We start from the raw sequence: 206,871 nt of genomic DNA on the forward strand, positions 1-206,871 counted from the left end.
GCTTCCCGAGCTTGATCCGCGCCACCGCGTCGGTCACCTTGCGGGTGACGAACTCGACGCCGCGCAGCGGGCTCTCGTGGTTGAACAGGATCCCGTTCGACGCGTGCAGCCCGAAGCTCTCGCGGTAGTTGATCGTCATCCAGTGCGCGTACAGCTTGGCCACGCCGTAGGGCGAGCGCGGGTAGAACGGCGTCGACTCGCTCTGCTCGGCCTCCTGGATCAGGCCGAACATCTCCGAGGTCGAGGCCTGGTAGTAGCGCGCCTGGGGCGCCGCCGAGCGCAGGCATTCCAGCATGTGCACCGCGCCGAGGCCGGTCACCTGCCCGGTCAGCAGCGGCTGCTGCCAGGACGAGGTCACGAACGACTGGGCCGCGAGGTTGTAGATCTCGTCCGGCTTGGCGGCCTGGACGATGCGCAGCAGGGCCGAGAGGTCGAGCAGGTTGCCGTCGACCAGCTCGACATCGTCGAGGATGCCGAGCCACTTCAACCGGTGATCGAAAACGCCGGCGTGGCTCGAGCGCCGCACGATCCCGGTGACCGCGTAGCCCTTCTGCAGGAGCAGCTGCGCCAGATACGCGCCGTCCTGGCCCGTCACTCCCGTGATCAGCGCTCGCTTGGCCGTCATGAACCCGTCCCGTCCCGAAGATGCCCGGCTGCTACGACCGCAACGGGCCGCGCGTCAAGGCGAGGTGTCGACATCAGTATTGTGTCAAGCAAGCGGAGCCTGACCGGCACTTCGCCAGACTAGCGTCGCAGCTCGACAGCCGTGCGCGATGATCGTGCGGCCCCGGCGCGGCGCGGCTAAGGTCGCACGAGCCAGTCCGTTACGCCGCCGAGCGTCCGGAATTCCTCGACGGCGTGGACGCGCGCCGCCGGGAGCGCGGCCCGGGCCATGGTGGCGAGGGCGTGGCCCGGCCCGAGCTCGAGGACGCGATCCGCGCCGTACTCGCGGCACGCCTCCAGGCAGGCGGCCCAGTCGATCGTGCGCGAGATCTGGAGCGCCAGCTTCTCGCGACCGTCCGCGTCCCGGAACACCGTGCTGCCGTCCAGCCCGCTGACCAGCCGGGGCGCGCGCGGCCCGGGGCGGCGCGGCTGCACCGCGTCGAGCGCGCCCCGGAAGACCGCCGTCGCGGCGTCCAGCAGCGGGGTGTGCGACGGCGTGTGGACCGGCAGGACCACCGCGCGCTGCGCGCCCTTGCCGGTCGCCTCCCGGCACAGCGCCTCCAGCGCCGCGCGCGCGCCGCCGACCACGCCGCTGTCGGGAGCGTTGCGGATGGCGAGGTGACACGCGTGGCGCCCCGCGAGATCCGCGAGGGCGGCGAGGCCAAGGCCGCGGATCCCCGCCAGCCCGAACCCCGCGCCGGACGCCGCGTCCATGGCCTCCGCCCGCCGGGCCGCCAGGGCCAGCACGTCCGCGAAGTCGAGGCGCCCGGCGACGCCCCAGGCCGCGAGATCGCCGATGCTGTAGCCGGCCACGATCGACCGGTCCGGAACTGCCTCCGCCAGCGCCCGCCACCCCGCCAGCGCGGCGACGCAGCACAGGATCTGGCCGGTTCGGTTCGCGTGCAGGGAGTCGCCGCCCGCGCGGGCCAGGTCGCGCGGGTCCGCGCCGCCGAGGAGCGGTCCGGCGGCGGCGAACACGTCCTGGGCTGCCGGATGATCGGCCGTGAGGTCGAACATCCCCGGGTGCTGACCACCCTGGCCGGAGAGGAGGATCGCGAGGGTCACGCCGCACCCGGGACGCGCAGGCCCGCGACCGGACGCAGGGCCAGCCGGTCCAGGTCCTTGGCGAGCACCGACCCGTTCTCAGGGGCGTCGCGCAGCTCACGCCAGTGCAGGCCGGCGCCGTCCGGCAGCAGGATCTCCCCGTCGATGCCCATCGGCGCCGTCTCCGCCACGGCGGCGATGCCGTCGAGCAGTCCGACCGGCACCGGTGGCGGGCAGGCCCAGAGCAGGTCGAGGTCGGAGCTGGCGCTCAGGTAGGTCAGGCCGGTGACCGACTGCCAGAGCAGGCTGCCGAAGGGGCGCGGCGCGAGGCCGTGCCGCCGGCCGAGCGCCGTCAGGGCGTCGAGGCTCAGGCCCCAGGCCGCCGGCGCGCAAGTGGCGGCCTCGGCGAGAGTCACCACCGGAGCGGGCGCCAGCGCCGATGCCGGAAGGGCGAGCCCGATCCGCCGCTTGCCGTCCGCCGGCGGCAGCGGCAGTCCGAGCGGCACCGCGTCGCCGGTCTCCCCGGGGACGCGGCGGCGGACGATCAGCGGCCGTCCCGCAGCGGCCCAGCCCTCCAGATGCGGGAGGGCGCCGAGATCGGGCCGGTCCGCGTGCCACGCCGACCAGGCCGCCGGATCGACCCGGACGAGGTCGTGGCGTCGGAACGGCTCAGCCAAGGCGGGCCTGGTCGGCCACGGCCGCGGCGACGGTGCGCGCGACCGGACGACCGCCGCGCTCGGCGCCCAGCCGGTCGCGGGTATCCTCTGCCGGCATCGTGTCGATCACCGCGCGGATCTGGGCCTCGAGAGGCCGGTCCGGATCCAGAACCACGTGGACGGCGCCTGTCGCCACCATATTGTCGAGGCCGGGCGCGAAGACGGGCGTCGACTTCGCCATGTCCTCCAGCCTGTCGAGGGGCAGCTTGGTCACCCGCGCGACGGACGGCAGGTCCATCACGCTCGGATTCGCCCCGGGCAGGGCCGCGAGGACGCGCGTCGCGAGCGCCGTGGCGATGAAGGCGCCGGCGGCGGAGTGGCCGTAGATCAGCCCGATCGTCGGATGGCCTGCCCGGTCCGCCAGGAGCAGCGCCTTGGCGAGATGCGCGAGGCACTCGTTGAGGCCAAGCAGTTCGTCGCGGCGGCTCATGCGCTGGCTGTCGGAATCCACCGCCACGAGGATCGGCGCGCGGTCGCCGGCCCGGACGGCGTCGAGCACCGCGCGCGACAGGGCCAGCGCCCCGTCGACGCCCAGCGGCGTGTCGCCGTCGACGCCGACCACGTGCATCCGGCCGTCCGCAAACGGGCCGGTGCCGGTCACGAGGCCGTCGCGCACCGCGACCGCGTGCCCCTGCGGGAACAGGGAGGCGAGGATCTCAGCGAGCGTCATGGTCGGCCTCCGGGCTCCGGGCCACGGTCTCGTCGAAGGCGGGCGTGTCCATAGCCGGCACTGCGTCGGGATCGTTCACGCCGAGGCGTGCCCAGACCTCTGTGGCGTCGCGGCAATCGCCGAACCGCTCGATCCGGGCCTCGAGGCGCGCCTGCTCGGCCTCCAGGGTCGATAGGTCGAAGGCCGGCGCTCGGCCGACGAGGTCGCGGGCGGCCGCGCGGAAGGCCCCGACCGTGTCGGCGCAGAAGGCGTCGGCGCCTCCGATCAGGCGGCGGTGCTTGCCACCCATGGTCCGCCAGACCAGCGCGCGGTCGCGGGAATCGAACTCCTCTGCGCCCTTGTTGGTCTCGATCACCTCGGGGCCGGAGACCGAGATGCGCCCGCTCTCCGACACGGCCAGCCGCGAGCAGGTGCCGGCGATGAGGCCGCCGCCGCCGTAGCAGCCGGCCCGGCCGCCGATCAGTCCGACGACCGGGATGCCGGCCGCGCGCGCGTCGACGATCGCCCGCATCGTCTCGGCGATGGCCGTCTCGCCGGCATTGGCTTCCTGCAGGCGGACGCCGCCGGTGTCGAACAGGATGAGGACCGCCCTCGGCCTCAGCTCCAGGGCCGCGCGGAGCAGGCCGACCAGCTTGCCGCCGTGAACCTCGCCGAAGGCACCGCCCATGAAGCGGCCCTCCTGGGCGGCGACCAGGACCGGGTCGCCGTCGAGGCGCGCGCTCCCGACGACGATGCCGTCGTCGAAGGCGCGGGGCAGGTCGAAGAGCGGCAGGTGCGGGCTCATGCACCGCTCGGTCGGCGGCAGGAACTCGCGGAAGCTGCCCGGATCGGTCAGCGCGAGCACGCGCTGGCGGGCGCTGGCCTCGTACCAGCTCAGGGCGTCCGGATCGTTGCGCGCGGCGGCGCGGTCGCCAGCCATGGTCAGGCCTCCATCAGCCGCGCACCCTGGAGCAGGCGCAGCGACACGGTGTCGGGGCGGGCGCCGCCGTCGTTGATGCTGATGCGGACTCCGCCCGGCTGTGCCCGGGCGACGAAATCGGCAACCACCGCCTCCCAGACGTCGCCGTAGCCGGCGATCGGGGTCTCGATGGCCACCTCGCAGGCATCCGGCGGCAGGACGCGCTCGAGCAGGATCTCCAGGTTGCCGGAGGCGACGACGCCGGTGATCGCGCTCGGCACCGAGCCGGCGAGCGGCTTCGCGGTGGCGTGGCGGAAGGTCAGGGATTCCATCGCCGGCTCCTCGAAAGCGGATTCGTCATCGCGCCGCGCTCACCAGTTCCGGAACCGGGCCGGAGGCTCGTAGAGCCCGCCGGACCAGTGCACGAGGTCCTTGATCGACTTCGCGGCGAGCAGCGCGCGGTCGGCGTCGAGCGGCTCGATGCCCAGATCCTCCGGGCGACGGATGACGCCCCGGGCGCGCAGGTCCTCGACCTTCGCCCGGTCGCGGCCGCGCCCCACCTCGGTATAGCCGGCCACGCCGCGGATCGCCTGCTCGCGCTCGTCGGCGTCCCGGCAGAGCAGCAGGTTGGCGATGCCCTCCTCGGTGACGATGTGCGTGACGTCGTCGGCGTAGATCATCACCGGCGCCAGTTCGAGGCCGATCTTCCGCGCCAGCTCGAGGGCGTCGAGCTTCTCCACGAAGGTCGGGACCAGCTTGTCGCCGAAGGTCTCGACCAGCTGCACCACGAGCTTGCGCCCGCGCATCAGTGCCGGGTCGCCGACGATCTGGCCCTCGCGGCCGGCCTTCATCCAGGCGTCGGAGGGGTGGCGGCGACCGTGCGGGTCCGAGCCCATGTTGGGCGCGCCGCCGAAGCCCGCCACCCGCGACTGGGTGATGGTCGAGGAATGGCCCATCAGGTCGATCTGCAGCGTCGCGCCGATGAACATGTCGCAGGCGTAGAGGCCGGCGGTCTGGCAGATCGCCCGGTTCGAGCGCAGGCTCCCGTCGGCACCGGTGAAGAAGATGTCGGGCCGCTCGCGGATGTAGCGGTCCATCCCGACCTCGGAGCCGAAGCAGTGGACCTGCTTGACCCAGCCGGACTCGATCGCCGGGATGAGGGTCGGGTGCGGGTTGAGCGCCCAGTGGGTGGCGATCTGGCCCTTGAGGCCGAGCTTCTCGCCGTAGGTCGGCAGCAGCAGCTCGATCGCCGCCGTGCCGAAACCGATGCCGTGGTTGAGCCGCTTGATGCCGTACTCGGCGTAGATGCTCTTGATCGCCATCATGGCGATCAGGATCTGCGTCTCGGTCATCGCCGCCGGGTCGCGGGTGAAGAGCGGCTCCACGTAGAAGGGCTTGTCGGCCTCGACCACGAAGTCGATCCGGTCGCCCGGGATGTCGACCCGCGGGACGGTGTCGACGATCTCGTTGACCTGCGCCACCACGACGCCGTTCTTGAAGGCGGTCGCCTCCACCACAGTCGGCGTGTCCTCGGTGTTCGGCCCGGTATACAGGTTGCCGTCCCGGTCGGCTGAGACGCCGGCGATCAGCGCCACGTTGGGCGTCAGGTCGACGAAGTAGCGGGCGAACAGCTCCAGGTAGGTGTGCACCGCCCCGAGCGCGATCTGGCCGCCGTAGAGCATCTTGGCGATGCGGGCACCCTGCGGGCCGGAGTACGAGTAGTCGAGCCGCTTGGCGATCCCGGTCTCGAACACGTCGAGATGCTCGGGCAGCACGATCCCCGACTGGACCATGTGCAAATCGTGGATCTTCCCGGGATCGCAGGCGCTCAGGCCGCGGGCGAGGCAGTCGGCCTGCTTCTGGTTGTCGCCCTCGAGGCAGACGCGGTCGCCGGGCCGCAGGATCGCCTCCAGCAGGTCGACTACGGCCCCGGCCGGCACGACCTTGCCGTCCGCGTGGGCGCGCCCCGCCGCGATCCGCGCGTCGCGGGCCTGCCTCTCACCGCGCCACTCGCCCATCCGCCTGCTCCAACCGGTAGACCGGGCCCCATCTAGCGACCCGTCTGGTATTTTCAAACCGGTCTCAATCACAGTTTCGTATACGGGATTGCGCGCCTGTCAATATCTTGCATACTTTGAGCAACGGCCCCCGAGGCCGATCCGGGAAGGGAACGCGCCATGTTGCACGCGTCCACACGGTCGTCGGATGCGGCCGGAAATGCCGCTCCGGTGAACGGGCAACGCCGATGATCGTCCTCGGTGTCGCGCTGCTCGCGGCCTGCACGCTGATCGGCGTGTATCTCGGCGACCTCCTCGGCCTCGCCCTCGGCGTGAAGGCCAATGTCGGCGGCGTCGGCATCGCCATGATCCTGCTCATCGTCGCGCGCCTGTGGCTGTCCCGCCGGGGCCGACTGACCAAGGGCGTCCAGTTCGGCGTCGAATTCTGGGCGGGGATGTACATCCCGATCGTCGTCGCCATGGCGGCCCAGCAGAACGTCGTCGCGGCCGTGAGCGGCGGCCCGATCGTGCTGATCGCGGCGACCGGTTCCCTGGTCCTGTGCTTCGGCGCCGTCGCCCTGCTCAGCCGGATCGGCCGGTGCGATCACGGTAGCGGCGCCGTCGCGCATGGCGGCTCCGTGATCGGCGGCGACGCCGAGCCCGAAGCGGCGGCGCCGGCCGCCGCGCCCGTCGCCAGGAAGGGGTGAGCGCCATGGGACACGACGTCTGGCACGGCATCGAGCACGTCTTCGTCGAGCAGAGCCTCGTGGCCGCCTTCGCGGTGGTCGGCGCGCTGATCCTGGTCTCGAACCTCGCCGCCAAGCACCTGACCAACGGCCGCGTCCACGGCTCCGCGATCGCGATCGTCCTGGGCCTGGTGCTCGCCTATGTCGGCGGCCTCTATACCGGCGGGAAGAAGGGCCTCGCCGACATCCCGGCGCTCGCCGGGATCGGCCTCATGGGCGGGGCGATGCTGCGCGACTTCGCCATCGTCGCCACGGCCTTCGAGGTGGACGTGATCGAGGCGCGGCGCGCGGGCCTGCTGGGCGTCCTCGCCCTCGCGCTGGGCACGATCCTGCCGTTCATCGTCGGCACCCTGACCGCCGTGGCCTTCGGCTACCACGACGCGGTCTCGATCACGACGATCGGCGCGGGGGCGATCACCTACATCGTCGGGCCCGTCACCGGCGCGGCGATCGGCGCGGATTCCACCGTGATGGCGCTGTCCATCGCCACCGGCGTGACCAAGGCGGTCATGGTGATGGTCGGAACGCCCCTGGTGGCCCGGCTGATCGGCCTCGACAACCCGCGCTCGGCCATGGCGTATGGCGGTCTGATGGGCACGGTCAGCGGGGTCGCGGGCGGCCTCGCGGCGACCGATCCGAAGCTCGTCCCCTACGGCGCGCTGACGGCGACGTTCCACACGGGCATCGGCTGCCTCGTCGGACCGTCGATCCTGTTCCTGACGGTGCGGGCCCTGGTCGGCTGACCCCGGGGCGTTCCGGCCTCCCGCTCGAAAAGCGGATCCGCGCGCGCGGATTAGGGTATGGCTTCGCATCGTCATCCCGAGGACTGGCAGGCGCCGCTCACGGGACGATCGAGGAACGGCGGATGCACGGGGACTTCCAGAAGATCGACAGCGGTCTGCTCTCGGACCGGATCCGCGACGCGCTCACCGACGCGATCGCGTCGGGGACGATCGCGGCCGGGACGGCCCTCGACGAGCAGAATCTCGCCGACCGCTACGGCGCGTCGCGCACACCCGTCCGGGAGGCGCTGCGCCAGCTCGCGGCCTCCGGCCTCGTCGAGATCCGGCCCCGGCGGGGCGTGGTGGTGGCGCGCCTGACGCCGCAGCGGATCGCCGACATGTTCGAGACGACCGCCGAGATCGAGGCGATGTGCGCCCGGCTGGCCACCTACCGGATGACGCCCCTCGAGCGCGGCGAGCTGATGGAGCTCCACGAAGAATCCGCCAAGGCGGTCGAGGCGGGCGACGTCGACGCCTACGACCGGTTCAACCGGGCCTTCCACGAGGCGCTCTACACGGCGACGCACAACGGCTTCATGGCCGAGCAGGCCCTGGCGATCCGCGAGCGGCTGGCCGCGTTCCGACGCACGCAGCTCCGCCACGCCGACCGGATCCGCCGCTCGCGGGAGGAGCACGGCGAGATCCTGTCGGCGATCGCCGAGGGGGACGGCGAGACGGCCGCCCGGCGCATGCGCGCCCACATGCTCCGGGCCGCCGCGGCGCTGGGGCGCTACATCGCCGAGACCGAGTGAGGCGGCGCGGGCCGGGCGGAGCGCCCCTGCGCCGCTGCGCGTCCGCGCGCCGAGATTCAGGCCCGCGGCGCCGAACCGCCGAGGGCGTCGGCGAGCCGCCCGATGTGCTGGGCCGCCCGACCGATGCCGAACGCTGCCCGCTCGGCATCCTCCGCCCGCCCCCGTTCCGCGGTCTCGGCGGCGGCGCGCAGCTCCGCGACGCTACCTTCCAGCGCCGCGATCCGCGACCGCAGCTCGGCGAGCTCGTCGGCGATGGTCAGCGCCGCCATGACCTGCAGGCGCATGTCGCCGATCTCGCCGAAGCTCTCGCGCATCTCGGCGATGCGCCCGTCGAGGGTCGCGGCGAGGCCCGTGAGATGCGCCTCCTCCCCCTCGCCGCAGGCCATGCGGTAGCTGCGGCCGTCGATGGTCACGTTGATCTGCGGCAAGGATGGCTCCGCTGGTCGCTCCGACAGGCGTGGGCGATAGGGTCAGGCGCGTCCCAGCACATCCTGAACGGTCTCGATGGCCCGGTCGAGCCGGTGCCCGACCTCCCCGGTCGTCGCCGCGACCGTGGCGAGGCGGGCGCTCGCCGCGTCGAGGGCGGCGGCGAGCCGGGCCCGGTCCTCGTCCAGCAGGGCGAGTTCCGCGTCCCGGTCGTCGGGCTGCGCGTCGGTCTCGAGGCGGTGCTGGACGACGGCGTCGAGGCGGTTGATCGCCGCTTCGAGCTGGCTGAGCGCATCGTCGATGGAACGGGTCTCGGTCTCGTCGGCCATGGTTCTTCGTCTACCCCGACACGAAGCTTTCCGTCGAATGCAGGCGAAATTCCAGCGCGAAAACGCGTTCGATCCCCGATCGGGTCGCGGACCGAATGGATCGTCGCGATCCCTGTTTATTGGTCGGTGGATCGAAGGTCTTTGTCACAGCCACGCGTTTGACAGGTCGAGGCTCCATGCTAGACAGCCGCGCGATCCCGAGAGGGACCGCGCGAGACATGCCGGAGGGCCGGTCCGCGACAGGTCCGAGGCCTCAGCCAGCACCGTCCGATCCGACGGTCACGGGCGTCGAAGCCCGGCCTCTCCCGGTCCGGTTCATCGCAGGTTCAAACCCGCCCGCCCAGATCGCGCCCGGCCCGGCCCGGACGGTATGGCGGGCCGCCGAGACCGCTCCGCGGACCGCCCCCTGAGGTCCGGCGCGCGGCGAGCCGCATCAGGAAGGAGTCACGCCGTGACGAAGGTTGCCATCAACGGGTTCGGGCGCATCGGCCGCAACGTCCTGCGCGCGATCGCGGAAGCCGGCCGCAGCGACATCGAGGTCGTGGCGATCAACGATCTCGGCCCGGTGGAGACCAACGCCCACCTGCTCCGCTACGACTCGGTGCACGGCCGCTTCCCAGGCGAGGTCGCCGTGGACGGCGAGTTCCTGGTGGTGAACGGCAAGCGCATCAAGGTCACGGCCGTGCGCAACCCGGCCGAGCTGCCGCACCGCGACCTCGGCGTCGACATCGCGCTGGAATGCACCGGCATCTTCACCTCGAAGGACAAGGCGAAGGCCCATCTCGACGCCGGCGCCAAGCGCGTCCTCGTCTCGGCCCCGGCCGACGGCGCCGACCTGACGGTGGTCTACGGCGTCAATCACGACAAGCTCACGGGCGAGCACCACGTCGTGTCGAACGCCTCCTGCACCACGAACTGCCTCGCCCCGGTGGCGAAGGTCCTGGACGAGGCCGTGGGCATCGAGCGCGGCTTCATGACCACGATCCACTCCTACACGAACGACCAGCCCTCGCTGGACCAGATGCACAAGGATCTCTACCGGGCCCGCGCCGCGGCGCTCTCGATGATCCCGACCTCGACCGGCGCCGCCAAGGCCGTCGGCCTCGTGCTCCCGGAGCTCAAGGGCAAGCTCGACGGCACCGCGATCCGCGTGCCGACCCCGAACGTCTCGGCGGTGGATCTCGTGTTCACGGCCAAGCGCGCGACCACGGTCCAGGAGATCAACGACGCGATCAAGGCCGCCGCCTCCGGTCCGCTCAAGGGCGTTCTCGGCGTCACCGACCGGCCGAACGTCTCGATCGACTTCAACCACGATCCGCACTCGTCGACCTTCCACCTCGACCAGACCAAGGTCATGGACGGCGTGCTGGTCCGCATCCTGACCTGGTACGACAACGAGTGGGGCTTCTCGAACCGCATGGCCGACACGGCCGTGGCGATGGCCAAGCTCATCTGAGCCGGACTGCAGCGGTCGCCGCCTCCTGAGAGGCCGGCGACCGCACCTCTCTTCGGACGGCCTTTCTTCGAACCAGGGACTCTCCAGGGATGACCGACGCTTCGCAGGGCACGTCGAGCGGGCTGGCTGCCGTGCCGCCCGCCCCCAGACCGGCTTCGCCGCCGCCCACCACCCCGACCGCACCACCTCCCGTAGCGACGGCCGCACCTGCCTCGTCCGCGGTCCCGTCCCACGCGCTCCCGGCGAACCAGCTCTTCGATCAGCTCGCCCGCATCGAGGACAAGTGCTCGCGCATCGAGGACAAGTACGCCCGTTCCGAGGCGCTGCTGTCCCGGGTCGAGGACAAGGTCGAGAACGCCGCGAACCGGATGAACGAATCCGCGCGCCAGTCCGACCTCGCGGCGCTCCGCACGGAGATGCGCGGCCTCGCCGAGCGCACCCGGCGCCTGCCCGGGACCGGCGCCCTCGTCCTCACCGCCGTGATCACCGCCATCTTGACCGTGGTCCTGATGGTCGCCGTCCAGCGGCTCAACCTCGACCGCCTGCTGCCGCAGCGGGCCACCATCGGCACGACCGCGCAGTAATCGCCCTCGCCTCGCACAGGACCGCACCAGACCGCATGAGCGCCTTCCGCACCCTCGACGACGCCGGCTCCCTCAAGGGCAAGCGGGTCCTCATGCGCGTCGACCTGAACGTGCCCATGGAGAACGGGCGGGTGACCGACGCGACCCGCATCGAGCGCGTCGCGCCGACGATCCGCGAGGTTTCCGAGCAGGGCGCCAAGGTGATCCTTCTGGCCCATTTCGGCCGGCCGAAGGGCAAGCGCGAGCCGAAGGACTCGCTGGAGCCGGTGGTTCCGGCGCTGAGCGCCGCTCTGGGGCGCAGCGTCGCGTTCGCGGCGGACTGCGTCGGCGACGCGGCCGCGCAGGCGGTGGCGTCCCTGAAGGACGGCGACGTCCTCCTCCTCGAGAATACCCGCTACCACGCCGGCGAGGAGAAGAACGACGCGGCCTTCGCGGACGCCCTGGCGGCGAACGGCGACGTGTACGTCAACGAGGCCTTCTCGGCGGCGCACCGCGCCCACGCCTCGACCGAGGGTCTGGCGCACCGGCTACCGGCCTATGCCGGACGCGAGATGCAGGCCGAACTCGACGCGCTGACCAAGGGCCTGGAATCGCCCCAGCGCCCGGTGATCGCGCTGGTCGGCGGCGCCAAGGTCTCCTCCAAGATCGATCTCCTCGAGAATCTCGTCGCCAAGGTCGACATGCTGGTGATCGGCGGCGGCATGGCCAACACGTTCCTGCACGCGCAGGGCAAGGCCGTGGGCAAGTCTCTCTGCGAGAAGGATCTCGCCGAGACCGCCACGCGCATCCTCGCGGCGGCCGAGAAGGCCGGCTGCCGGATCATCCTGCCGGTCGACGCGGTCGCCGCCACCGAGTTCAAGGCGCAGGCCCCCCACGAGACCGTGCCGGTCGATGCCGTACCGGACACGAGCATGATCCTCGATGCCGGTCCGCGGTCGGTCGCGGAGATCAACGCCGCCATCGACGGCGCCAAGACCCTGGTCTGGAACGGTCCGCTGGGCGCCTTCGAGCTCACCCCGTTCGACGCCGCGACCGTGGCCGCCGCCGCGCACGCGGCCGCGCGGACGAAGGCCGGCCAGCTCGTCTCCGTGGCGGGCGGCGGCGACACGGTGGCCGCGCTCAACCATGCCGGCGTGGCGCGGGACTTCACCTACGTCTCGACCGCCGGCGGCGCGTTCCTCGAATGGCTGGAAGGCAAGGCCCTTCCGGGCGTCGAGGCTCTGCGGGCGAAGGGCTGAGACGGCCGCCTTGCTCTCCTCCCCCTCCGACAAGGCCCTATCTAGGGGGCCGGCCCGCATCAGCCGCGGGGCCGAGTCGATGGGTGACGCCGTGCTGAACGCGACCTTCGAGATCCTGACGCGCTTCGACAGGCTCCAGGCTCGGACCGACCGCCCGGATCGCGGCCCGCGCGCGGGTCACCGGAATGCGGCCCGCACGCTGTTGATGCCGGCCATGACGGGCGGATTCGGCGGGCGCGTCAGCGCGGTCGAGGACCGCGTCGCGGCCCCGGAGCGCCGGAGCGGGTGCAGGTCATCCGCCGAAAGAATGCCCTGCGCCGCGTCGGAGATTGACCGAAAGCGAGGCACTCGGCAGAGCCACACGACACAGCTCAGCTGAGCGCCTGACGGCGGTTCCGGCGATCGGGCGGACGACGAAACGGGAAACGGGAAGACACGCACGATGGCACGCATCACCCTCCGGCAGCTCCTCGATCACGCCGCTGAGTACGAGTACGGCGTGCCCGCCTTCAACCTGAACAACATGGAGCAGGGGCTCGCCATCATGGCGGCCGCCGATGCCACCGACTCGCCGGTGATCCTCCAGGCGAGCCGCGGCGCCCGCGCCTACGCCAACGACGTCGTGCTGGCCAAGCTGATCGACGGCCTCGTCGAGATCTACCCGCACATCCCGGTCTGCATGCATCTCGACCACGGCAACAACGAAGCCACCTGCGCCACCGCCATCCAGTACGGCTTCACCTCGGTGATGATGGACGGCTCGCTGAAGGCCGACGGCAAGACCCCGGCCGACTACAACTACAACGTCGAAATCACCCGCAACGTCACCAAGATGGCCCACTGGGCCGGCGTCTCGGTCGAGGGCGAGTTGGGCGTGCTCGGCTCGCTCGAGAGCGGCCAGGGCGAGGCGGAGGACGGCCACGGCGCCGAGGGCACCCTGAGCCACGACCAGCTCCTGACCGACCCGGACGAGGCGGTGAAGTTCGTCGAGGCCACCAAGGTGGACGCGCTGGCGGTCGCCATGGGCACGAGCCACGGCGCCTACAAGTTCACCCGCAAGCCCGACGGCGAGGTGCTGGCGATGAACGTGATCGAGGAGATCCACCGCCGCCTGCCGACGACCCACCTCGTCATGCACGGCTCCTCGTCGGTGCCGCAGGATCTGCAGGACATCATCAACCAGTACGGCGGCCAGATGAAGCCGACCTGGGGCGTCCCGGTCGAGGAGATCCAGCGCGGCATCAAGCACGGCGTGCGCAAGATCAACATCGACACCGACAACCGCATGGCGATGACCGGTCAGATCCGGAAGGTTCTCACCGAGAACCCCTCCGAATTCGACCCGCGCAAGTACCTGAAGCCCGCCATGGAAGCGATGACAAAGCTCTGCAAGCAGCGCTTCGAGGAGTTCAACACGGCCGGCAAGGGCGCGAAGATCCGCCCGATCTCGGTTGCCGAGATGGCCAAGCGCTACGCCAGCGGCGCGCTCGACCCAAAGATCGGCCCGCAGTAGGGCGGGGATTATCGGCTCCGATGAGCAACAGTCCTAGGCTCGCCCTGCTCGGACCGCACGGTCTCGACGCGGACGGCATCGCGGATTTCGTGACGGCTCTGAAGACCGCCTGCGAAGCCGGCGACATCGCCGCCGTGATCCTGAGGCTCGCCGCTACCGACGAGCGCGGGCTGACGGCCCGCGTCAAATCGGTCGCTCCGACCGTGCAGGAGCGCGGCGCGGCCCTGGTCGTCGCCTGCCCGGGCTTCACCGGCGACCTCGCCGCGGTGGCGATCCGCGGCGGGGCCGACGGTATCCACGTCGACAAGCCGCGTGACCTGAAGGATCTGCGCGGCCGGCTCCGGGACGGGCGCATCCTCGGCGCGGGCGGCCTGGAGACCAAGCACGGCGCGATGGAGGCCGGCGAGGCCGGAATCGATTACCTGATGTTCGGTGGCCTGTACCCGGACGGCGTCGCGCCCGAGGCGGAGACCGTGCGGGCCCGCGCCGCGTGGTGGGCCGAGATCTTCGAGACGCCGTGCATCGCGGTGGCGGCTGCCGCCGACGAGATTGCGCCTCTCGCCGCGACGGGTGCCGAGTTCGTCGGCCTGGAGAGCGGCCTCTGGCTGCGGGATCCGGGGGCGGTCGAGCTGGCCCAGCGCGCCGTCCGGGAGTCCCAGGCGTGAGGGGCCGCGACGCCCGTCGTCTGGCGGTCTTCGTCGGCGCCGCGCTGCTGGCGTTGCCGTCCTATGCGGCTTCGGGACCGGCCGATCCGGCCCGGACCGCGACGCCCGGCTCGATCGGCCCTGCGGCGCAGACCGGCAAGACGACGACCGGCAAGACGACGATGCCGGAATTGCCGAGCCCCTACACGCCGAACTACTCGCGCGGCGCCGTGCCGCCGGCGGGCGGCCAGCCTCCGGATTTCGCCTACGGCGCCTATCAGAAGGGCCAGTACGTCACCGCCTTCCGCGAGGCGACGAAGCGCATCGAGGCGAATCCCAAGGATGCCGCCGCCATGACGCTGCTCGGCGAGCTGTACAACCAGGGTCTCGGCGTGAAGCAGGACCCGGTCAAGGCCGCCGACTGGTATCGCTTGGCGGCCGCGCAGAACGACGCGTCTGCCATGGCCTCCCTGGGACTGATGGCCCTCGACGGTCGCGGGATGCCGAAGGACCCGAAGGCCGGGCGGCGCTGGCTCGAGCAGGCCACGGCCCACGGCTCGCCGACCGCGGCCTACAATCTCGGCCTGATCCTGATCGGCACCGGCGCCACGGCCGACGAGGCGGCGGCCGCCGCGCAGTTCCGCAAGGCGTCCGATGCCGAGATCGGCCCGGCCCAGCACGACCTGGGCGTGCTCTACCTGCAGGGGCGCGGCGTGCCGAAGGATCCGTCGAAGGCCGCGGAGCTGTTCCGGCGCGGCGCCGACAACGGCGATCTCGCGAGCGAGGTCGAGTACGCGATCCTGCTCTTCAACGGCACCGGCGTCACCAAGGACGAGCGGGCCGCCGCCCGGTACTTCCTGCACGCGGCCTCGCGCGGCAACGCCATCGCGCAGAACCGCGTCGCGCGGCTCTACGCGGTGGGCCGCGGCGTCGCCAAGAATCCCGTGGAGGCGGCGGCCTGGAATCTGGCCGCCGCCGGCCAGGGTCTGTCCGACGCGTGGCTGGACCAGACCCTCTCCGGGCTGTCGGCCGACGAGCGCACCCGGGCGGAGCGTCTCGCCAACGAGCGGATCGAGCAGCGCTGAGCCGCTAGGCCTCGGCCTTGGACCAGTCGACGCCGGCCTCGAGATGAGGCAACAGGACGACGCTCTCCTGCTCGTTCGGGTCCGTCCGGGCGATCACGGCCGTCACCGTCTCCGTCTGGCTGCGGTTGTAGGGCAGGTGCGGCACGTCGGCGGCGATGTAGACGAATTCGCCGGCGCCCGCGATCGCGTGGTTCTCGAGCCGCTCGCCCCAGAAGCAGCCCGACACGCCCGACAGCACGTAGATCGCCGTCTCGTGATGTTCGTGCTTGTGGGCGTGAGCCCGCTCACCGGGCGGGATCTCGAGGAGCTGCATGTGCAGCGCCCGCGAACCCACGGCCTCGGCCGAGATCGCCGGACGGTAGATGTGCCCCTGCTTGCCGCGGAACGGCGCACTCTCGTGCACCACCCGGAACCCCTGCTTCTCCGTGCCGGACGCGGAACTCATGGACCTTCCTCCACTCTGAAGGCGGGATCGACGGGGATCTGCAGGCCGTTGACCAGCGCGTTGGTCTGGTTGGCCATCCCGACCACCGCCAGGAACTCGCCGTGCTGGGCCTCCGTCAAGCCCTTGGCCCGGGCGGCCGCGGTGTGGGAGTGGATGCAGTACGGGCAGCCATTGGCGATCGACACCGCGATGTAGACCAGTTCCTTGGTCAGGGGATCGAGGGTCCCGGGCCCCATGACAATCTTCAGGGTGGACCACGTCCGCTCAAGCAGCGCCGGATCGTTGGCGAGGCCGCGCCAGAAATTGTTGACGACGTCGGACCCGCGGGTCGCCCGGATGTCGGCGAAGACCGCGCGGACGCGCGGGTCTGCCTCGGCCTCGGCGTCGGACCAGAGTTTCACGGTCGCCACGACAGCTCCCTCACCACAGCCCCCTCCCCGCTGACCCCGACCTCAGAGCTTGCACGCCTCCTCGAGCGCCCGGTTCTCCGCCTCGGAGAACAGGCGCGAGCGGATGTGGAAGCGCTTCTCCCGCCCGTTCTCCAGGGAGAACATGCCGCCGCGGCCCGGCACTACGTCGAGGATCAGGTGCGTGTGCTTCCAGACCTCGAACTGCGAGCGGCTGATGAAGAAGTCCGCGCCCCCCACCGTGCCGAGATTCACGTCGCCGTCGCTCACCAGGAAGTCGCCCACCGGGTAGCACATGGGCGAGGAGCCGTCGCAGCAGCCGCCCGACTGGTGGAACATGACCGGGCCGTACTCACTCCGCAGCTCTTCGATCAGGGCGAGCGCCACCGGGGTCGCGGTGACCCGGAGGGGTGTCCCGTCGACGCCGGCCTGCTCGGCGACGTTGGCGTCGATAACCTGGTCCGAACTCATGCCGTCCTCCCTGTCGATGCCTGAATATGCGGTGGTCTCGGCCGGTTTCCACTGCGCGGCCCGCCGGATGCGGGCGCCGAACGGTCGCGTCGCGCGTCGCGTCGCCGGAGGGCGGGGATCACCGCCCGACGGACCGGGCGTCCGGGATCGAAAAAGCCCCGGCCTCTCGGCCGGGGCTGAAGTTGTCTCGGGGGGTTAACCCGGGAAGAAACTCAGAAGAACCCGAGCTTCTTGGCCGAGTAGCTGACCAGCATGTTCTTGGTCTGCTGGTAGTGATCGAGCATCATCTTGTGGGTCTCGCGGCCGATGCCGGACTGCTTGTAGCCGCCGAAGGCCGCGTGGGCCGGATAGGCGTGGTAGCAGTTCGTCCAGACCCGCCCGGCCTGGATCGCGCGGCCGAAGCGGTACGCACGGGTGCCGTCGCGGGTCCAGACGCCGGCGCCGAGGCCGTAGAGCGTGTCGTTGGCGATGGAGAGCGCCTCGGCGTCGTCCTTGAAGGTCGTGACCGACAGGACCGGCCCGAAGATCTCCTCCTGGAAGATGCGCATCTTGTTGTGGCCGCGGAACACCGTCGGCTTCACGTAGAAGCCTTCGGCGAACTCGCCGTCCTTGACGTTGCGCTCGCCGCCCGTGAGCAGCTGCGCGCCCTCCTGCCGGCCGATATCGATGTAGGAGAGGATCTTCTCCATCTGCTCGCCCGAGGCCTGGGCACCGATCATCGTGGCCGGATCGAGCGGCGAGCCCTGGGTGATCGCCTCGACGCGCTTCACCGCGCGCTCCATGAACCGGTCGTAGATCGACTCGTGCACGAGCGCGCGGCTCGGGCAGGTGCAGACCTCACCCTGGTTGAGGGCGAACATCGTGAAGCCCTCGAGGGCCTTGTCGAAGAAGTCGTCGTCCTCGTTCGCCACGTCGGCGAAGAAGATGTTCGGCGACTTGCCGCCGAGTTCCAGCGTGACCGGGATCAGGTTCTGCGACGCGTACTGCATGATGAGGCGGCCGGTGGTCGTCTCACCCGTGAAGGCGATCTTGGCGATCCGCGGCGACGAGGCGAGCGGCTTGCCGGCCTCGAGGCCGAAGCCGTTGACGATGTTCAGCACGCCCGGCGGCAGCAGGTCACCGATGATCTCCGCCAGCACCAGCACGGAGGCCGGGGTCTGCTCGGCCGGCTTCAGGACCACGCAGTTGCCGGCGGCGAGCGCCGGGGCGAGCTTCCACACCGCCATGAGGATCGGGAAGTTCCACGGGATGATCTGGCCGACGACGCCCAGCGGTTCGTGGAAGTGATAGGCGACCGTGTCGTGGTCGATCTCGGAGATCGACCCCTCCTGCGCCCGCACGCAGCCGGCGAAGTAGCGGAAATGATCGATGGCGAGCGGGATGTCGGCGTGGGTCGTCTCGCGGATCGGCTTGCCGTTGTCCCAGGTCTCGGCCAGCGCGAGCAGATCGAGGTTCTCCTCCATCCGGTCGGCCATCTTGAGCAGGATGCGGGCGCGCTCAGCCGGCGCCGTCTGGCCCCAGGCCTCCCGGGCGGCGTGGGCGGCGTCGAGGGCCTTCTCCACGTCCTGGGCGTCGGAGCGGGCGACCTCGCACACCACCTTCCCGGTGATCGGGGAGGTGTTCTCGAAATAGCGGCCGGCCGCGGGGGCGACCCACTGGCCGCCGATGAAGTTGTCGTAGCGGGCCGAGAAGGGCGACTTGACCTTCGAGTCGCCGAGGAATTCCGGCTTGTTCATCGCTATGTTCCCTCCGTAGGCCCCGGCCTCGCGAACCGCGGCTCTTGGGCTTAAGCTGGCGCTGGGGCGACCGATCGTCCGGGCCGCATCCGCTTCCGCTCTGTTCGCAGCCAATGGCTTTTGGCCTGCCGAATCAAGGTGGACTTTTGGCCAGTGCGCGAGTGCGCCGATCCTACGCGCTTCCTGGCGTCATCGCGAGCGGGCATAAATTCCCGGTCCGGACCGCGACCGGGCGGCGCCGACCGGGGCGTCCCGCCGCCCAACGAATCACCGCGTCCGGCGACGGCGCCGCGGCTCAACCGAGGAGGACGAGCGGGACGGCCGCCGCCGCGAGCGGCAGAGCCGCCAGGGCCGCGCTCCGCAGCCAGGTCGGCCGATAGGCGATGATCGCGACCACGGCCAGGGCCGAGCCCGTCAGCGATCCGACCCACTGAACCGGGCCGAAATTCCAACCCGCCGCCGCGACGGCCGCGGCGAACGAGAGGCCGAGCCCGCACCACCCCGCGATCCGCAGGCTGCCGACCCGCCCCTTCGGCACGCCGACGCGGTAGGCGGCCCGGTGATGCCGGTCGAGGCTGAGGGCGAGGGCCGCGAAGCCCGAGAAGCTCAGGAGGAGGCTGAGCATCAGCGCGGCGGGTGTCATGCTTCGACCGTCCGTGACAGGCTGGCCTTGGCCGGGCGCGCCGCCGGGAGGGTCCGCCGTGCCGCGAGCCGGCATCCGATGCCCAGCGTCACGCCCACGGCCGCCATGGCCGCGTCGAAGGCGAGGAAGCGTTCCTGACCGACCAGGGCCGCGTCCACCAGCGGGATCGCGAGGAACGCGCAGGCCGGCACGGCCAGGGCCAGTGACCAAGCCCGCCGCCGCGGATACAGGGACCCGGCGAGCGCAGCGGCGACCCAGGCGGCGAGGAACGCGCGCACCTCCCAGTCCGCCCGGTCCCCGATCCCGTCGGGCAGCAACCGGTTCGCCAGGAAATACGCGGCGAGGCCCACCGGCAGACCCGCGATGGTGCCGAGGTTGAGGAGTCGCACCAGGCGCAGGCCGAAGCCCTCGGGATCCGCGCCCTTCGGCGCCCGCGCCACCGTCCACAGCACGAGGCCGCTCGCGACCGTGGCGGCGCCCATCAGGCCGCAGAGGAAGAACAGGAGGCGCAGGGGCGCGCTGGCGAAGTGCGCCTCGTGCAGCCCCGCCATCACGGCACCGGTCCGGGTCGCCGCGCCGGCCTCGCCCACACGGGCGATCTCCGCGCCGGTATCGGCCGCGTAGGCGATCTGCGGGTGCAGGTGTGCGAGCCCGCGCGGCTCCTCGAAATACGCCGTCACGGTGGCGCCCGCATCGCCGGGCTGGGTGACCAGCACCACCTCCGGCACCTCGCCGCCGGCCGCCGCGGCGCGGGCGACGATGTCGCCGAGCGGCAGCGGCGTGCCGGGGCGGCCAACCGGGGCCGCACCCGGCGTCGCGAGGCCGGCTTCGGCATAGTAGCGCAGCATGTCGTCGCCGTAGACGGCCTTCATGCCCCAGGGCATCAGCGTCGCCGACAGGGTGACGAGGCCCGTGTAGACGATCATCAGGTGGAAGGGGAGCGCCAGCACGCCGACCACGTTGTGGGCGTCGAGCCAGCCGCGCTGCGCCGAGCGGTCGCGCCGGAAGGTGAAGAAATCGGCGAAGATCCGCCGGTGCGTCACGATCCCGGAGATCAGCGCGATCAGCAGGACCATGGCGCAGGCCGACACGATCCAGCGGCCCCAGATCGGCGGCAGGCTCAGCTCGAAGTGGAAGCGGTACAGGAAGTCGCCGCCGCGCGTGTCGCGGACGCGGGCCGGCTCGCCGGTCGCGGGATCGAGGAGCGCGTGGTGGAACGGCCCGCTGAAGTTCTGCCACCAGTAGACCTCGACGGCCGAAGTCTCGGCGTTCGGCAGCTTGATCGACCAGCCGGCCGCGTCCGGCATGGTCCTGCGCAGGAAGGCGCCGGCCCGCGTCGCCGCTGCGGCGGGATCGGGGGCTGTCGCGGACAGTTCCGGCCGCATCCAGTCCGAGATGTCGGTGCGGTAGTAGCTGGCGGTGCCGGTGACGAAGATCGCGAACAGCACCCAGCCGACCACGAGGCCGGACCACGTGTGCAGCCACGCCATCGCCTGGCGGAAGCTCCGCCCCGCGCTCACGCGGCCGGCCCGTGCGCGAAGGCGCCGGCGAGCCACAGGGCGCCGGTCAGCAGGAGCGCCGTCAGGCCGAGGCCCAGCGTCGCCCGGCCGAGCGTGCGGGCCGCGAAGACCCAGATCACCGCGCCCGCCATGATGGCGAAGCTCGCGAGCGTGCCGGCGGAGACCGCCTCGGCCCGCGGGAGGGGGAGGAGCAGCGCCAGGAGCGCGCTCGCCAGGGCGGCGACCGCGTAACCGCCGAGGGCCGCGAGCAGCACCCGGCCGGCGATCGCGACGCGGTCGATCAGCGTCGGCATGGCACGGGCGCTCATGGCGCCACCTCTCGTTCCCGTGAGCCCATGGCGCGACCTAGCAGCGGCCGAAGCTGCGGCGCAACGCCTATGTTCCGGAACGATTCCAGTGTGAAACGAGGTGTTTAGGACCAAGCATGGGGGCGCAACCGGAGGTCCTGCCCCGCGCTCGCCCGATCCGAATCAGGGGCCGGCGAGTCCCGACGCCGCGTCCCGACCGGACTTGCGGATCGCGACGGCCGCGTTCCGCGCGCTCGGCGGCAGATCGGCCCACGGGTCCGGCTTGGCCGAGGCCGCGGCGGACCCGGATGCCGGGCCGGCGATCCGGCCGTCGCGCGCGTGTCCCCAGCCGTAGCCCGCGTTGATCCCCGCGTAGAAGCCCGTGAAGTCCTCGGCCCGGGCTCCCCCCGCGAGCAATATCAGAGCCGTGGACAGAGCGAGGCGGCGCATGGATCGTCCCCGAAAGAGGAAGGCGGCGGCCCCGGAGGGGGCCGCCGCCTCGCAGTCTTCGCGCGGATCGCGGCGGGAGAGAGACCGCCGCGTGATCCTCAATCCTCGACGTTGATGCTCTGTGCCTCGCGGCCCTTCTGGCCCTCGACCACGCCGAGCGTGACCTGCTGACCCTCGGCGAGCGAGTCGAGACCGGCGCGCGACAGCGCGGAGCGGTGCACGAACACGTCCTTGCCGCCGTCGTTGACCGAGACGAAGCCGAAGCCCTTGGCGGGATCGTACCACTTCACGGTGCCGCTCATCTCGACCGACGGGCCGCTGGCGAAACGGCCACCGCCGCCACCGCCGCCGCCGTAGCCGCCACCGCCGTAACCACCGCGATCGCGGTCGCCGTAGCCGCCGCCGGCACCGAAGCCGCCGGTGCGCGGACGGAACTCACGCCGGGGCGCGGGCGCCTCGGCCGTGGAGGTGTCGACGCTGGTGACGCTCGTGACCTGCGGGCCCTTCTGACCCTGGGCCGTCGTGACCGTCAGCCGGGTGCCCGGCATCAGATCGTCGTGGCCGGCCGCCTCGACAGCGCGGATGTGGAGGAAGGCATCGCCCGAACCGTCGCCGAGTTCGACGAAGCCGAAGCCCTTCTCCTTGTTGAACCACTTGACCGTCGCATCGCGCTCCGGTCCGGACGCGACCGGAGCCGCGCCACGCGACGGGCCGCGGTCGAAACCGCCCCCGCCGAAACCACCGCCGCCACCGCCGAAACCGCCGCCGCCGTATCCGCCGCTGGGGGGAGCCTGATCAGGCCATCTCGGCTCGCCACTCTCGTCGAAGCCGCGCTTCTGCGGCCCTCTGAAATCACGACCACGTCCCATAGAAAGCTCGCAAAAACCGTCCGCCGCCCTTGTCTCGAATACCGCGTGCGCGCCATCCCAGACAGCCCACGCCCCGCACTATCATTACCCCAGGTCGCGGTAACCAAGAATAACGCCCCAGTCCTGACGCAATCGGGCCTTGACCGCAAGGACCTTCTTGGCCCAGAGGCGCCCGTTTCGTTACTTTCTTGCGGCAAACAACGGAGTCCGTCCCCGTCTCCCGGGTGGGCCTTTCTCATTCGAGGGAAGGCGTTAGCGAAACGCAAAGGCTGTCCGGCTAGACTGCCCCCCGCGCCCCGCAGAACCGGCCGGCCATGATCGCGACACCGACTTTCCCCGATCTCTCCGCTCTTGTGGTCGACGAGAGTCTCTACATCCGCCGAATCGTCCGTGACATGCTGATGCGCGTCGGCATCAAGCGCGTGCTGGAGGCGCCGGACGGGGCCGAGGCGCTGGGCGTGCTCGCCGAGAGCAAGCCCGACATCAGCATCATCGACTGGGACCTGTCGATCCTGTCCGGCGAGGAGTTCATCCGGCTCGCGCGGACGCCGACCACCTCCCCCTGCCCCACGATCCCGATCATCCTGATGCTGGCCCAGCCCCGCCGGAACGTGGTCGACCGGGCCGTGGCGCTCGGCGTGAACGAGATCATCGCGAAGCCGTTCTCGCCCAAGACCCTGTGGTCGCGCCTGGACGAGGTGATCAACCGGCCCCGCCCCTACTCGCAGGTGAAGAGCCTCCTCCGCCCCATCCCGCGCCGGGCCAGCGCGATGAAGGCCGTCGCCTGACCGCGACCGCGATCGGGCGTTGCAGTTCCCCGCTGAGCCTGTAGGGTCGCAGATCAAGTAAGGCCGAGCGCGCTGCTCAAGGCCGACCCGAAGGATCGACGGCCGCGCCGATGAGGGACGAGACCGCCGCGGCCGCGCCGTCCCGAATCCAGACCGGCGCGGTGCCGCTTCAGACGCAAGCCCCCGTGTCGGGCCGCGAGCGTCGCCGCGCCGCCTACGCGGCGCTCGACCTCGGCACCAACAATTGCCGCCTGCTGGTCGCGGAGCCGACCTTCAGCGGCTTCCGCGTGATCGACGCGTTCTCGCGGATCGTGCGGCTCGGCGAGGGGCTCGGCACGTCCGACCGCCTGAGCGAGGCGGCGATCGAGCGGACCGTGGAGGCCCTGCGGATCTGCCGGGCCAAGATGCAGGCCCGCGGCGTGCAGCGCGCCAAGATCATCGCCACGGAGGCCTGCCGCCTCGCGGTGAACGGCGCCGCCTTCGTGGAGCGCGTCCGCCGCGGCGTCGGCCTCGACCTGGAGATCGTCGACCGGCAGACCGAGGCCTATCTCGCGGTCACCGGCTGCGCGGCGCTCGCGGACCCGCTCGCCGAATCCGTCATCATCTTCGACATCGGCGGCGGCTCCACCGAGATCGCGTGGCTGGACGGGGCGGCCGCCAACCCGTCGACCGACCCGACGCTGCGGATCCGGGCCTGGGATTCGCTGCCGGTCGGCGTAGTCACGCTCGCCGAGCGCCACGGCGGCGCCGAGGTCACCCGGCGCATGTTCGAGGGTATGGTCGAGGAGGTGGCCGAGAAGCTCTCGGCCTTCGCGCTCCGCGCCGCGCCCGCGGCGACGGCGCCGCATTTCCACCTGCTCGGCACGTCCGGGACCGTCACGACCATCGCGGCGATGCATCTGCGGCTCGCCCGTTACGAGCGTCGGCGCGTCGACGGGTTGTGGATGAGCGACGATGCGGTCTCGACCGCCATCGACGACCTGCTCGACACGCGCCTTGAGCAGCGCGCCGACAACCCCTGCATCGGCCGCGACCGCGCCGATCTCGTGCTCGCGGGCTGCGCGATCCTCGAGGCGATCCGCCGGGCGTTCCCCTCGGAGCGCCTGCGCATCGCCGATCGTGGCCTGCGCGAAGGATTGCTGATGAACATGATGCGGGAGGACGGGGTCTGGAACCGGAAGGCGGTCCGATGAGGGCGGCGCGATGAGCGACCGGCGCGGCGGCGCGAGTTCCGGCGGCGGCGTCCGGGGCGAACTGAAGCAGCGGGTGAAGACCGGCCGCGGACGGACCCTGTCCCAGAAGCGCTGGCTCGAGCGCCAGCTCAACGATCCCTACGTGGCCCGCGCCAAGCGCGAGGGCTACCGGTCCAGGGCCGCCTACAAGCTCCTGGAAATCGACGAGCGCTACAAGCTCCTGCGGCCCGGCCAGAAGATCGTCGATCTCGGCGCCGCGCCGGGGGGCTGGTCGCAGGTGGCCGCTCGGGTGGTCGGGCCGACGGGCCGGGTCGTGGGCATCGATCTCCTGGAGATCGAGCCGATGGCCGGGGTCGAGTTCATCACCCTGGACTTCCTCGATCCCGAGGCTCCCGCCCGGCTGACCGGCCTGCTCGGCGGCCCCGCCGACCTCGTCATGTCCGACATGGCCGCCAACGCCACCGGCCACAAGAAGACCGATCACCTGCGCATCATCGGCCTCGCCGAGACCGCGGCGGAGTTCGCCCGCGAGATCCTGGGGTCCGGAGGCGCCTACCTCGCCAAGGTGCTCCAGGGCGGCACCGAGGGCGCGCTGCTCACCGACCTGAAGCGCGACTTCGCCACGGTCCGCCACGTCAAGCCGGCCGCGAGCCGGGCCGATTCGAGCGAGCTCTACGTGCTGGCGACCGGCTACCGCGCACCGTCCCGGGCCACGCCCTCCGACGAGGGCTGAGCCGCCCGGCGATGCTGCTCGCCTGGGCCCTGTCCGTCCTCAACCCGGCGCCGCTGCCCCTGCACCGCCTCGGCTACGTGCGGCAGAGCGGCCTGCTCCACGCCCGCTCGCGCCGCTGCCGGGCGGCCTGGGCGCCCCACCTCGCGCGGGCGCGCAGCGTGATCGCGGCGGCGGCCGAGGCGACCCGGCAGCGCCGGCACGCGGTGGTGCTGGGCTCGGGCCTGCTCGACGACGTGCCGCTCGACGCCCTCGCCCGCCTGTTCGACCGGGTCAGCCTCGTGGACGCCGTCCATCCCTGGCCGGCGCGCCTCACCGCCCGCCGATACCCGAGCGTCGCGCTGGTGACCGCCGAGATCGGCGCCGGCCTCGCCGGGACCTGGGCCGATCTGTGCGCCGACGCCGATCTGATCGTCTCGGCGAACCTCCTGTCGCAGATCCCGCTCGTCCCGATCGACGCCCACGAGGCGCGGGGCCACGAGGCACCGCCGCGGCTCGGCGCGCACCTCGTCGCGACCCATCTGGCGGCCCTGGATACACTCGCGGCGCGCGTCGAGCGTGTCTGCCTGATCACCGACACGGTGCAGCGCGAGGAGGATCGGGCCGGCCGGACCGTCGACAGCGCCGACCTTCTGTTCGGGATCGCGGTCCCGCCCGCGCCGGAGACCTGGGACTGGGAGATCGCGCCGTTCGGCGAGATCGGGCGGCGGCGCCGCCTGATTCACCGGATGCACGGCTACCCGGACTGGAAGGCCGCGCGGCGGTCCGTGCGCTGAGGCGCAAATGAAGAAGGCCGCCCCGGTTTCCCGGGGCGGCCTCACTTCAGGATCACCCGCGAGGTCAGATCACTCGGTCGGCACGTCCGCGGCCGGCGTGGTCGCGCCGCCCTCGTCCGCGGCGCTCTCGAAGCGCGGGCGACGGCGACGGCGGGGCTTGGCGGCCGGAGCGTCCTCGGCGGCCGCCTCGGGCTCGGGAGCGCTCGACGTCTCGACGGCGGGCGCGGGACGCGGGGGCGCCATCAGGAAAGCCGGCAGACCCGTGGGCTCCTCGGCCTCCACGGAGGGCGCAGCCTCGCGGCGGCGCTCGCGGCGCGGCGCGGCCTCGGCGCGGGGGGCCCGCTCCGGGCGAGCCTCGGGACGGGCCTCCGGCCGATTCTCGGCGCGCGGGGCATCGCCACGCCCGTTCTCGTAGCGGCCCTGGTCGCCGCGATTGTCCTGACGCGAGTCCTGGCGGCCATCCTGCCGATTGTCCGGACGGTCCTGGCGATCCGGCCGGCCCTCGTGCCGCTCCTGGCGGTAATCGGAGCGGCCGTAATCCTGGCGGTCCTGACGATCCTGCCGGTTCTCCTGGCGATAGTCCTGCCGCTGGTAGTCCTGGCGCTGATAGTCCTGACGCGGCTGGTCCTGGCGCCGGTAATCCTGGCGGCCGTTGTTGTCGAACCGGCGCTGGTCGCGGTTCTGGAACCGGTCGCGGCCCTGGCGGCCGTCCTGATTCCCGTCCGGACGGCTCTCGTAGGGCTGCGGCTGCTGGCCGGGATCGTTGTCGTCGTAGCCGTTATAGGCGTGACCGTTCTGCGATCCGCCGTTGCCCTGGGCGTCGTCGTCGCCCTCATCCATGTCATCGTCGTACGGACGACTGGCATAACCACCGGTGTTGGCCGGACGATTCTGGTCCTGAGCACCGGAGACAATACGGAAGTAGTGCTCGCCGTGCTGAAAGTAGTTCTCGGCCGCGACCGGATCGCCGGCCGCCAGAGCATCCCGCGCGAGCTGCGCGTACTTGTCGGCGATGTGCTGCGCGGTGCCGCGGATTTTGACGTCGGGACCGTTGGATTCGTAGGAGCGCGTCAGCGGATTCGGACCCTTCGGCCGGTTCCGGCCGCGCATCCGTCGATTCTGGTTTGGTCTCATCGGTCTGTTATGACCCTCGTTCACGCAAACGACTGTCTACGGAGGCGCCCGGGCGGATCTCGTGGCGCGAACCGGCCAAGCGCATCCGGCGGCGCCGCGCGTGGGACCGCTCTCCGGTCCGCGCGTCTGCCTGACCACCCCTCGAACCGGGCGCCCGGTGAAAGCCGCCGATCCTCAGTCGATTGTCAGGTTCGAATGTGTCGTCCCGCCGCGCTGGCACCGGCGCGTTCTGGTTCGACGGGTTAGGGGGATCAGCGAACCAATCGGCGACCCATGGTCACCACCGACCTTACAGCCGTCCGTCTTAACGGACGGTTCGCGATCTTCAAGCCGACTCTAGCGTTCCCCGGTTGATGCAACAAGCAATTTTTCGGTGCCGGGATGGTCGACCCAGACTTAGGCATCCCTGTGGCCGGATAAAAGACCCTCCGGCCGGTCGAAACACAGGACTCGGTCATGACCGGCAAGATCGCGGGTCAACCCGCGCTCGCGATAGCCGGCGGCGCGCGCGAGGTCCGCGACGGTCTCCGCCTGGTCGTAGCCGATCTCGAGCACGAGCAGGCCGCCCTGCGCGAGGCGCGCGCCGGCCCCGTCGAGGATCCGCCGATAGGCGTCGAGCCCGTCGGTGCCGCCGTCGAGAGCGGCCGCCGGGTCGTGCCCGCGAACCTCCCGCTCCAGGGTCGCGATGACGGCGCGGGCGATGTAGGGCGGGTTCGAGACCACGAGGTCGAAGCGGTCACGCAGGGCGTCGCACCAGTCGCCGGCGACGAAGCGGGCCCGGTCGCCGACGCCGTTGGCGGCGGCGTTGTCCCGGGCGACGCGCAGGGCGCCCTCAGAGCGGTCAAGCCCGACGCCGGTGGCGCGCGGTCGCTCGGACAGGAGGGCGGTCAGGATGCAGCCCGTCCCGGTCCCCAGGTCCAGGCAGCGGAGCGGCGCCGCGCGGTCGGGCCGCGCGGCCAGCGCGACCTCGACCAGGATCTCGGTGTCCGGGCGCGGCACGAGCGTGTCGGGCCCGAGCCGGAACGGCAGGCCCCAGAACTCCCAGGCGCCGAGGATGCGGGCCACCGGCTCGCCGGCGAGCCGCCGCGCCACCGCCTCCGCGAGGGTGGCCGCGTCCGCCGCGCCGACGCGGCGATCCCCCTCGATCAGCAGGTCTCGCGCCTCCAGGCCGAGGAGGCCGAGCAGCAGGAACCGGGCGTCGCCCGCCGCCTCGACGACGCCACCCGCGTGCAGGCGCGCCGTCAGCGCGCGCAGCGCCTCGCGGCGGGTCAGGTCCTGCATCGCGTCCGGCGTCACGGCGCGGATCAGGCCATGCCCTCGGCGGCCAGCAGTTCCGCCTGGTGCTCGGTGATGAGGGCGTCGACCACCTCGTCGAGGGCGGTCCCCGCCATCACCTCCTCGAGCTTGTACAGGGTCAGGTTGATCCTGTGGTCAGTCACCCGCCCCTGCGGGAAATTGTAGGTCCGGATCCGCTCGCTGCGGTCGCCGGAGCCCACCTGCGCCTTGCGGTCGGCCGCCCGGGCCGAATCCTTGGCGCTGCGCTCGGCATCGTAGAGCCGCGCCCGCAGGAGCGCCATGGCGCGGGCCCGATTCTTGTGCTGCGACCGCTCTTCCTGGACGAACACCACGATTCCGGTCGGCAGGTGGGTGATGCGGATCGCCGATTCCGTCTTGTTGACGTGCTGGCCGCCCGCGCCCTGGGCCCGCATCGTGTCGATCTTCAGGTCCGCGTCGTTGACGTGGATGTCGACCTCCTCGGCCTCGGGCAGCACCGCCACGGTTGCGGCCGAGGTGTGGATCCGGCCCTGCGTCTCGGTGTCGGGGACGCGCTGCACCCGATGGGCGCCGCTCTCGAACTTGAGGCGGGCGAACACGCCCCGGCCCTTCACCTCGGCCACGACCTCGCGGAAGCCGCCGACCGTGCCCTCGCTCTCGGAGATTACCTCGACCCGCCAGCCCTTCGACTCGGCGTACTTCGCGTACATCCGGAACAGGTCGCCGGCGAACAGGGCGGCCTCGTCGCCGCCGGTCCCGGCGCGGACTTCCAGGATCGCGCTCTTCTCGTCGGCGGCGTCCTTCGGCAGGAGCAGGAGCTGGAGGGTCCGGTGGGCGGCCTCGAGTGCCTCCTGCGCCTCCGGCTTCTCCTCGGCGGCGAGCGCCCGCATCTCCGGATCCGTGCCGGGCTCGTCGATCAGGACCTCGACGCCCGCGAGATTGTCCAGGGCGGCGCGGTAGGCGCGGATCGCCGCCACGACCGGGTCGAGGTCGGACAGCTCGCGGGAGAGCTGGACCACGGTCTCGGGATCGATCTCGCCGGAGGCGAGCTGCGCGGTGACGATGTCGTGCCGCGCCAGGATGGCGTCGAGGCGCTCGGTGGGAAAGGGGATCATCGCCCGTGTTTCTGCAGGTCTGCGCGTGCGGTTCCGGGCCGGGCGCGGGTCTCGTCCTGCGGGACGGAGCTGCGTGGCTTGGAGGTTCAGGACCCGGCGGGACGTCCCCCAAATCCACGCCTCGTCCGTCCGAGAGCGGAAGCCGCGGCGCGTCGACCGAAATCGTCGTGGCCTTGCCGTACAACCCCGGCCGAATGTTCGGCAAGGGTCGCTATCGCGCTTAGATAGGGATGCCGTGCGCGTGCGCGAAGGCCGTGAGCGCCGGGCGCAGGGAGTCGCCGTCGTGCATCCGCGCCATCTCGGCGTCGATGAGTTCGGCGACGGCGGCCGCGTCGAGGCTCAGTACCATCGCCTTGACCGGGCCGATCGCGGCCGGCGACATCGACAATTGCCGGTAGCCGAGGCCGATCAGCGCCATGGCGTCGAGGGGCCGGCCGCCGATCTCGCCGCAGACGGTGACCGGGCACGAGGCCGCGTCGGCCCGCTCGGCGATCAGCCGGAACGCGCGCAGCGCCGCGACGCTCAGCGGATCGAACCGGTCGGCGACCCGCCGGTTCTCCCGGTCCACCGCGAACAGGAACTGCATCAGGTCGTTCGAGCCGACCGAGAGGAAGTCGGCCTCGCGGGCGATCTCGTCGATCTGGAACAGGAGCGAGGGGACCTCGATCATCGCGCCGAGGCGGCAATCGGTCGGAAGCCGGTAGCCGTGCCGCTTCAGGTAGGCCTTCTCGCGCTCGACGATGCCGCGGGCGCGCACGAACTCGTCCACCGTGGCGACCATCGGGAACATGATCTTGAGCGGGTCGCCGTCGGCGGCCTTCAGGAGGGCGCGCAGCTGCATGCGCAGCAGAGCCGGCCGGTCGAGGCCGATGCGGATCGCCCGCCAGCCGAGCGCCGGGTTCTCCTCCTCGAGCTTGGCCATGTAGGGCAGGATCTTGTCGCCGCCGATGTCGAGGGTGCGGACCGTGACGGACTTGCCCGCCGAGGCCGCGAAGACCTTGCGGTACAGCTCTTCCTGCTCGGCCGCCGACGGCATGCGCTGCGCGACCATGAACTGCAGCTCGGTGCGGAACAGGCCGACGCCCTCGGCGCCCGTCTCCTGCAGGTGGCTGAAATCCACCAGCAGGCCGGCGTTGAGGTGCAGGCCGACGCGCACGCCGTCGCGGGTCTGGGCCGGGACGTCGCGGAGCGCCCGGTACTGCTCCTGCCGGCGGGCGCGCAGGCGCACCATCTCGGCGTAGGCGGCCTCGACCTCGGGGCCGGGCCGGACATGGATCTCGCCCGCCACGCCGTCGACGATGATGGCGTCGCCCGCATCGCACAGGGCGGTGGCGTTCTCCACCTCGCCGACCGCCGGGATCCCGAGCGCCCGGGCCACGATGGCGACGTGGCTGGTCGGACCGCCCTCCTCCAGGACGATGCCGCGCAGGGTCGAGGCCTCGTAGTCGAGGAGCGCGGCCGGCCCCATGGTGCGCGCCACCAGGATGGCGTTCTCCGGCAGCACCAGGGCGCCGGCCGCCTCGGGGCCGATCAGGGTGCGCAGGACGCGGTTGGTGAGGTCGTCGAGATCGTGCAGCCGCTCGCGCAGGTACGGATCGGACTGCCGCATCATCCGGGCGCGGTTGTCCGACTGGACGCGCTCGACCGCTGCCTCCGCGGTCAGGCCCGAGCCCACGGCCTCGCGCATCCGCCGGAGCCAGCCCTTGTCGTGGGCGAACATCCGGACCGTCTCGAGAACCTCGCGCGATTCCGCGGTGCCGATCCGGTCGCCGCGCTCCACCAGGGCGTCGATCGCCGATCGGACCTCCTCGATCGCCGCGTCGAGGCGCGCGACCTCGCGCTCGACGTTCTCGGCGATCAGCGTCTTCACCACGACGCGGGGCTCGTGCAGCACCACGTGGCCGAGGCCGATGCCGTCCGCGAGGGCGATGCCCCGGGCCAGGACCGGGCGGCGGGCCGCCGTGCCCGCATCGGGCGCCAGCCCCTCCAGCTCGCCCGAGGCGATCATCTCCGAGAGCACCATGGCGGTGGTCTGGAGCGCCTCGATCTCCTCCTCGGAGTAGACGCGGTAGGTCTTGTTCTGGACCGTCAGGACGCCGAGCGTGTTGCCTGCGCGCAGCAGCGGCACGCCCAGGAACGCGTGGTAGGCCTCTTCACCCGTCTCCGGCCGGTAGGAGAAGGCCGGGTGGTTCTGGGCGTCGGACAGCGAGAGCGGTTCGGCCGTGCGCGCGATGAGGCCGACGAGGCCCTCGTCGGTGCGCATGCGGGTCTGGTGCACCGCCTCGCGGTTCAGGCCCTCGGTGGCGAACAGCTCGAGGGTGTTGTCGTCGCGCAGCACGTAGACCGAGCAGACCTCGGCCACGACGTTGGCGGCGATCAGGACGACGATGCGGTCGAGGCGCGCCTGGGGACTGACCGGCTCCGCCATCGCTTCGCGGAGGCGGCGCAGCAGCAGGCGCGGGCCTCCGGGCGCAGCGGGCATCGGTTCGTCGTTCCAGCGTCGGTGAGTGGCCTTGGCGTCGACCACCCTGCAACCTTGGCGCCAAACCCGGGACGGTCGGCGCCGGAAGGGCCGGACCGCTGGCCCCAGAGGCGTTCTGGGATCGGCGAATCGGCCCGTGACTGTTCAGTTCACACCACGCGCCCCGCTCGAACCCGCGTCCCAGGCTCAGGCCTGGTCCAGGCCGTATAGCGAGTGAAGCGTGCGCACGGCAAGCTCCGTATAGGCGGCGTCGATCAGCACGGAGAACTTGATCTCCGATGTGGTGATCGCGCGGATGTTGATGCCCTTCTCGGCGAGCGCCCGGAACGCCTTGGCGGCGACGCCCGCGTGGCTGCGCATCCCGACGCCGATCGCCGACACCTTCACCACGTCGGTGGCGCCCTCGATCTGCGCGTAGCCGATCTGCGCGCGGGCCTCGTCGAGGATCTTCCGGGCGCGCTCGTACTCGGCGGACGGCACCGTGAAGGTCATGTCGGTGGTCGACTGGTCGCCCGACACCGTCTGGATGATCATGTCGACGTTGATGTTGGCATCCGCCAGCGGCCCGAAGATCGCGGCGGCGACGCCCGGGCTGTCCTTGACCTTGCGCAGGGTGATCTGCGCCTCGTCCCGGGAGAAGGCGATCCCGGTGATGATCTGCTGTTCCACGATGTCGTCCTCGTCGCAGATGAGGGTGCCCGGGCGCGCGGCGTCCGGCGGATCGAAGGAGGACCGGACCGTGGTCGGAACCCGGTGGACCATGGCGAGCTCCACCGAGCGGACCTGCAGCACCTTGGCCCCCAGCGAGGCCATCTCCAGCATCTCCTCGAAGGTCACCCGCTCCATGCGGCGGGCCTTCGGGACGATGCGCGGGTCGGTGGTGTAGACGCCGTCCACGTCCGTGTAGATGTCGCAGCGCTCGGCCCCGATCGCGGCCGCCACGGCCACCGCGGAGGTGTCGGAGCCGCCGCGGCCGAGCGTCGTCACGCGGCCGGTCTCGTCGTGGACGCCCTGGAAACCGGCGATCACCGCGACCTCGCCCTTGGCGAAGCCCGCCTCGAGATTCTTGGGATCGATCTCGGCAATGCGGGCCGAGCCGTGCGCGTCCGAGGTGACCACCGGGATCTGCCAACCCTGCCAGGAGCGGGCCTTGATCCCGTCCTTCTGGAGCGCGATCGCCAGAAGGCCGGCTGTGACGAGCTCGCCCGACGCGACGACGGCGTCGTACTCGCGCGGATCGTAGAGCGGGTTCGCGTCCTTGACCCAGTCGACCAGCTCGTTGGTCTTGCCCGACATGGCCGAGACGATCACGGCGACCTCGTATCCGGCCGCCACTTCGCGGGCGACGTGGCGCGCCACGTTGCGGATACGGTCGACGTTGGCGACGGAGGTGCCGCCGAATTTCATCACCAGACGGGGCATGGTCTCTCGGTCGCGGGTTCCCGGTGGCGATTGGACGGGCCGCTGCAGCCCCGTCCGGACGGTGCCCGGCGGGTACAAGCGGCCCGGGAGAGTGTCAACAACCGGCCAAGCATGGCGCCCGCGCGCCGCGGCGACTTCCGTGCGAACGTCGTGCTAGAGCGCGGACACGACGCAGCAACGACACAGCCAAGACGCCGCGCGGCGGATCCCGCCCGTCGGCATGAGGACGGAACGCGCATGGACAGGGCAGCCACCGACCGGGTCACCGACGGGTTCGTCGACCGCGGCGAGGTTGCGCGCTTCGACGCGCTCGCCGCCACGTGGTGGGACGAGACCGGCCCGATGCGCGTCCTGCACCGGTTCAACCCGGTGCGGCTCGCCTACATCCGCGACGCCCTCTGCCGCCGGTTCGGCCGCGACCCGAAGACCCCCTTTCCCCTCGACGGGCTGACGATCTGCGACGTCGGCTGCGGAGGCGGCGTGCTCTCGGAACCGCTGGCCCGGCTCGGAGCCCGGGTGACCGGACTCGATCCGGCCGAGCAGAACGTCGCGGTGGCCCGGGCCCACGCCGAGACGGCCGGGGTGCCGGTGGATTACCGCGGGCAGACCATCGAGGCGGTGGTCGCCGGCGGCGAGCGCTTCGACGCGGTGCTGATCATGGAGGTCGTCGAGCACGTCTCCGACATGCCGGCCTTCGTGCGGACCGCCTGCGCGGCCGTGAAGCCCGGCGGCATGCTTTTCGGGGCCACCCTCAACCGCACGCTGCGCTCCTTCGCGCTCGCCATCGTCGGCGCCGAGTACGTGCTCGGCTGGCTGCCGCGCGGCACGCACGACTGGGAGAAGTTCGTGACGCCGGACGAGCTCGCCCGCGCGATCCGGGCCGGGGGGCTCGACGTCACCGACACGGTGGGGGTCACCTACAACCCGCTGACGGACGGCTGGCGCACGAGCCGCGACAAGGCGGTGAACTATATGGTCGCGGCCGAGCGCTCGGCGTGAACGCGTCGCGGACCGCGCCGTTGGCATCGCGGCGGAGGACGCGGCGATGCTCGAGAAGATTCCCGGTGTGATCGGCGAGGCCCTGTCGGGGCTGAAGGCGGGCCTCGACAAGACGGCGTCCCGCGCGGACTTCCCCGATGTGCCCGAGACCGTGAGCCTGTCGAGTCCGGCCTTCTCCGACGGCGCCGACCTGCCCGCGCGCTTCACGGCCGACGGCGTGGGCGTGTCGCCACCCCTCGCCTGGAGCGGACTGCCGGAGGGCACCGCCGCGCTCGTCATCCTCGTTGAGGATGCGGGCAGCCCCACGCCGCGGCCGCTGGTCCATCTCATCGCGTGGTCGGTCCCGCCGAATCTCGCCGCGCTGCCAGAAGGCGCGCTGCCGAGCCCAGGGCACGTGGGCACCGTCCGGGCGGTCGGACCCAACAGCTTCCTGCGCGCGGAGTGGCTGCCGCCGGACCCGCCGAGCGGGCACGGGCCGCATCCGTACCTGTTCCAGCTCTACGCGCTCCGGCTTCCCCTCGCCCTGGACGAGGGGCCGGGCCGCGGCGCGCTGATCGAGGCCATGCGCGGTCAGGTCCTCGCCAAGGGGATATTGACCGGCATTTACCATCGGCCCTGATCGGGATGTCATCTCCGCGATACAGCTCAGCCCTGTCGAAGCTGCGCGTTGTGCCGCATTCGTGATCTCAGTATTGTGTCGACCAATGAAGCGGTCTGGGCAGACCGCCTGAAAATGGCTGGAGATCGAGCCTGTGGGCGTCGACGTGCGCGCGAAGCGGCGGGGCGGCAGCAGCGTGGCGCGGGCGCTCGCTGTGTCGCATGTCGGGACTTGGACCTGGCACATCGGCGACGATGTGCTCCGGTGCGACCCCGTCGCCGCGACGATGCTGGGCCTGCCCAGGACGAAGGGCGGGAGCGGCACGACCTTCGGAGCCTTCCTGGACCGCATCCACCCGGAGGATCGGCGGCGGATCGCGTCGAACCTCGACGACTTGCGCCGGCAGGGCGGCCTATTCATCGCGCAGCACCGGACCGTCCCGGCGCCCGGTGAGGTCCGCTGGGTCCTCGCGCGCGGCCGCTTCATCCTGGATACCGAGGGCAGCGTCAGCGAGGCGCACGGGATCGTCATCGACGTGACCGAGTGCGGCCGCGACGGCTTCCTCGACGAGTCCGCCTTCTGCGCGACCGACGTGGCAGCCGGCGGTATCGACCGCGTCGCCGAGATGGCCCTGGCCCTCTACAACGCTGCCGAGGACGGCCTGCCCCAGCTGGGCTTCGAGCGCCTGAAGCCGCTGCTCGACGTGCTGCTGCACGAGATCGGCCGGCAGCTCGTGCTCGCGCCGGCCGTGCCGGATCTCGACAGGGTCCATTGAGCCGGCCCGCCTCCGCACGATCGCCGTCGCGCCTTGCCTTCCGGGGGCGAATCCTGATATGGCCGCGCCATCCCGCGATGCGTGAGCCGTGATCGCTGGACGCGACCCCGCGTCCCGCCTCGTGACCACGTTCCCGATACCTTGCACAACGGACGGCCCTCCGGGCTCGAGAGACCCATGAAGATCCGCAACTCCCTCAAGTCCCTGCGTGGCCGCCACCGCGACAACCAGCTCGTGCGCCGCAAGGGCCGGGTCTACGTGATCAACAAGACCCAGAAGCGCTTCAAGGCCCGCCAGGGCTGAGGCCTCTCCGCCCGGCCCAGGCCGGGTCGGACGACGATCGACGTTGGGACGGCCGCGCCCGGAGGGGCGCGGCCGTTTCCGCATGCGCGCGGCACCGCGGCACGTTGACGGATGCCGGGCCCGCGCACAGTCTGGCCGCATGACGCCGACCCGCATCCTCGCCGCCCTGGTCTGCCTGTCGGCCCTCGCCGCGACGGTGCCGGCGCAGGCAGCTCCGGACACGGCGCGTCCCGGCCGCGCCGCACCCGAGGCGAAGCCGGCGCCCAAGCCGCCGAGCCTCGATGACCTGTTCGCGCGCCTGCGCGCCAGCGAGGATCCGGCGGAAGCCAAGGGGATTGCCCGGCTGATCGAGCGGCGTATGGCCGGGTCGGGCAGCCCGACGGCCGACCTTCTCACCGACCGCGCCCGTCAGGCGGTCACCGACCGCGACTTCCCCCTGGCGGCCGAGCTGATGGACCGCGTCACCGCCCTCGAACCGAACTGGTCGGAGGGCTGGAACCGGCGCGCGACGGTGTTCTGGCTGCTGTCGGACAAGGACGACGCCCTGGCGGACCTGCAGCGGGCCCTGGTGCTGGAGCCGCGCCACTTCGAGGCCTGGGCCGCGATGGGCCGGATCTACGAATCGCTCGACGACAAGGCGCGGGCTCTGGCCGCCTTCCGGCGGGCGCGGTCGCTCTACCCGCAGATGGAGAAGATCGGCGAGGCGATCAACCGCCTCACTCCGGAGGTTGACGGCCGCGACCTGTGACCCGGGTGACCGCCGTCCTCCTCACCCTTCTGGCCCTGCCCTTCGCCCTCGCCGGCCTCGTGCTGGCGGCCGGCGCGCTGGCGACGCTGGTGATCACGCTCCGGGTCGGTGCCGCCAACCCGCCCGCGGGTCCGTTCGTCGCGGTCACCGGGGGGCGGCTCGCGACCCTGCAGGACGGGCCGGCCGACGGGCCGCCCCTCGTGCTCCTGCACGGTGCCTCGGCCAACGCGTCGGATCCAATGGAGGGGATCGGCCGCCGGCTCGCGGCGCGGGGCTTCCGGGTCATCGCCTTCGACCGGCCGGGTTTCGGCTGGAGCGACCGGATCGGCGGCGGCGACGCCGCGCCGCCCGCCGCGCAGGCCGGGCTGATCGCGGAGGCGCTGGAGCGCATGGGCGTCGGTCCGGCGCTCGTGTTCGGCCATTCCTGGGCCGGTGCCCTCGCCCTCGCCCTCGCGCTCGACCACCCGGATCGGGTCTCGGCCCTCGCCCTGGCGGCGCCGGTGGCGATGCCCATGCCGGACCGGATGCCCGACCTGCCCTGGTACTGGCGGCTCGCCGTGACCCCGCCGGTGGCGTGGCTGCTCAGCCGGACCGTCGGGCCGCCGATCGCGCGCCACTTCCTGCCCGAGGCGGCACGCCGGGTCTTCCAGCCGCAACCGCCGCGGGCGGATTACCCGGACTTGGCGCGGTCGGACCTGGTCCTGCGGCCCGGAACGCTGCTCGCCAACGTCCAGGACCTGCTCGGCCTTCCGCGCGCCCTCGCGGCGCAGAGCCCGCGCTACGGCGCGATCCGCGTGCCGACCCTGGTGATCTCCGGCGAGGCGGACCCGATCGTCCGCGCCGACACGCAGGCTGTGCCGCTGGCCCGCGCGATCCCCGGCGCGCGGCTGGTGCTGCTGCCGGGCATCGGCCACATGCTCCAGTACGTCGCCGCCGATCGGGTCACCGAGGAGGTCGCCCGGCTCGCCGGCGCGGCGGGCGCGGCCGGTCCGGAGCCGGCCGTCGCGCACTGACGCGCCGGTCGGCCCCGTTCGCGTACCCCGGTGCCGTCAGGCCTTCTCGGCATGCTCGCGGGTGATGAAGGTCAGCCGTACGAGGTTGGTGGCGCCCGGCGTGCCGAACGGCAGGCCGGCCACGACGATCACCCGATCCCCCACGGCGGCGAACTTCTCGCGCACCGCGAATTTGGCCGCGCGGAACGACATGTCGTCCACGTCGCTGGCGTCCTTGGTGACGATCGGGTGCGTGCCCCAGGCCAGGGCGAGGCGCCGGGCGGTCTCGCGCCGGGGTGTCAGGGCGATCACCGTGGCGTTCGGTCGCTCGCGCGACAGCCGCAGGGCCGTGGAGCCGGAATTGGTCCAGGCCATGATCGCGTCGAGGCTCAAGGCGTCGACCATCTGGTGCGCCGCCGCCGCGATGGCGTCGGCCGCCGTCTCGTCGGGGGTCGCGCTCTGCGCCCGGATGATCGACCAGTAGATCGCGTCCCGCTCTACCTGCTCGGCGATGCGGTTCATGGTCTCCACGGCCCCGATCGGGTGGGCGCCCGAGGCGCTCTCCGCGGAGAGCATCACGGCGTCGGCGCCCTCGTAGACCGCCGTGGCGACGTCGGAGACCTCGGCCCGGGTCGGCACCGGCGCGGTGATCATCGATTCGAGCATCTGGGTGGCCACGACCACCGGCTTGCCGTAGCGCCGGGCACCGCGGGTGATGCGCTTCTGAACGCCCGGGACCTGCTCCAGCGGCATCTCCACGCCGAGGTCGCCGCGGGCGACCATCAGCCCGTCGGAGATCTCGATGATCTCGTCGAGGCGCGCCAGCGCCTGCGGCTTCTCGATCTTGGCCATCACCAGGGCGCGGCCGGCGCAGACCTTCTTCACCTCGGCCACGTCCTCGGGACGCTGGACGAACGAGACGGCGATCCAGTCGGCGCCGGCGTTCAGGCCGGCATCGAGGTCGGCCCGGTCCTTGTCGGTCATGGCCGGCACCGGGATCACGGTGTGCGGCAGGGACACGCCCTTCCGGTTCGAGATCCGGCCACCGACCTCGACGCGGGTCACGGCCCGGTTGTGCGCCGTCTCGAGCACGGTCAGCCGCAGCTTGCCGTCGTCGACCAAGATGGCGTGGCCCGGCTCCAGCGCCTCCAGGATCTCGGGGTGCGGCAGGTGGCAGCGGGCGGCGTCGCCGGGCGTCGGGTCGCCGTCGAGGACGAAGGTGCCACCGCCCTCGATCATCGCGGCGCCCTCCGCGAAGGTGCCGAGCCTCAGCTTCGGCCCCTGCAGGTCGACCAGAATACCGATCGGCCGCTTGGCCTCGCGCTCGATGGTGCGGATCGCCTCCACCTTCTCGGGCAGCTTCTCGCGCGGCAGGTGGCTCATGTTGAGCCGGAATACGTCGACGCCGGCGCGGAACAGCCGCTCGATCATCTCCGGCGAATCGGAGGCCGGACCGAGGGTGGCGACGATCTTCGTGCGGCGTGACCGTTTCAAGCGTATTTCCTCCGTGTTCTCGTTGCCGCGCGGCGTCGAGCGCCGGCGGTTAGAAGATCTGGCGCAGAGAGCGCAGACCGGCTGTGAGCATCCCGAGCCGGACAGCGTCAAGACCGCAGTCTCGGCCGCTGCCTTCACATTACGGTTTCGCCGGCGCGTCCGGCCGGTTCGGATCCGTGAGCTGGATGGTCCAGCTCTTCTGCTCACCGGTGTCGACTTCGAAGAAGCCGTTGCGGTCGTAACCGCGGGCGAGACAATCCTCGATGCCGCGAATCGTGAACTCCGAATCGCGGGTGCACATCAGTGAACGGCCGCTCCACTCGCCGCCCCGCGTGTAGTCGACCGCGAAGACGTAGTAGAACCGCGCCGCCAGCGCGCCCTTGAGCAGCGTCTCGCAGGCCTTCGGCGCCAGGTCCCACCAGCCCTCCGTCACCCAGCCCTGGGGATCGCGGTAGCCGAGCGAGATTCCGACTTTGCTGGCGGTCTGGTTGCACAGGCGCAGGTCCGCCTTGGCGGGGCTCGCGCCGAGGAGCGCGAGGCCGAGGACCGTGACTGCCGGGAGGAGCTGAGCCGCCGAGACGCGAGACCTAGTTGACGAGGATGATGCGGCAGTCGTTGACATTGGTACAGGTCGGACCGGGGTTCACGAGATCGCCGAGGGCCGCGAAGAAGGCGGTGGAGTCGTTCTGCTCCAGCATCGCGGCCGGGTCGAGGCCGGCGGCCCGGGCCCGCTCGAGGGTCGTGGGGTCGACGAGGCCGCCCGCCGGGTCGGTGGCGAGGCCGCGCCCACCGTCGGTCCCGTCGGTGTCGGCGCTGATGCCGAAGATGCCGGGCTCGCCGTCGAGCGCGACCGCCAGCGCCAGGGCGTATTCCTGGTTCGGACCGCCGTGGCCCTCGCCGCGGATGGTGACGGTGAGCTCGCCGCCGGAGATCAGCGCGACGCGCTTGCCGGCCGCCTTGTGGCGCTTGGCCTTCGCCGCGTGCTCGGCCGCGACCTCGCGGGCTTCGCCCTCCAGGTCGGCGCCCAGCAGGATCGGCTCGTAGCCGGCCGCGCGGGCCGCCTCGGCGGCGGCGTTCAGGGCGTCGATCGGCCGGGCGATGATGCGGTACTCGGCGCGGGCGAAGGCGGGATCGCCGGCCTTCGGCGTCTCGTTGTTGGGGTCGTTCAGGAGGCGCACCGCCTCCTCGGGCAGCGGGATGCCGCGCTTCTCGCAGATGGCCCGGGCGTCGGCCAGGGTCGAGGGATCGGGCACGGTCGGCCCGGAGGCGATCACCGCCGGATCGTCGAACGGCACGTCGGAGATCGCCAGGGTCAGGACGCGCCGGGCGTTGCGGGCCGCGAGGGCGAGCCGGCCGCCCTTGATCCGCGAGATGTGCTTGCGCACCGTGTTGATCTCGCCGATCGGCGCGCCGGAACGGAGCATCGCCCGGGTGATCGCCTGCTTCTCGATGAGCGTCAGGTCGCCGGCGGGGGCGATCCAGTTGGCCGATCCGCCGCCCGAGAGCAGCACCAGCACCTCGTCGTCCGGCCCGGCCTCGGTGGCGAGCCGCAGCGCTTCCCGGGTCGCCGAGATGCCGGCCTCGTCGGGGACCGGGTGTCCCGCCTCGACCATGTGGATGCCCGGCGCTTCCTGCCCGTAGCCGTGGCGCGCCACCGCGAGGCCGACGATCCTGTCGTCACCGAGCCCGTGCTTCTGGCGGTAGAAGCGGCTCGCCACGGCGCTCATGCTGCCGGCGGCCTTGCCGGCGGCCAGGATGATCAGGCGACCCGGGCTCGGCTCCGGCAGGTGCGGCGGCAGGCAGAGATCCGGATGGGCAGCGCGGATCGCGGCCGCGAGGATCGAGTCGAGGAGCGCGCGCTGGTCCCGGGTGGCCGCATCGGTGACGGGCGGAACGGTCTCGGTCATGGCGTCGAACGGGCTCCTCTCTTGTTCGCGTCGCGCACTCCCCGCCCGTTTCTTGTCGGGGCGGCGGGCCCGTTTCTTGCCGTGAGCGCACGATCCTTGATAGGTGATCTGCCCGAGCGGCCGCGCGACGGCAAGCGCCATCGGCGCCCTCGCACAGATCTGAAGACCCTCTGAAGACCTCGGAGCCCCGTGACCCGTCCGGAGACAGAAGCGGCCGTCCCACCGGCGCATCCCTGCGAGATCATCCCCGGCGACCCCGCCTGCGGCCTCGTCATCGCCTGCGACCACGCCTCGAACTTCGTCCCGCCGGACATCGCGCTGGGCGTGCCGGCGTCGGAATATGCCCGGCACATCGCCTACGACATCGGCGCGGCGGCGGTGACGCGGAGCCTCGCCGCGCAGCTCGGCGCCCCGGCGATCCTGACGAACTTCTCCCGCCTCATCATCGACCCGAATCGCGGGCGCGCCGACCCGACCCTGGTCATGCGCCTGTCCGACGGCGCCGTCGTGCCGGGCAATGCCCGGATCGACGAGGCCGGCAAGCAGGCCCGGATCGCGCGCTTCTACGCGCCGTTCGACGCGGCCATCGACGACGCGATCGCCGCCGCCCAGGCCGCGGGCCGGCCGCCCGTGCTCCTGACCATGCACAGTTTCACGCCCTACTGGCGCGGGATCGCGCGGCCCTGGCAGGTCGGCATCCTCTACGACCGCGACGACCGCTTCGCGCGCCCGCTCATCCGCGCGCTGGAGGCCGATCCGGCCGGGCTCACCGTCGGCGACAACGAGCCCTACGGCGGCGGCCTGCCGGGCGACACGATCGACCGCCACGCCACCGCGCGCGGCCTCGCGAACGCCCTCGTGGAGATCCGCCAGGACCTGATCGCCGGCGCGGACGGGCAGGCGGAATGGGCCGCGCGCTTCGCCCGCCTCCTGCGCCCGCTGCTCGCGGCTGGATCTCCGTCCGGCCGGTCCCGAAATCGGGAGCGGCCCGCCCGACCTGAAGAGAGTTGCGACCGATGAGCGAGATCGATCCCCGGACCCGGACGGAACTCGAGGCGGCGGTGTTCCGCCGCCTCGTCGCGCATCTGCGCGAGCGGACGGACGTGCAGAACATCGACCTGATGAAGCTCGCGGGCTTCTGCCGGAACTGCCTGTCGAACTGGCTCAAGGACGCCGCCGACGGCGCGGGCGTGGCCCTGACCAAGGACGAGAGCCGCGAGGCGGTCTACGGGATGCCCTACGCCGAGTGGAAGGCGCGCTTCCAGACGGAGGCGAGTCCGGAGCAGCAGGCCGGCTTCGCGGCCGCGCAGCCCAAGGACCATTGAGGCTGGGCCCGCTCGGCGGCGAATCGGCTAAGCTTCCGGTAAGGCCGGCCCGTTAACCACGGGTCCAGGGCGCAACCGCGCCGTGCATTCGGGAGAGCCCCATGAACGCCCATTCGATGCCCACCGCCGCGCAGCGGCCCGGCGGCGACGTCTCGTCGGCCGAGGGCGTGGCCGCGGACGAGCTGAAGCAGTTCATCGAGCGCCTGGAGCGCCTCGAGGAGGAGAAGGCCGGCATCATGGGCGACATCAAGGAGGTGTTCGCCGAGCTGAAGGGCCGGGGCTTCGACGCGAAGGCCGTTCGGACGATCCTGCGCATCCGCAAGCAGGATCACAGCGAGCGCCAGGAGCAGGAGGCGATCCTCGAGCTGTACATGCAGGCCCTCGGCATGGCGTAGTCGGTTCAGGCGGAAGCCCGATTCATCCGCACTGCGGCCGTTGGCGGAGGTGTCGGGGGCCTCGACGGAGCCCTTCCGATAGCGCGCGCCTGCCCGGAGCCGCCCTCCGAGGCCCGCCGACGCGGGCACATCCCGATGAGGCGCGGGAGGGAGCGGCTTCGACGCGCTCCGCCCCGGGGGCCCGGACGGCGCGACGCTCAGCGCGCGTCCGCGGCGGCCGAGAGGGCCGGCACGTCGAGGCCGAGGGTGCGGCCGGGATAACCGGCGGCGTCGAAGTACCGGGCCTCGCCCACCGTCTGGTAGGCGAGCACCGTGACGTGGCCGGCTGCGTCCGGCTCTGAGCGAACCTCCGCATGGGCAAAGGTCGGCGTGCTGCCGTTCGCCAGTGCCTCGGTCAGGACGCGTCCGACCCGTTGGCCCTTGCCGGGAATCGTCAGGCCCAGGAGCTGGGCGATCGTCTTGCCGAGGTCGGCGTTGCTCGCTGGGACCGGGCTCCGCAGGCCGGCCCGGAAGCTCGGCCCCATCGCGCCCATGACGTTGCGGGTGTCGGCGCGCGAGAAGCTGCCGTGCATGCCCTGCCCCTGCTGAAGCCCGGTATCGGAGACCTCGACGCCGCAGGTGGTCGGATCGGCGCAGCCGGTGGAGAAGCTCCGGAAGTTGACCACGATGGCCGGCATCGGCGTCAGCGCCGACCCGTCGAGGGCGATCGCCGAGAGTGGCAGCGTCCCCGGGATCGGGCCGAGAGCCGCGCTGACGAACAGGCCACTCACGTAATCCTGCCGGGACAGCGCCTCGACCACGCGCCGCGCCAGCGTCCGGTCGCCCTCCGGCAGGTAGACCAGATCCGAGCCGCCGTTGGCGGCGATCACGACCGCCGGCTTCGCCGGATCCGCACCGATCAGGCCGTTGGCCCGGCTCGGGAAGGCGTCGGGACCGAGCTTGGCACCCTTGGCGTCCGGATCGAACAGGCCGAGACCGAGATCGTGCGCGAGGTCGACGGCGAGGAAGCCCGGCGGAAGCTGGCCCTTGGGGACGCCGGGATAGCTCTGCGACGCGGCGAAGCTGGTCGCGCTCTCCTTCGAGATCGTCGAGAAGCCGTGATCGGAGGTGACGATCACGTCGGTGCTCTCCGCGAGGCCCTGCGCCTTCAGCGCGCCGAGCAGCGCGGCCAGATTGGAATCCGCGTTGCGGATCGCAGCCAAACTCGTCGGTCCGTTGATCCCCGGCACCAGCCGCCCGAGACTGTCGCCCTGATTGTGCTGCGTCCCGTCGGGATCGCGCGACCAGTAGACGAGCACGAACGGCTTACCGCGCGCCTTGAACAGCGGCAGGACCGCCTTGGTCGCCACGTCGGTGAAGTAGGCCTGCTGGTCGACGTTGGCGGCGAGCGTCCCGGGCACCTCGGCGGTGCCGGACTGGCCGTTGGCGCCCCGCGTCGGCGCCTGCAGGGGCAGGCCGGCCGCCTGCAGGCGCGCGCGGAGTTCGTCGCCGAGCGGGATACCGCCGGGCCGGCCCGTGCTGTCGTCGACCAGGACACTCTCCTGCCCGGAGCGCGCCGTGTGGTCGAAGACCAGCGAGGGCCCGAGCTTGCCGATGCTGGCCGTGGAGAGGCCCTGGGCGTGCGCCGCCCGAAGGATCGTCTCCTCGTTGAGGTAGTTGCCTGCAAAATGGGCGTCGACGTCGCCCAGGACTGGGTCGTTCTCGAGGAACGGCGTGAGGCTCTCGCCCGCACCGGGGACCGGGAAGGCCGTGTAGATCGTGTTCCCGAACTGGCCGGTATCGCCCAGCATGTGGCCCGTCGCCATCGCGGTGGCGTTCGGCATGGTGAAGGTCGGGAACAGGGAGTGGGTGTTGGTGAACCGCACCCCGGCCTTCATCAGGCCGTCCATGGCCGGCGCGGTCGCGGCGCTCACCAGCCCGTCGCGCAGCCCGTCGGCGACGAACAGCACGACGTTGCGGGATTGCGGCTCGGCCCGGGCCGGTCCGGCGATGCTCAGACCGACGAGGCAGGAAACGAGGGTGCGCCGCATACCGAATCTCCGTGTGATCCGGTCCGCGGCGTGAGCCCGAACGATGACAGGCGCGTGACGGATCCCAGGAATCGTGTCCCAGGGATCCGACGGGAGGCTCCCCCCTCCCGGCGGGAGGGGGGCCGGTCTCAGGCCGCGCGCTTGGCGCGGTTCAGCAGCTTCCGGTTGACCAGCACCTCGGCGATTTGCACCGCGTTGAGGGCGGCGCCCTTGCGGAGGTTGTCCGAGACGCACCAGAAGTTCAGGCCGTTCTCCACCGTCGCGTCCTCGCGGATGCGCGAGATGTAGGTCGCGTCCTCGCCGGCCGCCTCGTGGGGGGTCATGTAGCCGCCGTTCTCGCGCTTATCGATCACCAGCACGCCGGGGGCAGCGCGCAGGATCTCGGTGGCCTTCTCGGCCGTGAGCGGCTGCTCGAACTCGATGTTCACCGATTCCGCGTGACCGATGAAGACCGGGACGCGGACAGCGGTCGCCGTCAGCTTGATTTTCGGGTCGAGCATCTTCTTGGTCTCGGCGACCATCTTCCACTCTTCCTTCGTGTAGCCATCCTCCATGAACACGTCGATGTGGGGGATGACGTTGAAGGCGATGCGCTTGGTGAACTTGCCGCCCTGCTTGATCTCGCCGGCGGTGAACACGGCGCGGGTCTGGTTGAACAGCTCGTCCATCGCCTCCTTGCCGGCGCCCGAGACCGACTGGTAGGTCGAGACGACCACGCGCTTGATCGTGGCCGCCTCGTGGAGGGGCTTGAGCGCGACGACCAGCTGCGCGGTCGAGCAGTTCGGGTTGGCGATGATGTTGCGCTTGGTGAAGCCCACCACCGCGTCCGCATTCACCTCGGGCACGATCAGCGGCACGTCGGCGTCGTAGCGGAACGCCGACGAGTTATCGATGACCACGCAGCCCTGCTGGCCGATGCGGGGCGACCACTCCTTCGACGCCTCGCCGCCGGCCGACATCAGGCAGATGTCGGTGTCGGCGAAATCGTACGTGTCCAGCGTTTTGACCTTGAGCGTCTTGTCGCCGTAGGAGACTTCCTGACCCTGGCTGCGGCGCGAGGCCAGCGCCACGACCTCGTCGGCGGGGAAAGCCCGCTCGGCCAGGATATCGAGCATCTCGCGGCCCACGTTGCCCGTGGCGCCGACGACGGCGACCTTGTAACCCATCTCTCGTCTCCGCGCGGAAAACCCCGACCGATCCGGGTGCCGCGCCTGTGCCAGTACAAGCGGCCGAAGGATCGTTCGTGCCGGACGCGCCCGCCAAACGGGCGCGGCCGCAGACCCCGTCCTCCGCGGAGGTGGGGGCGACGGCCGGGTCGAGCAAGGCGCGCAAGGGCGCGCGCTGTCAAGGCCGCCGACGGCGCAACCCTCGATTCACCCTGCCTCCGGAAACCCGGTGATGGCCTCGGGCCGGCAGGGGGAATTCAATCCTTCGGCGCGACGCTGGCGACTACCCCGCGGCCTCCCGCCGCCACGGAGCACGCCCCTGACCGGAACAGCGCCCCTCGTCGATCGGATCGGGCTCGGCGTGCCGGGCGGCCGGGCCGCGCGCGCGCCGGACGCCCCGGTCTGCCCGGGATCTCTCGGCCTGCGCATCGTCCTCGCCGCGGCGGCGATTGCCCTGCTGTGGGCCCTCCCCCGCTGGCCCGGCGAGGCCCCGGCCTCCGCGCCCGCGCCGCCGGCGGCCGCGGAGACCGCCTTAGTCCCGTCGGTCCAGGCCTCTCCGGCGCCACCCGCGGCCTCGGTCGCACAGTTCAACCTCGCGGAACCCGGGCTCGATCCGGTGCGCGTGTCCGCCCGCGTCGATCCGCGGACCGGGCTGCGCGAGGACACCCTCGTCCAGGGCGACGTCGCGGCGATCGAGGCGCCGGCGCTGCGGATCCAGCTCACCCGCGGGCCCCGCTCCGGCGCACCGCCGGCGCTCTTCGTCGTCATGGCCCGGCGCGCCGCGAACGGTCCGGCCCTCGACCGGCCGGCCCTGGCGGTGGCCCGGACCGGCGCCCGCGACCAGATCCGCACCAAGTTCGGTGCGGTCGAGACCCTGGAGGTGACCTTCGCGGGCCCCGCGCAGCGGACCTGCACCGGCTTCGTCACCCGCGACACGGCTTTCCAGCTCGACGGATGGCTCTGCGCGCCCCTCGCGCGCCCGCCGGAGCCGCAGGCCCTCGGCTGCATGCTCGACGCGCTGAGCCTCGTCGACCTCGCCGATGTCGCCACGACGGCGGCCTTCTCGGTCGCGCCCGATCCGGCGGGCGCGTGCCCGGCATCGGCCGGGACAGCGCCTCCGGGAGGGGTCGGATCGTTAATCCGGCGGCCGCAAAATAAAAAATGAGGCCGGAGTGTGGCAAAACGCACAAGCTCAGCCATAAGGACGGAACAACAGCCTCGCCCAAGCGTCTTATCGTCAAAGGCGGCGAACTGTTAAGCTTCGGTCGCCATACTGATGGCACTCAAGGACAAGGTTGGCCATGCGCTCGCTCAAGATCGCCCTTCTCGGCGTCGTCGCCGCCACCGGCCTCGGCGCCCTGGCCTCCGCGCCGGCCCAGGCTCAGGATGGCTACGTCTCCGGCCCGATCTACCGGGTCAGCCGGCCGCTCCCGATCCGCGTGCGCCCGCGCAGCTGGCTCGACGCCGGCAACGTGCCGCTGACCTCGAACGTTCCGGGCGCCGGCGGTTCGCGCAACCCGGCCCTGAATCCGTACCTGATCGCGGCGTCGAACCAGCTGACCCCGCCCTACGGCCCGACGGACCGGTTCGGTCGCGGCATCCTGCCGGACCCGATCACCAACGGGCCGTTCATCGGCGCCCGCTCGTCGGCGATCCGCAACGTCGACCTCTCCTTCGTCGACCGGCTGGATCCGACCTCGCCGCTCTACGGCCGCCCCTACTGAGGCGGCCCGTCAGGCAGCATGATGATCGCGAAGCGCGGGTCCTCGGGCCCGCGTTTTTCGTTGGCGGACCTGCCTGGTCACGCCTTCACCGAGGCCGGATATCCTGTATGCCAAGTGCCGCGGGAGCGCGTGGGCTGCCGAGGCCGGGAACTGTGCCATGAAGCCGTTCGACTGGGTGACCGGGTATCCGTCGCTGCGGATGCCGATGTTCGGGCGCAACTGCGTGGCGACCTCGCACGCGCTGGCGGCACAGGCCGGCATCCAGATGCTCCAGGCCGGCGGCAACGCGGTCGACGCCGCGATCGCCACGGCGGCGGCCAAGACCGTCACCGAGCCGTGCAGCAACGGCCTCGGCTCCGACGCCTTCTGCATCCTGTGGGACGGGAAGGCGCTTCACGGCCTCAACGCCTCGGGCGGCGCCCCGGCTGCCTGGAGCCGGGACTACTTCCTGACGAAGTACGGCGCCGCCGAGCGGCCGCCGATGCGCGGCTGGGATTCGGTCACCGTTCCGGGCGCGGTGGCCGCCTGGGTGGCGCTGAGCGAGCGCTTCGGCCGGCTCCCCTTCGCCGACCTGATGCAGCCCGCGATCCGCATCGCCGAGCGCGGGTACCTCGCGCCGGTCGTGGTCCAGCAGAAATGGGCCGCCGCCGCGCGGATCGACGCGATCACCCGCCAGCCGGGCTTCTCGGAGTTCTTCCTGCCGCGGGGTCGGGCGCCAGGTGTCGGCGAGCTCGTGACTTTTCCGGGGGCCGAGAAGACCCTGCGGCTGATCGGCGAGACCAAGGGCGAGGCCTTCTACCGGGGTGAGATCGCCGAGGCGATCGCCGCGCACGCGCGGGCCAACGGCGGCGCCATGACGGCCGCCGACCTCGCGGCGTTCCGCCCCGAATGGGTGACGCCGACGGCGAAGGACTATCACGGCTACACGCTGCACGAGATCCCGCCGAACGGCCAGGGCATCGCGGCGCAGATCGCGCTCGGCCTCCTCGAGCAGTTCGACCTCGGCGGCCTGCCGGTGGACGGGCCGGAGGCGCAGCACCTGCAGATCGAGGCGATGAAGCTCGCCTTCAGCGACACCTACCGGTACGTCGCCGACCCGCGTGGGATGGAGGTGACGCCGGAGGCCATGCTCGATCCCGCCTACCTCGCGGAGCGGGCCAAGCTGATCGACCGGAACCGCGCGCAGGTCTTCGGCCCGGGCAAGCCGCCCGCTGGCGGCACGATCTATCTCACCGCGGCCGACGAATCCGGCATGATGGTCAGCTTCATCCAGTCGAACTTCATGGGCTTCGGCTCGGGCGTCGTCGTCCCGGGCTGGGGCATCTCCCTGCAGAACCGCGGCTACGGGTTCGTGCTGGATGCGGAGAGCCCCAACGTGGTGGCGCCCGGCAAGCGCCCGTTCCACACGATCATCCCGGGCTTCCTCACGAAGGACGGCGCGCCCGTGATGAGCTTCGGCGTGATGGGCGGCAACATGCAGCCGCAGGGGCACGTGCAGACCCTGGTGCGGATGATCGACCACGGTCAGAATCCGCAGGCGGCCTGCGACGCGCCGCGCTGGCGGGTGAACGAGGGCCTCGACATCAACGTCGAGGCGGCGATGCCGGGGGCGACCCTGGAGCGACTGAAGGCCCTCGGCCACAGGCTCGAAGTGATCGAGGACAGCTACCAGGATTTCGGCGCCGGCCAGTTCATCTGGCGGATGGGCGATCCGGCCGTCGAGGGCTACGTGGCGGCGAGCGACCCGCGCCGCGACGGGCAGGCCGCCGTCTGGTGAGCGCCTACTTCACCTGAAGGCTGTCCACCACTTGGCGGAACTTGGCGAGGACGCCGTCGCGCTGGTCCTGCCGCACGACGCCGAGGGCGCGGACGTAGCCGTCCGGTGCGAACCGGATGGTCTGCATCACGACCACCGGCTGGTTGGTCGGCTGATCGAGAGCGCGGGCCACGATCTCGTGCCAGTCGACGCCGTTCGAGCGGTAGCTCTGTGCCCGCTCGATGACGAAGTCCTTCAGCGTCTGGTTGGACGCCAGGGCGGCGCGGGCGAAGCCGTCGCGCTGCTCGGCCCCGGGCGGCTGCTGCACGGCCTGCGCGAGGACGAGGATCGGCTGCTCCAGATTCTGCATCTGGTCCTTGGGCCCGCTGGTCAGGAGGACCGAGTTGCCGGCCATCACCCGCACGGGCCGGAAGCCCGCCATGTCGGCGATGCGGAAGGGCAGCGCGTCGACCTGCTGGGTCAGCGACAGGGCCGGCCGGAGGGTGACGCCGGTCACCATCTTGCGCATCGAGGCCTCGGTCTCGGCGTCGGGCAGCGCCTGGGCGATGATCAGCCCGGTCACGGTCGGTGTGCCAACCACGAGGATCCACTTCCGGATCGCCGGCGCGGACGAGCCGGGATCGGCAGGCTGCTCACCGGTGTAGAGCATGCCCTCGTTGTCGCCGATCTTGACCTCCTCGCGCTTCTCGACCGCGAAGCCTTGGCTCAGCAGGTTGGCATCGGTGAAGCCGCTGACGAGCTCCGCGAAGGCGTTCGCGGGCAATTCGACGACCGACACGGTCGCGCCACCCTCTTTCCGCTCGAAGCCCGAGAAGCGCCGCGACAGCGACATGTCGGCGGGCGGGTCGAAGCCGAAGCGCGAGCCCGCGGGATAGACGGGATCGCCGGCCCGGGCGGCCGAGCCGAGGCTGGCCGCCAGCGCGGCTGCGCACAGAACCCGTCCGAGACGCAGCGTCAGGTTGCGCATCCGCATCGAAAACCGGTTCTCCTGGTGGACCCAACTTTGGGTTAGTCCGCACCCGATGGGTCTGCCGGGCGACCTGTTCTGTCAAGCCGGCAACGCGGCGCGCCCGCGTTCACGATGAAGGGAAGGCGCGAGCGCGGCGGCGGCGCCGATCCCGACGCCGTAGGCGAGGAGATTCCACGGCGAGAAGATGGAGCCGAGGAGGAGCTGACCCGGCAGGGTCGTCCGGAAGGCGTCGAGGGCCGGCGTGTGGACGAGCCGGCTGCTCTCGATGAGCGCGGCGGCCGCGAAGGCGGCGATCAGGCAGGAGCGCAGGCCCCAGCTGCCGGGTCGCAGGGCCGCGACCAGAAAGAACAGCATCGCCCCCCACAGGATCCCGCCGCCGTAATGGTGGATCGCGAGCGGCAGGCCCCAGTGCGGCACGCGCAGCAGCAGGCCGAGGGCGATCACCGCGGCCGCGACGCCGAGATGGGTCGCGCGGACCATCGGCAGCTCCCGACGCGCGGGCGCGGCCGGCACGGCCGGCCAGGTCGCGATGCCGTTCACCCGCGCGACCAGCGTGTAGGACACGATCATCAGCAGGAACCAAGACGAGAGCTTGGCCACCGGGACGATGGACCATTGCTGCCGCTGGTTCGGGTAGAGCCACGTGCCGGACAGCGTGCCGAGATTCTCGGCGAACCAGATGAACAGCGCGACGAGCAGCAGGCCCAGCAGGAGCGGCATGGTGCGGTGCTCCCGCCAGACCTTGAAGTACACGGTCGCGGGGGCGAAGGCCGCGACCGCGACCGCGATGAGTCCGAAACGCAGGTCGATGCCGCGATGATCGATGAGGAAATTGACGTAGATCGCCACCGACAGGACCGCGAGCAGGCGCAGGCTCGGGTGCCGCGTGAACCGGAAATCGAACAGGCGCCAGACGCGGGCGAGATAGCTGCCGACCGCCGCGTACATGAAGCCCGTGAACAGCGGGACGCCGCCGAGCCGGAACAGATTCGCCTCCGGGTAGACCCAGCTGCCGATCGCGGTCTTGTGGATCTCCATGGCCGTGCCGATGACGTGGAAGACCAGGATCACCCGGGCCTCCGACCACGTCTCCATCCGCAGCCGCAGCATCGCGACCTAGAGCAACAGGGCGGCGAGGAACAGCACGTCGTACCGGGCGATGGGCGCCGAGGCCGGCCAGACGAGGCGCGTGCCGAGCATGAGCGCCAGGAGCAGGCCGCCGAACAGGCAGGCCCAGCCCTGCTTGAGCCCGAACTGCACGAACTCGTAGAGCCCGGCCGTGACGCGCCCGCGCGCCAGGGCCGCTTCCTGGAGGCGGGCTTCGGCCGCGACGAAGCCGGCGAGCGCCGGCCACTGCGCCGCCGCGCTGACGCCCCCGCCCGGGATCGCGTACGGTATGACGGGCAGCTCCTTCTCCCGATCCTGCTCGCGCGTCATGGCGTGGCGGGCACCGTGACGCGTCTCAGGGTGAGATTGCAGCGCCCCCCCGGCGGCAGGAACGCGGGCCCGTCCGCAGCTTCCAGCAGGTCGCCGTCCGGATAGAGCCGGTCGATGCCGTGGAACACGAGCCGCGAGGCGCCACCCATCACCAGTGCGTCGCCGGCCTGCAGCCGGATCGAGCGGGTCGGGTCAGACCGTCTCAGGCCACCGTAGCGGAACAGGGCCGCCGCGCCGAGGGACAGCGACACGACCGGCGCGGCGAGATCCGCCTCATCGCGATCTTGGTGGAGGCCCATGCGGGTGCCCGGCGCGTAAAGGTTGATGAGGCAGGCTTCCGGCGGCGCCGGATAGGCCGCGAGCGCCGCCCAGGCCGCGCGGGCGGTCGGCGGCAGAGCCGGCCAGTTCCGACCGGTCTCGGGATGGTCCGGCTGGTAGCAGTAGCCCGCGACGTCCGAGACCCACCCGAGGGGGCCGGCATTCGACATCCGCACCGAGAACGGCTTGCCGGTGCGGGGCATGCGCGGCGTGACGGGGGGCGCCTCGGCGAGGACCGCGGCGATCTCGGCGGTGAGCTGCGCGCGGGCCGCCGCGTCGAGGAAGCCGGGGTGATGGATCAGGCCGGGAGCGAGTTCGATCGCCACTCAGCGGTCCGCTTTGACGACCTGCTCCAGCACGGTCTTCGACGCGACCGTGGTGTCGGCGTTCAGGCGGTAGACCAGCGGCACGCCGGTCCGGATCTGGAGATCGGGCACCTGCGCCTCGGTCAGGCCGTCGAGGACCATCACCAGCGCGCGCAGCGAGTTGCCGTGGGCCGCCACCAGGACCCGCTGGCCGGCCATAACGCGCGGCAGGATGGTCGCGACGTAGCAGGGCAGAACCCGCGCGGCCGTGTCCTTCAGGCTCTCGCCGCCGGGCGGCCGCACGTCGTAGCCCCGGCGCCAAGCGTGGACCTGCGCGTCGCCCCAGCGGGCGCGGGCCTCGTCCTTGTTGAGACCGGAGAGGTCACCGTAATCGCGCTCGTTCAGGGCGCGCTCGCGCAGGACCGGGATCGCGGACAGGCCCATCTCCTCGAGGACTAGCGCGCAGGTGCGCTGCGCCCGGATCAGCTCGGAGGTGAAGGCGACGTCGAAGCCGTAGCCGTCCCGCTTCAGCCCGCGTCCGGCCGCCCGCGCCTCGGCGACGCCGCGCTCGGTCAGGTCCGGGTCGCGCCAGCCGGTGAACAGGTTCTGGAGGTTCCACTCGCTCTGACCGTGCCGGACGAGGACGAGCAGCCGCTCCGTCGAGGCCGCGCCGCCAATCATAGGCCGAGCACGTCGGCCATGGTGTAGAGGCCCGGGGGCTTGGGATGCGCCCAGAGCGCGGCCTTGACGGCGCCCGTCGCGAACAGGCCCCGGTCGGCGGCGTGGTGGCTGATCGTCAGGCTCTCGCCGGTGCCGGCGAAGATCACGCTGTGGTCGCCGACGACGCTGCCGCCGCGGAGTGTTGCGAAACCGATATCGCCGGGCCGGCGGGCGCCGGTATGCCCGTCGCGGGTCGACACCCGGACCGCCTTCAGGTCGACGCCGCGGCCCTCCGCGGCGGCCTCGCCGAGCATCAGCGCGGTGCCGGAGGGAGCGTCCACCTTCATGCGGTGGTGCATCTCGGCGATCTCGATGTCGAACTCGTCGCCGAGGGCCTTGGCGACCCGGCGGACGAGGGCGGCCATCAGGTTGATGCCGAGCGACATGTTGCCCGACTGCACGATGCGGGCGTGGTACGAGGCCGCCTTCAGCTTGGCGAAGTCGTCCTCCGACAGGCCGGTCGTGCCGACGACGTGGACGATGCGCGCCTGGGCGGCGAGCTCGGCGAAGGCGATGGTGGCGGCCGGCGCGGTGAAGTCGAGGACGCCGTCGGCGGCCGCGAAGGCCGTGAGGGCGTCGTCGGTGACGGGCACGTCGAGGGGCGGCAGCCCGGCGAGGACGCCGGCGTCCTGCCCCAGCGCCGGTGAACCGTCGCGCTCGATCGCCGCGGAGAGCGTGCAGCCCTCGGCCTGAGCCACCGCGCGGATCAGCATCCGCCCCATGCGCCCGTCGGCGCCCACCACCACGAGCCGCATCCCGTTCCCCAGCTTGCCGTCTCACGCGCTCAGGGACCGGGCCGCGCCGGCCCCGCCCCTGACCGCCTGGCGATCCGGGCGCCCGCCCCGCCGCGCGGTCGGCGGGCGCCCGGGCACTCTCACTCCTTCTCGGGGGCGATCTGCTCGAGCCCGCCGATATGCTTCTGCGCGTAGAGCGGCAGGCCGATCTGCTTGATCAGCTCCAGCTGGGTCTCGAGGAAGTCGATGTGACCCTCCTCGTCCTCGGCCAGATCCTCGAAGAGGCGCTTCGACACGCGGTCGTTGATCGAGTCGCAGTACTTCGCGGCCTCGAGGTAGAGGCTCCGGGCCTCGTTCTCGGCGGCGAGATCGGACTCCAGGATCTCCTGGACGTTCTGACCGATCCGGAGCGGGTCGAGCTCCTGGAGGTTCGGGAACCCGTCGAGGAACAGGATCCGGTCGATGAACCGGTCGGCGTGGTTCATCTCCTCGATCGATTCCTTGCGCCAGAACTTCGCCAGCTCGACGTAGCCCCAGTCATTGAGCATGCGAAAATGCAGCCAGTACTGGCTGACGGCGGTCAGCTCGCTGCGCAGGCCGCGATTCAGATACTCGATGACCTTGGTGTCGCCCTTCATGCCCCCGTACTCCTTACCGTGCTCTCAGGCGGGGGGTAGAAGCATCAGGCCGCGACTCCCTCATCCGCACTTTGGAATTTCACCAAACTACAGGCGCTCGCGCAAGCCGTCGTGCAAGCATGGCTGCTCTCCGCCGCAGCGGCCTCGCCTAAGGCGGTCTGCATGATGGATCGGATGGTGCGGGCGCAGCGCCCGCATTTCGGGCTGCAGCCGAGACAGGCATAGACCTGCGCGGGCGTGCGCGGGCAGCCGGGTCCGGGCGCCAGGCAGCCTCGGACCGCGCCGTCCGACAAGACGTTACAAGAACAGACGATCATGCGCGCCGCAAATCCCGTCATCCCCGCGCCCGTCGTGGTCGTCGACGACCCTTCCGGATACACGCGCCAGTTTAGAAGAGTTGAAAAGTAGCTGGCTTTTCAATGTCTTAGTGGCCGCGGCGGACATGGCACCGTCGGCCGCGCGGGTCAAGGGCGCGCGGGTCAAGGGCGCGCGATCTGACTGCGCCCCAAGTGTCACGTCTTGGGGGCGCGTCAGGTCTGTCGGGTCGGGCCGTCAGCGGGCGAGCTCGCGCAGGCCCAGCCGGATCAGCACCTTCGCTTCGGCGCCCTCCCCCGCGCCCTTCAGCGCAGCCGCGATGGCGGCGGCGGCCTGGACCTGCGGGTAGCCGAGATTGACCAGGGCCGAGACGGCGTCCGCCACCGGCTGCGGGGCGGCCCCCTCCTCGACGGCGCCCGTCAGGGCGACCAGCGCGGGGTCGACGGGCGCGAAGGCCGGCGCCTTGTCCTTGAGCTCGGCGGCGAGCCGGGCGGCGAGGCGCGGCCCGACCCCCGGGGCCCGGCTGATCGAGCCCTTGTCGCCGGTGGCGATGGCGCTCGCCAGCGCCTCGGGCTCCAGCACCGAGAGCACGCCGAGCGCCACCCGCGCGCCGACGCCCTGGACGGTCTGGAGCAGGCGGAACCACTCCCGCTCGGCGTCCGAGCGGAAGCCGTAGAGGCGGATCATGTCCTCGCGGACGTGGGTCTCGATCGACAGTTCCGCGGGCTCGCCGACCTTGGGCATGCGCTGGAGGGTCCGCGCCGAGCAGTGGACGATGTAGCCGACACCCGACACGTCGAGGATCACGAAATCCTCGCCGAACGAGTCCACGACGCCCTTGAGCTTGCCGATCATGCCTTGCCTGCCGCTGCCTCGGCCTGCCTACAGAACCGCGTCGGCCTCCGCCAGACGTGCTTGAGCGCGCAGGGAGATCATGAAATCACGGGCCCGCGCCGGCCGAGCTTGGCCGGTCGCGGGGGGATGACCATGCGCGCGCCACTTCTTGTCCTGATCGGCCTGATCTGCGCCGGCCCGACCCGGGCCGCGGACGACCCGGCGGCCCCGCCCGCCCCCGTGGCGCCGAGCGCGGACCCGACACAGGTCCGACCCGGCAGCTACGTGCTCGATCCGGATCATGGCAAGATCACGTGGTCGGTCTCGCATCTCGGCTACTCGACCTATTACGGCCAGTTCGCGGGGCTCAGCGGCACCCTCCAGCTCGATCCCAAGGCGCCGGAGAAGAGTCGCCTGGAGGTGACCGTGCCGCTCGGCAGCGTCCTGACCGGCAGCGCGCGGCTGAACGAGCACCTCGCGGCTCCCGACTTCTTCGACACGGCCAAGTTCCCGACCGCCACCTTCACCGCCACCAAGGTCGAGCCCACCAGCCCGACCACCGCGCGGATCACCGGCGACCTCAACCTGCGGGGGACGGTCCGGCCGTTCGCGATCGACGCCACCTTCAACCAGGCCGGCATCCATCCGGTGGATCAGCGCTACACCGTCGGCTTCGACGGGCGCGCTGTCGTCAAGCGCTCGGATTTCGGCATCAACGCCTACCTGCCGCAGCTCGGCGACGAGGTCAGCCTGCGCATCGAGGGCGAGTTCAAGGCCGCGCCCTGACCGAACGCCGGCCGCTCCCTGTCATCCCGCCGGGTCGCGACCGATCCGGGACCCGCGGTGCCGTCTCGGTGCCGGGCCCCTGCACGGCCGGCATCGGACCCGGCGCGAGAGGCCACGCGACGGGTGACGCCCCGCTGCCGGGGGTGTAGTCAGCCGCCGTCGCGGTGCCGCCGCGGGACGCTGGCCTCCCAGGACCACCCGTCTCCCGCGCAGCGCCCGGCATCGTCCCGAGCGGGGCGGGCGCGTCACCGCGCCGATCGATACCAACCCTGGAGATCAGAGCCGTGCGGCGTGTCGGTGTCCCCACTCTTGCCCTGACGCTGAGCCTCGCGGGGACGGCCGCCGCGCAGGCGCCGGCCAGCCCGGCAGCCCCGGCCTCACCCCTCGACAACTACGCGTCTGCAGCGGCCACGACCATCATCGCCGAGCAGGCCTGTCCGGGCGTGCAGGTCCGCGCCGGCCAGCTGACGACGCTCCGCCTCGCGGCCCGGGTCAATGCCGGGCAGGAGGCGATGCTGGAGGAGAAGCTGCGCACCCGCGCCACGCAGGTGCGTCAGCAGCTCGCCGCCGACGGCCGGGACACCTGGTGCGCGCAGGCGCTGGCCGCCTTCGGCCCGGCGGGCAGCGTCGCGAAGGGCATCCTGGCGACCGGCGCGCCGATCCGCTGACGCCGCCCTTCAGGTTGGCGCGGATTGACACGGCGCCGCCGCACCCGTAGTGACCCCGCATGGCGCGCGGCCTCTGCTGGGGTCCGCGCGTTTCGCGTTGTCCGGGCCGAGCGCCCGCGCAATGACTTCAAACAAGAAGCCGGTCCAGGGGCAGCCGCCCCGGAGGCCGTTCGAGAACACGAGAGAACGATGTTCGCAGTCATCAAGACGGGCGGTAAGCAGTACCGCGTCGCCGCCAACGACACCATCACCATCGCCTCCCTGGCGGGCGAGGCGGGCGAGGCAGTGACCTTCGGCGAGGTCCTCCTGTTCGCCGACGGCGCGGGCGCGACCCAGGTCGGCGCCCCGACCCTGTCGGGCATCAGCGTCACGGGCGAGATCGTGCGCCACGGTCGCGACAAGAAGGTCATCGCCTTCAAGAAGCGCCGCCGGCAGAACTCCCGCCGCCGCCGCGGTCACCGGCAGGACCACACGGTCGTGCGCATCACGGGCATCTCGGCCTGACGCACGCCAGACGCTGGGCGCGTACGGTCCCCTGAGGGACCGATCCGCGACCGCATCCAAGCCACACAGAATTCGGAGCTCATCCCATGGCACACAAGAAGGCTGGCGGTTCGTCCCGCAACGGTCGCGACTCGGAAGGCCGGCGCCTCGGCGTCAAGAAGTTCGGTTCGGAGGCCGTGATTCCGGGCAACATCATCGTGCGTCAGCGCGGCACCAAATGGCATCCCGGCGCCAATGTCGGCATGGGCAAGGACCACACGATCTTCGCGCTGGTACCGGGCCATGTCCGCTTCGAGACGCGCCGCGGGCGCGCCTTCGTAGCTGTTACCCCGCTGGCCGAGGCCGCGGAATAAGAGGCGGGCGCCCTGAGTGGCGAAGCTGGCGTCCCGCCCGGTGTCCCACACCGGACCGGAGACGTCGTTGCCGAGCCCCTGACGGGCCGGGTCGGACGGAACACCGGGGAGGATGGGACGCCATCCTCCCCTTCGTCGTCTTGAGGCGGTGCCCCGGATTCGGGCGCGCCGCCCTGCGAGGGCACGATGTTCCCCGATCTGACCCGTGATGACGTTTTCCGGATCGAGACGCGGCGGCTGTGGCTGCGCTGGCCGACCGCCAAGGACAGGAACGCGATCCTGAAGCTGGCCGGCGACCCGTCGGTGGCCGAGATGCTGGCACGGGTGCCGCACCCGCTCCCGGCCCCGGAGGTGGACGCGTTCCTGCTGCGGGCGCGCGCGCAGAACGCCGCGGGCGCCGCGCTCACGCTCGCCCTCGCGCCGCGGGCGGCGCCCGGCAGCCTCATCGGAGTCATCAGCATCGAGGGGCGGGCCGGCGCACCGCCGGAACTCGGCTACTGGCTCGGGCAGCCCTACTGGGGCAGCGGCCTGATGGCCGAGGCCGCGACGGCTCTGTGCCACGCCTTCTTCGCCTACACCGGCGGGACGGAACTCGCCGCCTCGGCCCGCGCGGTCAACCCGGCGTCCCGGCGCGTGCTGGAAGCCTGCGGCTTCGTGCCGACCGGCAGCGCGTCCCGGCCCTTCCCGGCGCGCGGCGCGGACCTGCCGGTCGATCTCTTCAGTCTCGACCGGCGGCGCTGGCAGGATCCGGCATCGGAGCCGGCGATGACTCGGGCCGCCTGATGCGGTCCCGCGGCGCCGGGCTGGCCGGCGGCCGCCGACAGGGTGATGGTGCGGGTCGCGAATCCGCGCCCGACAAAGGATTCAGGTCGTGAAGTTCCTCGACGAAGCCAAGGTCTATGTCCGCTCCGGTGATGGCGGTCCCGGCTGCGTCTCGTTCCGGCGGGAGAAGTTCATCGAGTTCGGCGGCCCGAACGGCGGCGACGGCGGCCGCGGCGGCGACGTCTGGGTGGAGTGCGTGGAGGGTCTCAACACCCTCATCGACTACCGCTACCAGCAGCACTTCAAGGCCAGGAAGGGCGAGCACGGCATGGGCTCGAACTGCCACGGCGCCAACGGCGCCGACACGGTCCTGAAGGTCCCGGCCGGCACGCAGATCTTCTCCGAGGACGGCGAGACGCTGCTCGCCGACCTGACCGAGGTCGGCCAGAAGATCCGCCTCGCCAAGGGCGGCAACGGCGGCTTCGGCAACGCCTACTTCACGACCTCGACGAATCGCGCGCCGAAGCACGCCAATCCCGGCCAGGAGGGCCAGGAGATGTGGATCTGGCTGCGGCTCAAGCTGATCGCCGATGCCGGGCTCGTCGGCCTCCCCAACGCCGGCAAGTCGACCTTCCTGGCGAGCGTCACCGCGGCGAAGCCGAAGATCGCCGACTACCCGTTCACGACCCTGCATCCCGGCCTCGGCGTGGTGCGGTCGGACGGGCGCGAGTTCGTGCTCGCCGACATCCCGGGACTGATCGAGGGCGCCCACGAGGGCGTCGGCCTCGGCGACAAGTTCCTCGCCCATGTCGAGCGCTGCCGGGTGCTGCTGCACCTCGTCGACGGCACGAGCGAGCATGCCGGCAAGACCTACAAGCTGGTCCGCGGCGAGATCGAGGCCTACGGCAACGGACTCGCGGAGAAGCCCGAGATCGTGGCGCTGTCGAAGGCCGACGCCCTCGACGCCGACACGCTCAAGAGCCAGGTGGCCAAGCTGAAACGCGCCGCCGGCCGCGCGCCGCTGGTCCTGTCCTCGGCGAGCCGCAAGGGCGTGCCCGAGGCGCTGCGGGCGCTCCAGGCGGAGATCGATGCCAGCGCCGAGGCCGAACGGAAGCCGGTGGCCGCCTGGCAGCCGTGACCCTCGACCGACTGTTCAAAGGGCGGGTCTTGGTTCACACCCGCCTCGTACGCGCCTCCTCGCAAGAATCATGATCCCCGCCCTCGAAGAATTCCGCCGTGTGGTCATCAAGGTCGGCTCGGCCCTGCTGGTCGATCGCAGTGCCGGCCGCCTGCGGCACGCCTGGCTCGCCGCGCTGGCCGAGGACATCGCGGAGCTGCACGCGCGGGGCGTGGACGTCCTGGTCGTGTCCTCGGGCAGCATCGCCCTCGGCCGGACGGTGCTGGGCCTGCCGCCCGGCGTCCTGCGCCTGGAGGAGAGCCAGGGCGCAGCCTCGGTGGGGCAGATCACCCTGGCGCGCCACTGGGCCGAGGCCCTGGGCCATCACGGCATCGTCGCCGGCCAGATCCTCGTGACGCCGCAGGACACCGAGGAGCGCCGCCGCTACCTCAACGCCCGCGCCACCGTGCTGAAGCTCCTGGAGATGCGCGCGGTCCCGGTCGTGAACGAGAACGACACGGTGGCGACCTCGGAGATCCGCTACGGCGACAACGACCGGCTCGCCGCCCGGGTCGCCACCATGATCGACGCCGACGTGCTGGTGCTGTTCTCCGACATCGACGGCCTCTACACCGCGCCGCCCCAGAGCGATCCGGACGCCCGTCACCTCGCCGTGGTCGACCGCATCACCCCGGAGATCGAGGCGATGGCCGGCGGCCCGGCCTCCGAGCTGTCGCGGGGCGGCATGCGCACCAAGGTCGAGGCCGCCAAGATCGCGGCCTCGGGCGGTACGCACTTGGTCATCGCGGACGGGCGCGGGAAGAATCCGCTGCGGGCCGTGCGGGACGGGGCGCGCTGCACGTGGTTCCTGTCGGGCTCCACGCCCACGGCCGCCCGGAAGACCTGGATCGCCGGCTCGCTGGAGCCGCGCGGCACCCTGACGATCGACGCGGGCGCCGAGCAGGCGCTCCGGAGCGGGGCCAGCCTGCTCCCGGTGGGCGTGCGGGCGATCGAGGGCAGCTTCTCCCGAGGCGACGCCGTCATGATCCGCGATCCGGAGGGCCGGATCCTCGGCCGCGGCCTGGTGGCCTACGACAGCGCCGAGGCCGCGCTGATCATCGGTCATCCGAGCGCGCGCATTCCCGAACTGCTCAACTATCCCGGTCGTGCCTGGATGGTGCACCGCGATGACTTGGCACTGTTCTAGAAATCGCCTATTCAAGCTTGTTGATTTACAATTTTTCGTCTCGATGATCGCCATGCTTCCCGGCCCGGCACTCTTGTCGGGACGGCGCGCGATGTGCAAATACGGCGCTCTCCCCCGTCCGGGCCGCGCGCGCGGCCGTCGACACAAGAGGACGCCAGCGTGCCCGTCCTGAACCTGAGATCGGACTTCGCCGAGGCCGACGCCCTTCCGGAGCAGATGGCGGCGATCGGCCGCCGCGCCCGGGCGGCGGCGCGGCGCATGGCGCTGGCCTCGGCGCGCACCAAGGACGTGGCGCTCAAGCTGATCGCCGAGCGGATCCGCGCCAGCCGCGACGAGATCCTGAGCGAGAACGCTCGGGACGTGGCCGCGGCCCGCAGCGCGGGCCAGACCGCCGCGCTGGTCGACCGGCTCACGCTCGATCCCGGGCGCCTCGCGGCCATCGCGGACGCCGTCGAGAAGGTCGGGTCGCTGGCCGATCCGGTCGGGCGCCAGCTCGCCGCGATCGAGCGGCCGAACGGCCTGCTGATCGAGCGCATCGCGGTGCCGCTCGGCGTCGTCGGCGTCATCTTCGAGGCGCGTCCCAACGTGACGGCGGATGCCGGCGCGCTCTGCCTCAAGGCCGGCAACGCGGCGATCCTCCGCGCCGGGTCGGACAGCCACCGCAGCGCCATGGCGATCGCGAAGGCCATGAGCCGGGGGCTCGCCGATGCGGGCCTGCCGGAGGACGCGATCCAGCTGGTGCCGACCCGCGACCGCGCCGCGGTCGGGCTGATGCTCGCCGGCCTCGACGGCTGCGTCGACGTGATCGTCCCGCGCGGCGGCCGCGGCCTCGTGGAGCGCGTCCAGGCCGAGGCGCGGGTGCCGGTCTTCGCCCATCTCGACGGCATCAACCACGTCTACGTCGCCGCGGCGGCCGACCTCGACATGGCCCGCACCGTACTGCTCAACAGCAAGATGCGCCGGACCAGCGTCTGCGGCGCCGCCGAGACCCTGCTGGTCGACCGCGCCTGCGCGGAGACGCACCTCGCGCCGCTGGTCCAGGCGCTGCTCGACGCCGGCTGCGCGGTCCGGGGCGATTCCGCGACCCGCGCGGTCGATCCGCGCGTGACCGCCGCCTCTGAGGAGGACTGGCACACCGAGTACCTCGACGCGATCATCGCGGTGCGGGTGGTGGACGGGATCGAGGCCGCCATCGAGCACATCGAGACCTACGGCTCGCATCACACCGACGCGATCATCACCGACAACGACGCCGAGGCGACGCGTTTCCTGGCCGAGGTCGACTCGGCGATCGTCGCGCACAACGCCTCCACGCAGTTCGCCGACGGCGGCGAGTTCGGCTTCGGGGCCGAGATCGGCATCGCGACCGGGCGGATGCACGCGCGCGGCCCGGTGGGTGTCGAGCAGCTGACCACGTTCAAGTACCGGGTCCACGGCAGCGGACAGACCCGCCCGTGACGCGAACCGACGGCCCGGCGTGCGGCTGACCCTGCCGCCGAGCGCCCCCGGCATGCGGATCGGCCTCTACGGCGGATCGTTCAACCCCGCCCATCTGGGCCACCGGCACGTGACGCTCGCGGCCCTGCGCCGGCTCGGCCTCGACCGGGTCTGGTGGCTCGTGAGTCCGGGGAACCCGCTCAAGAGCCGGAGCGCCCTCCCCTCCGTCGAGGCGCGGTGCGCCCAGGCGCGCGCGATCGCCCGGCACCCGCGGATCGCCGTCACGGGGTTCGAGGCGGCGCTCGGCGTCCGCTTCACGGTCCAGACGCTGCGGTTCCTCACGCGCCGGTGCCCGGGCGTTCACTTCGTCTGGATCATGGGGGCCGATTCCCTCGGGACCTTCCATCGCTGGAAGGGATTCGCCGAGATCGCCCGCCTCGTGCCGATCGCCGTGATCGACCGCCCCAGCTTTACCATGACGCCGCTGAGTGCCCGGGCCGCGCGGCGCCTCGCCGACACCCGGGTTCCCGAGGCGGCGGCGTCGGGGCTCGCGCTGCGGCCGCCGCCGGCCTGGCTGTTCCTGCACGGGCCCCGCTCGACCCTGTCGTCCACGCAGATCCGCGCGCGCACGGGTCCGCGGACGGCGCGGCCGGAGCCTGCGCGGTTGCAATCGCGGCCCGATAACGCCAATTTCACCTGATCCCGCGCGGCCCGACGGCGCCGTGCGGCAGAACGAGGAACCAGGACTCTGCCCGAAACCAGTCACACGGAGACGATCCGCACCCCCGTCCAGGCCCCGGTCGAAGCCGGTCAGGCGCGCTCGGACGACCTGAAGGCGCTCGCCCTCGAATGCCTCGACGACATGAAGGCCGAGGAGACGATCGCGATCGATCTGGCCGGCAAGACCTCGCTCGCCGACACGATGATCATCACGTCGGGTCGCTCGCAGCGGCACGTCGGCTCGATCGCCGACAAGATCATCCAGGAGATGAAGAACCGCGGCTACGGCAACGCCCGGGTCGAGGGCATGCCGGCATGCGACTGGGTGCTGATCGACGCCGGCGACGTGCTGGTGCACATCTTCCGCCCCGAGGTCCGCGGTTTCTACAATCTCGAGAAGATGTGGGGCGCCGACCGTCCCGTCGGGCTCGCGGCCGGCTAGGCCGGACGGCGGTCCGGTGCGCCTGGTCCTGGCCGCGGTCGGACGGCTGAAGGCCGGGCCCGAGCGCGAACTCGCGTCACGATATCGCGACCGGGCCGCGCAGCTCGGGCGCAGCCTCGGCTTCCCGTCCTGCGACATGGCCGAGATCCCGGAATCCCGCGCCCGTCGCGCCCCCGACCGATGCGCCGAGGAGGCGGCGGCGCTCGCGACCCATATGCCCGCGGGCGGTGTCCTCGTCGCCTATGACGAGCGCGGTCGGGCCGATCTCGGCAGCGAGCCCTTGGCCGAGCGCGTCGCCGGCTGGCGCGACGCGGCCCGGCCGGCCCTGGTCGTGGTGATCGGCGGGCCGGACGGGCTGGACGCCTCAATTCGGACGCGGGCGGAGCTGATCCTGTCGTTCGGGGCCGCCACCCTGCCCCACGGACTCGTTCGCGTGCTCGCCCTCGAACAACTCTATCGCAGCCTCACGATCCTGGCCGGACACCCGTACCATCGCGGTGAGGCGGGCTGAGCGGCCGTGAGGATGTCAGATCCCGAGGCCGAGCCGAAGCCCGTGCCGCGGCGCGCGCGCGCGGCACTCGCCCTGCTGGCCGTGCTGTCGATCACCGCCGCGGCGCGCGCCGAGACCCCGAAGCCCACCGATCCCGAGGCGATCCAGCGGGCCAACGAGGAGCGGGAGCGCCGGGCCGAGAACCTGAAGCGCGTGCAGGACGCCCTCGCCGCCAGCGCCGGACAGCGCGCGCAGTTCGAGGCCGAGATCGCGGCGATCGGGTCCGATCGCGCGAAGCTCGACACCGCCCTGCTCGACGCGAACCGGCAGGCGCAGGCGACGGAAGACCGCCTGAGCCGCCTGGAGGAGCGCCTGAAGGCGATGAGCGAGAGCGAGGCCGCGATCCGGCACTCGCTGCAGGGTCGGCGCGGCGTCGTCGCGGAGATCCTGGCGGCGCTCCAGCGCATGGGGCGCCGCCCGCCGCCGGCCGTGCTGGTCAGTCCCGAGGACGTGCTGGCCGCGATCCGAACCTCGATGCTGCTCGGTGCGGTGGTGCCGGAACTGCGCGGTGAGGTCGACACGCTCGCGGCCGATCTCGCGGAAATGATAAGGCTGCGCGGTTTGATCGCGCAGGACAAGGAAGGCCTCTCGAACGATCTCGCCGGCTGGGCGCGGGAGCAGCAGCGCCTCCAGGCGCTGGTCGCCGCCCGGCGCGCGCGGCAGGCGGAGGTGGAGAGCGGCCTCACGTCCGAACGCCGCCGCGCCACCGAGCTCGGCGCCCAGGCCAAGACCCTGAAGGACCTGCTCGACCGCACGGAGGCGGAGGTTGCGGCGGCGAAGCGCTCCGCCGAGGAGGCCAAGGCCGCCGCGGAGCGCGAGGTGCGCATCACCCAGGAGCGGTTCGCCGCGGCCGGCTTCCGCGACCCCGCGCGGCTGGCCCCCAAGGTGCATTTCGCCGACGCGCGGGGCGAAGTGCCGCGGCCGGTGAGCGGTCGCGTCGCACGGGGCTTCAACCAGCCCGATGGCAATGGCGGGACGACCCGCGGCGTGTCGTTCACGACCCGCCCGAAGGCGTCGGTCGCCTCGCCGGCCGACGGGTGGGTGCAGTTCGCCGGGCCGTTTCGGTCCTATGGCCAACTCTTGATCATCAACGCGGGCGACGGCTACTATCTTCTGCTCGCGGGAATGGACCAGATCAGCGTCGAGGTCGGTCAGTTCGTGCTCGCGGGCGAACCGGTCGGCAACATGGGTGACAAGGGCGCGGGTCCTGGCGGGTCCGAGGGTGATCCGACGCTCTACGTCGAGTTCAAGAAGGACGGCGGCTCCATCGATCCGGAGCCGTGGTGGGCGAAGAGCCCGAACAATACGGTACTTGGCGAGAAGGTTCGCGGCTGATGCGCAAGACTTCCCTGATCATGCTCGGCGCCTTCCTCGGTGCCGGAACGTCCATGGTGGCGACCCAGACCGACTTCCTGTCGGGTCCGCGGGCCGTCGCCGCTTCGGCCGAGACCTACCGCCAGCTCAGCCTGTTCGGCGACGTCTTCGAGAAGGTCCGCACCGACTACGTCGAGAAGCCGGACGAGTCGAAGATGATCGAGGCGGCCGTCAACGGCATGCTGACGTCGCTCGATCCGCACTCGAGCTACATGGACGCGAAGGCGTTCCGCGACATGCAGACCACCACCCGCGGCGAGTTCGGCGGGCTCGGCATCGAGGTCACGATGGAGGACGGCCTGATCAAGGTCGTCACGCCGATCGACGACACGCCCGCGGCGAAGGCGGGCCTGCTCGCGAACGACGTCATCACGCAGATCGACGACGATCAGGTCCAGGGCCTCACCCTGAACCAGGCGGTCGACAAGATGCGCGGGCCCGTCAACTCGAGCGTCAAGCTCAAGATCACCCGCAAGGAATCGAAGGATCCGATCGACGTCACGCTCACCCGCGACGTCATCAAGATCAAGCCGGTGCGCTCGAAGGTCGAGGGCGGCGACGTCGCCTACATCCGCCTGACCCAGTTCAACGAGCAGACCTTCGACGGCATGCGGGCCGCGATCGACAAGCTCACGGGCGAGATCGGTGCCGACAAGATCAAGGGCTACATCGTCGACCTGCGCAACAACCCGGGCGGCCTGCTCGATCAGGCCGTGATGGTCTCCGACGCGTTCCTCGATCGCGGCGAGATCGTCTCCACCCGCGGCCGCAACCCGGACGAGACCCAGCGCTTCTCCGCCAAGGCCGGGGATCTGACCAAGGGCAAGCCGATCGTGGTGCTCGTCAACGGCGGCTCCGCCTCGGCCTCCGAGATCGTGGCCGGCGCCCTTCAGGATCACAAGCGCGCGACCATCATGGGTACGCGCTCCTTCGGCAAGGGCTCGGTCCAGTCGATCATCCCGCTCGGCGGCTCCGGCGCGCTCCGGCTCACCACGGCGCGCTACTACACGCCGTCGGGCCGCTCGATCCAGGCGAAGGGCATCGAGCCGGACGTCGAGGTCACGCAGGACGTGCCGGACGAGCTGAAGGGCAAGGACGAGACCAAGGGCGAGGCGGGGCTCAAGGGCCACCTGAAGCAGAAGGACACCGACGAGCGCGGCGGGTCCTCCGCCTACGTCCCGCCGGATCCGGCCAAGGACAAGCAGCTGATCGCGGCCGTCGACTTCCTCCACGGCATCCAGAAGGGCGCCGCCAACGGAACGCCCGCACCGCAGCAGCAGAAGCCCAGCCTGCCGAACTGATCGCGCAGGACCGAGTGCCGCTCTGACCCGATCCCGTCCGGCGTCCCGCCGGGCGGGATTTCCCGTTCTGGGACCGAGCTTAGCGGAACATTAACCATACCCGGCCGCAATGGACGCGTGGGTTGGGACCGCGCCGACCGGCGCAGGAACCGCGATCCCGTATCGAGAGCCGCTTGACCGAGTCCACCGACGATATCCTCACGCGCCCCCTCGGGGTGCCAGAGGCGGCGCCGGAGCAGCCCGCAGGCCGGATCGGACGGCTGATCGCGGCCGCCCGCAGGCCCAAGATCGCGGCCGCGGCGCTCGCGACCGGCTTCGCGGTGGCGGCGGGCCTGGTGCTCGCTCTGGGCGATCCCCACGGCGGCGAGCCCAGCGTCCAGGTGGCGATCACGATGCACGAACCCGCGGCCCGGCCGGCCGCGCAGGCGCCGGCCGTGCAGCAACCCCAGGTCACGACGACCAACCCCGGAACCGCGCCGCTCCAGCGCAGCGCCGAGGAGGTCGAGACCGCCTCCGGCGTCACGGTCGTTCGCCCGGCCGGCAGCGGGCCGAGCGAGGCCGTGGTGATCCGCGTGCCGCCGCCGAGCGCCCCGCGGCTCGCCCAGGCTCCGGATCCGCGGATCAGCGAATCCGGCCGACACGGCGTCATGCCGAAGCTGGGCGAGGGCCGCATCCGTGCCCTCGACGTCTACGCCCGGTCCGAGGAGGCCGGCTCCGGGCCGCGCATCGCGATCGTGGTGACCGGTCTCGGCGTCGGCCAGGCCGCCACCGCCGGCGCCACCGCGCGCCTGCCCGCCGCCGTGAGCCTCGCCTTCCTGCCCTACGGCGGGGAGACCGAGCGCGCGGCCGCCCGGGCGCGCGACGCCGGACACGAGGTCTTCCTGCAGCTCCCGATGGAGCCCTTCGATTATCCCGACAGCGACCCGGGACCGCAGACGCTGCTGACCGCGTTGCGGGGACCGGAGAACGCGGACCGCCTGGCCTGGGCGCTGAGCCGTTTCCCGGGCTACGTCGGCCTGGTGAATTTCATGGGCTCGAAGCTGATGGCCGACGCGGCCTTCGAGCCGGTCCTGCGCGAGATCGGTACCCGCGGTCTCGGGTTTATCGATGACGGCACGGCCCCGAAACCTGCGGCGCCGCCGGCCAACAAGGGCAAGACGCCGGTCGCCCGCGCGGAGATCGTCCTCGACGCCACGCCGCGCGCCGACGCGATCGACGCCGCGCTCGCCCAGGCCGAGGCCCGGGCCCGTGCCAACGGCTTCGCCCTGGTCTCGGCGACCGGGACACCGCTGAGCGTCGATCGGATCGCCCGCTGGGCGAAGGAGATCGATTCGCGCGGGCTGCGCCTGGTGCCGGCGAGCGTGGCGCTGCGGGGCGCCCGCGACAAGCGTGTCTCCACGGCCGATTGAGCGTGTCCGTGTTCGAAGTCAGCGCAAGTAGATCCGGCACCGTCCGGGCCGGTGAAGACTTGGTCGACGTTGCCGCCTCGCCCACCCCTGACCTATGGTCGCCGCGATGGTAACGGATTCGGACCCGGGCACCGCCCTGCCCTATCGGCCCTGCGTGGGCATCGCCCTCATCGCACCTTCCGGCGGTGTGTTCGTCGGGCGCCGCAGCAAGGAGGCGGGTCCTGAACACGTCGACGGTCCGCACATGTGGCAGATGCCGCAGGGCGGCATCGATCCCGGCGAGGGCGCCGAGGCCGCCGCGCGCCGCGAGCTCTACGAGGAGACCAACGTTCCGCCGGAGGCCGTGAAGCTCCTGGCCGAGATCCCGGACTGGCTGCCCTACGACCTGCCGCCCGCGGTGATGAAGCAGGCCTGGAAGGGTCGCTACCGGGGCCAGACGCAGAAATGGTTCGCCTACGGATTCGTCGGGAGCGAGGATCTGATCGACGTGCTCAGACCGGGCGGCGGTGCCCACAAGGCGGAGTTCGACGCCTGGCGCTGGGCGCACCTGTCCGAACTTCCGGACCTGATCGTTCCGTTCAAGCGGCCGGTCTACGAGCGCGTCGTCGCGGCATTCTCCGGCCTCGATCGATGGGCGGCGCGGTCATGACCGCGCGGACGGGGCGCTGAGCCCGTGCGCTGGCTCGCAGTCCCCGTCGCCCTCGCCCTGGCGTGGCTCGCCTTCACGATGAGCCCCCTCTGGTCGCTCTACGATCTCGCGCAGGCGGTGCGCCGGCACGACGCCGCCTACGTCGAGAGCCACGTGAACTTCCGGACGCTGCGCCTGTCGCTGGTCCGGCAGATCACCGCCGCGATGCGCGTCGCCGCCGAGACCGATTCCGACCTGGAGCCCCGCGACCGCCAGCGCCTCAACGACGCCGCCTACGGCCTCGCCCTGGCGCTGTCCGAGACGATGGTCACGCCGGAGACCGTGATGGATCTGCTGGCCAACGGCTGGCCCGACAAGCTCGACGTCGAGCGGCCGGCCGGCACCCGGCCGGAGGGTCTGGTCATCCGCAGCCTCGGGCGGCTCATGCCGTACTACGCGGCCCTGGAGATGCGCGGGTTCCGCGCGGTCGTGATCCCGATCCCGCCGGAGGGATCCCGCGCCGAGCGCACGCGGATCCGGCTGCGGCTGCGCGGCCTGAGCTGGCGCCTCGTGGACATCGAGATGGCCGACACGCTGCGCGAGCAGATCGCCGCCAAGCTCAGCCGCGCGCTGGCGCGTGCCAAGATCGGGGCCAGCGCGGGCGAGGAGCGCTGACCGGGCGCGGCGCCGACGCGGGGTCGCTACTTCGCCTTCGGGGCGCCCACCGCGGCCTTGGGCTCGCGCGCCTCGATCAGGTCCTCGGCCTTCTCCTCGTCCGTGTCGCCGCTCTGCTCGATGGTCTTCGCGGGGTTGGCGAGCAGCGAGCGCACGATCCCGAGCAGGACCTCGCACTCGCCCGGGAACTTGTAGCTCTCGAGGACGATCGCGGCGTCGCGCAGGGTCCGGAGGTCGCGCACCAGCTGGGCGTTGGCGTCCTCGCGGAGCTCGCTCTTCTTGGCGATCGCCTCCTCGATCTGCGCCCCCTTCACGTCGCAGGCGGCCCGGGCCGGCGATGCAGCGACCGCGGCGGCGAGCGTGAGGCCGATTGCGGGAAGAGAGCGCCACATGGCGGATATCCTCGGAGGTCCAGTTCAGAAGGTGTGGAGGGGCGCGGTGCGCAGGACGTCCTGCGTCAGCGCCACGAGTTGGCTCGGCCGGTACGGCTTCGGCACGAAGACCGAGCCCGGAACGGCCTCGCAGGCCGCGAGCGACGCCCGGCCGCCGGAGGTGTAGACGACCGGCAGATCCGGCGAGAGCCGGCGGGCGCACCGGGCGAGCGACAGGCCGTCCGTGTTGCGGGCCAGATCGATATCGGTGAAGAGCAGGTCGACGCTCTCCCGCGCCAGGATCGCCTCGGCCTCCCAGGCATCCGCGGCGGTGAGCACCCGGTACCCCTCGTCGAGGAGCGCCTCGGCGGCCAGTTCGCACACGGTCGGCTCGTCCTCGACGACCAGGATCGTGGCGGCGCCCCGGTCCGGAACGGGCAGGGTCGGGCAGACGAAAGCGGCGGCGAACGGAACCATGACGCAACTCCCACTCACCCGGCGGGGGCACGGTGTCCCCGAGCCGGATCGCTGGGGCAACGGCCCCCTCCGACGCGGCGTTCACCGTGTTTGCATCGAATTGCTCGGGTTTGGTGAGCGGCGCGTTAACCGCGGCCCGGCACCCCTCAACGAAGGCGCCGGAATGGTTAACGGAACGTTACCGGTGAGCGCGCAGGAGGGCGAAGCGTGAACCGCCGCTGGCAGTTGGGCGTCGGCCTGCTCCTCACGGGAATGGCCGGCTACGTCGACGCCCTCGGCTTCGTCCGGCTGGGGGGGCTCTACACATCCTTCATGAGCGGCAACACTACGCAGCTCGCGGTGCTCGGCGCCCAGGTCGAGCCGCACCGCATGATCCTCCCCGCGATCCTGATCGCCGCGTTCCTGACGGGATCGGTCCTCGGGAGCGGGCTGGCGATCCTGGTGCCGCCGCGGTGGGCCACGCCGGCGGTCCTCGCCTACGAGTCCCTGCTGGTCCTCGCCAGTCTGGGGCTCGGTCTCCAGTCGCCCGAACTCGGCCTCGCGGCCTTCTTCGTCGCCGTGGCGATGGGATCCCAGAACGCGGTCCTGGCGCAGGTGAAGGGATTCCGGGCCGGCACGACCTTCGTGACCGGCGCGCTGTTCAGCCTCGGCCAGAAGATCGCGCAGGCCCTGACCCGGACCGGCGATCCGCTCGGCTGGCTCGGCGACGCCCTCGTCTGGATCTCGCTGCTGTTCGGCGCCTATCTGGGCGCGCACGCCTACCAGCAGTTCGGCCTGTACGCGCTCGTCGCCCCCGCGGCGATCTCGGGCGGGCTGGCGTCGATAACCGCGTTCCTGGTCTTGCGCACCGCGCCGCCGGCCGCGAAGGTCCCCCCGACATGAGCAGCCCCGTCAGCAACCCGTCCCTCACCAGCCACGTCGCCGCGCTCGAGCCCGGCGAGCACGTGCTCGCCGCGCATTTCCTCAAGGATGAGCCGGTCCTGGCGCTGAGCGACGGTACGGTCGCGCTGGTCCGGGACGACGGGATCGCCCGTGTCGCCGCGCATCCCGACAGCGGGATCCTCGTCGCGGCGGCCGGAGCCGACCGGCTCCTCACCGGGGGCGACGACGGCCGGGTGGTGTCGATCCGCGCCGATGGCGCGATGGAGCAGGTCGGCCTCGCCAAGGGCGGCGCGTGGATCGACGCGCTCGCCGCCCATCCCGACGGCGCCGTGGCGTGGTCGGCCGGCCGCACCGTCGTGGCCCGCGACGCCAAGGGCCGCGAGAAGACCTTCGAGGCGCCGTCCTCCGCCCGCGGCCTCGTCTTCGCGCCCAAGGGCTACCGGCTGGGCGTCGCCCACTACAACGGCGTGAGCCTCTGGTACCCCAACCTGGAGACGCCCGCCGAGGTGATCACCTGGAAGGGCTCGCATATCGACGTCACGTGGTCGCCGGACGGGCGCTTCGTGGTCTCGACCATGCAGGAGAACAGCCTGCACGGCTGGCGCCTCCAGCCGGATCGCGGCCACATGCGGATGTCGGGCTACCCCGGCAAGGTCCGATCGATGTCGTGGTCGTTCGACGGGAACTGGCTGGCCACCAGCGGTGCCGAGGCGGCGATCGTGTGGCCCTTCGACAGCAAGGAGGGTCCGACCGGCAAGGCGCCGCGGGAATGCGGTGTCCGGCCCGCCCGCGTCGCCCGCGTGGCGTTCCACCCGAAGGCGCCCGTGCTGGCCATGGGCTACGAGGACGGCTGCATCCTGCTCGTCCGCTTCACCGACGCGGCCGAGTTGCTGGTGCGCCCGGCCGTCCAGGGCAGCGGCGTCACGGCGCTCGGCTGGGACGCGCGCGGCAGCCGTCTGCTGTTCGGCTGCGCCGACGGCAAGGCCGGGCTCCTGACGCTGCCGGCCTGAGCCCTCCGAGCCGGTCGTCGCGGCGCCCCGGCTGGAACCGCGGCCCCGCGCGTGCTCTTTGTCGGGGGTCGATTGCGCCGGAGGCCAGACATGTTTCGCGTGTTCCGCACCTTCGGCCTCGCCCTCGGCCTGCTCGGAGGCGTGGTCGCCGCGCAGGCTCCCGAATTCGCGCAGCAATACGCGCAGCGCCTCGGCGGCGCCGCGGACGAGCTCCGTCGACAGGTGGCGGTCCTCGAATCCGACGCGCAGGCGTCCGGCACGACGCGCGAGGGCGCCGTCGATCGGCTGCGGGCCAGCCCGGACCAGCTGGTCGCCCGCCGCGGCGAGGCCGCCCAGTCCGACATCGCGCGCCTCGCTCGCCTGAGCGCCCAGCAACAGGCCCTGAATGCGGCGACGAGCCCCCTGGGCCGGGTGGTGGCGATGCTGCGCGATCCCGACCTGCCGGTGGCCGAGGCCGCCTATCGCGACTTCAGCCCGGCCGTGCCCACGAGTGCCGACGGCCTCGCCGCCGGTCTGATCGGGTTCTTCGTCGCGTGGGGCGGCTGGCGCGTCGCCTCGGATGTCGGCCGGCGGGCCGTCCGCCGGCGCCCGCGGGAGACCGCCACCGCGGTGTAGGCGCGGTTCGCACGGGCCGGACTGTGGCGCCACGTCTACAGCGGCTTGCGCGGGCCTTGCGTATCGAGCAGGGATCCGGCCGTCCCGGTCCGGGAGAAGGCGCAAGATGCCGCGCGCGTCGAACTCCACCACCATCGATCCGGCGCTCGACGCCGCCGCCCTGCTGCGGCGTATCGGCTTCTTCGGCCTGTTCGTGGTTCTCCCCGTCCTCGCGCAGGTGGCCCGCCGCGCCTCGGTGATCCTCGCGCCGATCGCCGTGATCCTGCTGATCATCGCCAGCGTCATCGACCGGCGCCAGCGCCCGGTCCGCCCGGCGACCTTCCGCCTCTTGAACGCTCCGGCCTTCCTGGCCGGCATGCTGGTCGTCCTCTGGTCGGCCCTGTCGCTGACCTGGACGCCTTTCCTCGGGCCGGCGCTCGAGCGGCTCGCCAATCTCGGCGCAACGATCGGCCTCGCCCTCCTGGGCTACCTCGCCCTGCCCGACCGGATGCGCTCGGCGAACCTCTATCTCCTGCCGCTCGGCGTCGTGGCGGGCGCGATCGTGGCGATCATGCTCGGGCTGTTCGGCGCCCACTTGGCGCCGTCCGGCGTCGAGGATGACGGCGCGCTCGATCGCGGGCTCGTCCTGCTCATCCTGCTCCTCTGGCCGGCCCTGGCGTGGCTGCGGTCCCGGCGCCGCGACCGGGAGGCGCTGGGCCTCGCGCTGCTCGTCGCCCTCGCCCTCACGGTCCAGCCGGACGGGACCCAGATCGCCGCCCTGTCGGTCGGCGCCGTCGCCTTCGCGGCGACGAGCTACCGGCCGCGGCTCGGCGTGTCGCTCACCGCCATCCTCTCGGCCGCCCTGCTGGCAGCGGCTCCGCTGCTCCCCTTCCTGGCGCGGCCGGTGGGCGCCGCCCTCCTCGGCCCGGTCGCACCCGCGGTGCTGTCGCTGAAGAGCTGGCAGAAGGTCGTGACCTCCGACCCGGTGCGGCTGATCACCGGACACGGCTTCGAGACGGCCCTGCGCGGACGCCTGGTCGGCCTCCTGCCGGCCAACGCACCGACCACGGCGCTCTTCGAGTTCTGGTACGAGCTCGGCATCGTCGGCGCGCTGGCCGCCGCCTTCGCCCTGTACGCGTCGATCCGGCGGGCGGGTCGGGACGGCCCGGCGCTGGTGCCCGGCGCGATGGGCTGCTTCGCGGCCGCCTTCACGGTGGCCTGCCTGAGCGTCGGTCTGACCGCGGTCTGGTGGCTGACGACGCTCGCCATCGCGATCGTGGTCTTCGTCGCGGTGGAGCGCGGCCAGTTTCGGACCAGCCGGCCGAAGGTCGCCAAGCTGCACCGTCTGCAGACGCGGGGGGAGTGAGCGATCAGGCGCGCAGGAAGCCGTGCAGGCGGATCCAGGCCAGGAACAGGCCCGGCCAGGCTGCCGCGGGCGTCCCGGGTGCGCCGAGGCCGAAGCCGTGGCCGCCGCGCTCGAACAGGTGCAGCTCGGCCGGGACCCGCGCCTTCCGCAGCGCCGAGAACATCAGCAGCGGATGGTCAGCCACCGCGACGGGATCGTCGATCGCCTGGACCAGGAAGGTCGGCGGCGTCTCCGGCCCGACCTGCAAATCCACCGAGTAGGTCTTCATCTCGTCGGGGGTGACCTCGTCGCCGACCAGGATGCGGCGTGTCGCGGTCCGGTCGAACGGCTTGCGCATGGTGATGACCGGGTAGATCAGACCGGCCAGCACGGGCCGGATGGGCTGGGCGTCGGCGGTGTCGACGCCCGCGTAGAGGTCCCGGGCGCTCCCGACCGCGGTCTCGCCCATCAGGTGGCCGCCCGCCGAGAAGCCGAGCACCCCGACCCGGGCGGGGTCGATGCCGAACTCCGCGCCGCGCGCCCGGACCAGCCGGAGGGCGCGCTGCGCATCCTGCCGCGGCGCGTCCGGCCCCGAGCCCCAGGCCTCCGCGGGCAGGCGGTAGACGAGGAGGAAGACCGTGATGCCGGCGGCGTTCAGGACGCGGCCCACCGGGACGCCCTCGTTGCCGATGGCGATGAACTCGTAGCCGCCGCCGGCCGCGACGATCATCGCGGCGCCGTTGGGGTTGGCGGGCCGCATGACCAGCAGACAGGGCCGCGCGACCCGGGTGATGTCGCCGAACGTCCCCTCGACGTAGCGGTAGCCGTCCGCGTTCGGCCCGTCACCGCCGCCCGGCGGCGCGCCGGGCCAGAGCTCGATCACCTGCAGGTCCGCGCCGGGCAGCGAGCGCGGCAGCGCCCGGACCGACTCGTGTAGGGCGGGCTGCGGTGCCGTCTTCGCGGAGCCCTCCGCCCGGGCGCTGGGCAGCCCGAGGACGCTTCCGAGACCGGCGAGCAGGACACGGCGGTCGAGGCGCAAGGACATCTCCCGGATCAGGCCGCGCGCGGAACTGCCCCGAGGCGAGCCCGGCTCCCGCGGGAGCGCGGGAGGAACGCCCGAGGAGGCGACGCCGGTTCCGTCGCGGCGGCGCGCTTCAGCCCTTACGCGCGATCACCGCGACGTAGAAGCCGTCGGTGCCAGTCCGCAGCGGGCTCATCTGGATCCCGTGGGTCGTCTTCCGCACGGCTGTCCGGAGCGAGTCCGGCCCTGTTGCCAGCACCTCGTCCGCGGCGACCCCGTCGAAGCGGCCGCGCCAGCCCGACAGGAGGCCGGAGACGGCGGCGTCGTTCTCCGCCGCGAGCAGCGAGCAGGTGATGTAGACGATCCGGCCGCCGGGCCTGACGAGCCGCGCCGCCCGATCGAGGACCTGGGCCTGCTCGGCGGTCCGAAGCGCCAGGCTCCCGGGCCGCAGCCGCCACTTGGCGTCGGGATTCCGGCGCCACGTGCCGGACCCGGTGCAGGGCGCGTCGACCACGACCCGGTCGACCTTACCGTCGAGGTCCTCGAGCACGTCGGCCCGCGCCTTGCCGCTGCGCGGGGTCCGCACCTCGGCCTGGGCGCCGGACCGGCGCAGGCGCTCGTGGATCGGCGCGAGGCGGCGCGGATCGCCGTCGGTGGCGATCAGGCGGGCGCCGTTGCCGGTCTCGGCCGCGAGTGCCAGCGTCTTGCCGCCGCCGCCGGCGCAGAGGTCGACGATGGTCTCGCCGGCCCGGGGCGCGGCAAGGAGCGCGGCCAGCTGCGAGCCCTCGTCCTGGATCTCGTACCAGCCGTCCAGGAACTCGGCCTCGACGTGGAGCGCCGGACCGCGTCCGTCGGCACCGATCGGGACGCGCAGGCCGGCCGGCGCGTGCGGTGTCGGCGCAGCGTCGAAGGCCGCGAGCGCCGGCAGGATCGCGTCGCGGTCGCCGCGCAGGGCGTTCACCCGGATATCGAGGGGCGCGCGCCGCGCCAGTGCCTTCAGCTCCGGAACGAGGTCGTCGCCGAGCGTGGCCGCGAGGTCCGGGAGCACGAAGGCCGGCGCGTCGCCCGCTACCTCGGGCGGCGCGTCCTGCAGCGTCCCCCCGTCGAGGCGCGCGCGCTCGTCGTCGCTCAGGGGAGCCGGCGCGAAGCGCTCGCCGGTGAACAGGGCCGCGATCGAGGCGGCCGCGAGGCCCTGCTGGAGGCGCAGCGTCCCGATCAGGACGGCGCGCGGCGTGTCGGCGCCCATGATCCAGGCCGCCGAGGCCCGACGCCGCAGGGCGTCGTAGACGAGGCCGGCGATGCCCGCGCGGTCGCCCGAACCGGCGAAGCGGTGGGCGAGACCCCAGTCCTTCAGGGCGTCGGCGGCCGGCCGACGGCGCTCGGCGATATCGGTCAGGACTTCGATGGCGGCGGAGCAGCGAGCAGCGGGGGTCAGGGGTCGGATCCTTCGGAATGCGTCAGAGATCACCTCAACGCCGTCGTGGACGACGACGTGAAACGGCCACGCTTGGCCCACGATGCCGCCACGTTACGGCCGAGCTTCCTGCACCTTCGCGGCGCAGACCGTGCTGCGGGCGGTCCGCCGTGCGGGCCGCCGCGTGTCGTATGGCATCCGCCCGCCCCGGACCAGACCGTCCGTCGCCGGGCGCATCCCGGGAGTAACCCAGCCCATGACGTCCACCGTTCGCGTCGCCCTCGCGGCCCTGGTCACCGCCTCGCTGGCCGCCTGCGCGAGCGCGCCCGCCGCCCAGCCGGAGCTGACTCCGGTGCCGCGCCCGCGGGTCGATGCCAAGACGCAGCTGGAATACGGTAACCCGCCCCCGCCGCCGCCCGGCCGCTACTGAGACGACCGCGCGGGGCGCGGCTCAGGCCGCCTCCCGCGCCCGCCGCGCCTCGTAGGCCTTGAGGCCGGTATAGACCGCGGTCAGGAGCGGGAACGGCGCCTCCGGCGCCAGCCGCCGGCCGCGGGCGATCAGGTCGCCGATCACGTGGTCCGCCTCGATCCGGCCCTTGTTCTCGATATCGCGCAGCATCGAGGCCGTGAACGTGGACCCGGCCGCTGTCAGCTGCGCCCGCGCCCGCTCGGCCACCACGCCGCGCGGTTCGAAGCCGCTCGCCGCGGCGACGGCCGTGCACTCCGCGTGCAGCGCCGCGATCAGCGCGGTGCCCTCGGGCGCCGCCACGATGTCGCCGACCGCCGCGCGCATCAGGGTCGTCGCCCCGGCGAGAGTCGCCAGGAACACCCACTTCTCCCACATCTCCTGCAGGATCACGTCGCTCAGGCGCGGCTGGAACTTGAGGCCGCGCATCAGCGCGTCGACGGCCTCGATCCGCGGCGAGCGCGACCCGTCCCGCTCGCCGTAGGTGATGCTGCACAGCTCGCTCATGTGGCGGATCGCGCCGTCCGGCGCGAGCGTCGCGGCGATCGCGCAGGAGCCGCCGAGCACGCGCTCGGCGCCGAACCGGGCGTCGAGCACGTCGAGATGCGACATGCCGTTGAGCACGGGCAGGATCGCGCTGTCGGGCCCCACGGCCGGCGCGAGGTCCGCGACGGCGCTGTCGAGGTCGTAGGCCTTGCACGACAGCAGGATGAGGTCGAACCGCCCGGCCCCGGCCAGCCTATCGGCCGTTACGGTGGGCGGGCCGGGCAGGTGCAGGTCGCCGAGCGGCGAGCGGACGTTCAGGCCGTCCGCCGCCAGCTTCGCGGCCCGGGCCGGCCGGACCAGGAAGGTCACGTCGGCGCCCGCCTCGGCGAGGCGCGCCCCGTAATAGCCGCCGGTCGCGCCGGCCCCGACGATCAGCGTGCGCATGGGTCCTTCAGGTCCGCGACGGGTAGTTCGGGCTCTCGCGGGTGATCGTCACGTCGTGGACGTGGCTCTCGCGCAGGCCGGCATTGGTGATGCGGATGAACTGCGCCCGCTCCTGGAACTCGGGGATCGTGGCGCCGCCGACGTAGCCCATGGCGGCGCGCAGGCCGCCGGCGAGCTGGTGCAGGACGTTGCCGACCGGGCCCTTGTAGGGGACCTGCCCCTCGATGCCCTCCGGCACGAGCTTGTGGGTGTCGCTCACCTCGGCCTGGAAGTAGCGGTCGGCCGAGCCGCGGGCCATGGCGCCCACCGAGCCCATGCCGCGGTACGACTTGTAGGAACGGCCCTGGTAGAGGAACACCTCGCCCGGAGCCTCGTCGGTGCCGGCGAGCAGCGAGCCCAGCATCGCCACGGAGGCGCCGGCCGCGATCGCCTTCGCGAGGTCGCCGGAATACTTGATGCCGCCGTCGGCGATGACCGGGATGTCGGCCTCGCCGGCCGCCTCGACGGCCTCCATCAGCGCGGTGAGCTGCGGCACGCCCACGCCCGCCACGATGCGGGTGGTGCAGATCGAGCCCGGGCCGATGCCGACCTTGATGGCGTCGGCGCCGGCATCGATCAGCGCCTTGGCGCCGTCCCGCGTCGCGACGTTGCCGGCGATGACCTGCACGGCGTTCGAGAGCTGCTTCACCCGGGCGACGGCGTCGAGCACCTTGATCGAGTGGCCGTGGGCGGTGTCGACCACGATCACGTCGCAGCCGGCGTCGATCAGGCGCTCGGCCCGCTCGAAGCCGCTGTCGCCGGTCGTCGTGGCGGCGGCCACGCGCAGGCGGCCCTGCTCGTCCTTGACGGCGTTCGGGTAGGCGACGCGCTTCTCGATGTCCTTGACGGTGATCAGGCCGATGCAGCGGTAATGGTCGTCGACGACCAGCAGCTTCTCGATCCGGAACTGGTGGAGCAGCCGCTTGGCCTCGTCCTGGGTCACGCCCTCGCGGACCGTGATCAGGCGGTCGCGGGTCATCAGCTCGGCGACGGGCTGGTTGGAGTTCGTCGCGAAGCGGACGTCGCGGTTGGTCAGGATGCCGACGAGCTTGCCGCGCGAGCCGTTGGGGCCGCGCTCGACCACCGGGATGCCCGAGATCCGGTTGAGCTTCATCACCTCGAAGGCGTCGGCGAGGGTCTCGTCGGGATGGATCGTGATGGGGTTCATCACCATGCCGGACTCGTACTTCTTGACGAGTCGGACCTGCTCGGCCTGCTCCGGCGGCTCGAGGTTGCGGTGGATCACGCCCATGCCGCCATTGGCCGCCATCGCGATGGCCATCGGCGCCTCGGTGACCGTGTCCATCGCCGAGGCGAGGATCGGCAGGTTGAGCGGGATCGTGCGCGTCAGCCGCGAGGCGACGCTGACCTCGGTCGGCATCACCGAGGAGGCGGCGGGCCGCAGGAGCACGTCGTCGAAGGTCAGCCCCTCGATGATCGATGCGGATTCTACTCGGGCCATGTGCCAACTTTCCTCGGACGGCGGCGCGTGCGGAGGTCGCGCTGCGGGATCGGGTTGGCAAGTGCCAGTATCACGGGCTCCGCGAAGGCGCCAATGCGCGGTTGATGCGTCGCAGCGCGAAAACGCGCATGGCTCGAGGCTTATCCACGCCCGCTCGAGGGGCGCGGCAGTGGCGTGAACGGACGTCCGCGGTCAGCCGCGGAGACGGCGGGAGCGCCTCAGCGCATCGCCGGCGTGGCCGGACCCTTGTCGGTGTATTCGGGCGGCAGGCCGATATAGTCGCCGAGCATGCCGTCGATGCCCGGAGCGCGGCCGAAGGCCTCGCAATCGGGGTCGAGGGGGGCCTCGCCGAGGGTGGTGATGCGGATCCGGTCCCAGGTCGGGATCGTGTTCGGCGCCGTGAACGGGTCGTCGCCGGTCGCCAGCATGTAGCCGAAATCCTGGCCGAACTCGCCGGCGAGGTCGTAGGCATCGCTGGCGCGGGAGAAGCGCGGCTGGCTCGTGAACGAGTTGGCCGCCCCGCCCCAGACCATGGCGGCCCGCTGCTCGCGGCGGCGGTCCAGAGCCTCGGCCTCGACCGTCAGGCTCCCGAGCCCGATCGGCACGCGCGGGATCGGCACGCGCCCGACACCCTCCGCGAAGCTCAGACCGAGCTGCGACGCGACCGTCACGCCCGCCGAGCCCGCGATGGTCGCGCCGGCACCGAGCAGGTCCGTCGGCTCGACGCGGGTGACCTGCGCCCGGACGGTGAGGTCGGCGTCGCGGCTCGTGACGACGTCGTACTTCAGCGACAGGTCGTAGCACAGCGCCCGGTCGGCCGCGTTGGCGATGAGGCGCCGCTCGGCCGCGGTCAGCGGGGCGGCGCCGGACACGTCGGCGTGGAACGCCGTCGGGATGATGCGCACGGTCCGGGCCTTCGCCAGGGCCGGCCGGTCGACGTAGATCCGCGAGGCCGACGCGACCTGATCGCTGGACTTCAGCCGGTCGTAGCGCGTCAGCGAGCCGCGATCGTTGAGGAGGACGGTGCCGCAGGCGGCGACCATCGAGAGAAGGGCGACGCCGGCGGTGATCCGCGCCACGGAGCGGACCTTGCTGGGGCTGGGCTGCATCGAAATCCTCGCGCGCCGGCCCCGGGCCGGCTGGAGCGGCCTCACGGACGCGTGATTGAAACTTAGCCATTGGAGCACCCGCAAAAAAGGTGGCTCCGCGCCGCGGCTCAACCTCTGTTGCACGATGGATACATTCGCGAAACACGAGGGTGCGAGGTGGCCGCGCTGCCGTGCAACCGCGGCGGCGCGACATGCGTCTGCTGTGTGATGCCCGCGACCGCTCAAAGACCGATCTGGATCGTCCCCCTGACGGTCGCCACCGCGCTGTTCATGGAGAACACCGATTCCACGGTGATCGCCACGGCGCTGCCCAGCATCGCGGCGAGCCTCCACGAGGACCCGATCGCCCTCAAGCTCGCGCTCACCTCCTATCTGGTGAGCCTCGCGATCTTCATCCCGGTGAGCGGCTGGATGGCGGACCGGTACGGGTCGCGGACGGTGTTCCGCGCGGCCCTCGTGGTGTTCATGGCGGGCTCGCTCGCCTGCGCGGCCGCGAACGGCCTCGCGTGGTTCGTCGCCGCGCGGTTCCTCCAGGGCATGGGCGGCGCCATGATGGTGCCGGTCGGTCGGCTCGTGGTCCTGCGCAGCGTGCCGAAATCGCAGCTCGTCACGGCGCTCGCCTACCTGACCTTCCCGGCGCTCGTCGGCCCGGTGCTGGGTCCGCCGGTCGGAGGCCTGATCACCACGTGGTTCGACTGGCGCTGGATCTTCTTCATCAACCTGCCGATCGGCTGCGCCGGCATCGTGCTGGCGAGCCTGTACTTCGAGGATGTGCGCGAGCCGGAGCGCCCGCCCCTCGACCTGCTCGGCTTCGTGCTTCTCGGGACCGGCCTCGCCGCCCTGATGCTCGGCCTCGCCTCCCTCGGCCGGCACCTGCTGCCGGCGGCCGTCTCGTGGGGCTGCCTCGCCGCGGGCGCGGTTCTCCTGCCGCTCTACGGGGCGCATGCCCGCCGGGTGGCCTACCCGATCGTCCGGCTCGACCTGATGCAGCGGCCGACCTTCCGGGTCGCCGTGCTCGGCGGCAGCCTGTTCCGGATCGGCACCGGGGCGATCCCCTTCCTGCTGCCGTTGATGCTGCAGGTCGGATTCGGGCTCGACGCGCTGCAATCCGGCCTCATCACCTTCGCGGCGGCGGCCGGCGCGATGTTCGTGAAGACCCTGGGTCCGCGCATCCTGCGCCGCACGGGCTTCCGCGCCCTGATGGTCTGGAACGCCGTCATCGCCTCCGCCTTCCTGGCGGTGAACGGGTTCTACACGGCGCAGACGCCGCACTGGATCATGGTGATCCTGCTGTTCGTCGGCGGCTGCTCGCGCTCGATCCAGTTCACATGCGTCAACGCCATCGCGTACGCCGACCTGGAATCGAAGGAGATGAGCGCGGCCACGAGCTTCGCCAGCGTCTGCCAGCAGCTCTCGCTCAGCCTCGGCGTCACGCTGGGCGCGCTGGCGCTCGAGGGGACCGCCGGGTTCCACGGCCGGACGGAGATCCAGGCGGGCGATTTCGGGCCGGCCTTCTTCGCCGTCGCCGTCATCTCGGCGGTTTCGGCGCTGGCCTTCCGCAACCTGTCGCCGGATGCCGGCGCGGAGATCTCCGGGCGAAGGATAACCGGCGCGGCGTCCTCGACCGCCGAGATGCGGCCGCGGCACGGATGATCAGGCCGCGGCCCGGGCGGGCGCACGGCCGGCGGCGCGCTTGCCGGCGCTCCGCGACGCGCTGCCCTTTCCGGAGGCCTTCGCTGCGGCGGGCTTCGCGCTCGGCACCGTGGCGCGCGGGCCGGCGCGCCAGCCCTGCCAGCTGAGCGCGCCCGGACCGCTCAGGGCGTACATGAGGAATCCGCCGGCGAGGCCGAGATCGGCCAGCATCAGCGTGCGCTCGGCCACCGCGGCGGGCCCCACATAGTACCAGAACGGATGGAGCACGAAGGCCGTCACGCCGGCGAAGAGCGCGAGCGCCAGCCCGGTGAGGCCGGGCAGGACGCCGAGGATCAGGGCGAGCGGTCCGAAGACCTGCACCACGACGGCGGCGGTGGCGACGCCGTTGGGAAACGGCATCCCGGCCCCTGCGAGCGTCAGCGCGAAGCCCGACACGTTGAGCGCTCGGGCGATCCCGGTCGGCAGAAGCGCAGCGGCCAGCAGCAGGCGCGCGACGAGGAGGGTTCCGTCCTGGGCGCGGGCGAGCATGGGCGTGTCCGGTCGGCGGGGATCAGGACTTCAGTATTGCAACTTTCCGCTGAAGACCCCGTTAAGGACGCCGCCTCAACCGCCGACGCCGCCGCGGAACAGCCGGCCGCGCTCGGTCCAGGCGACGACGAGGAGCGCCAGGGCGCCGAGGCCCGCGTAGCCGATCGCCACCGGGAGCACCGTGCCATCGAAGGACTGACCGATCAGGAAGCCGCAGAACGCGCCCAGGATCGTGGTGTAGAAGCCCAGGAATGACGAGGCCGTGCCGGCGATGGCCCCGAGGGGCTCCAGCGCGAGGGCGTTGAAGTTCGGCATCGCGAAGCTGATCAGGAACTGGTTCACCGCGAGGATCGACAGGAACAGCGCCAGCGGCGGGTGGCCGTGATAGGCCAGCCCGACGCCGACCTGCGCGAGGCCGACGAGCGTGAAGGCGATGACGCCGCTGTGCGACATCGCCCGCATCCCGAGCCGCCGGACCACCCGGGCGTTGATCAGCGTCGCCGCGCCCATGGCGCCGGCCACGAGCCCGAAGGCCAGCGGGAAGAGCGGGCCGAGGTGGTACAGGCCCGTGTCGAAGACCTGCTGGGCCGAGCCGACGTAGCCCATGATGCAGCCGGTCATCAGCCCGAGCGCGGTGGCGTAGCCGACGGCGACGCGGGTCCTCAGCGTCAGGCGGATCGCCTCCCAGGTCGCGGCCGGCGAGAGCGGCCGGCGGTATTCCGGGTGCAGCGTCTCGGGCATCCGCAGGGAGAACCAGAGCGTCAGCCAGAAGGCGAGGACCAGCATCGAGACGAAGACGTAGACCCAGGAGCCGAGCGCCAGCATCATGCCGCCGATCGCCGGCGCGATCATGGGGACGATCAGGAACACCATCATGGTGAGCGACATCACACTCGCCATCTCGCGCCCGGCGAACCGGTCGCGCACGATCGCCACGGACAGCACCCGCCCCCCGGCGGCGCCGATGCCCTGGATGATCCGCGCGGCGAGCAGCCAGCCGAAGCTCGGGGCCACCATGGCCAGCCCGCAGCCGACCACGTAGACGGCGAGGCTCGCCAGCAGCACCGGGCGGCGTCCGATCGCGTCGGAGACCGGCCCGTAGACGATCTGCGCGAAGCCGAAGCCGATCATGTAGACGTAGACGAGGAGCTGCAGCCGGTTGGGATCGGCCACGGCGAACCGCGCCTCGATGGCGGGGAAGGCCGGTAGCAGGTTGTCGATGGAGATCGCCGTCACCGCCATCATCAGCGCGATGATGGCGACGAACTCGGTGAAGCCCGGCCCCGACCAGGGCCGCGGGGCGCGGACGTCCTGGACCGGCGGCACGGGCCGAATCGCGATGGTCACGGCGGTCTCTCGGGATGCTCCGATACGCGCCGATCAGGGCTCGTCCTTCGCGGCGCAGTTGTGACAACCCCGCCCGCGCCGCGCAATTCAGGCCGGTAGCGGGCGCAGGACCGGCTCGCTCGGCTTGCGCCCGACGAAGGCGGCCATCAGGGCGGCGACGAGGCAGAGCAGCCCGGCCGATACGAAGGCGCCGAGATAGGTGCCGCTCTCGGTCCGGACCATGCCGGCGAGCCACGCCGCGGACGCCGCGCCGATCTGGTGGGCGGCCGCGATCCACCCGAACATCAGCGCGGCGTTCTCCTCCCCGAAGGATTTGCCCGCGAGCTGGACGGTGGGCGGCACGGTGGCGATCCAGTCGAGCCCGTAGAAGACCGCGAAGAGCGACAGGCCGTAGAAGCTGTAGTCGAAGGAATAGGGCAGGAAGATCAGCGACAGGCCGCGCAGGCCGTAGTACCATGCCAGCAGCTTGCGCGAGTCGAACCGGTCCGTCAGCCAGCCGGACGCCGTGGTGCCGATCAGGTCGCAGATCCCCATCAGCGCCAGCAGGCCAGCGGCCGTGACCTCGGCGATGCCGTGATCGATGCAGGCCGGGATCAGGTGGGTGCCGATCAGCCCGTTGGTCGAGGCGCCACAGATGAAGAACGTGCCGGCGAGCAGCCAGAAGTCCCGGGAGCGCAGGCCGATACGCAGGCCCCGGAGCGCCCGCACCGCCGGGTTCTCGGTCAGCACCGGCGCCGGCGTCATCGCGTCCTCGCCGTAGCGGGGCAGACCGAGATCGGCCGGCCGGTCGCGCAGGAACAGGGCGGCCAGCGGGATCAGCGCCAGGGTCGCGACGGCGACCACCAGCGAGACGGAGCGCCAGCCCTGCCCCACCGCGATCGAGGCCAGCATCGGCAGGAAGACCAGCTGTCCCGTGGCGCTGCTCGCGGTCAGCAGGCCGAGCACGAGGCCCCGGCGCTTGGCGAACCAGCGCCCGGCCACGGTGGCGCCCAGCACGTTGGCCACCATGCCGGATCCCGATCCGACGACGAGACCCCAGAGCAGGACCATCTGCCAGGGCGCGGTCATCAGGCTCGTGGCGGCGGTGCCGATCGCCAGGATCAGCAGCGCGCCGCAGACCGAGCGCCGCAGGCCGAACCGCTCGATGATCGCCACCGCGAACGGGCCGATCATCCCGTACAGGAAGATGTTGAGCGCGATGCCGACGCCGATCGTGGCCGCGGTCCAGCCGAATTCCCGCTCCCAGGGGACGATCAGCACGCTCGGCGTGGCGCGGACCCCGGCCCCGACGAGCAGGACCAGGAAGGTCACCGCGACGACGATCCAGGCGTAGTGCAGGCGCGACCCGGGGCGCGTCTCGGTCAGGGCGGTCATGGACGGGCTCCGGAAGCGGGGCGAATCGGTCAGGCGGCGGAGATCAGGGCCTCCGCGACCGCGGAGACGGTCGCGGGATCGACCCGGGCGTTGATGCGGCTCTGCGCCTCGCGCCAGTAGGGCGTCGCGGCCGCGAGGGCCTCGCGGCCCGACGCGGTCAGGGAGACGCGGCGCTCGCGCGGATCCGCCGTGCCGGGCGTGACCGCAACGAGGCCGCGGCGCTTGAGCGGGTCGAGGTTGCGGCCCATCGTGGTCCGCTCCAGCGCCGCCTCGGCGGCGAGGCGCGAGACCGGGACCGGCCCGAGACGGTCCAGATGGCGCAGGATCGCGAACTGCGTCACGCGGAGCCCGGTCGGCTTCAGGGCGGCGTCGTAGCTCGCCGTCAGCGCCCGCGTGGCGCGACGCAGCGCGGAGCAGGTGCACGGCTCGGGCGACGGGGTGCTCATGCCATAGGTGTATATGCACGTATCGCGCGCCCGGCAAGCCGGAGCTGACGGTTCGCGGCGATCGACACCCGTTGGCCCGGAAACGGGCGGGCGCTGTCATCGACACGGCCGGTCACGCTGCTATCGCTTGGGCGAGTGACCCGGTTCGGGAGAAGCGCGATGACACTCGAGACCGCGACGGCGTTGTCCTCCTCGGAGCAGAAGACGGCCCGCACCGGGCTGATAGAGGCGGCCGCCGACATCGTCACCGAGCAGGGCGGACCGGGCGGCTTCGTCCGTGACCTGTTCGGCCGCGTGACACCGGAGGATCTCGCGCCCTACGATGCCTCGGTCCTGGCGGACCTCGCCGCCCGCGCCCGCGCCTTCCTGTCCGAGCCGCGCAGGCCGGGCGACCCGGCGCGGACGCGTCTCAGCGACGGTGACCTGATCCGGGACGGCCGCCCGCGGGAGACGACCGTCCTGGAAGTCATCAACGACAACCGGGCATTCCTGCTCGACTCGACCCTGGCCGAGCTGACCGAGCAGGGTCTCGCGCCGCTCCTCGTCGCGCACCCGATCCTCGGGGTGGAGCGGGACGGCGCGGGCGGGCTCATCCGGGTGGTCGGGGAGACGACCGCGGACGCGCAGGGGAGCCTCGCGCGCGAGAGCTTCATCCACATCCATCTCGACCGCCTGGCGGCCGAGACCGGCGAGCGGCTCCTGAATGCCCTCGCGACCGTCTACCGCGACGTCGCCCTCGCGAGCGACGACCACGACGCGATGCTGGCGCGCCTGACCGACCTCGCCAACAATCTGGGCCGGGGGCCGACCCCGATGCCGGAATCGGAGACCGAGGAGGCGCGCGCCTTCCTCGAATGGCTGACGGACGGCCAGTTCCTGGTCCTGGGCATGCAGGAGCACGGCATCGCCGGCGAGGCCCACCCGCTGGTCGAGGGGTCGAGCCTCGGCGTCCTCCGCGACCCGGGCGCCACGCCCCTGCGCCGGGGCCGGACACCGGTGGACTACACGCCGGAGATCCTCGCCTTCCTGGAAGAGCCGCAGCCGCTGATCATCACCAAGGCCAGCGTGAAGTCGCGGGTCCACCGGTCGGCCTACCTGGACTACGTCGGCGTCAAGCTGTTCTCCGGCCTCGGCAAGCTGTCGGGCGAGGTGCGGATCGTCGGCCTGTTCACCGCCTCCGCCTATACGAGCCCGGCCCGCGAGGTTCCGGTCCTGCGCCGGAAGGTCCAGGCCGTCGTCCAGCGCGCCGGCCTGGACCCGACCAGCCACGCCGGCCGGAGCCTCCTCGCCGTGCTGGAGAGCTACCCGCGCGACGAGCTCTTCCAGATCGACGGCGAGCGCCTCTACCGGTTCACCCTGGCGATCGCCGCGCTGGCCGACCGGCCGCGGGTCCGCGTGCTGTCCCGCCCCGACCGGTTCGGCCGCTTCGTGTCGCTGCTCGTCTACGTCCCGAAGGACCGCTACGATTCCGCGGTTCGCGGCCGGATCGGCAGCTATCTGGCCGAGTCCTACGGCGGGCGACTCAGCGCGGCCTACCCCGACTATCCGGAAGGCTCGCTGGCCCGCATCCACTACATCATCGGCCTGCCCGATCAGGGGAGCCCCGAGCACGACCCGGCCTCCCTCGAGGCCGGGATCGTCGCCCTGGTCCGCACCTGGGGCGACGCGCTGCGGGCGGCGCTGGCCGAGTCGCAGGGCGGCGATCGCGCGCGGCAGCTGGCCGCCCGCTACGGCGACGCGTTCTCGGCCGCCTACCGGGACAATTTCCAGCCGGAGGCCGCCGTCGCGGACGTGACGATCCTCGACAGCCTCGGCGAGACGCAGCCGCGCGCCGTGCATCTCGACAGGCGAGCCAGCGACCCCGCCGCGCAGGTCCGCCTGAAGGCGTTCTCGCGCGGCACCGCGATCGCGCTGTCCGACCGGGTCCCGGCGCTCGAGAATCTCGGCTTCCGGGTCATCAACGAGCGCACGTACCAGATCGCGCCGGCCGGGGCGGACGAGGCCGCGCGGGTCTGGCTGCATGACATGCTGATCGAGCGCGCCACCGGCGCCCCGATCGACCTCGCGGCGCTGGAGCGCCCGCTCGAGGCCGCGATGCTCGCCATCGCGGACGGCATCGCCGAGTCCGACGGCTACAACCGGCTCGTCCTGGAGGCCGCCCTGCCCTGGCGGGAGGCGGCCCTGCTCCGGGCCCTGGGCCGCTACCTGCGCCAGCTGCGCATCCGCTACGGGCAGGATTACCTCGCGGGCACGCTGAGCCGCCACGCCGGGATCGCGCGCGCGATCGTGGCGCTGTTCCGCGCCCGGTTCGATCCGGCCCTCGCCGGCGATCGGACCGCCCGGGAGGCAGAGGTGCGCGCCGGCATCGAGACCGCCCTCGCCGAGGTCACGAGCCTCGACGACGACCGGATCCTGCGCCGGTTCGTCAACCTCGTCGAGGCGGCGGTGCGGACGAACTTCTACCAGACCGGCGCCGACGGGCAGCCGCGGGAGACGATCAGCTTCAAGTTCGCCTGCGCGAAGGTGACGGCGATGCCGCTGCCGCGACCGTTCTTCGAGATGTTCGTCTACTCGCCCCGCGTCGAGGGCGTGCACCTCCGCTTCGGCTACGTGGCACGCGGCGGCCTGCGCTGGTCCGACCGGCCAGAGGATTTCCGCACCGAGATCCTGGGCCTCGTGAAGGCCCAGCAGGTCAAGAACGCCGTGATCGTGCCGGTGGGCGCCAAGGGCGGCTTCTTCCCGAAGCGGCTGCCGCCGGCCTCCGACCGCGCCGCCTGGATGCAGGAGGGGACCGAGAGCTACCGGATCTTCATCCGCACGCTCCTCGAACTCACCGACAACATCGTCGACAACGCCGTCGTGCCGCCGCCCGACACGGTCCGGCACGACCCCGACGACGCCTATCTGGTGGTCGCGGCCGACAAGGGCACGGCCACCTTCTCGGACATCGCCAACGCCCTGTCGCTCGAGAAGGGTCACTGGCTGGGCGACGCCTTCGCGTCCGGCGGCAGCCAGGGCTACGACCACAAGGGCATGGGCATCACCGCCCGCGGCGCCTGGGAGGCGGTGCGCAGGCATTTCCGCGAGATCGACGTGGACGTGCAGACCGACCCGATCACCACGGTCGGCGTCGGCGACATGTCGGGCGACGTGTTCGGCAACGGCATGCTGCTCTCCGAGAGCATCCGCCTGATCGCAGCCTTCGACCACCGGGACATCTTCCTCGACCCGAACCCGGACGCCGCGGCGAGCTTCGCCGAGCGGCGGCGGCTGTTCGATCTGGGGCGGTCCTCCTGGGCGGATTACGATACGGGCCTGATCTCGGAGGGCGGCGGCGTGTTCTCGCGCAGCCTGAAGACCGTGCCGCTCTCGGCGGCGATCCGGTCCGCGCTGGGCTTCGACCGGTCCGAGGCGACACCGACCGAGCTGATGCAGGCGATCCTGAAGGCGCCTGCCGACCTGCTCTGGTTCGGCGGCATCGGCACCTATGTCCGGGCCACCACCGAGACCGACGAGGATGCCGGCGACCGCGCCAACGACGCCCTGCGCATCACCGGGCCGGAGCTGCGCGCCAAGGTGGTCGGCGAGGGCGCCAATCTCGGGCTGACGCAGCGCGGCCGCATCGAGGCGGCCCGCGCGGGCGTCCGGCTCAACACCGACGCCATCGACAACTCGGCCGGCGTGAACACGTCGGACGTGGAGGTGAACATCAAGATCGCCCTCATGACCCCGGAGCGGGACGGCAGGCTCAGCTACGAGGCGCGCAACGCCCTGCTCGCCGACATGACCGACGAGGTCGGACGCCTCGTGCTGCGCAACAACGAGTTGCAGACGCTCGCCCTGTCTCTCGCCCAGCGCGGCGGGCTGGGCGAGACCGGCTTCGCCATGCGGACGATGCAGGCCCTGGAGGCGGAGGGCCGGCTCGACCGGACGGTGGAATTCCTCCCGGACGACGGCACGCTCGCCGAGCGCATGCGGCGGAACGAGGGGCTGACCCGGCCGGAATACGCCGTGCTGCTCGCCTACGCGAAGCTGTCGCTGCACGACGCGATCCTGGAGAGCGCCGTGCCGAACGACCCGTATTTCGATCGGGAGTTGCAGCGCTACTTCCCGAAGGCCCTGCGGGAACGCTTCCCGGACGCCGTCAAGGGTCACCGCCTGCGCCGCGAGATCATCGCCACGGCGCTCGCCAACATCATCGTCAATCGGGGCGGCCCATCTCTGGTGACGCGCCTCGTCGACGGCACCGGGGCGGACGCCGCGACCATCGCCAAGGCGTACGCGGTGACCCGCGACGCCTTCGGCCTGATGGAACTGAACCTCGCCATCGACGGCCTCGCCGGTCGGATTCCCGGGCAGGGCCAGCTCGACCTCTACGCGGAGGTGCAGGATCTGCTGACGAACCGGATCGTGTGGTTCATCCGCAACCTCGACCTCAGCGGCGGCCTCGCCCCTGTGGTCGCCCGCTACCGGGACGGCATCGCCGCCGTGGAGGCGGCCCTGCCCAAGGTGCTCGGCGCCGAGGCGCTGGACGCGATCGGCGCTCGCGAGACGGAGTTGACCGGGCACGGCATGGCCCCGGCCCAGGCGCGGCGCCTCGCCTCGCTCAGGGCGCTGATCTCGGGACCCGACATCGTCCGGGTCGCCGAGGCCAGCGGCCGGCCGGTCGAGGAAGTCGCGGCGACGCATTTCGCCCTGGAACACGCCTTCCGCCTGGACGACCTCGCCGCCGCGGCGCGGACTGTCCCGGTGGCCGACACGTTCGACCGCGTCGCGTTGGAGCGCGCGGGCGCCGGCATCGCCGCCGCGCACCGGAAGCTGACGGCCGAGGTGGTGGCGGATCTCGGCGCCGGGCCGGAGGCGGTGGAGGCCTGGATCCGGGCGCGCGGCGCGTCGCTCGCCCGGATCCGCGAGGCCGTGGACGCGATCAGCGCGTCCGGCCTCACGGTCTCCAAGGCGACGGTCGCGGCGAGCCTGCTCGGCGACCTCGTCCGGGCCGACTGAGCGATCAGGCCCCCGGCGCCGAGGCCCGGGCGACGCCCTGGCGCCCGCGACTGACCGCCGTGAGCACAAGCCCGAGCCCGACGAGCGACACCGCCGCGGCGATCAGCGGCAGCTGGCCGTAGCCGGCTCCGAGCGTCAGCGCCGTGCCGCCGATCCAGGCGCCGGTGGCGTTGCCGAGGTTGAACGCGCCCTGGTTCAGCGTCGAGGCGAGGTTCGGCGCGTCGCTGGCCGCCTCCACGACCCAGATCTGCAGGGGCGACACCAGGGCGAAGACCAGCCCCGACCAGAGCACCACCACCGCGACGGTCAGCGCCGGATGGTGCGCGACCGCGGCCAGCGCCAGCAGGGCCGCGACGATGCCCAGGAAGCTGCCGATGATGGTCGCCATCGGGCCCCGGTCGGCCAGATGCCCGCCCAGGAGATTGCCGACGGTCAGCCCCGTGCCGGCGGCGAACAGCACGCCGGTCACGCCCTGCGACGTGAAACCGGTCACGCCGGTCAGGAACGGCGTGATGTAGGTGAACACCGTGAAGAAGCTCACCGAGGACAGGGTCGAGATCAGCATCGGCCGCAGCACCGGCCAGCGCCCGAGCGCGCGGAACTCGCTGACGAGCCGGCCGCGCGTCCCGGGCAGGCCGTCCGGCACGCAGACCTGGATCGCGAGGCCCGCCACGAGCCCGATCGCGACCACCGCCCAGAAGGTGGCGCGCCAGCCCGCCTCCTGCCCGAGGGCGGTGCCGAGCGGTACGCCGAGCACGTTGGCGAGGGTGAGGCCCGCGAACATCAGCGAGACCGCCTGCGTCCGCTTCTCCCGCGGCACGAGATCCCGTGCCACCACGGCGCCGATCCCGAAGAACGCGCCGTGGGCGAAGGCCGTCAGGATCCGCGCGGCCATCAGCAGGCCGTAGCTCGGCGCCAGCGCGCAACCGAGATTGCCCGCGAGGAACACGGCCATCAGCGCGAGGAGGGCCGTCTTGCGCGGCAGGCCGGCGGTGGCAATCGCCACGATCGGCGCCCCGACGACCACGCCCATGGCGTAGCCGGAAACCAGGTAGCCGGCTTGCGGAATGGTGACGCCGAAGCTCTGCGCCACCTCCGGCAGCAGGCCCATGATGACGAATTCCGTGGTGCCGATTCCGAAAGAGGCGACGGCGAGGGCGAGGATCGGCAGGGGCGGCACGGGGACGTCCTTCGGCGCGGGCGGGATCCGATGGTGCAGAGCAGCATCGCAGCGCGGTCGCCGTTGGATAGCGTCGGAGGCGCGGCGCACAGTTGCGCGGCGCGCAGGGGGGAGACGCGGCTCAGCCGGCGATCGTCGCCTCCGCCGCCGGCGACGCTTGGCCGAGCAACCTCAAGTCCGGCCGCCACCGACACGCGCGGTCGAATCGCGGCGCGCCGACCATGTCCTGCCCGAGCCGGAAGGGTCTAGGCTTGGCCGTTCGAGCGCCCGCCACCGCGGAGTCAGGGTCCGGTCGGACGCCGGCAGACCGCCGCGATCCGCCACGGAGGCACGCTCGCGGAGCCGCTCGCATCGCGGGCGACGCCGCGGGAGTCGGACACCGACGGCTCTATCCGGTCGCCGCGCTTACTCCGCCGGCACCTTCTTCCGGCCGCGCGATTTGGCGACCGGCGCGGGCGGCGCCTCGGCCGCGGCGGCCGCTCCGCCGCGGGTCTTCCGGCGCTGCTGACCGAGCCCGAGGGCCCGGGCCAGCTCCGATCGCTGCGCCGAGTAGCTCGCAGCCGTCATCGGGTAGTCCCGCGGCAAGCCCCACTTCTCGCGGTAGGCCTCCGGCGTCAGGCCGCGCAGCGTCAGGTGCCGCCGGAGCGTCTTGTACGGCTTCCCGTCCTCAAAGCTGACAATATGATCAGTCGTGACCGACTTACGGATCTGCGACGGAGTTAGCTTCTCGACGGTCGAGTTCGTGGCGCGACCTTGAGTTGTCAGACCGTTCAGGGCCGCGTGAATACCGCCGATCAACCCGGGAAGCTCGGACACCGGAACGGAGTTGTTCGACACGTAAGCCGCCACGATATCAACCGCCAGCCCGATCGCCGGATTCTGCTCGCTGCCTGCGTTCTCACTCACGGCAAACCTCGGAGGTTACAGTTATTTGGGCCGATCTATCCCTCTCGGATGCGATCGAAGTCTGAAGGTGTGTAGCATATTATACGCATCATCTCAAACGTATTCGTGATCGACAGGTGATCTCAATCCGTCGCGTCCGATCCCGCCGCCGCTCCGCCGTTGACGCTGCATTAACCACGCCGCCGCTAGGGTTCGTTAACCATGCCGGCGACCCACTCTGGGACGGTGTGGCCTGTGATCTCCGCGCTGAGGGGCCGGGGACTTTGGCGGAGACCGGGATCAGGTGCGGACGGCGGCTGACCGGTGGGAACGGCAGAGGACGCGGCTCGCCGCCGCGGCGCTCGGCATCGCGCTCGCAGCGCCCGCGGCGGCCCAGCGGTTCGATGCGACCAGTCCCGTCACCGGCCAGCCCGACAATCCCGGCATCGGCCAGGACACGGCCCCGAACGGCCTGCCCGCGCTGAAGCGCAGCCTCCCGGACGGCCTGAGCCGCGACCAGAATCGCGGCGCGCTGGGCGGCGACGCGGCCGGCGGCGAGCAGACCGGCGGCGACAGCCTGCGGTCGCCGCTCTCGCCCCCCGCGCCGGCACTGATCCCCGGTCAGGCCGGCCTGTCCCAGCTCAGCACCCGCGTCACCACGGGGGGCCGGCGCACCGGCGGATCCTCGACGGCGCCGGCCAACCTCGCGCCGTCGACGCTCCTGCGCACGCGCGCCGCACCGCCGCGGCGGATCGGCTCCGCGACGCGGAGAGTGACCCAGGACGTGACCCAGATCCCGCCGCCGGCCCTGCGGCTGACCCCGGTCGTTCAGCAGGCGGTGGTCGGCGTCCCGAATCCGCAGGTCGTGACGCCGATCCGGCCGATCCTCCCGTTCCAGTCCATCGCGCCGGCCCTCGGCCTCCTGACCCCGGGCTTCATCCTGGGCACGGACCTGGCCCGCGCGATCCCCACCGACCCGGCTTTCGCGCCGATCGGCTATCAGATCGGGACCTTCACGGTGCTCCCGACCTTCGCGCAGAGCGTCGGCTACGACTCGAATCCCGACCAGACCGCCCGCCAGATCGCCAAGGGCTCGGTCGCGCTGCGCACCGACGCCACGGTCGACTTCCGGAGCAACTGGTCCTCCAGTTCGCTGCAGGGTTCGCTACGAGGCTCGTACCTCGAGACGCCGCAGAACGAGGCGGCGAGCCGGCCCGCGGCCGATGGCGTGGTCCGCCTGCGCATCGACGCCGACCGGGACCTACGCATCGACGCGGAAGGACGGTTCCTGGTGGACACGCAGCGCACATCGAGCGCGAACATCCAGGCCCCCACCGCCACGACGCGGCCGCTCCTGGCCGTGTACGGCGGCTCGCTCGGCGCGACGGAGACGTTCAACCGCCTGTCCGTCACCCTGCGCGGGTCCGTCGACCGCTCCGAGTTCGACAATGCGCGCCTGTCGGACGGGACGACCATCAACCAGTCCGACCGTAACCTGAACCAGTACAGCCTGCAGCTGCGCACGGCCTACGAGATCAACCCGGATTTCAGCCCGTTCATCGACCTGCTCGGCGACACGCGCGTCTACGACCAGCGTTTCGATGCGACCGGCATCCGGCGCGATTCGGACGGCATCGCGGTCGCCCTCGGGACGAGCATCGGCCTCGCGCGCTCGCTGACCGGCGAGATCTCTGCCGGCATCCAGCACCGGACCTACGTCGACCCGAGCCTGCGCGACATCAACGCGCCGCTGCTCAACGCGGCCCTGGTCTGGGCGGCGAGCCCGCTCACGACCGTGCGATTCACCGCCGCGACCGGCGTCACCGAGACGACGATCCCGGGCTCCAGCGGCGTGCTCACCGAGGTCGCGACGCTGGAAGTGCAGCACGACCTGCTGCGCAACCTCTCGATCGTCCTGGGCGGATCGTATCTCCGGAACGACTACCAGAGCAGCAGCATCCGCGAGAACGGCTTCTCGGCAACCGCGCGGCTCGACTACCACTTCACCCGCTGGCTGACCCTGCGCGGCACCTACATCTATCAGAAGTTCGACAGCACGGTCGCCGGTTCCAGCTTCCGAGAGAACACCTTCCTGCTCGGCCTTCGGGTGAATCCCTGAAACAGGGTCAGAACCGCTCAGTCCAGGGACGCAGTTCCAGCTCCGAGGTCCAGGCGCTCCGGTCCTGACGCAGGAGGTCGCGGTAGGCCCGGGCGATGGCGTCGGGATCGAGGTGGCTGTCGGGCGCGTCCGGCGGCTCGCCGCCGCGAGCCGGATTGCGGATCGCGCCGTCGATCACGACGTGGGCGACGTGGATACCCTTGGGCTGGAGTTCCCGGGCGAGACTCTGGCCGAGCCCCCGCAAGGCGAACTTCCCCATCGCGAACGGGGCCGATCCGGCGAAGCCCTTCACGCTCGCCGAGGCGCCGGTGAGCAGGATCGCGCCGTGGCGGTGCGGCAGCATGCGCCGCGCCGCGGCCTGCGCCACCAGGAACCCGCCATAGGCCGACACCATCAGGGCCTGGGCGACCGCGTCCGGATCGAGGTCGGCGACCGGGCCGCGGAGGCGGCCGCTGGCGTTGTAGACGACGACGTCCGGCGGACCGCCGAGCGCGGGCTCAAGGCGGGCGAACAGGGCCTCGACCTCAGCGGGCTGGCTGGCGTCGCAGGCATGGACCGCCGCGCCCGTCTCGGCCGCCAAGGCGGCGAGCTTGTCGACGTTCCGCGCGGCGAGGCCGATCATCATGCCATCGGCCGCGAGCAGGCGCGCGAGCGACGCGCTGAGGCCGGAACCGGCCCCGACGATCAGGGCTCTGGAATAGGTGGGGATCATCGCGCTCTCCTCTGCTGGCGCCCTGCGGGCCGATGAGAACTTGTCCGCCCGCCGAGCATAGGGTCAGTCGCGCCGCTCTGCGAAGAACGCCCGGAGCAGGGCCGCCGCCTCGCGCTCGCGAAACCCGCCATAGACCTCCGGCGCGTGGTGACAGGTCGGGTGATCGAAGACGCGCGGCCCGTGCTCGACCCCGCCCCCCTTCGGATCGGCCGCGCCGTAATAGAGCCGGCGGATGCGCGCGAAGGAGATCGCGCCGGCGCACATCGGGCACGGCTCCAGGGTGACGTAGAGGTCGCAGCCGACGAGGCGCTCGGTGCCGAGCGCCGCGCAGGCCGCCCGGATCGCCAGGATCTCCGCATGCGCCGTCGGATCGTGCAGGCCGCGCGGCCGGTTGTGCGCGACCGCCAGGACGGCCCCGTCCCGGACCACCGCGGCGCCGACCGGCACCTCCCCGGCCGCGGCGGCGGCGCGGGCGGCCGCGAAAGCGTGATCGAGCGCAGTCAGGGGTCCGGACGATTCCGAGGCCTCTGGACGGATCGGATCGTCAGCCAAGCTGTTCTCATCCCACTGACGCGGCGGGCACGGGCCGGCGGGCCCACCTGATCCAAGTCAATGTTAAGGCCTGGAACATTCCGCCGACCGTGACCGTTTCAGGAACCAGTGCGGCGCCGCCGCAGATCGAACAAGAGGACAACGCCATGAGCAGCACCACCGACAAGATCAAGGGCGTCGCCAACGAGGCCCTCGGCAAGGCCAAGCAGGGCATCGGCGACGTGACCGGTAACGACAAGCTCAAGGCCGAGGGCGCTGCCCAGGAGCTGAAGGGCAAGGCTCAGGGCACCGTCGGCGATGCCAAGAGCGCGGTGAAGTCCGCCACGGACAAGCTCTGATAGTCGAGCGCGACCGGAACGGAACCCGCCGCGCGCGGGTTCCACCACTGAACCGACCTGAATAACGCGAGGATGCCATGATCGGTTGGGCTGTCACGTTTCTCGTCGTCGCTCTCGTGGCGGCGCTCCTCGGTTTCGGCGGCATCGCCGGCACGGCGATGGAGGCGGCCAAGATCGTCTTCTTCGTGGCGATCGCGCTCTTCTTGATCTCCGCCGTGTTCGGCGTGATGCGCGGGCGCTCGCCCCGGCTCTGACGCGGGCGGGGCGCTCGACCCGCCCCTGAGTTCTTGAGGCGGTCCCGACGGGCCGCCTCTTTGCGTTGAGGCGACCCGCCCCGTTGCACAACCCGTCTCGCCTGTCGGAACCGGCTCTGATAAGCGGCAGGCATGAGCGACTTGCCGAACGACGATCAGCCGGAGGGGACCGCCCGTCCGGCCCCCGAGTCAGCGCGTACCGAGAGCTGGGCGCCGCCGACCGATGCGGGCCGCGCCGAGGCCGAGGTCGACGGGCCCGCGAAGTCCACCGCGAAGAAGCCCGCCCGGAAGGCAAAGCCGCAGCCCCCGCAGCAGGCGGAGCCTGCGCCGGAACCTGAATCCGCGCCGTCCGCCGACGCCGATGGTCTGATCGAGACGCCGCCAGGCGAGCGCATCGCGAAGGCGATGGCTCGGGCCGGCATCGCCTCGCGGCGCGACGCCGAGACGATGATCCTGGCCGGCCGCGTGAGCGTCAACGGCGAGACGCTGACATCGCCAGCCCGCAACGTCACCGAGAACGACCGGATCCTGATCGATGGCGAGCCGATGCCGTCGCGGGAGCGCAGCCGCCTGTGGATCTTCCACAAGCCGCGGGGCGTGGTCACGACTGCCCGGGATCCGGAGGGCCGCCAGACGGTGTTCGACGTGCTCCCGGAGGATCTGCCCCGGGTCGTCGCCGTCGGACGGCTCGACATCAACACCGAGGGGCTGCTGCTGCTCACCAATGACGGCGGCCTCGCCAAGGTGATCGCGCACCCCGACACGGGCTGGCTGCGCCGCTACCGGGTCCGCGCCCACGGCGACACCGATCAGGCCCAGCTCGACAAGTTGTCCAAGGGCGTCACGATCGACGGCATGGAGTACGGCCCCGTCGAGGCGACCCTCGACCGCGTGCAGGGCGACAATGTCTGGCTGACGCTCGGCCTGCGCGAGGGCAAGAACCGCGAGGTCAAGCGCATCCTCGAGCATCTGGGGCTCTCGGTGAACCGGCTGATCCGGCTCTCCTTCGGCCCGTTCCAGCTCGGCGACCTGGAGGTCGGCCTGGTCGAGGAGGTGCGGACCCGCGTCCTCAAGGATCAGCTCGGCAAGAATCTCGCCGAGCAGGCCGGCGTGGATTTCGACAGCCCGGTTCGCGAGCCGATCGCGCCGTTCGGCGGCGCTCGCCCGGCAGAGCGGGACACCGAGTCCGCGCGGCCGGGGCCGCCCCGGCGCAATGCCGCGCGTCCGGCGCCGGCGCCGCGGGTGTCGACGGGAGGCACCGGTCCCGGACCGCGGAATTCCACGTGGCGCGACGAGGACGCGGCCAAGCCCCGCGGGACACGCGTTCCCCGGCGCGGTGCGGATCCCCGGGCGGCACAGGCGGCTGCCGCGGAACGCGGCCGCGAGCGCGTCGGATCGATCCGCGCCGGCGAGCGCCGGGTCGTCGTCGAGCGTCTATCCGCCACGCCGGCGGAGCCCGCCCCCGTCGCCACCCCGAAGCGCCGCTTCGCCGACCGGGGCGCGCCGGAGCGGCAGGAGCGCCAAGCCGGTCCGCGCAGCGAGCGCCGCGGCGACGAGCGCCCGCGCCGCGAGAACGCGCGGAGCGACACGCCGCGGGACGAGCGGCGCTTCGACGAGCGCGGCGGCAAGCCCGGAGGCCGGCGCGAACGTCCGTTCGACGCCGGGCCGGCCGAGGGAGCGTCGCGGAGTCCGGGGGGATTTCGTGGCGAGAAGCCCGCCGCCGGTGGAGGCAAGCCCGGGTTCGGCGGCCCGAAGACCGGGGGTGCGCGTCCCGGCGGAAGCCGGCCCGGAGGCAAGCCCGGCGGTTTCGCCGGCAAGGGCAGCGGTCAGGGCCCGCGCGGCGGACCCGGCGGCGGGAGCGGCGCGGGAGGCCGTCCCGGTGCGCCACGCGGCGGCGCCCGGCCCGGCGGAGCCAAGCCGGGCGGTGCGAAACCGGGCGGCGGTCGGCCGCCGCGCGGGACGCGATGAGGATCGTCGGCGGCGCGTGGCGGGGCCGGAGGCTGGCCACGCCGCGCACCGATGCCATACGGCCGACATCGGACCGGCTGCGTGAATCGTTGTTCAACGTGCTCGCGCACGCCTACGACGACGCCGTGGCGGGGTCCCGCGTCCTCGACCTGTTCGCCGGTACGGGTGCCCTCGGCTTCGAGGCGCTCTCGCGGGGCGCCACCTACGCCCTTCTGGTCGACGAGGGGGCCGAGGCGCGCGCGGTGATTCGCGAGAACATCGAGGCCCTGGGTGCCGAAGGCGTGACCCGCCTGTTCCGACGGGACGCGACCCGCCTCGGTCCGGCTTCCACGGCGGGCACATTCTCGCTGGTCTTCTGCGATCCGCCCTACGGGCGTGACTTGGCGCCGCGCGCCCTCAGGAGCGCCGCCGAGGGCGCGTGGCTCGCACCGGGGGCCCTCATCGTCGTCGAGGAGGTCGAGGCCGCGCAACTCGTCTGGCCAGCGGGCTTCTCGGAGCTGGAACGGCGCGTCTACGGGGACACGGCCGTGGCGATCGCCCGATACGCCGCCTGAACCCCGCCTAGGCGCGATCGATCGGCGACGAGGGCGCGGCTGCGACCTCGGGCCCGAAATGGATCGCCAGCCAGACGGTCGGCGACTCGGTCCACTCCACCCGGTGCCGCCGGTGCGGCGCGATCAGCACGGCGTCGCCCGCGATCAGGCGACGGGCCTCCGCTTCGTCGGCGAAGCACAGGTCGGCCGCGCCAGTCAGCACGGCGACCCACTCCGAATGCGGCTGGTCGTAGTAGAAGCCCGGCGGGCTCGCCTGACCGGTCGAGACGATGCGCTCCACCCGCAGACCCGGACCGGAAACCAGCACCGACACGATCTCGTCGTCCGCCCGAACCGGGAGGTCGGCGAGCAGGTGGGTCACGAGCGTCGGAAGTGTATCCATGACCCCGCCCGAAGGGCTGGCGCGGCGCCGCGCCGGCCCGGATGTCAGGATTTGCGCGACGCCTCGCCCGCCCGCGGGGCCGCTTCGTCCGCCGACCGGGTCTGGCCGATCCGTGCCGCGGACTTCACGAGGGAGAGCACGTCGCGGCGCATCTGATCATCGGCGATCTGATTGTAGGCGCGGAGCAACTCGACCGCGCCGGCAACCCGAAGCAGGGCGGGACCGCTATCGGTCGTCGCCTCGGGCTCGGGCTCGAAGAAGCTGGAGACCGGGACGCCGAGCCGCTCCGCGATCGCCTGCAGGCGGCCCGCACCGACGCGGTTCTTGCCGGTCTCGTATTTCTGGACCTGCTGGAAGCTGACGCCCAGCGCGCTGGCCAGCGCGGACTGACTCAGTCCGTTAGCCGCCCGAAGAAACGCGATGCGGCTGCCGACCCCGTGATCGATCGCTGTGGTCTGCTTCGGCTTGGGGGTTGGGTTCGCCATAGTTGGTAGTCCGGATGTTCTTGCTGTTGGCAGGCTTGCTCGCCCGAATCCGGGGCGCCACTCACAACCGACAGGTGCAACATCGCGCGGCCAAGATCCAGACCTGACATCTGTTAGTGCCACAGGTCAGCCGCGCGCGCAACGAATGGTTACGCTTTCGAAATCTAAGGTCCAGAAGACCGCAATCTGAGCCGCCCAATGCCTGCCGACGTAACAACTCAAATACCGGCTTCGATCAAATATAAGTGAGCGTTATCGGCTAAAGATCCACTCTTGAAGACTTTTGGCCGCTATCGGGTTGCCTGCCTCGCGGTCGCGCCGCGGGGCCGGCGCGTGCGAAGCCTGTCCGTTGGAAAGCGATCGACTCAGTGCTCGCCGCGGCGTGACGGCGGAGGAATCACGCCGCCGGGCCGAGCCAATCGGTGACGATTCGCAACTGGTCGTCGTCCAGCAGCGCGGGCGCGTGGCCGCACTCGGGGATCTCGACGCGCCGCGTCGGCGGTCCCCGCCGCGTCATCTCGTCGGCCGTCGAGGCGAGGAGAAGTTCCGAGTGCTCGCCGCGCAGCAGCAGGACCGGACAGGTGATCGCGTCCCAGTCGCGCCACATGCTCACGCTGTAGACGCGGCCGGGCCGGAACGCGTCGCCGATGCCGGGATCGTAGTGGGGCCGCCAGCCGCCGTTGGGCTCCTGGAAGAAGCTGTGCTTGGCGATGTGGCGCCACTGCTCGTCGGTGAGCGGTCCGAACGCCCCCAGCACCGTGCGGAGACGCGACTCGCCCGAGGCGAGGTTATGGTGGAGTCGAGGCGCGTCGCGCAGGCGCGACCCGATCTCGCGGATCGGCGCCCAGGGCAGGAACGGGCCGATATCGTTGATCACCATCCGGCGAATCGGGGACCGGGCCGCCGCGGCGAGGACCATTCCGGTCAGGCCGCCGAGAGAGGTGCCGACCCAGTCGATCTTTCCGGGAACCCGGAGATGGGCGATGAGCGCGGCCATGTCGGCGGCGTATTGCGGCAGGCCGTAGAGTTCCGGGTCCTTCAGCCACCCGCTGAGGCCGCGTCCGGGCAGGTCCGGGCAGATCACCCGGTAGCCGAGCTTTGCCAGCCGGTAGCCGAGGGCGTCGAAATCGCGGCCCTGCCGGCTGAGGCCGTGGACGCACACGACGACGTGCGGGCTATCCGGCTCACCCCATTCCACGTAGGCGATGCGGTGGAAGTCGTGCGGTGCGTAGGCCTGGAAATGGCCGGTCCGGAACGGCACGTCGGCGCGGCTCAGACCGTCGAGCCGCGGCGGCACGTCGGGTGCGGATCTCGGCGCCACGGTGCCGGCGGTCACGGGGTCTCCGTGCGCGCGGCGGCCTCACGGGCGAGACGGCCGGTCGTCTGGTGGAGGTCGACCATCTGGTCGGTCAGCCGACGCGCCTGCTCCTGCAGGAACGCGATGTTCAGCGCCGCGACCTCGCGGGCGTCGGCCGCCTTGGCAACGCGGTCGGCGAAGTCGAGGCTGGCGCGGACATTCGTGTCGGAGGCGACGAGCATCCGGTGGCCGATCTCGCGCATCGCCGCCATGGCGTGGACGGCGTTGTCCTCGAAGGCGTTGTAGAGCCGTGCGCCGGCGGCGTCCCACTGCTCGCGCATCCGGCGGACCCCCGCCACGTTGCTGTCGGTGAGCTGGTGCGCGGTCTCGCGGCTGGAGCCCATGACCGCGCGCCAGCCCTCGAAGCTCTGCGCCATCGAGGCTTCGAAGGCGTTGAGCGCCATCTCGCCCGCCTCGGCGAAGCGCTCATACGCCTCGCGCGCGCGGGCGACGCCGCTCTCGGCCACGGCGCGGCCGGTCTCCTGGGAGATCGCCGGCAGGTTGTCGTTCCCCACAATCGTCTCCCCGGATGGGCCGGTCGCACGCGGCCCCGACGGCGCATGGCTGGAATACGGGCATCCGCCAGGGGCGTTCTCCCGTCAACAGGGCCGGGTAACAGAATCCGCGCGCGGCCCACATTGTCCCGGTGCCCGCGATTGACAGGGGCGGCGGCCGCGAAATCATCGTCACGCGGAGCGAACGCCACGCCCGCCGCCCGATCAGAAGGCTGCACGATGACGGAGACCCGTCCGACCCGAGCCGCGAGCCGTGAGACGGGCGCGCATCCGTTCGAGGTCGGGCTCGCGCGCCGGCCGGCCAACTACGTCCCGCTGACGCCCGTGAGCCTGCTGGCGCGGGCCGCCGCCGCGGCGGGCGGGCGGGTCGCCGTGATCGACGGCGACCGGCGCCTCACCTACGCGGAGCTCTACGCGCGCTGCCGGCGCCTCGCCGCGGGCCTCGGGGCCCGGGGGATCGGGCCGCTCGACACCGTGGCGATCCTGGCGCCGAACGTCCCGGAGATGATCGAGGCGCACTTCGCCGTGCCGATGCTCGGCGCGGTGCTGAACCCGCTCAACATCCGCCTCGACGCGGCGACGATCGCGTTCTCGCTGCGGCACGGGGGCGCCCGCGCGCTCCTCGTCGAGGCCGAGTACGCCGCTCTGGCCGCCCGGGCGCTGGCGGATCTCGCCGAGCCGATCCTCGTCGTGGCGATCGGTGGGAACGGGATCGACGGGGCCCTGCCCTACGAGGCCCTGCTGGCCGAGGGCGATCCGGACTACGCCTGGACCGGCCCGGAGGACGAGTGGCAGTCGCTCTGCCTGCTCTACACGTCGGGAACGACCGGCGACCCCAAGGGCGCCGTCTACAGCCATCGCGGCGGCTATCTCCAGGCGCTCGGCAACGCCGTCACGTTCGGCCTGACCGGCGAGAGCGTGTATCTCTGGACCCTGCCGATGTTCCACTGCAGCGGCTGGTCGTACCCCTGGGCGAGCGTCGCGGCCTGCGCCACGCAGGTCTGCCTGCGCAAGGTCGAGCCGGCGGCGATCTTCCGGCTGATCGCCGAGCACGGGGTGACGCATCTGTGCGGGGCCCCGATCGTCCTCTCGATGATCGCGCACGCGCCGGCCCAGGACCGGGTGCCGTTCCCCCAGCGGGTGCGCTGCGCGGTCGGCGGCGCGGCACCGTCGTCGACGATCATCCGCACCATGGAGGAGCTGGGCTTCCAGGTGACGCATCTCTACGGCGCCACCGAGAGCTACGGCCCGGCGACGGTCTGCCTGGCGCAGCCGGACTGGACCGATCTCTCTGACGCCGAGCGCTACGCCCGCATGGCCCGCCAGGGCGTGCCCCTGGCGACGCTGGAAGCGGTGAGCGTGGCCGACACCGCGACCGACGCGCCGGTGCCGCGGGACGGCGCGACGGTCGGCGAGATCCGCCTGCGCGGCAACACGGTGATGAAGGGCTATCTCGGCAACCCGGACGCGACCGAGCAGGCCCTCGCCGGCGGCTGGTACCGGACCGGCGACCTCGCGGTCTGGCATCCCGACGGGTCGGTGGAGATCAAGGACCGGGCGAAGGACATCATCATATCGGGCGGCGAGAACATCTCCAGCCTGGAGGTGGAGGAGGTTCTGATGCGCCATCCCGCGGTGATGCTGGCGGCCGTCGTGGCGCGGCCGGACCCGACCTGGGGCGAGAGCCCCTGCGCGTTCCTTGAGGTGAAGCCCGGTTCGGCGGTGCCGAGCGACCTGGACGTGATCGCGTTCTGTCGCGAGCACATGGCGCGGTTCAAGGTGCCGAGGACGGTGGTCTTCGGGCCGCTGCCGAAGACCTCGACCGGCAAGATCCAGAAATTCGTCCTGCGCGAGCAGGCGCGGGCCCTTTGACCCCCGCCGGTCCCGCGGTGGGACCCGTCCGGGGCGGGGTCGCTACAGGCCGGAGACGAGGTGGCCGCCGTCGACCGCCAGGACGCTGCCGGTCATGTAGGCGCCGGCCTCCGAGGCCAGGAGCAGGAGCGGCCCGTCGAGTTCGGCCGCATCGCCCAGCCGGCGCTGCGGGATGCGCTTGATCAGCGCCCGGCCGGCATCGGACTCGAAGAAGGCGTCGTTGAGCTCGGTCTTGATGTAGCCCGGCGCGAGGGCGTTCACCCGGATGCCGTAGCGTGCCCATTCGAGCGCGAGGCTCTTGGTGAGCTGGACGACCGCCGCCTTCGAGGTGGCGTAGGGCGCGAGCCCGCCGGTGACCCGCAACCCGAGAATCGACGCGATGTTGACGATGCTGCCGCCCGCACCGTGCCGGACCATGCGCCGGCCGGTCGCCTGAGCGACCTGCCACACGCCCTTGAGATTGGTGTCGAGCACCGTGTCCCAGTCGGATTCCGCGAGGTCGAGAGCCGGCTTCGTCGCCGTCACGCCGGCGTTGTTCACCAGCACCGCCACCGGTCCGAACCGCGCTTCGGCGGCGTCGAGCGCCCGCTCGACGCTGCCGGCGTCGGTGACGTCCATGACGACGGCGTGGGCCTCCCCGCCGGCGGACGCAACGCGGGCGACGGTCTCGGCGAGGGCGTTGGCCCGGCGGGCCCCGAGCGAAAGGCGCGCGCCGGCGCGGGCCAGGGTCGCGGCGAAGTGACGGCCGAGGCCGCTGGAGGCCCCGGTGACGAGGACGTGGCGGCCGGCGAGATCGAACGGGCCCGCCATCTCAGCGCACCGCGGCGCCGGCCGGGACGACGCTTCGCAGAGCGGCCCGGAACGGACCGGTGATGACGGGATCGGTCATGGCTCTGCGCCTCCCCTGCACGCGCCGCCGGTCTTCGGGCCGCGGCGTCGACGTCCGTTGTGGACCGCCTCCGCCGGCTCCGCCAGCCGGCTTGCGGCCCCTGCCCGCTCATCGGCGGCCGAAGAGCCGCTCGATGTCAGCGAGCTTCAGCTCGATCGAGGTCGGGCGTCCGTGATTGCACTGTCCGGAATTGGGTGTCGCCTCCATCTCACGCAGCAGCGCGTTCATCTCCTCCGGCCGCAGGCGCCGCCCGGCCCGGATCGAGCCGTGGCAGCTCATGCGCGACAGGACCGCGTCGAGACGCCGCCCGAGCGGGCCGCCCTCCGTCGCCGGGACGCCGCCCTCCTCGTCGCCGCTGGCCTCCAGGGCGTCGAGAATGTCGGTGACGAGGTCGCGCGTCGAAGCACCGATCAGCGCGGCCGGCACCTCGCGCACCAGCACCGCCCCGGGTCCGAACGCCTCGATGGACAGGCCCAGCCGGTCGAGATCGGGAGCGGCCGCGACGAGCCTGTCGGCCTCCTCGGGGCTCATCTCGACCACGTCCGGGATCAGGAGCCCCTGCCGGGCGATGCCGCCGGTCTTCCGCTCGGCCTTCATCCGCTCGTAGACGAGGCGCTCGTGGGCGGCGTGCTGGTCGACGATCACGAGTCCGTCCCGGGTCTGGGCGAGGATGTAGGTCTCGTGGATCTGCGCGCGGGCGGCCCCCAGCGGATGATCGAGCGCCTCCGCGGCCTTGGCGGCGGCGCGGGTGTCGGCCTGGGGCGGGGCCACCACCGCGTCGGGCTCGGGGCCGGCCCAGACGGCCTGATCGGCCTCGCCGAAGCCGGCCGGCTCGACCCGAGCCGGCTGCGGCGCAGGCCGCCACGCCGTCGCGGGACGGTAACCGGGGGGCGCCGCGACCGAGGGCGACCCGCTCGGAAAAAGGCCGGGGCGGGTCGGCCGGAACAGGCTCGGGGCGGTAGCGCCGCTGTGGGTCGCGAGCGGCGGGCCCGCCGGGCGCAGGGCGTCGAGGGTCCGCGCTGCGCCCGTGGTGGCCGAGCGGGCGCCCCCGCGGCGCAGGGCGTCGTGGATCGCGCTCACGATCAGTGCCCGCACGAGGCCCGGCTCGCGGAAGCGCACCTCGGTCTTGGCCGGGTGGACGTTGACGTCGACGAGGCCCGGGTCGCACGCGACGGCGAGGCCGAGCACCGGATGCCGGTCCGAGGCCAGGGTGTCGGCATAGGCACCGCGGATCGCCCCGAGCAGGAGCCGGTCGCGCACGGGGCGACCGTTGACCGCGAGGTGGATATGGGTCGCCGCGCCGCGGTGATAGGTCGGCAGGCCGACGTGGCCGGTCACCGCGAAACCCTCCCGGGCCAGGGAAACCGGCAGGGCGTTGGCGAGGAAGTCCTGTCCCAGCACCGCCGCGAGGCGGCGCAGTTCCGCCTCGGCCCCGGTCTCGGCCGGCAGGACCAGGGGCTGCCCGGCATCGGTCCTCAGGGTGAAGCGGATCCCCGGCTGCGTCGCGGCGAGACGGCGCAGCGTCTCGGCGATGGCGGCGTTCTCGGCCCGGTCGGACTTGAGGAACTTGAGCCGCGCCGGCGTCGCGGCGAAGAGCTCGGTCACCTCGATCCGGGTGCCGCGCTGGGCCGGGGCCGGGCGGACCTGACCCTTGAGCCCCGCGTCGACCGTCAGGCTCGCCCCCGCCTCCGCCTCCGGCGCGCGGGTGACGATGGCGAGCCGCGACACCGCACCGATCGACGGCAGGGCCTCGCCGCGGAAGCCGAGTGTCTCGATCGCCGTGAGGTCGCCGCCCGGGAGCTTGGAGGTGGCGTGCCGCTCGACCGCGAGGTCGAGATCGTCCGGCGTCATGCCGCGGCCGTCGTCCACGACCCGGATCAGCCGGCGCCCGCCGGCCTCGACGGTGACCTCGACGGCCCGGGCCCCGGCATCGATCGCGTTCTCGACCAGCTCCTTCACGGCCGAGGCCGGGCGCTCGACCACCTCGCCCGCGGCGATGCGGTCGACGAGCACGGGATCGAGGCGGCGGACGGACGGCGCGGACAGGGAGGACATCGCGCGCAGGATAGTCGCTGCGCGGCGGCGATCCAATCGGTCCGACCGCGCCGGCCGTTCAGGCGCGGCGCTTCGACCCGCCCAGAGAGATGCGGCCGGCGCCGCCGCGCGGTCCGTGGCTCGCCGTCGCCACGGGGCGGCGGGACAGGTCGTAGAGGACGTTTCCGACGAGGCCCGCGGTCCGCCGCAGGGTCGCGCCCTCGCAGGTCGCCGCGACGCGGACGCCGATCGCGTGGGTGTGGCTGCGGCCGTAGAGCCAGACGGCGAGCCGGGCGCGCGTCGACTCCGGGATGCCGTCGAGCAGGAACGCGGCCCCCTCCGGATCGGCCTTGATGAGCCGGCCGACCACGTCCGGCGCGACCGGACAGTCGAGGGCGGGGTCGTCGATGCTGAGTGTTCGGTCCTGGGTCATGGCGGCCCCTGACGGTGAGGAGCCGTCACGGTGGGCAGTCTTGGTTAACGAATACTCACCACGGGTTGTGAGCTCGCGTCCCCGCAGCAGGTCGCGACGGCGCGTTGCTGCGGTGCAACCGGCACCGCGCCTGAAATCCCGAGACGCTAAAGCGGCCGCCGGATCAGCCGGGCGATCAGGCCGACGATGCCCTCGCGGAACAGCAGCACGCAGAGCACGAAGACGCAGCCCTGGATGATCGTCACCCAGGCCCCGAACTGCGCCAGGTACGTCTCCATCGTGACGATCACCAGCGCGCCGACGATCGGCCCGAACACCGTCCCCATGCCGCCGACGAGGGTCATCAGCACCACCTCGCCGGACATCGACCAGTGCACGTCGGTGAGCGAGGCAAGCTGGAAGACGATCGCCTTTGTGGAGCCCGCGAGCCCGGCGAGCGTCGCCGAGAGCACGAACACCGCGAGCTTGTACTGGCTGGCGCGGTAGCCGAGCGAGATCGCCCTCGGCTCGTTGTCGCGGATCGCCTTGAGCACCTGCCCGAAGGGCGAGTGGATGATCCGGTAGATCAGCAGCATCCCGGCCATGAACACGACGGCCACCACCGCGTACATCACCCGGTCGTCCGCGAGGCTGATCGCCCCGAACAGGTTTCCGCGCGGCACCGCCTGGATGCCGTCCTCGCCACCGGTGAACTTCGCCTGCAGGGAGAAGAAGAACACCATCTGGGCGAGCGCCAGGGTGATCATCGAGAAGTAGATGCCCTGCCGCCGGATCGCCAGCGCGCCGAAGACCAGACCCAGCAGCGCGGCCGTGACCGTGCCGGCGAGGATCGCCAGTTCGGGCGTGAAGCCCAGGCTCTTGGCCGTGTAGGCGCAGAGATAGCTCGCCATGCCGAAATAGGCGGCGTGGCCGAAGGAGAGCAGACCGCCGTAGCCGAGCAGGAGATTGAAGGCGAGCGCGAACAGCGCGAAGCACAGCACCTTCATCAGGTAGACGGGGTACAGGACCAGCGGTGCTACGACGAGCAGCACCGCAATGCCCACGAAGATGAGGCGGTGGAGCGCCTTGTCGTCCCGGCTCGTCGGCACGGCGGCGGCGACCGGGGCGGCGTCGAGGGCGGCGGTGTCGGCCATGGGGATGCCTCAGATCGCGATCAGGCCGTGCGCCCGAACAGGCCGGCGGGTTTGACGAGCAGCACCAGCACCATGATCACGAAGATCACGGTGGCCGACGCCTCCGGATAGAACACCTTGGTCAGCCCCTCGACGAGGCCCAGGGCGAAGCCCGTGATCACCGAGCCGATGATCGAGCCCATGCCGCCGATCACCACCACGGCGAAGACGACGATGATGATGTCGGCGCCCATGTTGGGATTGACCGAGTAGATCGGCGCGGCCAGCACCCCGGCGAAGCCCGCCAGCGCGACGCCGAACCCGTAGGTCAGCGTCAGGAACAGCGGCACGTTCACGCCGAACGCCTGGACCAGGGTCGGGTTCTCGGTGGCGGCGCGCAGATAGGCGCCGAGCTTGGTCTTCTCGATGACGAGCCACGTGGCGATGCAGACGGTCAGCGAGGCGACCACGACCCAGGCGCGGTAGTTCGGCAGGAACATGAAGGGCAGGCGCTGGCCGCCCGACAGCTCGGCCGGGATCGCGTAGGGTAGCCCCGAGACGCCGTACTGGTTGCGGAACAGGCCCTGGATGATCAGCGCCAGACCGAAGGTCAGCAGGAGGCCGTAGAGGTGATCGAGCTTGTAGAGCCGCGCGATGAGCACCCGCTCCAGCACGATGCCGAACGCGCCCACCACCAGCGGTGCGAGCCCCAGCGCCCACCAGTAGCCGAGGCCGACATAGGTGAGCAGCATCCAGGCCACGAACGCGCCCATCATGTAGAGCGCGCCGTGGGCGAAATTGATGATGTTCAGGAGCCCGAAGATGATCGCGAGCCCCAGCGACAGGATCGCGTAGAACGAGCCGTTGATCAGGCCGAGCAGCAATTGCCCGAACAGGGCCTGCGTCGGCACACCGAAGATCGTGGTCATGGCCGGTCTCCGCGCCCCGATCCCACCGTCAGCCCTTCACCAGCGGGCAGTTACCCTCGTTGAGCGGCCGGAAGACCTGATCGCCCGGGATGGTCTCCAGCTTCTTGTAGAGGTCCCACTCGCCCTTCGACTCGGCGGGCTTCTTGACCTCGAACAGGTACATGTCGTGGATCTTGCGGCCGTCCGCGCGGATCACGCCCTTGCCGAACAGCGGGTCGTCCGTCGGCATCGCCTTCATCTTGGCGACGGTCGCTGCCCCGTCGGCGGTCGACTTCGTCTCGGCAACCGCCTTCAGGTAGTGGAGCACGTCCGAGTAGACGCCCGCGTGGTTCGCGGTCGGCTTCGAGCCGTTCTTCATCTGCTTGGCGAAGCGGTCCGAGAAGGCGCGGGTCTGGTCGTTCAGGTCCCAGTAGAACGGCTCGGTGAGCACCAGCCCCTGCGCCACCTTGGTGCCGAGCGAGTGCACGTCCGAGGAGAAGACCAGGAGGCCGGCGAGCGCCTGGCCGCCTTCGGTGATGCCGAACTCGCCCGCCTGCTTGATCGCGTTGATCGTGTCGGTGCCGGCATTGGCCAGCCCGATCACCTTGGCGCCTGACCCCTGCGCCTGCAGCAGGAAGGACGAGAAGTCCGAGGTCGGGAACGGCGTCTTCACCGAGCCGACGACGTTGCCGCCGTTCTTGGTGATGACCGTGCTGGTGTCGCGCTGCAGGGTCTGGCCGAAGACGTAGTCGGCGGTGAGGAAGAACCACGTGTTGCCGCCGCGCTTGACCATCGCGCCGCCAGTGCCGTTGGCGAGCGCCACCGTGTCGTAGACCCAGTGGATCGTGTTCGGCGTGCATTGCGGGCCGGTGAGGTCGGCCGTGCCGGCGCCGGTGTCGATGAAGACCTTGTTCTTCTCCTTGGTGACCTGGCTGATCGCCAGCGCCACCGAGGAGGTCACCCCGTCGGTGATCATGTCGACGGCGTCGCGGTCATACCATTGCCGGGCGATGGCCGCGCCGACATCCGGCTTGTTCTGATGGTCGGCCGAGACGATCTCGACCTTCAGCCCGTGCTGCTCGGGCTTGAAATCCTCGACGGCGAGCTTCGCGGCCACGACCGAGCCCTCGCCGCTGATGTCCGAATAGGCGCCCGAGCGGTCGCCCAGGATGCCGATCTTCACGGTGGTCTGCGCGGCCGCGGTGCCCATCATCAGGGCACCGGCGAGGGCAGCGAGGGTCACGGGCCGGGCGATGCGTCCGAGCATTTTCGTTTCCATCCTCCAGCGGCGCGGCGGACCCCCGCCGGCCGAGTATCGGGGCGCCGTTTTCTGGCGCTTCTACGGTTTTCGCGTGCGAGGTTCAGACGCCGAGATAGGCGTGCAGCTTGTCGATATTGGCGTCAAGCTCGGCATTGGGGATCATGTCGACCACCCGCCCCTGCTCGATCACGAAGTGCCGGTCCGCCAAAGTCTGGGCGAAGCGGAAATTCTGCTCGACCAGGACGATGGTGTAGCCCTGAGCCTTCAATTGCTGGATGGTCCGGCCGATCTGCTGGACGATGACCGGCGCGAGACCTTCCGTGGGCTCGTCGAGCAGGATCAGCTTGGCGCCGGTGCGCAAAATGCGCCCGATCGCCAGCATCTGCTGCTCGCCGCCCGAGAGCTTGGTGCCCTGGCTGCCGGCGCGCTCCTTGAGGTTCGGGAACAGCGCGTGGATGTCCGCCACCGACATGCCCCCGGGCTTCACCCGCGGCGGCAGCATCAGGTTCTCGTGGACCGTCAGGCTCGCGAAGATGCCGCGCTCCTCCGGCACGTAGCCGATCCCGAGCCGGGCGATGTTCCGCGAGGCCATCCGCACCGTCTCGACGCCGTCGTACACGATCGAGCCCGAACGCTTGCCGAGGATGCCGATGATCGCCCGCAGGGTCGTGGTCTTGCCCGCGCCGTTGCGGCCGAGCAGCGTGATCACCTCGCCCGCGCGCACGTCGATGTCGATGCCGTGGAGAACGTGGCTCTCGCCGTACCAGCCCTCCAGGCCTCGGACGGTCAGCAGCGCGTCGGTCGCGGCCGCCGGAGATGTCTTGAGAGCCGCCTCAGGCATGTCCCGCCCCGATATACGCTTCGACCACGCGCGGATCCTTCGAGACCGTGGCGTAGTCGCCCTCGGCCAGCACCTGCCCGCGGGCCAGCACGGTGATCCGGTCCGACAGGGAGGCGACCACGGAGAGGTTGTGCTCCACCATCAGGATGGTGCGGTCCTTCGAGACCCGGCGGATGAGTTGCGCGGTGCGCTCGACGTCCTCGTGGCCCATGCCGGCCATCGGCTCGTCGAGGAGCAGCATCTCCGGATCGAGGGCGAGCGTCGTGGCGATCTCCAGCGCGCGCTTGCGCCCGTAGGAGAGCTCGACCGCCAGCACGTCGGCGAAGTCCGAGAGGCCGACCGCCTCGACCAGGGCGAGCGCCTCGCCGTTCAGAGCGCGCAGGACCCGCTCAGGACGCCAGAAGTCGAAGGAATCGCCGCGCCGCCGCCGCTGCAGGGCGATGCGGACGTTCTCCATCACCGTGAGGTGCGGGAACACGGCCGAGATCTGGAAGGAGCGCACGAGGCCGAGACGGGCAACGTCCGCCGCCTTCAGGCCCGTGATGTCGCGATCCTTGTAGCGGATCGTCCCGGCGGTCGGGATCAGGAACTTCGTCAGCAGGTTGAAGCAGGTGGTCTTACCGGCCCCGTTCGGCCCGATGAGGGCGTGGATGGTGCCGCGTTCCACCTGCAATGCCACGCCGTTGACGGCCCGGAATCCGCGGAATTCCATCGTCAGGCCATCGGTCGCCAGGATCACATCCCGTGCCAAGCGTGTCCCTCCCGGGTTTGATTTCTTGCCGCCATATCGCCGATCCGCGCCAGCACAGTCCATCGCAAACGCTCGCGGCGGCGCGACAATCCCCCGGGACTGATATCAGTCGCCGGCCGTGTCATGGCGGCCGGGGGACCGAGCTTGACCGCGTCGCGGCGCCCACTTAACTCAGACAAGTCGGGCGGCACCGGCCGGAGGGATTTCCAGATGGGCGGTCGCGCGGCCTACATCGCCGTCGACTGGGGCACGACGCACCGTCGGGCCTTCGCGATGTCGGAGGCGGGAGCCGTCCTCGACGGCCTGCACGAGGAGCGCGGCGTGCTCGCCCTGACAGCCGACGCGTATCCGGCGGAGATCGCGGCCCTGCGCGCGCGGTTCGGCGCCCGCCCCGTCATCGCCGTGGGCATGGTCGGTTCCAATCGGGGCTGGCAGTCGGCGCCATACGTGGATGCCCCGGCGACCCTCGCCGCCCTGGCGGAGGCCTGCCTGGAGCCCGTCCCCGACGTCCGGATCGTCCCGGGAGTGGCCCTGCGGGACGGCGCGCGTCCGGACGTGATGCGGGGCGAGGAGATCCAGGTCTTTGGCGCGATCGGAGTGGGCGCGGCCCCTGCGACGGCCCTGTTTTGCCAGCCCGGCACGCACAACAAATGGATCGAGACGGTCGACGGGGCCATCACGGATTTCACCACGGTGATGACCGGGGAATTCTTCGCCCTCTTCCGGGCGCACGGCATCCTGGCGGGAATGCTCGACGGCGCGGTCGAGGACGGGACCGCCTTCCGGGCGGGCATCCGCCGCGGCCTGGCCTCCGGCAATCTCGCAGCCACCCTGTTCGAAGTTCGATCCGGCCTGCTGCTCGACCGGCTCGCGCCCGAGGAGGCAGCCCCCTACGCGAGCGGCATCCTGGTCGGCGCCGATCTCGGCACGCGGGCCGATCTGCGGCGCAGACCGGTGCACCTGCTCGGGGGCGGCCACCTCGCGGCCCTCTACGCCGCCGCGATCGGCGAAGCGGGCGGGGATCCGGTGATGGTGCCTGACGGTTCAACCACGGCCGGTATCCACGCCATCTGGAGTCTGCGGGCATGACCATCCTCGACCGTTTCGAGGCGGCCTTCGCGGCCTGCCCGCTCGTCGCCATCCTGCGGGGGCTCACGCCGGACGAGGCTCCGGCCGTGGGGGAGGCCCTGGTCGGGGCCGGGTTCACCCTCGTCGAGGTGCCGTTCAACTCGCCAGACCCCCTCCGGAGCATCGCCGTGCTCGCCGAGCGGCTCGCTGGGCGGGCGCTGGTCGGGGCCGGCACAGTCCTGAGGCCGGCGCAAGTCGGCGAGGTCGCGGCCGCTGGCGGAACCCTCGTGGTGTCGCCGAACGCCGATCCGGACGTGATCGGCGCCACCTCCGCGGCGGGACTCGTCTCCCTTCCGGGCTATCAAACACCGACGGAGGCCTTCGCCGCGCTGGCGGCGGGCGCCACCGCGCTGAAGCTGTTCCCGGCGGACGTGGCGACGCCCCTGGCGCTCAAGGCGCATCGCGCGGTCCTGCCGCCGGATACGCGGGTGCTGGCCGTCGGCGGCGTCGTGCCCGAGACCGTCGCTGGGTGGCGTCAGGCTGGCGCCGACGGATTCGGTCTCGGGTCCAATCTTTACCGGCCCGGGAAAGCGGCGGCGGACGTCGCCCGCGACGCCGCCGCTTACGTGGCGGCGTTCAGGCGCGGCGCCTGAGGTCAATGCCGGCGCCCCGCCCGCTCCTGACGGGCGGACACGGTGAGCCGCATCGGCCGCGATCCCTGCCCTCGGCCGGGAGCGCACCTCCACAACCGGCCTCCCCGCGCGGGCGCGACCGGTTCTCAGAACGGCCGAATCCACGTCGCCCGGGGGTCGGCCATCCCACCGGCGCGCGCCCCGCGCAGGTCGCCAGCCGGCGATGCGCCGCGCTATCGACGATTCGCGATCTCGCGGGACGGTCGGTCCGACCGGTCGACGACCGTCCGGCAAGCACCGCTCAGCGACACGCGCTTCTCGCGGAGGCAGAGGGTGATCGCCCCCGCATTCGGGATCTGGGCGGCGCACAGGCGCATCACGTCCGGCGTGCAGGCGGCCCGGTCGGCGCCGGTCTCCGCGAGCGCCGGAGCCGAACCGACGAGGAGAGCGAACAGGGCGAGGGGGGCGGACTTCATCGCGGTGATGTCTCCTGGGCGGATCGTGGCGGCGGGCGGCCAAGCCTCGGCGTTCGGCGAGAACGTCGACGCCGCGGAAGATATCCCGTCGCGCTTGTTTCAATCTGACGCAGGGTGCCGCCGCCGACCCGCGGGGCCGACGCACTCAGCGGCGACCATCCGGTGCGATCGCACCGGTGATCACCGGCTCGATCACGGCCGCGCCGACGACCGGTTGCGGTCTCTGACGATCGAGCTTGTCCGCCGAGACGAGGGCGGCGGCGATCAGGGCCGACACGGCCAGCGTCGCCTTCACCACGTCCCAGACCCGCGCGAGCATGGTCGAACTCCAACGGCGTCATCGCGTGCGAGCGGCGGATCCGCCTCATCAATCCGCCCGACCCGCATCCTCGACCGCAGCCCTGACCAAAACCTTTCCCGGGGAAACGGAGACTGCATATCGACCGGCGCGTGATGCAAACCGGCCTCACTCGCAGATCTCAGGCAGGGTTCGCGCGCCGGATCACCGTGCGGCAACTCACCCCTGCCTCGATCCCGCGGCCGCCTCGGCGGCCAGAGCCTCGAAGACCAGGGCGTGGCGCCGCGCCAGCGCCTCGACATCGTGCGTGTAGCCGCCGCCGATCACCGCCGCGAGAGCGATCCCGCGGGAACGGGCCTGCGCCACGACGAACCGATCGCGCGCGAGCAGCCCGTCATCGGTGAGGCAGAGACGGCCGAGGCGGTCGTCGCGATGGGGATCGACGCCCGCGTTATAGAAGACGAGGTCCGGCGCGAACGCGTCGAGGAGCGGCGGCAGGCGGGCGCGCAGGACATCGAGGTAGCCCGCATCATCGAGCCGGTCGGTGAGGCCGATGTCGAGGTCGCCGGCGATCTTCTGGGCAGGGTAGTTGTTCTCGCAATGGATCGAGAGCGTGAAAATGTCGGGACTCTGCGCGAGGCAATCCGCGGTCCCGTCGCCCTGGTGCACGTCGAGGTCGACCACGAGGACACGCCGGACGAGACCCTCGGCCTGGAGGGTTCGGGCCGCCACCGCGACGTCGTTCAGCACGCAGAAGCCGGCGCCCTGAAGACGCCGCGCGTGGTGGCTGCCGCCGGCGGCGCTGCCCGCGAGCCCTTCCGCGAGGGCAAGGCGCCCGGCCAGGAGGGTGCCGCCCACCGACGCGCGGGAGCGGCGGACCAGGGCCGCGTCGACCGGAAGGCCGATGGCCCGCTCGATCTCCCGCCCGACATCGCATTCCAGCACCGCCTTCACGTAGGCGGGATCGTGGGCGCGCAGCAGGATATCCGCGCTGGCGGGCTCCGGCGTGACGAAGCCCAGGGGCGCCAGGCCTCTGGCGACCAGCGTCTCGGCGAGGAGGCCGTACTTGCGCATCGGGAACCGGTGGCCGGATGGCAGCGGCGCCTCGTAGGCCGGATGGAAGGCGATCGGCGGAATCACGCGGGTCGGCTCAGGTCCGCCAGGAGGCTCAGGGCCAGGGCCTCGCCGCTGTCGTAGGCCGCCTCGATCCGGGCTCCGAGGCACCAGTCGCCGGCCGCCCCGAGACGCAGGTCCGGATCGTACAGGCAGGGCTTCTCCAGGGCGGTCTCGACCTGGGCGTAGCGCCAGCGATGCGCCTCCGCGTGGGACGGACGCAGCGCGAGGCCGAGAACGTCCTCGGCTGCCTCGAGAAGCGCGGCGACGACGGCCTCGCGCGACGCCTCGAGATGTCTGCGGGACCAAGAAGGCGTCGCGTGGACGGTCAGCCTGGACCCGGCGGGCCGCCCGGGCTTCGCGGAATCGCGCGCGATCAGAGCGATCGGGTCGGCGTGCGGCTCGACCAGGATGTCCGGGCTCGGCGCGTCCGTTGCTACCATGAGGGACCAGCACGGCGCGTAGGAGGCGCGTCCGATATCGGGCAGCCCGACGCCCGATGCCGCGAGCAGCGTCGCGACCTGCGGGGCCGGGAAGGTGATCGCGACGCCGTCGAACGGGCCGTGCACGGTGCCGGACGCGTCCTCGACGTGCCAGCGCGCCCCCGACCGCCGAAGCCGCACGATCGTCGCGGCACTCGACACCGGGAGTCCCGCGAGCAGATCGCGGACGGGCGCGGTCATGCCGGGCACGCCGACGTAGCGGTCGGCGGCGGACCAGGGCGCGACGACGCCCCGTCGAGCCCACCGATCGAGTTCCGCCGCGAAGGCGGGACCGTGCGCCCGCATGAATTGCGCACCGTGATCGAACTGCATCTCGCCGACTTGCCGGGTCGCCATGCGACCCCCGACGCCCCGCCCCTTGTCGAAGACCCGGACGTCGAGGCCGGCCTCGGCGAGCCGGCGCGCGGCGGCCGCACCGGCCATGCCGGCTCCGAGGACCGCGACCGTTCCGAGATCCACCACAGCTCCTGCCCCGCTTCGAAGAACGGCCGTGCGGGCCGCGCGAGGTCGAAGATAGGGGACGCGCTGCGCGGCGTCAGAGCGACGCAATCGCGCTGGACGCGGGATGGACGAGGGCTCTGCGGGCGGATCCCGGCGGGCGGCCCGACGACGCCCCGTGCCTGCCGATGGCGCGGTGGTGCGGGTAGAGGGAATCGAACCCCCACGCCTTGCGGCTGGCGATTTTGAGTCGCCCGCGTCTACCAATTCCGCCATACCCGCGTGCCACCGGCTCTTCGCATAGGTCGGCAGCCTCGGCCAAGTGTTGTTTTTGCGCGGATCGGCGATCTGGCCAAGGCGGGGCGCCTATGCTCAAAGGGCGGCCGATCGCTCAAATCGGGACCTTGAATGCTCCGCCGGCTCTACGCGTGGATCCTGGCCCTCAGTGACCGGCCATCCGCGCCCTACGCGCTCGGCGCCGTGGCCTTCGCCGAAAGTTCCTTCTTCCCGGTGCCGCCGGACGTGATGCTGGTGCCGATGGCGGTCGCGCGGCCGGACCGGGTCTGGTTCTACGCCGCGATCACGACGGTCGCCTCCGTGCTGGGTGGCCTCGTCGGCTACGCCATCGGGGCCCTGCTGTTCGATTCCGTCGGCGAGTGGCTGATCCGCCTCTACGGCCTGCAGAACTCGGCCGCGACGTTCCAAGATTCCTACGCGCGCTACGGCCACTGGGTGATCCTGCTGAAGGGGCTCACGCCGATCCCCTACAAGCTCGTCACGATCACGTCGGGCTTCGCGCATTACAGCCTGTTCTGGTTCACGATCCTGTCGATCGTGACCCGCGGCGCCCGCTTCTTCATTCTCGCCGGATTGCTCGGCCGCTACGGTGTCCAGATCCGCGGCGTACTCGACCGGCACCTGAACGCGGTCGCGGCGATCTCCGTCGCCGTCATCGTCCTCGGCTTCCTGCTCTTCAAGGTGATCCTGTAGCCATGAACACGGCGGCTGCCCTGCGCCTCAAGACCGCTGGCCTCTGGCTGGCGATCGCGTCCGCCCTCACCGTCGGGGCCGCGCTCGTCCTCCAGTACGGATACGGCTACGCGCCGTGCAAGCTGTGCCTGACCGAGCGGCTGCCCTACTACGCTGCCGTGCCGCTGGGCCTGCTGGCCCTGTTCCTGCCGGAGCGCCTGGCGCGGATCGCCCTCGGCCTCGCCGCCCTCGGCCTGCTCTACGGGGCCGGGATCGGGATCTACCACGCCGGCGCGGAGTGGGGCTTCTGGCCGGGGCCCGCCGATTGCGGCGGCGGCACCGGGGCCAATCCGGGCCAGGTCGGCGACTTCCTCAACAGCCTGCAGACCACGAAGGTGGTCGACTGCTCGGTGGCCGCGCTCCGGGTGCTGGGCGTGTCGCTCGCCGGCTGGAGCGCCGCGATCTCGGCCGTGCTGGCCTCCTTCGCCGGGACCGCCGCGCTGCGTCCCTGAAGCGCCGGGCCCGGCGAAGCCGCTCAGTTCCGGTCGTCGGGCAGGACCGGGATCGCCGCCACCTCGATGCCCTCGTCGATCAGGGCGCGGGCTTCCGCGGGGCTCGCCTCGCCGTAGATCGAGCGCCCCTCCGCCTCGCCGTAGTGGATCTTGCGCGCCTCCTCGGGGAAGCGCGACCCGACATGCTCGGCATTCGCGACGACGTGTTCCCGGAGCGCGCGCAGCATCGCCCGCATCTGACGCTCCGGCTCGGCGATCATCGTCACCGGCGCCTCAGTCCGCGGGGCAGGCACGGGCGCAGCCGCCCGCTCCCGGTCGGTGCGGGCGACGCTCGGCACCATCAGGGCCTTGCTGACCTTGGCACTGTCGCAGACCGGGCACGTCACGAGGCCGCACGCGGCCTGCGTGTCGTAGGAATCGGAGGACGGGAACCAGCTCTCGAAGCCGTGCCCGGCGTCGCAGACGAGACTGTACCGGATCATTCTCTTTCTTGCTGTGGCGTTTACTGCGCGGCCTGAACACGCGAACCGACGCGCGCCACGGTGAAGGGCCGGCCGTGCTGCAGCGCGGGAATGCGGGCCCGGGCCTCGGCGACCTGCGCGAGGTCGATCTCCGCCACGATGATCCCCGGCTCGTCCCCGCCGGCATCGGCCAGGACCCGGCCCCAGGGATCGACGATCAGCGAGTGGCCGTAGGTCTCGCGCCCGTCCTCGTGCCGACCGCCCTGCGCCGCCGAGATCACGAAGGCGCCGGTCTCGATGGCCCGGGCCCGCTGCAGGACGTGCCAGTGGGCCTCGCCGGTCTGCCGGGTGAAGCAGGCGGGGGCCGTCAGCACGTCGGCGCCCGCTTCGGCGAGGGCGCGGTACAGGGCGGGAAAGCGGATGTCGTAGCAGATCGTCAGGCCGAGCGTGGCCCACGGCGTCTCGGCGAGCACCGCGCAGGCGCCGCCGGAATAGGTCGCGGATTCCCGCCAGCGCTCACCGCTCGGCAGATCGACGTCGAAGAGATGGAGCTTGTCGTAGGAGGCCAGGATCTCGCCGTCGGCGCCGATCAGGTAGGCGCGGTTGGCGATCTTGTCCCCGGACCTGACCGCGATCGAGCCGATCTGGACGACGGTTCCGGTCCGGCGTGCGACCTCGCGGAGCGCCGCCAGGGTCTGGTCCTGCTCCTCGGTGGTGACGTGGGCGAACAGGCGCTCGCGGCTCCGCTCAACCAGAGAGGTCATCTCGGGAGTCTGCACGTAGGCCGCACCCCGCGCCGCGGCCTCGCGCACGCCCGCCACGGCCGCGTCGCGGTTGGCGGCCGGGTCGCGCCCCGACCGCATCTGCACGCAGGCAGCCGTGAAGCGGGACTCAGGCATCGGCCGCGTCCGTGAGCAGCGGGTCGAGCTTGCCGACCCGGTCGAGGGCGTAGAGATCGTCGCATCCACCGACATGCGTGGCGCCGACGAAGATCTGGGGCACGCTGGTGCGGCCGCCGGCGCGCTCGATCATGGCGGTGCGGGCGCCCTGCACGCGCTCGACGTCAATCTCCTGGAAGGTGACGCCTTTCTCCTTCAGCAGGCTCTTGGCCGCCGAGCAGTAGGGACACCAAGCCGTGGTGTAGATAGTGACCGGCTGCATCGCGATCGTCGTCCCGCGCGTGAACTCCCGACATATAGGAGCGCGGGGTGCGACTTGCCTATGCCCGTGTGGCCACAGGGACGCGCGCGCGCCGCCCGCGGCGCGCCGACAGGGTCAGGCGGCCAGGAGCTTCTCGACCTCGTTCACGAGGTCGCGGAGATGGAAAGGCTTCGACAGGACCTTGGCGTCCTTCGGGGCCTTCGAATCCGGGTTGAGGGCGACCGCCGCGAAGCCGGTGATGAACATCACCTTGATGTCGGGATCGAGTTCGGTGGCGCGGCGAGCCAGCTCGATGCCGTCCATCTCGGGCATCACGATATCGGTCAGCAGCAGCTCGAACGGCTCCTCGCGAAGCCGGTTGTAGGCGGAGAGGCCGTTGTCGAAGGACAGGACGTCATAGCCCGCATTCTGCAGCGCCTTGGCCAGGAACCGGCGCATATCGTTGTCGTCTTCCGCCAGCAGGATTTTCATCGGCCGGATCCGAGCCTTCGAGTCGAGAAGTTGATCCCATAAAGGGAGGCGATGGTAAACAAGGTGTTAGGATGGAGCGCGCAGCGGGTGCCGCGTGTCTCCCGGGCGACTGCGTCGGCCGCCGGTGCGGAGTGGACAGGCGATCGATCGCGCACCACAGTGAGCACCTGCCGTCCTCGTTCAACCGCCGGGGTGTCCACCAGCCGATGACTGCAACCGAACCGGTACAGCCAGACGCCTTCGGATTTGCCCCGGCCTTCGCGGTCGACGAGCCCGCGGCGCACACCCTGCCTTTCGTCTTCAATACCGGTCATTCCGGGGCCGTCTACCCCCCCGACTTCATCGCGGCCTCGCGGCTCGACGCGCTGACCCTGCGCCGCTCCGAGGACGCCCATGTCGACCGCCTGTTCGCGTCGGTCGTCGAGCTGGGCGCGCCGCTCCTGCGCGCCAACTTCCCCCGCGCCTTCCTGGACGTGAACCGGGAGCCCTACGAACTCGACCCGCGGATGTTCGAGGGGCGCCTGCCGCCCTTCGCCAACACCCGGTCGATGCGCGTCGCCGGCGGTCTCGGAACGGTGCCGCGGGTCGTCGCCGACGGCCAGGAGATCTACACCCGGCGCCTCCCAGTCGCCGAGGCCACCGCCCGGATCGAGAGCCTGTACAAGCCGTATCACCGCGCGTTGCGCGGCCTGGTCCAGCGCACGGCGCGCACCCACGGCCACTGCATGCTGGTCGACTGTCACTCGATGCCGTCCTCGAGCCTCGGACGCGATCCGGACATGAAGGCCGACATGGTGCTGGGCGACCGCTACGGAACGGCGTGCGCGCCCGTCCTGATCGACGGCTTCGAGGCGGCCTTCCGAGCCCGGGGCTTCCGCGTGGTGCGCAACAAGCCCTATGCCGGCGGCTTCATCACGGAGCATTACGGCGAGCCGAATCTCGACCGCCACGCGCTCCAGATCGAGGTGAACCGCGGCCTCTACATGAACGAGGCCAGCCTCGCGATGACGGCGGACTTCCCGGCGCTGGTGGAGGCCCTGCGGGCCGTCATCGTCGACGTCGCCAAGGAGCTCGACGATCTCGTTCCCCGCCGGATGGCCGCGGAATAGCGGCCCGGCCGCGCCCGTTCACGTCGAAGAACGCCGGGGTGTTGGACAGAAAAAAGGCCACTCCCGAAGGAGCGGCCCGAAGTCTAGGGAGGAAACGCCCAAGAAGGGCAGCGAGACCGCGACGCCATCGCGATCTCGCAACGCACAAAATAAAGTGCGCCGCACAAGAAGCAAGGGCAAAACATCCGTCGCGGCCGCTCTGCGCGCATACCTGAACCGCGTTCGCCGCCCGCGCCGCGCTCGGCGTCCCGTTACAGCCCGAACGACAACGAAGAACCCCGACCGCCATGACCGGCGATCGGGGTCCCGCAATCCGGATCCCTGCAACTGGGCCGAGCCGGCCAGCGGCCGGCGCTCAGCCCTGGCTCTTGAGCAGCTTCTCGATCTCGGCCCGCAGGGGACCCGCCAGTTCGTTCCGCTCCAGGGCGTAGGCGAGATTCGCCGAGAGGAAGCCGAGCTTCGAGCCGGTATCGTAGGTCCGGCCCTCGTAGCGCATCCCGTAGAATGCCTGCGACTCCATCAGGTCGATCATGGCGTCGGTGAGCTGGATCTCGCCGCCCGCGCCCTTCTTGCCGTGCTCGAGGATCCCGAAGATTTCGGGCTGCAGAATGTAGCGCCCCGAGATGATGAAGTTCGACGGCGCCGTGCCCTGCTTGGGCTTCTCGACCATCCCGGTGATCTGGAACGACTGGCCGTAGGTCTCGCCGACGCTGACGATACCGTACTGGTGCGTCTCCTCGGGGGCCACCTCCTCGACGGCGATGATGTTGCCGCCGTGGCGATCGTAGGCGGCCAGCATCTGCTCCATGCAGCCGCGGCTCAGCATGTCGGGGAGCAGCACCGCGAACGGCTCGTCGCCGACGATCTCGCGGGCGCACCACACCGCATGGCCGAGGCCGAGCGGGGCCTGCTGGCGGGTGAAGCTGGTCTGGCCGGCCTTCGGCAGATCCTTTTTCAACTCCTCGTAGGCGGCCGTCTTCCCCCGCTCCTGCAGGGTGTGATCGAGTTCGAACGCGATGTCGAAATGGTCCTCGATCACCGCTTTGCCGCGGCCGGTGACGAAGATGAAGTGCTCGATCCCGGCCGCCCGGGCCTCGTCGACGACGTGCTGCACCACCGGCCGGTCCACGACCGTGAGCATCTCCTTCGGCACCGCCTTCGTGGCTGGCAGGAAGCGCGTGCCGAGGCCCGCGACGGGGAGGACGGCCTTGCGGATCGGTTTCATCGAGCGGTAACCCCGGAACTGGATGGAACGACGTGGTCAGCTGTGCGGTCAGTGAGATAGCTTAACGCGAGCCGTCGCAAGCATGTACGTCGTTAGTATGAGCTGGCGGGGCGTAAATTTCCCGTCTGCAAAAGCGTAAGCAGTTGCCGAAGCGGCGACAGTGGGGGCGAGATGGCGGTTCTGGTGACGGGCGGTGCCGGCTACATCGGCAGCCACATGGTGCTGGCGCTCCTCGATGCCGGCCATGAGGAGGTCGTCGTCCTGGACGATCTCTCCACCGGCTTTGACTGGGCGGTTCCGGAGGGCGTGAAGCTCGTCGTCGGGGACGTGGCCGACCAGGCCCTGGTGACGCAGACGATCCTTCAGCACCGCATCGACGCCCTGGCCCACTTCGCCGCCAAGATCGTCGTGCCCGAGTCGGTCGCCGATCCCCTGGGTTACTACCTCGCCAACACGGTGAAGACCCGCTCGCTGATCGAGGCGTCGGTGCGCGCCGGCGTCAAGCACGTGATCTTCTCCTCGACCGCGGCCGTCTACGGCGAGCCCGACGTCTCGCCGGTTCCCGAGGACCTGCCGCTGAGGCCGATCAACCCCTACGGCCGCTCGAAGCTGATGAGCGAGTGGATGATCGCTGACGCCGCCGAGGCGCACGGCTTCACCTACGTGGTGCTGCGCTACTTCAACGTCGCCGGCGCGGATCCGGACGGGCGGTCCGGCCAGTCGACGCCCAACGCCACGCACCTGATCAAGGTCGCCACGCAGGCGGCGCTCGGACAGCGTGCCCGGCTCGACGTGTTCGGGACCGACTACCCGACGCCGGACGGGTCCTGCCTGCGCGACTACATCCAGGTCTCGGACCTCGCCGAGGCGCATCGCCTCGCCCTCGACCACCTCCGCGCCGGCGGCGAGAGCCTGACACTGAACTGCGGCTACGGGCGCGGCTACTCGGTGCTGGAAGTCGTCGAGGTCGTGAAGCGGATCTCCGGCCGCGACTTCGAGGTACGACAGTGCCCGCGCCGGGCCGGCGATCCGGCCCAGATCGTCGCCGAGGCGGCGCGCATCCGCGAGCGCCTTGGCTGGCAGCCGCGGCACGACGACCTCGACGCCATCGTCGGCCAGGCCCTCGCCTGGGAAGAGCGTCTGGAGAAGCGCAATCGGATCTGACCGGATGCTCTCCCGCCGACGGGTCCTGGCCGCGGCGGCCTGCCTCGCTAGCGGGCAGGCCCGCGCCGAGGACGCTTTCCGGGCGTTCGTCGAGGCCCTGCGTCCGGACGCCGCGGCCCGGGGCGTCTCTGCGGCGACCTTCGACGCGGCGTTTCGCGGGATCACGGGCCCGGATCCCGGCATCCTGGCGCGCACCCGCCGGCAGAGTGAGTTCGTCCGGCCGGTCTGGGAATACCTCGTGGGCGCCGTCTCGACCGCCCGCCTCGCGCGCGGACGCGCCCGTGCGGCGGCCCTCGCGTCGACCCTGACGGCGATCGAGGGCCGCACCGGCGTTCCTGGGCCGGTGGTGATGGCGATCTGGGGCGTCGAATCGGATTTCGGAGCGAGCGCGGGCAGCGTCCCGACGGTCCGGGCGCTGGCGACGCTCGCCGAGGCGCGGCACCGCGGCAGCCTGTTCCGCGACGAGCTCCTCGCCGCGCTCACGATCCTGCAGCGCGGCGACATCGCGCCCGACCGTATGAGCGGCAGCTGGGCCGGCGCGATGGGTCAGGTCCAGTTCCTACCCTCCACCTATCTCGCCCACGCGGTCGATTTCGACGGCGACGGCCGACGCGACATCTGGACCAGCGAGGCGGATTCGCTGGCGTCGATCGCGGCCTACCTGAAGGATCTCGGTTGGGATCCGGCCCTCTCCTGGGGCTACGAGGTGCTATTGCCGCGGGACTTCGACCTGAGCCGCTACGCGGGCGATCTCGGGAGCTTCGCCGAGCGCGGCGTTCGCCGGACCGACGGGAAGGCGCTGCCGGGAGCCGGACGCGCCAGCCTGCTCCTGCCCGGGGGGCTGGGCGCCCCGGTCTTCCTGATCACCGACAATTTCGAGGTCATCCGAGGCTACAACACCTCCGATTCCTACGCGCTGGCGGTGGGCCACCTCGCCGACCGCCTCGCCGGCGGAAATCCGCTGGCCGCGCCCTGGCCGGCCGCCGGGGCGCGCCTCGACGGGCCGGGCCTCCGTGGCCTGCAGACGGCCCTCGCGGCGGCCGGCTTCTACGACGGGCCGACGGACGGACGGGCCGGCCCGAAGTTGCGCGAGGCGGTGCGGCGCTACCAGATCAGCGTCGGGCTGCCGGCCGACGGCTACGCCACGCCGGCCCTGCTCGACCGCGTCACCGGGAAAGCGGCGCCGCGACGCTGAGCCCGGCGAGAGGTTTAGACCCGCACGTGGCTTCCACCTATAGTGGCCACGGTCCGAACGGGCCCGGTTCGGCGTGAAGCGTACGGAATGCGCATGGTCCTCGGTCGTCGGCGTCCTTGTGAACGCCCCCTCCTCCTCGCGCTCTCAGCCCTTCTGGGGCTCACGGGGCTGTCGGCCTTCGGCGGCGGTCCGGTCCGCGCGCAGTGGGGCGACAGCTACCAGCAGCAGCAGGGCGGCACCTACTACGAGGCTCCGCCGCGTCGGCGGCCGCGGGACGCCTATTACCGCGACGACGGGACGTACGGGCGTCAGCCGCGCTACGCCCCGCAGCAGGAGGCGCCGCGCCAGTTCTACTGGCCCTGGGAGGACAGGCCCCAGCCGGTGGCGCCGCAGCCGGAGCGCACCTACCGGGCGCCGCGCCAGCGCAGCAATCCGTACGCGACCGGGGAGGCGCAGCGGCCGGCCCCCGCGGTGAAGCGGCGGGTCCGTCCGGCCCGGGCGCCGACGCCGCCGAAGCCCGCGGTCGCCAAGACCGAGCCGAACGTCCAGATCGCCGTCTTCGGCGACTCCCTTGCCGACCATCTCGCCAAGGGCCTCGACGACGTGTTCGAGGACAACGCCGACGTCGCCGTGATCGACCGCGCGAAGGGCGACAGCGGTCTGGTGCGCAAGGACGTGGTCGACTGGCCGAAGGTCGCGCAGGATTACCTCCAGAGCAACGCGAAGGTGCGATACGCCCTCGTGATGATGGGCGCCAACGACCGCCAGCCGATCCGCGAGGGCGACGAGACCGTCGATCCCCTCACGGACCGCTGGCGCGCGCTCTACCGCGCGCGGGTCGAGGCGCTGGTGAAGGTCTTCACCGACCGCAAGATCCCGCTGATCTGGGTCGGGCTGCCGCCCGTCCAGAGCGAGACGCTCAGCCGGGATCTCGCGTCGCTGAACGACATCGTCCGCGACACCGTCGGCAAGGCCGGCGGGACCTACGTCGACATCTGGCCGGGTTTCGTCGACGATCGGGACCGGTACGCCGCGTCGGGCCCGGATCCGGAGGGTCAGATTGCCAAGCTCCGCACCGCGGACGGCGTCCATTTCACCAAGGCGGGCGACCGGAAGCTCGCCCACTTCGCCGATGTCGAGCTGAAGCGGCTGATGGGCGCGGTCCCGGGCACGACCGAGCCGTCGCCGACCGCGACCGTGGCGCCGACCGCGCCGTCCTCGACCCCCGGGCCCAGCCTCGACGGCACCGCGCCGGCCACCGACACCGCGGCGATCGATCGTCAGATCACCGCGATGCTGCCGAGCCTTCCCGAGCCGGCCGGCGTGCCGGCGCTTCCGGTGAAGCCCGCGGCCGGCCCCGTGGTGCCGCTGAGCCGGAGCGAGGTGTCGCCCGGCGGCGCGCTGCTCAACGGACGGCCGCGCGACCCCGACAATTCCGGGACCGTGGAGCGGACACTGCTGCGCGGCAACGCACCGATGCCGCAACCCGGCCGCGCCGACGATTTCCGCTGGCCGCCCGGCTGAGCCGGGCGGATCCTCCGCGCGCCCTCAGCGCGGCAGGACGCTGGCGCCCATCAGGGTCTCGTCGATGGCGCGCGCCGCCTGACGGCCCTCGCGGATCGCCCAGACGACCAGGGACTGGCCGCGCCGCATGTCGCCCGCCGCCCAGATCTTCGCGTCCGAGGTGCGGTAGTCCTCCTCGTTCGCCTCGACGTTGCCGCGCTTGTCGACGCCGATTCCGGACTGCTCCAGCAGCCCCTTCTGGACCGATCCGGCGAAGCCGATCGCCATGAAGACCAGATCGGCGGGCAGGACGAACTCGGTCCCGGCGATCGGCTGACGCTTGGCGTCGACCCGGGCGCAGACCACGCCGGTGAGCTGGCCCTTCTTGTTGCCCTCCAGCCGCAGGGTCGCGGCCTGGAACTCGCGCTCCGCGCCCTCGGCCTGGCTGGACGAGGTCCGCATCTTGGTCGGCCAGTAGGGCCATACGGTGAGCTTGTCCTCGCGTTCCGGCGGGCGCGGGCGGATGTCGAGCTGCGTCACCGACAGGGCCCCCTGGCGGAACGCGGTGCCGACGCAGTCGGACGCGGTGTCGCCACCGCCGATGACAACCACGTTCTTGCCCGAAGCCAGGATCGGCTGCTCGCCGTTGCCGCGCATCGGCTCGGCGCTCACGCGCCGGTTCGACTGGACGAGGTAGGGCATCGCGTAGTGGACGCCCTCGAGGTCCTGACCGGGCAGCTGCGGGTTGCGGGGATCCTCCGCGCCGCCGCAGAACATCACGGCGTCGAACTCGGCCTTGAGCTCGTCGACCGATTTCGTCACGCCGATGTTCTGGTTGTAGTGGAAGACGACCCCCTCGGCCTCCATCTGGCGCACGCGCCGGTCGATGTGGCGCTTCTCCATCTTGAAGTCCGGGATACCGTAGCGGAGCAGGCCGCCGGCCTTCGGCTCGCGCTCGAACACGTGGACGTCGTGGCCGACGCGGGCGAGCTGCTGGGCCGCCGCCATGCCGGCCGGCCCGGAACCCACGATCGCGACGCGCTTGCCGGTGCGGGCCTGCGCCGGCTCGGGCTTCACCCAGCCCATGTTCCAGGCCCGGTCGGCGATGGCCTGCTCGATCGTCTTGATGGCGACCGGCTGGTTCTCCAGGTTCAGCGTGCACGCCTCCTCGCAGGGCGCGGGGCAGATGCGGCCGGTGAATTCCGGGAAATTGTTCGTCGAGTGGAGGTTGCGGGACGCCTCCTCCCAATCCGACTGGAAGACGAGATCGTTCCAGTCCGGGATCTGGTTGTGGACCGGGCAGCCCGTGGGCCCGTGGCAGAACGGGATGCCGCAATCCATGCAGCGGGCCGCCTGCTTGGTCAGGTCGTGCTCGTCGAGCGGGAGCGTGAACTCGCGGAAGTGCCGGACCCGGTCGGCGGCGAGCTGGTACTTCTGCTCCTGCCGGTCGAACTCGAGGAAACCTGTGATCTTGCCCATTGGTCAGCCCCTGGGCCGGCCAGTCTCTGACTGCGCTGCCCGCGTCGTCGTCTCGTGTGGGTGCGTGACCGGGCGGCTGCCCGCCCGGTCTCAGGACGTCGCCTACTCGGCGGCCACCGGCATCCGCGCCATCTCCATCTCGCGCAGGGCCCGGCGGTACTCCACCGGCATCACCTTCACGAACTTGGTGCGGTAACCGCTCCAGTCGTCCAGGATCGCCTTGGCGCGGGGACTGCCCGTGTACTTGAGATGATTGGTGATGAGCTGCGTCAGCCGCTCCTCGTCGTGCCCGGACATGTCGGCCAGGATGTCGACCCGCCCCTTGGTCTCCAGGTCGCCGTCCTGGTGGAAGCGACGCATCAGGTCGTCCTCCTCCTCGACCGGCTCCAGGTCGACCATCGACAGGTTGCAGCGCGCCGAGAACGAGCCGTCCTCGTCGAGCACGTAGGCGATGCCGCCCGACATTCCAGCCGCGAAGTTGCGCCCGGTCTCGCCGATCGACACGACCACGCCGCCGGTCATGTACTCGCAGCCGTGGTCGCCCATGCCCTCGACCACCGTGATGGCGCCGGAGTTGCGCACGGCGAACCGCTCGCCCGCGGAGCCGCGGATGTAGCACTCGCCGGCGATCGCCCCGTACAGCACGGTGTTGCCGACCATGATGGTCCGCTCCGGGGGCGCCTTCAGCGCGTCGCTCGGCCGGATGATCAGCTTGCCGCCCGACAGGCCCTTGCCGACGTAGTCGTTGCCGTGGCCGGTCAGCTCGACGGTCACGCCGGCCGCCACCCACGCGCCGAAGCTCTGGCCGGCGGTGCCTGCGAGCTTCACCACGATCGTGTCGTCGGGCAGGCCCTCGTGACCGTGCGCCTTCGCCACCGCGCCGGAGAGCATGGCGCCCGCGGCCCGGTCCGAGTTGCGGATCGTGTCGGTGATGACCACCGGCTCGCCGGTCTCGATGGCGCGCTGCGCCTTCTCGATCAGGCGCCGGTCGAGGACCGTGTCGATCGGGTGGTGCTGCACCTCCACGTGGCGGATCGCCGTGCCCTCCGCCACCTTCGGCCGGTGGAACAGCTTGGTGAAGTCGAGCCCGCGCGCCTTCCAGTGGGCGATGGCCTCGACCTTGTCGAGCACGTCGGAGCGGCCGACCGCCTCCTCCAGCTTCGTGAAGCCGAGCGACGCGAGGATCTCGCGCACTTCCTCGGCCACGAAGAAGAAGTAGTTCACCACGTGCTCCGGCGTGCCCTTGAAGCGCTTGCGCAGCACCGGATCCTGGGTGGCGACGCCCACCGGGCAGGTGTTCAGGTGGCACTTGCGCATCATGATGCAGCCGGCGGCGATCAGCGGCGCCGTCGAGAAGCCCATCTGGTCGGCGCCGAGCAGCGCCGCGATGATCACGTCGCGCCCGGTGCGGATGCCGCCGTCGGCCTGGAGGGCGACGCGGCCGCGCAGGCCGTTGAGCACCAGCGTCTGCTGGGTCTCGGCGAGGCCGGTCTCCCAGGGGCCGCCCGCGTGCTTGAGCGAGGTCAGCGGCGCCGCGCCGGTGCCGCCGTCGAAGCCCGAGATCGTGATGTGGTCGGCCCGCGCCTTGGCGACGCCGGCCGCGACCGTGCCGACGCCGACCTCGGAGACGAGCTTCACCGACACGTCCGCCGACGGATTCACGTTCTTCAGGTCGAAGATCAGCTGGGCCAGATCCTCGATCGAGTAGATGTCGTGGTGCGGCGGCGGCGAGATCAGCCCGACGCCCGGGGTGGCGTAGCGGACCTTGGCGATCTTGGCGTCGACCTTGTGGCCGGGCAGCTGGCCGCCCTCGCCGGGCTTGGCGCCCTGGGCGACCTTGATCTGCATCATGTCGGAATTGACGAGGTATTCCGTCGTGACGCCGAAGCGGCCGGACGCGACCTGCTTGATCGAGGACCGGCGCGAGCGCCCGTCCGGCAGGGGCTTGAACCGCTCGACCTCCTCGCCGCCCTCGCCAGAGTTCGACCGGCCGCCGAACGAGTTCAGCGCGATGGCGAGCGTCTCGTGCGCCTCCTTGGAGATGGAGCCGTACGACATCGCGCCCGTGGCGAAGCGCTTGACGATCTCGGAGGCCGGCTCGACCGCGTCGAGCGGGACCGGCGCGCGGCCGAGCTCGGCGGCGGACTTGATCCGGAACAGGCCGCGCAGGGTCTTGAGCTGGTTCTCCTGCCGGTTCACCAGGGCGGCGTACTCCCGGTAGCGCTCGGGCACGTTGAGGCGCACCGCGTGCTGCAGCGTCGCCACCGTGTCGGGCGTCCAGGTATGGGTCTCGCCGCGGAGCCGATAGGCGTACTCGCCGCCGACATCGAGCGCGTTCCGGTAGACCGGCGCGTCGCCGAAGGCGTCGCGGTGGCGACGGGCCGTCTCCTCGGCGATCTCCGCCATGCCGACGCCCTCGATGGTCGTCGCCGTGCCGAAGAAGTCCCGGCCCACGAAGGTCGAGTTCAGGCCGACCGCGTCGAAGATCTGCGCGCCGCAATAGGACTGGTAGGTCGAGATGCCCATCTTGGACATCACCTTCAGCAGGCCCTTATCGATCGCCTTGATGTAGCGGTAGATGATCTCGTCGTCGGTGAGGTCCGGCGGGAACTCGTCCTTCATATCGAGCAGCGTCTCGAAGGCGAGATACGGGTTGATCGCCTCGGCGCCGTAGCCGGCGAGGCACGCGAAGTGGTGCACCTCGCGCGGCTCGCCCGACTCGACCACGAGGCCGACCGAGGTCCGCAGACCCTTGCGGATCAGGTAGTTGTGCACCGAGGCCGTGGCGAGCAGAGCCGGGATCGGGATCCGGTCCGGCCCGACGGCCCGGTCGGTCAGCACGATGATGTTGTAGCCGCCGCGCACCGCCGCCTCGGCGCGGTCGCAGAGGCGATCGAGCGCCCCGTCCATCGCCGCCGCGCCGGTCTCGGCCGGGTAGGTCATGTCGAGGGTCTTGGTGTCGAACCGGTCCTCGAAATGGCCGATCGAGCGGATCTTCTCCAGGTCGGCGTTGGTCAGGATCGGCTGCCGGACCTCCAGGCGCTTGCGCCGGGAGGCCCCCTCCATGTCGAGCAGGTTCGGCCGCGGCCCGATGAACGAGACGAGGCTCATCACGGCCTCCTCGCGGATCGGGTCGATCGGCGGGTTCGTCACCTGCGCGAAGTTCTGCTTGAAATAGGTGTAGAGCAGCTTCGACTTCTCGGAGAGGGCCGAGAGCGGCGTGTCCGTGCCCATGGAACCGACCGCCTCCTGGCCGGTCACCGCCATGGGCTGCATCAGCAGCTTGAGGTCCTCTTGCGTGTAGCCGAAGGCCTGCTGGCGATCGAGCAGGCTCACGTCGCCGCGGGATTCGCGCGGCTGGACCGGGCGCAGGTCCTCGAGCACGATCTGGGTGTTCTTCACCCAATCGGCGTAGGGGTGCGCGGCGGCGAGCTCGCCCTTGATCTCCTCGTCGGAGACGATGCGGCCCTTCTGCAGGTCGATCAGCAGCATGCGGCCCGGCTGGAGACGCCAGGACTGCACGATCTTCTCGTCCGGGATCGGCAGGGTGCCCATCTCGGAGGCGAGCACCACGAGACCGTCGTCGGTGACGATGTAGCGCGCCGGGCGCAGGCCGTTCCGGTCGAGGGTGGCGCCGATCTGGCGGCCGTCCGTGAACGCCACGGCGGCCGGGCCGTCCCACGGCTCCATGAGGGCGGCGTGGTACTCGTAGAAGGCGCGCCGCTCCTCGCTCATCAGCGGGTTGCCGGCCCAGGCCTCCGGGATGAGCATCATCATCGCGTGGGCGAGCGGGTAGCCGCCCTGAACGAGGAACTCGAGGGCGTTGTCGAAGCAGGCGGTGTCGGACTGGCCCTCGTAGGAGATCGGCCACAGCTTCGAGATGTCGTTGCCGAACAGGTCGGAATCGACGCTCGCCTGGCGGGCCGCCATCCAGTTGACGTTGCCGCGCAGCGTGTTGATCTCGCCGTTGTGCGCGACCATCCGGTACGGGTGCGAGAGCCGCCAGGTCGGGAAGGTGTTTGTGGCGAAGCGCTGGTGGACGAGGGCGATCGCCGAGACGAAGCGGTCGTCCTTGAGATCGAGGAAGTAGCCGCCGAGCTGCGTGACCAGCACCATGCCCTTGTAGACGATGGTCCGGGTCGAGACCGAGACCGGGTAGAACTCCTTCACCCGCGGATCGTCGAGGCCGTAGACCTTGTTGGAGATCACCTTGCGGGCGACGTAGACCCGGCGCTCGAACGCGTCCTGGTCGGTGACCGAGGCGGGACGGCCGATGAAGACCTGCCGGTGGTGCGGCTCGGTCGCCTTCACGGCGTCGCCGAGATCCTCCGGGTCCACCGGCACGTCGCGCCAGCCGAGGAGCGGCAGGCCCTCGGCGGCGAGCGCCGATTCGACGATCTCCTGGATGATCGCCCGCGGCTCCTCCGCCTTCGGCATGAAGAACTGACCGATGGCGTAAGCGCCCGCCGGCGGCAGCTCGAAGCCGAGACGCGAGCATTCCTCGGCGAAGAAGCCGTGCGGGATCTGCGTGAGGATGCCGCAGCCGTCGCCCATCTTGGGATCGGAGCCCACGGCACCCCGGTGATCGAGGTTCTCCAGGATCTTCAGGCCCTGCTCGACGATCGCGTGGGTCCGGCGGTCGTGCATGTCGGCGATGAAGCCGACGCCGCAGGCGTCGCGCTCGTGGGCCGGGTCGTAGGAACCCTGGGCTTTCGGGAGGGCGGGGTCGCGCACGATGAGCGGCATCGCGCCGCCGCGGGGGGCGGCAGCCAGGGCCGTGGACGCAGCAAACTCTTCGGCGGGCCTGCGTTGTGACATGCTTCGTCTCGTCCTTCCCTCGAACCCGTCCGCAGCCAAGAACCCGCGAGCATGTTTCATGCCCGCAAGCCGTCGGCGCCCCGCGCTCGGCCTCTTGCCGCAGGCCATCCGGCCGGTCCGGGGGGACGCGTCCGTCGGCTTGCGTTCATCGAGGACCCGGACCGCTCGAGGAGCGGTGCGCTGGCGCGCCCGTGTCCGTCTGCCGAATTTCTCGCCCGCGCGCGAGACGGCGACGGCCGGGATGCACGGCCGATGGGACAGTTGTGCTGTCCTAAGTCGCGAAACTGCCAGATTGAAGTGTTTTCAGCAAGAGACAGCGCGTCGTCACGGTGTCGCCGCTCTGGATGAGGGGCCGAGCCCCGTTCCAGGCCTCCGCAATCTCGCCCGAATCGCCGGGTCTACCGGGCGGGCCGAGCACAAGCGGCATGCGGGGCAACGACCCTGCCGGCATGGTCGAGGTCCGGGTCCACCGGCCCGGACCATGCCGGAACCGGACACTCTGCCGGGTCTCCAAACCCAGAACGCACAAGAGTGACGATGACGAGCAGAGCTTCTGCGCGCCCGCGCCCCCCCATGAGGCGAGCGCTTCGCACGGCATTTCTAGCGGTGCTCGCACTTCTGGGCGCGTCCTGCGCCGCGCGCGCGCAGTTCGTCTTCGAGGAAGAGGTCCTTCCCCCGCGTGTCGTGGCCTGGCGCCTCGCCGACCGCGGGTTCAGCGGCCTGAGCCGCCCGCGCTTCGACGGTCGGGTCTACGTGGTCGACGCGGTCGGCCCCGCCGGCGCACCCGTCCGGCTGTTCGTCGATCCCATGACGGGCGCGATCGTCGGCCGCCGGCCGATCGGTGCGCCTGAGGCCGTCGCCCGGCTGGAGCGCCCGGCGCCGGGCTTCGGCTGGACCGAGGACGAGGTCGTGCCCCGCCGCGCGATGCGGCCCGTCCCGTCCGAGGAGGGTCCCGCGGTGCGTCCCCAGCGCCGGCCGGGCGGCGAAGCCCTGCGGCCGGAGGCCAACCCGGACGGCGTCAATCCCGAGAGTGCCGGCCGGACGCCGCCGAAGCGAGTCGCGCGCGGGTCACTGGCCCGAACGCCGGAGTTGAAGACGCCGCCCCGCACGTCCCCCGAGGCGCCGGCCCCCAGGCTCGCCCCGGCCGAAACGGCCAAGGTGGACCCCAAGGCGGCCCCCAAAACCGCGCCCGTGCCCGAGACCAAGGCGGCGTCGGTCGAGACGGCCCCCTCGCCGCCCCCGGCGGCGCAGCCCGTCGCGTCGCCGAAGCCGGCGGACGCCGCCGTCGCGGGGGCCGCCAAGCCCGCCGCGAAGGATTGGAAGGATCCGCCCACCGACAAGAAGCCGGTCCGGGTGATCGGCGGCGCGACCATCGTCCCGGGCCAGTCCGACTAGCCGCGGCGGCGCGGACCCGCGCCTCACGCGCCGTCGATCAGCCGCTCGGCCCCGGTGAACACTGTCACCGTGTCGGCCCGCGCGATGGCGCAGAGCGTCATGCCGTAGGAGCGGGCGCGGTCGAGGGCCAGGGATGTCGGCGCCGAGATGGCGACGATCACGGCCGCACCGAGCCGCGCGGCCTTCTCGACCATCTCGAACGAGCAGCGGCTGGTGATGACCAGGAAGCCCGCGTCGACCGGCGTACCGGTCCGCATCAGGGCGCCGATCAGCTTGTCCAGGGCGTTGTGGCGGCCGACATCCTCGCGCACCGCCGCGAGGCCGCCGTCGAGGCGCGCCCAGGCGGCGGCGTGGACCGCGCGGGTCTCCGCGCCCAGGCGCTGGGCACGGTCCAGATCCGACAGGGCGCGGGCGATCGCCGGCAGCGCGACACGGACCTCGGGAGCCGCCCGCCCCCCCGCCCGGGGCAGTTGCGCCAGGTCCTCGATGCCGCAGACCCCGCAGCCGGTCCGACCGCTGATGGCGCGCTTGCGCGCCAGATGCTCCCGCAGCCGGCCCGGCGCGAGGTCGACGTGGAGGCGAAGGCCGTCCGAGCCGGCCTCCACCCGGGTCGCGCGGATCTCCTCGGCGCCGTCCACGATTCCCTCGGTAAGGCTGAAACCGTAGGCGAAATCCTCGAGGTCGGCGGGCGTCGCCATCATCACGGCGTGCGGCACGCTGCCGTAGACGAGGTTGACCGGCGCCTCGACGGCCAGGGCCCGCGTGTCCGACCTCGGCACCGCACCCGTGTAAGCCATCACCTGCATCGGCGCCGGCACCGCGCAGGGCAGAGGAGCGGGCGTGTGGCTGCCGGTATCCGTGGACATCGTGAACTCCGCTGACGTGACACGTACGCGTCGCGACGCCTCATCCCCGGCCCGACGCGGGCGGGAACAATCGTGCCGCTCCCTAGTGCGCCGGCGCCACGAGGCGCCGTCAACTGGCCGGAAAGCGCGCGATGCGACGCTTGTGCGGTTGCGCCTCGCCGGCCCTTGTGGTCTGAAGCGCCGGTCGGATAATGCCGGGTGACACAACCGGTACTCCGTCACGTCGGTACAATCCCGCACGCGTCAAGACGGGGAGGTCCGGCGGCAGCCAGACAGTTCAGGGGAGCCACGAGAGGCAGATGCGGACGGTGCGGACGATCAACCGGTCACTCTGGAGCCTCGCCGCTCTCGGCGCCTCGCTCTTCCCGTTATCCGGCGCCCAGGCCGCGGGCTTCGGTCAGCCCGTGCCGTGGGAGATGGACCGGCAGATCCCGGTCACCGAGAACGCGCGCGACATCCTGAATTTCGAGATCGGCCTGCACTGGCTGTCCCTCGCCATCTCGGTGTTCGTCCTCGGGCTCATCCTCTGGTGCGTCTACCGCTTCGGCGAGAAGCGGAACCCGACGCCGTCGCGGACCACGCACAACACCGCCATCGAGGTGGCCTGGACGATCGTGCCGGTGCTGATCCTGGTCGCCGTGGCGATCCCGTCCTTCCGCCTGCTTCGCACGCAGCTCTCGGATCCGAAGGCCGACATGATCGTCAAGGTCATCGGCCACGCCTGGTACTGGTCGTACGAGTACCCGCAGACCGAGGCCGGCGGCGGCTTCACGTTCGATGCCAACATCGACGAGGACAAGCAGCCGCGCCTGCTCCAGACCGACAACGAGATGGTGGTCCCGGTCGGCAAGATCGTGAAGATCCAGGTCACCGCCGCGGACGTGCTGCATTCCTGGGCGATGCCGGCCTTCGGCTTCAAGATCGACGCCGTCCCGGGCCGTCTGAACCAGATGTGGTTCAAGGCCGACAAGGAGGGCACCTTCCACGGCCAGTGCTCCGAGCTGTGCGGTCAGCGCCACGCCTACATGCCCATCGTGGTCCGCGTGGTCAGCGAGCAGGCCTACGCCGACTGGCTGAAGGAGGCGAAGACCAAGTACGCCCGCATCGACAACGGCACGAGCGTCGCCGAGGCGCGCTGAGCCCCGGCTGACCGAACCGCACCCATCCGATTCACAAGGCACCCGAATCCATGGCTACAGCCACAGCCCATGCCGAGGCCCACGCGGTCCACGACCACAAGCCGTCGTTCTTCGCCCGCTGGTTCCTGTCGACGAACCACAAGGACATCGGCACCCTCTACCTGCTCTTCGCCTTCTGCGCCGGCATGATCGGCGCGTTCCTCTCCTTCGGCATCCGGATGGAGATGGAGGCCCCCGGCCTGCAGTACTTCTCGAATCCCGCGACCTACAACGTGTTCGTCACGGGTCACGGCCTCATCATGGTGTTCTTCATGGTGATGCCGGCGCTGATCGGCGGCTTCGGCAACTGGTTCGTGCCCCTCATGATCGGCGCGCCCGACATGGCGTTCCCGCGCATGAACAACATCTCGTTCTGGCTGACGGTGGCGGGCTTCTGCTCGCTGCTGTGCTCGCTGTTCGTCGAAGGCGCGCCCGGCGCGTCCGGCGCCGGCACCGGCTGGACCGTCTACCCGCCGCTCTCGACCGCCGGCCATCCCGGCCCGGCCGTCGACTTCGCGATCTTCGCCCTGCACCTGTCGGGCGCGGGCTCGATCCTCGGCGCGATCAACTTCATCACCACCATCCTGAACATGCGCGCCCCGGGCATGACGCTGCACAAGATGCCGCTCTTCGCCTGGGCCGAGCTGGTGACCGCGTTCCTGCTGCTCCTGTCGCTGCCGGTGCTCGCCGGCGCCATCACGATGCTGCTGACGGACCGCAACTTCGGCACGACCTTCTTCGACCCGGCCGGCGGCGGTGACCCGATCCTGTACCAGCACCTGTTCTGGTTCTTCGGTCACCCCGAAGTGTACATCATGATCCTGCCGGCCTTCGGCATCGTGTCGCACATCATCGCAACGTTCTCGCGCAAGCCCGTGTTCGGCTACCTCGCGATGGCCTACGCCATGGTGGCGATCGGCGTCGTCGGCTTCGTCGTGTGGGCGCACCACATGTACACGGTCGGCCTCTCGCTGCAGACGCAGTCGTACTTCGTGTTCGCCACGATGGTGATCGCGGTCCCGACCGGGGTGAAGATCTTCTCGTGGATCGCCACGATGTGGGGCGGCTCCATCCGCTTCACCGCGGCGATGCACTGGGCGGTGGGCTTCATCTTCCTCTTCACCGTCGGCGGCGTCACCGGCGTCGTGCTGGCCAACTCGGCGGTCGATAAGTACCTGCACGACACCTACTACGTGGTCGCGCACTTCCACTACGTGCTGTCCCTCGGGGCCGTGTTCATCATCTTCGCCGGTGTCTACTACTGGTTCCCGAAGATGACCGGCCACATCATCCCCGAATGGGCCGGCAAGCTGCACTTCTGGCTGGCCTTCATCGGCGCGAACGTCCTGTTCTTCCCGATGCACTTCCTCGGGCTGGCCGGCATGCCGCGCCGCTACGCCGACTATCCGGACGCCTTCGCCCAGTGGCACAAGGTGTCGACCTACGGCGGCCACATCTTCGGTCTCGGCATGTTCGTGTTCGTGATCGGCGTGGTCCTGGCCTTCCGCTCGAAGGAGCGGGCCGCGGACAACCCGTGGGGCGAAGGCGCCACCACCCTCGAGTGGACGCTCTCCTCCCCGCCGCCGTTCCACCAGTTCGAGACGCTGCCCCGCATCGTCGACGAGCCGGGCGCGCACTGATAGAACCCCCGCGAGGGCCGCGTCCGCGGCCCTCGCCCTTCCCCAGAGGCCGGTCGGCCGACCTCCCGGCAAGGGCGAGCGATGAGGGCGATCCGCACGGGCCGAGGGAGACTTCCTGGGCCCCGCTCACGCCGATCCTTGGAAAACGTCGAATTCGAGACACGACTCGGCCGTGACGCGCGCGGCCGGGCGCCGACACAGCAGCGGCAGACGCGATGACGAGCCTGACGAACACGATCGGACCGGACGTTCCGGCCCCCGCCCTCACGACCGCCGGCGGCGACGTTCCGGACTACTTCGCCCTGCTGAAGCCGCGGGTGATGGTCCTCGTGATCTTCACGGCGCTGGTCGGGATGGTGGTCTCGCAGGGCCACGTCCAGCCGGCCATCGGCGCGATCTCGCTCCTCGCCATCGCGGTCGGGGCCGGGGCCTCCGGCTGCCTCAACATGTGGTGGGACGCCGACATCGACGCCGTCATGAGCCGGACCGCCACCCGGCCGATCCCGTCGGGCCGGATCACCTCCGAAGAGGCGCTGGGCTTCGGGCTGTTCCTCTCGGTCGCCTCGGTGGTCGTGCTCGGCCTCGCCGCCAATCTCCTGGCCGCCGCGCTCCTCGCCTTCACCATCGTGTTCTACGCGGTGGTCTACTCGATGTGGCTGAAGCGGGCGACGGCGCAGAACATCGTCATCGGCGGCGCCGCCGGCGCCCTGCCGCCGGTCATCGGCCAGGCTGTGGTGACCGGGTCGATCGGCGTCGAGTCGCTGATCCTGTTCGCCATCATCTTCATCTGGACCCCGCCGCACTTCTGGGCGCTCGCCCTGATCAAGGCCGACGAGTACGCCCGCGCCGGCATCCCGATGATGCCGAACGTCGCCGGCCCGGCCTCCACCCGGCGTCAGATCGTGTGGTACTCCCTCCTCCTCGCGCCGCTCGGCCTCGTGCCGGTGGCCCTTGGCTTCGGCGGCCTCGTCTACGCGGTGATCGGTGTCGTGGGCGGCCTCGGCATGGTGGCTTTCAGCATCCGCGTGCTGCGGAACCCGGAGGGCGATGCCGAGCGCCGCGCCGCCATGGGCATGTTCGGCTTCTCGATCCTCTACCTGTTCGCGCTGTTCTCGGCGCTCCTGGCCGAGCAGAGCTTCGGCCTGTTCCGCCCGGTCCTGGGTTGAGCGCCATGGCGGATCCCGAGATCCAGTACCGGCCGCTGACGCCCGAGCAGGAGGCGCGCCGCCGCAAGCGCTCGATCGCGATCGCGCTGGCCCTCGGTGCCTGGGTTCTGCTGTTCTTCGTGCTGACGATCGTCAAGCTCGGGCCGCAGATCCTGAGCCGGCCGCTCTGAGGCGCTCCCGATGACCGTGCCTCCCTCACGATCGAACCGGGCCGCGACTCGCACCGCCCTCGCCTGCGCCGGCCTCGCCGTCGGCATGATCGGCCTCGCCTTCGCGTCGGTGCCGCTCTACGACGCCTTCTGCAAGGCGACCGGCTACGACGGCACGCCTCGGCAGGGACCGGCGCTGTCGGCCTCCGCGGCGCGGACCGACGACAGCATGGTCGTCCACTTCGACACGAACGTCGCGCCGGGCCTGCCCTGGAAGTTCATCCCGGAGGTGAGCAGCGTTGAGGCGAAGCTCGGGGAGACCAAGACGGTCTTCTTCCGCGTGCAGAATACCGGCAGCACGCCCTCGGCGGGTGTCGCCACCTTCAACGTCCAGCCGGGATTGATGGGCGGCTACTTCGTCAAGATCGCCTGCTTCTGCTTCAACGAGCAGACGCTCCAGCCGGGGGAGACGCTGGACGTGCCGGTGGTGTTCTACGTCGATCCGGCCGTACGGGACGATTCGAACACCGCGCATCTCTCTGAGATGACGCTGTCCTACACGTACTTCGCGTCCAAGAACGGTCAGCCGGTCAAGGCGACGGTGGCGAAATCGTCTTCTCCGGGCACGAAGGGCGATTTCTGATCGCGGACCCGTGACAACACGGGGCCGCACCGACTAAAGCTGCGAGCAAGCTTGGGCGTGGTGCGTGCCGCGCCCGGTCAAGAGCAAGCAACGAACAGCGTAAGGCCGGAAGCCGGGAACGGCGCAGGGCGCGAGGGTGAGGAGCGACGGGACGATGGCCGAGGCGCACGCCAAGAATCACGACTTTCACATCCTGAACCCGAGCCCGTGGCCGTTGATCGGAGCCTTCTCGGGCTTCCTCATGGCGTTCGGTGCCGTGTTCTGGATGAAGAGCCTCCAGATCGGCACGCTGAGCCCGGGCCCCTACATCTTCGGGGCCGGCGCGATCGGCGTGCTCTACACCATGTACTCGTGGTGGAAGGACGTCGCGCACGAGGCCAATTCCGGCGATCACACCCGCGTCGTCCAGCTTCACCACCGCTACGGCATGATGATGTTCATCGCCTCCGAGGTGATGTTCTTCGTCGCGTGGTTCTGGGCCTACTTCGAGGCCGCCCTCTACACCGCCGATCCGATCCAGGTCTCGCGCGTGGAATTCACCGGCGGTGTCTGGCCGCCCAAGGGCATCGAGGCGTTCGATCCCTGGCACCTGCCGCTCCTGAACACGCTGATCCTGCTGACCTCGGGCACCACCGTGACCTGGGCGCACCACGCGCTGATCGAGGGCGACCGCAAGGGCCTGAAGTACGGCCTCTGGCTGACCATCATCCTCGGCGTGCTGTTCACCGCCTGCCAAGCCTACGAGTACAGCCACGCCGAGTTCGGCTTCTCGGGCAGCATCTACTCGTCGACCTTCTTCATGGCGACGGGCTTCCACGGCGCCCACGTGATCATCGGCACGATCTTCCTCGCGGTGTGCCTGTTCCGCGTCTACGCGGGCCAGTTCACTCCCCGCCAGCACCTCGGCTTCGAGTTCGCCGCCTGGTACTGGCACTTCGTCGATGTCGTGTGGCTGTTCCTGTTCGCCGCCATCTACGTGTGGGGCTCGGGCGTTTTCCACGGCGGCGGCGCTCACTGAGCGCGACCATCCTGCCGCTGCATGGCGGACCTGCGAAGGGCGGCTCAGGCCGCCCTTCTGCGTTTCCGACGCCGCGCGAACCCCATATCGGGTCGGGCGACCGTGCGCGGGGCACGGGGCCCGCGCCGAACAGGTCTGGAGTGTGCCCATGAACGACCGAACCTACGCGCCGCCGCCCCCGATCCCGACCGGCCTGCGCGGCCGGTGCCCGCGCTGCGGCGAAGGTCACCTGTTCAAGGGATTCCTGAGCCTGCGACCCTCCTGCGAGGCTTGCGGCCTGGACTACGCGCATTTCGACGCGGCGGACGGGCCGGCCTTCTTCGTGATGTCGATCGTCGGCCTCGTCGTCGTCGGCTTCGCCCTGTGGCTGGAGATCACCTACGAGCCGCCGATCTGGGTGCACGCCCTGGTCGCCCTGACGCTCTCGGTCGGGCTCAGCCTCATCCTGGTCCGACCGCTCAAGGGTCTGCTGATCGCCCTGCAGTTCAGCAACCGGGCCGAGGAAGGGCGATTCAAGCCGTGACAGCGACCGGACCGCGCCGGGCGGCTTGGCGCGACCTCGTCGCGCCGGGACTGGCCTCGCTGATCGCCCTGGCCATCCTGCTGGGCCTCGGCACGTGGCAACTCGAGCGCAAGGCCTGGAAGGAGGATCTCATCGCCCGGATCGTGCGCCAGAGCCGCGCCGAGCCGGCACCGCCGCCGCGAGCGGACGCCTGGGATCCGGCGCGCGACGAGTTCCGCCACGTCCGTGTCACCGGCCGGTACCTCAACGATCGGGAAACCCTTGTCCACGGATTGGCGGCCGGTGAGACGCCGGGCCGCGCCCTGCAGGGCTACTACGTCCTGACGCCGTTCCGCCGGGACGACGGCGGCGTCGTGCTGGTCAACCGCGGTTTCGTTCCCACCGAGTTGAAGGTGCAGGGCGATCGCCGCGACGGGCTGATCGACGGGCCGACGACGGTCACCGGCATTCTCCGCGCGAGCGAGGCCCGGGGGATGTTCGTGCCGGAACCGGATCCTGCCCGCGGGGAGTGGTTCAACCGGGACATCGCCGGCATCGCGGCGGCGCGCGGCCTCGGGCCGGTCGAGCCCTACCTGATCGAGGCCGACGCCGTGCCCGGGCAGACGACTTGGCCGCGCGGTGGCCAGCTCCGGGTCGACCTGCCGAACAACCATCTGCAATACGCGTTCACGTGGTTCGGCCTCGCGGCCTGCCTGATCGGCGTGTTCACGGTCTTCGCGTGGCGCCGCCTGCACGATTCGCCCGCGGCCGGCGCCGCCTAGGATAAAGCCGCTCGCGCAGGGTCTCGGCGAAGAACAGGTTCGCCGGGATCGGCCTAAAAACGGCAGCCCGTTCCTTTGACCGACGGCCGTCGCTTCGGAATACTTTCGGTGTTCTTGAGCGATCGGCCGCGTTCTGCATAGCGTATTCAGTTCGCGGCGATCATCCGAAGACGCCACGGCGCCTGGCCGCCGTGCAACTGAGGTAATGCCTGATGACCAGCCATCTCGCCGACGCGGCGCGCGAGCCGATCCGCTTCGCCTACTGGGTGCCCAACGTCTCGGGCGGCCTCGTGATCAGCAAGATCCCCCAGCGCACGAGCTGGGATGCCGAGTACAATCGGAAGCTGGCGCAGATCGCCGAGGAGGCGGGGTTCGATTACGGGCTGACGCAGATCCGCTTCACCGCCGGCTACGGTGCCGAGTACCAGCACGAATCGGTCGCCTTCAGCCACGCGCTGCTGGCCGCGACCACCAAGCTCAAAGTGATCGCCGCGCTCCTGCCCGGCCCGTGGCACCCCACGCTCGCCGCCAAGCAGATCGCCACGATCTCGCAGCTCACCGAGGGCCGCATCGCGGTGAACATCGTGTCGGGCTGGTTCTCGGGCGAATTCCGGGCGATCGGGGAGCCCTGGCTCGACCACGACGAGCGGTACCGCCGGTCGGAGGAGTTCATCCGCAGCCTGCGCGGGATCTGGACGCAGGACAACTTCACCTTCCGCGGCGACTTCTACCGGTACAGCGACTACACGCTGAAGCCGAAGCCCGCGCAGCCGCTGCCCGAGATCTTCCAGGGCGGCTCGTCGCGCGCCGCGCGCGACATGGCGGCCCGCGTCTCGGACTGGTACTTCACCAACGGCGGCACGCCGGAGACAATCCGCGCCCAGGTCGACGACATCCGTGCCAAGGCGGCCGCGACCGGCAATCATCCCCGGATCGGCGTGAACGCGTTCGTCATCGCCCGCGACACCGAGGCGGAGGCCCGGGCCGTTCTCCAGGAGATCATCGACAATGCAGATCCGGACGCCGTGAAGGCCTTCGGCCACGAGGTGAAGAACGCCGGCAAGGCCTCGCCCGAAGGTGAAGGCAACTGGGCGAAGTCGAGCTTCGAGGACCTCGTCCAGTACAATGACGGCTTCAAGACCGACCTGATCGGCACGCCCGACCAGATCGCCGAGCGGATCCTGGCGCTGAAGGACGCCGGCGCCGACCTCGCCCTGCTGGCCTTCCTGCACTTCCAGGAGGACGTCGCGTATTTCGGCGCGCACGTGATCCCGCGGGTCCGCGCCCTCGAGGCCGCCCGCGACCGGCGCGCCGAGGCGGCCTGAGCGCCGTCCGCCGAACCGATTCCCGACAGACCGGAGTGAGCCATGAACATCGCCGTCGATGCGCGCACGCTCGAGCCGGAGCGCCCGCCGGGCGTACCCGGCCCCGCCCGGCCGCCCTCCCCCGCCCACGTGATCCGCGACGACGCCGAGGCGCTGGACGTGGCTCGCCGGCTCGCGGCCGAATTCCGGGCCGGCGCCTCGGAGCGGGACCGCCACGCCGTGCGGCCGCTGGCGGAGCTCGACGCCTTCTCGCAGAGCGGCCTCTGGTCGATCAACGTGCCGCGGGCCTACGGAGGCCCCGAGGTCTCGTACCGGACGCTGGCGCAGGTCATCGCCATCGTGGCGGCCGCGGATCCGGCCATCGCACAGATCGCCCAGAACCATCTCGGCATCCTGGCGGCCATCCGGACCGTGTCGGATGAGGCGCAGAAGCACCTGCTGTTCGGCGAGGTGCTGCGCGGCACGCGGTTCGGCAACGCCTTCTCGGAGCGCGGCACCAAGCGGGCGTCCGATTTCGAGACGCGCTTCACGGATGACGGCGATCACGTCGTCGTGCGAGGGCAGAAATTCTACGCCACCGGCGCCCTCCTCGCGCATCGCGTGCCGATCGTCGCCCTCGATCACGACGGGCGCGCCTGGTACGCCATCGCCGAGCGGGACGCGCCCGGCCTCACGGTGATCGACGACTGGTCGAGCTTCGGCCAGCGGGGCACGGCGAGCGGGACCGTGCTGGTCGACGACGTCCGGGTGCCCAAGACCCATCTGGTCCCCGCCTGGAGGGGCTACGCGGCCCCCACCGCCGACGGCGCCGTGTTCCAGATCATCCAGGCGGCGGTCGATGCCGGGATCGGCCGCGAGGCGCTGGACGACACCGTCGCCTTCGTCCGCGCGAAGGCCCGCCCCTGGGTCGACAGCGGGCTGGAGCGGGCCGCCGACGATCCCTACACGATCCAGGCGATCGGCGACCTGACCATCCGGCAGCACGCCGCCGAGGCGCTGCTCGACCGCGCCGGCCTCGCTCTCGACGCGGCCGTCGCGCGGCCGGATGCCGAGGCGGTCGCGGCGGCGCAGATCGCCGTCGCCGAGGCGAAGGTGCTGACGACCGAGGTCGCCCTGGCGGCGTCGAACAAGCTGTTCGAGCTGTCGGGCACCCGCTCGACCCTGGCGGCCGAGAATCTCGATCGCCACTGGCGGAACGCGCGCACGCACACGCTGCACGACCCGGTCCGCTGGAAGTACGCGATCGTCGGCAACCACGCCCTCAACGGCGTGAACCCGCCGCTCCACGCCTGGAGCTGACCGGCGGCGCTACAGCACCGGCAAGCCCCGCGCCTTGGCCTCCTCGCCGGGCTCGACGTGGATCGTCACCACCGCCCCGGGGATCGTCGTCTCGAGGGCGGTCTCGAGCCGGTCGCAGATCGCGTGGGAATCCTCGACGGTCATCGTGCCGGGTACGACGAGGTGGAAGTCGATGAACGTCGCCTGCCCGGCGGAGCGCGTGCGCACGTCGTGCGCCTCCAGCGCGCCCTCGCCGTGCTGCGAGATGAGTGACCGGATCTGGCTGACCATATCGGCCGGGGCTGCCCGGTCCATGAGTCCGTCCACCGATTCCCGGACCATGCGGAAGCCGGACCACAGGATGTTCATGGCGACCAGCCCGGCCACCACGGGATCGAGGACCGGGTAGCCGGTCACCACCACGGCGCCGACGCCGGCGAGGACGCCGCAGGACGTGACCACGTCGGCGAAGACGTGGCGCGCGTCGGCGATCAGGGCCGGCGACCGCCACCGCCGGCCCCAGCGCATCAGCGCCGCCGCCCAGACCGCGTTGACGATCCCGGCCGCGAAGTTGATCGCGAGGCCGACCGCGGGCGCGTCGAGGGGCTTCGGGGCGAGCAGCCCGAAATAGGATTCGCGCAGGATCAGCAGCGCCGCCACCACGATCAGCGCGCCCTCGATCACCGCCGAGAAGAACTCGGCCTTGTGGTGACCGTAGGGATGGTCCTCGTCGGCCGGGCGCGCCGCCACCCGCAGGGCCACGAAGGCGCCCACCGCGGCGACCACGTTGATGATGCTCTCCAGCGCGTCGGAGTACAGGGCGAGGCTGCCGGTGAGCCACGCCGCGTAGAACTTCATCGCCGTGACGGCGAGGCCGATGCCCGCGCTCAAGAGGGCAGCTTTCTGGGTGCGGTCCATGGTTCGCGCCGTTGGGGTGACGCCGCGCCCATACGGCACCGGCCGCGGCCAAGGCCACGGCAAAGGTTCGACGCCGTCGAAAACGTGTTAGCCGCGGCTAAGTCTCCGACGCGCCGCCCTTGTCCCGGGCGGCCTCGCGGAGGCGGCTCGGCTCCGCCCTGGCGCGCGCGGCCTCCGCCTTGCGCAGGTAGCGGCGGCGCTGCCAGGCGAAGCGCGCCGCGGCGGCGAGGGCCTCGAGCCGCGCGGCCTCGCGCTCCCAGTACCCGATGAGCTGCCCGTCGAGGGTGACCCGCCGGGGGCGCGCGCGGGGCGTCACGCGTCTTGCCCCCGCGACGCGGGCGGCTCACCCGTCTCGGCCACGACCAGCGCGTCCGGATCGCCGCGGAAGCTGCCGGCGCCGGTATCCGGAACCGGGATGCCGGGGCTGCCGAAGGGCCGGCTCGGATAGGCCGATTCGAATTTCGCGCGAGCGGTGTCGGGATCCTCGGCCTTCAGAACGATCTCGGGCGTGCCGGGGAGCGGCCAGCGGGGATCGGCGGCGTCACGGGGGCGAACGGCGTACCAGGGCATGGATCGGGGGCCTCGCGTCTCGGTGACGCTGGAAACGGACGCGCTCCCCGGCGGTTCCGCGGTTGAAACCGCGTGCCGTTCGGTGCAGGCAGCCGGCGATGCGCGTGGACCTCTTCGATTTCGACTTGCCGGAGACCAGCATCGCCCTGCGCCCGGCCGAGCCGCGCGATGCCGGGCGGATGCTCGTGGTCCGGCCCGGCGCGCCGCTGGCCGACCGGACCGTGCGCGAACTGCCCGGCGCGCTCCGGGCCGGCGACGCCCTGGTCTTCAACGACACGCGGGTGATCCCCGCGCGGCTGAACGGCGTGCGCACCCGACCCGGCGCCCCCGGCCAGCGCACGGAGGTGATGCTCCACCTGCGCGAGGCCCCCGACCGCTGGCGCGCCTTCGCGCGTCCGGCCAAGCGGCTGACCGCGGGCGACGCGCTGCGCTTCGGCGATCTGGCGGCGACCGTTCTGGAGAAGGCCGAGGCCGGGGAGATCGTCCTGGCCTTCGACCGGGCCGGGCCCGCGCTCGACGCGGCCATCGCCACGGAGGGCGCCCTGCCGCTGCCCCCCTACATCGCCGGCAAGCGCGCCACGGATGACCGCGACGCCACCGACTATCAGACGGTGTACGCCCGCCATCCGGGGGCGGTGGCGGCCCCGACGGCCGGCCTGCACTTCTCCGACGCCCTGCTGGCCGATCTCGACGCCGCCGGTCTGCGGCGCCACCACGTCACGCTGCATGTCGGCGCCGGGACCTTCCTGCCGGTCAAGGCCGAGGACACCGACGGGCACCGCATGCACGCGGAGATCGGCATCCTCGACGCCGCCACCGCCGACGCCCTGAACGCCGCGCGGGCCGCGGGCGGCCGGATCGTCGCGGTCGGGACCACGGCCCTGCGCCTGCTGGAGAGCGCGGCCCGCCCGGACGGGACGCTCGCGCCCTTCTCCGGACCGACCGAGATCTTCATCACGCCGGGCTACCGGTTCCGGGCAGTCGACGCCCTCGTGACCAACTTCCACCTGCCACGCTCGACGCTGTTCATGCTGGTCTCGGCCTTCTCGGGGCTCGAGACGATGCGCGCGGCCTACGCGCACGCGATCGGTGCCGGGTACCGATTCTACTCCTACGGCGACGCCAGCCTGCTCTTCCCGGGCCCGCGCGCGGACACGCCATGACCGACAGCGCTGCCTTCCGCTTCGACCTGCTGGCCCGGGACGGCACCGCCCGCACCGGCGTGATCGCGACGCCGCGCGGCGAGATCCGGACCCCGGCCTTCATGCCGGTGGGCACAGCCGCCACCGTCAAGGCCATGTATCCCGGCCAGGTCCGCGATCTCGGCGCGGACGTGGTGCTGGGCAATACCTACCACCTGATGCTGCGACCCGGCCCGGAGCGCATGGCCCGGCTCGGCGGCCTGCACCGCTTCATGAACTGGGACCGGCCGATCCTGACCGATTCCGGCGGCTTCCAGGTGATGTCGCTCTCCGCCCTGCGGAAGATCGACGAGCAGGGCGTGACCTTCCGCTCGCACATCGACGGCACCGCCCACCACATGAGCCCGGAGCGCTCCATCGAGATCCAGGGTCTGCTCGGCTCCGACATCCAGATGCAGCTCGACGAGTGCGTTCGCCTGCCGGCGGACCACGCGGCGATCGAGAAGGCCATGCACCTGTCGCTGCGCTGGGCCGAGCGCTGCCGCGTCGCGTTCGGCGAGCAGCCCGGGCGGGCCCTGTTCGGCATCGTCCAGGGCGGCGACGTGCCGGCCCTGCGCGTCGAGAGCGCCCGCGCGCTGACGGATCTCGAACTCAAGGGCTACGCGGTCGGCGGCCTCGCCGTGGGCGAGCCCCAGGCGGTCATGTTCGCCATGATCGAGACGGTGGAGCCGCACCTGCCGGCGGCGAAGCCCCGCTACCTGATGGGGGTCGGCACGCCGGACGACATCCTCGGCGCGGTCGCCCGCGGGATCGACATGTTCGACTGCGTGATGCCGACCCGGGCCGGCCGCCACGGGCTCGCCTACACGCGCCACGGACGGGTCAACCTGCGCAACGCGCGCCACGCCGAGGACACCGCACCGCTCGACGCGGCCTCGACCTGTCCGGCCGCGCGGGACTATTCCCGTGCCTACCTGCATCACCTCGTGCGCGCGAACGAGATCCTCGGGATGATGCTGCTGACCTGGAACAACCTCGCCTATTACCAGGACCTGATGGCTGGCGCCCGCGCGGCGATCCGCGACGGCCGCTACGCGGATTACTGCGCCGAGACCCGCGCGGGCTGGGCCGGCGCCGAGCGCGCCGCCGCCTGACCGGGGCTCACGGGTGCGCGAGCACGCGGTACACCCCGTCCGGGTCGTCGCGGCCGGTGGCGACGGCGCGCGCGAGGTCCGAGACGATGCGGCCCGCCACGGGCAGGCGGTAGTGCAGCGCGTCCCAGTAATTCGCGTCCCGGCTGGTCAGCGGCGAGATCCGGCGGAAATCGACCACGACCGCGCCGTGACGCGTCCCGATCATCGCGGCGCGCGCCTTGCAAGCCTCCTCGCGCCGGCCCGCCGCCGTTCCCGGCGAACCCTGCGCCGCCGCGTGGACCGGCATGAAGGCCACGATCTTCAGGGCCTCGGCGGGCACGCGACGGAGGAGATCCTCCAGGCGGTCGAGGGCCGGCATCGGTGCATCGGGCGGTTCCGCGGCCGTCCGGTCGACGCGGCCCGCGCGGATGTGGGCCTGGGCGCGACCGAGGTCGTAGCGCGCTTCCGGGGGCGTGAACACCGCGTAACCGTCGCCCCGGATCCGCGACTGCACCAGCCCGAGTTCGGCAAGTCCCGCACGGACGGCCGTCGTGACCGAGCGCAGGCTGACCTGCCGCAGGACGTCGCCGGGCGCCCGATCCGCGTAGAGCCAGTCGGGGAAGGCGTTGGCCGTTCGGGCAGGCGGATCGGCGGCGCACCACGGGGCGTCGAGACCGAACAGGACCGCGCGGATCGGCCGCCGGGACAGGAACAGCGCGGCCAGGCGCGCCTGCTCGTCGGGCGTCGCGGCGTTCACCGCCAGATTGGCGAACCGGGCGCCGAAGGCGGCATCCAGGGCCCGCGGGTCGAGGAGCCGCGCGGTCGAGGTGCCGAAGACCGCGGCGTCGAACGGCCCGCCGCGGGCGATCTGCGGATAGGAGAGCCGCTGATTGGCATCCATGATCGGTCCCGGCGGATGCCCGGGCGCGGCGCGCAGGCCGTAGGGATCGACCGCGGCCACGAGGCCGACCACCGCCACGCCCATGCCGGCAGCGCTGAGGAGGAAGCTGCGCGCGAAGGCGGCCCATCCTGCGGGTCGCCGACCGGCTCGGCTGTGAGAGGGCGAAGTCATCGGGCGGCTTCATACGCGGTTCCGAGAGCCGCGTCGCAGGCCTCGTGTCGTCGGCCGCCCCGTCTGCACGCGGTGTGCGCGGGGGCGCCGATCGTCCCGAGGGTCGCCGGCCGATCGCGACCGGCGGATCGACAAAGCGCGTGAACCGATCGGCCGTCGCCCTTATAGACTGCCCGCGGCGCCGCTCGGCATGGGTGTGCGACTTGGGGAGGCTCCATGACGTTCACCGCGCACAACATCCGCCTGGCGGACGGGTCCGAGACCTTGCCGGAGGCGGGCTGGCTGATCGCCGACAGCCCCTGGACCCAGGCAGCACTGCGCTCGCTCCGCCTGTTCTACGGCCACCGGCTGGCCGGTCGCTCGATCGTCGATCTGGGCTGCCTCGAGGGCGGGTACACGCTCGAATTCGCCCGCGCCGGGATGCGCGCCACCGGCGTCGAGGTGCGCCGCTCCAACTTCGAGAACTGCCTGCGGGTCAAGGATGGGGCGGGCGTCCCGGACCTCGCCTTCGTCAACGACGACGTGTGGAACCTCGCCGCCCACGGGCCCTTCGATGCCGCTTTCTGCTGCGGACTGCTCTACCACCTCGACAGGCCGGCCGCCTTCATCCGCCTCATGGCCGAATGCGTGCGCGACGTGATCATCTTGCACACCCATTTCGCGACCGACGAGAACCAGACCCTCTTCCAATTGTCGTCGCCCGCGGAGAACGAAGGCCTGCCGGGCCGCTGGATGCACGAGCACGACCTCGACGACACGAGCCAGCTCGAAGCGCACAAATGGACCTCGTGGAGCAACAAGCGCTCCTTCTGGCCCACCAAGCCGGCCCTGATCCAGCTCCTGAAGGAGTGCGGCTTCGACATGGTCTACGAGCAGTACGACATGCTCGGGCGCGATATCCGCGGCTCGATGGAGAGCGGCTACTACCACCAGCAGGGCCGTAGCATGTTCGTCGCCATGCGGACCTGAGCGGCCTTCAGCCTCCCGTAAAGTTAGAATTCACCATCTCGAAGGACTTGCGGTGATCGACGGAACACGATTCTAAACAGCAATCTCCGCTTAATTCCTGTGGCAGATAAATCGCGACATCGGCCTTAATTCGAAAAGTCCCGCCGCCATGTTCGCGACGAGCCTCGCCCTTTGGGTTGCAGCCATCCTGTTTCTGCTCGCCTGGTTGCATTTCCAGGAGCGCGCCACGGAGCGGTGTCGCCGCACGATCCGACCGCAGGTCGAGCGCCTGATCATCGAGAACCGTTGGATGGAACGCCATGCCCGCAATGCGGCCGCGTTCGAGGCACTCTGGGACCGGGAAGTGGCGCGGATGCACCGCGCCCATCTCGCGCGCCCGCTCCGCGCTCTCGTCGGGTTCCGCAGCTTCAAGCGGGTGGTCCGGGCCGAATTCGCGTCGATCCTGCCGGCCGAGATCGCGTCGTGGACCTTTGTCGATCGCGCCATCGCCTCGCAGCCGCAGTACGAGGCCCTGATGCTGCGGTGCCTGAAGGCGGCCGGCTGGCGCTTGGACTATCAGGATCAGGAACACTTCGTCCTCCTCCGGGCTCGGACGCGCGTCGTCGTGCGCCTGCACTGGGCGGATCGCGACGTCGCGTGCCTCCCGATCTCGGACGTCGCGGCGGCGGCGGAGCGCGCGGGGTCGGCGACGGCGTGCGTGATGACCAACGGCCGGTTCAGCGGCGCGGCGCGCGCCCTGGCGGAGGAGCAGAACGTGCTGGCGCTCCACTGCTCGCAGATCGACCTGCTGCTGCCGAGGGACAAGGCGGCGGTCGCGTCCCGCGGCGCCCGCGGGCACGGCCTCCGGCTCGCCGCCTGACCGCGCGCCCGGGACACGGGTCGGGTCTCGCCCGGCGTGCTTCGGGAGGCCGACGATGACCCGAACTTCGGCGCCCGCGGGATACAGCCCTTCACGCGCCCCGATCTGTCACGCCGACGGGCATACCGGCACGGCCATCGCTGCTACGGAGAGGCGTGGTGCTCGCCAACGCATCGAGCGCCCCTGACCTCGCCCGCCCGGCTCGCCGTGGCGGGCGTATTTTTTCCGATCGGCGCAACGTTCGCTTCACCATACCGGGCGGACGCTGAGGCCGAATCGTGGTCAGCACCGTTGAGGCGCATGGATCAGTCCGCAGCGCCCAGAACGGACCACCCCGTAACCGAACAGGACGCTCTCGCCGAGTTGCCGGCGGGCGATTTCGTCACCCGATGGCGGCAGATCACCGGCGAGCCGCCGGCCATTCTCCTGACGTCACGGTCCAAGATGATCGCGCTTCTCGTGGAGAGCGTGCCCATCGCGCCGCTCACCCCGCAGGACGGCGTTTCCGGCGCGGCGGGGGCCGGACAGTTCCGGCGTCCGAACCGCGATCCGGCGAGTCCCGAGAGGTCGGGCTCGGGATAGGCCGCCGGGCGTCATCCGCGCGACCGTGCCGTATGTGGCCGCGGGCTCGTATTCCTACTCGATGGGGCTGAGAAGGCGGGAATTTTGGTCGGAGTGGCAGGATTTGAACCTGCGACCCCCACGTCCCGAACGTGGTGCGCTACCAGACTGCGCTACACTCCGAAGGCCGCCCCGCGTCTCCGCCAGGGCCGGCGAGCGGGTGTATAGCCGCGCCTTTCCCGCACCGCAAGCGCGGCGTTGCGCCTTTTCAGCCGAGATGATCGGGCCAGTCGTCCGGGAGGCGGTGGCGGGTGATCTCAGCCCCGCCGGAGCGGACCGCCGCGGTGGCGACGTGCGCGCGCCCGCACTCGACCTCCGTCAGGCTCCACGGACCGTCCAGGTTCCAGCCCGCATCGCCGGCGGCCCGGAGAAAGCGTGGCGGTTCGGGGGGCACGCTGACGCTGAACCGGTCCAGCGGCAGCGTCAGACCGCTGCCCAGCGCCTTCACCACCGCTTCCTTGCGGGTCCACAGACTGAAGAAGCGCCGCTCCACCTCGCTCCGGGGGGCTCGGGCGAGGGCCGCCACCTCGTCGGCGGCGAAATGGGCCGCCGCGATCCGCAGCGCGTCCGCGATCGGCCGCACGGCCTCGACGTCGACGCCGATCGCCGCACCGCGGGCGAGTCCGATCAGCGCGCGCGCCCCGGAATGGGAGAGGTTGAAGTCGGCGGCGCCCCGCGCCCGGCCCGCGAGTTCCGGCTTGCCCCCGGCACCGGCCGCGAGTTCCACGTCGGCCGGCGCGAGGCCGAGCGCGTCGCCGAGAACGAGGCGCAGCGCCGCGTGACTGGCGCGGAACCGGTCCCGATCCGCCGCGCGCAGGAACCGGTCCGCCCGCGCGCGCTCCGCGGCGTCGAGGACGGTATCGCACCGGTCGATCTGGCGCGGGGACAGGGCGAGGTCGACGATCCAGACCTGCACCGCGCTCACGCGACACCTCGCGGGGCGGGAGCGGTGGCGCTAGCGTCGGGGGAGCGAAACGGCACGGGCGGCGATCCGGATGGGGCGGGCATGAGCAGCATCGGGTCGCGGCCGGTCTCCCGCAAGCAGCGCCGCGCCCCGTGACGCGGTCCAGCGCGGGTCGCCGCGTCGGCCCCGTGGGCAGGCCGAGCCTCGGCGTGCGTCCGGTCCGCTACGGGGTGTTCTTCGCCACCTACCTCTACCAGGGACTCGTCGCCGGTTTCTCGCTGACGGCGCTCGCCAACCACCTCGCGGCGCAGGGCGCCCCGGCAACGGAGGTCGGGATGCACTTCGCCCTGGCGGGCCTGCCCTGGACGCTGCAGCCCCTGCTCTGGGGGCCCCGCGTGGACCGCGCCGGGGACACGCGGATGGGACGGCGCCGGCCCTTCGCGGTCGCGGCGCTGATCGGATGCCACGCGACGCTGGCGCTCCTCCTCGTCGCCGGCGCCGACGCCGTGGGCGCGCTCGGACCGATCTTCCTCGTCCACAGCCTGTTCGCGTCGCTCCTCGACACCGCCTGCGACCGGATGATCATGGACCACGTCCCGGCGCAGGAACTCGGCCGGGTCAGCGCCTGCACCCGCGCGGGCTTCGTGGTCGGTACCGGCCTCAGCGCCGCCGTCTTCGGCTGGACGCTCGCGAACTGGGGCTTCGCCGCGAGCGCGCGCGGCCTGCTCGCCCTCGCGATCGTCGCGAGCCTGCCGATGCTGTTGGTCCGGGAGGCGGCGACCGATCCGATCTGGTCGCTCGAGCGCCGCGGACCGCCGCCGCGGCGCGTCCCGTTCCGCCGCTTCCTGCGCCGGACGATCGTCGCCCTGCGCCGCCCTCGGGCCCTGCGGCTGCTCGCCCTGTGCTTCGGCCTCGACGCGGCGCTCGGCCTGTTCGAGCTGCCCTTCTCGATCGACCTCCTCCAGCGGCAGGGCTGGGAGGCCGCGGGCCTGTCGCGCCTCCAGGCGATCCTGACCCTGGTGAGCGGCACGGCCGGTGCGGTCGCGGTGGGCCTCTGGTCGGACCGCGCGGGCGCGGCGTCGCCGCTGCGCGCCCTGCTCCTGGGCAGCACGGCCACCTTCGTGCTGGCCGGAATCCTGATCGGCGCCGGCCTCGTCGGGGCCGCGGCACCGGCGATCCTGGCGCTCACCAGCGTGCTGCCCGGCCTGCTGATCGTCGCCCTGATGCCGGCGCTGCTCGCGGCGAGCCGGGGCCGCCCGGGCGCGGCCACGCAGTTCGAGGTGTACATGGCGGCCATGAATCTCGGCTCGGTCGCCGGGACCGCGGTCGCGGGCTGGCTGGCCCCGGTCCTGCCGCTTCAGGCGGTCGCCGCCCTCGTCGCCGCGACGTTCTTCGCGGCCTTCCGGATGGCGGGGCGCGGCGATCTGCTCGGCGCCCGCCGGTGAGGGAATCGGGGATCGCGCGCCGGGGCCGGCTCCCCGCCGGCCGTCGATGCGTTAGAACCCCGGCATGGCCGTCACGAAATCCGAACCGCTCGATCTCGACCTCACCGCCGAGGAAGCGCGCGCCGAGTACGCGCGGCTGTCGGACGCGATCCTGGAGGCCGACCGCCTCTACTACCAGGAGGACGCGCCCGAGATATCGGACGCCGAGTACGACCGGCTGCGCCGCCGCCTGGAGGATATCGAGGCCCGCTTCCCCGATCTCGCCGGCACGGGCGGTGCCAGCACGTCGGTGGGCGCCAAGCCCTCGGAGAAGTTCGCCAAGGTGCGGCACGCCGTGCCGATGCTCTCGCTGGGCAACGCCTTCGACGACGCGGAGGTGGCCGAGTTCGTCGCGCGCGTGCGCCGCTTCCTCGGCTGGCCGGACGACGCCCCCCTCGCCTTCACCGCCGAGCCCAAGATCGACGGCCTGTCCCTGTCGCTGCGCTACGTGAACGGCCGGCTCGACACCGCCGCCACCCGCGGCGACGGCGAGGTCGGCGAGAACGTCACGGGCAACGCCCGCACGGTGCAGGACATCCCGGCGGTTCTCGCGGGGTCCGGCTGGCCGGAGATCTGCGAGGTGCGCGGGGAGGTCTACCTGTCCCACGCCGACTTCGCCGCCATCAACGCCCGGCAGGACGCGGCCGGCAAGCCGCTCTTCGCCAACCCGCGCAACGCCGCCGCCGGCAGCCTGCGCCAGCTCGATCCCGCGATCACCGCGTCCCGGCCGCTGCGATTCTTCGCGTATGCCTGGGGCGAGCTGTCGGAGCCGATCGCCGACACGCAGACCGGCGTGCTGGAGCGCTTCGCGGCCTGGGGCCTGCCGGTGAACCCGCGGACCCGGACCTTCACCGACACCGAGGCGATGCTCGACCATTACCGCGGCATCGAGGCCGACCGAGCCGGGCTCGGCTACGACATCGACGGCGTCGTCTACAAGGTCGACGACCTCGCGCTCCAGAAGCGGCTGGGCTTCGTCTCGCGCTCGCCCCGCTGGGCGCTCGCCCACAAATTCGCCGCCCAGGAAGCCACCACGGTCGTCGAGGACATCGTCATCAATGTCGGCCGCACCGGCTCGCTGAACCCGCTCGCCAAGCTCCGTCCCGTTACGGTCGGCGGCGTGGTCGTGTCGAACGCCACCCTGCACAACGAGGGCTACGTGAAGGGCGTCGGCGCCGACGGGGAGCCGATCCGCGACGGCCGCGACATCCGCGTCGGCGATACCGTGACCGTGGTCCGGGCCGGCGACGTGATCCCGAAGGTCATGGATGTCGATCTCACGAAGCGCCCGGCCGATTCGCGGCCCTACGCCTTCCCGGAGACCTGCCCGGCCTGCGGCAGCCGCGCCGTCCGCGCCGTCAACCCGCGCACCGGCCGTCCGGACGCGGTGCGCCGCTGCACCGGCGGCCTGATCTGCCCGGCGCAGGGCGTCGAGCGGATGAAGCACTTCGTGTCGCGCAACGGCTTCGACATCGAGGGCTTCGGCGAGACCTATATCGAGGTTCTGTTCGAGGCCGGGCTCGTGCGCCAGCCCGCCGACCTGTTCCGCCTCGACTTCGAGGAACTCAAGGCCGCGATCGTGGCGCGGCGCGAGGCACTGTCGGCCGAGCGGCGCGCGGAGTCGGGAACGGCCGAGCCGCCCAAGAAGGCCGCCAAGAAGAAGAGCGACGAGGACGACAAGGCGATCCGGAACCTGCTCGCCGCCGTCGAGGCGCGGCGCGCCGTGCCGATGAACCGCCTGCTCTTCGCCCTCGGAATCCCGCAGATCGGCGAGGCGACCGCCAAGGCGCTGGCGAAGCGCTTCGCCGACATGCCGACGCTGATCGCGGCGATCCGCGAGGCCGCGGCGGCGCAGCCCGGTCCCGACTGGGTCGAGCTCACCGCCGTGCCGCGCGTCGGGGGCACCACCCGGGACCGGCTCCTCGACCTCGGTTTCCCGGAGGACGACGCGGCGCCGGCCAAGGAGCGGGCGCGCCTGAGCGCGGTACAGCGCGAGAATCTCCTCGCCCATTACGGCGACGTCGACGCGGTGCGCGCGGCGATCGCGCGGGTTGGAGCGCAGCGTCCCGGCGATGCCTACCGGGTCTTCGCCGACGACGGCGAGATCGGCCCGGTGGCGACCGACGCTCTGCTGCTCTTCTTCTCCGAGCCGCACAATGCCCACGCCGTCGCGGCCCTGCTCGACGCGGTCGACGTTCAGCCGATGGAGCGGGCCGCCGCGGCCTCCACCTTCGCGGGAAAGACCGTGGTCTTCACCGGCACCCTGGAGAAGATGACCCGCAACGAGGCCAAGGCTGTGGCCGAGCGCCTGGGCGCGAAGGTCTCCGGCTCGGTCTCGGCCAAGACCGACCTGGTCGTGGCCGGCCCCGGTGCCGGCTCGAAACTGAAGGACGCGCAGAAGCACGGCGTCCGGGTCGTCTCGGAGGACGACTGGCTGGCGATGGTGGCGCAGGGTTGAAGCCCGAGTCCGGGCGGCCTAGACCTCTCGGGGAACACCCCGAGAACTTCCACCCGGCATGGCTGACCCTCGATGACGGTCCTGGCCCTCGACTTCGAGACGGCCAACGAGCGGCGTGACAGCGCCTGCGCGGTGGGTCTCGCCTGGATCGCGGAGGGCCGGGTGGTGCGCCGCGCGAGCCACCTGATCCGGCCGCCCGAGATGCGCTTCGCGCCGGGCAACATCCGCGTGCACGGGATCCTGCCGGCCGACGTCGCCGACAAGCCCGACTTCGCCGCCGTGATGGGGCCCTATCTCGGCGATCTCGGGCGGGGGCTGATCCTGGCGCACAACGCGAGCTTCGACATCGGCGTCCTGCGCGCCGGGCTGACGCGGGCGGGCCTGCCGGTCCCGGACCTCGCCTATCTCTGCACGGTCCAAGTGGCGCGCCGGGTCTTCCCGGCGCCGGAGGGCTGCGGGCTCGGCAAGGTCGCGCGGCGCCTCGGCATCCGCTTCGAGCACCACGACGCCGGCGAGGACGCCTACGCCTGCGCGGAGATCGCGCTGGCCGCCATGCGCGAGCGCGCGGCTGCGGACGTGCACGCCCTCGCGGCCGCGCTCGGCCTGCCGGTCACGCGGGCGGTGGGCGGCCCCGCCGTGCCGCGCCGCGCGCCGGGGGCGATCAGCGGCCGGGCCCTGGCGGCCTTCCCCGACGCGCCGGCAGCCCTGCGGTTCGCCATGCGCGGCTCGACTGGCAACCGCTACCACGTCAGCCTGGAGGAGAGGCCGGGCGGCCCGGAGCTGCGCTGCACCTGCACGGCGGGCCGCTACGGCATGCGTTGCCGCCACGTGAAGGCGCTGGAGGTCGGCGACATCACCGACCTGCTCTCGGACAATGCCGGCGACGTCGCGCTCCTCGCCCGCATGCTCGGCGCGAAGGCACGGATCGCGGGCGCGGCCTGATCGGATTCAGGCCGCGTCGAGGCAGGCACGGAAGGCCGAGACGGCGCGGTCGATGTCGGCCGCCGCGATGTGCCGATGCGTGACGAGACGCAGCCGCCGCGCGCCGAGCGGGCGCGTGCGGATGCCGGCCGCGTCGAGATCCGCGACCCAGCACGCGCTGTCCCGCCCGGTCCGCGAGAGGTCGACCTGCACGATGTTGGTCTGCGGCAGGTTCGCCGCGAGGCGCGGCAGGGCGTTCAGCCCCGCGCTCAGCTGCCGGGCGCGGTCGTGGTCCTCGGCGAGGCGCGCGCCCATGACGGTGATCGCCTCCAGGCCGGCGGCGGCCACGATGCCCACCTGCCGCTGCGTCCCGCCGATCATCTTCCGCAGGCGCCGCGCCGTCGCGATCACTGGCTCGTCACCGGCGAGCACGGCGCCGACCGGGGCGCTGAGGCCCTTCGAGAGGCACAGCGACACGGTGTCGACGTGGACCGCGACGTCCGCCGGCGCGACCCCGAGATGGGTCGCGGCGTTGAACAGGCGGGCCCCGTCGAGATGGACCGCGATACCGCGCGCGCGGGCGATCTCCGCCACCGCGGCCATATGGTCCGGCGGCAGAACGGTGCCGCCGGCGGCGTTGTGCGAGGTCTCCAGTGCGATCATGGCCGTGCGCAGCGGGCTCGCGCCGGGCCGGAGGGCGTCCTCAAGCCGGTCGAGGTCCATGGCGCCGTCGGCCCCGGCGATCCCGTCCAGGAACACCCCGGTCAGGGTGGCGGCCCCGCGCTCGGTGTGGAGCATGTGGGCCTGGGCCTCGAGCAGGACCTGCTCGCTGCGCTGAACCTGCGCGAGGATCGCCAGCAGGTTGCCCATCGTGCAGCTCGGCACGAAAAGTGCCGCCGCCTTGCCGAGCATCGCGGCGGCGGTCTCCTCCAGGGCGCGGGCGGTCGGGTCGGCGTCGAGCCCGTCGTCGCCCAGCGGGGCGGACCGCATCCGGGCGTACATCGCCTCGGTCGGCCGGGTGACAGTGTCGCTCCGCAGGTCGACGACGGACGGCGTGTCCGTCGCGTCGCGGTGATCGTCTCGCATGTCGGTCCCGCCGTCCTACCGGTACGCGGCCTCGTCGCCGGAATCGGTCGGGCTGGCCAGGGCCCGCTTGAGCACGTCGCTCATCGGCAATTCCAGGTTGATACCCTTCGGCGGGATCGGCTGCTCGAAATACTTGCCGTAGAGGCGCGCCACGGTCCCGTCCTGGATCAGCTCGACCACCGCCTTGTCGACCGCCGCCTTGAAGGCCGCGTCGTCCTTCGGCTCGAGGATCCCGTAGGGGGCGAATTCCAGGCCCTTGGTGCCGATCTTGTAATCGGCCGGCCGCTTGGCCCCCGCCACCGTGGCGTGGGCCAGGGCGTCGTCGTTGATGGCGCCGGCCGCGCGTCCGGTCTCCACGAGCAGGAACACCTCGGCGGTGTCCTTGGCGGGCATCACCTGGATGTCGAGCTTGTCGCGGACGTTGATCCGGGTGGCGACGCGCTGGGTCTCGCCGCCGGCCTGGGCCGAGATGGCCTTGCCGCGGAACGACGCGATGTCGTCGACATCTACCGGGGTGTCCTTCTTGGCCACCAGCACCACCTGCGCCACGAAGGTGGTCGGCGCGAACGAGACCAGCTTGTGCCGCTCGGGCAGGTTGCTGGCGGTGCCGCATTCCAAATCGATCGTGCCGTTGTTGATCAGCGGGATCCGGGTCGCCGACATCACCGGCACGTGGCGCATCTCGAGCTTGTTCAGGCCGAGGGCGGCCTTGAGCTTCTGCGCGACGTGCTCGCATATCTCCAGCGAATAGCCGACCGGCTTGGCGTTCTGGTCGAGGAATCCGAAGGGCGGCGAGGCGTCCGGGAAGCCGAGGCTGATCTGTCCGGTGGAGCGGATCTTGTCGAGGCGGCCCTCCGCGACCGACGGCGCGGCGAGCCCGGCCCAGCACAGAGTGGCCAACAGAAGCGGCAGCGTCCTCGACACGATCCGAACCCCCTCGCTATGTCTGAACCGGCGAAGCGCCCGGCCGCCCCGACAGGGAGTCGGTCCGAAGCTTTGCCGACTGATCCTAGGAGCGGCCGCGCGCGGGCGTCCAATGCCGATTCACCTGCCGAGCATGCGGATCTGATATGGCCGAGCGGCGCATGACCTTCCGGCACATCGAGGCCTTCCGGGCCGTGGTGGCCACCGGGTCCATGACCGAGGCGGGCCGGCGGCTCCACACCTCGCAGCCGCAGGTCAGCCGCCTGATCGCGCAGCTGGAGGCGATCACCGGCCTGCCCCTGTTCGACAGGAGCGGGAGCCGGGTCGTCCCCTCCCTCGACGGGACGCGGTTCCACGCGGAGGTCGAGCGCGCCTTCGTGGGCCTCACGAGCCTTGAATCTGCGGCCGCGCGGATCCGGGCCTTCGGGGCGGAGCGGCTGCGGGTGGCGGCGATGCCCCGGCTGGCGGGCGGTCTCCTCGCGCGGGCGGTCGTCCGCTTCCGGGCCGCGCATCCGGACGTGATCGTGGCGATCCATTCCGGCGACGACGAGACCGTGAACCACTGGCTCGCCACCGGCTCCTGCGACGCCGCGCTGACCATGCTGTACGGCGACGCCCCGGAGGCGCGCGCCGAACATGTCGAGACGCGCGCCTGCGTCGCCGTCCTGCCGCGGGACCACGCCCTCGCCGCGCGGGATTCGCTCGCGCCCGCGGATTTTCAGGGCGTGCCCTTCGTCGCCGCGTCGCTCGGGAGCGCCCTGCGCGGCCGGACCGAGGCCGTCTTCGAGGCCGCCGGCATCGGCCTGACCATCACCGCCGAGGCCGGCCTGGGCGCCTCGATCTGCACCCTCGTCTCCGCCGGCCTCGGGGTCAGCGTGATGAACCCGCTGGCCGCCCACGAGGAGGCGAAGGTCTCGCCGATCGCGATCCGGCCCTTCGCCCCCGCGCTCCCGGTGCATTTCGCGCTGCTGTTCCCACCGGACCACGCCCGGGGGCGGCTGATGCGGGCCTTCGGCGCCTGCGCGCGCACGGTCCTGCTGGAGGAACTCGCCCAGCTGCCGGACGCCGCGGGCGGGCGTCCGGCCGACTTCGCTCAGGCGGCGCGCTTCTCGGCGCCCGCGTAGAAGGTGCCCCCGCGCTCGGCCATCGCGGCCAGGTTGTCGGGCACGTGGAAACGGGGCCCGTGCTTGGCCTCGAGCGCCCGCGCGAGGTCGACGAAGGCCGCCGCGCCCATGAAATCGATGTACGACAGCGTGCCCCCGGTGAACGGCGCGAAGCCGAAGCCGAGGATCGAGCCGACATCGGCCTCGCGCGGATCGGTGACCACGCCCTCGCCGACCGTGCGGGCGGCCTCCAGCGCCTGGACCACCAGGAGCCGCTGCTTCAGCTCGGTGAAGTCGACGGCGTCGGGATCGAGGCGGTTCGGCTGCAGGTCCTTCAGGCCAGGCCAGAGGCGCTTCGGCGCGCCCTCCGGGTAGTCGTAGAAGCCCTTGCGGTTCTTGCGGCCGAGGCGGCCCTGGTTCTCGACCATCTCGGCGAGGATCGCCTTCTGCGCCGGATCGACGGTAGCCGGACCCACCTGCGCCTCGGTGGCCTTGGCGATCTTGAGCACGAGGTCGAGGGCGACCTCGTCGTTGAGCGACAGCGGCCCGACCGGCATGCCCGCCTGGCGGCCGGCGCTCTCGATCATCGCCGGCGGCACGCCCTCGAGGAGCATCTTGTGGCCTTCGAGGATGTAGGCGCCGACGCAGCGGTTGGCGAAGAAGCCGCGGGCGTCGTTGACGACGATCGGGGTCTTCTTGATCAGCCGGACGTAGTCGAGGGCGGTGGCGAGTGCCGCGTCCCCGGTCGCCTCGCCCTTGATGATCTCGACGAGCATCATCTTCTCCACGGGCGAGAAGAAGTGGATGCCGACGAACTGCGCGGGCCGCTGCGAGGCCTTGGCCAGGCCGGTGATCGGCAGGGTCGAGGTGTTGGACGCGAAGATCGCGTCGGGACGGATCACCGCCTCGACCTTCTGGATCACCTCGGCCTTCACCCGCGGATCCTCGAAGACGGCCTCGATCACCAGATCGCATTCGGCGAGCGCGCCGTAATCCGCCGTGGCCTGGATCCGGCCGAGCAGCGCCTCCCGGTCGGCCGTCTTGGCCCGGCCCTTGTTGATCTGGCCGGTGATGAGGGTGTGGGCGTAGGCCTTGCCCTTCTCGGCGGCCTCGACCGACTGGTCGACCAGCACCACCTCGATCCCGGCCTGCGCGGTGACGTAGGCGACGCCCGCGCCCATGAAGCCCGCGCCGATCACGCCGACCTTGCGCAGGTTCGTGGCCGGCACGTCCTTCGGGCGGCGCGCGCCCTTGTTCAGCTCGCCCATGGAGATGAACAGCGTGCGGATCATCGCCGCCGCCTCGGTCGAGCGCAGGATATGCGCGAAGTACCGGCTCTCCACCCGCAGGGCGAGGTCCATCGGAAGCTGCAGGCCCTCGTAGACGGAGGCCAGGATCGCCTTGGCGGCCGGGTAATTGTCGTGCGTCTCGCGGCGGTAGATGGCGTTGGCCGGCGGCCAGATCATCATGCCGGCGGGGGAGTAGACCTTGCCGGACGGCGCCTTGAACTTCGGCACGTCCCAGGGCGCCACCGCCGAGCCGCCCTCGCGGATCCAGGCCTTGGCGCGCTCCACGATCTCGGCCTGCGGCGCCACCGCGTGGATCAGCCCCATGCCCTTGGCCATGGGCGCGCGGATCTGCTCGCCCTTGAACAGCATCTGCAGGGCGTCGCCGGTCTGCATGAGCCGCGCGACGCGCTGCGTGCCGCCGCCGCCCGGGAACAGCCCGACCTTGATCTCCGGCAGGCCGACCCGGGTTTTCCCGTCATCGGAGGCGACGCGGTAGTGGCAGGACAGCGCCAGCTCGAAGGCGCCGCCCAGGCACAGGCCCTGGATCGCCGCCGCGAAGGGCTTGCCGCAGGTCTCCAGCCGCCGGAACAGCAGCGACAGGCGCCGGGACGCCTCGAAGAAGTGGCGCATCGCCACGTCCTCGCCCTGCTCGCCCTTCAGCTGCTCGTAGGCCCGGCCGAGGCCCTGGAGCATGGTGAGGTCGGCGCCGCCGGAGAAATTGTCCTTGCCGGAGGCGATGACGCAGCCCTTGATCGCCGGGTCGGACGCGACCTGCTCGATGATCTGCTCGAGCTGGTCCATCACGCCCTCGGTGATGACGTTCATCGAGCGGCCGGGCATGTCCCAGGTCGCGAGAGCGATGCCGTCGGAATCGATCTCGAAGCGGAAATCGGTCAGCGTCACGGTGCCGTCCTCCCTGGGTTCCGCCGACGATCCGCCGGCGCACTTGCATTAAGGTTGTGTTGAGCGCGTCCGCCCATTGTCTGCCGGCCGGGGTCACTCACCGAAAGCCGCACATGACGAAGGATTCCGGTTGCCGCGCCTGTCGCGCCGGCACCAAGCTCGACTTCGACTTCACGATGGCGTTCCAGCCGATCCTCGACCTCGCGGACGGCAGCGTCTGGGCCTACGAGGCGCTGGTGCGCGGCCCGAAAGGCGAGCCGGCCTACACGATCCTCGAGCGGGTGACCGACGAGACCCGCTACCAGTTCGACCAGGCCGCCCGCGTCAAGGCGATCGAGCTCGCCGGCACGCTGTTCCCCCGGGACAGCGCCACGCGGCTGTCGATCAACTTCATGCCCAACGCGGTCTACGAGCCGAATGCCTGCATCCGCGCCTCGCTCGAGGCGGCGCGGCGCATCGATTTCGCCCACCGCCGCATCATGTTCGAGTTCACCGAGCAGGAGCGCTTCCGGGACATCGAGCACGTCAAGGGCATCGTCGCGGCCTACCGGAAGCAGGGCTTCCTGACGGCGCTCGACGATTTCGGCGCCGGCTTCGCCGGCTTGAGCCTGCTCGCCAACTTCCGCCCGGACCTGATCAAGATCGACATGGACGTACTGCGCGGCCTCGACAGCGATTCCGGGCGCTACGCCATCGTCTCGGGCGTCGTCGCCATCGCCCGCGCCCTCGACGTCGCGGTGCTCGCCGAGGGCGTGGAGACCGCGGCGGAACTCGACGCCCTGCGCAGTATCGGGATCACGCTCGTCCAAGGCTACCACTTCGCCAAGCCCCTTCTGGAGGGGCTGCCCCCGGTCGCGGGCTTCGCCCCCGTGGCTGCCGCGCGCGCAGCCTGACGCCGGACCGACGCGCGCGGCCGTCATCGCCTACTTCGGCGCCGGAGCCGGGGCCGCGGCGGGCGGCACCGGCGGCACCGGCGGGGTGCCGGGCTTCGGCGTATTGTCGGTCGCCGCGGCCACCGCCAGCATGTTGAGAAGCTTGGTGACGGAGTTCTGCGAGATCGCGGTCACCGACGAGTTCGGATCGGCGTTCATCGTCTGGAATTTCAGATAGGTCGGGTCCGAGTAGATCTCGTCGAGGTGCTTGAGCTCGGCGAGGCTGAACTTCTCGGCGTAGTCCTTCGAGAGCCCCTGGATCATGAGGGTCCGCTGCTTCTCGAACTCGTCCAGCAGCTCCTTGCGCACCGCCTCGGCGCGGGCCTCCGGCATCGGCGCGACGGTCTTCTCCAGGGCGACGTTGAACCCGGTCTGGAGGTTCTTGATCAGGGTCTTGTTGACGAGGTTCGTGGCCGCGGCGACGCGGTCCGCGGCGTCGTCGGCGCGGGCGGTCACCGGCAGGCTCAGGGTGACGCCCAGACAGAGCGTCGCAATCAGGCGGTTCAAGGGCTTGTCTCCCGTTGTTTTATCGTCCGGACCGCGAAAGGGCCGAGCGTCGCCCGCGCCTCTAGCAGCGTTCCCGGTTTTTGGGGAGCGGCGCGGCGCCGCTCCCGGACGCGCGGGGTTCACACCCGCTCGATGATGGTCGCGGTGCCCATGCCGGCGCCGATGCACAGGGTGACCAGCGCGCGCTCCTTGCCGGTGCGCTCCAGCTCGTCGAGCGCGGTCCCGAGGATCATCGCGCCGGTGGCGCCCAGCGGGTGGCCGAGGGCGATGGCGCCGCCGTTCACGTTGACGGCCTCCGGGTCGAGGTCGAAGGCCTGGCAGAAGCGCAGGACCACCGCCGCGAAGGCCTCGTTGACCTCGAACAGGTCGATGTCGGACAGGCTCAGGCCCGACTTCGCCAGGACCTTGCGGGTGACGTCGACCGGCCCGGTGAGCATCAGCGCGGGGTCGGACCCGATGTTGGCGAAGGCGCGGATCCGGCCGCGCGGGCGCAGGCCGGCGGCCTCGCCGGCCGCCCGGGAACCGATCAGCACGGCGGCGGCGCCGTCGACGATGCCGGATGAATTGCCGGCATGGTGGACGTGCTCGACCGCCTCGACGTCCGGATGCGCGTCCGTCGCCACGGCATCGAAGCCGCCCATCTGGCCCATCTGCACGAAGGACGCCTTCAGCGCAGCGAGCGACTGCATGTCGGTGCCGGGGCGCATGTGCTCGTCGCGGTCGAGGAGCGTGATGCCGTTCACGTCGCGGACCGGGACCACGGAGCGGTCGAACAGGCCCTCGCCCCAGGATTTCGCCGCGCGCTCCTGCGAGCGCACCGCGTAGGCGTCGCAATCGTCGCGGGTGAAGCCGTACTTGGTGGCGATCAGGTCGGCCGAGACGCCCTGCGGCATGAAGTAGGACTTGATGGCGATCGCCGGGTCGACCGGCCAAGCGCCACCCGAGGCGCCGATGCCGATGCGGCTCATCGATTCGACGCCGCCGCCCACCGCCATCTCGTGCTGGCCGCTCATGACCTGCGCGGCCGCGAAGTTCACCGCGTCGAGGCCGGAGGCGCAGAAGCGGTTGATCTGCACGCCCGGGACGTGCGCCCCGTAATCCGCCACGAGGGCGGCGGCGCGGGCGATGTCGCCCCCCGCCTCCCCCACCGGGTCGACGCAGCCCAGGACCACGTCGTCGACAAGGCCCGTGTCGAGGCCGTTGCGGTCCTTGAGGGCGCGGAGCGCGGTCTCAGCCAGCCGCAGGGCGGTGACTTCGTGGAGGGAGCCGTCCGCCTTGCCGCGCCCGCGCGGCGTGCGAACGTGGTCGTAGATGAAGGCGTCCGTCATCAGCACTCCCCCGGGGCGTCGTTCTTCGCCGGTCGGCGACGCGGCCTTACAGGGCCGTCTCGGTTCGCGCCAGTCTGCCACGGCGCGCGCGCCCTCGGCCAGCCCCGAAAGCGGGGAGCCGGCGAAGGGCGCGTGACAGCCGCGGTGATTTGGTCGTGCTGGTCCAGCTCCGGCGAGATCAGCCGGGCGCGGGCTCCCCCTACGCCCGCCCCGGACCGAACCTGCTCCGGCAAGAGCAGGCTCATCCCGGGCCCGGTGCGGGGGATTTCGCGCGTTCGACTAGTCCTGAAGCATCCGCTTCAGCAGCTCGACTTCATCGCCGAGCACCGAATCTTCGCCGATCTGCTTCTCGATCTTGCGCACGGCGTGCAGCACGGTGGTGTGATCGCGCCCTCCGAAGCGGCGGCCGATCTCCGGCAGCGAGCGCAGCGTCAGGACCTTCGACAGGTACATGGCGATCTGGCGCGGCTTCACCACCGCGGCGGTGCGCCGTTCCGACAGGATGTCGGACCGCGAGACGTTGTAGCGCGAGGCGACCAGCTTCTGGATGTCCTCGATCTTGATCCGCTTCGGCTCGCGGTTCTTCACGAGGTCGCGGATCGCGCTCTCGGCCGTCTCCATCGTCACGGCGGTGCCGGTGAGCGTGGCGTGGGCCAGGAGGCGGTTCACGGCGCCCTCGAGGTCGCGGCCGTTGGCGGTGATCGCCCGGGCCACGTAGGCCGCCACCTGCGGCGAGACGTCGAAGCCGGGATGCGCGGCCCGCACCGCGGCGAGCCGCGCCGACAGGATCGAGACGCGCAGGGCCTCGTCGAGGGCCGTGATCTCGACGACGAGGCCGCCGCCGAGCCGCGAGCGGACCCGCTCGTCCAGGGCCTCGAGCTCGGTCGGGGGCCGGTCGGAGGCGACCACGACCTGGCGGCCGGCATCGATGAGCGCGTTGATCGTGTGGCCGAACTCGGCCTGGATCGACTTGCCCTGGATGAACTGGACGTCGTCGAGGATCAGCAGGTCGATGCCGCGCAGCCGCTCCTTGTAGGCGAGCGCCGACTGGGTCTTCAGCGCGTTGACGAAGCCGTACATGAACCGGTCGGCGGTCAGGTAGATCACCCGGCGGCCGGCCTCGCGGGCGGCGTGGCCGATCCCGTGCAGCAGGTGGGTCTTGCCCAGCCCGACGCCCGCGTGGAGGTAGAGCGGGTTGTAGAGCGCGCCCTCCCCCTGGTGGTTGGCGACGCGCTCGGCGGCGGCGTGCGCCAGGGCGTTCGAGCGCCCGATCACGAAGCTCGCGAAGGTCAGCCGCGCGTCGAGCGGCGTTCCGCTGAGGTCGCCTCCGGCCTCGGCGCCGCGCGCCTCGGCCGTCGGCGCGACCGCGGCGACCGGGATCGGCGCGCTGGTCGCGTGGAGGCGGGCGAGCGGGCCGCTGGCCGGGCCGGGCTTGGCGACGCCGGCGGCCACCGGACGGACCGGGGCCCCGGTCCCGCGCACCCCGACCTCGATCCGGGCGATCTCCTCGACCTCGGCCTTGAACGTGTTGAGCACGCGGTCGAGGTAGTGCGACTCGATCCAGGACTTGAGGAAGCGGGTCGGGACCGTCAGGCGGGCCGTCCCGCCGGCGACGGCCTCCAGCTCCAGGCGGGCGAACCAGCTCGCGAACACATCCTCGCCCAGCTCGGCCCGCAGCCGGCGCTTCACGCGGGCCCAGGCAGACCCGTAATCGGTGTTGCCGCCGCCGTTGCGGCCCCCGTCGTCGTCGCTCGCCACCGTTCCGTCGACACGCATCACTGGCTCTCCCGACGCTGCCCACGGAATCCCGCAGGCGGCGCGTACGCACGAATTACGCCCTCAGCGTCCCGCAAGAACGGGCGGGACAGAGTCCTCTCAACGGAGTCAACCCCAGCGCGAGGAACTTTTGCCGATTGGGAGAGCCTATCAACAATTACCTACGGTTCCTTTAACAGTGGGACTTGTGGGGACGGCGCCGATTCCCATTCGCAAGTGTTCCCGTCGGGGCTGAACACGGCCGCTAGAGTCTTGGCGAATCAGATCGATTCGCATGAATCCCGAAATCGTCGTGTTTTGCTTGTCCGGTGTCAGTTTCTGTTAAGCTACACGCCGTTTCCGGACTCCGCAATCGCGCCGATTCTTGGATAGGGTTAACGCTTTCGCGCCAGCCGATTCCCGCCGCACGCGGCGGTGCCCGGACAGCGCGCACGAAAAAGCCCGGCGCGAAGGCCGGGCTGGAAGCCGTCTCAGTGGTGCGTGGCGGCTTAGGCGGCGAGCGCCTTCACGCGGGCGGCGAGGCGCGAGACCTTCCGCGAGGCGTTGTTCTTGTGAACGATGCCGTGCTGGGCGGCGCGCATCATCTCGGGCTCGGCGGCGCGGAGGGCGGCCAGCGCGTCCTGCTGGTTCCCGGTGGCGATGGCCTCCTCGACCTTGCGGACGAAGGTCCGCATGCGCGAGCGGCGCGAGCGGTTGATCGCCGTGCGCTTGGCGATCTTGCGGGTCATCTTCTTGGCCGAAGCGGTGTTGGCCATGTACGTCCTCGTGTTTCTCGTCGGGCGATGCCGACGGGCCGGCTGGGCCGGAAATCGGTCGTCGCGTCAGGTTGTCTGGCGATGGCCGAGACGCAGCGCGCGCGAAAGCGCGGCCCCTCGGCGAAGCGGCTTCTATAGTCAGGGGGGGGCCGCGCGTCAACGCGCTCGGCGGCGAAACCGGATCGCGGGCCTCGGCCTCACCCCCGGGCGCCGGGACGCGTCCGGCAGGCTTCACCGAAGACGTCGGATCGCGGGAGGCCGCATCGCCGCGACGATGACGGCGGCGGCCGGCTCTCCCAGGAGCGCTCCGGCTATTCGGGCCAGCGCAGTGCCGCCGCCGCCGCCAGCGTCCCGACCACGGCGGCGATCAGCGTCAGCGCCGCCAGCACCGCGAGCGGCACGAGGAACGGCACCGTGCCGCCGCTCGCTGCCTGCGCGGCCGAGACGCCGAAGATCAGCGTCGGGATCATCAGCGGCAGGACCAGGACGGCCAGGATCAGGCCGCCCCGGCGAATCGAGGCGGTGAGCGCCGCGCCCACCGCGCCGATGAAGCTGAGCGCCGGGGTGCCGGCCAGCAGCGTCAGGGAGGTCGCGCCCATGGCGGTGCCGTCGAGCGCGACCAGCAGGCCGAAGAGCGGCGCGGCCAGGGCCAGCGGGAGTCCGGTTGTCAGCCAGTGCGCCGCGACCTTGCCGAGCACCACCAGTTCGAGGGGCACCGGCGCGGCGGTCATCAGGTCGAGGGAGCCGTCCTCCTCGTCGGCCTGGAACAGGCGGTCGAGGCCGATCAGCGTCGCCAGCACGGCGGCGAGCCACAGGATCGCCGGGCCGATCCGCGACAGCAGGTTGAGATCGGGCCCGAGGGCGAAGGGCACCAGCGCGACGATCATCAGGAAGAAGACCAGCGACAGGGCGCCGGAACCGCCGACCCGGCCGGCGAGGCGCAGGTCGCGGGCGATGAGGGCGAGGACCGCGCGAATCACGCCCACTCCTCCAGCACGTCCGCGACCGGTGCCGCCACGGCGGTCTCGATGCGCAGCTCGGCCGCGCCGGCGAGGCCGAGGGACTGGTGGGTGGCGGCGATCACGAGGCCGCCGCCGGCCCGATGGCCCTCCATCAGCTCGGCGAGCACCGCCTGCGAGGCCGTGTCGAGGGCGGCGGTGGGCTCGTCCAGGAGCCAGAGCGGGCGGGCGCAGACCAGCAGCCGCGCTAGGGCCACGCGCCGCCGCTGCCCCGCCGACAGATAGGCCACCGGCAGGTCGTGCGCGTGGCCGAGGCCGAGCCGCTCCAGCGCGGCGCGCGGGTCCAGGCGCGGCGCGCCCAGGAGCCGCTGGGCGAACAGGAGGTTCTCACCCGCCGTCAGGGAGCTCTTCAGGCCGTCGCGGTGGCCGACCGTGTGGAGGCACTCGGGCAGGCTGGCCTCGCCGACATCGGCGACGTCGACCCGCCCGGCATCGGCCCGCAGCCGGCCCGACAGGATGGCGAGGAGGCTCGACTTGCCCGCCCCGTTCCGCCCGGTGATCGCCAGGGCGTCGCCGGGTCCGAGGGCGAAGGACAGGTTGGCGAAGATGCGGCGGCCGGAGCGGCGGCAGGCCAGATTGTCCACGCTGAGCCGCACCCGATACCCCGCCCTCGTCCCGCCACCGCGCGGCCGCTCCGCCATCGCCGCCTCCATGCCCGATTGCGCCGCGGAACGGAACCGCGCGGCCCAGCTGCGCTTTCGTTCCGGGACGGAGGATTGCCCATGCCCGAGGCGAGGAACCCGAGCGAGACCGAGGTCGCCGCGACGCCCGACGCGGTGGCCGGACGCGCCAAGGTCGAGGCGCGGATGGCGCAGTGCACCCCCGAGGAGCAGACGGCGTTCTGGGAGGCGGTGGGGCGCTGCTTCGGCGGCGGCAAGCCCCCGGAGATGAAGCCGGCCTCCGGCTGATCAGCCACCCTTCCGCGTCAGGGCCCGCAGCGCCCCGCGGAACGTCCGCACGTCCTGCTCGGTCAGGCTCATGCGGTGCAGCATGTCGCGCATGTTGCGGGCGATGATCTCCCTCTTCTCCGGCGGGTAGAAGCCGGCGCCGTCGAGGGCCGCCTCCAGGCTTCCGAACAGGGCGATCAGCGCGTCGCGGGTCGCGGGCGGCGACAGGAGTTCGCCCGTGAAGGGCAGGCGCGCCCGGCCGCTCGCCTGCCGCCACGCGTAGCCGACCAGCAGGACCGCCTGCGCGAGGTTGAGCGAGGGAAAGTCCGGGGAGACCGGGAAGGTGACGATCGCGTCGGCGAGCGAGACCTCGTCGTTGGTGAGCCCGACCCGCTCGCGGCCGAACATCACCGCGGTGCGCTGGCCGTTCCGCGCCGCGACTTCGCCCATGGCCTCCTCGGGCGCGGAGACCCGCTTCATCTGCCCGCGCTCGCGCGCCGTGGTCGCTAGCACGTAATGGCAGTCGGCGATGGCCTCGGCGACGCTGCCGTAGATCGTGGCCGCGTCCAGGACGTGCGTCGCGCCCGAGGCCGCCTCACGCACGCCCTTCTTGGGCCAGCCGTTCTTCGGGTTGACGAGGCGCAGCTCCGACAGGCCGAAATTCGCCATGGCGCGGGCGGTCATGCCGATATTCTCGGCGAGTTGCGGCTCCACCAGGATCACCGCGGGGGCGATCCCGGGCGGCAGCTCGGTAACCTTCCCGGGGGCGTCGTCGGGGGTGTCGCCCTGTGCGGCTCGGCTCGTCATGGCGGCCGTCTGGCACGGCGGGCCCGCGCCCGTCGAGGGGCGAGTGACGATGCCGCCCGGATGACAGCGCGCGCCTTCCGTCGCCGGAAGGGCCGCGCTATGTCGCGGAGCGATTCCGGCCCGGGGCGCCCGACAGGTCCCCGGGACAACGACCGCACGGCCCTTGCATGCCGTGCGCGGGGACAACGCGGGAAGGCATCGGTCCATGGCGAAGATCAAGGTAGCGAACCCCGTCGTCGAGCTCGACGGCGACGAGATGACCCGGATCATCTGGGCCGAGATCAAGAACAAGCTCATCCACCCCTATCTCGACGTCGACCTCGAGTACTACGACCTCGGCGTCGAGCACCGCGACGCCACCAACGACAAGGTAACGGTCGACGCCGCCGAGGCGATCAAGCGCCACGGCGTCGGGGTGAAGTGCGCGACCATCACCCCCGACGAGCAGCGGGTGCAGGAATTCGGCCTCAAGGAGATGTGGCGGTCGCCGAACGGCACGATCCGCAACATCCTCGGCGGCGTGATCTTCCGCGAGCCGATCATCTGCAAGAACGTGCCGCGCCTCGTGCCCGGTTGGACCCAGCCCTTCGTGATCGGCCGCCACGCCTACGGCGACCAGTACCGCGCCACCGACTTCAAGGTGCCCGGCAAGGGCCGCCTGACCATCAAGTTCGAGGGCGACGACGGCACGGTCATCGAGAAGGAGGTGTTCAAGTTCCCCGAGGCCGGCGTCGCGATGTCGATGTACAACCTCGACCAGTCGATCATCGACTTCGCCCGCGCCTCGATGAACTACGGCCTCGCGCGCAAGTACCCGGTCTACCTGTCGACCAAGAACACGATCCTCAAGGCCTATGACGGCCGGTTCAAGGACCTGTTCCAGAAGGTCTACGAGGACGAGTTCGAGTCGAAGTTCAAGGCGCTCGGGATCACCTACGAGCACCGCCTGATCGACGACATGGTCGCATCGTGCCTGAAGTGGTCGGGCGGGTACGTCTGGGCCTGCAAGAACTACGACGGCGACGTGCAGTCCGACACGGCCGCGCAGGGTTTCGGCTCGCTCGGGCTGATGACCTCCGTGCTGATGACGCCGGACGGCCGCACCGTGGAGGCCGAGGCCGCCCACGGCACCGTCACCCGCCACTACCGCGAGCACCAGAAGGGCCGCGAGACCTCGACCAACTCGATCGCGTCGATCTTCGCCTGGACCCGGGGTCTGTCGCACCGCGCCAAGCTCGACGGCAACGACGATCTGGCGAAGTTCGCCGCGACCCTGGAGAAGGTCTGCGTCGACACGGTCGAGGCCGGCCACATGACCAAGGACCTCGCCCTCCTCGTCGGACCGGACCAGAAGTGGCTCTCGACCACGGGCTTCCTCGACAAGGTCGACCAGAACCTGAAGACCGCGATGGGCGCCTGAGTCTCCAGCCCCCGGCGTGGACAGCGGCGGGCGGCCTCCGGGACGCCCGCCGTTCTCACATCCGCGCGCCGCCGGCGCCTCAGGCGCCGCTCGCGCGGTCCGGCGGGCGGGTCTGGGCCAGGGCCCGGGCGACCTCGAGAAGCAGGAGGTCGATGGCGGCCCGCATCAGCGGATCGCCGACCGTGTCGATGAGTTCGCGCACCCGCAGGCACTGCGCCGCGAGCACGTCCAGCGCGGTATCCTTGCTGTCGAAGATCATGTTCAGGCCACCAGGTAGGCGGGTTCGGAGACGAGCACCGAGCGATCGTCGCCGCGGACGGCGCGGAGCTTGGCGAGGGTGCGGGCGTCGAACCGGGCGGTCGCCGCCATGATCTCCTCGCCGGCGATCTGGACCGGGAGGCCGAGCGGCTGCGGGCGGAAATGCAGCTGGATGACGTGGATCATGTAGAGGGTCGGCATCTGCAGCAGCAGGCTGTTGACCCCGTGCGCGAGGCCCCACTCGACGATCCCGGTGAGCAGCGCGATCGAGACCGGATTGACGACGCGGCCCTTCGCCCGGTGCGAGCGGGCGACGCCCTGGCGGGTCCATTCCCAGATCTGCGGGCCGACCGGCCGCTCACCCTCGCAGAGCTGCGGCAGCACGTCCGACAGGAGATGCGGGCGCGTGGTCGGCAGGAGCCGGCTGTAGCCGACGACTGTGTTGCCCTCCATGGCGAGGAAATGGATCGCGTGCGGCGTGTCGAACTGATCGATCTCGCGGCCGTCCGGCCGGGCCAGCTCGCTCCAGCCCTTCTCGGCGACGAAGATCTCGTGGCGCAGGCGCCAGGCCTGCTCCATCGCGTCGGCGTAGCGATCCGCGTTGGCGGGGGTGACGATGTGGATCACGAGAAAACCTCACGTTGGTATGACGCGAGTTCTCGTCGGTTCACCGGGAGCTGTGTACTACGAGAAACCGTAGGGTCGAGGACCCCGTCGGGCTGAAGCGCGCGGCACTCGCCGCTGTCCCGGCACGCTCTCTCGTCTCGGGCTGCGGGGCATCCGGATGCCGCGGCGCGGTCTCTAGGTTATCAGGCCGGCCCGGAGCGCCTGCGCCACGGTGTGGGCACGGTTGACGGTGTCGAGTTTCGATCGGGCCGAGCGCAGGTGGTAGTCGACGCCCGCGGCGGTGATGCCCATGACGATGCCGATCTCGACGTCGGTCTTGCCTTCCGCCGCCCATTGCAGGGCCTCGCGCTCCCGCGGCGAGAGGCGCGCCGGCCCGCGCCCGGCCGGACGGCTGTTCATCAGCAGCAACTGACCGACCGCGTAGGTCGCGACCAGGTTGACCGCAACGCGCTCGGCCGGATCGATCTCGATCCGGTCCCCGGAGACGCTGATCCCGCCCGGCTCGCCGTCGAGGGTCACGAACGGGATCGTGAGGCCCGCGCGGATGCCGAAATCGCCGGCCTCGTCCATGACGCGCCCGGCCGTCGGCGTATCGGGCCGCACGGCGCTCCAGTCGAACGGCGTCGCCGTGGTGCAGAGCCGCCGGACCGTGGGGTCGTGGAGGGCGTAGCCCTGCGTGACGTACCGCCGCGCCCACTGCTCCGGCATGGTGCTGGCGAGCACGAACCCGGCGTGCCGCCGCTTCGGCAGGCCGGGATCCGGGACGATCCCGGCCATGATGTACGAGACCCCGTAGCGCGTGAAGGCGTCGACCAGCAGCCGCGCGATCTCGTCGGGCGTGGCCGCCCGTTCCAGATCGCGCAACACGCTGAAGGTCCTGTCCAGGTGCTTCGGATGCGGCATGCCCTATCTCAAAGTTGATGCACGCACTGCGACAAATGGTGAGTCGAACGCAACCTGAGGATGGCATCGCCGCGACTGAAAGGCTAGGGTGGCGCCGAAAGCTCTGCCGTTAGGATCGGTACAGCGGTCGGAGTACGAGTTTCGCAGGCATGACAGACGACGCGACCCCGCCGACGACCCGCTGGCTGCTGGAACGGATCGCAGCCACGCTGAACGTCTGTCCGACCTTCTTCCTCCAGACGGACCGGCCCGACGAGACAGCGACGGATCAGGAGACGCGGGACTGCGCCGAGGTCGCCGCGCTGTTTCGCGCGATCAAGTCGCCGGCGCGGCGCGACGCTGTCCTGAAGCTCCTGCGCGAGATGAGCCGCGAGACCTGACGGCGCGCGCCCCGGGGCTGCCGGTTCGCGGGCGCCGTCAGGCCGCCACGAGGAGCGCGGCTCCGGCGACGCCGGAGAGGACCAAGCGCAGGCGGCCGAGCCAGAGGGGCGTGAGCCCGCGGCGGGGCAGGTCCTGATCGATGAGGCCCCAGGCCAGCACCAGGCCGCCGAGGATGCGCAGGTCCCACGGTGCCGGCGCGGCCATCGCGGCCCAGGCCACGAGGGACGGCACGATGGCCACGAGGTAATCGCCGTTGCCGGCGTTGCGCGCCGCGGCGGCGCCCCAGCGGATCCCTCCCAGGAACGAGGCGATCACGGCCCCGTAGGCCGACAGGATGGTGCGCGGAGACAGGCCGATGCTGCTCAGGCCACCGTCGGTGCCCGACACCGCCAGGGCCGCGAAGCCCAGGAACGGGATGAGACCGGCGACGCCGAGCACGATGGCGCCGAGCGGGACAGTACTCCGGTGCGCCATCCATCCTCCGGGCATCGGCAAGGGTTGGCGACCCGCGCGATCCGACCCTCGGTCCGACGCCGCCCTGTCGCAGCGTTCCCGCATCGCGGCGTGGCGGTCAAGGTCGCTCCCGTGGCCGGAGCGCGCGCCCGGACCGCGGTCAGCTCCGGCGCGGCGGGGCCGTGAACGGCACGGCGCCGGGCACCGGTGCGCCGAGGAGGGACATCGGTGCGTTGGCCGGCATCTTCGGTGCGGGCGGCTCGTTGATCGCCGCGTCGATCTTTCGCGGCTTGAAGTTCGTCGCGAGGCTCTTGGCGCTGGCGAGATCGGCGGGGCTCAGCTTGTTGGCCACGTCGTCGCGCTTCTTTCCGGCATCGTCGTCGCCCTGGCTCGCGGCCGCGGAGAACCACGCGTAGGACTGGATCAGGTCCTGCGTCAGGCCGAGGCCGCGCGCGTAGAGGACGCCGAGATTGTACTGGCTGTCGCGGACGCCGAACTCGGCGCCCTGGCGGAACCACGAGGCCGCGGAGGCGAAGTCGGGCTTGCCGTTGGCGGCCGGGTTCTCGGCGTAGAGCACCGCCAGATTGTGCATGGAGCGGGCATGGCCCTGCTCGGCGGCGCGGCCGTACCAGAGCTTCGCCTTGTCGAGGTCGCGGACGACGCCGGAGCCCTTCTCGTAGTGGCCCGCGAGCTTGTACTGGGCGGGCGCGTAGCCGGCCGCGGCCAGCTTCTCGTAGAGCTTGGCGGCGACCGAGAGGTCGCGCGGCATGCCGCGGCCGTCGGCCTCCCGGGTGGCGAGGTCCCAGATCGACGCGCCGTCGCCGTCGAGGGCGGCGAGCTTCACCTTCGCCAGCGCCGGCGGCAGGTTGCCGAGTTCGGCCTGAAGGCTGTTCATCCCGGAGACCTGCGGCACGGCCGCCTTGGCGCCGGGCCGTGCCTCCGCGGGGACGGGATTGGGCAGGGCCTGGGTCGTCGTCGGGTCTGCCGGGGCCGGCTTGGACTCGGCGCTCTCCCTGACCGGGTCCTTCGACGCGTCCCTGGAGCCGTCCTTGGAGCCGTCCGCAGCGTCCTTCTGGACGTCCGCGGCATCGCCGCGGGACGGCGCGACCAGGCTCGTCGGAGCGGGCGGCCGCGACTCGTCGGCGCCGCGCATGGTGATCGCCTGGAGCGCCCCGAGGGCCAGCACGATGGCGGCGAGGCCGAGCAGCAGCGGTCGGCGCCGGCGATCGATCTCGGCGCGCAGCCGACCGAGAAGGCCGGTCGACGCGCCCTGGAGGGCGGCCACCCGGTCACCGCGGGCTTCGCGGCGCTCGGCCGGCGCCTCGGCGGCCAGCTCCGCCTGGGCAGCCTGGGCCGCGCGGCGCGCGGCGGCGATGAAGCTGGTCTTGATATCGGTCTCGGATTTGGCGTCGACCGCCGACCGCGCGGCGACGTCGCCGAGGCGCTCCTGCGCGGGCCGGCGGGCGGACGGCTCCCGGGCCGTCCGCGGCTCGCGCGGCGGCCGGCCGCTGCCGGGCTCGAGCAGGTCGTCGGCAAGGCGGGAGGCCTCGACACCGTCGCGCCGCGGCTTGGCGCGCGCCTCGACGGGCGCGAGGGCCACCTCAGGGCTCGTCGAGGACATCAGGCGCTCGTCGAGGGACGGCCCCCGTACCGGGACGGCCTCGGCCGGGCCGAGCCGGACGAGGAGCCGCTCCAGGGCCGACTGAACCCCCTCGAGGGTGGCACCGAGGCGCTGGTCGGAGGCGACCTGCCGGGCCTGCATGTCCGCGAGGCTGGCGCGCAGGAGGCCGATCTCGCCCGACTCGGCCGCGCCGAGTCCGGACGTCTGGAGGGTCTGGGCGACCGCGTTGCGGGCGGCGCGCTCCACCACGGCCTCGCTCGGCGCCGCGTCCTTGAGCGCCGTCACCTGCCGCAGCAGGTCGCCCATGGTGCGCTCCAGGCCGGCCAGCGCCGGATCGGCGCTGTGCGGCGCGTCGAGACGGCCGGCCAGCGAGACGACCTGCCGCTCCAGGGCGTCGAGGCCGTCCTGCTCGGACCGGTTGCCGACCTGATCGACCTTCTCGGCGAGGCTCCGGAGCATGGCGTGGATGGACGCCATGTCGCCCGAGCGGGCGACGCTCGCGTCGCCGGAGCGCTCGGACCAGTCGTCCCGGGCGCAGAGCACGTCGACCTTCTCGGCGAGCGCCTGAATCTGCTCCGCCAGCGCGGCCGGCGCGGCGATCTTCACGTCGCTCCGGATCTCTTCCAGGATCGGCCGCAGGTCCGGACCGGCGGCCGTCCGCTGCAGCTGGGCGATCTGCGCGCTCACCGCCTGCAGGCTCTGCGCGAGGCCCTGGATGCGCTCCGGACCGGCGAGCGCGCCGATCTGCCGCCGGATCTCCTCGAGTTCGGCGAACAGGCCCGCGAGGGTGTGGTCATCCGGCCCGGCCGCGCCGGTCGCGGCCGCGGTGTCGAGGCGCTCGGCGAGGCGCCGGACGTCCTCCGCGACGCGGCTGTGGACGTTCTCGGCCACCTCCTCGGCGAGGCGCTCGACCTGGGCGCGGACCTGCTCGATCGGCGCCGCGATGGCGGTGAGATCGGTCCCGGCCTGGGCGCGCTCGATGCCGCTCGCCAGGGTGACGACCGCCTGCTCCAGGGCGCCGATGTCGCGGCTCGTCGCCAGCTGATTGATCGCCTCCCGCAGGCGCGTGGTCTCCTCCTGGAGCTCGATCAGGGCGGTCGACGGCGCGACGCCCTCCTCGATCCGGGCCTCCAGGCGGCGGGCGAGGTCGAGGCGCATGCTGGCGACGACGCCGCCGTCGGCCGGGGACGCGGCGGGCCCCGGCTCGGCGCCCTGCGCCAGCTCGCGCTGCCGCTGGCGGATGTCCTGGACGGCGCTGCGGATGTCGGCGGCGGCGGGGCGCGCGCGACGGCCGGGCGCGCGGGTCGCGGCGACCTGCTCGCCGAGCTGGGACATGCGGCGCTCGATGTCGCCGAGGCGCTCGGTCACCTGCTGGACGGGGGCAGCCTTCAGGGCGCGCTCGATGCGCGACTCGATCTCCGCGAGGCGCCGCGCCTCGGCCTCCTGGGCGGCGCGCCGCTCGTGGTCGAGGGCGCGGTCGAGGCCGTCGAGGCGGTCCATCAGAGCGGCGATGCCGTCGCCGTAGCCTTCGGGGCGCGGCGCCGTGCCGTGAGCCCGGTGGTCGGACACGGCCGGCGGCAGGGGACGCTCGGCCGATGCGTCGGGCCGGGCGCCGCCGAGGGCGAGCTGCTCGGCGCGGTGACGCCGCCGGTGCCGGCGATTGCCCTGGCCGGCCGCCTGCTGCTGCGGCACCACCGAGGCGATCCAGGTCTCGAGCGGGACGCCCGCCCGCGCCGCCACGTCGCGGGCCGCGTCGAGCACCTCGGGATCGAAACTGTCGAGCTGCGGCATCGCGTTGCGGGTCATCGGTGGCCTGTCGTCGGCAGCGTTCGGCGTCCGTTTCCTCGGCGCAGAGCGGGACCGGATTTCGGTATCCACGGACGCACGCGTCGGATCGTTCGAGCGTGACCATTAACTTTCTTGGTAAACACGAAGTTAAGGTCTGCTGGGCGCGGTAATGGCTGCGACCTTCCCGCGACTGAGGAACGGCGCCGCGTGTCGCGCGATCGGCGGGCGGAGCCGTTGCTCCGGGGGCAGCGTGGCGTTTACATGCGGCCAACGCGGCGGGCCGTTCCGAGAGGCCCGCACCAGACGGGGGAAGCCAGAGATGCCGCAGTATCGCGCTCCGGTCGAGGACACGCTGTTCCTGCTCACCGACGTCCTCGGCTTCCACGCCCGGGACAATCTGGCGGGCTTCGCCGAGGCCTCGCCCGACGTGGTCGAGGCCGTCCTGCGCGAGGGCGCGAAGCTTGCCGAGGAGGTGCTCGCGCCGCTCAACCGCACCGGCGATGTCGAGGGCTGCCGCCGCGAGGCGGACGGCACGGTGCGCACGCCGGCCGGCTTCAAGGCCGCCTACGACACCTACGCCAGCGGCGGCTGGATGGGCCTGTCGGTGCCCGAGGCCTACGGCGGCCAGGGCCTGCCCCACACCCTCAACACGGCGATCCAGGAATTCGCCTCGGGCGCGAACCTCGCCTTCGGCATGTATCCCGGCCTGACGCAGGGCGCGATGGCGGCCCTGCTGGTCCACGGCTCCGAGGAGCAGAAGGCGCTGTACCTGCCCAAGATGGTCGAGGGCGCCTGGACCGGCACGATGAACCTCACCGAGCCGCATTGCGGCACGGATCTCGGGCTGCTCAAGACCAAGGCCGTGCCGAACGGCGACGGCTCCTACAGCATCACCGGCACCAAGATCTTCATCTCGGCCGGCGAGCACGACCTCGCCGAGAACATCGTGCACCTGGTCATCGCCCGGATCGAGGGCGCGCCGGCCGGCACCAAGGGCATCTCGCTGTTCGTGGTGCCGAAGTTCCTGGTGAACGCCGACGGCTCCCTCGGGGCGCGCAACGGCGTGTCGTGCGGCTCCCTCGAGCACAAGATGGGCATCCACGGCAACGCCACCTGCGTGATGAACTACGACGGGGCGACGGGCTGGCTCGTCGGCCAGGAGAATCGCGGCCTCAACGCCATGTTCGTGATGATGAACGAGGCGCGGCTCGCCGTCGGCGTCCAGGGCCTCGGCCAGTCCGAGGTCGCCTACCAGAACGCGGCCGCCTACGCGAAGGACCGGCTCCAGGGCCGGGCCCTGACCGGCGCAAAGGCGCCCGAGAAGGCCGCCGACCCGATCATCGTCCATCCGGACGTGCGCCGCACGCTGATGCAGATCCGCGCCTTCAACGAGGCGGCCCGGGCCCTCATGCTCTGGACCGCGCTCCAGGCCGATATCCTGCACCGTTCCGAGGGTGCCAAGGAGCGGCAGGCGGCCGACGATCATCTCGGCCTGATGACGCCGGTGGTGAAGGGCGTGTTCACCGATCGGGGCTTCGCCAACGCGGTCGAGGCCCAGCAGCTCCTCGGAGGCCACGGCTACATCGAGGAATGGGGCATGTCGCAGTTCGTGCGCGATGCCCGCATCGCCATGATCTACGAGGGCGCCAACGGCATCCAGGCCATGGACCTGATCGGCCGCAAGCTGCCGAAGGACGGCGGCCGGGCGATGATGACCTTCCTGGGCGAGGTCCAGACGTTCCTGAAGGACCACGGCGAGGATCCCGCCATGGCGCCGTTCACCAAGCCGCTCCAGGCCGGACTGAACGACCTCCAGGGCGCCGTGATGTGGCTGATGCAGAACGCGTTCAGCAAGCCCGACAATGCCGGGGCCGGCGCGACCGACTTCATGCACCTCTTCGGCCTCGTGGCCCTCGGCTACATGTGGGCGAAGATCGCCAAGGCCGCCCAGGCCAAGCACGCCGAGGCCCCCTCCCCGCGCTGGGAGTCGAAGCTGACGAGCGGCCGGTTCTTCATGGAGCGGATGCTGCCGGAGACCGCCCTGCGCCTCAGCCGGATCAAGGCCGGCGCGGACAGCACCATGGCGCTGGAGGCGGAAGCTTTCTGAGCGTCCCGCCGGCCGCGCGCCTCGCGCCAGCCGGCGGCTTCTGGTCAGATCGCTGGAAGCGCCGCCGCCCTCCCGCGCGCAGCGAAGCGATCCCGCCGGCGCCACGCTTCCCGCTGGCGCGCCGCCCGGGATCGCTTCGCTGCGCGCGCGAGGGCGCCGGGCTCACGCACCCAGCGCCGCGTCCAGATCCTCGATCAGGTCGGCCGGATCCTCCAGGCCGATCGACAGCCGCACCACGTCGGGGCCGGCGCCCGCGGCGGTCTTCTGCGCGTCGGTCAGCTGACGGTGGGTCGTCGAGGCCGGATGGATGATCAGCGAGCGCGTATCGCCGATATTGGCGAGGTGCGAGAACAGCTGCAGGCTCGACACCAGCTTGACGCCCGCGTCGTAGCCGCCTTTCAGCCCGAAGGTGAAGACGGCCCCGGCGCCGTTCGGCGTGTAGCGCCGGGCGAGCTGGTGGTAGCGGTCGGTCTCCAGGCCGGGATAGCTCACCCACGACACCGCCGGATGCGTCGACAGGTGCTTGGCCACCGTCAGCGCGTTGTCGGAGTGGCGCTGCATGCGCAGCGGCAGCGTCTCGATCCCGTTCAGGATCAGGAAGGCGTTGAACGGCGACAGCGCCGGCCCGAGATCGCGCAGCCCCAGCACCCGGCAGGCGATGGCGAAGCCGAAATTGCCGAAGGTCTCGGCCAGCACCATGCCGGAATATTCCGGCCGCGGCTGGCTCATCATCGGGTAGCGCGCGTCGCCGGCCCACTGGAACGAGCCGCCATCGACGATCAGGCCGCCGATCGAGTTGCCGTGGCCGCCGAGAAACTTGGTGGCCGAGTGCACCACGATGTCGGCGCCGTGCTCGAAGGGCCGGATCAGGTACGGCGTCGCCATGGTGTTGTCGACGACGAGCGGGAGGTTGTGCTTCTTGGCGACCTGCGACAGCGCCGCCAGATCGGTGATGACGCCGCCGGGGTTGGCGATCGATTCGCAGAAGATGGCCTTGGTGCGCGGCGTGATCGCCGCCTCAAAGGAGGCGGGGTCGTCGTTATCGGCCCAGGCCACCGACCAGCCGAAGTTCTTGTACGAGTGATTGAACTGGTTGATCGAGCCGCCGTAGAGCTTGTTCGAGGCCACGAACTCGTCGCCCGGCTGCATCAGGGCGTGCATGGTCAGGAACTCGGCCGCGTGGCCCGAGGCGACGGCCAGGGCGGCGGTCCCACCCTCCAGCGCGGCGATGCGCTCCTCCAGCACGGCGTTCGTCGGGTTGGTGATCCGCGTGTAGATGTTGCCGAAGGCCTGGAGGCCGAACAGCGACGCCGCGTGGTCGACATCGTCGAAGACGAAGCTGGTGGTCTGATAGATGGGCGTCGCCCGCGCGCCGGTGGCCGCGTCGGGGGCGGCGCCCGCGTGGATCGCCAGCGTGTTGAAGCCGGGCATGCGGTCGGACATCGTCGGGTCTCCTCAGAGCACTCGAGCCTGTACGCCCGCCCGGGAGTGCGGCGCAAGACTCGGCCGCCGAGACGCGGCCGCCGAGACTCAGCCGCCGAGACTCAGCCGCAACGACTCGGCCGCGAAGACTTCTCCGCGACCGGGCGCGCCGCGATGCCTACACGTCCGGCCGGTGCCCGATGTCGATATGCGGCTGACCCGCGTCGACCAGGGCGCGGTCCACGGCCTCGATGGCGAGCAGGGTCCGGGTCAGGTCCTCGGCCATGGAGATCGGCGCCAGGTCGAGGCCGCCCAACCGCCGGGCGATGGCGTTCCGCTGGCGGGCCAGGGCGGCGCGCGCCCGGTTCAGATCGTCGATCTCGTCGGCGGTCATCCGCGCTCCTCCTCGTCGGGGCCGGCGCCGCGCTCAGGCGCCCGGCGTCCAGTCGATGTTCGGGCGCTGGGCCAGCATGCGCTCGAAGTAGTTGGCGACGGCCTGCGCCCCGTCCGTGTGCATCATCGCGACCGGATGCGCGAGGTAGGCACGGGCGAGATCGACGGGAATCCGGCCGCCCTGGAGCGCGCTCAGCACCTCGTCGATAAAGGCGTCGTTGGCCTCGTTGAAGTCATTCGACAGCTTCTTGCGGTCGTTGAGGGCCTTGATCGGCATGCAGCATCCTTGTCGCTCGGCTACGGGGCGGGCTCGGCCGGAAGGCTCTGGCCGAACCGGGCCGGGGCGGCGATTGTTCCGGCCAGAGAGCCTGCTCACAGGTCCAATGCGCGTGCGAAGCCTCACCGCTCGGTAACCGTCCGCACATGACCCGTGGAGCGGAGTCCCGCGCTCGGGCGTTTACCGGTCATGACGACCGAAATCACCCGCTCTCACACCGTCGAGATCGTCCCGTGCGCTGACGATCCCCGCTGCTTCCGCTGGGTCATCCGCAGCCGCGGTGGCGCGATCGTGGAACACTCGCCCTACGCGTTCGTCACCCAGAACGGGGCGCGGATATCCGGCGCGTGCTGGATGCGCGAGCATTTCGCCGACGGGCAGCCTGCCTAACCGCCCGCCCGCGACACGGTCCGAAGGTCGATCGCCGCCCCTCGAACCAGGCCGCGTCGCGTGTCTGGGCCCGCAGATCGCCGCCATGGCAGGGCCGAAGCCGCAATCGTCGCGGCGACGGCTCAAGACAACCTTGCCGATGTTCTGGATCCGTAAGGCATCGGTTAAGCATTGTTTCGCCGCGCCTCGCTCTTTGTCAGAACTTTAATCAGCGCCGCCCAATATCGCGTCGATTCTTGTCGGAGCAGAGTGCGGGCGATGTTGAGCGGCGACGGAACGGTCCGGCACGACGTGGCCGCGTCGAACATGGGCGCCGTGACATCGATCGAGGGGTCGAAGGTTCATCTGGAGCTCCTCGTGCAGAACGGGCGGCCCAGGGTGCGGGTCACGGTCGGCAATCTGGTCCGGATCCGGGCCGGGGACGCGGTGCTCGTCGGCATCGTGACCACGCTGTCCTCGGGCAGCGAGCAGGGCCACCGGCCCGGCGCCTTCGCGAGTCTCGATCTGCTCGGCGAGATCGTCGCGACTCAGGGCGCGCAGCGCTTCAGCCGCGGCGTGACCTGCTATCCGGCGATCGGCGATACCGTCGAACTCCTGTCCGCCGCCGAGCTCCGGATCGTCCACCAAGTGTCGGCGACCAATACGGCGGCCGTGGGCGCGCTCTATCAGGACCCCGACACCCCGGCCTGCATCAAGATCGACGACCTGCTGTCCAAGCATTTCGCGGTGCTGGGCGCCACCGGGGTCGGCAAGTCGAGCGGCGTCACCGTCATCCTGGACGAGGTGATGCGGGCGAGGCCGGCCGTGCGCGTCTTCCTGCTGGACGTGCACAACGAGTACGCCGCCAGCTTCGGTGACCGCGCGAGCGTCATCAGCCCGAGGACCCTCAAGCTGCCGTTCTGGCTGTTCAACCTCGAGGAGATCGCCGACGTCATCTACGGCGGCCGTCCGGCCGTCGACGAGGAGATCGAGATCCTGGCCGAGGCGATCCCCCTCGCGAAGAGCAAGTACGGGCAGTACAAGGAAGCGAGCGACCGCCAGATCGTCAAGCGGTCGTTCGGCAAGGGCGCCGGCTACACGGTCGACACGCCCGTCCCCTACATGCTGCAGGACCTGCTCGCACTCATCGACGAGCGTATGGGACGGCTCGAGAACCGCGTCTCGCGGATGCACTATCACCGGCTGATCACCCGGATCGAGGCGATCCGGAACGATCCCCGGCACGGCTTCATGTTCGACAACGCCAATGTCGGCGGCGACATGATGGGCGAGATCCTGGCGCACCTGTTCCGGCTCGATCCCGACGGGCGGCCGATGACGATCATGCAGCTCGCCGGGCTGCCCATGGAGGTGGTCGACGCCGTCGTGTGCGTGCTGTGCCGCCTCGCCTTCGAGTTCGGCATCTGGAGCGAGGGCGCCGTCCCGCTGCTGTTCGTCTGCGAGGAGGCCCACCGCTTCGCCTCGGCCGACCGCTCGGTCGGCTTCACGCCGACCCGCCGTGCCCTGGCGCGGATCGCCCGCGAGGGCCGCAAGCACGGCGTCCATCTGGGCCTGATCACCCAGCGCCCGGCCGAGCTCGACGCGACGATCATGTCGCAGTGCAGCACCCTGTTCGCCATGCGGATGACCAACGCGCGCGACCAGGCCTTCCTGGCCGCCGCCGTGTCGGACGCCACCAACCTGCTCACCTTCGTGCCGTCGCTCGGCACCGGCGAGGTCATCGCCTTCGGCGAGGGCGTGCCGATCCCGGCGCGGATGACCTTCCGGCCGCTTCCGTCGGCGCGTCAACCGCGCAACGACGCGAGCGGCCGCGCCGCGGAGGACGGCGCGACCGTCGCGGGCGCGGCCTTCGTGGGTGCCGTCGTCGAGCGCTGGCGGGGCGCAACGATGAACAAGGTCGCCGGCCACGACGCGGATCCGGGCGCGGCGGTCCGCGGCGGGCGCGAGGCGGGCCCGGACAGCCCGCACGGCGCCGCCCTCGAGCAGGTGCATCGCCGTCTGCTCCGCCGCCCCCTGGAGGCCGGCGACCCGTTCCAGAGCGATGGTCAGACCGGCGCTCAGCCTGCCAAGCCGCTGTGGCAGCAGGGCGGAGCATGAGCGAGGCCGCTGCCCAGGAGCGTCAAACCCTGCTCGAGGCCGCCATCCAGGCGCTACCCGTCGGCGTCGTGGTACATGACGATCGCGGACATTGCGTCCTGGCCAACGCCGCCGCGCGCGCCCTCGGAAACAGGGCCGTCCAGGCGCTCCCCGCCGCGGCCGGCGACGCCGCGACGGTCGAGGCGGTCGTGGCGGTCGAGGACCGGATCTTCGAGGTGCAGACGCGGCCGGTCGCCGAGGGCCGGGCCGGCTTCACGCTCACGACCCTGACGGACGTCACGCACCATCACCGGATCCAGCGGGAGCTGATCACCAAGGCCTTCATCGACGCCCTGACGGGCCTGCCCAACCGGACGATGTTCGAGCAGAGCATCGCGGATGTTCTGGCCGGATCGGCACCGGGCGACCGGTTCGCCCTGGCCTTCATCGATCTCGACAACTTCAAGCACATCAACGACTACTACAGCCACGCCGCGGGCGACGCCCTGCTGCGCAAGGTGTCCGATCGGATCGGCGGCGCGCTGCGTCCGAGCGACCTCCTGGCGCGGATCGGCGGCGACGAGTTCGTGCTCCTGCTCGCCCCGGTGGCCGACCGGGCCGAGGCGCTGGCCGCGGTGTGCGCCATCTCGGGGCGCCTGAAGCAGCCGTTCTTCATCGACGGGCACGAGATCTTCGCCTCCGCCTCGATCGGCCTCAGCCTCTTCCCGGAGCACGGCGACAGCTACGAGACGCTCGCCCGGCAGGCCGACAACGCGATGTACCGGGTCAAGGGTGAGCTGAAGGGTGGCGTCAGCGTCTTCGACGACGCGATGAGCCAAGCCGCCACGGCCCGGATGGCCGTGGAGCAGCGCCTGCGCCTGGCGATCCGCGACCGCTGCTTCTGCTGCGCCTTCCAGCCGAAGGTCGACATGCGCTCCCACGCGGTCACGGGCGTCGAGGTTCTCCTGCGCTGGCGCGACGAGCTGGGCATGATCCAGGCGCCCGGCGACTTCATCGCCCTCGCCATCGAACTGGGTCTGATCAACGAGATCACCCTGCAGCTGCTGTCCGAGACCGTGCGGGCGATGCCCGACATCGACGAGGTGTTCGGACCCGAGGTCACCGTGAGCCTCAACATCGCCGCCAAGCAGGCGTGCGACGTGCCGTTCATGGCCGCCTTCTGCGCGGCCCTGGGCGAGACCGGACTCGCGCGGCGCTTCGTGCTCGAATTGACCGAGGAGGCCTTCTTCACGACGGGCCACTTCCAGCGCGAGGTGCTGCCCAAGATCCGGGCGATCGGCGCGCGGGTGTCGATCGACGATTTCGGCGTCGGCTACTCGTCTCTCGCGGCCCTCGCGGACATCACCGCGGACGAGCTCAAGATCGACCGCTCGTTCATCACCGATATCGACAAGCGACCGCGCAGCCAGATCGTCCTGAAGGCGATCGAGTCGCTCGGTGCGGCGCTCGGCATGACGGTGGTCGCCGAGGGCGTCGAGACCTTCGAGGAGGTCGCCTACCTGCTCGGCGCGACCCAGATCCGCTGCGCCCAGGGCTACTATTTCGCGCGCCCGCTGCTGCTCGATCAGATCCGGCAGGCAGAGCCGCCGCGCATGTCGGGATCGCGCGTCCCCGCCACGCGCAGTCGCGCGTCGGACCTGCGCACGTCCAGCCTGACGCGGCGCGCCTGACGTCCGACGAACGGCGGTCGCCGCCCCGGACGCGGCGGGCTACGCGGCCAGCAGGGGCCGCCACACGCCCGCCGCGTCGGCGGCCATGGCGCAGATCACCGCCTCGTCGGCCGAGCGGCGCACCTCGACCACGTGCGGCACCCCGCGGCTGAGGGGCGCGTCGACGCCGAGGTCGAAGCCGTGCCGGCCGTCACCCACGCCCGCCGCCGCGATGTCGGCGCGGTACTCCGCCGCCACCGTCACCGCCACGATCGTGCCGTCGACCACGATATCCAGGCACACGGGTGCGCCGGGCTGCGCGCCATCGTGGGCCCATCCGGCCACACGCAGCGCGCCGTCCGTCCGCAACACGCAGCGATCCAGCCACGCCCGGATCGCGCCCGGTTGCGCGGGCGCCGACGCCGCGCCGGAGCGACGGATCAGCCGCCTGCGCAGGGCGACGAGCGGGGGACCGAGCCCGATCCGCGGCGCGTAGGGTCGCGGATCGATCGACCGGTCCTCCGCACCGGGGCCGTCGAAGAGCCGGCGAATGCCGGGCATGGGCAGGAAGCTCTCGGCCGGCGTGCCCTCCGCCATCAGCAGGTCGTGGCTGTCGAGCTCGACATGCCAGTAGGTGAGATCGATCACCGCCTCACCGCGGGTGATGCTGGTGCCGTTGACGAGGTGGCCGGCGGCGACGAACAGCCCGTCCAGCCAAACGGCATGGTCCGGTGAGACGAGCAAGTCCCGGGCGGGGACGCCGTCGTGGAAAGCGCCGGCCCGGATGCGCACCGGCCGCCCGGTCGGCGGCGCCGACGATCCGGGATAGGTGCGGCGACCGATCCAGCGGATCGGCCGATGCAGGCCCGCGGCCGTGACGACCCTGTCGCCCACCGCGAGCCGCTCGACAGCGACGTCGCCGCGGTCGGTCCTGATGGAGGTGCCGGTGCAGTAGCACGGGGCGTTCCCGGGCGCCGCGGTCCCTTGAGCTGTGCCGGAGGACGATTGAGAAGATCCATTCGACCCGTTGGCGCCCGATGCAGGCGCCGTCGAACCGGAGTTCGACCCGGCCGCGCCCGGCTGGGTTCCGGCCGCGCCGGCGCCCGACCGGAAACCGGCCGTCGCCCCGTACAGGCCTGGATCCCGGCCATCCGGCGACGACACGCGATCCTGCGGCACCGCGACAGCGTTGGGATTGTTCGAGTAGACGCGGATATAGTCGATGCTCGAGCTGAAGCGGGTGCCCGTCGTCGCCGTGCTCTGCACGGCCAAGTTGGCCAGCAGATACATGGGGCTGTGCAGGTCGGACGGCGTCGCCTGCGACCCGACGAGCTGACCGTCCACGTAGAAGCTGATGCGATCCGCCTGCCAGTTCATGCCGTAGGTGTGATACCCGGTCGGATTGGGCATCTCGCTGTAGACTTGGCGCGTCTGCTGCCACGTCGTTCCGGCCGGCTGCGGATCGGTCGTGTGGATCGTGCTGTAGACGCCGCGATCGTTGTTTCCGTAATGCTCGACGACGTCGAGTTCCTGGTGGCCGTTGGCGCTGCTCGACTGCGCGCTCTGCTGATTCGGCAGCAGCCAGAAGGCGTCCCAGGCATCGGGATTGTCGGAGAAATCCGCGCGGATCTCGAAGTAGCCGTAAGTCTGCGAGAAGTTGCCCTGCGTGCTGATGAGGCCGGACTGCCAGCTCCCCGGATAGCCGGACGCGCTCGTCCCGGGCGGGGCCGCGGTGATCGTCAGGACACCGTTCTGGACGCTGAAGGGATCGTAACCGGACCTGGAATCGAGGAACGAGGACCGGCCGAAGCCAATGTCGGAGTTGGCGTCGTACCGCCACTCGGCGCGAATATCGCGGTAAGAAGTCCCGACGCCGTTCTGCGAGATGCTGCGCGCGTTGAACTCGTCGTCGTAAGTCAGACGATAGCCAGTCAGATCAACCATCGACGCCGTCTCATCACCGTTCTGGTTCGCCGGACGTGGCGCGCTGTCTAATCAAGATTGCTCACAAGCAATCCGCGAATGGTTAAGGATGTCCTATTTTTCGCGCCGGCGAAAAGAGCATCGGCCGCGACAGGCCGCTGTCTGATCCGCCGCCCGCCGCGTGGCGCGACTGAACAGGGAAAGATGACCCGGTTAAGGCTGACCAGCCGTGTCGCGCACGCGGCGCTAATCGGTGACGGGCGCGCTCCCGCCCAGATTCATCGAGGATCGATCCGGACGCCGCGGCGAGAGTCCGTACTCGACCGCCCTGTGGCCCGTGCCGGGTCCGACAAGCGACGATCCGTGGCGGACAGAGGGCGAACGCGATCCTTGAGCCTCGCGCCGGCGCTCGGCCAGACCCTCAGAAAACCGCTGGATCTGCTGCAAGCCGGGCCGGACTGCGCTGGCCCTGGGGCGCGCGACGCCCGGCGCCCGTCGATGCCGTCCGAAGGCGGCGGACGGGATCGCTGCCGGAAACCGATCGATCAGCGTCTTTTACCGTCGATCAAAGGTGTGGTCTCGATCGGCACCAGGAGGCGATGACAGCCGCCAGAGCGAGTGCCGAGACGTAGTCGCGGGCGTCGCGCGATCGCGCGCGCCGGGGCCAGCCCGCGCGCGAGGTTCTGTGACACCGGTCGATGGCGGATCACATGACCGTTCCCGGACCGACGGGATCGCCAGGTAGGAGATCTGGTCCCGCGGGATCGCCCGGCACAGGGTCGGACGGCGGCTGCGGTGCAGGCGGATCACCCGGCATGGGTTCGCGCGGCGGCGGTTCGCCGGGCGTTGGCAGATCGGGACTGCCGGGATCGGGGGTCGGGGAACCGGGAATGGTCATGGCATTCGGCCTCGCGGGAACAGCGCGACCGACAACCGAAGGTTCCGACGCGGAGGTTCCCCAGCATGCGGTGAACGACCGAGGATCGCTGCAACTTGGGAGGTTCCGAGTTGGACGCCGGACACCGGGTGATGCCAGGATACCGTTGGATCCGGCCTTCCCCACCGAACTGCGCAACAAGCCTTACATCGACCTGTTCGACCGCGCCGCTCGCGAGCATCGGGCGGCCATGTCGCCGACATCGCCCCGGTGGCCCTTCTCGCTGCCGACAGGGGTGCGCCGGAGCATCAGGCCTTCCGGGCCCGTATGGGTGAGAGCGTCGAGGGCGCGGCTTCCAGCAGCGAGTCGCAACGTGGCGAGAATGTGCTCCGGGTCGAGGAAGGCGGACGTACGCCGCCGCAGAAGGCGTCTACGCAGTCAAACACACGGGTCTAAACTGCATATACCTCATTTGCGTGTTTCATCAGGGCTCCATTGGGCTACAGACGGCCCTGGCGACTTGGAAGTCAGTTGCCATCAGCGATGACTCAGCCAGCCCGGCTCGGTGAGCCGGGCTTCTCTTTGCGTGCCGCCGCGATATGATCCATCCGGATCGATCGCTCTCTCCGGAGGCTGAGATCCGGAAAGGCCTCCCGGCTCACAGGTGCGGTAACTCCCGTTCGGTCACGCGAACTTGTCTGTCAGCGCTCCTCCGCGGCCACACCTCGAACAATTCCCGACAGCCGCCGTTAAGCAGCTATGTCGGAGCACCCGAAACCCACGGATATCCGCGCCGATCGCCTTCGGTGCAGAATTGCGCTCTCGATTGCGCTGGACGAACACGTGATCGAGGCTCTCGCCATCGCCGCCGCCACCTTGCGTGATGGGAACGATCCTGGCGCGGGCGACTTGGATAACGCCATCCGCACGCATCGCATCAACATCTTGAAGCAGCGGGCAATTCTTGGCGCAGCTGGGATAGATGTTTGATGGACTCGCGCCGCTTCTATGTTGTCCGTGGCGCGAGATCGAACGGAATCACGACCTACAAGTGTCCGACTGTCGATTGGGCGCTGCGGAAGCTGAGAGATTTCACGTCCCAAGGATACCGTGACATCACCGTACTCGATCCGGATGGTCGCGCGCTGTCGGAAGCCGATCTCATCGTGGCGACCGACGGTCCTGGGGGAGCGCCGTCAGAGGAAGCGCTTCCGGCCGCGCCGCAGATCAGTCGCCAGCCGGCACTCGCGTAGGATCGCCTCGCTTCGGGGCGGTTCGGCGATGCTCGGCGCGACGCGTCGGCCGACCGCCGCTTCACCCTGGTCAGGCACCGATCGCCAGCTTGTGGCCTTTCTCCAACGGTCTGGTTGAGTACGCGATATCGCAGGGACCGCGCGTGCCCGGCGCATGCTCCGACCTTCTCGGGCGAATTCCTTGAGGCGTATCCGATGGAGCTGCGTTTGGCGCGCTCACAGCCTCTCGGAGTGAAGGCCTCGACAGCGCCGCGGCTGTTTGGTGACTGCAGCTCCCCCGGCCGGGTACTCGCTTCCAACGAGAGCGGCGAACCCCTGGGTACCGCGCCGCCATCAGGCCCCAGGTGAGAAGCCTGCCCGTTCCGTCAGCGAAAACTTTTCTCGCTTCTGATCTACGTCCTCATCTCAGCGAGCATATTGGCGCCCTCGGTCAGAAAGTACGCCTTGATCTTCGGATTCCTGACGCGCAAGGCACAGTGCCTCGCAATCTCGCTCATGGACCGGTTCTTCGGGTTTTTGAGGAGGTCGACCAGATACGCCTGAGCTTCAGCCTCGGTACCGATCGTGAATGGTTGAGGGTCCATGGCGCGCCTCCGCTCGACCTGCCCGACCCGGTAACGCGGGCTTTCTTCTCATGGGCGATGACGGTGCATAGATCCGCCGCGATGCCGTTCAGCGGATCGGTTCAAGATCGATGATGGGACCACCCACGTCGAACCATTCATCGTCAAACATCGGGGCTAGCTCGATCTCCTCGCGGCGTTGCCTGAACGGCAGGAGTGCCGACAGCACCCCGAGACACAGCGCGCCGGCGATCAGGGCGACCAGGAATGCGAAGGTCATGGGTGATACCGGCAGCCGGAGCGAGACGGCGACAATGAGCCGGTAAGCTTAAGGATTGGTGTCGCTCGGCTCGGCCGCGATCGTCGCCATCGGCCGTCGTTCCGTCGAGCCGCGTTGCGCGTCGGCCCGGCGCGCGCCGGGGAGATCGGACGCCCCCAATCCCCGCAGGCAGATCGGGGCGGGTTCGAGCGGGCGGGGTGCAGGCCCCGCTCCCGGCCGGATAGCCGAGGGTGCTCGGCGAGCTCCGTGGCCGTGGACGGCTCGGATATCGGCGCTGCGAGCGCGCGCGGGCGGGCGGCCTGGCGCGGCCAGGCCCCGCTGCGCTGTGGCGTCATCGCCACCGCTCGTCGGTGCACGACAGGATGTGGACGGGGCGGATGCAGTGGCTCTGCGCGGCCTGCGAGCCTGCATCGGCCAAGCATGCCGTCATGCCGGACTGGACCATCTCTCGATCGCCGCCATCGATCCCACCGCAGGTGAAGATCGGGCGGGAGCCCTCAAACCGGCTGACCTGCCGGACAGTGACGACGACCAGCACGGGGCAGAAACCGGCACCAAGCCCCTGTTGTCGGAGAACCAGGGCCGCTGATCGGCGTCGCTGGTGATGCGCTGGCTCACCCCTCGAGCGGCTGCGCCAGCAAGGTCGCGGTCCGGACCATGTTGCGTCCCTACGCCCGCTCGTCAGTGGTCAGGGCCGCAGCCAGCCTGCTGTTGGTGCGGAGCCTCGCGACGAGACCGAGGGTCCAGAACCTCATGAGCGGGTCCTATACGGACGCCGGATCCGCCAGCGCGGTGTCGACTGCGGCGTCGATCTCCCGTTCGCTGACCGCGGCGGCCCGGCGCGACCCGGAGACGGTCGCGAGGTCCCTGGCCATCGTGCCCCGCGAGCTGGTGGGGGCCGATGGTGAACTCAATCGCCGACCGGCGGAAATCTCTCGTCCCGATCAATGCCCGCTGGCGGAAGGGGTGGGATTCGAACCCACGGTGGAGTTGCCCCCACGGCGGTTTTCAAGACCGCTGCCTTAAACCACTCGGCCACCCTTCCTGGCGGCATCCGCGGCCTCACGGTTACGGCCGCGGCGGAGGTTGCGTCAACAGCAGAACAACCGGTTGACCTCCCGAAACATTCCGCCTATCTCACCGCCCACGCCCGGAGCCGCTCGATGCGCTGCGGGCGTCGCCCCGCCATCTTCGACACCGGATGCGCAGGGCTCACGGCTGATTGGGGGATAGTTTAACGGTAGAACGGTGGACTCTGACTCCTCTAGTCCTGGTTCGAATCCAGGTCCCCCAGCCACCGCGCCGGCCCGCCCGATCCCAGATCCGGCGGGTTTTTTTATCATCCGCATCGGGCACATCCACCTCTCATCGTGCAGCGATCCTCGGCACAGGGGTCGGGCACAGTCCCGCGGCGGCCGGCCGTTGACGCGCCGCGGCGCGGCCGCCTAGATCGACCCATGCGCCGGGGCCAGCCTCTCACGAGTCGAGGACGCGCGACCATCGGCTTGGTCGCGCTCTACGCGCTGCTGCTCCAAGCCTTCCTGGGATTCGCCATTCCGGCGCGAGCCGGGGTCGATCCGGACGCGGTGATCTGTGCCGGGCACGCCTCGGGCGATCCCGCGGGCCCGGTGGTGCACGTCCATCCGTGCTGCACGGCCGTGCAGGCCGGCGCGCTGGCGCTGCCGACCTTCGACCCGATCGCGGCCGCCTGGCCTGCCGCGCCCGCGACGCGCTGCGCGTGGCGCCCCGAATCCGAGCTCCCGACAACCGGCCCGCCGGCATCGACCGGCTCCGCGCGAGGTCCGCCGAGGGCCTGACGATCCCGCCCCCGATCGTTCAGGCCCGGAACCCCAACATGTCGATTGTTCTCCGCGGTGACGCCCCGGCATATGGGGCGGCCGCCCCGCGGCGACTGTGCCGCGACGCCGTCTATCGCGCCGTCTGGCGCTGGCACTTCTACGCCGGCCTGCTGTGCCTGCCGTTCCTGATCAGCCTATCGGCCACCGGCGCGCTCTACCTGTTCAAGGACGAGATCAACGGCAGCCTGTTCGCGTACAGGACCCGGGTCGCGCCCCTGGCGACAAAGCCGATCGGCCCGGACCGGCTGATCTTCAACGCGTTGCAGGCCGTGCCCGACGCGGCCCCCGTCTCCTACACCGACCCGGCCTCACCCGATGCCGCGGCGCGCGTGACGCTGGCATCGGGCGATCGCCGGCTTCACGTCTACCTGAATCCCTACACGGGCGACGTGCTCGACCGCGTGGACCGGGACCGCGAGTTCATGACCGTCGTCCGCGGTCTGCACAGCCTCGCGCTGATCGGACCGCCGGCGAACGCCGTCATCGAGATCGTCGCGGGCTTCGCGATCGTCCTGGTGCTGACGGGCGCGTATCTCTGGTGGCCGCGCGGCCGGGCGGGCGGGGTCGTCACGGTGCGCGCCGGCCCGCGACGGCGCGTCTGGTGGCGCGACCTCCACGCCGTGACTGGGTTCGTGGCCGGCGGCGGATTGCTGTTCCTGGCGCTGACCGGCCTGCCCTGGTCGATCTGGTGGGGACAGGAGTTGCGCGCCTGGTCGAACGCCGCCGGCCTCGGGCAGCCGGCCGCGCTCTGGGCGAACAGGCCGGTCTCGACGGTGCCCCTGCGCGACCGGCTCGAGGACGCCGGGTGGATCCTGCAGGACGCGCCTGTGCCGCGCTCCGCGCCGGCCGCGGCCGCGGCCGCGAGCGTCGGGATCGACGACGCCGTCGCGATCCTCCGGCGGCTCGGTATGCCCCCCGGCTTCGAGCTGGCCCTGCCCGTCGGGGCGGACGGCGTCTACGCCGCCGCGATCTACCCGCGCGACGTCACAGGGCAGCGGGTCATCACCCTCGACCAGTATTCCGGCCGCCCGCTGGTGGACGTGCATTTCCGCGATCTCGGACCCGTCGGCCGGGCGATCCAGTACGGGATCGGCATCCACAAGGGCGAGCACTGGGGGCGCGCGAACCAGCTGGCGATGCTCGGCTTCTGCCTCGCCACCATCCTGCTGGCCGTCACCGCCGGAACGATGTGGTGGAAGCGGCGCCCGGCCGGCGGCGTCGGGGTGCCGCCCTGGCCCCGCGACCGGCGGGTGGCCGCGACGGTGACCGGGATCATTCTCGGGCTCGGGGCCCTGTTCCCGCTGACCGGCCTCGCCATCGCCGCCATGGTCGGCCTCGACCTCGCCGCGGGCCGGCTCCGAGAGCGGTGGGCGCGCTGAACCGGTCCGGGCGGGCGCCGTGCCCGTGCAACCTCCTCCACGCCTGAGACGCGGGCGCCCCGGCCTCCCGGGCGCGATCCTGATCGTGCTCGCGCTCTGGATCCAGGCGCTGGCACCGGCCGTCGCGCTCCGGATGGCGCAGGCGGATCGGGGGGCGCTGCCCGGCCAGATCCTGTGCGGGCACGCGCCGGATCTGGCCGAGCCCCTCACCGTCGGCCCGCACGCGCCGGCGACGGGATCCTGCGCCCTCTGCGGGCTGTGCCGCGCCGGCGCCGTCCCGCCGCCCCTGCCGGCCTCGCCCGGTCTCGCGCGCCGCCTGCGCTGGACCGCGGTGGCGTGGCCGATCCCGCACCCCGACCGGGCCACATCGGTCCCCGCCGTCATCGGCCAGCCCCGGGGGCCGCCCCGTCCCGCCTGATCGCCCGTCCTCCGGGCGGCTGTGCCGCCCGCCCCATGATCAGACGAGAATTCCGATGACCTCCGATCCCACTGCCCTGCGCGGCGCCGTCCTCGCGTTCCTGCTCGCCGGAAGCCCCCTCCCCGCCCTCGGCCAAGGCGCCGTCACCCTCGAGGAACTCTCCGTGGAGGGCGAGGCCGCGCCCGCCGCGGGCCGGCCCGCCGCGCCGGCCCGCGGCGTGGCGGCGCCGCCGGGCTCCGCGCCATCCGTCATCGAGCACCCGGTGGGCGAGATCGTCACCGGCATCGGCCGCGACGACACGATCGCGAACCGGCCGGCGACCACCATCGGCTCGGTCCTGGTGAACAGCCCCGGCGTCACGGTGCGGCAGGGGAACGGCGGCCGCGACGTGGTCATCTCGATCCGCGGCAACAACGCCCGCTCCACCGGCGTGATCAAGAACACCGTGGTCCTGGAGGACGGCTTCATCCTCACCCAGCCGGACGGGGCGTCGCGCTTCGACCTCACGGACCCCCGCGCCTACGGCCGGATCGACGTGTTCCGCGGGCCGCAATCGCCGCTCTTCGGCAACTACGCCACCGGGGGCGCCATCGCGTTCCGGACGCGCACCGGGCGGGAGATCGCCGGCTACGAGATCGGGGTGGATGCCGGAAGCTTCGGCTACCTCAGCAACTACTTCACCGTCGGCGGCGTCAGCGGCCCGTTCGAGATCAGCCTGTTCGCCAGCGACGTCCGCGCGAACGGCTACCAGGACCACGCCAGCTACGACACGCAGACCATCAATCTGCTCGCGAGCTACACCCCGACGCCGGACAACCGCTTCACCCTGAAGGTGATCAACAACACGCTCGACGCCAACCTGCCCGCCCGCGCGTCCCTGGCCCAGTACCGGATCAACCCGTACCAGCGCGGCTGCGCCGCCGCGGCGAGCGCGGCCCCGGGCTGCACCACCTTCAACCTGTTCCGGAACGGGGCTTTCGGCGCGACCGTGCCGGTGACGGCCGACGAGGGCGGCTTCGGGCGCAACGACCGCCGGACCATCGTGGCCGCCCGCTGGGAGCACGACGTCGACGCGTTCACCACGTGGCGCGCGCAGCTCGGCTTCGACGAGCGCAACTTCGATCAGCCGTTCTACACGACCGCGTCGCGGGGCTCCTACCCGTCCTGGAACTTCCTGACCGACCTGACCCGGCGGGGCGACCTGTTCGGCCTGCCGGCGACCGGCTACGTCGCGCTCGCCTACAACACGATCGACAACCACATCACCACCTTCAACCGGGCCCCCTACGACGGCCCGCGCCTGGGGACCCTGATCGGCGATCAGGTGGCGGTGCAGTCGAATCTCGGCGGCCGGGCGCGTCTGGAACTGGCGCTGTCGGATCAGTGGACCGGGATCGTCGGCCTGAGCGCCGAGACCACGGCGATCACCGGGCGCAACATCGCCTACGCGTACGCGGCGGGCGGCACGACGCGCACGGTGGCGGACGCGAACCGGTCCTTCCTCAACGTCGCTCCCGAACTGTCCCTGGTCTACCGGCCGGACGCGGCCTGGGCGCTGCGCGGCCGGGTCGCCACCGGCTACACCACGCCGGCCGCCAGCAACCTGTTCGTCACTCCGGCCGGCCTGCCCGGCAACAACACGCAGCTCCAGACGCAGGAGAACCTCGGCTTCGATCTCGGCGCCGAGTGGAGCCCGGTGACGGATCTCCGCTTCAGCGTGACCGGATTCTACGAGTTCTTCCGCAACGAGCTGGTCTCGCAATCGCCGGGGGCCGGCCTCCTCGCCTACACGTTCAACGCCCCGGCCTCGGAGCATCGCGGCGTCGAGGTCGGCGCCGACTGGGCCTTCGCGCCCGGCTGGCGCGGGACGCTGGCCTACACGTTCGACGACCAGATCTACACCCGCTACACCGAGCAGCTCAGCGCCGGCAGCCTGACGCGGTCGTTCGACCGGGCGGGCAACCGGATCCCGGGCGTGCCGGCCCACCAGCTCCTGGCCCGCCTCGGCTACGACGTGCCGAGCGGCCCGCTCGCGGGTCTCGGCGCGTTCGTCGAGACGGTCGTCCAGGGCGACTTCTACCTCGACAACGCCAACCTGCTGAAGGCGCCCGGCTACGCGGTCGTCAACGCCAACCTGCACTACGCCACGGAACTGACGGGCGGCTACGCAAAGCGGCTGAGCCTGTACGTCGAGGTGCGCAACCTGTTCGACACGACCTACGTCGCCTCCGCGCAGAACCTCGCCAACGGGATCAGCGGCGCGACCGGCCTCCAGAACGGCGCCGCCGTGCTGGCAACCACCACGGGGTCGATCTTCGCGGGTGCGCCGCGAAACATCGTCGGCGGCATGCGGCTGGCATTTTGATAACCGCGCGACGGCTCGCGCGTGGTGCCAAAGTCGAGCTTGCACTATGCTCCGGCGATCGTCCGCAGGGGCCGGCCGAGGCGCACGGTCCGGTCCGCGCGGCGGGGCCGTGGGCGGGGATGGGGCGCGGGGGTCGGATGAGGCGGCGGACCGTACTCGCTGGGCTGCCCCTGGCGCTCGCCGGCTGGCCGCGCGCCGTGCTGGCGCAGGGTCAGGCCCACGTCGCGGCGCTCTGGCCCTTCGCGGAGGGCGATCCCGAGGGCCGGGTGCTGGCCGAGTCGTTCCACGCCGGCCTGCGCGATCACGGTCATCCGGATCAGCGGGTCGACGATCGCTGGACCGGAGCGGATCGCGAGCGCACGCGTCTCCTCGCGACCGAACTCGTGGCCGCGCAGCCGCCGGTCATCTTCGCCTATCTCAGCGCGCAGCTCACGGCCGTGGCGGCCCTCACGAAGCAGATTCCGATCGTGTTCGTCGGCGCCTCGAATCCGGTCCGCTTCGGGTACGTGGAGAGCCTCCAGCGCCCCGGCGGCAACATCACCGGCTTCACGCTCTACGAGGCGCCGCTGGGCGGGAAATGGGTGGCGGCCCTGAAGGAGGCGGTCCCGAGCCTCCGGCGCGTCACGCTCCTGTCCAATCCGAGCACCGAGATCCGCGGCGAGAACCTCTACGCCGAGCCGTTCCGCGCGACCGCGGCCGCGCTCGGGATCGAGACCGTGGTCGTGAAGATCGACAAGGCGGCCGACATCGAGCCCGTCATCGCCGATCTCGCGCGGCTGGGCGACGGCGGCCTGATCGTCGCGCCCGGCACGTTCAGCGAGGCGAACGGCGACCGGATCGTCGCGCTCACCACGAGCCTCCGCGTCCCCGCGGTCTTCGCGATCCGGCGCTTCGCCTACCGGGGCGGTCTGATGTCGTACGGACCGGACCCGGTGGAGACGGTCCACCGGGCCGCCGCCTATGTCGGCCGGATCCTGCGCGGCGAGAATCCCGCGACCCTGCCGGTCCAGGCGCCCACGAAATTCGACTTCATCGTGAACCTCAAGACCGCGCGCAGCATGGGCGTGACCATCTCCTCGGCGCTCCTCGCCCAGGCGGACGAGATCGTCGAATGACGGCGCCGCGCCCGCTCGCCGCCCCGCCGGCCGCGAACCCACCGCGCTGGTTCCGCCTGCCGCTCGCGGGGAAGTTCGCGGTGGCCTTCGTGGGCCTCGTCAGCCTGGTGCTGCTCATCAACGGCGCGGTCGACCTGACGCTGAACTACCAGGACGCCAAGCGAACCGCGATCGAGACGCAGCGCACCAAGGCGCGCGCCGCCGCCGAGCGCGTCGACGCCTTCCTGTCCTCGATCGAGAGTCAGATCGGCTGGACGACCCGGGCCGAGTGGCGGCGCGTCTCCCCCGAGCAGCAGCGCTACGACTTCATCCGCCTGCTGCGCCAGGCTCCGGCCATCACGGAGGTCGCCTATCTCGATCCGGCCGGGAAAGAGCAGCTGCGCGTCTCGCGGCTGGAGCCGGACGCCGTCGCCAGCGGGAAGGATTTCTCGACCTCGCCGCGTTTCACCCAGGCGCTCGCCCAGAAGACGTGGTTCGGCCCGGTCTACTTCCGGCGCGGCTCCGAGCCGTACATGACCGTCTCGGTGGCCCATGCCGGCCGCGACCCGGGCGTGACCGTCGCGGAAGTCAATCTGAAGCTGATCTGGGACGTGGTCAGCGCGATCAATGTCGGCGAGCACGGCTACGCCTTCGTGACGACGGCGACCGGGCGGCTGATCGCGCACCCGGATCTCAGCCTCGTCCTGCGCGACACCGATCTGTCCGGCCTGCCCGAGGTGGCGGCGGCGCTCCCCGGCTCCCGGATGGCCGGCCAGGACTACGAGATCACCACCGGCCTCGACGGCGGCTGGGTGCTGGCGGCCCACGCCACCATCCCGCGGGTCGACTGGATCGTGTTCGTGCAGGAATCGCTGCGCGACGCCATGGGTCCGGCACTCGAATCCGTGATCCAGACCACCTCGCTGATGGGTCTCGGCGTCCTGCTGGCCGCGGTGGCGGGCACCTTCCTGGCCCGGCGCATGGTCGTGCCCATCCGCGAGCTCGAGGACGGGGCGGAGCGGTTCGGTGCGGGCGACCTGTCCGAGCGCATCGAGATCCGCACCGGCGACGAGATCGAGACCCTCGCGCACCGCTTCAACACGATGGCGAGCCGCGTTCAGGATTCCTACGAGACGCTCGAGGCCAAGGTCGAGGAGCGGACCCGCGACCTCAACCGGTCGCTCGACGATCTCCAGCGGGCGCAGAGCCGGCTCGTCCAGTCCGAGAAGCTCGCCTCGCTGGGACAGCTGACCGCCGGCATCGCCCACGAGATCAAGAACCCGCTGAACTTCGTCAATAACTTCGCCTCGCTCTCCAACGAGCTGGTGGACGAGCTGCGGGAGGTGCTCGAACCGACCGCCCTCGACCCGGACACGCGCGCCGAGGTCGAGGAACTCGCGGGCCTGCTCAAGGGCAACCTCGAGAAGGTCGTCCAGCACGGCAAGCGCGCGGACTCGATCGTCAAGAACATGCTGCTGCACTCGCGCACCGGGTCCGGCGAGCATCGCCCGGTCGAGGTCAACGCGCTGGTCGAGGAGAGCCTGAATCTTGCCTATCACGGGGCCCGTGCGGCGAAACCCGGCTTCAACGTGACCCTCGTGCGCGATTACGATCCGGCGGCCGGCCTCGCCGACCTCTACCCCCAGGAGATCACGCGGGTGCTCCTGAACCTGATGTCGAACGGGTTCTACGCCACCGAGAAGCGCGCGGCCAACGGCGAGCCCGGCTACGAACCGACGCTGGCGGTCGCCACGCGGGACCGGGGCGACCACGTCGAGATCCGGGTGCGCGACAACGGCACCGGTATTCCCGAGAGCGTCAAGGCCAAGATGTTCGACCCGTTCTTCACCACCAAGCCGGCCGGCGAGGGAACGGGGCTCGGCCTGTCGCTGAGCCACGACATCCTCGTCAAGCAGCACGGCGGGACGGTTGACGTCGCCACCGAACCGGGTGCCTTCACGGAATTCATCATCACCCTGCCGCGCCAGAGTGTTACGCCGGCCGCGCCGCCGCATCCCGCGGCCGAGCCGGCGACCGAGACCGAGAGCCAGCCATGAACGTCCTGATCCTCGTGGTCGATGACGAACCCGACGTGACAGACCTGTTCCGGCAGCAGTTCCGCCGCGAGCTTCGGGCCGGACGCTTCGCCATGGCCTTCGCGCACTCGGCCGCGGAGGCCCTGGAGCGGATCACCGGCGCCAACGAGCCCAGCCTGATCCTGATGCTGTCGGACATCAACATGCCCGGGATGACCGGCCTCGAACTGCTGCCCCTGGTCCGCGCCGCGCGGCCCGACGTGCCGGTGATCATGATCACCGCCTACGGCGACGCCGAGACGCGCGAGAAGGTCCGCGCCGCCGGCGCCGTGGGGCTCATCACCAAGCCGATCGACTTCGCCGTGCTGAAGGCCGAGATCGATCGCCGGCTGACCGCCTTCGCGGGGGCCGAATGACGCCCGGCGCACCGAGCGCCAAGATCCTCGTCGTCGACGACGAACCGGATCTCGAGGCGCTGATCACCCAGAAGTTCCGCCGTCAGATCCGGCAGGGCCTCGTCACGTTCCTGTTCGCCCATGACGGCCAGGAGGCGCTGGACCGTCTCGCGGAGAGCCGCGACGTCGACCTGGTCGTGTCCGACATCAACATGCCGCGGATGGACGGTCTGACGCTCCTCGCCAAGCTGCAGGACCTCGCCGAACGCCCCTCGATCATCATCGTCTCGGCCTACGGCGACATGGCGAACATCCGGACGGCGATGAACCGGGGCGCCTTCGACTTCCTGACGAAGCCGATCGACTTCGCGGACCTCGAGACGACGATCGAGCGGACGCTGCGCCACGTCGAGGACCTGCGCGAGGGGCGGCGGCGGCAATCGCTCGCCGAGCGGGCCCACGCCTCCCTGGCCCGGTACTTCTCGCCGAACCTGGCGGAGCGGCTCGCCGGGGACGCGTCCGGTCTCGAGCTCGGCGGCCACCGCCGCGACGTGGCCTCGCTGTTCACCGACATCGCCGGCTTCACCGGCCTGGTGGAGAGCCTCGACCCCGCGCAACTCGCCGAGATCCTCAACGGCTACTTCGCCGAGATGACCGACGTGGTCTTCGCCCACGAGGGGACGGTGGCCAAGATCGTCGGCGACGCCCTGCACGTGCTGTTCGGCGCGCCGGGGGACCAGCCGGACCACGCGGCCCGGGCGGTGGCCTGCGCCCTCGCCCTGGACGAGGCCGCCGAGGGCTTCCGCGGACGCTGGCGCGAGCGCGGGATCGAGATCGGCGTCACGCGGATCGGCGTCCATGCCGGCCCGGCGATCGTGGGCAATTTCGGAGGCGGCCGGTACTTCGACTACACGGCCTACGGCGACACCATCAACACCGCCGCCCGTCTGGAGAACGCCAACAAGGCCTTCGGCACCCGGATCTGCGTCAGCGACGCCGTCGTGATCCGCGCCGGACAGTTCCGCGGCCGCCCCCTCGGCGACCTGCTCCTGCGCGGCAAGCAGACGGCGCTGCGCGCCTACGAACCCCTGACGGAAGCCGCCTACGGCGACGCGCTGCTCGCCCAGTACCAGGACGCCTACGCCAAGCTCGACGCGGGTGAGGCCGGGGCCCTTCCGGCCTTCGCGGCCCTGGTCGGGCTGCGCCCCGAAGACGGGGTCGCGGCGTTCCACCTGAAGCGCCTGCTGAACGGCGGCAGCGGCAGCCGGGTCGAGGTCCGCTGAGCCCGGCGCTCACGCCCGGGCTGGCCCGTCCACCGCCACGATAGCCGTGCCTTAAGGCAGCGCCTATTACCGTCGCGGAGCGCGCGGCCGGATTCCTCCCGATCGGCGCGGCTCGGAGATGGTGAAGGCGGGAGACCGGCGCATGAGACGGCGCGACGTCATCGCGGGCCTCGGCGGAGCCGCCGCGTGGCCGGCCCTCGCCTCGGGGCAGGCGCGCGGTCAGCGTCGCCTGGGGATCCTGCTGGTCTACGGTGAAGCGCATCCCGACTCTCCCGTCATCGTCGACACGCTGAAGGAGAGCCTGAAGCGGTACGGCTGGATCTGGGGGCAGAACCTCGCCGTCGACCTGCAGTACGGCAACGGCGATGCCGAGCGGATGCGCGTTCAGGCGGAGGAGATCCTCGCGCGCCGGCCCGACGTCGTGCTCGCCCAGGGCGTCGTCGGCGCGACCGCGCTCCAGCGGGCGACGACGACCGTTCCGGTCGTCTTCATGATGCTCCAGGACCCGGTCGGCGGCGGCTTCGTGACCAACCTGTCGCGGCCCGGCGGCAACCTCACCGGCTTCACCAACTTCGACATCGTCCTCGTCGGCAAGTGGCTGCAGCTCCTCAGAGAACTCAGCCCCGGCGTCACCCGGGCCCTCGCCCTGATCAATCCCGATTACCGGGCGCGCCTCGCGGGCTACACGGCCGAGATCGCCCGGATCGGCCCCGAACTCGGGATCGACGCCCGGATCGCGGGCGTGCACGACGCCGCCGAGATCGACGCGGCGATCACGGCGTTCGCCGCCCAGCCGAAGGGCGGCCTCATCGCGCTGCCGGACGCGGTGACCGGCGTGTACGGCCAGCGGATCGTGGATCTGGCAGCCACCTACCGCCTGCCGGCCGTCTACGCCTACGCGGCGCCGGTCCGTCTCGGCGGCCTCGCCGCCTACACGACCAGCGTCGAGCAGGACGTGCAGCGGGCGGCGGGCTACATCGACCGGATCCTGCGCGGCGCGGTGGTCGGCGACCTGCCGGTGCAGGCGAGCGAGCGCTTCATCACGCTGCTCAACCTGAAGACGGCCGCTGCCCTCGGGCTGACGATCGCGCCGTCGCTGATGGCGACGGTGGACGAGCTGGTCGAGTAGCGGCCGCCGTCGCGGATCAGCCGAAGGCCGGCAGACGCCCGTCCGGCGAGTAGCGGTCGATGGCCGAGGGCAGATCGCGCGAGAGGCGCGCCAGCAGCTCGCTCTTGCTCAGGCCGGTGCGCTGCTCCAGGGCCGCCAGCGTATCCGGCCCGATGGCGCGCTCCAGGTCGGCGGCCGGGATGTCGCGGTTCGGGCCGTGATTGATCCAGGACTGCGCCGTCTCGGCGTGGCCGCCCTTGGTGAAGTGATCAACCAGTTCTGTCAGGCCTCCGGCGATGAGGCCGCCGACGCCTCCCGCGCTGGCGCCGCCGAGGAGTCGATCCAGGTTCGCCGGGATCGTCGACCCCGTCGCGGGCGGAACCTGCGGGGCGGGTGACCGCCCGGCCTCCTTGGCGTGGCCGCCGAGCCACTCGGCGATCCGATCGCGGTTCTGGTAGCCGGCCACTGCCAGCAGGCCCAGCAGCGCGGTCATCGAGGGGTATCCCTTGCTCATGGCGTCGTCCTTCCTTCAGGTGGGCCGAAGCCCGGGTGGTACGGCGATGGGCCGCCGCAACGGGTCATGCCGGCGTCTGGGCCGCGTCGGCGGTGACGGCCCTGCCGGCGAGGGCCGGACCGTCATCCGCGCTCCGGCCGGCCGCGATGGCGCGCTTCACGGTCGAGCGGGCCGCGTCGATGGCGATGGCCGCCGCCGACATGGTCCGGGCCTCGGTCGGTCGCTCCAGGGCATGTTTGGCGATGTCGCCCGCGAGATCGTCGATCTCCCGGGCGAGCATCTCGAGCCGCCCGGCATCCGGGATCTCCTGCGCCTCCTGGCGGATCTGCAGCAGGCGGTCGGTCGCTTCCTCGACGCGCTCGCGGCGCAGGCGTGACAGGCGCTGGCCGATCCAGGCGAGCGCGGAGCCGATGCCGCCGCCCAGGAAAGCGAGCAGGTAGATCCACGTCTCGTAGCGCTCGATGAAGCTCTGCTGCTCGCGCTCGTAATAGTCGACGGCACCGGGGTGGATCGGCAGCCGCGCGCTCGTCGCGCCGACGGTCCCGTCGTAGGCGGGAGCCTGAACGTAGTCGGCCGCGGGCGTGACGTTGGCCATCGCGCTGCGCAGCTCGAACAGGTGCTGGGTGACGTCGGCCGCCACCGAGCGGGCGAGGTTCGACCGCGCCATCAGCCGGTACGAGGCGCCGACCGTGTGGACGTCCTCGGCCGGTACCTTGGGGCTGCCACCGAAGGTCTCGGCCGGCATGGTGACAACCTGCAGCCGCGGCAGCCGGGCGACGATCGCATCGGCGTTCTCGACGTCGACGAAGGAGACCTTGCGGTTGCGGCTGGCCGATTGGACGAGGCCGACGATCCGCTGGGCCGTCGGCGCGGTCGGTGCGATGACCGAGATCACCGCGTCGACCCGTCTCCGGGCGAAGGCCGCGCCCAGGTCGCTCTCGGCCATCTCGATCAGGGCGACGTGGCGCGGCGGCAGACCGCCTTCCGGCTCGGTGGCGACCAGCGTCAACCCGTAATGCTCCAGCATGGCGCGGATGAGCGCCTCGTCGGCGTCCCGATGGGCCAGGATCGCGAGGCGCTTGCGGTCGAGGTCGGGGAAACGGTCGATCCCGGACGCCTCCGGCGAGGCGATGATCATCGCCTGATCGCGGAGGATCGCCAGGGTCAGGCCGTTGTCGGGGAGTTCGACGTCCGGCCGCACGATCGCCAGATCCACCTGACCGTCGCGCAGCGCCTCGGCACTGTCGCGCACGTCGTCGAAGGACAGGATCTTGAGACGGATCTCCTTGTGGCGCTTGGCCAGGGCATCCGCGTAGGCCTGGATCAGCGCCGGCTCCGTCCCGTCCTTGGGGGCGACCGCGATCGTCAGGACGGTGGCGCGGGAAACCCAGTAGGCCACGCCCGCGCCGACGCTCAGCAGGATGGCGAGCACCAGAAACACGAATTCCTGACGCAGGAAGAGGCTGGCGAAGCGCCGCATCGGCTCTGCTCTCGCGCGTTGAGCGGTTCGGACCGACACCCTGCCGGACAAGGGCCTGAGGGCGACGCCGTTGGAACGGCGCCGCCCTGTCAGGCTCAGCGCTTGCCGGTGACCTTGTCGGCGAGGGTCTTGGCGCCGTCCTTGACGTCGCCGACGGTCTTCTGCGCCTCGCCCTTCAGCTCCTGCGCCTTGCCCTCGGCCACCAGCCGGTCGTTGCCGGTCGCCTTGCCGGCCGCCTGCTTGACGTTGCCCACCGCCTCGTTGGCCAGGCCCTTCAGCTTGTCGGTCGTGCTGCTCATCGCGTGTGCTCCTGCTTCGCTGGTGAGGCCGGTCGTCCCGGCCGGGGGCGGCCCCCGCGTCCCGCGCGGGGGCCGGTGGAACGCTCAGACGCGCCGGGTCTCGTAGGCGCCGAGCAGGGTCGCGGGCTTCGGGGCGCCCATCCGGCCGCCGAGGAAGGCGGCCAGCGCGCCGAGGATCAGCGCGATGGCGGCGTAGAACGCCCCCTGGGTCGCCGCCGACTTCGCGGTCACCGCCGCCGCCTCGGCCTTCTGCTTGGCGGTCGCCACGGCCTGCTCGTACTGCTTCTGGTAGTCGTCGATCTGCGCCTTGGCCTGGTCCGGCGCGATGCCCTGCGCCTTGGCCAGGGCGTCGGCCGCCCGGGTCTTGGCCTGCTCCTTCTGGGCCGGGTCGCCGGTCAGGACGGCCTTCACCGCCGCCACCGCCGCGTCCCGGGCCGCCTGCGGGTCCTGCCCGGCGG

Annotated in this window: 205 protein-coding genes, 4 tRNA genes and 2 pseudogenes; 102 read left to right on the forward strand and 109 right to left on the reverse strand. The window is 71.5% G+C overall.

Annotation, left to right across the window (positions count from 1 at the left end; genetic code table 11):
* The 7 genes from ACLBXO_RS07710 to mdcA all read right to left on the reverse strand — a co-directional run.
* The coding region (locus ACLBXO_RS07710; RefSeq protein WP_447685025.1) for a GDP-mannose 4,6-dehydratase at positions 1-625 on the reverse strand (625 nt) is incomplete at its 3' end.
* A gap of 176 nt (positions 626-801) precedes the next feature.
* On the reverse strand, positions 802-1,728 hold the full coding sequence (locus ACLBXO_RS07715) for an acyltransferase domain-containing protein (protein WP_447685026.1): 927 nt from the start codon (positions 1,726-1,728) through the stop codon (positions 802-804).
* Positions 1,725-2,384 (reverse strand): malonate decarboxylase holo-[acyl-carrier-protein] synthase, encoded by a 660-nt coding sequence (gene mdcG, locus ACLBXO_RS07720; RefSeq protein ID WP_447685027.1) that lies wholly within the window; start codon positions 2,382-2,384, stop codon positions 1,725-1,727. The genes ACLBXO_RS07715 and mdcG overlap by 4 nt, the downstream gene beginning before the upstream one ends.
* The gene (mdcE, locus tag ACLBXO_RS07725; protein WP_331312452.1) at positions 2,377-3,093 is read right to left on the reverse strand and encodes a biotin-independent malonate decarboxylase subunit gamma; all 717 of its coding nucleotides are present in this window, start codon (positions 3,091-3,093) and stop codon (positions 2,377-2,379) included. Before mdcE ends, mdcG begins: the two co-directional genes overlap by 8 nt.
* Positions 3,080-4,012, reverse strand: coding sequence for a biotin-independent malonate decarboxylase subunit beta (locus ACLBXO_RS07730; protein WP_447685028.1), 933 nt, complete (start codon positions 4,010-4,012; stop codon positions 3,080-3,082). Before ACLBXO_RS07730 ends, mdcE begins: the two co-directional genes overlap by 14 nt.
* A 2-nt stretch (positions 4,013-4,014) precedes the next feature.
* Positions 4,015-4,323 carry a malonate decarboxylase acyl carrier protein gene (gene mdcC, locus ACLBXO_RS07735; protein ID WP_331312455.1) on the reverse strand — a complete coding sequence of 103 codons (309 nt, stop codon included), beginning with the start codon at positions 4,321-4,323 and terminating at the stop codon, positions 4,015-4,017.
* Positions 4,324-4,362: 39 nt separating this feature from the next.
* A complete protein-coding gene (mdcA, locus tag ACLBXO_RS07740; protein ID WP_447685029.1) occupies positions 4,363-6,009 on the reverse strand; it encodes a malonate decarboxylase subunit alpha in 1,647 nt (548 codons plus the stop codon).
* Positions 6,010-6,236: 227 nt separating this feature from the next.
* Here mdcA and madL point away from each other — a divergent pair, with 227 nt between their 5' ends.
* The 3 genes from madL (at position 6,237) to ACLBXO_RS07755 (ending at position 8,268) form a co-directional block, all read left to right on the forward strand.
* Positions 6,237-6,695, forward strand: a complete 459-nt coding sequence (gene madL, locus ACLBXO_RS07745) for a malonate transporter subunit MadL (protein WP_447685030.1) — start codon at positions 6,237-6,239, stop codon at positions 6,693-6,695.
* A gap of 5 nt (positions 6,696-6,700) precedes the next feature.
* Positions 6,701-7,477: a malonate transporter subunit MadM gene (gene madM / locus ACLBXO_RS07750; protein WP_447685031.1), complete on the forward strand. Its 777-nt coding sequence runs from the start codon at positions 6,701-6,703 to the stop codon at positions 7,475-7,477.
* Positions 7,478-7,599: 122 nt separating this feature from the next.
* Positions 7,600-8,268, forward strand: a complete 669-nt coding sequence (locus ACLBXO_RS07755; protein ID WP_020091534.1) for a GntR family transcriptional regulator — start codon at positions 7,600-7,602, stop codon at positions 8,266-8,268.
* A 56-nt stretch (positions 8,269-8,324) separates the two neighbouring features.
* Here ACLBXO_RS07755 and ACLBXO_RS07760 read toward each other — a convergent pair whose 3' ends face one another.
* Together ACLBXO_RS07760 and ACLBXO_RS07765 are read right to left on the reverse strand one after the other, a co-directional pair.
* Positions 8,325-8,696: a cell division protein ZapA gene (locus ACLBXO_RS07760; RefSeq protein ID WP_331312461.1), complete on the reverse strand. Its 372-nt coding sequence runs from the start codon at positions 8,694-8,696 to the stop codon at positions 8,325-8,327.
* 42 nt (positions 8,697-8,738) lie between these two features.
* Positions 8,739-9,023, reverse strand: a complete 285-nt coding sequence (locus tag ACLBXO_RS07765; protein WP_331312462.1) for a DUF4164 family protein — start codon at positions 9,021-9,023, stop codon at positions 8,739-8,741.
* 451 nt (positions 9,024-9,474) lie between these two features.
* Here ACLBXO_RS07765 and gap point away from each other — a divergent pair, with 451 nt between their 5' ends.
* The 6 genes from gap (at position 9,475) to ACLBXO_RS07795 (ending at position 15,543) form a co-directional block, all read left to right on the forward strand.
* Positions 9,475-10,479: a type I glyceraldehyde-3-phosphate dehydrogenase gene (gene gap, locus ACLBXO_RS07770; RefSeq protein ID WP_012317185.1), complete on the forward strand. Its 1,005-nt coding sequence runs from the start codon at positions 9,475-9,477 to the stop codon at positions 10,477-10,479.
* Positions 10,480-10,568: 89 nt separating this feature from the next.
* Positions 10,569-11,063, forward strand: coding sequence for a hypothetical protein (locus ACLBXO_RS07775; protein WP_447685032.1), 495 nt, complete (start codon positions 10,569-10,571; stop codon positions 11,061-11,063).
* A 35-nt stretch (positions 11,064-11,098) separates the two neighbouring features.
* Positions 11,099-12,301 (forward strand): phosphoglycerate kinase, encoded by a 1,203-nt coding sequence (locus ACLBXO_RS07780; RefSeq protein WP_331312464.1) that lies wholly within the window; start codon positions 11,099-11,101, stop codon positions 12,299-12,301.
* 442 nt (positions 12,302-12,743) lie between these two features.
* Positions 12,744-13,814 carry a class II fructose-bisphosphate aldolase gene (gene fba, locus ACLBXO_RS07785; protein ID WP_331312465.1) on the forward strand — a complete coding sequence of 357 codons (1,071 nt, stop codon included), beginning with the start codon at positions 12,744-12,746 and terminating at the stop codon, positions 13,812-13,814.
* 20 nt (positions 13,815-13,834) lie between these two features.
* Entirely contained in the window at positions 13,835-14,479 is a 645-nt protein-coding gene (locus ACLBXO_RS07790; RefSeq protein WP_447685033.1) for a thiamine phosphate synthase, read from the forward strand.
* Entirely contained in the window at positions 14,476-15,543 is a 1,068-nt protein-coding gene (locus ACLBXO_RS07795) for a tetratricopeptide repeat protein (protein ID WP_447685034.1), read from the forward strand. Before ACLBXO_RS07790 ends, ACLBXO_RS07795 begins: the two co-directional genes overlap by 4 nt.
* 4 nt (positions 15,544-15,547) lie before the next feature.
* Here the strand turns inward: ACLBXO_RS07795 and ACLBXO_RS07800 are convergent, their stop codons facing one another.
* The 9 genes from ACLBXO_RS07800 to ACLBXO_RS07840 all read right to left on the reverse strand — a co-directional run bounded on the left by ACLBXO_RS07800 (position 15,548) and on the right by ACLBXO_RS07840 (position 22,371).
* Positions 15,548-15,988: a cupin domain-containing protein gene (locus ACLBXO_RS07800; protein ID WP_331312469.1), complete on the reverse strand. Its 441-nt coding sequence runs from the start codon at positions 15,986-15,988 to the stop codon at positions 15,548-15,550.
* Complete coding sequence (locus tag ACLBXO_RS07805) at positions 15,985-16,398, reverse strand: carboxymuconolactone decarboxylase family protein (protein WP_447685035.1); 414 nt, start codon at positions 16,396-16,398, stop codon at positions 15,985-15,987. Before ACLBXO_RS07805 ends, ACLBXO_RS07800 begins: the two co-directional genes overlap by 4 nt.
* A gap of 42 nt (positions 16,399-16,440) precedes the next feature.
* Positions 16,441-16,866: a DUF779 domain-containing protein gene (locus ACLBXO_RS07810; RefSeq protein ID WP_331312471.1), complete on the reverse strand. Its 426-nt coding sequence runs from the start codon at positions 16,864-16,866 to the stop codon at positions 16,441-16,443.
* Positions 16,867-17,078: 212 nt separating this feature from the next.
* Positions 17,079-18,602 carry an aldehyde dehydrogenase gene (gene adh, locus ACLBXO_RS07815; protein ID WP_331312472.1) on the reverse strand — a complete coding sequence of 508 codons (1,524 nt, stop codon included), beginning with the start codon at positions 18,600-18,602 and terminating at the stop codon, positions 17,079-17,081.
* A gap of 295 nt (positions 18,603-18,897) precedes the next feature.
* Positions 18,898-19,245 (reverse strand): DUF3325 domain-containing protein, encoded by a 348-nt coding sequence (locus ACLBXO_RS07820; RefSeq protein WP_447685036.1) that lies wholly within the window; start codon positions 19,243-19,245, stop codon positions 18,898-18,900.
* Entirely contained in the window at positions 19,242-20,735 is a 1,494-nt protein-coding gene (locus ACLBXO_RS07825) for a PepSY-associated TM helix domain-containing protein (RefSeq protein WP_447685130.1), read from the reverse strand. Before ACLBXO_RS07825 ends, ACLBXO_RS07820 begins: the two co-directional genes overlap by 4 nt.
* Before the next feature lie 26 nt (positions 20,736-20,761).
* Positions 20,762-21,073: an iron transporter gene (locus tag ACLBXO_RS07830; protein ID WP_447685037.1), complete on the reverse strand. Its 312-nt coding sequence runs from the start codon at positions 21,071-21,073 to the stop codon at positions 20,762-20,764.
* 162 nt (positions 21,074-21,235) lie between these two features.
* Positions 21,236-21,502, reverse strand: a complete 267-nt coding sequence (locus ACLBXO_RS07835; protein WP_447685038.1) for a hypothetical protein — start codon at positions 21,500-21,502, stop codon at positions 21,236-21,238.
* Positions 21,503-21,600: 98 nt separating this feature from the next.
* Positions 21,601-22,371: a cold-shock protein gene (locus ACLBXO_RS07840; RefSeq protein ID WP_447685039.1), complete on the reverse strand. Its 771-nt coding sequence runs from the start codon at positions 22,369-22,371 to the stop codon at positions 21,601-21,603.
* Positions 22,372-22,685: 314 nt separating this feature from the next.
* On the opposite strand from ACLBXO_RS07840, the gene ACLBXO_RS07845 reads away from it, so the two are divergent.
* The 4 genes from ACLBXO_RS07845 (at position 22,686) to ACLBXO_RS07860 (ending at position 25,858) form a co-directional block, all read left to right on the forward strand.
* Entirely contained in the window at positions 22,686-23,159 is a 474-nt protein-coding gene (locus ACLBXO_RS07845) for a response regulator (RefSeq protein ID WP_012317168.1), read from the forward strand.
* A 110-nt stretch (positions 23,160-23,269) separates the two neighbouring features.
* Entirely contained in the window at positions 23,270-24,352 is a 1,083-nt protein-coding gene (locus tag ACLBXO_RS07850) for a Ppx/GppA phosphatase family protein (protein ID WP_447685040.1), read from the forward strand.
* Positions 24,353-24,362: 10 nt separating this feature from the next.
* Positions 24,363-25,085, forward strand: a complete 723-nt coding sequence (locus ACLBXO_RS07855) for an RlmE family RNA methyltransferase (protein WP_447685041.1) — start codon at positions 24,363-24,365, stop codon at positions 25,083-25,085.
* An 11-nt stretch (positions 25,086-25,096) separates the two neighbouring features.
* A complete protein-coding gene (locus tag ACLBXO_RS07860) occupies positions 25,097-25,858 on the forward strand; it encodes a hypothetical protein (RefSeq protein WP_447685042.1) in 762 nt (253 codons plus the stop codon).
* Positions 25,859-25,927: 69 nt separating this feature from the next.
* On the opposite strand, the gene ACLBXO_RS07865 is transcribed toward ACLBXO_RS07860, so the two are convergent.
* The 5 genes from ACLBXO_RS07865 to ACLBXO_RS07885 all read right to left on the reverse strand — a co-directional run bounded on the left by ACLBXO_RS07865 (position 25,928) and on the right by ACLBXO_RS07885 (position 33,286).
* Complete coding sequence (locus ACLBXO_RS07865; RefSeq protein WP_447685043.1) at positions 25,928-26,968, reverse strand: DUF4167 domain-containing protein; 1,041 nt, start codon at positions 26,966-26,968, stop codon at positions 25,928-25,930.
* A 420-nt stretch (positions 26,969-27,388) separates the two neighbouring features.
* The gene (gene prmC / locus ACLBXO_RS07870; RefSeq protein ID WP_447685044.1) at positions 27,389-28,288 is read right to left on the reverse strand and encodes a peptide chain release factor N(5)-glutamine methyltransferase; all 900 of its coding nucleotides are present in this window, start codon (positions 28,286-28,288) and stop codon (positions 27,389-27,391) included.
* A gap of 8 nt (positions 28,289-28,296) precedes the next feature.
* Positions 28,297-29,382, reverse strand: coding sequence for a peptide chain release factor 1 (gene prfA / locus ACLBXO_RS07875; RefSeq protein ID WP_447685045.1), 1,086 nt, complete (start codon positions 29,380-29,382; stop codon positions 28,297-28,299).
* A gap of 220 nt (positions 29,383-29,602) precedes the next feature.
* Positions 29,603-31,864, reverse strand: coding sequence for a phosphoenolpyruvate--protein phosphotransferase (gene ptsP, locus ACLBXO_RS07880; RefSeq protein ID WP_331313267.1), 2,262 nt, complete (start codon positions 31,862-31,864; stop codon positions 29,603-29,605).
* Between the two features lie 186 nt (positions 31,865-32,050).
* Positions 32,051-33,286 carry an aspartate kinase gene (locus ACLBXO_RS07885; protein ID WP_331313268.1) on the reverse strand — a complete coding sequence of 412 codons (1,236 nt, stop codon included), beginning with the start codon at positions 33,284-33,286 and terminating at the stop codon, positions 32,051-32,053.
* A 237-nt stretch (positions 33,287-33,523) separates the two neighbouring features.
* Between ACLBXO_RS07885 and ubiG the strand changes: the two genes are divergently transcribed.
* The 6 genes from ubiG (at position 33,524) to ACLBXO_RS07915 (ending at position 37,722) form a co-directional block, all read left to right on the forward strand.
* A complete protein-coding gene (ubiG, locus tag ACLBXO_RS07890; protein WP_447685046.1) occupies positions 33,524-34,285 on the forward strand; it encodes a bifunctional 2-polyprenyl-6-hydroxyphenol methylase/3-demethylubiquinol 3-O-methyltransferase UbiG in 762 nt (253 codons plus the stop codon).
* A gap of 46 nt (positions 34,286-34,331) precedes the next feature.
* Positions 34,332-34,904 (forward strand): YbhB/YbcL family Raf kinase inhibitor-like protein, encoded by a 573-nt coding sequence (locus tag ACLBXO_RS07895; protein WP_447685047.1) that lies wholly within the window; start codon positions 34,332-34,334, stop codon positions 34,902-34,904.
* A 133-nt stretch (positions 34,905-35,037) separates the two neighbouring features.
* Positions 35,038-35,658, forward strand: coding sequence for a PAS domain-containing protein (locus ACLBXO_RS07900; protein WP_447685048.1), 621 nt, complete (start codon positions 35,038-35,040; stop codon positions 35,656-35,658).
* A gap of 177 nt (positions 35,659-35,835) precedes the next feature.
* A complete protein-coding gene (gene ykgO, locus ACLBXO_RS07905) occupies positions 35,836-35,961 on the forward strand; it encodes a type B 50S ribosomal protein L36 (protein WP_003601867.1) in 126 nt (41 codons plus the stop codon).
* 139 nt (positions 35,962-36,100) lie between these two features.
* The gene (locus ACLBXO_RS07910; RefSeq protein WP_331313272.1) at positions 36,101-36,709 is read left to right on the forward strand and encodes a tetratricopeptide repeat protein; all 609 of its coding nucleotides are present in this window, start codon (positions 36,101-36,103) and stop codon (positions 36,707-36,709) included.
* Positions 36,706-37,722 (forward strand): alpha/beta fold hydrolase, encoded by a 1,017-nt coding sequence (locus tag ACLBXO_RS07915; RefSeq protein ID WP_447685049.1) that lies wholly within the window; start codon positions 36,706-36,708, stop codon positions 37,720-37,722. Before ACLBXO_RS07910 ends, ACLBXO_RS07915 begins: the two co-directional genes overlap by 4 nt.
* Positions 37,723-37,758: 36 nt before the next feature.
* Here the strand turns inward: ACLBXO_RS07915 and pyk are convergent, their stop codons facing one another.
* From pyk to ACLBXO_RS07930, 3 genes are all read right to left on the reverse strand, one after another.
* Positions 37,759-39,195 carry a pyruvate kinase gene (gene pyk / locus ACLBXO_RS07920; protein ID WP_447685050.1) on the reverse strand — a complete coding sequence of 479 codons (1,437 nt, stop codon included), beginning with the start codon at positions 39,193-39,195 and terminating at the stop codon, positions 37,759-37,761.
* 139 nt (positions 39,196-39,334) lie between these two features.
* Positions 39,335-39,817, reverse strand: a complete 483-nt coding sequence (locus tag ACLBXO_RS07925; RefSeq protein ID WP_331313275.1) for a DUF1036 domain-containing protein — start codon at positions 39,815-39,817, stop codon at positions 39,335-39,337.
* Positions 39,783-41,102, reverse strand: coding sequence for a glycerate kinase type-2 family protein (locus ACLBXO_RS07930; RefSeq protein WP_331313276.1), 1,320 nt, complete (start codon positions 41,100-41,102; stop codon positions 39,783-39,785). Before ACLBXO_RS07930 ends, ACLBXO_RS07925 begins: the two co-directional genes overlap by 35 nt.
* A gap of 189 nt (positions 41,103-41,291) precedes the next feature.
* Here ACLBXO_RS07930 and ACLBXO_RS07935 point away from each other — a divergent pair, with 189 nt between their 5' ends.
* The 3 genes from ACLBXO_RS07935 (at position 41,292) to ACLBXO_RS07945 (ending at position 42,822) form a co-directional block, all read left to right on the forward strand.
* Positions 41,292-42,122, forward strand: a complete 831-nt coding sequence (locus ACLBXO_RS07935) for an N-formylglutamate amidohydrolase (protein WP_447685051.1) — start codon at positions 41,292-41,294, stop codon at positions 42,120-42,122.
* Complete coding sequence (locus ACLBXO_RS07940; RefSeq protein ID WP_447685052.1) at positions 42,119-42,427, forward strand: DUF1244 domain-containing protein; 309 nt, start codon at positions 42,119-42,121, stop codon at positions 42,425-42,427. Before ACLBXO_RS07935 ends, ACLBXO_RS07940 begins: the two co-directional genes overlap by 4 nt.
* A 116-nt stretch (positions 42,428-42,543) precedes the next feature.
* Positions 42,544-42,822, forward strand: coding sequence for a DUF2312 domain-containing protein (locus tag ACLBXO_RS07945; RefSeq protein WP_026604676.1), 279 nt, complete (start codon positions 42,544-42,546; stop codon positions 42,820-42,822).
* A 197-nt stretch (positions 42,823-43,019) separates the two neighbouring features.
* On the opposite strand, the gene ACLBXO_RS07950 is transcribed toward ACLBXO_RS07945, so the two are convergent.
* Positions 43,020-44,852, reverse strand: coding sequence for an alkaline phosphatase family protein (locus ACLBXO_RS07950; RefSeq protein WP_447685053.1), 1,833 nt, complete (start codon positions 44,850-44,852; stop codon positions 43,020-43,022).
* 128 nt (positions 44,853-44,980) lie between these two features.
* Positions 44,981-46,018, reverse strand: a complete 1,038-nt coding sequence (locus ACLBXO_RS07955; RefSeq protein WP_331313280.1) for an aspartate-semialdehyde dehydrogenase — start codon at positions 46,016-46,018, stop codon at positions 44,981-44,983.
* Positions 46,019-46,379: 361 nt separating this feature from the next.
* On the opposite strand from ACLBXO_RS07955, the gene ACLBXO_RS07960 reads away from it, so the two are divergent.
* From ACLBXO_RS07960 to ACLBXO_RS07970, 3 genes are all read left to right on the forward strand, one after another.
* Positions 46,380-47,183, forward strand: coding sequence for a hypothetical protein (locus ACLBXO_RS07960; protein ID WP_447685054.1), 804 nt, complete (start codon positions 46,380-46,382; stop codon positions 47,181-47,183).
* A 136-nt stretch (positions 47,184-47,319) separates the two neighbouring features.
* The gene (locus tag ACLBXO_RS07965; RefSeq protein ID WP_331313282.1) at positions 47,320-47,742 is read left to right on the forward strand and encodes a hypothetical protein; all 423 of its coding nucleotides are present in this window, start codon (positions 47,320-47,322) and stop codon (positions 47,740-47,742) included.
* Positions 47,743-47,899: 157 nt separating this feature from the next.
* Positions 47,900-49,519 (forward strand): gamma-glutamyltransferase family protein, encoded by a 1,620-nt coding sequence (locus tag ACLBXO_RS07970; RefSeq protein ID WP_447685055.1) that lies wholly within the window; start codon positions 47,900-47,902, stop codon positions 49,517-49,519.
* Positions 49,520-49,523: 4 nt separating this feature from the next.
* Here the strand turns inward: ACLBXO_RS07970 and ACLBXO_RS07975 are convergent, their stop codons facing one another.
* The 9 genes and pseudogenes from ACLBXO_RS07975 to ruvA all read right to left on the reverse strand — a co-directional run bounded on the left by ACLBXO_RS07975 (position 49,524) and on the right by ruvA (position 55,811).
* Positions 49,524-50,492, reverse strand: a complete 969-nt coding sequence (locus ACLBXO_RS07975; protein WP_447685056.1) for a hypothetical protein — start codon at positions 50,490-50,492, stop codon at positions 49,524-49,526.
* A 75-nt stretch (positions 50,493-50,567) separates the two neighbouring features.
* Complete coding sequence (locus tag ACLBXO_RS07980; RefSeq protein WP_447685131.1) at positions 50,568-50,969, reverse strand: ribosomal maturation YjgA family protein; 402 nt, start codon at positions 50,967-50,969, stop codon at positions 50,568-50,570.
* Positions 50,970-50,990: 21 nt separating this feature from the next.
* Positions 50,991-51,926, reverse strand: a pseudogene (locus tag ACLBXO_RS07985) (DUF817 domain-containing protein); the annotation flags it as partial.
* Complete coding sequence (locus ACLBXO_RS07990) at positions 51,923-52,570, reverse strand: alpha-ketoglutarate-dependent dioxygenase AlkB (protein WP_331313286.1); 648 nt, start codon at positions 52,568-52,570, stop codon at positions 51,923-51,925. The gene ACLBXO_RS07990 and the pseudogene ACLBXO_RS07985, both read right to left, overlap by 4 nt.
* Entirely contained in the window at positions 52,571-53,230 is a 660-nt protein-coding gene (locus tag ACLBXO_RS07995; RefSeq protein WP_331313287.1) for a 2,3-bisphosphoglycerate-dependent phosphoglycerate mutase, read from the reverse strand.
* Positions 53,227-54,024 (reverse strand): 4-hydroxy-tetrahydrodipicolinate reductase, encoded by a 798-nt coding sequence (dapB, locus tag ACLBXO_RS08000; RefSeq protein ID WP_331313288.1) that lies wholly within the window; start codon positions 54,022-54,024, stop codon positions 53,227-53,229. Before dapB ends, ACLBXO_RS07995 begins: the two co-directional genes overlap by 4 nt.
* A gap of 119 nt (positions 54,025-54,143) precedes the next feature.
* The gene (gene bfr / locus ACLBXO_RS08005) at positions 54,144-54,641 is read right to left on the reverse strand and encodes a bacterioferritin (protein ID WP_012317139.1); all 498 of its coding nucleotides are present in this window, start codon (positions 54,639-54,641) and stop codon (positions 54,144-54,146) included.
* Between the two features lie 44 nt (positions 54,642-54,685).
* A complete protein-coding gene (locus tag ACLBXO_RS08010; RefSeq protein WP_331313395.1) occupies positions 54,686-54,958 on the reverse strand; it encodes a (2Fe-2S)-binding protein in 273 nt (90 codons plus the stop codon).
* Between the two features lie 235 nt (positions 54,959-55,193).
* Positions 55,194-55,811: a Holliday junction branch migration protein RuvA gene (ruvA, locus tag ACLBXO_RS08015; protein WP_331313289.1), complete on the reverse strand. Its 618-nt coding sequence runs from the start codon at positions 55,809-55,811 to the stop codon at positions 55,194-55,196.
* Between the two features lie 132 nt (positions 55,812-55,943).
* Between ruvA and ACLBXO_RS08020 the strand changes: the two genes are divergently transcribed.
* The 16 genes from ACLBXO_RS08020 to ACLBXO_RS08095 all read left to right on the forward strand — a co-directional run bounded on the left by ACLBXO_RS08020 (position 55,944) and on the right by ACLBXO_RS08095 (position 69,723).
* Complete coding sequence (locus ACLBXO_RS08020) at positions 55,944-56,576, forward strand: YceI family protein (protein WP_447685057.1); 633 nt, start codon at positions 55,944-55,946, stop codon at positions 56,574-56,576.
* Between the two features lie 284 nt (positions 56,577-56,860).
* Positions 56,861-57,244 carry a hypothetical protein gene (locus ACLBXO_RS08025; protein WP_331313291.1) on the forward strand — a complete coding sequence of 128 codons (384 nt, stop codon included), beginning with the start codon at positions 56,861-56,863 and terminating at the stop codon, positions 57,242-57,244.
* 189 nt (positions 57,245-57,433) lie between these two features.
* Complete coding sequence (gene rplU / locus ACLBXO_RS08030) at positions 57,434-57,748, forward strand: 50S ribosomal protein L21 (protein WP_331313292.1); 315 nt, start codon at positions 57,434-57,436, stop codon at positions 57,746-57,748.
* A gap of 86 nt (positions 57,749-57,834) precedes the next feature.
* Complete coding sequence (rpmA, locus tag ACLBXO_RS08035) at positions 57,835-58,101, forward strand: 50S ribosomal protein L27 (protein WP_331313293.1); 267 nt, start codon at positions 57,835-57,837, stop codon at positions 58,099-58,101.
* Positions 58,102-58,287: 186 nt separating this feature from the next.
* On the forward strand, positions 58,288-58,884 hold the full coding sequence (locus ACLBXO_RS08040) for a GNAT family N-acetyltransferase (RefSeq protein WP_447685058.1): 597 nt from the start codon (positions 58,288-58,290) through the stop codon (positions 58,882-58,884).
* Between the two features lie 88 nt (positions 58,885-58,972).
* Positions 58,973-60,001, forward strand: coding sequence for a GTPase ObgE (gene obgE, locus ACLBXO_RS08045; RefSeq protein ID WP_331292249.1), 1,029 nt, complete (start codon positions 58,973-58,975; stop codon positions 59,999-60,001).
* Between the two features lie 70 nt (positions 60,002-60,071).
* Positions 60,072-61,187 carry a glutamate 5-kinase gene (proB, locus tag ACLBXO_RS08050; RefSeq protein WP_447685059.1) on the forward strand — a complete coding sequence of 372 codons (1,116 nt, stop codon included), beginning with the start codon at positions 60,072-60,074 and terminating at the stop codon, positions 61,185-61,187.
* 159 nt (positions 61,188-61,346) lie between these two features.
* Positions 61,347-62,645 carry a glutamate-5-semialdehyde dehydrogenase gene (locus tag ACLBXO_RS08055; RefSeq protein WP_447685060.1) on the forward strand — a complete coding sequence of 433 codons (1,299 nt, stop codon included), beginning with the start codon at positions 61,347-61,349 and terminating at the stop codon, positions 62,643-62,645.
* A gap of 19 nt (positions 62,646-62,664) precedes the next feature.
* On the forward strand, positions 62,665-63,324 hold the full coding sequence (locus tag ACLBXO_RS08060) for a nicotinate-nucleotide adenylyltransferase (RefSeq protein WP_447685061.1): 660 nt from the start codon (positions 62,665-62,667) through the stop codon (positions 63,322-63,324).
* A gap of 129 nt (positions 63,325-63,453) precedes the next feature.
* Positions 63,454-63,786 (forward strand): ribosome silencing factor, encoded by a 333-nt coding sequence (rsfS, locus tag ACLBXO_RS08065; protein WP_331313396.1) that lies wholly within the window; start codon positions 63,454-63,456, stop codon positions 63,784-63,786.
* A gap of 16 nt (positions 63,787-63,802) precedes the next feature.
* The gene (gene rlmH / locus ACLBXO_RS08070; protein WP_331313299.1) at positions 63,803-64,297 is read left to right on the forward strand and encodes a 23S rRNA (pseudouridine(1915)-N(3))-methyltransferase RlmH; all 495 of its coding nucleotides are present in this window, start codon (positions 63,803-63,805) and stop codon (positions 64,295-64,297) included.
* 12 nt (positions 64,298-64,309) lie between these two features.
* Positions 64,310-65,671 carry a murein hydrolase activator EnvC family protein gene (locus ACLBXO_RS08075; RefSeq protein ID WP_447685062.1) on the forward strand — a complete coding sequence of 454 codons (1,362 nt, stop codon included), beginning with the start codon at positions 64,310-64,312 and terminating at the stop codon, positions 65,669-65,671.
* Positions 65,671-67,011, forward strand: a complete 1,341-nt coding sequence (locus ACLBXO_RS08080) for a S41 family peptidase (protein ID WP_331313301.1) — start codon at positions 65,671-65,673, stop codon at positions 67,009-67,011. Before ACLBXO_RS08075 ends, ACLBXO_RS08080 begins: the two co-directional genes overlap by 1 nt.
* A 173-nt stretch (positions 67,012-67,184) precedes the next feature.
* The gene (locus tag ACLBXO_RS08085; protein WP_447685063.1) at positions 67,185-68,420 is read left to right on the forward strand and encodes a divergent polysaccharide deacetylase family protein; all 1,236 of its coding nucleotides are present in this window, start codon (positions 67,185-67,187) and stop codon (positions 68,418-68,420) included.
* A gap of 94 nt (positions 68,421-68,514) precedes the next feature.
* On the forward strand, positions 68,515-69,069 hold the full coding sequence (locus ACLBXO_RS08090) for an RNA pyrophosphohydrolase (RefSeq protein ID WP_331313303.1): 555 nt from the start codon (positions 68,515-68,517) through the stop codon (positions 69,067-69,069).
* A gap of 24 nt (positions 69,070-69,093) precedes the next feature.
* A complete protein-coding gene (locus ACLBXO_RS08095) occupies positions 69,094-69,723 on the forward strand; it encodes a DUF2939 domain-containing protein (RefSeq protein WP_331313304.1) in 630 nt (209 codons plus the stop codon).
* A gap of 26 nt (positions 69,724-69,749) precedes the next feature.
* On the opposite strand, the gene ACLBXO_RS08100 is transcribed toward ACLBXO_RS08095, so the two are convergent.
* Both ACLBXO_RS08100 and ACLBXO_RS08105 read right to left on the reverse strand, forming a co-directional pair.
* A complete protein-coding gene (locus tag ACLBXO_RS08100) occupies positions 69,750-70,115 on the reverse strand; it encodes a photosystem reaction center subunit H (protein WP_447685064.1) in 366 nt (121 codons plus the stop codon).
* Between the two features lie 24 nt (positions 70,116-70,139).
* Positions 70,140-70,571 (reverse strand): response regulator, encoded by a 432-nt coding sequence (locus ACLBXO_RS08105; protein ID WP_331313306.1) that lies wholly within the window; start codon positions 70,569-70,571, stop codon positions 70,140-70,142.
* A gap of 207 nt (positions 70,572-70,778) precedes the next feature.
* On the opposite strand from ACLBXO_RS08105, the gene ACLBXO_RS08110 reads away from it, so the two are divergent.
* From ACLBXO_RS08110 to ACLBXO_RS08125, 4 genes are all read left to right on the forward strand, one after another.
* Positions 70,779-71,453, forward strand: a complete 675-nt coding sequence (locus tag ACLBXO_RS08110) for a YoaK family protein (protein WP_331313307.1) — start codon at positions 70,779-70,781, stop codon at positions 71,451-71,453.
* Positions 71,450-72,463 carry a WD40 repeat domain-containing protein gene (locus ACLBXO_RS08115; RefSeq protein ID WP_331313308.1) on the forward strand — a complete coding sequence of 338 codons (1,014 nt, stop codon included), beginning with the start codon at positions 71,450-71,452 and terminating at the stop codon, positions 72,461-72,463. The genes ACLBXO_RS08110 and ACLBXO_RS08115 overlap by 4 nt, the downstream gene beginning before the upstream one ends.
* 90 nt (positions 72,464-72,553) lie before the next feature.
* Positions 72,554-73,078, forward strand: a complete 525-nt coding sequence (locus ACLBXO_RS08120; protein ID WP_331313309.1) for a DUF2937 family protein — start codon at positions 72,554-72,556, stop codon at positions 73,076-73,078.
* Between the two features lie 106 nt (positions 73,079-73,184).
* Positions 73,185-74,423 (forward strand): peptide ABC transporter permease, encoded by a 1,239-nt coding sequence (locus ACLBXO_RS08125; RefSeq protein WP_331313310.1) that lies wholly within the window; start codon positions 73,185-73,187, stop codon positions 74,421-74,423.
* 4 nt (positions 74,424-74,427) lie between these two features.
* Here the strand turns inward: ACLBXO_RS08125 and ACLBXO_RS08130 are convergent, their stop codons facing one another.
* Both ACLBXO_RS08130 and ACLBXO_RS08135 read right to left on the reverse strand, forming a co-directional pair.
* The gene (locus ACLBXO_RS08130) at positions 74,428-75,441 is read right to left on the reverse strand and encodes an alpha/beta hydrolase (RefSeq protein ID WP_447685065.1); all 1,014 of its coding nucleotides are present in this window, start codon (positions 75,439-75,441) and stop codon (positions 74,428-74,430) included.
* Between the two features lie 115 nt (positions 75,442-75,556).
* Positions 75,557-76,858, reverse strand: coding sequence for an RsmB/NOP family class I SAM-dependent RNA methyltransferase (locus ACLBXO_RS08135; RefSeq protein ID WP_447685132.1), 1,302 nt, complete (start codon positions 76,856-76,858; stop codon positions 75,557-75,559).
* Positions 76,859-77,093: 235 nt separating this feature from the next.
* Here ACLBXO_RS08135 and ACLBXO_RS08140 point away from each other — a divergent pair, with 235 nt between their 5' ends.
* The gene (locus ACLBXO_RS08140) at positions 77,094-77,267 is read left to right on the forward strand and encodes a hypothetical protein (protein WP_165923052.1); all 174 of its coding nucleotides are present in this window, start codon (positions 77,094-77,096) and stop codon (positions 77,265-77,267) included.
* Between the two features lie 21 nt (positions 77,268-77,288).
* On the opposite strand, the gene panE is transcribed toward ACLBXO_RS08140, so the two are convergent.
* From panE to ACLBXO_RS08155, 3 genes are all read right to left on the reverse strand, one after another.
* Positions 77,289-78,233 (reverse strand): 2-dehydropantoate 2-reductase, encoded by a 945-nt coding sequence (gene panE / locus ACLBXO_RS08145; protein WP_447685066.1) that lies wholly within the window; start codon positions 78,231-78,233, stop codon positions 77,289-77,291.
* A 7-nt stretch (positions 78,234-78,240) separates the two neighbouring features.
* Positions 78,241-79,734, reverse strand: a complete 1,494-nt coding sequence (gene guaB / locus ACLBXO_RS08150; RefSeq protein ID WP_331313313.1) for an IMP dehydrogenase — start codon at positions 79,732-79,734, stop codon at positions 78,241-78,243.
* Positions 79,735-79,952: 218 nt separating this feature from the next.
* On the reverse strand, positions 79,953-80,843 hold the full coding sequence (locus tag ACLBXO_RS08155; RefSeq protein ID WP_447685067.1) for a DUF3313 domain-containing protein: 891 nt from the start codon (positions 80,841-80,843) through the stop codon (positions 79,953-79,955).
* 207 nt (positions 80,844-81,050) lie between these two features.
* On the opposite strand from ACLBXO_RS08155, the gene ACLBXO_RS08160 reads away from it, so the two are divergent.
* Positions 81,051-82,496 carry an MFS transporter gene (locus ACLBXO_RS08160; protein ID WP_447685068.1) on the forward strand — a complete coding sequence of 482 codons (1,446 nt, stop codon included), beginning with the start codon at positions 81,051-81,053 and terminating at the stop codon, positions 82,494-82,496.
* On the opposite strand, the gene ACLBXO_RS08165 is transcribed toward ACLBXO_RS08160, so the two are convergent.
* From ACLBXO_RS08165 to ACLBXO_RS08180, 4 genes are all read right to left on the reverse strand, one after another.
* Positions 82,497-83,024: a DoxX family protein gene (locus ACLBXO_RS08165; protein WP_331313316.1), complete on the reverse strand. Its 528-nt coding sequence runs from the start codon at positions 83,022-83,024 to the stop codon at positions 82,497-82,499. It lies immediately after the preceding gene.
* 75 nt (positions 83,025-83,099) lie between these two features.
* On the reverse strand, positions 83,100-84,266 hold the full coding sequence (locus ACLBXO_RS08170; protein ID WP_447685133.1) for a multidrug effflux MFS transporter: 1,167 nt from the start codon (positions 84,264-84,266) through the stop codon (positions 83,100-83,102).
* 192 nt (positions 84,267-84,458) lie between these two features.
* A complete protein-coding gene (locus ACLBXO_RS08175; RefSeq protein WP_447685069.1) occupies positions 84,459-85,745 on the reverse strand; it encodes an MFS transporter in 1,287 nt (428 codons plus the stop codon).
* A 29-nt stretch (positions 85,746-85,774) separates the two neighbouring features.
* Entirely contained in the window at positions 85,775-86,191 is a 417-nt protein-coding gene (locus tag ACLBXO_RS08180; RefSeq protein ID WP_331313318.1) for a MarR family winged helix-turn-helix transcriptional regulator, read from the reverse strand.
* A gap of 159 nt (positions 86,192-86,350) precedes the next feature.
* Here ACLBXO_RS08180 and ACLBXO_RS08185 point away from each other — a divergent pair, with 159 nt between their 5' ends.
* Complete coding sequence (locus ACLBXO_RS08185; RefSeq protein WP_447685070.1) at positions 86,351-91,195, forward strand: NAD-glutamate dehydrogenase; 4,845 nt, start codon at positions 86,351-86,353, stop codon at positions 91,193-91,195.
* A 4-nt stretch (positions 91,196-91,199) separates the two neighbouring features.
* Here ACLBXO_RS08185 and ACLBXO_RS08190 read toward each other — a convergent pair whose 3' ends face one another.
* Both ACLBXO_RS08190 and ACLBXO_RS08195 read right to left on the reverse strand, forming a co-directional pair.
* Positions 91,200-92,375: an MFS transporter gene (locus tag ACLBXO_RS08190; RefSeq protein WP_331313320.1), complete on the reverse strand. Its 1,176-nt coding sequence runs from the start codon at positions 92,373-92,375 to the stop codon at positions 91,200-91,202.
* A gap of 405 nt (positions 92,376-92,780) precedes the next feature.
* The gene (locus ACLBXO_RS08195; RefSeq protein ID WP_331313321.1) at positions 92,781-93,281 is read right to left on the reverse strand and encodes a MucR family transcriptional regulator; all 501 of its coding nucleotides are present in this window, start codon (positions 93,279-93,281) and stop codon (positions 92,781-92,783) included.
* 283 nt (positions 93,282-93,564) lie between these two features.
* Between ACLBXO_RS08195 and ACLBXO_RS08200 the strand changes: the two genes are divergently transcribed.
* Entirely contained in the window at positions 93,565-95,379 is a 1,815-nt protein-coding gene (locus ACLBXO_RS08200) for an outer membrane beta-barrel protein (protein ID WP_331313322.1), read from the forward strand.
* A gap of 7 nt (positions 95,380-95,386) precedes the next feature.
* Here ACLBXO_RS08200 and ACLBXO_RS08205 read toward each other — a convergent pair whose 3' ends face one another.
* Both ACLBXO_RS08205 and ACLBXO_RS08210 read right to left on the reverse strand, forming a co-directional pair.
* Positions 95,387-96,091 (reverse strand): SDR family NAD(P)-dependent oxidoreductase, encoded by a 705-nt coding sequence (locus tag ACLBXO_RS08205; RefSeq protein WP_331313323.1) that lies wholly within the window; start codon positions 96,089-96,091, stop codon positions 95,387-95,389.
* A 63-nt stretch (positions 96,092-96,154) separates the two neighbouring features.
* A complete protein-coding gene (locus ACLBXO_RS08210) occupies positions 96,155-96,643 on the reverse strand; it encodes a nucleoside deaminase (RefSeq protein ID WP_331313324.1) in 489 nt (162 codons plus the stop codon).
* 146 nt (positions 96,644-96,789) lie between these two features.
* Here ACLBXO_RS08210 and ACLBXO_RS08215 point away from each other — a divergent pair, with 146 nt between their 5' ends.
* The 4 genes from ACLBXO_RS08215 (at position 96,790) to rsmD (ending at position 99,757) form a co-directional block, all read left to right on the forward strand.
* Positions 96,790-96,981, forward strand: a complete 192-nt coding sequence (locus ACLBXO_RS08215) for a CsbD family protein (protein ID WP_012317098.1) — start codon at positions 96,790-96,792, stop codon at positions 96,979-96,981.
* Positions 96,982-97,058: 77 nt separating this feature from the next.
* Complete coding sequence (locus tag ACLBXO_RS08220; protein ID WP_012317097.1) at positions 97,059-97,235, forward strand: DUF1328 domain-containing protein; 177 nt, start codon at positions 97,059-97,061, stop codon at positions 97,233-97,235.
* A gap of 132 nt (positions 97,236-97,367) precedes the next feature.
* Positions 97,368-99,203, forward strand: a complete 1,836-nt coding sequence (locus tag ACLBXO_RS08225) for a pseudouridine synthase (protein ID WP_447685071.1) — start codon at positions 97,368-97,370, stop codon at positions 99,201-99,203.
* Positions 99,200-99,757 (forward strand): 16S rRNA (guanine(966)-N(2))-methyltransferase RsmD, encoded by a 558-nt coding sequence (gene rsmD / locus ACLBXO_RS08230; RefSeq protein ID WP_331313325.1) that lies wholly within the window; start codon positions 99,200-99,202, stop codon positions 99,755-99,757. The genes ACLBXO_RS08225 and rsmD overlap by 4 nt, the downstream gene beginning before the upstream one ends.
* Positions 99,758-99,764: 7 nt before the next feature.
* On the opposite strand, the gene ACLBXO_RS08235 is transcribed toward rsmD, so the two are convergent.
* The 4 genes from ACLBXO_RS08235 to ACLBXO_RS08250 all read right to left on the reverse strand — a co-directional run bounded on the left by ACLBXO_RS08235 (position 99,765) and on the right by ACLBXO_RS08250 (position 102,496).
* On the reverse strand, positions 99,765-100,139 hold the full coding sequence (locus ACLBXO_RS08235) for a cupin domain-containing protein (RefSeq protein ID WP_331313326.1): 375 nt from the start codon (positions 100,137-100,139) through the stop codon (positions 99,765-99,767).
* A gap of 44 nt (positions 100,140-100,183) precedes the next feature.
* Entirely contained in the window at positions 100,184-100,624 is a 441-nt protein-coding gene (locus ACLBXO_RS08240) for a helix-turn-helix domain-containing protein (RefSeq protein ID WP_331313327.1), read from the reverse strand.
* A 397-nt stretch (positions 100,625-101,021) separates the two neighbouring features.
* On the reverse strand, positions 101,022-101,960 hold the full coding sequence (locus ACLBXO_RS08245; RefSeq protein WP_331313328.1) for an alpha/beta fold hydrolase: 939 nt from the start codon (positions 101,958-101,960) through the stop codon (positions 101,022-101,024).
* On the reverse strand, positions 101,957-102,496 hold the full coding sequence (locus tag ACLBXO_RS08250) for a phasin family protein (protein WP_331313329.1): 540 nt from the start codon (positions 102,494-102,496) through the stop codon (positions 101,957-101,959). The genes ACLBXO_RS08245 and ACLBXO_RS08250 overlap by 4 nt, the downstream gene beginning before the upstream one ends.
* A gap of 219 nt (positions 102,497-102,715) precedes the next feature.
* On the opposite strand from ACLBXO_RS08250, the gene ACLBXO_RS08255 reads away from it, so the two are divergent.
* Entirely contained in the window at positions 102,716-104,368 is a 1,653-nt protein-coding gene (locus tag ACLBXO_RS08255; protein WP_447685072.1) for an AMP-binding protein, read from the forward strand.
* Between the two features lie 42 nt (positions 104,369-104,410).
* Here ACLBXO_RS08255 and ACLBXO_RS08260 read toward each other — a convergent pair whose 3' ends face one another.
* The 8 genes from ACLBXO_RS08260 to ACLBXO_RS08295 all read right to left on the reverse strand — a co-directional run bounded on the left by ACLBXO_RS08260 (position 104,411) and on the right by ACLBXO_RS08295 (position 112,597).
* On the reverse strand, positions 104,411-105,178 hold the full coding sequence (locus tag ACLBXO_RS08260; RefSeq protein ID WP_447685073.1) for an SDR family NAD(P)-dependent oxidoreductase: 768 nt from the start codon (positions 105,176-105,178) through the stop codon (positions 104,411-104,413).
* 187 nt (positions 105,179-105,365) lie between these two features.
* Complete coding sequence (gene mutL, locus ACLBXO_RS08265; RefSeq protein ID WP_447685074.1) at positions 105,366-107,312, reverse strand: DNA mismatch repair endonuclease MutL; 1,947 nt, start codon at positions 107,310-107,312, stop codon at positions 105,366-105,368.
* Between the two features lie 58 nt (positions 107,313-107,370).
* Positions 107,371-107,724 (reverse strand): hypothetical protein, encoded by a 354-nt coding sequence (locus ACLBXO_RS08270; RefSeq protein WP_447685075.1) that lies wholly within the window; start codon positions 107,722-107,724, stop codon positions 107,371-107,373.
* Between the two features lie 146 nt (positions 107,725-107,870).
* On the reverse strand, positions 107,871-108,857 hold the full coding sequence (locus ACLBXO_RS08275) for a branched-chain amino acid ABC transporter permease (RefSeq protein WP_331313332.1): 987 nt from the start codon (positions 108,855-108,857) through the stop codon (positions 107,871-107,873).
* Positions 108,858-108,877: 20 nt separating this feature from the next.
* Positions 108,878-109,765, reverse strand: coding sequence for a branched-chain amino acid ABC transporter permease (locus ACLBXO_RS08280; RefSeq protein ID WP_043380394.1), 888 nt, complete (start codon positions 109,763-109,765; stop codon positions 108,878-108,880).
* A 28-nt stretch (positions 109,766-109,793) separates the two neighbouring features.
* Positions 109,794-111,011 (reverse strand): ABC transporter substrate-binding protein, encoded by a 1,218-nt coding sequence (locus ACLBXO_RS08285; protein ID WP_447685076.1) that lies wholly within the window; start codon positions 111,009-111,011, stop codon positions 109,794-109,796.
* 94 nt (positions 111,012-111,105) lie between these two features.
* Entirely contained in the window at positions 111,106-111,846 is a 741-nt protein-coding gene (locus ACLBXO_RS08290) for an ABC transporter ATP-binding protein (RefSeq protein ID WP_331313334.1), read from the reverse strand.
* Entirely contained in the window at positions 111,839-112,597 is a 759-nt protein-coding gene (locus ACLBXO_RS08295; RefSeq protein WP_026604669.1) for an ABC transporter ATP-binding protein, read from the reverse strand. Before ACLBXO_RS08295 ends, ACLBXO_RS08290 begins: the two co-directional genes overlap by 8 nt.
* Positions 112,598-112,807: 210 nt before the next feature.
* Here ACLBXO_RS08295 and ACLBXO_RS08300 point away from each other — a divergent pair, with 210 nt between their 5' ends.
* Positions 112,808-113,686 (forward strand): 2-dehydro-3-deoxygalactonokinase, encoded by an 879-nt coding sequence (locus ACLBXO_RS08300; RefSeq protein ID WP_447685077.1) that lies wholly within the window; start codon positions 112,808-112,810, stop codon positions 113,684-113,686.
* Positions 113,683-114,318: a 2-dehydro-3-deoxy-6-phosphogalactonate aldolase gene (locus ACLBXO_RS08305; RefSeq protein WP_447685078.1), complete on the forward strand. Its 636-nt coding sequence runs from the start codon at positions 113,683-113,685 to the stop codon at positions 114,316-114,318. Before ACLBXO_RS08300 ends, ACLBXO_RS08305 begins: the two co-directional genes overlap by 4 nt.
* 212 nt (positions 114,319-114,530) lie before the next feature.
* On the opposite strand, the gene ACLBXO_RS08310 is transcribed toward ACLBXO_RS08305, so the two are convergent.
* The 5 genes from ACLBXO_RS08310 to ACLBXO_RS08330 all read right to left on the reverse strand — a co-directional run bounded on the left by ACLBXO_RS08310 (position 114,531) and on the right by ACLBXO_RS08330 (position 117,407).
* Positions 114,531-114,773 (reverse strand): hypothetical protein, encoded by a 243-nt coding sequence (locus ACLBXO_RS08310; protein ID WP_331313337.1) that lies wholly within the window; start codon positions 114,771-114,773, stop codon positions 114,531-114,533.
* 145 nt (positions 114,774-114,918) lie between these two features.
* Entirely contained in the window at positions 114,919-115,092 is a 174-nt protein-coding gene (locus ACLBXO_RS08315) for a hypothetical protein (protein WP_447685079.1), read from the reverse strand.
* Between the two features lie 198 nt (positions 115,093-115,290).
* The gene (locus tag ACLBXO_RS08320) at positions 115,291-116,211 is read right to left on the reverse strand and encodes a histone deacetylase family protein (RefSeq protein ID WP_447685080.1); all 921 of its coding nucleotides are present in this window, start codon (positions 116,209-116,211) and stop codon (positions 115,291-115,293) included.
* A complete protein-coding gene (locus tag ACLBXO_RS08325; protein WP_447685081.1) occupies positions 116,208-117,146 on the reverse strand; it encodes an NAD(P)/FAD-dependent oxidoreductase in 939 nt (312 codons plus the stop codon). The genes ACLBXO_RS08320 and ACLBXO_RS08325 overlap by 4 nt, the downstream gene beginning before the upstream one ends.
* 176 nt (positions 117,147-117,322) lie before the next feature.
* Positions 117,323-117,407, reverse strand: a tRNA-Leu gene (locus tag ACLBXO_RS08330).
* A gap of 126 nt (positions 117,408-117,533) precedes the next feature.
* Here ACLBXO_RS08330 and ACLBXO_RS08335 point away from each other — a divergent pair.
* Both ACLBXO_RS08335 and ACLBXO_RS08340 read left to right on the forward strand, forming a co-directional pair.
* A complete protein-coding gene (locus tag ACLBXO_RS08335) occupies positions 117,534-118,115 on the forward strand; it encodes a YqaA family protein (protein WP_020091426.1) in 582 nt (193 codons plus the stop codon).
* 2 nt (positions 118,116-118,117) lie between these two features.
* Positions 118,118-118,606, forward strand: a complete 489-nt coding sequence (locus ACLBXO_RS08340; RefSeq protein ID WP_273561935.1) for a disulfide bond formation protein B — start codon at positions 118,118-118,120, stop codon at positions 118,604-118,606.
* A 23-nt stretch (positions 118,607-118,629) separates the two neighbouring features.
* Here the strand turns inward: ACLBXO_RS08340 and ACLBXO_RS08345 are convergent, their stop codons facing one another.
* The 4 genes from ACLBXO_RS08345 to cpdR all read right to left on the reverse strand — a co-directional run bounded on the left by ACLBXO_RS08345 (position 118,630) and on the right by cpdR (position 120,699).
* Entirely contained in the window at positions 118,630-119,088 is a 459-nt protein-coding gene (locus tag ACLBXO_RS08345) for a DUF1178 family protein (protein WP_447685082.1), read from the reverse strand.
* Between the two features lie 20 nt (positions 119,089-119,108).
* Positions 119,109-119,966 carry a carbon-nitrogen hydrolase family protein gene (locus ACLBXO_RS08350; protein ID WP_447685083.1) on the reverse strand — a complete coding sequence of 286 codons (858 nt, stop codon included), beginning with the start codon at positions 119,964-119,966 and terminating at the stop codon, positions 119,109-119,111.
* On the reverse strand, positions 119,959-120,228 hold the full coding sequence (grxC, locus tag ACLBXO_RS08355; protein ID WP_447685084.1) for a glutaredoxin 3: 270 nt from the start codon (positions 120,226-120,228) through the stop codon (positions 119,959-119,961). Before grxC ends, ACLBXO_RS08350 begins: the two co-directional genes overlap by 8 nt.
* A 114-nt stretch (positions 120,229-120,342) precedes the next feature.
* Positions 120,343-120,699: a cell cycle two-component system response regulator CpdR gene (gene cpdR / locus ACLBXO_RS08360; RefSeq protein ID WP_003603128.1), complete on the reverse strand. Its 357-nt coding sequence runs from the start codon at positions 120,697-120,699 to the stop codon at positions 120,343-120,345.
* A 206-nt stretch (positions 120,700-120,905) separates the two neighbouring features.
* Here cpdR and ACLBXO_RS08365 point away from each other — a divergent pair, with 206 nt between their 5' ends.
* Positions 120,906-121,808 (forward strand): N-formylglutamate amidohydrolase, encoded by a 903-nt coding sequence (locus ACLBXO_RS08365; protein ID WP_331313343.1) that lies wholly within the window; start codon positions 120,906-120,908, stop codon positions 121,806-121,808.
* Between the two features lie 355 nt (positions 121,809-122,163).
* On the opposite strand, the gene galU is transcribed toward ACLBXO_RS08365, so the two are convergent.
* The gene (gene galU, locus ACLBXO_RS08370) at positions 122,164-123,033 is read right to left on the reverse strand and encodes a UTP--glucose-1-phosphate uridylyltransferase GalU (protein ID WP_447685085.1); all 870 of its coding nucleotides are present in this window, start codon (positions 123,031-123,033) and stop codon (positions 122,164-122,166) included.
* 171 nt (positions 123,034-123,204) lie between these two features.
* Here galU and galE point away from each other — a divergent pair, with 171 nt between their 5' ends.
* The 3 genes from galE (at position 123,205) to ACLBXO_RS08385 (ending at position 126,916) form a co-directional block, all read left to right on the forward strand.
* Entirely contained in the window at positions 123,205-124,197 is a 993-nt protein-coding gene (gene galE, locus ACLBXO_RS08375) for a UDP-glucose 4-epimerase GalE (protein WP_447685086.1), read from the forward strand.
* A gap of 4 nt (positions 124,198-124,201) precedes the next feature.
* Positions 124,202-125,392, forward strand: a complete 1,191-nt coding sequence (locus tag ACLBXO_RS08380) for a lytic murein transglycosylase (protein ID WP_447685087.1) — start codon at positions 124,202-124,204, stop codon at positions 125,390-125,392.
* Between the two features lie 93 nt (positions 125,393-125,485).
* The gene (locus tag ACLBXO_RS08385) at positions 125,486-126,916 is read left to right on the forward strand and encodes a DUF459 domain-containing protein (RefSeq protein WP_447685088.1); all 1,431 of its coding nucleotides are present in this window, start codon (positions 125,486-125,488) and stop codon (positions 126,914-126,916) included.
* 24 nt (positions 126,917-126,940) lie between these two features.
* Here ACLBXO_RS08385 and ACLBXO_RS08390 read toward each other — a convergent pair whose 3' ends face one another.
* Entirely contained in the window at positions 126,941-128,374 is a 1,434-nt protein-coding gene (locus ACLBXO_RS08390; RefSeq protein WP_331313348.1) for a glutamate synthase subunit beta, read from the reverse strand.
* Between the two features lie 102 nt (positions 128,375-128,476).
* Positions 128,477-133,192, reverse strand: a complete 4,716-nt coding sequence (gltB, locus tag ACLBXO_RS08395; protein ID WP_447685089.1) for a glutamate synthase large subunit — start codon at positions 133,190-133,192, stop codon at positions 128,477-128,479.
* A 606-nt stretch (positions 133,193-133,798) separates the two neighbouring features.
* Here gltB and ACLBXO_RS08400 point away from each other — a divergent pair.
* On the forward strand, positions 133,799-134,587 hold the full coding sequence (locus ACLBXO_RS08400) for a hypothetical protein (RefSeq protein WP_447685090.1): 789 nt from the start codon (positions 133,799-133,801) through the stop codon (positions 134,585-134,587).
* Positions 134,588-134,610: 23 nt separating this feature from the next.
* On the opposite strand, the gene fdhD is transcribed toward ACLBXO_RS08400, so the two are convergent.
* Positions 134,611-135,453, reverse strand: a complete 843-nt coding sequence (gene fdhD, locus ACLBXO_RS08405) for a formate dehydrogenase accessory sulfurtransferase FdhD (RefSeq protein ID WP_447685091.1) — start codon at positions 135,451-135,453, stop codon at positions 134,611-134,613.
* Between the two features lie 299 nt (positions 135,454-135,752).
* Between fdhD and coxB the strand changes: the two genes are divergently transcribed.
* The 10 genes from coxB (at position 135,753) to ACLBXO_RS08455 (ending at position 145,155) form a co-directional block, all read left to right on the forward strand.
* Complete coding sequence (gene coxB / locus ACLBXO_RS08410; protein ID WP_331313350.1) at positions 135,753-136,592, forward strand: cytochrome c oxidase subunit II; 840 nt, start codon at positions 135,753-135,755, stop codon at positions 136,590-136,592.
* A gap of 50 nt (positions 136,593-136,642) precedes the next feature.
* Positions 136,643-138,271 (forward strand): cytochrome c oxidase subunit I, encoded by a 1,629-nt coding sequence (ctaD, locus tag ACLBXO_RS08415; RefSeq protein WP_331313351.1) that lies wholly within the window; start codon positions 136,643-136,645, stop codon positions 138,269-138,271.
* A gap of 215 nt (positions 138,272-138,486) precedes the next feature.
* Positions 138,487-139,437: a heme o synthase gene (locus ACLBXO_RS08420; protein ID WP_331313352.1), complete on the forward strand. Its 951-nt coding sequence runs from the start codon at positions 138,487-138,489 to the stop codon at positions 139,435-139,437.
* 5 nt (positions 139,438-139,442) lie between these two features.
* Positions 139,443-139,607, forward strand: coding sequence for a hypothetical protein (locus ACLBXO_RS08425; protein ID WP_273561921.1), 165 nt, complete (start codon positions 139,443-139,445; stop codon positions 139,605-139,607).
* 10 nt (positions 139,608-139,617) lie between these two features.
* The gene (locus ACLBXO_RS08430; protein WP_331313353.1) at positions 139,618-140,229 is read left to right on the forward strand and encodes a cytochrome c oxidase assembly protein; all 612 of its coding nucleotides are present in this window, start codon (positions 139,618-139,620) and stop codon (positions 140,227-140,229) included.
* A 154-nt stretch (positions 140,230-140,383) separates the two neighbouring features.
* Positions 140,384-141,247, forward strand: a complete 864-nt coding sequence (locus ACLBXO_RS08435) for a cytochrome c oxidase subunit 3 (RefSeq protein ID WP_331313354.1) — start codon at positions 140,384-140,386, stop codon at positions 141,245-141,247.
* 148 nt (positions 141,248-141,395) lie between these two features.
* Positions 141,396-141,770 carry a DUF983 domain-containing protein gene (locus tag ACLBXO_RS08440; RefSeq protein ID WP_447685092.1) on the forward strand — a complete coding sequence of 125 codons (375 nt, stop codon included), beginning with the start codon at positions 141,396-141,398 and terminating at the stop codon, positions 141,768-141,770.
* Positions 141,767-142,531, forward strand: a complete 765-nt coding sequence (locus ACLBXO_RS08445; RefSeq protein ID WP_447685093.1) for an SURF1 family protein — start codon at positions 141,767-141,769, stop codon at positions 142,529-142,531. Before ACLBXO_RS08440 ends, ACLBXO_RS08445 begins: the two co-directional genes overlap by 4 nt.
* Positions 142,532-142,743: 212 nt before the next feature.
* Positions 142,744-143,856: a dimethylsulfone monooxygenase SfnG gene (sfnG, locus tag ACLBXO_RS08450; protein ID WP_331313357.1), complete on the forward strand. Its 1,113-nt coding sequence runs from the start codon at positions 142,744-142,746 to the stop codon at positions 143,854-143,856.
* A gap of 42 nt (positions 143,857-143,898) precedes the next feature.
* Entirely contained in the window at positions 143,899-145,155 is a 1,257-nt protein-coding gene (locus ACLBXO_RS08455; RefSeq protein WP_447685094.1) for an SfnB family sulfur acquisition oxidoreductase, read from the forward strand.
* Positions 145,156-145,164: 9 nt separating this feature from the next.
* Here the strand turns inward: ACLBXO_RS08455 and ACLBXO_RS08460 are convergent, their stop codons facing one another.
* The 3 genes from ACLBXO_RS08460 to ACLBXO_RS08470 form a co-directional block, all read right to left on the reverse strand.
* The gene (locus ACLBXO_RS08460) at positions 145,165-146,052 is read right to left on the reverse strand and encodes a cation diffusion facilitator family transporter (protein ID WP_331313359.1); all 888 of its coding nucleotides are present in this window, start codon (positions 146,050-146,052) and stop codon (positions 145,165-145,167) included.
* A gap of 97 nt (positions 146,053-146,149) precedes the next feature.
* Positions 146,150-146,368, reverse strand: coding sequence for a hypothetical protein (locus ACLBXO_RS08465; RefSeq protein WP_447685095.1), 219 nt, complete (start codon positions 146,366-146,368; stop codon positions 146,150-146,152).
* The gene (locus ACLBXO_RS08470) at positions 146,365-146,622 is read right to left on the reverse strand and encodes a hypothetical protein (protein WP_447685096.1); all 258 of its coding nucleotides are present in this window, start codon (positions 146,620-146,622) and stop codon (positions 146,365-146,367) included. Before ACLBXO_RS08470 ends, ACLBXO_RS08465 begins: the two co-directional genes overlap by 4 nt.
* 98 nt (positions 146,623-146,720) lie before the next feature.
* On the opposite strand from ACLBXO_RS08470, the gene queA reads away from it, so the two are divergent.
* Both queA and tgt read left to right on the forward strand, forming a co-directional pair.
* Positions 146,721-147,785: a tRNA preQ1(34) S-adenosylmethionine ribosyltransferase-isomerase QueA gene (gene queA, locus ACLBXO_RS08475; RefSeq protein ID WP_447685097.1), complete on the forward strand. Its 1,065-nt coding sequence runs from the start codon at positions 146,721-146,723 to the stop codon at positions 147,783-147,785.
* Entirely contained in the window at positions 147,782-148,918 is a 1,137-nt protein-coding gene (tgt, locus tag ACLBXO_RS08480) for a tRNA guanosine(34) transglycosylase Tgt (RefSeq protein ID WP_447685098.1), read from the forward strand. The genes queA and tgt overlap by 4 nt, the downstream gene beginning before the upstream one ends.
* 7 nt (positions 148,919-148,925) lie before the next feature.
* Here the strand turns inward: tgt and ACLBXO_RS08485 are convergent, their stop codons facing one another.
* Positions 148,926-149,969, reverse strand: coding sequence for a hypothetical protein (locus tag ACLBXO_RS08485; RefSeq protein ID WP_419539309.1), 1,044 nt, complete (start codon positions 149,967-149,969; stop codon positions 148,926-148,928).
* A 216-nt stretch (positions 149,970-150,185) separates the two neighbouring features.
* On the opposite strand from ACLBXO_RS08485, the gene ACLBXO_RS08490 reads away from it, so the two are divergent.
* The 3 genes from ACLBXO_RS08490 to ACLBXO_RS08500 all read left to right on the forward strand — a co-directional run bounded on the left by ACLBXO_RS08490 (position 150,186) and on the right by ACLBXO_RS08500 (position 152,379).
* A complete protein-coding gene (locus tag ACLBXO_RS08490) occupies positions 150,186-150,938 on the forward strand; it encodes a class I SAM-dependent methyltransferase (RefSeq protein WP_331313363.1) in 753 nt (250 codons plus the stop codon).
* Positions 150,939-151,086: 148 nt separating this feature from the next.
* On the forward strand, positions 151,087-151,797 hold the full coding sequence (locus tag ACLBXO_RS08495; protein WP_447685099.1) for a restriction endonuclease: 711 nt from the start codon (positions 151,087-151,089) through the stop codon (positions 151,795-151,797).
* 300 nt (positions 151,798-152,097) lie between these two features.
* Complete coding sequence (locus ACLBXO_RS08500; protein ID WP_447685100.1) at positions 152,098-152,379, forward strand: hypothetical protein; 282 nt, start codon at positions 152,098-152,100, stop codon at positions 152,377-152,379.
* A gap of 85 nt (positions 152,380-152,464) precedes the next feature.
* Here ACLBXO_RS08500 and ACLBXO_RS08505 read toward each other — a convergent pair.
* Both ACLBXO_RS08505 and ACLBXO_RS08510 read right to left on the reverse strand, forming a co-directional pair.
* A tRNA-Pro gene (locus ACLBXO_RS08505) sits at positions 152,465-152,541 on the reverse strand.
* An 85-nt stretch (positions 152,542-152,626) separates the two neighbouring features.
* Positions 152,627-153,343 carry a 4'-phosphopantetheinyl transferase family protein gene (locus ACLBXO_RS08510; RefSeq protein ID WP_447685101.1) on the reverse strand — a complete coding sequence of 239 codons (717 nt, stop codon included), beginning with the start codon at positions 153,341-153,343 and terminating at the stop codon, positions 152,627-152,629.
* Positions 153,344-153,531: 188 nt separating this feature from the next.
* Here ACLBXO_RS08510 and ACLBXO_RS08515 point away from each other — a divergent pair, with 188 nt between their 5' ends.
* The 3 genes from ACLBXO_RS08515 (at position 153,532) to ACLBXO_RS08525 (ending at position 158,206) form a co-directional block, all read left to right on the forward strand.
* Entirely contained in the window at positions 153,532-154,767 is a 1,236-nt protein-coding gene (locus ACLBXO_RS08515; protein ID WP_447685102.1) for an MFS transporter, read from the forward strand.
* A 64-nt stretch (positions 154,768-154,831) separates the two neighbouring features.
* Complete coding sequence (gene ligA / locus ACLBXO_RS08520) at positions 154,832-157,264, forward strand: NAD-dependent DNA ligase LigA (RefSeq protein WP_447685103.1); 2,433 nt, start codon at positions 154,832-154,834, stop codon at positions 157,262-157,264.
* Positions 157,265-157,336: 72 nt separating this feature from the next.
* Positions 157,337-158,206 carry a 3'-5' exonuclease gene (locus ACLBXO_RS08525; protein WP_447685104.1) on the forward strand — a complete coding sequence of 290 codons (870 nt, stop codon included), beginning with the start codon at positions 157,337-157,339 and terminating at the stop codon, positions 158,204-158,206.
* A gap of 6 nt (positions 158,207-158,212) precedes the next feature.
* Here ACLBXO_RS08525 and ACLBXO_RS08530 read toward each other — a convergent pair whose 3' ends face one another.
* Positions 158,213-159,271, reverse strand: a complete 1,059-nt coding sequence (locus ACLBXO_RS08530; protein ID WP_447685105.1) for a GntG family PLP-dependent aldolase — start codon at positions 159,269-159,271, stop codon at positions 158,213-158,215.
* A gap of 15 nt (positions 159,272-159,286) precedes the next feature.
* Positions 159,287-160,171, reverse strand: coding sequence for an amino acid ABC transporter substrate-binding protein (locus ACLBXO_RS08535; RefSeq protein WP_447685106.1), 885 nt, complete (start codon positions 160,169-160,171; stop codon positions 159,287-159,289).
* Positions 160,172-160,356: 185 nt separating this feature from the next.
* Here ACLBXO_RS08535 and ACLBXO_RS08540 point away from each other — a divergent pair, with 185 nt between their 5' ends.
* Entirely contained in the window at positions 160,357-161,319 is a 963-nt protein-coding gene (locus tag ACLBXO_RS08540; protein WP_447685107.1) for a LysR substrate-binding domain-containing protein, read from the forward strand.
* Here the strand turns inward: ACLBXO_RS08540 and ACLBXO_RS08545 are convergent.
* Positions 161,289-163,490: a 3-hydroxyacyl-CoA dehydrogenase NAD-binding domain-containing protein gene (locus tag ACLBXO_RS08545; RefSeq protein ID WP_447685108.1), complete on the reverse strand. Its 2,202-nt coding sequence runs from the start codon at positions 163,488-163,490 to the stop codon at positions 161,289-161,291. The two genes, ACLBXO_RS08540 and ACLBXO_RS08545, sit on opposite strands and share 31 nt — an antisense overlap.
* A gap of 113 nt (positions 163,491-163,603) precedes the next feature.
* Here ACLBXO_RS08545 and ACLBXO_RS08550 point away from each other — a divergent pair, with 113 nt between their 5' ends.
* Positions 163,604-164,383: an EAL domain-containing protein gene (locus tag ACLBXO_RS08550; protein WP_447685109.1), complete on the forward strand. Its 780-nt coding sequence runs from the start codon at positions 163,604-163,606 to the stop codon at positions 164,381-164,383.
* Between the two features lie 30 nt (positions 164,384-164,413).
* Here the strand turns inward: ACLBXO_RS08550 and ACLBXO_RS08555 are convergent, their stop codons facing one another.
* From ACLBXO_RS08555 to ccmA, 6 genes are all read right to left on the reverse strand, one after another.
* Positions 164,414-164,929 (reverse strand): hypothetical protein, encoded by a 516-nt coding sequence (locus ACLBXO_RS08555; RefSeq protein WP_331313374.1) that lies wholly within the window; start codon positions 164,927-164,929, stop codon positions 164,414-164,416.
* A 119-nt stretch (positions 164,930-165,048) separates the two neighbouring features.
* Positions 165,049-166,257 (reverse strand): acetyl-CoA C-acetyltransferase, encoded by a 1,209-nt coding sequence (locus ACLBXO_RS08560; protein WP_331313375.1) that lies wholly within the window; start codon positions 166,255-166,257, stop codon positions 165,049-165,051.
* A gap of 279 nt (positions 166,258-166,536) precedes the next feature.
* Complete coding sequence (dnaA, locus tag ACLBXO_RS08565; protein WP_331313376.1) at positions 166,537-168,033, reverse strand: chromosomal replication initiator protein DnaA; 1,497 nt, start codon at positions 168,031-168,033, stop codon at positions 166,537-166,539.
* A 488-nt stretch (positions 168,034-168,521) separates the two neighbouring features.
* A complete protein-coding gene (gene rpsT, locus ACLBXO_RS08570; protein WP_007561677.1) occupies positions 168,522-168,788 on the reverse strand; it encodes a 30S ribosomal protein S20 in 267 nt (88 codons plus the stop codon).
* A 311-nt stretch (positions 168,789-169,099) separates the two neighbouring features.
* Complete coding sequence (gene ccmB, locus ACLBXO_RS08575; protein ID WP_012322650.1) at positions 169,100-169,768, reverse strand: heme exporter protein CcmB; 669 nt, start codon at positions 169,766-169,768, stop codon at positions 169,100-169,102.
* Entirely contained in the window at positions 169,765-170,403 is a 639-nt protein-coding gene (ccmA, locus tag ACLBXO_RS08580; protein WP_447685110.1) for a heme ABC exporter ATP-binding protein CcmA, read from the reverse strand. Before ccmA ends, ccmB begins: the two co-directional genes overlap by 4 nt.
* Before the next feature lie 126 nt (positions 170,404-170,529).
* Between ccmA and ACLBXO_RS08585 the strand changes: the two genes are divergently transcribed.
* A complete protein-coding gene (locus ACLBXO_RS08585; RefSeq protein WP_447685111.1) occupies positions 170,530-170,715 on the forward strand; it encodes a hypothetical protein in 186 nt (61 codons plus the stop codon).
* Here the strand turns inward: ACLBXO_RS08585 and ACLBXO_RS08590 are convergent, their stop codons facing one another.
* Positions 170,716-171,501 (reverse strand): RNA methyltransferase, encoded by a 786-nt coding sequence (locus ACLBXO_RS08590; RefSeq protein ID WP_447685112.1) that lies wholly within the window; start codon positions 171,499-171,501, stop codon positions 170,716-170,718.
* A gap of 205 nt (positions 171,502-171,706) precedes the next feature.
* Here ACLBXO_RS08590 and ACLBXO_RS08595 point away from each other — a divergent pair, with 205 nt between their 5' ends.
* A complete protein-coding gene (locus ACLBXO_RS08595) occupies positions 171,707-172,921 on the forward strand; it encodes an NADP-dependent isocitrate dehydrogenase (RefSeq protein ID WP_331313391.1) in 1,215 nt (404 codons plus the stop codon).
* A 79-nt stretch (positions 172,922-173,000) separates the two neighbouring features.
* Here the strand turns inward: ACLBXO_RS08595 and ACLBXO_RS08600 are convergent, their stop codons facing one another.
* The 3 genes from ACLBXO_RS08600 to ACLBXO_RS08610 form a co-directional block, all read right to left on the reverse strand.
* Positions 173,001-173,180, reverse strand: coding sequence for a hypothetical protein (locus ACLBXO_RS08600; RefSeq protein WP_331313390.1), 180 nt, complete (start codon positions 173,178-173,180; stop codon positions 173,001-173,003).
* 2 nt (positions 173,181-173,182) lie between these two features.
* A complete protein-coding gene (locus ACLBXO_RS08605) occupies positions 173,183-173,806 on the reverse strand; it encodes an acyl-homoserine-lactone synthase (RefSeq protein ID WP_447685113.1) in 624 nt (207 codons plus the stop codon).
* A 174-nt stretch (positions 173,807-173,980) separates the two neighbouring features.
* The gene (locus ACLBXO_RS08610) at positions 173,981-174,709 is read right to left on the reverse strand and encodes an autoinducer binding domain-containing protein (RefSeq protein ID WP_331313388.1); all 729 of its coding nucleotides are present in this window, start codon (positions 174,707-174,709) and stop codon (positions 173,981-173,983) included.
* Between the two features lie 149 nt (positions 174,710-174,858).
* Between ACLBXO_RS08610 and ACLBXO_RS08615 the strand changes: the two genes are divergently transcribed.
* The gene (locus tag ACLBXO_RS08615) at positions 174,859-175,089 is read left to right on the forward strand and encodes a hypothetical protein (RefSeq protein ID WP_447685114.1); all 231 of its coding nucleotides are present in this window, start codon (positions 174,859-174,861) and stop codon (positions 175,087-175,089) included.
* A gap of 37 nt (positions 175,090-175,126) precedes the next feature.
* On the opposite strand, the gene ACLBXO_RS08620 is transcribed toward ACLBXO_RS08615, so the two are convergent.
* Together ACLBXO_RS08620 and ACLBXO_RS08625 are read right to left on the reverse strand one after the other, a co-directional pair.
* Complete coding sequence (locus ACLBXO_RS08620) at positions 175,127-175,564, reverse strand: DUF3429 domain-containing protein (protein WP_331313386.1); 438 nt, start codon at positions 175,562-175,564, stop codon at positions 175,127-175,129.
* A gap of 139 nt (positions 175,565-175,703) precedes the next feature.
* Positions 175,704-178,970, reverse strand: coding sequence for a hypothetical protein (locus tag ACLBXO_RS08625; RefSeq protein ID WP_447685115.1), 3,267 nt, complete (start codon positions 178,968-178,970; stop codon positions 175,704-175,706).
* Positions 178,971-179,271: 301 nt separating this feature from the next.
* On the opposite strand from ACLBXO_RS08625, the gene ACLBXO_RS08630 reads away from it, so the two are divergent.
* Positions 179,272-181,059 carry an acyl-CoA dehydrogenase C-terminal domain-containing protein gene (locus ACLBXO_RS08630; RefSeq protein WP_447685116.1) on the forward strand — a complete coding sequence of 596 codons (1,788 nt, stop codon included), beginning with the start codon at positions 179,272-179,274 and terminating at the stop codon, positions 181,057-181,059.
* Between the two features lie 162 nt (positions 181,060-181,221).
* Here the strand turns inward: ACLBXO_RS08630 and ACLBXO_RS08635 are convergent, their stop codons facing one another.
* From ACLBXO_RS08635 to ACLBXO_RS08645, 3 genes are all read right to left on the reverse strand, one after another.
* Complete coding sequence (locus ACLBXO_RS08635) at positions 181,222-182,502, reverse strand: O-acetylhomoserine aminocarboxypropyltransferase (protein WP_447685117.1); 1,281 nt, start codon at positions 182,500-182,502, stop codon at positions 181,222-181,224.
* A 157-nt stretch (positions 182,503-182,659) separates the two neighbouring features.
* Positions 182,660-182,875 (reverse strand): hypothetical protein, encoded by a 216-nt coding sequence (locus ACLBXO_RS08640; protein ID WP_331313380.1) that lies wholly within the window; start codon positions 182,873-182,875, stop codon positions 182,660-182,662.
* 33 nt (positions 182,876-182,908) lie between these two features.
* Positions 182,909-183,151, reverse strand: coding sequence for a hypothetical protein (locus tag ACLBXO_RS08645; RefSeq protein ID WP_020091367.1), 243 nt, complete (start codon positions 183,149-183,151; stop codon positions 182,909-182,911).
* A 189-nt stretch (positions 183,152-183,340) separates the two neighbouring features.
* Here ACLBXO_RS08645 and ACLBXO_RS08650 point away from each other — a divergent pair, with 189 nt between their 5' ends.
* The 3 genes from ACLBXO_RS08650 (at position 183,341) to ACLBXO_RS08660 (ending at position 187,308) form a co-directional block, all read left to right on the forward strand.
* Complete coding sequence (locus tag ACLBXO_RS08650; RefSeq protein WP_331313379.1) at positions 183,341-183,541, forward strand: hypothetical protein; 201 nt, start codon at positions 183,341-183,343, stop codon at positions 183,539-183,541.
* Positions 183,542-183,799: 258 nt separating this feature from the next.
* Positions 183,800-185,638, forward strand: a complete 1,839-nt coding sequence (locus ACLBXO_RS08655) for an ATP-binding protein (protein WP_447685118.1) — start codon at positions 183,800-183,802, stop codon at positions 185,636-185,638.
* Positions 185,635-187,308: a putative bifunctional diguanylate cyclase/phosphodiesterase gene (locus ACLBXO_RS08660; RefSeq protein WP_447685119.1), complete on the forward strand. Its 1,674-nt coding sequence runs from the start codon at positions 185,635-185,637 to the stop codon at positions 187,306-187,308. Before ACLBXO_RS08655 ends, ACLBXO_RS08660 begins: the two co-directional genes overlap by 4 nt.
* 39 nt (positions 187,309-187,347) lie before the next feature.
* Here the strand turns inward: ACLBXO_RS08660 and ACLBXO_RS08665 are convergent, their stop codons facing one another.
* The gene (locus ACLBXO_RS08665; RefSeq protein ID WP_447685120.1) at positions 187,348-189,231 is read right to left on the reverse strand and encodes a Hint domain-containing protein; all 1,884 of its coding nucleotides are present in this window, start codon (positions 189,229-189,231) and stop codon (positions 187,348-187,350) included.
* Positions 189,232-190,930: 1,699 nt separating this feature from the next.
* On the opposite strand from ACLBXO_RS08665, the gene ACLBXO_RS08670 reads away from it, so the two are divergent.
* Positions 190,931-191,077, forward strand: coding sequence for a hypothetical protein (locus ACLBXO_RS08670; protein WP_331313141.1), 147 nt, complete (start codon positions 190,931-190,933; stop codon positions 191,075-191,077).
* Positions 191,077-191,340, forward strand: a complete 264-nt coding sequence (locus tag ACLBXO_RS08675) for a hypothetical protein (RefSeq protein ID WP_331313140.1) — start codon at positions 191,077-191,079, stop codon at positions 191,338-191,340. Before ACLBXO_RS08670 ends, ACLBXO_RS08675 begins: the two co-directional genes overlap by 1 nt.
* Before the next feature lie 672 nt (positions 191,341-192,012).
* On the opposite strand, the gene ACLBXO_RS08680 is transcribed toward ACLBXO_RS08675, so the two are convergent.
* From ACLBXO_RS08680 to ACLBXO_RS08690, 3 genes are all read right to left on the reverse strand, one after another.
* Positions 192,013-192,183, reverse strand: a complete 171-nt coding sequence (locus tag ACLBXO_RS08680) for a hypothetical protein (protein WP_331313139.1) — start codon at positions 192,181-192,183, stop codon at positions 192,013-192,015.
* 331 nt (positions 192,184-192,514) lie between these two features.
* A complete protein-coding gene (locus tag ACLBXO_RS08685) occupies positions 192,515-192,721 on the reverse strand; it encodes a hypothetical protein (RefSeq protein ID WP_447685121.1) in 207 nt (68 codons plus the stop codon).
* Between the two features lie 417 nt (positions 192,722-193,138).
* Positions 193,139-193,228 (reverse strand) — tRNA-Ser (locus ACLBXO_RS08690).
* Positions 193,229-193,406: 178 nt separating this feature from the next.
* Here ACLBXO_RS08690 and ACLBXO_RS08695 point away from each other — a divergent pair.
* The 10 genes from ACLBXO_RS08695 (at position 193,407) to ACLBXO_RS08740 (ending at position 204,141) form a co-directional block, all read left to right on the forward strand.
* A tRNA-Gln gene (locus ACLBXO_RS08695) sits at positions 193,407-193,480 on the forward strand.
* Between the two features lie 208 nt (positions 193,481-193,688).
* Entirely contained in the window at positions 193,689-194,000 is a 312-nt protein-coding gene (locus ACLBXO_RS08700; protein WP_447685122.1) for a hypothetical protein, read from the forward strand.
* A gap of 38 nt (positions 194,001-194,038) precedes the next feature.
* Positions 194,039-195,421 (forward strand): PepSY-associated TM helix domain-containing protein, encoded by a 1,383-nt coding sequence (locus ACLBXO_RS08705; protein WP_447685123.1) that lies wholly within the window; start codon positions 194,039-194,041, stop codon positions 195,419-195,421.
* An 85-nt stretch (positions 195,422-195,506) separates the two neighbouring features.
* Positions 195,507-195,839 carry a DUF2946 family protein gene (locus ACLBXO_RS08710; RefSeq protein WP_447685124.1) on the forward strand — a complete coding sequence of 111 codons (333 nt, stop codon included), beginning with the start codon at positions 195,507-195,509 and terminating at the stop codon, positions 195,837-195,839.
* 55 nt (positions 195,840-195,894) lie between these two features.
* On the forward strand, positions 195,895-198,204 hold the full coding sequence (locus ACLBXO_RS08715) for a TonB-dependent receptor family protein (protein WP_447685125.1): 2,310 nt from the start codon (positions 195,895-195,897) through the stop codon (positions 198,202-198,204).
* Positions 198,205-198,341: 137 nt separating this feature from the next.
* Entirely contained in the window at positions 198,342-199,319 is a 978-nt protein-coding gene (locus ACLBXO_RS08720; RefSeq protein ID WP_447685126.1) for an ABC transporter substrate-binding protein, read from the forward strand.
* The gene (locus ACLBXO_RS08725; protein WP_447685127.1) at positions 199,316-201,355 is read left to right on the forward strand and encodes a sensor histidine kinase; all 2,040 of its coding nucleotides are present in this window, start codon (positions 199,316-199,318) and stop codon (positions 201,353-201,355) included. The genes ACLBXO_RS08720 and ACLBXO_RS08725 overlap by 4 nt, the downstream gene beginning before the upstream one ends.
* Positions 201,352-201,750, forward strand: a complete 399-nt coding sequence (locus tag ACLBXO_RS08730; protein WP_331313132.1) for a response regulator — start codon at positions 201,352-201,354, stop codon at positions 201,748-201,750. The genes ACLBXO_RS08725 and ACLBXO_RS08730 overlap by 4 nt, the downstream gene beginning before the upstream one ends.
* Positions 201,747-203,012: an adenylate/guanylate cyclase domain-containing protein gene (locus ACLBXO_RS08735; RefSeq protein WP_331313130.1), complete on the forward strand. Its 1,266-nt coding sequence runs from the start codon at positions 201,747-201,749 to the stop codon at positions 203,010-203,012. Before ACLBXO_RS08730 ends, ACLBXO_RS08735 begins: the two co-directional genes overlap by 4 nt.
* A gap of 142 nt (positions 203,013-203,154) precedes the next feature.
* A complete protein-coding gene (locus ACLBXO_RS08740; protein WP_447685128.1) occupies positions 203,155-204,141 on the forward strand; it encodes an ABC transporter substrate-binding protein in 987 nt (328 codons plus the stop codon).
* A 16-nt stretch (positions 204,142-204,157) separates the two neighbouring features.
* Here ACLBXO_RS08740 and ACLBXO_RS08745 read toward each other — a convergent pair whose 3' ends face one another.
* The 4 genes and pseudogenes from ACLBXO_RS08745 to ACLBXO_RS08760 form a co-directional block, all read right to left on the reverse strand.
* Positions 204,158-204,634, reverse strand: a complete 477-nt coding sequence (locus ACLBXO_RS08745) for a YidB family protein (protein ID WP_331313126.1) — start codon at positions 204,632-204,634, stop codon at positions 204,158-204,160.
* 64 nt (positions 204,635-204,698) lie between these two features.
* Positions 204,699-206,114, reverse strand: a complete 1,416-nt coding sequence (locus tag ACLBXO_RS08750) for a TAXI family TRAP transporter solute-binding subunit (RefSeq protein WP_447685129.1) — start codon at positions 206,112-206,114, stop codon at positions 204,699-204,701.
* Between the two features lie 95 nt (positions 206,115-206,209).
* On the reverse strand, positions 206,210-206,413 hold the full coding sequence (locus ACLBXO_RS08755; RefSeq protein WP_331313123.1) for a CsbD family protein: 204 nt from the start codon (positions 206,411-206,413) through the stop codon (positions 206,210-206,212).
* A gap of 84 nt (positions 206,414-206,497) precedes the next feature.
* A pseudogene (locus ACLBXO_RS08760) lies at positions 206,498-206,871 on the reverse strand (PhnA-like protein); the annotation flags it as partial.

This window comes from Methylobacterium sp. C33D, assembly GCF_053345825.1.

Excerpts from the sequence above, each read along its gene's own strand:
- mdcE (WP_331312452.1), bottom strand. The coding sequence starts at position 3,093 with ATGACGCTCGCTGAGATCCTCGCCTCCCTGTTCCCGCAGGGGCACGCG.
- ACLBXO_RS07730 (WP_447685028.1), bottom strand. The coding sequence starts at position 4,012 with ATGGCTGGCGACCGCGCCGCCGCGCGCAACGATCCGGACGCCCTGAGC.
- mdcC (WP_331312455.1), bottom strand. The coding sequence starts at position 4,323 with ATGGAATCCCTGACCTTCCGCCACGCCACCGCGAAGCCGCTCGCCGGC.
- mdcA (WP_447685029.1), bottom strand. The coding sequence starts at position 6,009 with ATGGGCGAGTGGCGCGGTGAGAGGCAGGCCCGCGACGCGCGGATCGCG.
- madL (WP_447685030.1), top strand. The coding sequence starts at position 6,237 with ATGATCGTCCTCGGTGTCGCGCTGCTCGCGGCCTGCACGCTGATCGGC.
- madM (WP_447685031.1), top strand. The coding sequence starts at position 6,701 with ATGGGACACGACGTCTGGCACGGCATCGAGCACGTCTTCGTCGAGCAG.
- ACLBXO_RS07755 (WP_020091534.1), top strand. The coding sequence starts at position 7,600 with ATGCACGGGGACTTCCAGAAGATCGACAGCGGTCTGCTCTCGGACCGG.
- ACLBXO_RS07765 (WP_331312462.1), bottom strand. The coding sequence starts at position 9,023 with ATGGCCGACGAGACCGAGACCCGTTCCATCGACGATGCGCTCAGCCAG.
- ACLBXO_RS07775 (WP_447685032.1), top strand. The coding sequence starts at position 10,569 with ATGACCGACGCTTCGCAGGGCACGTCGAGCGGGCTGGCTGCCGTGCCG.
- ACLBXO_RS07780 (WP_331312464.1), top strand. The coding sequence starts at position 11,099 with ATGAGCGCCTTCCGCACCCTCGACGACGCCGGCTCCCTCAAGGGCAAG.
- fba (WP_331312465.1), top strand. The coding sequence starts at position 12,744 with ATGGCACGCATCACCCTCCGGCAGCTCCTCGATCACGCCGCTGAGTAC.
- ACLBXO_RS07790 (WP_447685033.1), top strand. The coding sequence starts at position 13,835 with ATGAGCAACAGTCCTAGGCTCGCCCTGCTCGGACCGCACGGTCTCGAC.
- ACLBXO_RS07800 (WP_331312469.1), bottom strand. The coding sequence starts at position 15,988 with ATGAGTTCCGCGTCCGGCACGGAGAAGCAGGGGTTCCGGGTGGTGCAC.
- ACLBXO_RS07810 (WP_331312471.1), bottom strand. The coding sequence starts at position 16,866 with ATGAGTTCGGACCAGGTTATCGACGCCAACGTCGCCGAGCAGGCCGGC.
- adh (WP_331312472.1), bottom strand. The coding sequence starts at position 18,602 with ATGAACAAGCCGGAATTCCTCGGCGACTCGAAGGTCAAGTCGCCCTTC.
- ACLBXO_RS07820 (WP_447685036.1), bottom strand. The coding sequence starts at position 19,245 with ATGACACCCGCCGCGCTGATGCTCAGCCTCCTCCTGAGCTTCTCGGGC.
- ACLBXO_RS07825 (WP_447685130.1), bottom strand. The coding sequence starts at position 20,735 with ATGGCGTGGCTGCACACGTGGTCCGGCCTCGTGGTCGGCTGGGTGCTG.
- ACLBXO_RS07830 (WP_447685037.1), bottom strand. The coding sequence starts at position 21,073 with ATGAGCGCCCGTGCCATGCCGACGCTGATCGACCGCGTCGCGATCGCC.
- ACLBXO_RS07835 (WP_447685038.1), bottom strand. The coding sequence starts at position 21,502 with ATGCGCCGCCTCGCTCTGTCCACGGCTCTGATATTGCTCGCGGGGGGA.
- ACLBXO_RS07840 (WP_447685039.1), bottom strand. The coding sequence starts at position 22,371 with ATGGGACGTGGTCGTGATTTCAGAGGGCCGCAGAAGCGCGGCTTCGAC.
- ACLBXO_RS07845 (WP_012317168.1), top strand. The coding sequence starts at position 22,686 with ATGATCGCGACACCGACTTTCCCCGATCTCTCCGCTCTTGTGGTCGAC.
- ACLBXO_RS07850 (WP_447685040.1), top strand. The coding sequence starts at position 23,270 with ATGAGGGACGAGACCGCCGCGGCCGCGCCGTCCCGAATCCAGACCGGC.
- ACLBXO_RS07855 (WP_447685041.1), top strand. The coding sequence starts at position 24,363 with ATGAGCGACCGGCGCGGCGGCGCGAGTTCCGGCGGCGGCGTCCGGGGC.
- ACLBXO_RS07860 (WP_447685042.1), top strand. The coding sequence starts at position 25,097 with ATGCTGCTCGCCTGGGCCCTGTCCGTCCTCAACCCGGCGCCGCTGCCC.
- ACLBXO_RS07865 (WP_447685043.1), bottom strand. The coding sequence starts at position 26,968 with ATGCGCGGCCGGAACCGGCCGAAGGGTCCGAATCCGCTGACGCGCTCC.
- prfA (WP_447685045.1), bottom strand. The coding sequence starts at position 29,382 with ATGATCCCCTTTCCCACCGAGCGCCTCGACGCCATCCTGGCGCGGCAC.
- ptsP (WP_331313267.1), bottom strand. The coding sequence starts at position 31,864 with ATGCCCGCTGCGCCCGGAGGCCCGCGCCTGCTGCTGCGCCGCCTCCGC.
- ACLBXO_RS07885 (WP_331313268.1), bottom strand. The coding sequence starts at position 33,286 with ATGCCCCGTCTGGTGATGAAATTCGGCGGCACCTCCGTCGCCAACGTC.
- ubiG (WP_447685046.1), top strand. The coding sequence starts at position 33,524 with ATGGACAGGGCAGCCACCGACCGGGTCACCGACGGGTTCGTCGACCGC.
- ACLBXO_RS07895 (WP_447685047.1), top strand. The coding sequence starts at position 34,332 with ATGCTCGAGAAGATTCCCGGTGTGATCGGCGAGGCCCTGTCGGGGCTG.
- ykgO (WP_003601867.1), top strand. The coding sequence starts at position 35,836 with ATGAAGATCCGCAACTCCCTCAAGTCCCTGCGTGGCCGCCACCGCGAC.
- ACLBXO_RS07910 (WP_331313272.1), top strand. The coding sequence starts at position 36,101 with ATGACGCCGACCCGCATCCTCGCCGCCCTGGTCTGCCTGTCGGCCCTC.
- ACLBXO_RS07925 (WP_331313275.1), bottom strand. The coding sequence starts at position 39,817 with ATGTCAACGACTGCCGCATCATCCTCGTCAACTAGGTCTCGCGTCTCG.
- ACLBXO_RS07930 (WP_331313276.1), bottom strand. The coding sequence starts at position 41,102 with ATGACCGAGACCGTTCCGCCCGTCACCGATGCGGCCACCCGGGACCAG.
- ACLBXO_RS07940 (WP_447685052.1), top strand. The coding sequence starts at position 42,119 with ATGAGCGAGATCGATCCCCGGACCCGGACGGAACTCGAGGCGGCGGTG.
- ACLBXO_RS07945 (WP_026604676.1), top strand. The coding sequence starts at position 42,544 with ATGCCCACCGCCGCGCAGCGGCCCGGCGGCGACGTCTCGTCGGCCGAG.
- ACLBXO_RS07950 (WP_447685053.1), bottom strand. The coding sequence starts at position 44,852 with ATGCGGCGCACCCTCGTTTCCTGCCTCGTCGGTCTGAGCATCGCCGGA.
- ACLBXO_RS07955 (WP_331313280.1), bottom strand. The coding sequence starts at position 46,018 with ATGGGTTACAAGGTCGCCGTCGTCGGCGCCACGGGCAACGTGGGCCGC.
- ACLBXO_RS07965 (WP_331313282.1), top strand. The coding sequence starts at position 47,320 with ATGCGCTCGCTCAAGATCGCCCTTCTCGGCGTCGTCGCCGCCACCGGC.
- ACLBXO_RS07970 (WP_447685055.1), top strand. The coding sequence starts at position 47,900 with ATGAAGCCGTTCGACTGGGTGACCGGGTATCCGTCGCTGCGGATGCCG.
- ACLBXO_RS07975 (WP_447685056.1), bottom strand. The coding sequence starts at position 50,492 with ATGCGGATGCGCAACCTGACGCTGCGTCTCGGACGGGTTCTGTGCGCA.
- ACLBXO_RS07980 (WP_447685131.1), bottom strand. The coding sequence starts at position 50,969 with ATGGTCCGCGCGACCCATCTCGGCGTCGCGGCCGCGGTGATCGCCCTC.
- ACLBXO_RS07995 (WP_331313287.1), bottom strand. The coding sequence starts at position 53,230 with ATGATTGGCGGCGCGGCCTCGACGGAGCGGCTGCTCGTCCTCGTCCGG.
- dapB (WP_331313288.1), bottom strand. The coding sequence starts at position 54,024 with ATGCGGCTCGTGGTGGTGGGCGCCGACGGGCGCATGGGGCGGATGCTG.
- bfr (WP_012317139.1), bottom strand. The coding sequence starts at position 54,641 with ATGAAGGGCGACACCAAGGTCATCGAGTATCTGAATCGCGGCCTGCGC.
- ACLBXO_RS08010 (WP_331313395.1), bottom strand. The coding sequence starts at position 54,958 with ATGATCGTCTGTTCTTGTAACGTCTTGTCGGACGGCGCGGTCCGAGGC.
- ruvA (WP_331313289.1), bottom strand. The coding sequence starts at position 55,811 with ATGATCGGCAAGCTCAAGGGCGTCGTGGACTCGTTCGGCGAGGATTTC.
- ACLBXO_RS08020 (WP_447685057.1), top strand. The coding sequence starts at position 55,944 with ATGCGCGCGCCACTTCTTGTCCTGATCGGCCTGATCTGCGCCGGCCCG.
- rplU (WP_331313292.1), top strand. The coding sequence starts at position 57,434 with ATGTTCGCAGTCATCAAGACGGGCGGTAAGCAGTACCGCGTCGCCGCC.
- rpmA (WP_331313293.1), top strand. The coding sequence starts at position 57,835 with ATGGCACACAAGAAGGCTGGCGGTTCGTCCCGCAACGGTCGCGACTCG.
- ACLBXO_RS08040 (WP_447685058.1), top strand. The coding sequence starts at position 58,288 with ATGTTCCCCGATCTGACCCGTGATGACGTTTTCCGGATCGAGACGCGG.
- proB (WP_447685059.1), top strand. The coding sequence starts at position 60,072 with ATGATCCCCGCCCTCGAAGAATTCCGCCGTGTGGTCATCAAGGTCGGC.
- ACLBXO_RS08075 (WP_447685062.1), top strand. The coding sequence starts at position 64,310 with ATGTCAGATCCCGAGGCCGAGCCGAAGCCCGTGCCGCGGCGCGCGCGC.
- ACLBXO_RS08080 (WP_331313301.1), top strand. The coding sequence starts at position 65,671 with ATGCGCAAGACTTCCCTGATCATGCTCGGCGCCTTCCTCGGTGCCGGA.
- ACLBXO_RS08090 (WP_331313303.1), top strand. The coding sequence starts at position 68,515 with ATGGTCGCCGCGATGGTAACGGATTCGGACCCGGGCACCGCCCTGCCC.
- ACLBXO_RS08100 (WP_447685064.1), bottom strand. The coding sequence starts at position 70,115 with ATGTGGCGCTCTCTTCCCGCAATCGGCCTCACGCTCGCCGCCGCGGTC.
- ACLBXO_RS08105 (WP_331313306.1), bottom strand. The coding sequence starts at position 70,571 with ATGGTTCCGTTCGCCGCCGCTTTCGTCTGCCCGACCCTGCCCGTTCCG.
- ACLBXO_RS08115 (WP_331313308.1), top strand. The coding sequence starts at position 71,450 with ATGAGCAGCCCCGTCAGCAACCCGTCCCTCACCAGCCACGTCGCCGCG.
- ACLBXO_RS08120 (WP_331313309.1), top strand. The coding sequence starts at position 72,554 with ATGTTTCGCGTGTTCCGCACCTTCGGCCTCGCCCTCGGCCTGCTCGGA.
- ACLBXO_RS08125 (WP_331313310.1), top strand. The coding sequence starts at position 73,185 with ATGCCGCGCGCGTCGAACTCCACCACCATCGATCCGGCGCTCGACGCC.
- ACLBXO_RS08140 (WP_165923052.1), top strand. The coding sequence starts at position 77,094 with ATGACGTCCACCGTTCGCGTCGCCCTCGCGGCCCTGGTCACCGCCTCG.
- panE (WP_447685066.1), bottom strand. The coding sequence starts at position 78,233 with ATGCGCACGCTGATCGTCGGGGCCGGCGCGACCGGCGGCTATTACGGG.
- guaB (WP_331313313.1), bottom strand. The coding sequence starts at position 79,734 with ATGGCCCGAGTAGAATCCGCATCGATCATCGAGGGGCTGACCTTCGAC.
- ACLBXO_RS08155 (WP_447685067.1), bottom strand. The coding sequence starts at position 80,843 with ATGCAGCCCAGCCCCAGCAAGGTCCGCTCCGTGGCGCGGATCACCGCC.
- ACLBXO_RS08160 (WP_447685068.1), top strand. The coding sequence starts at position 81,051 with ATGCCCGCGACCGCTCAAAGACCGATCTGGATCGTCCCCCTGACGGTC.
- ACLBXO_RS08165 (WP_331313316.1), bottom strand. The coding sequence starts at position 83,024 with ATGCTCGCCCGCGCCCAGGACGGAACCCTCCTCGTCGCGCGCCTGCTG.
- ACLBXO_RS08170 (WP_447685133.1), bottom strand. The coding sequence starts at position 84,266 with ATGGCGGTGACGGCGATCTCCATCGACAACCTGCTACCGGCCTTCCCC.
- ACLBXO_RS08175 (WP_447685069.1), bottom strand. The coding sequence starts at position 85,745 with ATGACCGCCCTGACCGAGACGCGCCCCGGGTCGCGCCTGCACTACGCC.
- ACLBXO_RS08180 (WP_331313318.1), bottom strand. The coding sequence starts at position 86,191 with ATGAGCACCCCGTCGCCCGAGCCGTGCACCTGCTCCGCGCTGCGTCGC.
- ACLBXO_RS08185 (WP_447685070.1), top strand. The coding sequence starts at position 86,351 with ATGACACTCGAGACCGCGACGGCGTTGTCCTCCTCGGAGCAGAAGACG.
- ACLBXO_RS08205 (WP_331313323.1), bottom strand. The coding sequence starts at position 96,091 with ATGATCCCCACCTATTCCAGAGCCCTGATCGTCGGGGCCGGTTCCGGC.
- ACLBXO_RS08215 (WP_012317098.1), top strand. The coding sequence starts at position 96,790 with ATGAGCAGCACCACCGACAAGATCAAGGGCGTCGCCAACGAGGCCCTC.
- ACLBXO_RS08220 (WP_012317097.1), top strand. The coding sequence starts at position 97,059 with ATGATCGGTTGGGCTGTCACGTTTCTCGTCGTCGCTCTCGTGGCGGCG.
- ACLBXO_RS08225 (WP_447685071.1), top strand. The coding sequence starts at position 97,368 with ATGAGCGACTTGCCGAACGACGATCAGCCGGAGGGGACCGCCCGTCCG.
- rsmD (WP_331313325.1), top strand. The coding sequence starts at position 99,200 with ATGAGGATCGTCGGCGGCGCGTGGCGGGGCCGGAGGCTGGCCACGCCG.
- ACLBXO_RS08235 (WP_331313326.1), bottom strand. The coding sequence starts at position 100,139 with ATGGATACACTTCCGACGCTCGTGACCCACCTGCTCGCCGACCTCCCG.
- ACLBXO_RS08240 (WP_331313327.1), bottom strand. The coding sequence starts at position 100,624 with ATGGCGAACCCAACCCCCAAGCCGAAGCAGACCACAGCGATCGATCAC.
- ACLBXO_RS08255 (WP_447685072.1), top strand. The coding sequence starts at position 102,716 with ATGACGGAGACCCGTCCGACCCGAGCCGCGAGCCGTGAGACGGGCGCG.
- ACLBXO_RS08260 (WP_447685073.1), bottom strand. The coding sequence starts at position 105,178 with ATGGCGGGCCCGTTCGATCTCGCCGGCCGCCACGTCCTCGTCACCGGG.
- mutL (WP_447685074.1), bottom strand. The coding sequence starts at position 107,312 with ATGTCCTCCCTGTCCGCGCCGTCCGTCCGCCGCCTCGATCCCGTGCTC.
- ACLBXO_RS08270 (WP_447685075.1), bottom strand. The coding sequence starts at position 107,724 with ATGACCCAGGACCGAACACTCAGCATCGACGACCCCGCCCTCGACTGT.
- ACLBXO_RS08275 (WP_331313332.1), bottom strand. The coding sequence starts at position 108,857 with ATGGCCGACACCGCCGCCCTCGACGCCGCCCCGGTCGCCGCCGCCGTG.
- ACLBXO_RS08280 (WP_043380394.1), bottom strand. The coding sequence starts at position 109,765 with ATGACCACGATCTTCGGTGTGCCGACGCAGGCCCTGTTCGGGCAATTG.
- ACLBXO_RS08285 (WP_447685076.1), bottom strand. The coding sequence starts at position 111,011 with ATGCTCGGACGCATCGCCCGGCCCGTGACCCTCGCTGCCCTCGCCGGT.
- ACLBXO_RS08290 (WP_331313334.1), bottom strand. The coding sequence starts at position 111,846 with ATGCCTGAGGCGGCTCTCAAGACATCTCCGGCGGCCGCGACCGACGCG.
- ACLBXO_RS08300 (WP_447685077.1), top strand. The coding sequence starts at position 112,808 with ATGGGCGGTCGCGCGGCCTACATCGCCGTCGACTGGGGCACGACGCAC.
- ACLBXO_RS08305 (WP_447685078.1), top strand. The coding sequence starts at position 113,683 with ATGACCATCCTCGACCGTTTCGAGGCGGCCTTCGCGGCCTGCCCGCTC.
- ACLBXO_RS08310 (WP_331313337.1), bottom strand. The coding sequence starts at position 114,773 with ATGAAGTCCGCCCCCCTCGCCCTGTTCGCTCTCCTCGTCGGTTCGGCT.
- ACLBXO_RS08315 (WP_447685079.1), bottom strand. The coding sequence starts at position 115,092 with ATGCTCGCGCGGGTCTGGGACGTGGTGAAGGCGACGCTGGCCGTGTCG.
- ACLBXO_RS08335 (WP_020091426.1), top strand. The coding sequence starts at position 117,534 with ATGCTCCGCCGGCTCTACGCGTGGATCCTGGCCCTCAGTGACCGGCCA.
- ACLBXO_RS08340 (WP_273561935.1), top strand. The coding sequence starts at position 118,118 with ATGAACACGGCGGCTGCCCTGCGCCTCAAGACCGCTGGCCTCTGGCTG.
- ACLBXO_RS08345 (WP_447685082.1), bottom strand. The coding sequence starts at position 119,088 with ATGATCCGGTACAGTCTCGTCTGCGACGCCGGGCACGGCTTCGAGAGC.
- ACLBXO_RS08350 (WP_447685083.1), bottom strand. The coding sequence starts at position 119,966 with ATGCCTGAGTCCCGCTTCACGGCTGCCTGCGTGCAGATGCGGTCGGGG.
- grxC (WP_447685084.1), bottom strand. The coding sequence starts at position 120,228 with ATGCAGCCGGTCACTATCTACACCACGGCTTGGTGTCCCTACTGCTCG.
- cpdR (WP_003603128.1), bottom strand. The coding sequence starts at position 120,699 with ATGAAAATCCTGCTGGCGGAAGACGACAACGATATGCGCCGGTTCCTG.
- ACLBXO_RS08365 (WP_331313343.1), top strand. The coding sequence starts at position 120,906 with ATGACTGCAACCGAACCGGTACAGCCAGACGCCTTCGGATTTGCCCCG.
- galU (WP_447685085.1), bottom strand. The coding sequence starts at position 123,033 with ATGAAACCGATCCGCAAGGCCGTCCTCCCCGTCGCGGGCCTCGGCACG.
- galE (WP_447685086.1), top strand. The coding sequence starts at position 123,205 with ATGGCGGTTCTGGTGACGGGCGGTGCCGGCTACATCGGCAGCCACATG.
- ACLBXO_RS08380 (WP_447685087.1), top strand. The coding sequence starts at position 124,202 with ATGCTCTCCCGCCGACGGGTCCTGGCCGCGGCGGCCTGCCTCGCTAGC.
- ACLBXO_RS08385 (WP_447685088.1), top strand. The coding sequence starts at position 125,486 with ATGGTCCTCGGTCGTCGGCGTCCTTGTGAACGCCCCCTCCTCCTCGCG.
- ACLBXO_RS08390 (WP_331313348.1), bottom strand. The coding sequence starts at position 128,374 with ATGGGCAAGATCACAGGTTTCCTCGAGTTCGACCGGCAGGAGCAGAAG.
- gltB (WP_447685089.1), bottom strand. The coding sequence starts at position 133,192 with ATGTCACAACGCAGGCCCGCCGAAGAGTTTGCTGCGTCCACGGCCCTG.
- fdhD (WP_447685091.1), bottom strand. The coding sequence starts at position 135,453 with ATGTCCACGGATACCGGCAGCCACACGCCCGCTCCTCTGCCCTGCGCG.
- coxB (WP_331313350.1), top strand. The coding sequence starts at position 135,753 with ATGCGGACGGTGCGGACGATCAACCGGTCACTCTGGAGCCTCGCCGCT.
- ctaD (WP_331313351.1), top strand. The coding sequence starts at position 136,643 with ATGGCTACAGCCACAGCCCATGCCGAGGCCCACGCGGTCCACGACCAC.
- ACLBXO_RS08420 (WP_331313352.1), top strand. The coding sequence starts at position 138,487 with ATGACGAGCCTGACGAACACGATCGGACCGGACGTTCCGGCCCCCGCC.
- ACLBXO_RS08425 (WP_273561921.1), top strand. The coding sequence starts at position 139,443 with ATGGCGGATCCCGAGATCCAGTACCGGCCGCTGACGCCCGAGCAGGAG.
- ACLBXO_RS08430 (WP_331313353.1), top strand. The coding sequence starts at position 139,618 with ATGACCGTGCCTCCCTCACGATCGAACCGGGCCGCGACTCGCACCGCC.
- ACLBXO_RS08435 (WP_331313354.1), top strand. The coding sequence starts at position 140,384 with ATGGCCGAGGCGCACGCCAAGAATCACGACTTTCACATCCTGAACCCG.
- ACLBXO_RS08440 (WP_447685092.1), top strand. The coding sequence starts at position 141,396 with ATGAACGACCGAACCTACGCGCCGCCGCCCCCGATCCCGACCGGCCTG.
- sfnG (WP_331313357.1), top strand. The coding sequence starts at position 142,744 with ATGACCAGCCATCTCGCCGACGCGGCGCGCGAGCCGATCCGCTTCGCC.
- ACLBXO_RS08455 (WP_447685094.1), top strand. The coding sequence starts at position 143,899 with ATGAACATCGCCGTCGATGCGCGCACGCTCGAGCCGGAGCGCCCGCCG.
- ACLBXO_RS08460 (WP_331313359.1), bottom strand. The coding sequence starts at position 146,052 with ATGGACCGCACCCAGAAAGCTGCCCTCTTGAGCGCGGGCATCGGCCTC.
- ACLBXO_RS08470 (WP_447685096.1), bottom strand. The coding sequence starts at position 146,622 with ATGCCCTGGTACGCCGTTCGCCCCCGTGACGCCGCCGATCCCCGCTGG.
- queA (WP_447685097.1), top strand. The coding sequence starts at position 146,721 with ATGCGCGTGGACCTCTTCGATTTCGACTTGCCGGAGACCAGCATCGCC.
- tgt (WP_447685098.1), top strand. The coding sequence starts at position 147,782 with ATGACCGACAGCGCTGCCTTCCGCTTCGACCTGCTGGCCCGGGACGGC.
- ACLBXO_RS08485 (WP_419539309.1), bottom strand. The coding sequence starts at position 149,969 with ATGACTTCGCCCTCTCACAGCCGAGCCGGTCGGCGACCCGCAGGATGG.
- ACLBXO_RS08490 (WP_331313363.1), top strand. The coding sequence starts at position 150,186 with ATGACGTTCACCGCGCACAACATCCGCCTGGCGGACGGGTCCGAGACC.
- ACLBXO_RS08495 (WP_447685099.1), top strand. The coding sequence starts at position 151,087 with ATGTTCGCGACGAGCCTCGCCCTTTGGGTTGCAGCCATCCTGTTTCTG.
- ACLBXO_RS08500 (WP_447685100.1), top strand. The coding sequence starts at position 152,098 with ATGGATCAGTCCGCAGCGCCCAGAACGGACCACCCCGTAACCGAACAG.
- ligA (WP_447685103.1), top strand. The coding sequence starts at position 154,832 with ATGGCCGTCACGAAATCCGAACCGCTCGATCTCGACCTCACCGCCGAG.
- ACLBXO_RS08525 (WP_447685104.1), top strand. The coding sequence starts at position 157,337 with ATGACGGTCCTGGCCCTCGACTTCGAGACGGCCAACGAGCGGCGTGAC.
- ACLBXO_RS08530 (WP_447685105.1), bottom strand. The coding sequence starts at position 159,271 with ATGCGAGACGATCACCGCGACGCGACGGACACGCCGTCCGTCGTCGAC.
- ACLBXO_RS08540 (WP_447685107.1), top strand. The coding sequence starts at position 160,357 with ATGACCTTCCGGCACATCGAGGCCTTCCGGGCCGTGGTGGCCACCGGG.
- ACLBXO_RS08550 (WP_447685109.1), top strand. The coding sequence starts at position 163,604 with ATGACGAAGGATTCCGGTTGCCGCGCCTGTCGCGCCGGCACCAAGCTC.
- ACLBXO_RS08560 (WP_331313375.1), bottom strand. The coding sequence starts at position 166,257 with ATGACGGACGCCTTCATCTACGACCACGTTCGCACGCCGCGCGGGCGC.
- dnaA (WP_331313376.1), bottom strand. The coding sequence starts at position 168,033 with ATGCGTGTCGACGGAACGGTGGCGAGCGACGACGACGGGGGCCGCAAC.
- rpsT (WP_007561677.1), bottom strand. The coding sequence starts at position 168,788 with ATGGCCAACACCGCTTCGGCCAAGAAGATGACCCGCAAGATCGCCAAG.
- ACLBXO_RS08585 (WP_447685111.1), top strand. The coding sequence starts at position 170,530 with ATGCCCGAGGCGAGGAACCCGAGCGAGACCGAGGTCGCCGCGACGCCC.
- ACLBXO_RS08590 (WP_447685112.1), bottom strand. The coding sequence starts at position 171,501 with ATGACGAGCCGAGCCGCACAGGGCGACACCCCCGACGACGCCCCCGGG.
- ACLBXO_RS08595 (WP_331313391.1), top strand. The coding sequence starts at position 171,707 with ATGGCGAAGATCAAGGTAGCGAACCCCGTCGTCGAGCTCGACGGCGAC.
- ACLBXO_RS08600 (WP_331313390.1), bottom strand. The coding sequence starts at position 173,180 with ATGATCTTCGACAGCAAGGATACCGCGCTGGACGTGCTCGCGGCGCAG.
- ACLBXO_RS08610 (WP_331313388.1), bottom strand. The coding sequence starts at position 174,709 with ATGCCGCATCCGAAGCACCTGGACAGGACCTTCAGCGTGTTGCGCGAT.
- ACLBXO_RS08615 (WP_447685114.1), top strand. The coding sequence starts at position 174,859 with ATGACAGACGACGCGACCCCGCCGACGACCCGCTGGCTGCTGGAACGG.
- ACLBXO_RS08620 (WP_331313386.1), bottom strand. The coding sequence starts at position 175,564 with ATGGCGCACCGGAGTACTGTCCCGCTCGGCGCCATCGTGCTCGGCGTC.
- ACLBXO_RS08625 (WP_447685115.1), bottom strand. The coding sequence starts at position 178,970 with ATGACCCGCAACGCGATGCCGCAGCTCGACAGTTTCGATCCCGAGGTG.
- ACLBXO_RS08630 (WP_447685116.1), top strand. The coding sequence starts at position 179,272 with ATGCCGCAGTATCGCGCTCCGGTCGAGGACACGCTGTTCCTGCTCACC.
- ACLBXO_RS08635 (WP_447685117.1), bottom strand. The coding sequence starts at position 182,502 with ATGTCCGACCGCATGCCCGGCTTCAACACGCTGGCGATCCACGCGGGC.
- ACLBXO_RS08640 (WP_331313380.1), bottom strand. The coding sequence starts at position 182,875 with ATGACCGCCGACGAGATCGACGATCTGAACCGGGCGCGCGCCGCCCTG.
- ACLBXO_RS08645 (WP_020091367.1), bottom strand. The coding sequence starts at position 183,151 with ATGCCGATCAAGGCCCTCAACGACCGCAAGAAGCTGTCGAATGACTTC.
- ACLBXO_RS08650 (WP_331313379.1), top strand. The coding sequence starts at position 183,341 with ATGACGACCGAAATCACCCGCTCTCACACCGTCGAGATCGTCCCGTGC.
- ACLBXO_RS08655 (WP_447685118.1), top strand. The coding sequence starts at position 183,800 with ATGTTGAGCGGCGACGGAACGGTCCGGCACGACGTGGCCGCGTCGAAC.
- ACLBXO_RS08660 (WP_447685119.1), top strand. The coding sequence starts at position 185,635 with ATGAGCGAGGCCGCTGCCCAGGAGCGTCAAACCCTGCTCGAGGCCGCC.
- ACLBXO_RS08665 (WP_447685120.1), bottom strand. The coding sequence starts at position 189,231 with ATGGTTGATCTGACTGGCTATCGTCTGACTTACGACGACGAGTTCAAC.
- ACLBXO_RS08675 (WP_331313140.1), top strand. The coding sequence starts at position 191,077 with ATGGACTCGCGCCGCTTCTATGTTGTCCGTGGCGCGAGATCGAACGGA.
- ACLBXO_RS08680 (WP_331313139.1), bottom strand. The coding sequence starts at position 192,183 with ATGACCTTCGCATTCCTGGTCGCCCTGATCGCCGGCGCGCTGTGTCTC.
- ACLBXO_RS08705 (WP_447685123.1), top strand. The coding sequence starts at position 194,039 with ATGTCGATTGTTCTCCGCGGTGACGCCCCGGCATATGGGGCGGCCGCC.
- ACLBXO_RS08715 (WP_447685125.1), top strand. The coding sequence starts at position 195,895 with ATGACCTCCGATCCCACTGCCCTGCGCGGCGCCGTCCTCGCGTTCCTG.
- ACLBXO_RS08720 (WP_447685126.1), top strand. The coding sequence starts at position 198,342 with ATGAGGCGGCGGACCGTACTCGCTGGGCTGCCCCTGGCGCTCGCCGGC.
- ACLBXO_RS08725 (WP_447685127.1), top strand. The coding sequence starts at position 199,316 with ATGACGGCGCCGCGCCCGCTCGCCGCCCCGCCGGCCGCGAACCCACCG.
- ACLBXO_RS08730 (WP_331313132.1), top strand. The coding sequence starts at position 201,352 with ATGAACGTCCTGATCCTCGTGGTCGATGACGAACCCGACGTGACAGAC.
- ACLBXO_RS08735 (WP_331313130.1), top strand. The coding sequence starts at position 201,747 with ATGACGCCCGGCGCACCGAGCGCCAAGATCCTCGTCGTCGACGACGAA.
- ACLBXO_RS08740 (WP_447685128.1), top strand. The coding sequence starts at position 203,155 with ATGAGACGGCGCGACGTCATCGCGGGCCTCGGCGGAGCCGCCGCGTGG.
- ACLBXO_RS08745 (WP_331313126.1), bottom strand. The coding sequence starts at position 204,634 with ATGAGCAAGGGATACCCCTCGATGACCGCGCTGCTGGGCCTGCTGGCA.
- ACLBXO_RS08750 (WP_447685129.1), bottom strand. The coding sequence starts at position 206,114 with ATGCGGCGCTTCGCCAGCCTCTTCCTGCGTCAGGAATTCGTGTTTCTG.
- ACLBXO_RS08755 (WP_331313123.1), bottom strand. The coding sequence starts at position 206,413 with ATGAGCAGCACGACCGACAAGCTGAAGGGCCTGGCCAACGAGGCGGTG.